The sequence below is a fragment of the Candidatus Woesearchaeota archaeon genome (assembly GCA_016928155.1).
GTDB lineage: Archaea > Nanobdellota > Nanobdellia > Woesearchaeales > JAFGLG01 > JAFGLG01.
The window spans coordinates 1-223,991 of the sequence record JAFGLG010000007.1; the positions used below are offsets into that span (position 1 = coordinate 1).

The 223,991-nt window shown below is 45.9% G+C and carries 250 protein-coding genes, 16 tRNA genes and 2 pseudogenes (1 of these 268 running past the window's edge); 152 read left to right on the plus strand and 116 right to left on the minus strand.

What is annotated here, in order from left to right:
• The 4 genes from JW968_03290 to JW968_03305 all read right to left on the minus strand — a co-directional run.
• Positions 1-1,922: hypothetical protein (locus JW968_03290; protein ID MBN1385977.1), on the minus strand; the 1,922-nt coding region annotated here is incomplete at its 3' end.
• 76 nt (positions 1,923-1,998) lie between these two features.
• Positions 1,999-5,181, minus strand: coding sequence for a hypothetical protein (locus JW968_03295; GenBank protein ID MBN1385978.1), 3,183 nt, complete (start codon positions 5,179-5,181; stop codon positions 1,999-2,001).
• A 388-nt stretch (positions 5,182-5,569) separates the two neighbouring features.
• Entirely contained in the window at positions 5,570-6,526 is a 957-nt protein-coding gene (locus JW968_03300; protein ID MBN1385979.1) for a hypothetical protein, read from the minus strand.
• Between the two features lie 455 nt (positions 6,527-6,981).
• Positions 6,982-8,037 (minus strand): hypothetical protein, encoded by a 1,056-nt coding sequence (locus JW968_03305; protein ID MBN1385980.1) that lies wholly within the window; start codon positions 8,035-8,037, stop codon positions 6,982-6,984.
• 892 nt (positions 8,038-8,929) lie between these two features.
• Here JW968_03305 and JW968_03310 point away from each other — a divergent pair.
• Positions 8,930-9,895: a hypothetical protein gene (locus JW968_03310; GenBank protein MBN1385981.1), complete on the plus strand. Its 966-nt coding sequence runs from the start codon at positions 8,930-8,932 to the stop codon at positions 9,893-9,895.
• A gap of 8 nt (positions 9,896-9,903) precedes the next feature.
• Here JW968_03310 and JW968_03315 read toward each other — a convergent pair whose 3' ends face one another.
• Positions 9,904-10,104, minus strand: coding sequence for a hypothetical protein (locus JW968_03315; protein MBN1385982.1), 201 nt, complete (start codon positions 10,102-10,104; stop codon positions 9,904-9,906).
• Positions 10,105-10,197: 93 nt separating this feature from the next.
• On the opposite strand from JW968_03315, the gene JW968_03320 reads away from it, so the two are divergent.
• Positions 10,198-10,791, plus strand: a complete 594-nt coding sequence (locus JW968_03320; GenBank protein ID MBN1385983.1) for a hypothetical protein — start codon at positions 10,198-10,200, stop codon at positions 10,789-10,791.
• A 228-nt stretch (positions 10,792-11,019) separates the two neighbouring features.
• On the opposite strand, the gene JW968_03325 is transcribed toward JW968_03320, so the two are convergent.
• Both JW968_03325 and JW968_03330 read right to left on the minus strand, forming a co-directional pair.
• Positions 11,020-12,024 (minus strand): glycoside hydrolase family 15, encoded by a 1,005-nt coding sequence (locus tag JW968_03325; GenBank protein ID MBN1385984.1) that lies wholly within the window; start codon positions 12,022-12,024, stop codon positions 11,020-11,022.
• Between the two features lie 189 nt (positions 12,025-12,213).
• On the minus strand, positions 12,214-12,417 hold the full coding sequence (locus tag JW968_03330) for a hypothetical protein (protein ID MBN1385985.1): 204 nt from the start codon (positions 12,415-12,417) through the stop codon (positions 12,214-12,216).
• A gap of 75 nt (positions 12,418-12,492) precedes the next feature.
• Between JW968_03330 and JW968_03335 the strand changes: the two genes are divergently transcribed.
• Entirely contained in the window at positions 12,493-12,693 is a 201-nt protein-coding gene (locus JW968_03335; GenBank protein ID MBN1385986.1) for a hypothetical protein, read from the plus strand.
• 24 nt (positions 12,694-12,717) lie between these two features.
• Here JW968_03335 and JW968_03340 read toward each other — a convergent pair whose 3' ends face one another.
• Positions 12,718-13,749 (minus strand): 1-acyl-sn-glycerol-3-phosphate acyltransferase, encoded by a 1,032-nt coding sequence (locus JW968_03340; protein ID MBN1385987.1) that lies wholly within the window; start codon positions 13,747-13,749, stop codon positions 12,718-12,720.
• A 54-nt stretch (positions 13,750-13,803) separates the two neighbouring features.
• Positions 13,804-16,365: a right-handed parallel beta-helix repeat-containing protein gene (locus tag JW968_03345; protein ID MBN1385988.1), complete on the minus strand. Its 2,562-nt coding sequence runs from the start codon at positions 16,363-16,365 to the stop codon at positions 13,804-13,806.
• 73 nt (positions 16,366-16,438) lie between these two features.
• Between JW968_03345 and JW968_03350 the strand changes: the two genes are divergently transcribed.
• Both JW968_03350 and JW968_03355 read left to right on the plus strand, forming a co-directional pair.
• Positions 16,439-16,843 carry a hypothetical protein gene (locus tag JW968_03350; protein ID MBN1385989.1) on the plus strand — a complete coding sequence of 135 codons (405 nt, stop codon included), beginning with the start codon at positions 16,439-16,441 and terminating at the stop codon, positions 16,841-16,843.
• A gap of 222 nt (positions 16,844-17,065) precedes the next feature.
• Positions 17,066-17,392, plus strand: a complete 327-nt coding sequence (locus JW968_03355; GenBank protein MBN1385990.1) for a cold shock domain-containing protein — start codon at positions 17,066-17,068, stop codon at positions 17,390-17,392.
• 28 nt (positions 17,393-17,420) lie between these two features.
• Here JW968_03355 and JW968_03360 read toward each other — a convergent pair whose 3' ends face one another.
• The 6 genes from JW968_03360 to JW968_03385 all read right to left on the minus strand — a co-directional run bounded on the left by JW968_03360 (position 17,421) and on the right by JW968_03385 (position 25,934).
• The gene (locus JW968_03360; protein ID MBN1385991.1) at positions 17,421-22,055 is read right to left on the minus strand and encodes a S8 family serine peptidase; all 4,635 of its coding nucleotides are present in this window, start codon (positions 22,053-22,055) and stop codon (positions 17,421-17,423) included.
• Entirely contained in the window at positions 22,052-22,651 is a 600-nt protein-coding gene (locus tag JW968_03365; protein ID MBN1385992.1) for a helix-turn-helix domain-containing protein, read from the minus strand. The genes JW968_03360 and JW968_03365 overlap by 4 nt, the downstream gene beginning before the upstream one ends.
• Before the next feature lie 167 nt (positions 22,652-22,818).
• A complete protein-coding gene (locus tag JW968_03370) occupies positions 22,819-23,058 on the minus strand; it encodes a hypothetical protein (protein MBN1385993.1) in 240 nt (79 codons plus the stop codon).
• 81 nt (positions 23,059-23,139) lie between these two features.
• Complete coding sequence (locus JW968_03375) at positions 23,140-24,120, minus strand: deoxyhypusine synthase family protein (GenBank protein ID MBN1385994.1); 981 nt, start codon at positions 24,118-24,120, stop codon at positions 23,140-23,142.
• A 79-nt stretch (positions 24,121-24,199) separates the two neighbouring features.
• On the minus strand, positions 24,200-25,207 hold the full coding sequence (locus JW968_03380; protein ID MBN1385995.1) for a deoxyhypusine synthase family protein: 1,008 nt from the start codon (positions 25,205-25,207) through the stop codon (positions 24,200-24,202).
• An 82-nt stretch (positions 25,208-25,289) separates the two neighbouring features.
• Complete coding sequence (locus JW968_03385; protein MBN1385996.1) at positions 25,290-25,934, minus strand: hypothetical protein; 645 nt, start codon at positions 25,932-25,934, stop codon at positions 25,290-25,292.
• Positions 25,935-26,078: 144 nt separating this feature from the next.
• On the opposite strand from JW968_03385, the gene JW968_03390 reads away from it, so the two are divergent.
• The 9 genes from JW968_03390 (at position 26,079) to JW968_03430 (ending at position 30,259) form a co-directional block, all read left to right on the plus strand.
• A complete protein-coding gene (locus tag JW968_03390; GenBank protein MBN1385997.1) occupies positions 26,079-27,059 on the plus strand; it encodes an Lrp/AsnC family transcriptional regulator in 981 nt (326 codons plus the stop codon).
• 36 nt (positions 27,060-27,095) lie between these two features.
• Complete coding sequence (locus tag JW968_03395) at positions 27,096-27,467, plus strand: hypothetical protein (GenBank protein MBN1385998.1); 372 nt, start codon at positions 27,096-27,098, stop codon at positions 27,465-27,467.
• Positions 27,468-27,577: 110 nt separating this feature from the next.
• Positions 27,578-27,806, plus strand: a tRNA-Leu gene (locus tag JW968_03400).
• Positions 27,807-27,978: 172 nt separating this feature from the next.
• A complete protein-coding gene (locus tag JW968_03405) occupies positions 27,979-28,224 on the plus strand; it encodes a hypothetical protein (protein ID MBN1385999.1) in 246 nt (81 codons plus the stop codon).
• A 51-nt stretch (positions 28,225-28,275) separates the two neighbouring features.
• Positions 28,276-28,665, plus strand: coding sequence for a hypothetical protein (locus JW968_03410; protein MBN1386000.1), 390 nt, complete (start codon positions 28,276-28,278; stop codon positions 28,663-28,665).
• A 145-nt stretch (positions 28,666-28,810) separates the two neighbouring features.
• Entirely contained in the window at positions 28,811-29,065 is a 255-nt protein-coding gene (locus JW968_03415) for a hypothetical protein (GenBank protein ID MBN1386001.1), read from the plus strand.
• A gap of 155 nt (positions 29,066-29,220) precedes the next feature.
• A complete protein-coding gene (locus JW968_03420; protein ID MBN1386002.1) occupies positions 29,221-29,457 on the plus strand; it encodes an AbrB/MazE/SpoVT family DNA-binding domain-containing protein in 237 nt (78 codons plus the stop codon).
• 17 nt (positions 29,458-29,474) lie between these two features.
• On the plus strand, positions 29,475-29,864 hold the full coding sequence (locus tag JW968_03425; GenBank protein ID MBN1386003.1) for a putative toxin-antitoxin system toxin component, PIN family: 390 nt from the start codon (positions 29,475-29,477) through the stop codon (positions 29,862-29,864).
• A gap of 281 nt (positions 29,865-30,145) precedes the next feature.
• Positions 30,146-30,259 (plus strand) — tRNA-Ile (locus JW968_03430).
• Between the two features lie 111 nt (positions 30,260-30,370).
• Here the strand turns inward: JW968_03430 and JW968_03435 are convergent.
• From JW968_03435 to JW968_03445, 3 genes are read right to left on the minus strand one after another with little or no spacing between them, the layout of a single operon-like run.
• Positions 30,371-30,730, minus strand: coding sequence for an HNH endonuclease (locus JW968_03435; GenBank protein ID MBN1386004.1), 360 nt, complete (start codon positions 30,728-30,730; stop codon positions 30,371-30,373).
• Positions 30,731-30,785: 55 nt separating this feature from the next.
• On the minus strand, positions 30,786-31,055 hold the full coding sequence (locus JW968_03440; GenBank protein ID MBN1386005.1) for a hypothetical protein: 270 nt from the start codon (positions 31,053-31,055) through the stop codon (positions 30,786-30,788).
• Positions 31,033-31,737, minus strand: coding sequence for a hypothetical protein (locus JW968_03445; GenBank protein ID MBN1386006.1), 705 nt, complete (start codon positions 31,735-31,737; stop codon positions 31,033-31,035). Before JW968_03445 ends, JW968_03440 begins: the two co-directional genes overlap by 23 nt.
• Before the next feature lie 180 nt (positions 31,738-31,917).
• Here JW968_03445 and JW968_03450 point away from each other — a divergent pair, with 180 nt between their 5' ends.
• The 3 genes from JW968_03450 (at position 31,918) to JW968_03460 (ending at position 34,605) form a co-directional block, all read left to right on the plus strand.
• On the plus strand, positions 31,918-32,325 hold the full coding sequence (locus tag JW968_03450; GenBank protein ID MBN1386007.1) for a hypothetical protein: 408 nt from the start codon (positions 31,918-31,920) through the stop codon (positions 32,323-32,325).
• Positions 32,326-32,407: 82 nt separating this feature from the next.
• Positions 32,408-33,010 carry a DUF2238 domain-containing protein gene (locus JW968_03455; protein ID MBN1386008.1) on the plus strand — a complete coding sequence of 201 codons (603 nt, stop codon included), beginning with the start codon at positions 32,408-32,410 and terminating at the stop codon, positions 33,008-33,010.
• Positions 33,011-33,060: 50 nt separating this feature from the next.
• Positions 33,061-34,605 (plus strand): PAS domain-containing protein, encoded by a 1,545-nt coding sequence (locus JW968_03460; protein ID MBN1386009.1) that lies wholly within the window; start codon positions 33,061-33,063, stop codon positions 34,603-34,605.
• A gap of 77 nt (positions 34,606-34,682) precedes the next feature.
• On the opposite strand, the gene JW968_03465 is transcribed toward JW968_03460, so the two are convergent.
• The 3 genes from JW968_03465 to JW968_03475 all read right to left on the minus strand — a co-directional run bounded on the left by JW968_03465 (position 34,683) and on the right by JW968_03475 (position 36,170).
• Positions 34,683-34,755: transfer RNA gene (locus JW968_03465), tRNA-Pro, on the minus strand.
• Between the two features lie 188 nt (positions 34,756-34,943).
• On the minus strand, positions 34,944-35,498 hold the full coding sequence (locus JW968_03470) for a hypothetical protein (GenBank protein ID MBN1386010.1): 555 nt from the start codon (positions 35,496-35,498) through the stop codon (positions 34,944-34,946).
• 249 nt (positions 35,499-35,747) lie between these two features.
• Entirely contained in the window at positions 35,748-36,170 is a 423-nt protein-coding gene (locus JW968_03475) for a hypothetical protein (protein ID MBN1386011.1), read from the minus strand.
• A gap of 79 nt (positions 36,171-36,249) precedes the next feature.
• Between JW968_03475 and JW968_03480 the strand changes: the two genes are divergently transcribed.
• A tRNA-Thr gene (locus JW968_03480) sits at positions 36,250-36,337 on the plus strand.
• Between the two features lie 109 nt (positions 36,338-36,446).
• On the opposite strand, the gene JW968_03485 is transcribed toward JW968_03480, so the two are convergent.
• Positions 36,447-40,061 (minus strand): tetratricopeptide repeat protein, encoded by a 3,615-nt coding sequence (locus JW968_03485; GenBank protein ID MBN1386012.1) that lies wholly within the window; start codon positions 40,059-40,061, stop codon positions 36,447-36,449.
• Positions 40,062-40,281: 220 nt separating this feature from the next.
• On the opposite strand from JW968_03485, the gene JW968_03490 reads away from it, so the two are divergent.
• The 4 genes from JW968_03490 (at position 40,282) to JW968_03505 (ending at position 45,100) form a co-directional block, all read left to right on the plus strand.
• The gene (locus tag JW968_03490) at positions 40,282-41,937 is read left to right on the plus strand and encodes a hypothetical protein (protein MBN1386013.1); all 1,656 of its coding nucleotides are present in this window, start codon (positions 40,282-40,284) and stop codon (positions 41,935-41,937) included.
• Positions 41,938-42,048: 111 nt separating this feature from the next.
• Positions 42,049-42,783, plus strand: coding sequence for a hypothetical protein (locus JW968_03495; GenBank protein ID MBN1386014.1), 735 nt, complete (start codon positions 42,049-42,051; stop codon positions 42,781-42,783).
• Positions 42,780-44,609 carry a hypothetical protein gene (locus JW968_03500; protein MBN1386015.1) on the plus strand — a complete coding sequence of 610 codons (1,830 nt, stop codon included), beginning with the start codon at positions 42,780-42,782 and terminating at the stop codon, positions 44,607-44,609. Before JW968_03495 ends, JW968_03500 begins: the two co-directional genes overlap by 4 nt.
• A 20-nt stretch (positions 44,610-44,629) precedes the next feature.
• Positions 44,630-45,100: a metal-dependent hydrolase gene (locus JW968_03505; GenBank protein ID MBN1386016.1), complete on the plus strand. Its 471-nt coding sequence runs from the start codon at positions 44,630-44,632 to the stop codon at positions 45,098-45,100.
• Positions 45,101-45,115: 15 nt separating this feature from the next.
• Here the strand turns inward: JW968_03505 and JW968_03510 are convergent, their stop codons facing one another.
• The 3 genes from JW968_03510 to JW968_03520 all read right to left on the minus strand — a co-directional run bounded on the left by JW968_03510 (position 45,116) and on the right by JW968_03520 (position 48,116).
• Positions 45,116-45,619 carry a hypothetical protein gene (locus tag JW968_03510; GenBank protein MBN1386017.1) on the minus strand — a complete coding sequence of 168 codons (504 nt, stop codon included), beginning with the start codon at positions 45,617-45,619 and terminating at the stop codon, positions 45,116-45,118.
• 19 nt (positions 45,620-45,638) lie between these two features.
• Positions 45,639-46,187 (minus strand): hypothetical protein, encoded by a 549-nt coding sequence (locus JW968_03515; protein ID MBN1386018.1) that lies wholly within the window; start codon positions 46,185-46,187, stop codon positions 45,639-45,641.
• Between the two features lie 75 nt (positions 46,188-46,262).
• Positions 46,263-48,116: a nucleotidyltransferase domain-containing protein gene (locus JW968_03520; protein MBN1386019.1), complete on the minus strand. Its 1,854-nt coding sequence runs from the start codon at positions 48,114-48,116 to the stop codon at positions 46,263-46,265.
• Positions 48,117-48,401: 285 nt separating this feature from the next.
• On the opposite strand from JW968_03520, the gene JW968_03525 reads away from it, so the two are divergent.
• Positions 48,402-49,067, plus strand: coding sequence for a hypothetical protein (locus JW968_03525; GenBank protein MBN1386020.1), 666 nt, complete (start codon positions 48,402-48,404; stop codon positions 49,065-49,067).
• Between the two features lie 16 nt (positions 49,068-49,083).
• Here JW968_03525 and JW968_03530 read toward each other — a convergent pair whose 3' ends face one another.
• The 4 genes from JW968_03530 to JW968_03545 form a co-directional block, all read right to left on the minus strand.
• Positions 49,084-49,899 carry a hypothetical protein gene (locus JW968_03530; GenBank protein MBN1386021.1) on the minus strand — a complete coding sequence of 272 codons (816 nt, stop codon included), beginning with the start codon at positions 49,897-49,899 and terminating at the stop codon, positions 49,084-49,086.
• A gap of 11 nt (positions 49,900-49,910) precedes the next feature.
• Positions 49,911-56,189 (minus strand): hypothetical protein, encoded by a 6,279-nt coding sequence (locus tag JW968_03535; protein MBN1386022.1) that lies wholly within the window; start codon positions 56,187-56,189, stop codon positions 49,911-49,913.
• A gap of 8 nt (positions 56,190-56,197) precedes the next feature.
• Positions 56,198-58,174: a hypothetical protein gene (locus tag JW968_03540; protein MBN1386023.1), complete on the minus strand. Its 1,977-nt coding sequence runs from the start codon at positions 58,172-58,174 to the stop codon at positions 56,198-56,200.
• Positions 58,175-58,383: 209 nt separating this feature from the next.
• Entirely contained in the window at positions 58,384-59,445 is a 1,062-nt protein-coding gene (locus tag JW968_03545; protein MBN1386024.1) for a hypothetical protein, read from the minus strand.
• A 95-nt stretch (positions 59,446-59,540) separates the two neighbouring features.
• Here JW968_03545 and JW968_03550 point away from each other — a divergent pair, with 95 nt between their 5' ends.
• The 3 genes from JW968_03550 to JW968_03560 all read left to right on the plus strand — a co-directional run bounded on the left by JW968_03550 (position 59,541) and on the right by JW968_03560 (position 61,473).
• Positions 59,541-60,236, plus strand: coding sequence for a hypothetical protein (locus tag JW968_03550; GenBank protein MBN1386025.1), 696 nt, complete (start codon positions 59,541-59,543; stop codon positions 60,234-60,236).
• A 108-nt stretch (positions 60,237-60,344) separates the two neighbouring features.
• Positions 60,345-60,851: a hypothetical protein gene (locus JW968_03555; protein MBN1386026.1), complete on the plus strand. Its 507-nt coding sequence runs from the start codon at positions 60,345-60,347 to the stop codon at positions 60,849-60,851.
• 40 nt (positions 60,852-60,891) lie between these two features.
• Positions 60,892-61,473: a hypothetical protein gene (locus tag JW968_03560; GenBank protein ID MBN1386027.1), complete on the plus strand. Its 582-nt coding sequence runs from the start codon at positions 60,892-60,894 to the stop codon at positions 61,471-61,473.
• Here the strand turns inward: JW968_03560 and JW968_03565 are convergent.
• The 3 genes from JW968_03565 to JW968_03575 all read right to left on the minus strand — a co-directional run bounded on the left by JW968_03565 (position 61,468) and on the right by JW968_03575 (position 64,656).
• The gene (locus JW968_03565) at positions 61,468-61,797 is read right to left on the minus strand and encodes a hypothetical protein (GenBank protein MBN1386028.1); all 330 of its coding nucleotides are present in this window, start codon (positions 61,795-61,797) and stop codon (positions 61,468-61,470) included. The two genes, JW968_03560 and JW968_03565, sit on opposite strands and share 6 nt — an antisense overlap.
• Before the next feature lie 45 nt (positions 61,798-61,842).
• Positions 61,843-62,790, minus strand: a complete 948-nt coding sequence (locus JW968_03570) for a hypothetical protein (protein MBN1386029.1) — start codon at positions 62,788-62,790, stop codon at positions 61,843-61,845.
• Between the two features lie 147 nt (positions 62,791-62,937).
• Entirely contained in the window at positions 62,938-64,656 is a 1,719-nt protein-coding gene (locus JW968_03575; GenBank protein MBN1386030.1) for a cation:proton antiporter, read from the minus strand.
• Positions 64,657-64,784: 128 nt separating this feature from the next.
• Between JW968_03575 and JW968_03580 the strand changes: the two genes are divergently transcribed.
• The 3 genes from JW968_03580 (at position 64,785) to JW968_03590 (ending at position 65,622) form a co-directional block, all read left to right on the plus strand.
• Positions 64,785-64,904 (plus strand) — tRNA-Arg (locus JW968_03580).
• Positions 64,905-65,036: 132 nt separating this feature from the next.
• Positions 65,037-65,240, plus strand: coding sequence for a DUF4258 domain-containing protein (locus tag JW968_03585; GenBank protein MBN1386031.1), 204 nt, complete (start codon positions 65,037-65,039; stop codon positions 65,238-65,240).
• Positions 65,241-65,244: 4 nt separating this feature from the next.
• Positions 65,245-65,622: an AbrB/MazE/SpoVT family DNA-binding domain-containing protein gene (locus JW968_03590; GenBank protein ID MBN1386032.1), complete on the plus strand. Its 378-nt coding sequence runs from the start codon at positions 65,245-65,247 to the stop codon at positions 65,620-65,622.
• 3 nt (positions 65,623-65,625) lie between these two features.
• Here the strand turns inward: JW968_03590 and JW968_03595 are convergent, their stop codons facing one another.
• Both JW968_03595 and JW968_03600 read right to left on the minus strand, forming a co-directional pair.
• Entirely contained in the window at positions 65,626-65,991 is a 366-nt protein-coding gene (locus JW968_03595) for a type II toxin-antitoxin system VapC family toxin (GenBank protein MBN1386033.1), read from the minus strand.
• A complete protein-coding gene (locus JW968_03600; GenBank protein MBN1386034.1) occupies positions 65,978-66,214 on the minus strand; it encodes an antitoxin VapB family protein in 237 nt (78 codons plus the stop codon). Before JW968_03600 ends, JW968_03595 begins: the two co-directional genes overlap by 14 nt.
• A gap of 150 nt (positions 66,215-66,364) precedes the next feature.
• On the opposite strand from JW968_03600, the gene JW968_03605 reads away from it, so the two are divergent.
• From JW968_03605 to JW968_03620, 4 genes are all read left to right on the plus strand, one after another.
• Positions 66,365-66,817: a hypothetical protein gene (locus JW968_03605; protein MBN1386035.1), complete on the plus strand. Its 453-nt coding sequence runs from the start codon at positions 66,365-66,367 to the stop codon at positions 66,815-66,817.
• 12 nt (positions 66,818-66,829) lie between these two features.
• Positions 66,830-67,294, plus strand: a complete 465-nt coding sequence (locus JW968_03610; protein MBN1386036.1) for a hypothetical protein — start codon at positions 66,830-66,832, stop codon at positions 67,292-67,294.
• Between the two features lie 12 nt (positions 67,295-67,306).
• Positions 67,307-67,696, plus strand: coding sequence for a hypothetical protein (locus JW968_03615; protein ID MBN1386037.1), 390 nt, complete (start codon positions 67,307-67,309; stop codon positions 67,694-67,696).
• 300 nt (positions 67,697-67,996) lie between these two features.
• Complete coding sequence (locus tag JW968_03620; protein ID MBN1386038.1) at positions 67,997-69,181, plus strand: hypothetical protein; 1,185 nt, start codon at positions 67,997-67,999, stop codon at positions 69,179-69,181.
• 29 nt (positions 69,182-69,210) lie between these two features.
• Here the strand turns inward: JW968_03620 and JW968_03625 are convergent, their stop codons facing one another.
• Positions 69,211-70,527, minus strand: a complete 1,317-nt coding sequence (locus JW968_03625) for an MFS transporter (GenBank protein MBN1386039.1) — start codon at positions 70,525-70,527, stop codon at positions 69,211-69,213.
• Positions 70,528-70,666: 139 nt separating this feature from the next.
• Here JW968_03625 and JW968_03630 point away from each other — a divergent pair, with 139 nt between their 5' ends.
• From JW968_03630 to JW968_03660, 7 genes are all read left to right on the plus strand, one after another.
• The gene (locus tag JW968_03630; GenBank protein ID MBN1386040.1) at positions 70,667-70,990 is read left to right on the plus strand and encodes a hypothetical protein; all 324 of its coding nucleotides are present in this window, start codon (positions 70,667-70,669) and stop codon (positions 70,988-70,990) included.
• Entirely contained in the window at positions 70,987-71,241 is a 255-nt protein-coding gene (locus JW968_03635; GenBank protein ID MBN1386041.1) for a hypothetical protein, read from the plus strand. Before JW968_03630 ends, JW968_03635 begins: the two co-directional genes overlap by 4 nt.
• Before the next feature lie 35 nt (positions 71,242-71,276).
• Positions 71,277-71,600 carry a hypothetical protein gene (locus tag JW968_03640; protein ID MBN1386042.1) on the plus strand — a complete coding sequence of 108 codons (324 nt, stop codon included), beginning with the start codon at positions 71,277-71,279 and terminating at the stop codon, positions 71,598-71,600.
• Positions 71,597-71,767: a hypothetical protein gene (locus tag JW968_03645; protein MBN1386043.1), complete on the plus strand. Its 171-nt coding sequence runs from the start codon at positions 71,597-71,599 to the stop codon at positions 71,765-71,767. Before JW968_03640 ends, JW968_03645 begins: the two co-directional genes overlap by 4 nt.
• A gap of 122 nt (positions 71,768-71,889) precedes the next feature.
• The gene (locus JW968_03650; GenBank protein ID MBN1386044.1) at positions 71,890-72,066 is read left to right on the plus strand and encodes a hypothetical protein; all 177 of its coding nucleotides are present in this window, start codon (positions 71,890-71,892) and stop codon (positions 72,064-72,066) included.
• Positions 72,067-72,259: 193 nt separating this feature from the next.
• Entirely contained in the window at positions 72,260-72,568 is a 309-nt protein-coding gene (locus JW968_03655) for a YkgJ family cysteine cluster protein (GenBank protein MBN1386045.1), read from the plus strand.
• Between the two features lie 37 nt (positions 72,569-72,605).
• Positions 72,606-72,851, plus strand: coding sequence for a hypothetical protein (locus JW968_03660; protein MBN1386046.1), 246 nt, complete (start codon positions 72,606-72,608; stop codon positions 72,849-72,851).
• A 355-nt stretch (positions 72,852-73,206) separates the two neighbouring features.
• On the opposite strand, the gene JW968_03665 is transcribed toward JW968_03660, so the two are convergent.
• Complete coding sequence (locus JW968_03665; GenBank protein MBN1386047.1) at positions 73,207-73,515, minus strand: hypothetical protein; 309 nt, start codon at positions 73,513-73,515, stop codon at positions 73,207-73,209.
• 52 nt (positions 73,516-73,567) lie between these two features.
• On the opposite strand from JW968_03665, the gene JW968_03670 reads away from it, so the two are divergent.
• Positions 73,568-74,116 (plus strand): hypothetical protein, encoded by a 549-nt coding sequence (locus JW968_03670; protein ID MBN1386048.1) that lies wholly within the window; start codon positions 73,568-73,570, stop codon positions 74,114-74,116.
• Between the two features lie 70 nt (positions 74,117-74,186).
• Positions 74,187-74,327, plus strand: a complete 141-nt coding sequence (locus tag JW968_03675) for a hypothetical protein (GenBank protein MBN1386049.1) — start codon at positions 74,187-74,189, stop codon at positions 74,325-74,327.
• Between the two features lie 593 nt (positions 74,328-74,920).
• Here the strand turns inward: JW968_03675 and JW968_03680 are convergent.
• Positions 74,921-75,280 carry a hypothetical protein gene (locus tag JW968_03680; protein ID MBN1386050.1) on the minus strand — a complete coding sequence of 120 codons (360 nt, stop codon included), beginning with the start codon at positions 75,278-75,280 and terminating at the stop codon, positions 74,921-74,923.
• 1,138 nt (positions 75,281-76,418) lie between these two features.
• On the opposite strand from JW968_03680, the pseudogene JW968_03685 reads away from it, so the two are divergent.
• Positions 76,419-76,493, plus strand: a pseudogene (locus JW968_03685) (SEC-C domain-containing protein).
• A 41-nt stretch (positions 76,494-76,534) separates the two neighbouring features.
• Positions 76,535-77,905 carry a hypothetical protein gene (locus JW968_03690; GenBank protein ID MBN1386051.1) on the plus strand — a complete coding sequence of 457 codons (1,371 nt, stop codon included), beginning with the start codon at positions 76,535-76,537 and terminating at the stop codon, positions 77,903-77,905.
• A 189-nt stretch (positions 77,906-78,094) separates the two neighbouring features.
• On the opposite strand, the gene JW968_03695 is transcribed toward JW968_03690, so the two are convergent.
• Positions 78,095-78,772: a two pore domain potassium channel family protein gene (locus JW968_03695; protein MBN1386052.1), complete on the minus strand. Its 678-nt coding sequence runs from the start codon at positions 78,770-78,772 to the stop codon at positions 78,095-78,097.
• 399 nt (positions 78,773-79,171) lie between these two features.
• On the opposite strand from JW968_03695, the gene JW968_03700 reads away from it, so the two are divergent.
• The 10 genes from JW968_03700 to JW968_03745 all read left to right on the plus strand — a co-directional run bounded on the left by JW968_03700 (position 79,172) and on the right by JW968_03745 (position 87,383).
• Positions 79,172-79,621 (plus strand): Hsp20/alpha crystallin family protein, encoded by a 450-nt coding sequence (locus JW968_03700; GenBank protein ID MBN1386053.1) that lies wholly within the window; start codon positions 79,172-79,174, stop codon positions 79,619-79,621.
• A gap of 25 nt (positions 79,622-79,646) precedes the next feature.
• Positions 79,647-80,186 carry a nucleotide exchange factor GrpE gene (locus JW968_03705; GenBank protein MBN1386054.1) on the plus strand — a complete coding sequence of 180 codons (540 nt, stop codon included), beginning with the start codon at positions 79,647-79,649 and terminating at the stop codon, positions 80,184-80,186.
• A complete protein-coding gene (locus JW968_03710) occupies positions 80,143-80,703 on the plus strand; it encodes a YkgJ family cysteine cluster protein (GenBank protein ID MBN1386055.1) in 561 nt (186 codons plus the stop codon). The genes JW968_03705 and JW968_03710 overlap by 44 nt, the downstream gene beginning before the upstream one ends.
• A 24-nt stretch (positions 80,704-80,727) precedes the next feature.
• The gene (locus JW968_03715) at positions 80,728-81,057 is read left to right on the plus strand and encodes a hypothetical protein (GenBank protein MBN1386056.1); all 330 of its coding nucleotides are present in this window, start codon (positions 80,728-80,730) and stop codon (positions 81,055-81,057) included.
• Between the two features lie 2 nt (positions 81,058-81,059).
• On the plus strand, positions 81,060-81,404 hold the full coding sequence (locus JW968_03720; protein ID MBN1386057.1) for a DUF3467 domain-containing protein: 345 nt from the start codon (positions 81,060-81,062) through the stop codon (positions 81,402-81,404).
• Between the two features lie 5 nt (positions 81,405-81,409).
• Positions 81,410-83,278 carry a molecular chaperone DnaK gene (dnaK, locus tag JW968_03725; GenBank protein MBN1386058.1) on the plus strand — a complete coding sequence of 623 codons (1,869 nt, stop codon included), beginning with the start codon at positions 81,410-81,412 and terminating at the stop codon, positions 83,276-83,278.
• A gap of 9 nt (positions 83,279-83,287) precedes the next feature.
• Positions 83,288-83,857: a class IV adenylate cyclase gene (gene cyaB, locus JW968_03730; protein MBN1386059.1), complete on the plus strand. Its 570-nt coding sequence runs from the start codon at positions 83,288-83,290 to the stop codon at positions 83,855-83,857.
• Positions 83,838-84,950 carry a molecular chaperone DnaJ gene (dnaJ, locus tag JW968_03735; GenBank protein MBN1386060.1) on the plus strand — a complete coding sequence of 371 codons (1,113 nt, stop codon included), beginning with the start codon at positions 83,838-83,840 and terminating at the stop codon, positions 84,948-84,950. The genes cyaB and dnaJ overlap by 20 nt, the downstream gene beginning before the upstream one ends.
• Before the next feature lie 58 nt (positions 84,951-85,008).
• On the plus strand, positions 85,009-85,602 hold the full coding sequence (locus tag JW968_03740) for an HAD hydrolase-like protein (protein ID MBN1386061.1): 594 nt from the start codon (positions 85,009-85,011) through the stop codon (positions 85,600-85,602).
• A gap of 389 nt (positions 85,603-85,991) precedes the next feature.
• On the plus strand, positions 85,992-87,383 hold the full coding sequence (locus JW968_03745) for a GGDEF domain-containing protein (protein ID MBN1386062.1): 1,392 nt from the start codon (positions 85,992-85,994) through the stop codon (positions 87,381-87,383).
• On the opposite strand, the gene JW968_03750 is transcribed toward JW968_03745, so the two are convergent.
• A complete protein-coding gene (locus JW968_03750) occupies positions 87,384-87,860 on the minus strand; it encodes a nicotinamide-nucleotide adenylyltransferase (protein MBN1386063.1) in 477 nt (158 codons plus the stop codon).
• 213 nt (positions 87,861-88,073) lie between these two features.
• Between JW968_03750 and JW968_03755 the strand changes: the two genes are divergently transcribed.
• Complete coding sequence (locus JW968_03755; GenBank protein MBN1386064.1) at positions 88,074-89,309, plus strand: cadherin repeat domain-containing protein; 1,236 nt, start codon at positions 88,074-88,076, stop codon at positions 89,307-89,309.
• Positions 89,310-89,363: 54 nt separating this feature from the next.
• Positions 89,364-90,494 (plus strand): PKD domain-containing protein, encoded by a 1,131-nt coding sequence (locus JW968_03760; protein MBN1386065.1) that lies wholly within the window; start codon positions 89,364-89,366, stop codon positions 90,492-90,494.
• 490 nt (positions 90,495-90,984) lie between these two features.
• Here the strand turns inward: JW968_03760 and JW968_03765 are convergent.
• The 3 genes from JW968_03765 to JW968_03775 all read right to left on the minus strand — a co-directional run bounded on the left by JW968_03765 (position 90,985) and on the right by JW968_03775 (position 92,858).
• Positions 90,985-91,142: transfer RNA gene (locus JW968_03765), tRNA-Met, on the minus strand.
• A 67-nt stretch (positions 91,143-91,209) separates the two neighbouring features.
• Entirely contained in the window at positions 91,210-91,455 is a 246-nt protein-coding gene (locus JW968_03770) for a hypothetical protein (GenBank protein MBN1386066.1), read from the minus strand.
• Between the two features lie 92 nt (positions 91,456-91,547).
• A complete protein-coding gene (locus tag JW968_03775) occupies positions 91,548-92,858 on the minus strand; it encodes a hypothetical protein (protein MBN1386067.1) in 1,311 nt (436 codons plus the stop codon).
• 219 nt (positions 92,859-93,077) lie between these two features.
• Between JW968_03775 and JW968_03780 the strand changes: the two genes are divergently transcribed.
• Positions 93,078-93,737 carry a hypothetical protein gene (locus JW968_03780; protein ID MBN1386068.1) on the plus strand — a complete coding sequence of 220 codons (660 nt, stop codon included), beginning with the start codon at positions 93,078-93,080 and terminating at the stop codon, positions 93,735-93,737.
• Here JW968_03780 and JW968_03785 read toward each other — a convergent pair.
• Complete coding sequence (locus tag JW968_03785; protein MBN1386069.1) at positions 93,721-94,122, minus strand: FAD synthase; 402 nt, start codon at positions 94,120-94,122, stop codon at positions 93,721-93,723. The genes JW968_03780 and JW968_03785 overlap by 17 nt on opposite strands.
• A gap of 143 nt (positions 94,123-94,265) precedes the next feature.
• Here JW968_03785 and JW968_03790 point away from each other — a divergent pair, with 143 nt between their 5' ends.
• Positions 94,266-94,979, plus strand: coding sequence for a hypothetical protein (locus JW968_03790; protein ID MBN1386070.1), 714 nt, complete (start codon positions 94,266-94,268; stop codon positions 94,977-94,979).
• A 181-nt stretch (positions 94,980-95,160) separates the two neighbouring features.
• Here JW968_03790 and JW968_03795 read toward each other — a convergent pair.
• A tRNA-Ala gene (locus JW968_03795) sits at positions 95,161-95,255 on the minus strand.
• A 325-nt stretch (positions 95,256-95,580) separates the two neighbouring features.
• On the opposite strand from JW968_03795, the gene JW968_03800 reads away from it, so the two are divergent.
• Together JW968_03800 and JW968_03805 are read left to right on the plus strand one after the other, a co-directional pair.
• Entirely contained in the window at positions 95,581-96,036 is a 456-nt protein-coding gene (locus JW968_03800) for a hypothetical protein (protein MBN1386071.1), read from the plus strand.
• A 76-nt stretch (positions 96,037-96,112) separates the two neighbouring features.
• Positions 96,113-96,298, plus strand: a complete 186-nt coding sequence (locus JW968_03805) for a zinc-ribbon domain-containing protein (protein MBN1386072.1) — start codon at positions 96,113-96,115, stop codon at positions 96,296-96,298.
• Positions 96,299-96,300: 2 nt separating this feature from the next.
• Here JW968_03805 and JW968_03810 read toward each other — a convergent pair whose 3' ends face one another.
• Positions 96,301-97,167 carry an NAD(P)H-hydrate dehydratase gene (locus tag JW968_03810; GenBank protein ID MBN1386073.1) on the minus strand — a complete coding sequence of 289 codons (867 nt, stop codon included), beginning with the start codon at positions 97,165-97,167 and terminating at the stop codon, positions 96,301-96,303.
• A 52-nt stretch (positions 97,168-97,219) separates the two neighbouring features.
• Here JW968_03810 and JW968_03815 point away from each other — a divergent pair, with 52 nt between their 5' ends.
• The 6 genes from JW968_03815 (at position 97,220) to JW968_03840 (ending at position 101,737) form a co-directional block, all read left to right on the plus strand.
• A complete protein-coding gene (locus JW968_03815; GenBank protein MBN1386074.1) occupies positions 97,220-97,396 on the plus strand; it encodes a hypothetical protein in 177 nt (58 codons plus the stop codon).
• A gap of 14 nt (positions 97,397-97,410) precedes the next feature.
• On the plus strand, positions 97,411-98,070 hold the full coding sequence (locus JW968_03820) for an endonuclease III (protein MBN1386075.1): 660 nt from the start codon (positions 97,411-97,413) through the stop codon (positions 98,068-98,070).
• Positions 98,071-98,778: an alanyl-tRNA editing protein gene (locus tag JW968_03825; GenBank protein MBN1386076.1), complete on the plus strand. Its 708-nt coding sequence runs from the start codon at positions 98,071-98,073 to the stop codon at positions 98,776-98,778.
• Positions 98,779-98,850: 72 nt separating this feature from the next.
• Positions 98,851-99,615 carry a ribonuclease H-like domain-containing protein gene (locus JW968_03830; GenBank protein MBN1386077.1) on the plus strand — a complete coding sequence of 255 codons (765 nt, stop codon included), beginning with the start codon at positions 98,851-98,853 and terminating at the stop codon, positions 99,613-99,615.
• Between the two features lie 95 nt (positions 99,616-99,710).
• Positions 99,711-100,409, plus strand: a complete 699-nt coding sequence (locus JW968_03835; protein ID MBN1386078.1) for a hypothetical protein — start codon at positions 99,711-99,713, stop codon at positions 100,407-100,409.
• Between the two features lie 92 nt (positions 100,410-100,501).
• Entirely contained in the window at positions 100,502-101,737 is a 1,236-nt protein-coding gene (locus JW968_03840; protein ID MBN1386079.1) for a Glu/Leu/Phe/Val dehydrogenase, read from the plus strand.
• On the opposite strand, the gene JW968_03845 is transcribed toward JW968_03840, so the two are convergent.
• The gene (locus JW968_03845; GenBank protein MBN1386080.1) at positions 101,734-102,627 is read right to left on the minus strand and encodes a cysteine synthase family protein; all 894 of its coding nucleotides are present in this window, start codon (positions 102,625-102,627) and stop codon (positions 101,734-101,736) included. The two genes, JW968_03840 and JW968_03845, sit on opposite strands and share 4 nt — an antisense overlap.
• A gap of 118 nt (positions 102,628-102,745) precedes the next feature.
• Between JW968_03845 and JW968_03850 the strand changes: the two genes are divergently transcribed.
• Both JW968_03850 and JW968_03855 read left to right on the plus strand, forming a co-directional pair.
• Positions 102,746-103,153, plus strand: coding sequence for an ArsR family transcriptional regulator (locus JW968_03850; GenBank protein ID MBN1386081.1), 408 nt, complete (start codon positions 102,746-102,748; stop codon positions 103,151-103,153).
• A 21-nt stretch (positions 103,154-103,174) separates the two neighbouring features.
• Entirely contained in the window at positions 103,175-104,239 is a 1,065-nt protein-coding gene (locus JW968_03855; GenBank protein MBN1386082.1) for a hypothetical protein, read from the plus strand.
• An 8-nt stretch (positions 104,240-104,247) separates the two neighbouring features.
• Here the strand turns inward: JW968_03855 and JW968_03860 are convergent.
• The 3 genes from JW968_03860 to JW968_03870 form a co-directional block, all read right to left on the minus strand.
• Positions 104,248-104,362: transfer RNA gene (locus tag JW968_03860), tRNA-Ile, on the minus strand.
• Positions 104,363-104,817: 455 nt separating this feature from the next.
• Positions 104,818-105,372: a nucleotidyltransferase domain-containing protein gene (locus tag JW968_03865; protein ID MBN1386083.1), complete on the minus strand. Its 555-nt coding sequence runs from the start codon at positions 105,370-105,372 to the stop codon at positions 104,818-104,820.
• Positions 105,338-105,676 (minus strand): hypothetical protein, encoded by a 339-nt coding sequence (locus tag JW968_03870; GenBank protein ID MBN1386084.1) that lies wholly within the window; start codon positions 105,674-105,676, stop codon positions 105,338-105,340. The genes JW968_03865 and JW968_03870 overlap by 35 nt, the downstream gene beginning before the upstream one ends.
• 257 nt (positions 105,677-105,933) lie before the next feature.
• Between JW968_03870 and JW968_03875 the strand changes: the two genes are divergently transcribed.
• The 10 genes from JW968_03875 to JW968_03920 all read left to right on the plus strand — a co-directional run bounded on the left by JW968_03875 (position 105,934) and on the right by JW968_03920 (position 113,368).
• A complete protein-coding gene (locus JW968_03875; GenBank protein MBN1386085.1) occupies positions 105,934-106,242 on the plus strand; it encodes a winged helix-turn-helix transcriptional regulator in 309 nt (102 codons plus the stop codon).
• Between the two features lie 13 nt (positions 106,243-106,255).
• Entirely contained in the window at positions 106,256-106,486 is a 231-nt protein-coding gene (locus JW968_03880; GenBank protein ID MBN1386086.1) for a glutathione S-transferase N-terminal domain-containing protein, read from the plus strand.
• On the plus strand, positions 106,483-107,691 hold the full coding sequence (locus JW968_03885; protein ID MBN1386087.1) for a glutaredoxin family protein: 1,209 nt from the start codon (positions 106,483-106,485) through the stop codon (positions 107,689-107,691). Before JW968_03880 ends, JW968_03885 begins: the two co-directional genes overlap by 4 nt.
• Before the next feature lie 2 nt (positions 107,692-107,693).
• Entirely contained in the window at positions 107,694-108,686 is a 993-nt protein-coding gene (locus JW968_03890) for an FAD-dependent oxidoreductase (GenBank protein MBN1386088.1), read from the plus strand.
• A 46-nt stretch (positions 108,687-108,732) separates the two neighbouring features.
• A complete protein-coding gene (locus JW968_03895) occupies positions 108,733-108,963 on the plus strand; it encodes a TM0996/MTH895 family glutaredoxin-like protein (GenBank protein MBN1386089.1) in 231 nt (76 codons plus the stop codon).
• Positions 108,951-109,418, plus strand: a complete 468-nt coding sequence (locus tag JW968_03900; protein MBN1386090.1) for a hypothetical protein — start codon at positions 108,951-108,953, stop codon at positions 109,416-109,418. Before JW968_03895 ends, JW968_03900 begins: the two co-directional genes overlap by 13 nt.
• Positions 109,419-109,420: 2 nt before the next feature.
• Complete coding sequence (locus JW968_03905; protein MBN1386091.1) at positions 109,421-110,131, plus strand: sulfite exporter TauE/SafE family protein; 711 nt, start codon at positions 109,421-109,423, stop codon at positions 110,129-110,131.
• Position 110,132: 1 nt separating this feature from the next.
• The gene (locus JW968_03910) at positions 110,133-111,248 is read left to right on the plus strand and encodes a permease (GenBank protein MBN1386092.1); all 1,116 of its coding nucleotides are present in this window, start codon (positions 110,133-110,135) and stop codon (positions 111,246-111,248) included.
• 125 nt (positions 111,249-111,373) lie between these two features.
• Complete coding sequence (locus JW968_03915) at positions 111,374-112,462, plus strand: hypothetical protein (protein ID MBN1386093.1); 1,089 nt, start codon at positions 111,374-111,376, stop codon at positions 112,460-112,462.
• Positions 112,463-112,498: 36 nt separating this feature from the next.
• Entirely contained in the window at positions 112,499-113,368 is an 870-nt protein-coding gene (locus JW968_03920) for a DUF1385 domain-containing protein (GenBank protein ID MBN1386094.1), read from the plus strand.
• Here the strand turns inward: JW968_03920 and JW968_03925 are convergent, their stop codons facing one another.
• From JW968_03925 to JW968_03935, 3 genes are read right to left on the minus strand one after another with little or no spacing between them, the layout of a single operon-like run.
• On the minus strand, positions 113,369-114,067 hold the full coding sequence (locus tag JW968_03925) for an FAD-dependent oxidoreductase (GenBank protein ID MBN1386095.1): 699 nt from the start codon (positions 114,065-114,067) through the stop codon (positions 113,369-113,371). It abuts the gene before it with no gap.
• A 2-nt stretch (positions 114,068-114,069) separates the two neighbouring features.
• Positions 114,070-114,297 (minus strand): ferredoxin, encoded by a 228-nt coding sequence (locus JW968_03930; GenBank protein ID MBN1386096.1) that lies wholly within the window; start codon positions 114,295-114,297, stop codon positions 114,070-114,072.
• Positions 114,294-114,659: a zinc ribbon domain-containing protein gene (locus JW968_03935; GenBank protein MBN1386097.1), complete on the minus strand. Its 366-nt coding sequence runs from the start codon at positions 114,657-114,659 to the stop codon at positions 114,294-114,296. Before JW968_03935 ends, JW968_03930 begins: the two co-directional genes overlap by 4 nt.
• 110 nt (positions 114,660-114,769) lie before the next feature.
• Here JW968_03935 and JW968_03940 point away from each other — a divergent pair, with 110 nt between their 5' ends.
• The 3 genes from JW968_03940 (at position 114,770) to JW968_03950 (ending at position 116,887) form a co-directional block, all read left to right on the plus strand.
• The gene (locus tag JW968_03940; GenBank protein ID MBN1386098.1) at positions 114,770-114,919 is read left to right on the plus strand and encodes a hypothetical protein; all 150 of its coding nucleotides are present in this window, start codon (positions 114,770-114,772) and stop codon (positions 114,917-114,919) included.
• Between the two features lie 72 nt (positions 114,920-114,991).
• Positions 114,992-116,074, plus strand: a complete 1,083-nt coding sequence (locus tag JW968_03945) for a caspase family protein (GenBank protein ID MBN1386099.1) — start codon at positions 114,992-114,994, stop codon at positions 116,072-116,074.
• A 12-nt stretch (positions 116,075-116,086) separates the two neighbouring features.
• The gene (locus tag JW968_03950) at positions 116,087-116,887 is read left to right on the plus strand and encodes a methyltransferase domain-containing protein (protein MBN1386100.1); all 801 of its coding nucleotides are present in this window, start codon (positions 116,087-116,089) and stop codon (positions 116,885-116,887) included.
• A 371-nt stretch (positions 116,888-117,258) separates the two neighbouring features.
• On the opposite strand, the gene JW968_03955 is transcribed toward JW968_03950, so the two are convergent.
• From JW968_03955 to JW968_03975, 5 genes are all read right to left on the minus strand, one after another.
• The gene (locus tag JW968_03955; GenBank protein ID MBN1386101.1) at positions 117,259-117,747 is read right to left on the minus strand and encodes a hypothetical protein; all 489 of its coding nucleotides are present in this window, start codon (positions 117,745-117,747) and stop codon (positions 117,259-117,261) included.
• The gene (locus tag JW968_03960; GenBank protein MBN1386102.1) at positions 117,744-118,022 is read right to left on the minus strand and encodes a hypothetical protein; all 279 of its coding nucleotides are present in this window, start codon (positions 118,020-118,022) and stop codon (positions 117,744-117,746) included. Before JW968_03960 ends, JW968_03955 begins: the two co-directional genes overlap by 4 nt.
• Before the next feature lie 254 nt (positions 118,023-118,276).
• On the minus strand, positions 118,277-119,065 hold the full coding sequence (locus JW968_03965) for a hypothetical protein (protein ID MBN1386103.1): 789 nt from the start codon (positions 119,063-119,065) through the stop codon (positions 118,277-118,279).
• Positions 119,066-119,606: 541 nt separating this feature from the next.
• Positions 119,607-120,875, minus strand: coding sequence for a hypothetical protein (locus JW968_03970; GenBank protein ID MBN1386104.1), 1,269 nt, complete (start codon positions 120,873-120,875; stop codon positions 119,607-119,609).
• A 161-nt stretch (positions 120,876-121,036) separates the two neighbouring features.
• The gene (locus JW968_03975) at positions 121,037-121,480 is read right to left on the minus strand and encodes a hypothetical protein (protein MBN1386105.1); all 444 of its coding nucleotides are present in this window, start codon (positions 121,478-121,480) and stop codon (positions 121,037-121,039) included.
• 1,011 nt (positions 121,481-122,491) lie between these two features.
• Between JW968_03975 and JW968_03980 the strand changes: the two genes are divergently transcribed.
• The 3 genes from JW968_03980 to JW968_03990 are packed head-to-tail and all read left to right on the plus strand — an operon-like array spanning position 122,492 to position 123,336.
• Positions 122,492-122,758, plus strand: coding sequence for an AbrB/MazE/SpoVT family DNA-binding domain-containing protein (locus tag JW968_03980; protein MBN1386106.1), 267 nt, complete (start codon positions 122,492-122,494; stop codon positions 122,756-122,758).
• Positions 122,752-122,994, plus strand: coding sequence for a type II toxin-antitoxin system RelE/ParE family toxin (locus JW968_03985; protein MBN1386107.1), 243 nt, complete (start codon positions 122,752-122,754; stop codon positions 122,992-122,994). Before JW968_03980 ends, JW968_03985 begins: the two co-directional genes overlap by 7 nt.
• A 57-nt stretch (positions 122,995-123,051) precedes the next feature.
• Positions 123,052-123,336, plus strand: coding sequence for a phage integrase N-terminal SAM-like domain-containing protein (locus JW968_03990; protein MBN1386108.1), 285 nt, complete (start codon positions 123,052-123,054; stop codon positions 123,334-123,336).
• Positions 123,337-123,372: 36 nt separating this feature from the next.
• Here the strand turns inward: JW968_03990 and JW968_03995 are convergent.
• A tRNA-Arg gene (locus JW968_03995) sits at positions 123,373-123,480 on the minus strand.
• A 46-nt stretch (positions 123,481-123,526) separates the two neighbouring features.
• Positions 123,527-123,760, minus strand: a complete 234-nt coding sequence (locus tag JW968_04000) for a hypothetical protein (protein ID MBN1386109.1) — start codon at positions 123,758-123,760, stop codon at positions 123,527-123,529.
• A 120-nt stretch (positions 123,761-123,880) separates the two neighbouring features.
• Here JW968_04000 and JW968_04005 point away from each other — a divergent pair, with 120 nt between their 5' ends.
• From JW968_04005 to JW968_04015, 3 genes are all read left to right on the plus strand, one after another.
• Positions 123,881-124,222 carry a hypothetical protein gene (locus JW968_04005; protein ID MBN1386110.1) on the plus strand — a complete coding sequence of 114 codons (342 nt, stop codon included), beginning with the start codon at positions 123,881-123,883 and terminating at the stop codon, positions 124,220-124,222.
• A gap of 70 nt (positions 124,223-124,292) precedes the next feature.
• A complete protein-coding gene (locus JW968_04010) occupies positions 124,293-125,780 on the plus strand; it encodes a proline--tRNA ligase (protein ID MBN1386111.1) in 1,488 nt (495 codons plus the stop codon).
• A gap of 61 nt (positions 125,781-125,841) precedes the next feature.
• Entirely contained in the window at positions 125,842-126,054 is a 213-nt protein-coding gene (locus JW968_04015; protein ID MBN1386112.1) for a hypothetical protein, read from the plus strand.
• Between the two features lie 188 nt (positions 126,055-126,242).
• On the opposite strand, the gene JW968_04020 is transcribed toward JW968_04015, so the two are convergent.
• Entirely contained in the window at positions 126,243-127,808 is a 1,566-nt protein-coding gene (locus JW968_04020; GenBank protein ID MBN1386113.1) for a transglutaminase domain-containing protein, read from the minus strand.
• Positions 127,809-127,990: 182 nt separating this feature from the next.
• Here JW968_04020 and JW968_04025 point away from each other — a divergent pair, with 182 nt between their 5' ends.
• Positions 127,991-128,206: a hypothetical protein gene (locus JW968_04025; protein ID MBN1386114.1), complete on the plus strand. Its 216-nt coding sequence runs from the start codon at positions 127,991-127,993 to the stop codon at positions 128,204-128,206.
• A 39-nt stretch (positions 128,207-128,245) separates the two neighbouring features.
• On the opposite strand, the gene JW968_04030 is transcribed toward JW968_04025, so the two are convergent.
• The gene (locus JW968_04030) at positions 128,246-130,909 is read right to left on the minus strand and encodes an HDIG domain-containing protein (GenBank protein ID MBN1386115.1); all 2,664 of its coding nucleotides are present in this window, start codon (positions 130,907-130,909) and stop codon (positions 128,246-128,248) included.
• Positions 130,910-131,254: 345 nt separating this feature from the next.
• Between JW968_04030 and JW968_04035 the strand changes: the two genes are divergently transcribed.
• From JW968_04035 to JW968_04045, 3 genes are all read left to right on the plus strand, one after another.
• Positions 131,255-131,890 (plus strand): proteasome subunit beta, encoded by a 636-nt coding sequence (locus JW968_04035; GenBank protein MBN1386116.1) that lies wholly within the window; start codon positions 131,255-131,257, stop codon positions 131,888-131,890.
• 97 nt (positions 131,891-131,987) lie between these two features.
• Positions 131,988-133,889, plus strand: coding sequence for a beta-CASP ribonuclease aCPSF1 (locus tag JW968_04040; GenBank protein MBN1386117.1), 1,902 nt, complete (start codon positions 131,988-131,990; stop codon positions 133,887-133,889).
• Between the two features lie 64 nt (positions 133,890-133,953).
• The gene (locus tag JW968_04045) at positions 133,954-134,676 is read left to right on the plus strand and encodes a response regulator (GenBank protein MBN1386118.1); all 723 of its coding nucleotides are present in this window, start codon (positions 133,954-133,956) and stop codon (positions 134,674-134,676) included.
• On the opposite strand, the gene JW968_04050 is transcribed toward JW968_04045, so the two are convergent.
• Together JW968_04050 and JW968_04055 are read right to left on the minus strand one after the other, a co-directional pair.
• Positions 134,663-135,319: an HAD family phosphatase gene (locus JW968_04050; protein MBN1386119.1), complete on the minus strand. Its 657-nt coding sequence runs from the start codon at positions 135,317-135,319 to the stop codon at positions 134,663-134,665. The two genes, JW968_04045 and JW968_04050, sit on opposite strands and share 14 nt — an antisense overlap.
• Before the next feature lie 66 nt (positions 135,320-135,385).
• Positions 135,386-135,742 (minus strand): hypothetical protein, encoded by a 357-nt coding sequence (locus JW968_04055; GenBank protein ID MBN1386120.1) that lies wholly within the window; start codon positions 135,740-135,742, stop codon positions 135,386-135,388.
• 102 nt (positions 135,743-135,844) lie between these two features.
• Here JW968_04055 and JW968_04060 point away from each other — a divergent pair, with 102 nt between their 5' ends.
• Positions 135,845-136,390 carry a hypothetical protein gene (locus JW968_04060; GenBank protein ID MBN1386121.1) on the plus strand — a complete coding sequence of 182 codons (546 nt, stop codon included), beginning with the start codon at positions 135,845-135,847 and terminating at the stop codon, positions 136,388-136,390.
• Between the two features lie 173 nt (positions 136,391-136,563).
• Here the strand turns inward: JW968_04060 and JW968_04065 are convergent, their stop codons facing one another.
• Together JW968_04065 and JW968_04070 are read right to left on the minus strand one after the other, a co-directional pair.
• On the minus strand, positions 136,564-137,403 hold the full coding sequence (locus tag JW968_04065; protein MBN1386122.1) for a hypothetical protein: 840 nt from the start codon (positions 137,401-137,403) through the stop codon (positions 136,564-136,566).
• Positions 137,404-137,528: 125 nt separating this feature from the next.
• Positions 137,529-137,801 (minus strand): DUF4389 domain-containing protein, encoded by a 273-nt coding sequence (locus JW968_04070; GenBank protein MBN1386123.1) that lies wholly within the window; start codon positions 137,799-137,801, stop codon positions 137,529-137,531.
• A gap of 108 nt (positions 137,802-137,909) precedes the next feature.
• On the opposite strand from JW968_04070, the gene JW968_04075 reads away from it, so the two are divergent.
• From JW968_04075 to JW968_04115, 9 genes are all read left to right on the plus strand, one after another.
• Positions 137,910-138,656: a ZIP family metal transporter gene (locus JW968_04075; protein ID MBN1386124.1), complete on the plus strand. Its 747-nt coding sequence runs from the start codon at positions 137,910-137,912 to the stop codon at positions 138,654-138,656.
• A gap of 24 nt (positions 138,657-138,680) precedes the next feature.
• Entirely contained in the window at positions 138,681-139,106 is a 426-nt protein-coding gene (locus JW968_04080; protein MBN1386125.1) for a pyrimidine dimer DNA glycosylase/endonuclease V, read from the plus strand.
• 86 nt (positions 139,107-139,192) lie between these two features.
• The gene (locus tag JW968_04085; GenBank protein ID MBN1386126.1) at positions 139,193-139,513 is read left to right on the plus strand and encodes a hypothetical protein; all 321 of its coding nucleotides are present in this window, start codon (positions 139,193-139,195) and stop codon (positions 139,511-139,513) included.
• Positions 139,510-140,109: an HAD-IA family hydrolase gene (locus JW968_04090; GenBank protein MBN1386127.1), complete on the plus strand. Its 600-nt coding sequence runs from the start codon at positions 139,510-139,512 to the stop codon at positions 140,107-140,109. The genes JW968_04085 and JW968_04090 overlap by 4 nt, the downstream gene beginning before the upstream one ends.
• A gap of 65 nt (positions 140,110-140,174) precedes the next feature.
• The gene (locus tag JW968_04095) at positions 140,175-140,408 is read left to right on the plus strand and encodes a glutathione S-transferase N-terminal domain-containing protein (GenBank protein ID MBN1386128.1); all 234 of its coding nucleotides are present in this window, start codon (positions 140,175-140,177) and stop codon (positions 140,406-140,408) included.
• A 1-nt stretch (position 140,409) separates the two neighbouring features.
• Positions 140,410-141,114: an NAD(+)/NADH kinase gene (locus JW968_04100; GenBank protein MBN1386129.1), complete on the plus strand. Its 705-nt coding sequence runs from the start codon at positions 140,410-140,412 to the stop codon at positions 141,112-141,114.
• A gap of 56 nt (positions 141,115-141,170) precedes the next feature.
• Positions 141,171-141,560 carry a DUF1761 domain-containing protein gene (locus JW968_04105; protein MBN1386130.1) on the plus strand — a complete coding sequence of 130 codons (390 nt, stop codon included), beginning with the start codon at positions 141,171-141,173 and terminating at the stop codon, positions 141,558-141,560.
• 653 nt (positions 141,561-142,213) lie between these two features.
• Positions 142,214-142,759: a hypothetical protein gene (locus JW968_04110; GenBank protein ID MBN1386131.1), complete on the plus strand. Its 546-nt coding sequence runs from the start codon at positions 142,214-142,216 to the stop codon at positions 142,757-142,759.
• A complete protein-coding gene (locus JW968_04115) occupies positions 142,734-143,030 on the plus strand; it encodes a hypothetical protein (protein MBN1386132.1) in 297 nt (98 codons plus the stop codon). The genes JW968_04110 and JW968_04115 overlap by 26 nt, the downstream gene beginning before the upstream one ends.
• On the opposite strand, the gene JW968_04120 is transcribed toward JW968_04115, so the two are convergent.
• From JW968_04120 to JW968_04140, 5 genes are all read right to left on the minus strand, one after another.
• A complete protein-coding gene (locus tag JW968_04120; GenBank protein ID MBN1386133.1) occupies positions 143,027-145,984 on the minus strand; it encodes an ATP-dependent helicase in 2,958 nt (985 codons plus the stop codon). The genes JW968_04115 and JW968_04120 overlap by 4 nt on opposite strands.
• A 432-nt stretch (positions 145,985-146,416) precedes the next feature.
• Entirely contained in the window at positions 146,417-146,731 is a 315-nt protein-coding gene (locus JW968_04125) for a hypothetical protein (protein ID MBN1386134.1), read from the minus strand.
• A gap of 3 nt (positions 146,732-146,734) precedes the next feature.
• Positions 146,735-146,974 (minus strand): hypothetical protein, encoded by a 240-nt coding sequence (locus JW968_04130; protein MBN1386135.1) that lies wholly within the window; start codon positions 146,972-146,974, stop codon positions 146,735-146,737.
• 9 nt (positions 146,975-146,983) lie between these two features.
• Complete coding sequence (locus JW968_04135) at positions 146,984-147,379, minus strand: DUF2752 domain-containing protein (protein MBN1386136.1); 396 nt, start codon at positions 147,377-147,379, stop codon at positions 146,984-146,986.
• Positions 147,376-147,582 carry a TM2 domain-containing protein gene (locus JW968_04140; protein ID MBN1386137.1) on the minus strand — a complete coding sequence of 69 codons (207 nt, stop codon included), beginning with the start codon at positions 147,580-147,582 and terminating at the stop codon, positions 147,376-147,378. The genes JW968_04135 and JW968_04140 overlap by 4 nt, the downstream gene beginning before the upstream one ends.
• Before the next feature lie 107 nt (positions 147,583-147,689).
• On the opposite strand from JW968_04140, the gene JW968_04145 reads away from it, so the two are divergent.
• From JW968_04145 to JW968_04190, 10 genes are all read left to right on the plus strand, one after another.
• Positions 147,690-148,235 carry a hypothetical protein gene (locus tag JW968_04145; GenBank protein MBN1386138.1) on the plus strand — a complete coding sequence of 182 codons (546 nt, stop codon included), beginning with the start codon at positions 147,690-147,692 and terminating at the stop codon, positions 148,233-148,235.
• Between the two features lie 186 nt (positions 148,236-148,421).
• Positions 148,422-148,721 (plus strand): hypothetical protein, encoded by a 300-nt coding sequence (locus JW968_04150; GenBank protein ID MBN1386139.1) that lies wholly within the window; start codon positions 148,422-148,424, stop codon positions 148,719-148,721.
• 43 nt (positions 148,722-148,764) lie between these two features.
• On the plus strand, positions 148,765-149,493 hold the full coding sequence (gene psmA / locus JW968_04155) for an archaeal proteasome endopeptidase complex subunit alpha (GenBank protein ID MBN1386140.1): 729 nt from the start codon (positions 148,765-148,767) through the stop codon (positions 149,491-149,493).
• A gap of 5 nt (positions 149,494-149,498) precedes the next feature.
• A complete protein-coding gene (locus JW968_04160) occupies positions 149,499-150,233 on the plus strand; it encodes a ribosome assembly factor SBDS (protein MBN1386141.1) in 735 nt (244 codons plus the stop codon).
• Between the two features lie 62 nt (positions 150,234-150,295).
• Positions 150,296-151,006 carry an RNA-binding protein gene (locus JW968_04165; protein ID MBN1386142.1) on the plus strand — a complete coding sequence of 237 codons (711 nt, stop codon included), beginning with the start codon at positions 150,296-150,298 and terminating at the stop codon, positions 151,004-151,006.
• Entirely contained in the window at positions 151,003-151,773 is a 771-nt protein-coding gene (locus JW968_04170) for an exosome complex exonuclease Rrp41 (GenBank protein ID MBN1386143.1), read from the plus strand. The genes JW968_04165 and JW968_04170 overlap by 4 nt, the downstream gene beginning before the upstream one ends.
• A complete protein-coding gene (locus tag JW968_04175) occupies positions 151,766-152,539 on the plus strand; it encodes an exosome complex protein Rrp42 (protein MBN1386144.1) in 774 nt (257 codons plus the stop codon). The genes JW968_04170 and JW968_04175 overlap by 8 nt, the downstream gene beginning before the upstream one ends.
• A gap of 4 nt (positions 152,540-152,543) precedes the next feature.
• Entirely contained in the window at positions 152,544-152,771 is a 228-nt protein-coding gene (locus JW968_04180) for a DNA-directed RNA polymerase subunit K (protein ID MBN1386145.1), read from the plus strand.
• Positions 152,772-152,817: 46 nt separating this feature from the next.
• The gene (locus JW968_04185; GenBank protein MBN1386146.1) at positions 152,818-153,105 is read left to right on the plus strand and encodes a DUF357 domain-containing protein; all 288 of its coding nucleotides are present in this window, start codon (positions 152,818-152,820) and stop codon (positions 153,103-153,105) included.
• Positions 153,106-153,286: 181 nt separating this feature from the next.
• Entirely contained in the window at positions 153,287-155,293 is a 2,007-nt protein-coding gene (locus tag JW968_04190; protein ID MBN1386147.1) for a transketolase, read from the plus strand.
• On the opposite strand, the gene JW968_04195 is transcribed toward JW968_04190, so the two are convergent.
• The 6 genes from JW968_04195 to JW968_04220 all read right to left on the minus strand — a co-directional run bounded on the left by JW968_04195 (position 155,290) and on the right by JW968_04220 (position 158,348).
• Complete coding sequence (locus JW968_04195; GenBank protein ID MBN1386148.1) at positions 155,290-155,559, minus strand: hypothetical protein; 270 nt, start codon at positions 155,557-155,559, stop codon at positions 155,290-155,292. The genes JW968_04190 and JW968_04195 overlap by 4 nt on opposite strands.
• A 5-nt stretch (positions 155,560-155,564) precedes the next feature.
• Positions 155,565-156,539: an RNA-guided pseudouridylation complex pseudouridine synthase subunit Cbf5 gene (locus JW968_04200; protein ID MBN1386149.1), complete on the minus strand. Its 975-nt coding sequence runs from the start codon at positions 156,537-156,539 to the stop codon at positions 155,565-155,567.
• A 200-nt stretch (positions 156,540-156,739) separates the two neighbouring features.
• On the minus strand, positions 156,740-157,201 hold the full coding sequence (locus JW968_04205) for a 60S ribosomal protein L31 (protein MBN1386150.1): 462 nt from the start codon (positions 157,199-157,201) through the stop codon (positions 156,740-156,742).
• Between the two features lie 5 nt (positions 157,202-157,206).
• Positions 157,207-157,380 (minus strand): hypothetical protein, encoded by a 174-nt coding sequence (locus JW968_04210; GenBank protein ID MBN1386151.1) that lies wholly within the window; start codon positions 157,378-157,380, stop codon positions 157,207-157,209.
• A 21-nt stretch (positions 157,381-157,401) separates the two neighbouring features.
• Positions 157,402-157,728: a hypothetical protein gene (locus JW968_04215; GenBank protein ID MBN1386152.1), complete on the minus strand. Its 327-nt coding sequence runs from the start codon at positions 157,726-157,728 to the stop codon at positions 157,402-157,404.
• A 2-nt stretch (positions 157,729-157,730) separates the two neighbouring features.
• Positions 157,731-158,348 (minus strand): 30S ribosomal protein S19e, encoded by a 618-nt coding sequence (locus JW968_04220; GenBank protein ID MBN1386153.1) that lies wholly within the window; start codon positions 158,346-158,348, stop codon positions 157,731-157,733.
• Positions 158,349-158,612: 264 nt separating this feature from the next.
• Here JW968_04220 and JW968_04225 point away from each other — a divergent pair, with 264 nt between their 5' ends.
• From JW968_04225 to JW968_04270, 10 genes are all read left to right on the plus strand, one after another.
• Complete coding sequence (locus JW968_04225) at positions 158,613-158,888, plus strand: hypothetical protein (protein MBN1386154.1); 276 nt, start codon at positions 158,613-158,615, stop codon at positions 158,886-158,888.
• A 38-nt stretch (positions 158,889-158,926) separates the two neighbouring features.
• Positions 158,927-159,307, plus strand: coding sequence for a hypothetical protein (locus JW968_04230; protein MBN1386155.1), 381 nt, complete (start codon positions 158,927-158,929; stop codon positions 159,305-159,307).
• Between the two features lie 54 nt (positions 159,308-159,361).
• The gene (locus JW968_04235; protein MBN1386156.1) at positions 159,362-160,129 is read left to right on the plus strand and encodes a hypothetical protein; all 768 of its coding nucleotides are present in this window, start codon (positions 159,362-159,364) and stop codon (positions 160,127-160,129) included.
• Positions 160,126-160,833, plus strand: coding sequence for an orotidine 5'-phosphate decarboxylase (locus JW968_04240; GenBank protein MBN1386157.1), 708 nt, complete (start codon positions 160,126-160,128; stop codon positions 160,831-160,833). The genes JW968_04235 and JW968_04240 overlap by 4 nt, the downstream gene beginning before the upstream one ends.
• Before the next feature lie 4 nt (positions 160,834-160,837).
• On the plus strand, positions 160,838-161,683 hold the full coding sequence (locus JW968_04245; GenBank protein ID MBN1386158.1) for a DMT family transporter: 846 nt from the start codon (positions 160,838-160,840) through the stop codon (positions 161,681-161,683).
• A gap of 88 nt (positions 161,684-161,771) precedes the next feature.
• Positions 161,772-162,707, plus strand: a complete 936-nt coding sequence (gene pyrB, locus JW968_04250) for an aspartate carbamoyltransferase (protein ID MBN1386159.1) — start codon at positions 161,772-161,774, stop codon at positions 162,705-162,707.
• An 86-nt stretch (positions 162,708-162,793) separates the two neighbouring features.
• Complete coding sequence (locus tag JW968_04255) at positions 162,794-163,093, plus strand: hypothetical protein (GenBank protein MBN1386160.1); 300 nt, start codon at positions 162,794-162,796, stop codon at positions 163,091-163,093.
• Positions 163,093-163,536, plus strand: coding sequence for an aspartate carbamoyltransferase regulatory subunit (locus tag JW968_04260; GenBank protein ID MBN1386161.1), 444 nt, complete (start codon positions 163,093-163,095; stop codon positions 163,534-163,536). Before JW968_04255 ends, JW968_04260 begins: the two co-directional genes overlap by 1 nt.
• 32 nt (positions 163,537-163,568) lie before the next feature.
• A complete protein-coding gene (locus JW968_04265; protein MBN1386162.1) occupies positions 163,569-164,159 on the plus strand; it encodes a methyltransferase in 591 nt (196 codons plus the stop codon).
• 2 nt (positions 164,160-164,161) lie between these two features.
• Complete coding sequence (locus tag JW968_04270) at positions 164,162-164,791, plus strand: hypothetical protein (protein ID MBN1386163.1); 630 nt, start codon at positions 164,162-164,164, stop codon at positions 164,789-164,791.
• On the opposite strand, the gene JW968_04275 is transcribed toward JW968_04270, so the two are convergent.
• The gene (locus tag JW968_04275; protein MBN1386164.1) at positions 164,780-165,355 is read right to left on the minus strand and encodes a hypothetical protein; all 576 of its coding nucleotides are present in this window, start codon (positions 165,353-165,355) and stop codon (positions 164,780-164,782) included. The two genes, JW968_04270 and JW968_04275, sit on opposite strands and share 12 nt — an antisense overlap.
• A gap of 73 nt (positions 165,356-165,428) precedes the next feature.
• Here JW968_04275 and JW968_04280 point away from each other — a divergent pair, with 73 nt between their 5' ends.
• From JW968_04280 to JW968_04290, 3 genes are read left to right on the plus strand one after another with little or no spacing between them, the layout of a single operon-like run.
• Positions 165,429-165,743 (plus strand): MGMT family protein, encoded by a 315-nt coding sequence (locus JW968_04280; protein ID MBN1386165.1) that lies wholly within the window; start codon positions 165,429-165,431, stop codon positions 165,741-165,743.
• On the plus strand, positions 165,734-165,892 hold the full coding sequence (locus JW968_04285) for a hypothetical protein (protein MBN1386166.1): 159 nt from the start codon (positions 165,734-165,736) through the stop codon (positions 165,890-165,892). Before JW968_04280 ends, JW968_04285 begins: the two co-directional genes overlap by 10 nt.
• A complete protein-coding gene (locus JW968_04290; protein MBN1386167.1) occupies positions 165,892-166,164 on the plus strand; it encodes a GNAT family N-acetyltransferase in 273 nt (90 codons plus the stop codon). The genes JW968_04285 and JW968_04290 overlap by 1 nt, the downstream gene beginning before the upstream one ends.
• Here the strand turns inward: JW968_04290 and JW968_04295 are convergent, their stop codons facing one another.
• Positions 166,165-167,097 carry a transcription initiation factor IIB gene (locus tag JW968_04295; protein MBN1386168.1) on the minus strand — a complete coding sequence of 311 codons (933 nt, stop codon included), beginning with the start codon at positions 167,095-167,097 and terminating at the stop codon, positions 166,165-166,167.
• 264 nt (positions 167,098-167,361) lie between these two features.
• On the opposite strand from JW968_04295, the gene JW968_04300 reads away from it, so the two are divergent.
• Both JW968_04300 and JW968_04305 read left to right on the plus strand, forming a co-directional pair.
• Positions 167,362-167,754 (plus strand): hypothetical protein, encoded by a 393-nt coding sequence (locus JW968_04300; protein MBN1386169.1) that lies wholly within the window; start codon positions 167,362-167,364, stop codon positions 167,752-167,754.
• 62 nt (positions 167,755-167,816) lie between these two features.
• Positions 167,817-167,913: transfer RNA gene (locus JW968_04305), tRNA-Ser, on the plus strand.
• A 19-nt stretch (positions 167,914-167,932) separates the two neighbouring features.
• On the opposite strand, the pseudogene rlmD reads toward JW968_04305, so the two are convergent.
• The 3 genes and pseudogenes from rlmD to JW968_04320 all read right to left on the minus strand — a co-directional run bounded on the left by rlmD (position 167,933) and on the right by JW968_04320 (position 170,792).
• Positions 167,933-169,033 (minus strand): annotated as a pseudogene (rlmD, locus tag JW968_04310) (23S rRNA (uracil(1939)-C(5))-methyltransferase RlmD).
• A 31-nt stretch (positions 169,034-169,064) separates the two neighbouring features.
• Positions 169,065-169,352, minus strand: a complete 288-nt coding sequence (locus tag JW968_04315; protein MBN1386170.1) for a hypothetical protein — start codon at positions 169,350-169,352, stop codon at positions 169,065-169,067.
• A gap of 33 nt (positions 169,353-169,385) precedes the next feature.
• Positions 169,386-170,792, minus strand: a complete 1,407-nt coding sequence (locus JW968_04320) for an HD domain-containing protein (GenBank protein MBN1386171.1) — start codon at positions 170,790-170,792, stop codon at positions 169,386-169,388.
• A gap of 223 nt (positions 170,793-171,015) precedes the next feature.
• Here JW968_04320 and JW968_04325 point away from each other — a divergent pair, with 223 nt between their 5' ends.
• Complete coding sequence (locus JW968_04325; protein ID MBN1386172.1) at positions 171,016-173,484, plus strand: SMC family ATPase; 2,469 nt, start codon at positions 171,016-171,018, stop codon at positions 173,482-173,484.
• 168 nt (positions 173,485-173,652) lie between these two features.
• Here JW968_04325 and JW968_04330 read toward each other — a convergent pair whose 3' ends face one another.
• The 3 genes from JW968_04330 to JW968_04340 all read right to left on the minus strand — a co-directional run bounded on the left by JW968_04330 (position 173,653) and on the right by JW968_04340 (position 176,409).
• A complete protein-coding gene (locus tag JW968_04330; GenBank protein MBN1386173.1) occupies positions 173,653-174,294 on the minus strand; it encodes a hypothetical protein in 642 nt (213 codons plus the stop codon).
• A 117-nt stretch (positions 174,295-174,411) separates the two neighbouring features.
• Positions 174,412-175,260 carry a hypothetical protein gene (locus JW968_04335; GenBank protein MBN1386174.1) on the minus strand — a complete coding sequence of 283 codons (849 nt, stop codon included), beginning with the start codon at positions 175,258-175,260 and terminating at the stop codon, positions 174,412-174,414.
• A 51-nt stretch (positions 175,261-175,311) separates the two neighbouring features.
• Positions 175,312-176,409, minus strand: coding sequence for a hypothetical protein (locus JW968_04340; GenBank protein ID MBN1386175.1), 1,098 nt, complete (start codon positions 176,407-176,409; stop codon positions 175,312-175,314).
• Between the two features lie 245 nt (positions 176,410-176,654).
• Between JW968_04340 and JW968_04345 the strand changes: the two genes are divergently transcribed.
• The 3 genes from JW968_04345 to JW968_04355 all read left to right on the plus strand — a co-directional run bounded on the left by JW968_04345 (position 176,655) and on the right by JW968_04355 (position 177,693).
• A tRNA-Pro gene (locus JW968_04345) sits at positions 176,655-176,758 on the plus strand.
• A 26-nt stretch (positions 176,759-176,784) separates the two neighbouring features.
• Positions 176,785-176,994, plus strand: coding sequence for a hypothetical protein (locus JW968_04350; GenBank protein MBN1386176.1), 210 nt, complete (start codon positions 176,785-176,787; stop codon positions 176,992-176,994).
• 30 nt (positions 176,995-177,024) lie between these two features.
• Positions 177,025-177,693 carry a DEAD/DEAH box helicase gene (locus JW968_04355; GenBank protein MBN1386177.1) on the plus strand — a complete coding sequence of 223 codons (669 nt, stop codon included), beginning with the start codon at positions 177,025-177,027 and terminating at the stop codon, positions 177,691-177,693.
• A 17-nt stretch (positions 177,694-177,710) separates the two neighbouring features.
• Here the strand turns inward: JW968_04355 and JW968_04360 are convergent, their stop codons facing one another.
• Both JW968_04360 and JW968_04365 read right to left on the minus strand, forming a co-directional pair.
• Complete coding sequence (locus JW968_04360) at positions 177,711-178,055, minus strand: hypothetical protein (GenBank protein ID MBN1386178.1); 345 nt, start codon at positions 178,053-178,055, stop codon at positions 177,711-177,713.
• Positions 178,056-178,089: 34 nt separating this feature from the next.
• Complete coding sequence (locus JW968_04365; protein MBN1386179.1) at positions 178,090-178,236, minus strand: hypothetical protein; 147 nt, start codon at positions 178,234-178,236, stop codon at positions 178,090-178,092.
• Between the two features lie 225 nt (positions 178,237-178,461).
• On the opposite strand from JW968_04365, the gene JW968_04370 reads away from it, so the two are divergent.
• Genes JW968_04370 through JW968_04385 form a run of 4 tightly spaced genes read left to right on the plus strand, consistent with a single transcriptional unit; the run spans position 178,462 to position 181,520 of the window.
• Positions 178,462-179,112 (plus strand): DUF120 domain-containing protein, encoded by a 651-nt coding sequence (locus tag JW968_04370; GenBank protein MBN1386180.1) that lies wholly within the window; start codon positions 178,462-178,464, stop codon positions 179,110-179,112.
• Positions 179,109-179,768 carry an ECF transporter S component gene (locus JW968_04375; protein MBN1386181.1) on the plus strand — a complete coding sequence of 220 codons (660 nt, stop codon included), beginning with the start codon at positions 179,109-179,111 and terminating at the stop codon, positions 179,766-179,768. Before JW968_04370 ends, JW968_04375 begins: the two co-directional genes overlap by 4 nt.
• 19 nt (positions 179,769-179,787) lie before the next feature.
• A complete protein-coding gene (locus tag JW968_04380) occupies positions 179,788-180,954 on the plus strand; it encodes an ATP-binding cassette domain-containing protein (GenBank protein MBN1386182.1) in 1,167 nt (388 codons plus the stop codon).
• Entirely contained in the window at positions 180,912-181,520 is a 609-nt protein-coding gene (locus JW968_04385) for a hypothetical protein (protein ID MBN1386183.1), read from the plus strand. The genes JW968_04380 and JW968_04385 overlap by 43 nt, the downstream gene beginning before the upstream one ends.
• A gap of 54 nt (positions 181,521-181,574) precedes the next feature.
• Here the strand turns inward: JW968_04385 and JW968_04390 are convergent, their stop codons facing one another.
• The 7 genes from JW968_04390 to JW968_04420 all read right to left on the minus strand — a co-directional run bounded on the left by JW968_04390 (position 181,575) and on the right by JW968_04420 (position 186,852).
• The gene (locus JW968_04390) at positions 181,575-182,303 is read right to left on the minus strand and encodes a hypothetical protein (GenBank protein MBN1386184.1); all 729 of its coding nucleotides are present in this window, start codon (positions 182,301-182,303) and stop codon (positions 181,575-181,577) included.
• Positions 182,300-182,962 (minus strand): DUF4013 domain-containing protein, encoded by a 663-nt coding sequence (locus JW968_04395; protein ID MBN1386185.1) that lies wholly within the window; start codon positions 182,960-182,962, stop codon positions 182,300-182,302. Before JW968_04395 ends, JW968_04390 begins: the two co-directional genes overlap by 4 nt.
• A 128-nt stretch (positions 182,963-183,090) precedes the next feature.
• Positions 183,091-183,954, minus strand: coding sequence for a signal recognition particle-docking protein FtsY (ftsY, locus tag JW968_04400; protein ID MBN1386186.1), 864 nt, complete (start codon positions 183,952-183,954; stop codon positions 183,091-183,093).
• A 604-nt stretch (positions 183,955-184,558) separates the two neighbouring features.
• Entirely contained in the window at positions 184,559-184,972 is a 414-nt protein-coding gene (gene pfdA / locus JW968_04405) for a prefoldin subunit alpha (protein ID MBN1386187.1), read from the minus strand.
• An 18-nt stretch (positions 184,973-184,990) separates the two neighbouring features.
• The gene (locus JW968_04410) at positions 184,991-185,653 is read right to left on the minus strand and encodes a translation initiation factor IF-6 (protein ID MBN1386188.1); all 663 of its coding nucleotides are present in this window, start codon (positions 185,651-185,653) and stop codon (positions 184,991-184,993) included.
• A gap of 19 nt (positions 185,654-185,672) precedes the next feature.
• Positions 185,673-186,395, minus strand: a complete 723-nt coding sequence (locus tag JW968_04415) for a segregation/condensation protein A (protein MBN1386189.1) — start codon at positions 186,393-186,395, stop codon at positions 185,673-185,675.
• A gap of 166 nt (positions 186,396-186,561) precedes the next feature.
• Complete coding sequence (locus tag JW968_04420; protein MBN1386190.1) at positions 186,562-186,852, minus strand: hypothetical protein; 291 nt, start codon at positions 186,850-186,852, stop codon at positions 186,562-186,564.
• A 222-nt stretch (positions 186,853-187,074) separates the two neighbouring features.
• Here JW968_04420 and JW968_04425 point away from each other — a divergent pair.
• Together JW968_04425 and JW968_04430 are read left to right on the plus strand one after the other, a co-directional pair.
• Positions 187,075-187,215, plus strand: a tRNA-Val gene (locus tag JW968_04425).
• 23 nt (positions 187,216-187,238) lie between these two features.
• Positions 187,239-187,310 (plus strand) — tRNA-Gly (locus tag JW968_04430).
• A gap of 46 nt (positions 187,311-187,356) precedes the next feature.
• Here the strand turns inward: JW968_04430 and JW968_04435 are convergent.
• The gene (locus tag JW968_04435) at positions 187,357-188,076 is read right to left on the minus strand and encodes a hypothetical protein (protein ID MBN1386191.1); all 720 of its coding nucleotides are present in this window, start codon (positions 188,074-188,076) and stop codon (positions 187,357-187,359) included.
• 194 nt (positions 188,077-188,270) lie between these two features.
• Here JW968_04435 and JW968_04440 point away from each other — a divergent pair.
• Positions 188,271-188,399, plus strand: a tRNA-Ile gene (locus tag JW968_04440).
• Between the two features lie 34 nt (positions 188,400-188,433).
• Complete coding sequence (locus tag JW968_04445; GenBank protein MBN1386192.1) at positions 188,434-188,889, plus strand: phosphatase PAP2 family protein; 456 nt, start codon at positions 188,434-188,436, stop codon at positions 188,887-188,889.
• Positions 188,890-188,966: 77 nt separating this feature from the next.
• Here JW968_04445 and JW968_04450 read toward each other — a convergent pair whose 3' ends face one another.
• The 4 genes from JW968_04450 to JW968_04465 form a co-directional block, all read right to left on the minus strand.
• Positions 188,967-189,713 (minus strand): slipin family protein, encoded by a 747-nt coding sequence (locus JW968_04450; GenBank protein MBN1386193.1) that lies wholly within the window; start codon positions 189,711-189,713, stop codon positions 188,967-188,969.
• A 50-nt stretch (positions 189,714-189,763) separates the two neighbouring features.
• On the minus strand, positions 189,764-190,393 hold the full coding sequence (locus tag JW968_04455; protein MBN1386194.1) for an SdpI family protein: 630 nt from the start codon (positions 190,391-190,393) through the stop codon (positions 189,764-189,766).
• A gap of 39 nt (positions 190,394-190,432) precedes the next feature.
• Positions 190,433-191,176 carry a glycosyltransferase gene (locus tag JW968_04460; protein MBN1386195.1) on the minus strand — a complete coding sequence of 248 codons (744 nt, stop codon included), beginning with the start codon at positions 191,174-191,176 and terminating at the stop codon, positions 190,433-190,435.
• 90 nt (positions 191,177-191,266) lie between these two features.
• Entirely contained in the window at positions 191,267-191,995 is a 729-nt protein-coding gene (locus JW968_04465) for a hypothetical protein (protein ID MBN1386196.1), read from the minus strand.
• Between the two features lie 295 nt (positions 191,996-192,290).
• Here JW968_04465 and JW968_04470 point away from each other — a divergent pair, with 295 nt between their 5' ends.
• A complete protein-coding gene (locus JW968_04470) occupies positions 192,291-193,478 on the plus strand; it encodes a glycosyltransferase family 4 protein (GenBank protein MBN1386197.1) in 1,188 nt (395 codons plus the stop codon).
• On the opposite strand, the gene JW968_04475 is transcribed toward JW968_04470, so the two are convergent.
• Positions 193,442-194,101 carry an ABC transporter ATP-binding protein gene (locus JW968_04475; GenBank protein MBN1386198.1) on the minus strand — a complete coding sequence of 220 codons (660 nt, stop codon included), beginning with the start codon at positions 194,099-194,101 and terminating at the stop codon, positions 193,442-193,444. The two genes, JW968_04470 and JW968_04475, sit on opposite strands and share 37 nt — an antisense overlap.
• Positions 194,102-194,146: 45 nt before the next feature.
• A complete protein-coding gene (locus tag JW968_04480) occupies positions 194,147-194,347 on the minus strand; it encodes a hypothetical protein (protein MBN1386199.1) in 201 nt (66 codons plus the stop codon).
• Positions 194,348-194,566: 219 nt separating this feature from the next.
• Between JW968_04480 and JW968_04485 the strand changes: the two genes are divergently transcribed.
• From JW968_04485 to thrS, 10 genes are all read left to right on the plus strand, one after another.
• On the plus strand, positions 194,567-196,072 hold the full coding sequence (locus JW968_04485; GenBank protein ID MBN1386200.1) for a DUF1846 family protein: 1,506 nt from the start codon (positions 194,567-194,569) through the stop codon (positions 196,070-196,072).
• 64 nt (positions 196,073-196,136) lie between these two features.
• The gene (locus JW968_04490) at positions 196,137-196,607 is read left to right on the plus strand and encodes a hypothetical protein (protein MBN1386201.1); all 471 of its coding nucleotides are present in this window, start codon (positions 196,137-196,139) and stop codon (positions 196,605-196,607) included.
• Between the two features lie 187 nt (positions 196,608-196,794).
• Positions 196,795-197,241 (plus strand): RpiB/LacA/LacB family sugar-phosphate isomerase, encoded by a 447-nt coding sequence (locus JW968_04495; GenBank protein ID MBN1386202.1) that lies wholly within the window; start codon positions 196,795-196,797, stop codon positions 197,239-197,241.
• A gap of 43 nt (positions 197,242-197,284) precedes the next feature.
• Positions 197,285-197,929 carry a ribulose-phosphate 3-epimerase gene (locus tag JW968_04500; protein ID MBN1386203.1) on the plus strand — a complete coding sequence of 215 codons (645 nt, stop codon included), beginning with the start codon at positions 197,285-197,287 and terminating at the stop codon, positions 197,927-197,929.
• A complete protein-coding gene (locus JW968_04505; protein MBN1386204.1) occupies positions 197,922-199,760 on the plus strand; it encodes a transketolase in 1,839 nt (612 codons plus the stop codon). The genes JW968_04500 and JW968_04505 overlap by 8 nt, the downstream gene beginning before the upstream one ends.
• Before the next feature lie 4 nt (positions 199,761-199,764).
• A complete protein-coding gene (locus JW968_04510; GenBank protein MBN1386205.1) occupies positions 199,765-200,574 on the plus strand; it encodes a transaldolase in 810 nt (269 codons plus the stop codon).
• A gap of 1 nt (position 200,575) precedes the next feature.
• Positions 200,576-201,466, plus strand: a complete 891-nt coding sequence (locus JW968_04515) for a hypothetical protein (protein ID MBN1386206.1) — start codon at positions 200,576-200,578, stop codon at positions 201,464-201,466.
• Positions 201,467-201,682: 216 nt separating this feature from the next.
• Positions 201,683-202,054, plus strand: a complete 372-nt coding sequence (locus JW968_04520) for a desulfoferrodoxin (protein ID MBN1386207.1) — start codon at positions 201,683-201,685, stop codon at positions 202,052-202,054.
• A complete protein-coding gene (locus JW968_04525) occupies positions 202,042-202,668 on the plus strand; it encodes an N-glycosylase/DNA lyase (GenBank protein ID MBN1386208.1) in 627 nt (208 codons plus the stop codon). The genes JW968_04520 and JW968_04525 overlap by 13 nt, the downstream gene beginning before the upstream one ends.
• Before the next feature lie 720 nt (positions 202,669-203,388).
• Positions 203,389-205,293, plus strand: a complete 1,905-nt coding sequence (gene thrS, locus JW968_04530) for a threonine--tRNA ligase (protein MBN1386209.1) — start codon at positions 203,389-203,391, stop codon at positions 205,291-205,293.
• Positions 205,294-205,410: 117 nt separating this feature from the next.
• Here the strand turns inward: thrS and JW968_04535 are convergent, their stop codons facing one another.
• Positions 205,411-207,135, minus strand: coding sequence for an ABC transporter permease (locus JW968_04535; protein MBN1386210.1), 1,725 nt, complete (start codon positions 207,133-207,135; stop codon positions 205,411-205,413).
• A gap of 155 nt (positions 207,136-207,290) precedes the next feature.
• Positions 207,291-208,259 (minus strand): ABC transporter ATP-binding protein, encoded by a 969-nt coding sequence (locus JW968_04540; protein ID MBN1386211.1) that lies wholly within the window; start codon positions 208,257-208,259, stop codon positions 207,291-207,293.
• Between the two features lie 105 nt (positions 208,260-208,364).
• On the opposite strand from JW968_04540, the gene JW968_04545 reads away from it, so the two are divergent.
• On the plus strand, positions 208,365-210,926 hold the full coding sequence (locus tag JW968_04545) for an amino acid permease (protein MBN1386212.1): 2,562 nt from the start codon (positions 208,365-208,367) through the stop codon (positions 210,924-210,926).
• Positions 210,927-211,074: 148 nt separating this feature from the next.
• On the opposite strand, the gene JW968_04550 is transcribed toward JW968_04545, so the two are convergent.
• The 13 genes from JW968_04550 to JW968_04610 all read right to left on the minus strand — a co-directional run bounded on the left by JW968_04550 (position 211,075) and on the right by JW968_04610 (position 222,031).
• Entirely contained in the window at positions 211,075-211,560 is a 486-nt protein-coding gene (locus tag JW968_04550) for a hypothetical protein (GenBank protein ID MBN1386213.1), read from the minus strand.
• Positions 211,561-211,722: 162 nt separating this feature from the next.
• A complete protein-coding gene (locus JW968_04555; GenBank protein ID MBN1386214.1) occupies positions 211,723-212,187 on the minus strand; it encodes a hypothetical protein in 465 nt (154 codons plus the stop codon).
• Positions 212,188-212,492: 305 nt separating this feature from the next.
• Positions 212,493-213,092 carry a 30S ribosomal protein S7 gene (locus JW968_04560; GenBank protein MBN1386215.1) on the minus strand — a complete coding sequence of 200 codons (600 nt, stop codon included), beginning with the start codon at positions 213,090-213,092 and terminating at the stop codon, positions 212,493-212,495.
• 84 nt (positions 213,093-213,176) lie between these two features.
• Positions 213,177-213,614 (minus strand): 30S ribosomal protein S12, encoded by a 438-nt coding sequence (locus tag JW968_04565; protein ID MBN1386216.1) that lies wholly within the window; start codon positions 213,612-213,614, stop codon positions 213,177-213,179.
• 83 nt (positions 213,615-213,697) lie between these two features.
• Entirely contained in the window at positions 213,698-214,117 is a 420-nt protein-coding gene (locus tag JW968_04570) for a NusA-like transcription termination signal-binding factor (GenBank protein MBN1386217.1), read from the minus strand.
• A gap of 9 nt (positions 214,118-214,126) precedes the next feature.
• Positions 214,127-214,387, minus strand: coding sequence for a ribosomal L7Ae/L30e/S12e/Gadd45 family protein (locus JW968_04575; protein MBN1386218.1), 261 nt, complete (start codon positions 214,385-214,387; stop codon positions 214,127-214,129).
• Positions 214,388-214,454: 67 nt separating this feature from the next.
• A complete protein-coding gene (locus JW968_04580; protein ID MBN1386219.1) occupies positions 214,455-215,579 on the minus strand; it encodes a DNA-directed RNA polymerase subunit A'' in 1,125 nt (374 codons plus the stop codon).
• Position 215,580: 1 nt separating this feature from the next.
• Complete coding sequence (locus JW968_04585; GenBank protein MBN1386220.1) at positions 215,581-218,202, minus strand: DNA-directed RNA polymerase subunit A'; 2,622 nt, start codon at positions 218,200-218,202, stop codon at positions 215,581-215,583.
• 8 nt (positions 218,203-218,210) lie between these two features.
• Positions 218,211-220,013, minus strand: a complete 1,803-nt coding sequence (rpoB, locus tag JW968_04590; GenBank protein ID MBN1386221.1) for a DNA-directed RNA polymerase subunit B — start codon at positions 220,011-220,013, stop codon at positions 218,211-218,213.
• 4 nt (positions 220,014-220,017) lie between these two features.
• Positions 220,018-221,511 (minus strand): DNA-directed RNA polymerase subunit B'', encoded by a 1,494-nt coding sequence (locus JW968_04595; GenBank protein ID MBN1386222.1) that lies wholly within the window; start codon positions 221,509-221,511, stop codon positions 220,018-220,020.
• Complete coding sequence (locus JW968_04600; protein MBN1386223.1) at positions 221,504-221,746, minus strand: DNA-directed RNA polymerase subunit H; 243 nt, start codon at positions 221,744-221,746, stop codon at positions 221,504-221,506. Before JW968_04600 ends, JW968_04595 begins: the two co-directional genes overlap by 8 nt.
• A 44-nt stretch (positions 221,747-221,790) precedes the next feature.
• A tRNA-Lys gene (locus JW968_04605) sits at positions 221,791-221,929 on the minus strand.
• A 9-nt stretch (positions 221,930-221,938) separates the two neighbouring features.
• Positions 221,939-222,031, minus strand: a tRNA-Asp gene (locus tag JW968_04610).
• 236 nt (positions 222,032-222,267) lie between these two features.
• Here JW968_04610 and JW968_04615 point away from each other — a divergent pair.
• Both JW968_04615 and JW968_04620 read left to right on the plus strand, forming a co-directional pair.
• Positions 222,268-222,966: a hypothetical protein gene (locus JW968_04615; protein ID MBN1386224.1), complete on the plus strand. Its 699-nt coding sequence runs from the start codon at positions 222,268-222,270 to the stop codon at positions 222,964-222,966.
• Positions 222,967-223,019: 53 nt separating this feature from the next.
• Positions 223,020-223,622: a hypothetical protein gene (locus JW968_04620; GenBank protein MBN1386225.1), complete on the plus strand. Its 603-nt coding sequence runs from the start codon at positions 223,020-223,022 to the stop codon at positions 223,620-223,622.
• 14 nt (positions 223,623-223,636) lie between these two features.
• On the opposite strand, the gene JW968_04625 is transcribed toward JW968_04620, so the two are convergent.
• Positions 223,637-223,991, minus strand: the final stretch of a protein-coding gene (locus tag JW968_04625; protein MBN1386226.1) for a hypothetical protein. It continues 584 nt past the right edge of the window; 355 of the gene's 939 nt are visible here — the last part of the coding sequence; the start codon falls outside the window, past its right edge — the gene reads right to left on this strand; its stop codon occupies positions 223,637-223,639.

Here is a 223,991-nt window from a genome sequence, read left to right on the forward strand (position 1 = left end):
TGACAATTATCGACTGTGCAGATATCCTGATCGTCGCATAAAGCATCATTAGGATTATGATCGCACCTGTCGAAGATTTCGTTGCATGTGTCGACTGTGCATCCCACTGCATCGCTGCAGTCCCTTGCAGGTCCTGATTGGCATGAGCCGCCTGCGCACTGGTCGTTGATTGTGCACCACTGGCCGTCACTGCATGGATCATTGTTATTGTTGTACTGGCAACCAAGAATCACATGGCAGACATCGTCTGTGCAGATATTATCATCATTGCACAGCGCATTGTCCGGAGTGTGGTCGCATATGTCCTGCACCTCATTACAAGAATCGACAGTGCATGAAACACCATCAAAACAATCCCTGGCAGGACCAGAATGACAAGAACCACCGCTGCAGTAGTCATTCACAGTGCACCACTGGCCGTCATTGCACGGGTCGTTATTGTTTGTGTATTGGCAGTAGGATTGAGGTGTGCCGGGGTTTATGCAGGCATCGTCTGTACAGACATTTGAGTCAGCACAGTCAGCATCATTGTAGCATTCTATCTCTTCTTCTTCACAATAGCCGTTGATGCATACCTCACCAGGAGGGCAGTCGCCGCAGTAATAGCATCCGCTCGGTGAGTCGCCGCACTCGAAAGAACCGCAGTCATTCGGGACACTCATATAAAGGCATCCTTTTGCAATGTCGCAGCTGTCTGCTGTGCAGATATCATTATCATCGCACAAATCATTATTCGGCAGATGGTCGCATCTGTCCTGAGCCTCATTGCATGAATCAACTGTGCAGTTCACCATATCAGCGCAGTTCCTTGCATTGCCCGAATGGCATGATCCTACACTACAATAATCATTCACTGTACACCACTGGCCATCATTGCACGGATTGGAGTTGAAAGAATATATGCAGCCCTGTACAAGACTGCAGACATCATTGGTGCAGACATTATTGTCATTGCACAGCGCATTGTCCGGGTTGTGATCGCACCTGTCGAGAGCCTCGTTGCAAGTATCGACTGTGCAGCTTACAGCATCACCGCAATCCCTTGCGCTTCCCTGGCACCAGCCTCCGCTGCACTGGTCATTGACTGTGCACCACTGGCCGTCATTGCACGGGTCGTTATTGTTATAGTACTGGCAGTAAGAGTTGGCTGTTCCCGGATTCATACATACATCATCTGTGCATGGGTTGAAATCAAAGCAGTCGGCATTATTGTAGCACTCTACATCACCAATCACTTCAAGTGTCCTGACCTCAATGTCTTCAGAGGATCCAGAGCATTCGCAGTTCTCGGAGTTCCTTACAATTGTCCTGATCTTGAGTGAGTATGTGCCTGTTTCCCCGGGGGTGAAGGTAAACTGCACATTGTTTGAAGAGCTCCATCCTACATTAACAGTCTGGACCTGGCGTGGAACGGTCTCAGAGTTGACATAGAACTCCACTCTGACATCATTTGAGTAATGCTGCTGGATCGCCATGGGGGCATATTGCGGTCCGCCAGCGTGAAAATCGAATACAGAATCCACTGTCACATAGACAACTACAGATTCACCCAGGTTTATCGTGTAATCAGATAGGCTCATCGAGTTTATGTTAGAATGACAATTGGACTCCTTGGCGAAATCTACATTGTAGTTCCAAGGTCCGTTCCCTGTGCTTCCATCAACATAGTTGTAGTAAGCATGGGAGACGAAGCATTCGTCATAGTCAAATTCCGGAATCGTCATGGAACCGGAACCTGATATGGAATACTGGTTAGGGTTCCCGTACAGTTCATAATGATTCAAACCGCCCATATCCACATAGGTATGGAAAGGCCCCTGGTTTCCATGGATCCTGAAAGTCACAGGGTATGCTGAGACAGCTGTCGCCAAGATCAGCCAACAACAAATCAATATCGTAATCACGCCAAATTTTTTGTTCATTTTTTAAACCCCCTCGAATCTTTTCAAACCCTCCTAGCATTATCGGACAATCCGAATAATTGAAAAAATAAAAAAATCATTGGCCTCCGCCGCCTCCGCGCGGATCACCTGGGCCACCGCCCCTGCCAGGGGCATTTTCTCCCCCTACAGGGAACCAATCATCCCAGTAATGGCCGCCCATCCATCCGAGGCCCATGCCTGCGAGGAATGCAGCGAGCTCATGGCTCTGCCTGCCTACGCCGACACCAACCCTGGATATGTCAATGACATTGCCCTTGTCGTCATAATCATATCCCATCATGACATACTCATTAGGATGATCACCAGCAACTGATTCACCAGGCCTGACCTTGTCGAACTTGAACTGGATCTTATGCCCAGCAAGCTCATCGCAGTAAGGCTCTACACCTTTCTCAGGCTCTCCGACAATGGCATCAAGATGCTTCCCGTCCTTGATGAGGGTAGCCTCCTCAAGAACAGAGCTTTCCATGGAATTGTAGTCGGAATTGAACTCGAACAGCCTGAACTCATCAACTGACTCTGACCTGAATGTCAGAAGGTCGTTGTGCCTTATCTGCACATAATCCGGGCTTTCGAAGTCCTTCCCCTTAGGCCATACAGACCCATGCCACCATCCCCTATCCTTGTCGACAAGAGAATCCATCTCCTTGGCCTTGTCTCCCACTTCCACCAGGAGATGCAGTGTGTCATACCGGTTCTCGTGATCGACCCTTATCGCGATGTCATAGACATGCGTGAGATGATCCAAGCCCTGCGCAGGAGCATCCTTGAACGGGGTGACCTGGACAAGCTTATTTCCATCCATCTCGAAGAAGGTGCTCAAATCCTCGGATGTGGAATGGTATTTATGGCCGTCTGCAATAGCTGCCTCAAGCCCGGCATTGGCCATGACAGTGGCCTGCTGGAGCTCCCTGACATGAAGGATCTGATAATCTCCCTTCACACCCGGTGTCTCTAGTGTCAGAACCGCGTTCTCCTCTGAGGTGATGAACTGGATGTTATCCCCTGGGATGAGGTTCGGGTTGTACTCTATTGCAGGCTTCACAGGCACAATCGGCTCTGGAATTATATTCTGTGGTTCTTCAAATTTTATGACTAGCTTCTCAGGCTCGCCTTGTGCGATTGCTGTGTTTTCAGCGGGAGCCTCCGGTGTCACTGCAATCGCTGAGCTTTCAGCAGGAACTTCAGGAGTCACTGCAATTGCTGTGTCTTCAGCGGGAGCTTCCGGAGTCACTGCAATTGCTGTGTCTTCAGCGGGAGCTTCCGGAGTCACTACAATAGTCTCAGCGCTCTCAGGCAGTACAGGTCTGGTGTATCCAGGCAGGCAGCTTCCATGCTTGATTGAAGCGATATAATCGAATTCCATCCTCAATTTACCGCCATGCATGAATTCCAGATCCTCCCCCCTGACAGCACCTATCTGGAAGCATGTCGACGAGAAATCAACAGAATCATTTGAATATACATATTTCCCATCATCTGTCCTCAGCAGGAATGCGCTTGTATCCACTCTCTTGTCTCCGTCTGAATCCCATAATATCCTGACGAGATCTGTCTCTGCATTCAGATTCTCTGTCAGCTGGATCTCGATACTGTGGCTGTCTGCGCCGTACTTCCAGATGCCATTATAGAGATCAGGATCCTTTGTGTCAAATCCGATCCTCATGCTTGTCTCATCCCTGGTCCAGGTCTTGCTTATCAGCCTTTCGATATCCGGATCCATATCTGATCCAGATGTCAAAGGGGCCTGGGATGCTACAGCAGCATCTGCCGGAACAACTGTCTCTGAAGAGACAGGTCCCTCAACCTGCGGTGTCTGCACTATGTCAGCGACGATAGAAACACCTGCATATGCCGGAGATGTCTCAAAAGATTGGGTCTCAATAACCGGCGTTGTTGCTTTGTCTGCCACTACAACAGTATCAATTACCGGTCTACTCAAACCAGATGATGTATCTGATGTATCCATAGATGCACTTCCAATAACTGCTGTATCCGTGGCCGGTGGTGTCAGATTCTGCACAGCCGGCGATTCCGCGGTTATATTCGTCACAGTTCTTGTCTCCGGATCGTATCGTATGCTGTCATCTGTCGAAGGTGTGGGTTCAGCATCCGATGCTGTGGTTGGTACATCAATTGTGATTGTTGCTGTTGGTTCTGCAGTTGTTGCTGTTAGGTCAGTAACTGCTTGGCTGACAATTGGTTTTGCTCCCGTATCAGCTATTGCAGATGTATCTGTCAATGGCTCAGAATCCTGAGCGAAAGCATTGCCTCCGATGCTGCCCATGAAATATCCTGCCAAACCTATCCCCAATATCTCAGAACCCAGCTGGAGCCTGCTGCTCTTCTTTATGTCCCCTGACAGCTCTGCTTCCAAGGCCTTGCTCTTCATCCTGTTCTGCACGTATGACACGGCGACAGTCGCTCCGAGTGTCATTGCAGCGCCTGCTGCAACATTCGCAAAATCAGAGTCAGTGGCATAAGAGACACCGCCAAGCGTAGCCCTGATGCCGAGCCTTGAGGCGATATAACCTGCACCTGCTGTGACAGCGAGACCATCGAATGCGAATGCGTTGATCTCTGATGACCGGGTAAGGTTCCTCTTCCATGCATTTGCAGCTGCGCCTTCTGTGCCCTGATATTTTGCGTCAGCTCCATAGACTGAAAGACCGAGAACCTTATGCTCGCCGGTCTCTGCCAGATCAGAGACAGTCTCTGCCTGCGCGATGCCAGCTCCGACAGCATACTGCTTCAGGGCAGCGGTTGCCTGCTTTGATCTCGAATGGCCTATGATGTCTGCTGTCTCAACTGATGAAAGTGTGCTATGCTCCCCATAGGCATCCCTGAGCTCCTTCAGTCCAAGAGCGATCTCCCTCTGCTTATGGAAATTCATCCTGTAAGGATAAAGAGGATTCAATGCCTGAAGCCTCGATTTCTTGATGTTGGCTCTTGTGTTTTCAGCATCTGTATAGAATGCCACGATGGAATCTATGTTCTCCATGACAGCTGCAGCTGATGCTCCGATGGTCCCATCAGGGTTCAACCTGTTGTATCCATCGACAAACCTCTCCAACTGCCTTTCAGCAAAATTCTGGTACATCTTCTGAAAAGGTCTTGATATGGTGTCTGCTATCGAACCTGCTATCGATGAAGCGGTATCCTTGATCTGTCCCCACATGTCCACAGGATAGGGATTGTCGAGCGCTATCACCTCAGCCCTCGTCTTACTTCCGTACATTAAAACACCTCCAGGTTTAGTTCTTTGGATAAGAATGAGTCCTTCCTAATCAGGCCAATCAAGTTCATTCTAAAGATCATCTCATGGGAAAAATTAGTATATGAAAGCACGCTACAGAAGAGTTTAACCACATGTTTTTCCAATACCACATTCAATCCCCCAAATCAGCCCCAATTTCTTAAATTTTGAGACGATAAAGGGAATACACCAGAATATAAAAAGGTTTCCAGTTATGTTTATATAATGAACAGTGTAGTCATCGACGCCGGACAAAAGTTTGGATATTCACCCCAAACACGGATAAAAGGTTCCATGACATGTTCCTGGAAAAAAATCAGAAAAATAGCAGTAAAAAAATTTAAAAAACTTTCTGAAATGATGCTGCAGCCTAAAATATCTCCAGCAGGAAATAAAGAGTGGCACCTTCATACTGGGTGTCATAATGGTCTGCTGCAAACCAGAGCTCGAAATAGAGCTGTTCGCTGTAGCCTGCACCGCCGTCGGTCTCCATGTCTTCCTGGAGCAGGACGAACTGGTTCTCGTCAATATCCAAGTAGTTCCATTCCTCCTGTGTCCTCTTCCATCTGATGTCACTGGGGAGGATTATGTCCTCAGGATAATGGATACCTACCAGATTTGTAGCCCTCATGCTCAGATTGCCGATTATGCCCTGCCCTTCCCTGTCATCGTTCGTGTTCAGCGTCACTGAGACAGGATAATGGATGTTCTTGTTCCATTCGTTGTATGTGACGACGAAATCAAGGCCGTAGTTTACGTTAAAGTCGATGTTCGGATTGATGAGGAGGTCATTGACATTCTCATAGATCGGATCAGAGAGATCATCGAAGCCGACTGTATTTGAGGGATCTGTCATCCTGACACCCAGGATGCAGTTGCCCTGCATCTCATTCACATCCGGAGTCGTGAAATCGCCGGAGTAATGGGCCTCATACCTGTTGGTGAGCTCATTGTAAGTGACACCGCTTCCTGTCACGAAATAGAGCTGGGCATACTCCTTGCATCTTCCGCCTGCGCACGGGCAGTCTATCTCTACATCCACATCAAGGTTCTCAGCCTCATACACGCTCTGCTCATCGCACTCTGCGCCGAAATGGATCACGTCACCTTCAAATGTGTATTCATAATAAGGATAGACATAGTTCCTCAATTCGTATCCTTCACCCAACGGATAGAAAGTCATGAAGCTCAACAGATTAGCTTCTCCTGTTGTCACATTCGCTGAACCATCCGGCCCAGGAAAATCCACGATTGTACCTGCGGAGAACCCGATGTTCATCAGCAGGATCGCTGCTACAGCGATTATGTATATCACAAGGCTTTTCATATCTTCCGACCCCCAATTAACCACTAATAAAATAATACGTGATGTTAGTACTTATTAGGGGAAATTTAGTTCTATTTAAAGATTGCGGCTTCATACAGGCTATAAAGCCAGAATTCAGGGGTTTTGTTGTCTCAAAGATGTGACGAAAAAAAAGAATGAAATCAGAATCCCAGTCCTAATTTCGGACTTCTTGTTCAGAACTTTTTGTTCAGATGATCCCACCCTGATACCCTCCTAAGATTCAGATCTATTTGAGCAGAGTTTGCTTATCAAATCTGCTTCGCAGATTTGGCTTTAAATTCATGCATCAGCAAAATCGCATCCATTCGGAATCAAGAAATCTCCATGCCCGTGACAGGATAGCAGCGCTGATAGGAAAAAGGAACCAGAAAAAAAGTTATTCTCTCTTCGGTCTTTTTTTTAAAAGAAAAAAAATAAAAAATTATTCACAGGTCTTAGTAGATGGTGTACAACAACCACAGATCGCCGCCGATGAACTGGCTGTCAATGTGGTTTGCAGCGTACCACAGCTCGAAATAGAACTGCTCGCTGTAACCTACGCCATCTGTCGCAACCTCAGTATCGATGAGGGTCCATGCAGTAGGCATTGTGCCGTATGCATTGTCCTGCAGGTTGGTCCACACGCCGGATGCATCCTTCTTGACCCTGATATTGTGTGCATAGATTATATCAGTCGGGAAGGTTGCGCCGATCATGTTTGTTGCAGCCATGAACAAGTCACCGATGATACCCTGTCCTTCCTCATCATCATCTGTGTTCAAGGTGACGACAATCGGATAGGTATCTGCGTCATTGTACTGGTTGACAAGCACTCCTGTGAAGCTGAGCCCTGAGTTTGCAGTCAACAGGATTGTCGGATTGGACAATAGGTTGTTGACATTCTCGTACAATGGGTGGACTGATGTCGCAAGATCCAATGTACCGACATTCATTGCCGGATCTGTTGCCCTGACATCCCAGAATCCTAGACCGACCCTGTTTGCCTGGACAATGTAGTCACCGCAGAACTGAGCCCAGTACCTTCCGGTTGCTGAGTCATATGTGGCTCCTGTGCCTGAGCACATGTACATCTGGACTGCGTCAATCACGTTTGACTGATATCCTGCGCTTCCTGGTGTTCCGACCGGAACTGCCACTCCAGTAAGATCATTGTCCATCTGAATCGCTCCAGATAAGACTCCATCATACCATGTCAACATTGCATCAACATCCATGTTCTCAACATCGTATATTGTTGTGTCTGAAACCTTTGCATACAAGTGCAGGACTTCTCCTGTAAATGCATACTCATACTCTGGCCAATCGCTGTTCCTACCATTGTAGCTTGGGTAGTCGTATGGGAATACGAGGAACCAATCTTCAATTATAGGGCTGACATTGCCAGCTGTGGCACCTGATCCGTTGATTGGGCCTGTCCAATTGATACCTGCAAGGACTCCTGGCACAACCAAAAGCAAGGCAGCCATCAATATTGTCAATGCTTTCTTCATTTTGTTTACCTCCATTTGGTTTTTAGCCAACATAAGTTGGTTTATATACAGACGTATGTCTGCATATCGAAGAGAGTATGAAACTCCAGCAAAAACTGCTCACTGTCAAGACTGTCGAAATCAAGATCCGCAAACGGGTACTCAGGAACAGAATTTGCTCTCTGGAAGCTCTTGAATATGTGATTCACTAACAGATTAGAATTCAGATAACCAACCCTCTTATGCATTCTTATCTTAACCACCCAGCTAATTCTAGCTTTTCCTATCACCTCTCTCTTTTTGCTCTCTTTTTGACTGAAATTTCCTGATGAATATTAACTGTTATGTGACCAACCCAAACTAACAACTGAGTGATTAGGAACCTGAACGGGTATAAATACTTTGTTATCGGGCAGTGTATATTTCAAATCACAGAAAATCAGGATAACAAAGCGTCGTCAAGCATCAGTGAATACTCATTTCAAGCAGATCATATTATAAAACTTTCCAAAAAAATCCATGTCACTGCCGATGACAATAATATCTTCAGGGACGTTCTTCATCCTCTTCATCCAGCAATCCAACAATCCTAACAATAGATATCTTATGGATCAGGATAAATCGGATAAATCATGATGAATCAGGATTGATATTGGTGGATGAGGTTTGATATTGGTGGATGAGGGTGGATAATGACAGATAAAGATGGATAAATATAACCCATAAGAGGGAATAATGATAGATAAATATGGATACTGGGCAAGGACGGACAAGGAAAACAATCTGATATGATCATCTTAGTAACTTATGCTATGTGACAAAAGTTTTTTATTTTCTACCTGCTTACTACCAGGAAATCATACAAACAGAAAATAAAAATATAAAAATCCAAAAAAAGCAGGGGGTGTCTCAATTGAGAACGAAACTTTTGATACTTACTTTTCTGGTACTATTATTATACCCTACGGCCTGCCTTGCGCAGTACTCGATCGATGTCGATATCGACGAGGATGACCTGAAGCCAGGGGAGAGCCTGGACATCACAGTCACAATAGAGAATCCCAGCAGTGCCACACAGGATCTTGAGGACATCGATGTGACAGTTACCATAGAAGGGATCGACGATGGTGATGACCTGGATGAGGACAGCGAGGTCTCTGGTTCGATAAGGCCCGGAAGGGACAAGGATACCGATTTCACATTCACCATACCGCTGGAAGCAGAGGAAGGGGATTATGATGTTGTCATCGAGATAGACGGGGAATATGAGAACGGCACAGACTTCTCAGACTCAGTCACAGAATCAATAGAGGTCAGCAAGGACAAGCATGACATGGCTGTCAAGACACTGAGCCTTGACACAGACACGCTCTCCTGCAACAGGGACACGAGGCTTTCCCTGACACTTGTGAACATAGGGCAGGAAGATGAGGATGTGGATGTCGAGATATACAATACTCAGCTGAACATCAAAGAGACAGACTCATTTGACCTCGATGCAGATGCAGGCGACGACAGCAGGATAACAAGGACATATCTCCTCAGCATCCCAGAGAACACCCCGGCAGGCGCCTATGCAATCAATGTCAAAGTCAAGTATGATGACGGCGACTCTGTTGAGAATGAGGACATTGTGCTGAATGTCAACAAGTGCGCAGCTGTCCAAGAGGAAGAGGAAGAAGAGGAGGAAGAGGATGAGATTGTAGTTGAGCCTCCTGTCACAAAGACAGAGACAACGACAGTGCAGCCCATCTTCTACTCACAGGCACAAGAGACATTCATAGACAAGTACGGCTTCATAGCGCTGATTGTGCTTGCTGAACTGGTGCTCATCGTGATCATAGCATTCATCATAGCGGCACTTATGAAGAAGAAATAATTTATTTCTTATTCTTTCAGAAATCTCTTTCTTGCAGACAGAACCATGATGGATCCTGCTGCAACATAGAAAAGCACGACAATCAGGCCTAGATGCCAGGGAAGGCCCTGGAGCACAGAGATGATGATCACCATCAGGAAGATCACTCCCATAATTAGTGTGTTGTAGAACACCAGCCTATACCTTCTCTGCACCAGCTCTTTCTGCATGACCTGAAAATGAGTAAGGGTATATAAAAAACTTCTCAAAAATCCACAGGATGTCAAAAAGTTTTTATACCCCTCCCCAATCCCTTCCGGCTCATGCCTTCGCTGCAAAAATACAAGCAGACATACAAGCACGGACCCTACAGAGTAACATTTCTCAATGCTCCAATCTCCTTTGCTGAGAATGCAGGACAGCTCGAGACAATGCTCAGGCCATACTGCTCAGACTGCTGCCCGACAGAAGAGAGATATCCACTGGCTTCAGATATCCTTGACGGTCCATGGCTGATCGTCGACCACGTTGTCAAGGGAAGGAACAAGCCTCCGACACCTGTAGGGCTGATGTTGCTGGATCCCATGGGCAGCGAGATAAAGAAGATACATCTCAGAGGAGGCTATGGCAAGAAGCCTGCGCCAGAGAAAGCTAAGATAATAGAAGCGATGCTCGGCGCAATAGCAACATGCCTCAATGGGCATGAATGCGCAGGCGCATATGTCGGATCAGTATACTGGCCCACTGAAAACCTTGATGAAGACACAATCCAGGCCGCCCTTGCTGCATTCAAGGGAACAGAAGAACCTCCTGTGAATCCAGCTGAAAGAACAGACGGCCTGCTGTGCTTTGACTTCAACTCAGGAACAGGGACCATCCCTGTCCAGTCTATAGACGTTAAACTTGATCAATCATGATGTATCAATCATGATGGATCAATTATGGTGTATTAATCATGGTGGATTGATCATGGGAATCACTTCTGCCGGAATGGTCCTCCGGCCATCTGTACTTCATGACGCCGAACAGCCCCGCCTGACAGGACTTACATAAACAGAATCTACATCAACAGGATCAACGTCATCAGAATCTACATCATCAGAATCGGCCACATCCGGCTACATCCAGCCACATTCAATCGTTCATCATAATGCATTCAGATACAATGCCTGCGACCAACCAAGCGGCGAGTTGGGATTATGCCTTGAAGTATCCCCATAATACAATTCCGGCAGCTCCATCTTCCAGTTCATGACATCATGGGTCTTGCTGAGATAATATCCATGCTTCTTCGGGTCACCAAGCGATCTATAGATCACAGCGAGCCATGGGAAACCCATGGTCCACTCTGCTTCGCGGCCATTGTTATAATACCTGTCGCCGATGTAACGGATCACGCCGTTCTTCCTGACAAGATGCCTCTCGACATTCCTCAGGATCTGCCTGGCCTGCGCCGGGTTTGCTATATTGTAAGGATAGATCAGGGAAAGAAGCGCCAGGTCCACCTTCTTTGTGGCTGATTCATGCGGGAGCAGGCTGTCAAGAACCTGCTGGCCGACATCAATAAGATCCTTCGGGACTGATATGTACCTGCTGATCTTCCTGAGTCCTGCGACACAGGCACCCACACTCGAGGCGTGGACCTCCTCATTCTCCTCCCACATACCATTGTCCTCATCATGCCAGTACTCGATGCTCCAGAGATACTTCACAAGCTTCTCCAATATCCTCAGATCATTCCTGTCCCTGATGACCATGACATTCCTGTCAAGAAGATCACCGACCTTGAAAAGAAAAGCGCCGATGGCATCATTCTGCTTGTTACCCCATTCCTCGTGGAACTCCCTGAATGTCAGGGGATGAAATCTTGCGTGGATATACTTGAATGCCCGGTCAGGCTTCTCCCTGATAGCCCAATCTATCTTCTCCTCATGCTTCAGGAAGATGTCAAACAGTGAATTATAAGTCCTGACCAATGACTTTCTATGGCCGACCTTCTCCAGCCCCAGGGCTTCATAGACATTATCCCTTATCCAGGCCTTATTGTATCCAGTGCTCACCTGCTTCTTTGAGGCTGCAAACAGGCCTGACCTGTACCTGAGCCCCTTGAGAATATTGATTGATCTAATCTTCCTTAATCTGTCCAGCATAGTTGCACCTGGCCAGAAAGGGGAATCTGGATTTATATATTTTGTGGATTTTTATTACTTTGTAGTGGTGTATTTATTATATTTCTATATAGAAAATATTTATATTAAGACAACTCCATATATATCCGGACTCTGCTGTGTAACCTGAAACCGCATTATCAGGTCATATCTGGGTGCAATAATCCAGAATCAGCGGTAATAGAAATCATAATGGGTCTCAACACCAAGCACGACAATGAAAGTCAGGAGAAAAGTCAATAAGGAGTATAAAATCTTGAGGACAAACGAGGCATTTATGCTTTCAATGAAGAAAAAATACAGGACAACTGCGCCTATCAAAGCCACTATAATGGAAACCACAAGATTCCTATCATCTGACCTCATTTTTGCCATAAATCACTATTTATAAACAATTATTTAAATATTTTCCCATAAAATTTATAAAACACCTAAAAAAATCTCTCTGATATGTCCAGAGCCAAACGAAGGAAGGAGAAGAAAAAGGCCAATCCGCAGAAGCTAGAGCATAAGCAGAAAGTGGATGAAAGGCTGAAATCAGTACCAAGCTCCTCAGATGTTGACATGGATCTTGTGAGATACAATGAGAACAACATAGATTATTTCTGGAGAACCACAAGATTCATGAGAGACAAAGAAAAGAAGAAGTGATATAAGAAGTGGTCATCCAAGTGATCACCTGGCTGCGTCTGCCCTTCTCTTGCTGTAGACCGGATTGGCATACATATCCAGAATAAAAGGCTGAAGTTCAGCAGGATATTCGGATATGCGTCTCTTCAACGGCACATCTGCCTGCGGGTCTTCCTTAAGCCTGACAGCATCATGATTTGACGGAAAAAGGAGATATCCTGATCTTATCTGCATATCAATCTCGTCTGCAACAGCTCTCGGAGTCTCAAACATACCTTTCAAGGGAGTGCCGAATGAGAGATGGATCCTCCCCTTGTAATCAGTCAATCCCAACAGGATGCTCTTCAGGTCCTCTGTGGCTGATTTCTCATACGAACCATGCTTGTCCCTCAGATAGAGTTCCCTGGCCTTTGACATCTCACATGGATCGAATTCATAGGACACAGCAAGAGGCACAATGCTCAGCCTGCTGACAAAGGCATCAAAAGGGATGGCCCTGTGCGCAGAATAAAGATGCTTGATGAGCGAGGGGTTTGTCCTGTCAATACCATCCTTCGCCCTCCCATCCCGCTGGGCAATCCATACATGATGGTCCAGGCCTATTGAATCCAGAATGAAATATGAAAGATCCCTGAAAGAACCTGCCTTCTCCCTGCCAGACCCTGAACGGACAAGCATATATCCCCTGTTCGCCCTCAGCAGATGACCGGCCAGTCCTCCGGCAAGATTGTCCCCGAATATGTTAAATGCTGTCTCATGCTTATGCCTGCCAAGCTCAAGGCTCAGCAAGGCAGGGTCAAGGACAATATCCCTGTGATTGGAGACAAAAAGATGGCCTCTTGACATGTCAATATCCTGGATGCCTGAGGAGGTGAATCCGTCAGATGTCTTCCTGAGGACAATTTCCAGGAATCTCCTGCTCAGCCTCTGGAAATCGCAGACATTGTCCACTCCAGATAAATCTTTGCCGACGTCAAATCCAGAATATCCCGAAAGCTTATCGACCAGGCTGTCATCCATCATAAGGTCCTGGCTGAGCTGTTTCACTTCACCATCATTCATAGGGAGATGATCCATCGATGCAGGGTGCAAAAGAACATATAAATAATTTATGAGACTCATTTATATATGCTAAACAATCTTCTTCACGAACAGCAGATAATAACCGACAGATCCCGTGAGCAGAAAGATCACTGCAATGCCGATTATCGCCATCAATGGGTCCTTCTCAGGAACAGGTCCGGGCAGAGGGACATCAACAACCCCTGTGCCGACTTTCCCCTGGGGAGTCTTGCCTGGCTGAGCAGGTTCTGCAATCCTCTGGTCCTTATCCATCTCCCCTGTTCCAGGCGTAATCCTGAGAATGACTTCGTCGCCGACAATATCAACAAGCTCGATGATGATGTCCTCCTCGCTGTCCATGTCAATATCATAAGCGAGGCTGTCCCCCTTCTCAATGCTGAATCTCTCATCCTCAAGGATGAAGAAAGCGCTCACCCCATCAGTTCTCAGAAGGCTGAGATGATAAGTGATGCCGTTGAAGTTTATCCTGAAGAAACTGCCCTGCTTTGCAGTCGAGTCGCTGAGGTCGAAATAGCTCCCTGTGGTGCTGTCAGAGCCAGTCCCTCCTTTCATCATCAAAGGAGAACTCCCGCCTCTGCTGCCAGAGCCTTCGACAACAGGCTCCTTATTCACTGTGAGATCACCGGAAAGGCTTCTCGGGAAGAAAATGGTTGAGTTGCATTCGATATCATACCTGTAATCCCCTTCTGCAGGGAAGCTCCTGTTGAATCCATATATCAATGATATGTTGTCATATGCCATGGTGCCATCCAGGTCAGCGAATAAGATCCTGCATTCTCCTATCGAGTCATTTATTGATGAGCCATCGCTGAGATTGGAATAATCTGCATAAAAGTGTATCTGCGTGTTAGGGTAAGTGGCCGAGGAAGAGTCATCCCATATGATCAGATCCGAATCCTGGTCAGTGATGTTGAAGAATGCTGTGCTGGACCAAGCTGAATTGTTGTATCCGTCGATGCAATAGATGCTCCAATTGTAAGCGCCTAAGCCCAGGGATTGGTTTATTGTGAGAGTTGTCTGTGTTGCCGGATCTTGGATAGATGACTGATATGTGCTGTTGATGTAAAGAGAGCAATTTTTTATTGAGCTTGTGTCATTGACACTGAACCTGAAACTGATGTTCCTGATATCAGTCAGGAGGTTGATGGGGTGGATAAGGGTTATTGATGGGGGGGTTATGTCATACAATGTGATGAAGGACTGGTTGTTGCCTGCCAGGCCGATAGTGTCATTGCCTGCATTGATTCCATTAGATGCGAAGATGGTGTAAGGGGAGTAGTAGGCATAATTGTAATTAGTGTATCCACTGGAATGGTTAATTGTAAAATAGGTTAGGGCGACATCAGACAATTGACCTTGGGAGTCTGTAACTCCTTGATGAGCAAGAGAATCAAATGAGTCAGTTATGTTTATGTTAGTACTATCAGCAGGATAGTTGTCTGAATAATTTGCCTGGACATCCAGATAATATTGTCTATACATTGTTGAGAAGTCATCTCCAAACCACACAGCAGAGGAAGTAGTTGGTATAGAACCATTAATGAAAAAGATATCACTGTTTCCAGTGAACCAAGCATAATATTGTGTGGAAAAGAAGGTGGAATCATAGAAGTAAGTTACAGGGCTGGTTTCAACATCTAGTAAATATGCTATTGTGTTTGGCAGGTGTGATCCAATATGGCTCGAGTTGAAAATTGTGTTGTTGCTGCTGACTACTTGAATATTTGTCCTATCAAAAACATATGGGTTTGTGTCATTATAAAATCCGCATCCTTCAAAGTAAGTATTATCACTCTGGAAAATCACAGCATTAGGATCCTCATTGTATGATATTGTGTCTTTGAAGAATTGATTCCCCTCACTTGATTCAATATGTAACCCTTCCTCATTGTGATGTATTTCATTGTTATTGAATGTGTTGTCGTTGCATTGGCTGTAAAAGAATACCCCATACTTGAAATTGTATATGTTATTGCTGCTGAAATTATTATTTGATGTATTAAACTCCATGTCAATCCCATAACCATAGGCAGGATCAGAGTAATTGTAAATGTCATTATTGTATATCCTGTTCTGAGAATTATCATATAACATCTGGAGGCCTACTGCTCCGCTGTATGCAATAGTGCAATTATCAACAGTGTTATTATTTGCTCCAATGAATGTCAAACCCATGTAGTTGTTGATGAAATCAGAGTTCAGGAAAAGATTATTGTCTGAGTAAACTTCCAAACCAAATCTCGTGTTTGCATTTGCATAACCAGCATCACTTATCCTTGAATCAATTATCTCTATGTGTGATCCTTCCAATACAAGGAACTCATATCTTGCTGATGTGTTGGATTCTATGACTGAATCATTGAGTATGTAGAGCTCTGAGTTGTTGAGCACAGTTATCCTGAACTGGCCGTTCGATGATGAATTCATCTGCAGAGTTGTGTTCCTCAGTATCAGTGTGCTGTTGACAGTCAGATCGCCTCTGAGGATGATGTCAGTGTCGTTGCATTCCACTGACTCATTTATCAGCCAATTGCCGGAAGATGGAGGTTCACAGAGCGCACAGGAAAAAACAGGAAACAGCAAGAAGACTATCAAAAACCCTTTTTTCATAAGGCGAAAAATGAGTCATTAATATATATGTTTTTCCACAAACTATATAATGGGGTATACAGCCCATTCGGGCATGAAATGGATAATGCCCATGATGATGCTGATTTTGGCCCTTACAGCCTGCAAGCCCCCGGAAATCGAGGAAAACGGGCTCGTGCAGTATGAGAACTACACAAGCACTGACCTTTTCGCCATCTGCCTGGCCAGCACCGGGATGCAGCTGTTCGGCTCAAGCACCTGCGGAGGCTGTGTCTACCAGAAAAACCTCTTCGGGGAGGCTTTCAAGCATATAAATTATGTCGAATGCAACCTGAATGAGCCAAACCACAACTTCGAATACTGCAGGGAGATGAATATAACACATTATCCCAGCTGGGTGAAAGATGAAGTGCTTTATCCTGGTTCCAAGACATTCCAGGAGCTTTCTATAATATCCGGATGCGCTTATCCAGGCGGCTCTGTCCGGAATGTAGGTTAGTGGCATCAGGTCAAAGTCCGGATGAGCGATTTTCTGGCTGACAAAGGGGAAGCTCCCTACGGGAAATGTCAGCTTTGAATTGGTTATAACCGGGACTTTGAAGCCACTAACCCAAGCGTTAGCGAGATTCTGGACAGAGCCTATCCAGGCTAAAGATTTAAAAAGGAGAGCCAATTCTGCAGAACCAACTGCCCATGAAGGGCGCGTTCGGAGGAAAGTAAAATGGAAGGAAGTGTTAAGTGGTTCAATAGGACCAAAGGATATGGTTTTGTACAAGGAGAAGACGGCAACGAGTATTTTGTGCATAAGACAGGACTGGCAAAGGGCACATTCATAAGAGATAATGACCGTGTATCCTTTGATCCTGCAGAAGGTGAGAAAGGAAAACAGGCACAGAATGTCGTGCTGCTCCAGAAAGGAAGCGAGATAGCACAGTCAGCTAAACCTGCTGCATCAGAGCCTGAAGAATCTGATGAGTCTACAGAAGATAATTCTGATGAGTCTACAGAAGAAGAATCTGATGAGTCTACAGAAGAAAATTCTGAATAAGCGATTCTGCAATTTTTATTTTTTATGATTATTTTTCTTTCAGGAGCCTATTTATCGTCTTATCCATCGGATTCCTGTCATCTTTCCTGCGCAAAACAGCATAACCGCAGATAAAAACAATCAAGATTATCCCCAACACGAGATAAATGCCTTTCACTTCAAGAAATCCGCCTGACATGATATCTTTCCCGGCTGTGAACATCCTCCCCACAAGATTCCCAGGCTCTTCAACAGCAGGCTCCCGCTTCTCAGGCTCCTCCATGAATCCATTGTCAGATGATATATCATCTGTCTCCACCTCATCCGAGACATTCTCTTCGACAGCCATCTCATCTGCTGCAGTGTCATTCACAGGGGCTATCCCTGATGAAGGCGCAAGCGATCCCCCGCCGCCTTTCAGCACCAAAGGAGAACCGCCTCCTTTCAGAACCAAGGGAGAGCCGCCAGTATCTGTCCTGCACCTTTCCTCAGCTGAACAGTCAGAGCAAGTGCATGGCTCGAAATCCTCACAGACAAGATCACCGCAACCGCCTAAGCTGTATGCAGTAAAACTGCTGACATTGAATGTCACAGATGTGCTGATATGGGAGATGACTGCGCAGTCAGCGCACACTGCATCATCCTTAAGGACAAAAACATCAGTGTATGTGATATTGTGCAGGGTGATATTGGCGCTCTTGTTCAGCTCATGGACTGTTGAATTGACAAAGACATGATTATGGCTTATATTCACATTCTCATCAAGATTTACTGCAATCAGGTTGATGCCCTGCGTGAAAGAGATAATCCCTTTATCATTCCCCAGGACAAGGCCCGTGGCATTCTCCCAGTCCATTCCTGTTATATTGCTCGACATTGGGTTCTCAAAATTGGTGTAGACAGGATAGCATGGCAGGCCCACTCCCTTCCCCAAAGGATCATACTGATCAGGGTTTGCTACGGGCGGGCAGTTGTCGCAGGCATCTCCTATAAGGTCTAAGTCCAGGTCAGATTGGTTCTGATTATCAACAAATGGGCAGTTGTCAAGGCCTGCCCAGACTGTATCGTTGTCGTCGACATACCAATTGCTGTTGGAATTATCATAATAAAGCCTCGGCCACACCATCCCTGACTCATTATATGTTGTGTTGAAGGTCATGACATAAATCAGATTGCTGTCATCTGAAGCTATGGCCATATCTGTGAGATTGTCCTTATCGAAATCACCTATGAGCGGAGTCACCCAGCTTGAGATATACTCCAGATAGAAAGGATAATGGCCATATCTGGTGCCGTCATCATTCCAGACACTTATCGTGCCCAAATGATGTGTGGACATGATCTCGACATGGCCGTCATTGTCTAAGTCAGCAGCGACAGTGCCTCTCTGGACCCAGGTATTCACATAATCCATGCTTGCCGGGAAGCCGGAAACATTGCTGCCGTCGTGATGAAGCGCATAGATCCTCTTATAAGGCTTGGCAATGCCCCCGCTTCCGAAAATAACCTCAAGATCGCCATCGCTGTCCAGGTCTGCAAGAGAAGCAGTGGCCAGAGTAGATGCCTGGGTCATGATAGGCCAATCCCCAGGGAGGATGTTACCATAAGGATCAAATGCAAAGAGAGATTCCTGCCACATTATGGAGCCGATCATTATCTCCTGCACACCGTCATTATCCATATCTGCCACCAATGGCGTCGACCTGAAACCATAGGAAGAGATGTCGACAGGCCAGCCCGGAAGCATAGTCCCGTTGGGGTAATTCACGAATATCTCGCCAGTCTCTGTGCCTGTGATTATCACCTTCTTACCATCACCGAACAGGTCAGCCACACCAGGATTCCCCCAGAGCACCTGATTGTCCTGCATCGGGGAGGCATAGCTGTGAAGCAGAGTGCCATTCCAGGAAAAGGTATAAACCATCTCCATGTCCTGCACAATCACCTCTTTCCATCCATCCTGGTTGACCTCTGCGATGACTGGCTGTGAGCCAGTGTAATAAGAGAGCTGCTGAGGCCATCCGCCAAGCACTGTGCCGTCATGATTATATACATAGACATCCGCCCTGCTGTTCATGTCGGTTCCGCTCGTCATGATCACTATCTCAGGCATGCCATCCTTGTCTATGTCATCTATTGCAGGAGTCGCAAAATCAACCCTTCCAGGATAGACCGGCCAGCCAGGAAGATATGAACCATTGGGCAGGAAAGCATGCATGGCCCCGCTGTAAGTCGGTACAAACAGGACATGCCTGCCATCAATCTCTGCAGATGCTATGCCCGAGGCCCAATAATTGCCGAGCGGTCTCGGCCAGCCTTCAAACATTATAGGATTATAATTGCTTATCTTGATGAATGAATAATCAAAATGATTGCTCCATTCGTCTGTATCCCACCCTACAAGACCGCTCCTCTCTGTGACAAGAAGGAGTGTCATTATGGTATTGTTGAAAGGCCTGGTATCAAACTCATAAAGCATGTCTGAAGGAGTCCCTGATGCAAGAAGAGTCCAGTTTTCGAGACTTGACCTGTTGATATCTGCTGGATATTTAAGCTGATAATAAAGACGGAACTGGCCGAAACCTGAATCAAAAGAGGCAGTGATGTTCACTATGCCTTTCAGGATATCCCTATAATCATTATCCGGATAAATCAGTCTATAATTGTCGATGTGGAAATCAATGCTTGAGTTCTCTGAGTTAGAGCCAGTGTCTGAGAAAAGGGTGAGAGTGTATTCCCCGTCAGGATAGAGGGATGTGTTGAGCTCCATGAATGTGCTGTCTGATACCCCACCTGTACCATTCCCTATCTGCACCACAGCATAAGGGGATACATGCTGCTTCATGCTGAGAGTCCAGTTCTGCGCACCTTCAAGCGTGCTTCCATTTATCGGCACAACACCTGACACGACCTGATTGTCCTCAGGATAGCTTATGATGCTGTTCTTTATGTCCAGCAGGTAATAATCAATGCTTGAGGTGTTGGAGTTCGTGACATTAAACATGAGCAGATGAAGGCCTGAACCATATGATACTGTATCCATGGAAGCAAGTGCAGCATCGTGGACTTCTGATGACCCTGAGCCTATCAGTGTGAAAGAAGGGGCAGAGTCAGGATCAAACAAGTCATCATCAATGAACAATGAGTATGAGACGAGGCCATCATATGATCCTGCAGTGCCGTTGATATCGATATCCCCTTTTGCAGTCGCCATATCCTTTATGACCGCCACAGGAGGTCTTGAGAAATTTATCAGGGCAGATGCATTTATCCTGCCGTGACCCTGAGTGAGGAGATTGTATCCGATATCTGCGGCAGTATCCCTGATCGCTGCCTTGATCTCTGCAGGAGACCAGTCAGGATGAAGCTGCTTGACAAGCGCTGCCAGCCCTGAGACATGAGGGCAGGCCATTGAGGTGCCGCTGAGATATGCATATCCTGACGGGACAGAGCTGTATATGTTCACACCAGGGGCAGTGACATCAGGCTTAATGTGGCCCTGCAGTGTCGGCCCCCTTGAGCTGAAACTTGCCATCTGATCATCCTTTGATGAAGCCCCGACAGTCATCGCAAGCCTTGAGGTGCCAGGTGAACCCAGAGTATAATAACCAGGCCCGTTGTTCCCAGAAGATATCGATATGAAGACACCTGCTTCCACTGCAGCGTCAACTGCAAGGCTCAATGGGTCATCGGCGTCTGCCAGACCGCCTCCCAGGCTTATGCTGGCAATATCATAATGATCAGAGAAGTCATCATCACCATCCGGATCGGCTGTCGCATCCAAGGCCTCCATGATGTCCGAGGTCGGGCAGGAGCCATACAGGTCACAGACCTTGAAGGCGACAAGCTTAGCAGAGGGGGCCATGCCTTTCAGCGAATGATTTGCCGCGATTATCCCACTTACATGGGTGCCATGCTTATTATCGTCAAAAGGATCGCTGTCCTCATTGTAAAAATCATAACCTGCAATCACCTTAGAGCATGAGCCTGACAGGAACTCTGCCTGGGTGCAATTCCCCAGCTCAGGATGGGTATAATCTATCCCTGTGTCAATGACAGCGACTGTGATATCCTGGCCAGTCGTGTTCAGTCCGGATGTGTTGATCCTCCAGATGTCAGGAGCTCCAACTTTAGGGACACTTTCCTGAAGCTGGATGCTCATAAGATAATCAGGCACGATCCTCTTCACATCAGGGTCCTTTGTCCTCTCAAGTATCGACGAAGGCGACATCCATGCAGCAGAGGCCCTTATCAGCCTGAAATGATGCTCATCCTCTGCAGTGCTTGCTGTGATGAATCCCTGTTTTTGGGATTCCATGAGCTCCTGCAAGTCTTCTGATATCTTTGAGGGGTCAGCCTTCTTCTCCTCAAGAGCACCCATATCCATCTGGATACCCTCTGTCATGCCAGACAATCCAAGAGATGATGCCTCAAAGGATCCGGGTGATCCAGGAGGAACATCGGCTTCTGGGACAGGCCCGTCGTGATATAAGACAATCACCCTTATCATGCCATCCCTGATCTGGCAGATCTCTCCTGCATCATCTGCTGCTCCAAAATTGTCTTCCTGGCCCCCCTCAAGAGTGACCATGCCGATGAGGCCAGGCCCGTAGAGGAATATGGCTGTTGCCAGGGACAGGATAAGAAATGCGGAAACAACAGTCGGAATCATTTCTTTTCTCATCTTGCATAACCCCTGTACTGCTCTGCCAGAGCCTTGCTCTTTATCACATTTATCCAGGGCTCTTCTTCATCTGCATCATCTGCCAGCTGTATCACATGATCATCTGCGACGAGAGTGGTGCATGGAAGAGAGCGATCTGACCTGACAATCCTCCTCATACTGAAAAGCGGGAGATGGGATTCATCCTTCAGGAAGATCAGGAAGCTCCTGCTCCTGAGACTGCCAAGGAAAGAGATGATGCCTTCCTGGCCTTTGATGATCGCAGATGATACAGGATCCTGCTGATACCCTGATTCAAGCTTCGGGATGATCCTTTTCAGCTGTCGCTCCCTTGTCTCCAATTCCAGCTTCTGCGCTTTCAGAAGACTGAACAGGTTCCTGGGGTCTGAAGCCTGGAAATACCTTGTCCGCCTCTTTGTGAATTCAGAGACAAGGTCCTTTCTCATGAGCCTCTCGAGAATCTCATAGACCTTGGATGAGGATATGCCTGCCCTGTCTATTATAGGCCCGGTTGTTGTGGGGCCAAGTTCCAGCAGGGCCAGATAGATCCTTGCCTCCCCGTTTGTGAGGCCTATGCCTGCCAGCTGACTGATCATCAATGCTGACAGTATGCCCTGGTTTATAAATATTGCTCCTCACTAAGGGGGGGAGTATATATCAGAGGCATAGACTGAACAGGCCATGACTGAAATCAAAAGAAAAAATCACGCTAAAAACCCAGATCCGGTTCTTAGCATCATGAAATCCGCTGAGATTACGAATTTCAGGACATAGAACCAATTGCTTTCTGCATCACAGGGACCACTTTCTCAGCCTCTTCCTTGGTCATCCTGCCGAGCTTGCTGAATCTCCACTCACCATTTGATGGCTGAAGATTCTCCCTTGAGACCTGAAGCTTAGGCGCCCCGTCATTATAAGAGAAAACACTGACCCTCAATTTTGTGGTCTCAAACTCTATTGTCTCGCCGAACAATTCCTTGTCAAGATTCTTGTCAAATGCCATTATCAAAACCTCCTAAAATCATATCTTCCTAACTCCCTAAAAGATGAACTCGCTGAGCCCTTTTTAAATATTTTGGTGGCCTCAGTCTTCAGCCATGATATAAGCGAACATCAATGGGGCCACAATCGTGGCATCAGACTCAATGACAAACTTTGGAGTGTCAATGGCCAGTTTCTCCCAAGTGATCTTCTCATTGGGGATAGCACCGCTATAAGATCCATAAGATGTTGTAGAGTCTGATATCTGGCAGAAATAGCTCCATAATGGGACTTCAGTCTCCATGTCCTGCCTGATAAGCGGCACAACACATATGGGAAAGTCTCCAGCAATGCCGCCTCCGATCTGGAAGAAACCGATCCTCTTATCCTTTGTGTTTTCGGTGTACCAGTCAATAAGCCATGACATTGTCTCAGGGCCTGATTTCACTGTGTCGATCCGCTTTATGACGCCGCGCTTGACAGCAGCCACAAACATATTCCCTGTGGTGCAGTCCTCCCAGCCCGGCACAAATATCGGGAGATCCTTCTCGCATGCAGCTATCACCCATGAATCCTTCGGGTCAATCTGATAAGATCCCTCCAATACTCCAGACTTGATAAGCTGGTAGATGAACTCATAAGGGAAATACCTCCTGCCCTCCTGCTCTGCCTTCTTCCAGACGACATGGAGCTGCTTCTCAATCCTCCTCATGGCCTCCTCTTCAGGGATGCAGGTGTCTGTCACCCTGTTCATGTGCCTGTCCAGCAGAGCCTGCTCATCATCAGGAGACAGGTCACGATAATGCGGGACACGCTCATAGAAATCATGCGCCACAAGATTGAAGATATCCTCCTCAAGATTCGCTGCAGTGCAGGTTATCGCATGGACCTTGCCCTGCCTTATCATCTCAGCAAGTGTCTTGCCAAGCTCAGCAGTGCTCATTGCTCCAGCCATGGTGATCATCATCAGATTACCTTTCTTCAGCTGAGCAATGTACCCTTCAGCAGCATCCTTGACAACAGCTGCATTGAAATGAAGAAAATTTTCCTGTATGAACCTCTTTATTGTCCTGAAATCCCCCATTTTTCCACCCCATGATTTTTCTGGATGCAAAACACAAGCCCAATATAAATCTATCCTTTTATCCTGATATTTATCCCACTCAGGATGCAAGGACATATGCGAAGATAAGCGGTGCAACTATCGTGGCATCTGACTCAATAACGAACTTCGGTGTATCGACACCAAGCTTGCCCCAAGTGATCTTCTCATTCGGGACTGCTCCGCTGTAGGAGCCATAAGATGTTGTGCTGTCAGAAATCTGGCAGAAAAATGACCACAATTGCGCGGGCCTGTTCAGCCTGGGCAGATCATGATTTATCAGCGGCACCACACAGATGGCGAAATCGCCTGCAATCCCCCCACCGATCTGGAAGAATCCGATCCCTGAGTCTTTTGAATTTTCCCAATACCAGTTCACCAGGGCATGCATGTACTCGAGCCCGCTCCTGACAGTGTCAATCTTAGTCATCTTATCATTCATCAGGATCTCTGAAACAAATGAATTGCCGAGAGTGGAATCCTCCCAGCCCGGCACAAAGATGGGCAGATTTTTCTCGCAGGCAGCAATGATCCACGAATCCTTCGGATCAATCTGGAACTTCCCTTCAAGCACTCCGGACCTGATGATATTATAGATGAATTCATGCGGGAACATCCTCTTCCCTGATTTCTCTGCCCTTGACCATTCATCCACAATCTCCCTGTCAATTACCATCATCGCTTCCTCTTCAGGGATGCAAGTGTCTGTGACCCGGTTCATCCCATTCTCAAGGAGCCGGAGTTCATCATCGGGTGTAAGATCCTTATAATCCGGGACCCTTCTATAATGATCATGAGCTACAAGGTTGAACAGATCCTCTTCAAGATTGGCACCAGTGCAGGTTATTGCGTGGACCTTGCCCTGCCTGATCATCTCAGCAAGTGTCTTGCCAAGCTCAGCAGTGCTCATGGCTCCGGCAAGGGTAATCATCATCTTATTGCCTTTCTTCAGCTGGTCCACATATCCCTTTGCAGCGTCTTTGACAACTGCTGCGTTGAAATGAAGGAAATTATTATCTATGAATGACTTAATGACCTTGAAATCAGCTTTTTTATTCTCAAAATCCATTTTTTCACCTCCCTGATAATTTTAATCAGAAAAAAACCTTTTTTTATAAATATTATGGTTTTTGATTGAATCTAGAAACAAACTATCTATTTTGAGAGATGTATTTCTGCAGATAAGCAGCAGTAGGGAACCGCTGGGCAAGCTGAGCTCTTTGAACATCATTCAAGTATCTAAAACCGCCAATAATCCCGTTGCACCTGTCCTGACGGCACCTGCATACGAACGGGGAGGCCATATCCATCTCAGTGGTCAGGTAATTGAAGCTGATTATCTCTCCCGGCAAAATAGCCCTCCTTGCCACCAGATTGTCTGTGTCGGGATCCACTATGCAGGTGGGGTCAGAGCAGCTGTGATCTATCGCTCCCCTGCCGACGACATGGACAGAGTCATCAATCTGCCTCGAATACCTCAGCGGCCTTGAGATCTTCGAGCCGGTCGCATAGGAAATCACTTCACCTTCACCGATGCGCGCTGTGGCTATCGTGGCCCTCCCTGTCTCAGGCCTCACTATGAATTCAAGGTTATGGTTGAGCGTGGCTGTCGCAAGGAATTCCGGGAACTGGTCGACGCTGTCGCAGCTGTTCAGATAGGCCTGAAGCCGGGGTGATATATGCACCACTCCATCCCGGATAACTGCCATGACAGCTGCTGCTTCAGCGGGCCTGCTGCCTGGCCAAATATCCCTATGCCCCTGTCCAGATTTCCTGTATGCGATCCCTGATGCCATGCTGTAATCCCCTGAATATCATTCTCCCTGAATTTTGGTAATTATTAACTTGAAAGTTGGAAAAATTTATGATTAATAATAAAATCGGTCAATTATTTTGTGAAAAAGAAAATTATTTATATCAAAAGTAAAAATATACAAAAAATGGCGGGTCTCAGGGATATCGAAAGGAAGGTCATCGCAGGACTGGAAAGGGATGCGAGGGCGCATTTCTCAAAGATAGGCAAGAAGATGAGGAAGAGCCAGCAGCAGGTGAGCTATACTGTGAACTCGCTTGAGAAGCAGGGCATCATAAAGGGCTATTACACAATAATAGACTATTCCAAGCTGGATGTGCTCCATTTCAGGGCATATTTCAAAGTGAGCTACATAAGCGAGAAGAAGATGGAGGAGCTTGCCAGATCCATGGCTTCAGAGCCCATGACATGCTTTGTTGCCACATGCGGCGGGGAATATGACCTCATTGCAACTTTTTTGGCAAAGAACCCTTCCCAGTTCAACAAGGCGCTCCACAAGATAATGGAGAAGCATCCCAGGCATCTGCAGAATTTCACAGTCCTGACGACAGTCGTGGCAAGAGGATCCGGAAGGAAGTACCTGTTCTCGAATACAAACACGCTCACAGAAGACATCTACGGCGGGGACAGGGAGGCTGAGAAGATCGATGAGCTGGACATGAGACTGCTGGAGAGGCTATCTGCAAATGCGCGTGAGAGCGCGCTCAAGCTTGCAGCAAAGCTCGGCACGACGTCAAAGACAGTGATAGAAAGGATCAAGAGGATGCAGGACAGGCTAGTGATAAGATCATTCAGGCCATTGCTTGACCTCCAGAGCGCAGGATACAAGAGAAGCCTCCTGACAATAAGATACCATAACATAACAGCAGAGAAAGAGAATGAGCTGATCAATTTCCTGAATGCCCATCCAAATGTGCTTCGCCTCTTCAAGACAATAGGCGAATGGGATGTGGAAGTGGAGCTTGAGGGAGAAGATGCGCAGAAGCTGAGGAAGATAGAGATGGAGATAAGAGAGAGATTCGCTGCACTGATACAGACCATCAGGATAATACCTCTCTATGATGTCCATAAGATAAACTATTTCCCAAAAATCCTGGAACAACATTAATAAACAGCAATATGCTCATTGCTGGCTTGACCTCAGATGAGTGACATATACATCCTGCTGATTGACAAGAACAAAGGGAACGGCTCAAATGGGAAGGGCGGATGCCTGGACCAGGAGCGCTTAGAGCTTGAGGCAGCTGGCTTCCGAGTAGGCGATTTTGTGATGTGCCCTGAAACGCTTTCTCTGTATGATATTGTCATAGCCAACCCGAGGCCTGAAAGCGTAGAGAAGCTCTCCTATTTCCATAGGAACCACCCTGAAGTGCCCTTAATCGTTTATGGGGGCCTTATGAAAGATAATGTGGAGATCTGCAGTATCAATAAAGACCAAGCAGGGGTTTATATACCTGTATTCTCTAGAATGGAAGATTTTGTTGCCTTTATACAGTCATTAGCGTATTATAACTAAATTTATAAATATGTTTTTTTCTAGTGCTGATTACCTATTGCGGGCAAGCGGAAATTATAAATTTCCGGGTCCGCAAAATTGAATATTAATACAAAAAGCTACTCAATTTTGCGGGGGTAGCAAAGCCTGGTCAATCGAAAATCGTTGATTTTCGGTGGTCTAAAATCTTCGATTTCAGACCAAATGCGCAGGACTCAGAAAAGGTCTTGCAAAGCGCAAGGCAAGAGTGCGAAACTTAAGACCGGCAGAACGCCGTTGAGAGATCCTGTCTCTTAGTGGGTTCGAGGGTTCAAAAGGCATGCAGAGAGATCTGGTGTCATGAGATTCCCTTCCCCCGCATTTTTTCTTTTATCATAAATGTTGAAGCACCTGAATCCGGGGGTTTAAGATCTGAACTTGCAATACTCGCAGTCTTCTGATTGGAGCCGGGCAGTCTTCTTTGAGTTTTCTGGAGATCTTCTGTATCCCCCAGCGAAAGCTTTAAATATTATTTATGTTATAAATATTATTTATGGTATCAATATCAGTCTCAGTGCCTGAAGAGCTCAGGCAGAGGATGGAGAAGCACCCTGACATAAACTGGTCAGCGGTAGCACGAAAGGCCTTTGAGGATCATGTAGAGAAGATAGAATTCTTCAAGAAACTGGTCAGCAAGAGCAAGCTCACAGAGAAAGACGCAAAGGAGATAGCTGATAAGATAAATGAGAATGTCGGCAAAAGACTTCTTGCGAAAATGAAGCAGAAAAAGCGGAAATGATACGGTTTTTTCTCAGTCAATAATATCAAGGCCTTCCTGATATCATTAGATATGAAACTTGTTGTTGATGCCAACCCTATAATATCTATGCTGATAGCAGAGAGTCCTGCCATTGATATCATCTTTGACAAGCGATTCGAGATCTTTGCACCAAGGCTGATACTTGATGAGATCAGTAGGAATATGGGTGTGATCAGGTCAAAAAGCAGGCTATCAAATATGGAGCAGATATTCAGGATGATAAAGAATGAGATCCAGCTGGTGCCTTCAGAGGAGTATGAATGCTGTGTTCCAGATGCCGAGCAGATATGCCCTGATCCCAAAGATATTGCTTATTTCGCTCTTGCACTGCATTTAGGGTGTGGTATATGGTCAAATGAGAAATGGGAGCAGAATCTTGTCAGAGTATATATGACACATGAGCTCATCTCAATGATCTAGAGTAATTGCAATACTTGCACTCTTCAGATGGGGCTGGCATTCAACATAGCGGAAGTGTTAGATGCGAAGGTGGATGAGTTGTTCTTTGAGTGAGATGAGGGTTTTAGGGATAAGATTTAAATATCTGTTAGGGGGTTGTGTGGGTATGAAAAAAGTGGAGAAAAAGCAAGTATGGATTTTCATGATCATCGGGTTGTTCTTAGTTCTCATGTGTGCATGGAGCCTGTATGATTATTATGTCAAAGGAGAGGTCCATGTCTCAGTATTTCCCATACCTCAGGCAATAGGCACTCCAGGTATGGAATATTTTGGGCTTGTGCTTGGAGGCCTGTTCATATTCATTTCCTTCATCTCCTTCGGTGATGTTGGAGCTAATAAGAGGAACAAGGAGAGATTATAATAGGCTTCTTAGAGCAGAACAAATACAACCCATCTTTGAAATTAGCATTTGATGTTGCGAAAGTGCTAGATGCGAAGGTGGATGAATTGTTCTTTGAGTGAATTTCCGCTTTCCTGAGCGATATCTTTAAATACAAGATATATCTTACTTATCTTATGATAGACATAGGCAAGGTGAGCTCAAGAGGACAGATCGCGATACCTTCAGAGATCAGGCAGAGATTAGACCTCAAGGAAGGCAACAAGATACTATTCATATTAGATGAAGATACATTGATCATGAAAAAAGTCACTTCTGAAACATTTTCTGCATTAACAAAACCATTACGGAAGAAGACCAAGAAGATTAAAGAAGGCCAAGTCAACAGACTGATACACAATCTCAGGAAATAGAGTGACTCTGGATACTAATGTATTGGTCTCAGGCATGGACAGGAGACTCATTCAGGATACTTGACTTGATAGACAGAAAAGAATTAAAATGCATCCTGTCAATGGAGATCATAAAAGAATATAACAGAGTGATGAGCAGCGGAGAGATAATAGAGAAATCAAGGAAGAACAATCTCAAGATATCAAACATAATCAGGAAAGTAATAATGAATTCTATCATTGTGGAACCAAAGACAAGAATAAACATTGTGGAAGACAAGGATGACAACAAGTTCATAGAAGCAGCAGTTGAAGGCAAAGCAGATTACATAATAAGCCAGGATAATCATCTATTAAAGATCAAAGAGTACAGGGGTATAAGAATAATGACTCCAAGGGAGTTCTTGGATGAGCTGTTCTTTGAGTAAGATTCAAATATCTTAACAGTACCAGAGGTTGGATGGAAAAGCTTTATATTGTGATGATAATTGCGGCCATAATATTAGCAGTCATTTTCTTAATATTACTTGCGATACCTCTTATCTATAAGTATGTTTAAAAAAATTCGAGTGAATGAGAAATATTCTCATTTTCTGTTTCTTATCCCAACATCTTTTCTCTGTAGTTGAATGTTTCTGATTTCTTAGAGAATATTGCAGATATTTCTCAGAAGGGCATAAGAAGGATCAAAAGAAAAAATAAAATATGCGCCGGCATTGGCTAACCGGTAAGCCGCAAGGTTGATACCCTTGTGTCCTTAGGGACTTCGGGGTTCAAATAACTTTCGGTTTTTGCCGGTAGTTTGGAATTACCCGTGCCGGCGCACATCATTATCATGAGCTGTTCTATAGGTGATCAGGTATGTAGTTGCGGATTTCGGAAAAATGCAGCCAGAAGCTGGTCCTGCATAAGATGCAGAGAGAATATACTCTACCTAATCTGACAATGCTTCTGTATCTAATCTGCTCTTTGCTTTATGGCATCTCTTGCAGAGGGTTCTGAGATTTGCTTTCTCGAATGGCTTGCCTCCCATCTGGATAGGGATGATGTGATCCACATCCAAGAGTTTCTTGTTATACCTCTTGTTGCAAATACTGCATCTGAACTCATCTCTTCGCAAGACGTCCAAACGTACAAAGAACCAAGTGTTGTTGCGATTGAACTCATCCATGCACTTCCTGGAGCAATAATGCCTGCGTCCCTCAGCAACAGCATTATCACAGTTCCTGCAGAGCTTATTCCCCTGACTATCAAACCTCTCAGGTGTGTCCCTGATTCTTGGATAGCGTGCCATGAAATAGTATTTCATGCTCTCTTTTTTAGATTTTGCGCTTTTGTCAGAAATAGGATCAAAGCTCGAACTCCTCTATGAACCCGAGGATCGATGAATATTTCTCAAGATAATTGAAGCCCTTGTCAGTCAGGGTGATATGCTCCCGGCCTTTGACTTTTATCTTCCTTATCATATCCTTTGATTCAAGCTCCTCGACATATTCAATGAAACTCTGGGAGCTCAGATTGGAGTAACGCAGAAGAGGGGTCGGCTTAATGGAATTGTTATGCTTCTGGATCACCCTCAAGATGTCGTATATGACCTTAAGCCTGTCTCTTTTTGCCATTCCCCGATAACCTCTTGCTGACCTTATAGTAGATGTAGACGAATATTGCCAAAGAAAGTATGTTCAAGGTGATTTTCATTGGGGATATGAAGAAATATTGGGCCAATGAAACAAGATTGATTATATAGAATACAAACAAGAAAAAATAAGTGAGGGTCATCTTTGAGAAAAATGAGATCCGCTTCTCTTTATGGCAGATGAATCCCTTGATCATTAGGAGCACGAGCATTATGAGCCCGAGCAGGACAAGGATGATCTGGAATCCTGCAAAGAAAGTCAGGACAGCAAAGAACAATGATATCAAGTGAAGAGTGGACTCCCAATCATCACCAACCTTGTCAGAGAACATCGATGAGAGCAGGGAAAGGATCGCAAGAATGCTGAAATAAGATACAAGGAAGAGACTAGTGCGGACGATAATCTGATATGTGCCGAAAGTGACCAACTGCTGATTGAATATCAGGACAATAGGGAGGATCCTGAAAAGGAAGACGACAGCAAAATACATGAATGCATTCCTGAAATACTTGATGCCTTTATGCTTTGAAAGGTCATAGGCATCCTTTGTCTTGAAATATATCAGAAGGCAGAGGATGATGACTGCCAAAGAATACACCAGCTCAATGCTGATAAACTCCAATGGAGGCATCGGAAGCTGCCTGCGGACCATCAATCGCATCATTTTCACTATGTCAGGATTCTATCCTTTATAAATAATATGGATTTCAGATGCACATTTCGGCTTCTTCCTGCTTAAATATGAGCATAGCCTTACATGTCTAAAAATGAGGCTGGCAGGATCAAGGTCCTCCCTCCTCCAGAGAGGTGAATCAATTGCCTCAAAATCAAAAGGTGAATGAAAATGAAAAAAACAACAATAGGATTATTGGCGCTCATGATTGTGGGAGTTGTTGCTTCAGCAGGAATCGCATCAGCCTTCATGGGACAAGGAATTGGAAAGCAGCTCAGCGATGAAGAGAGAGAAGCAATGCATGATGCAATGGAATCAGGGGATTATGATGCCTGGCATCAGGCAATGACTGATACGCTCACAGAAGAGAGATTCAACGAACTTGTTGAAATGCACGCCCAAAAGCAAGCAATAGAAGAAGCCATTGAGAACAAAGACTACGATGCATGGGTCAATGCAATGCAAGAGATGTTCGATGAAGAGCATTTTGACATGATGCAACGCCCAAGATCAAACAAATCAAACCCCGATGGTAGACCTCCTCTTGGCGGACCCATGCATCGTTGCTCTAATCAGTAAAATTAATCTTTTTTTTTTCAGGTAGCATGGCTGATGATCCAACTGCAAAAAATATTTAAACTCATGGATGAAAACATGGATAATGCTCAAGAAAGACCAGTGGCCCATCGCGATCTTCGCACTCCTGATGCTGATAGTGTACGGCATGATATTCTTCTCAAGAAAAAACTATGAATTCATAGGATACATAGTTGTTGTCGTCTTCTTTGCAGCGCTGATTGTCTTCACGAATGACAAGGTCAAGTTCCCTAATTTCGTGCTCTGGTGGCTGGCCATATGGGCGTTCCTGCATCTTTCAGGCGGCGGGATAAGCAGCGGGGGATGGAGACTGTATGACTGGATAATTGTCGATATTGTCGGCGAACCATACCTGATATTCAAGTATGACCAGTTTGTCCATATAATAGGATTCTTTGCTGCGACACTTGCGATGTACTATCTGATCAAACCTAAGCTGAAGCCGGATCACAAATGGGCTGCACTTGGCATAGTTGTTGTGATGGCAGGATTAGGAGCAGGAGCGCTCAATGAGATAATAGAATTCACAGCAACAGTAATGGTGCCAAGCACAGGCGTCGGAGGATATGAGAACACATCACTAGATCTTGTATCTGACATGATTGGAGCATTAATTGCATTCTTTTATATAAAATATAAAGAAAAACCCAAAATAAGTGCCAAATAATATAAATAAGCTAATCCCACTTTCTATATAGCTTTTTTAAGGGGGTTTGGATGGACAAGAAAGACACACCTTATCAGGGACTTGAAGGGAAAATAATCCCATTCGGCAAGCAGCCGGCTGATGGAATGAGATACCAGCCATTTGAACTATATGAACTAATGGCAAATGCCTCGTCTTCAGCCATGACACTCATAGAGCCTGTAAAAGGCGACTTCATCTACAGGGCAGCCAATGAGAGATTCCTCGAACAGCTCGGTGCAGAGAGCCATGAGGTCATAGGAAGCCCGCTATCAGATGTATGGCAGAGCTCATACTGCAATGTGAGAAACCATCTCATAACCGCAAGGACAGGCGAGAAAGTGCAATATGATGCCAGGTTCGCCTTTCCCAATGGCGCGGAGAGGCACTATGAGATCATCCTGCATCCGATAAAAGACGACAGGGGAAGAGTGATATACCTAATGGGTGAGATATCTGACATCACACGGCAGAAGATCCTTGAAGAGAGCGTGCAAAGGGTGCAGAGACATGAGCTCGAGGCAGAAGTCGCGCACATGATGGCGCATGATTTCAGGGGACAGCTCACTGCAATCATAGGCAATCTCGAAGTCGCAAGGAACTACGGGGATCCCCTAAAAATCAGGAGATGCATCGAGAATGCCTTCGAGGTATCCCTGCAGGCAGCAGACCAGGTGAACCAATACATGACAGACGCGACTGACAAAGGGAAAGAGGAAGAGGCAGACCTCAACAGCCTTGTCAGGAACAGCTTCAGGATAATGCAGGGTTTCAGGAAAGACATAACAATACATGCAGACCTCTGCCCTGATATCTGGGGGATAATGGCGAACCCGGTGAACATTAACAGGATGTTCATGAACCTGTACAAGAACGCATCAGAAGCCATGACAAGGAGCGGCGAACTGTTTGTGACGACGTGGAATACAGTGCTCGAATCAAGGCACATAACAGGATTCAAGGCAAGGCCCGGAGAGTATGCCGCTGTATCGATAAGGGATACAGGGCCGGGCATGGGGCCTGAAGTCTCAAAGCGTGCATTTGACCTGAATTTCACGACAAAAAGAGAGAAAGGGGGATCAGGTCTCGGATTATACTCAGTATTCACGATAGTGACGCAGCATCATGGCATGATAACCCTCAGCACAGCAGAAGGCAAAGGAGCAGAATTCACCATATGCCTGCCGGCAAGAGCGCAAGCCGCACCTGACAAGCCAGCACAAGGTCTTGTCATGATTGTCGACAAGAACCAGGAGACACTGAAAGGTGCAGCGAGATTATTGGAGGATCTGGGATACAGGGCCATCACTGCAGAGAACAATTTCGAGGCACTGCACGGGACACTGACAAACAAGGATGATATGGATGCGATACTCATCGAAGCGGACTTCGCAGGATCATTCACAGGAAGTCTCGTTGATTCACTGAAGCTGGCGACAACACCTGAAACTAGGATATTGCTTGCAGGAAACACTGACAGCCCAAGACGCGGCCGGCTGAATATCATAAAACCTTATACATCCATCTCCTTAAGAAAATTATTCCAGAAGGCACAAGAGGGTGCCTCTCAAGGATAGGCCCTTATTGATCACCCCTGGTCTGAATGGTGCAGAAATTGCTGTTCTATTGCCTCCAATCCAATTCGCTTTGCTGATGGGGTTGGGAGGATTTGAACCCCCATCGCCACCTCCCGAAGGTGGAATGATACCAAGTTACACCACAACCCCTTAAATACTTGGCTAACTAAAGCGGTCCGCGGGATTGCTAAATCCCGCTTGAACAGGGTGCAGCGTGACCTTACACGCTTATGATACCAAGTTACACCACAACCCCTTAAAGCTGTATATGGGAACGGGATTCTGACAATTATTATATAAATATTATGAAGAAAAAGGAGAAAAAAAGAAAAAATTAACTATATGTACCCCGGCCAGGCAGTCTCTCCGTAAGGAGTCGCTGAGACCCTGATCTTGCACTTGAGATCTCCGTCACCAGGCATGTTCAGATGAAGTGTGTCCATCTTCTTCATGTTATAGACCTGGTTCCCGCAGATAAGCTCGTACTTGGTGAAAGGATCAAATCCATACTTGTTCCAGGTAAAAGTATACCTCTCTCCTGCAGGCCCATTCGCCTTAACCACAAACTCCTTGACATCCTGATAGATCAGCGGATATCTCTTGTACTGCTGGGAGTATTTTCCCTTGTAATATATGTGGTCACTCGGATCCGCTTTCACATCCTCACCAGGCACATTTGCGTCATTGTAATGCCAGCTGACCCCGAAATATGTCGCTAACGGTGTGCCGCCATTGAAATAACCCCAAAGCATATTCATTGGAGATGACATTCTCTGGAGCCATGGATAAAAAACGCCAGGCGTACAGCCAGGTTGCTGAACAGCAGCCAATGCTGTTGGCACAAGCATCAGAGAAAGCAATCCAACAATTGCTAAAGCCAATATCTTTTTCATTTAATCACCTCATGGTGTTTTGTTAGTCAATCCCTAGTCAATTCCGCATCATTATATAAATTTTACATGTCTAGCCACAGTGGTTACAGACGATATCAAATTAACTTTCAAGTTACAAATCTGCTTCATCACTAAAAACAGGAAAAGGTTTTGGATACAGGATAGGCATCTATCAAGATGAACAAAGACAAGCTGAACAAAAACAGGCAGGAAGGGCTGAACAAGATGTGATAAGGGCCGGAGCGCTGATCATTGTCTGATATCTATGCTGACTTTCGAATTAAGGGGGATATCACCCTGCAGTTCAGCTGTTATATTGTAGATACCTTCGGGGATTCCAGAGCATTTGTTGCATGCCGGCGCCTGGTACTGGAAAAAGAAATCATTCTCCCCGGGCGATACCAGCACATCCCTCTTCAGATTCAGCCTGTTGATGCCTGAAAAAATCCCGTAGACACTCATGGTGCCATTGAATCCAAGTGTCGAGTTGACCTGGACAGAGATGTTCACAGTCTCGCCGGAATGATAGAGGCCCTTATCTGTGCTCAAAGACATCTCAGCATGAGACGGCTGTTCTGCTGTGCAGGCTGCGAGAAACAATGAGCATACGAGCAGACACAAAACATACAATGCTTCCGTGATATTCAAGGATAATGCTTTCATGACAGTCATGGATATCTAACCTTTTTAAATGGTTTTTGAATCTGATGGCACAATATTTAAAAAGGGGGTAGGAATCGTAGGCTTCAATGCCCCTGTAGCATAGCGGTTGGTGCGCGTCCTTGGTATAAACAGCCACAAAAAGGACGAGGTCGGGAGTTCAAATCTCCCCAGGGGCTTTATACTCCAGATCCGGATAAATCTTTCCCAAGTTTCTTTCTCAAGAATCTTTCATAAGAATCTTTCTCAAATATCCCAGATAAAGACATCATCATACAGGCGGTCATCTCACTTCAGTCTTGACAACTGTCGGGATACATCGGGCTGATTGGGTTTGATATTTAGAGATTTCTCATAATAGAGCCTCGCGTTGCCCACATCACCCATATCTTTGTAAATATCGCCCAAGACCCCCAAAGCCCAGTAATTATCAGGCGCGAGCTCAACTGATCTGGTCAGGCAATGTATCGCTTCCTCATACTCGGCCTGTCTCCTGAGAGCAACTCCCAGATGATGCCAGGCCCAGGGATTATTGCGATAATTATCATCATCCCTGCCGATCGATGCCCGGAAGAAACCGACAGCATCCTCACTGAGCTCTGATGAGACTTTTCTGTAAAGCTCATGGAACTTGAATACTAATGCCTCTCTTGATCTATCAGGAACATTCTTCAATCCCTTTATGAGGCTGTTCTCTGCCATGTCATAGAAACCTGTGTTGATGAAGAAATCGCAAGCTGAAGTATACCTCCGTGGATCTTCAGCGCCGTATACAGAAGTAATAATCAGGTCATAGACAGACTTGAGCTTCCCAAGATCAGAGGCAGTCCTTTCCAGGTTGCGTCTGAGGTCAGAGATGTCCTTCTCAGTCCTTGCAATATACTCAGGATCAATGCTTCCTGACCTAGTCTGGCGAGCAGCTTCTGCAGCGGCCTTCGCATTTGCGACCTCTTCCTCAAGGCCTGAAATCTTCTGGGTCATCTCCTCTTCCGTCATCCTCTGCTGTGCAAGATCAGCTTCAAGGCTCTCAATCCTGCTTTCCTTTGCCCTGTCTGAGCGCCTGTGACTATCACCCTGATCTTTCAGCCTGCTTTCCAGGAGACCCAGCTTATCAGAATAGACCCCATTCATCATCTCTACAGATGCTGAGGCACTGCTGCAAGCTGCAAGAAGCTCTGTTGCCTCGACATGCTCTGATGATCTTCCCACTTTGCCATAAGCTGTCCTTGAAACATCATTGATCCTCGATAGGGCGGCTTCGGCTAGATCCCTCTGCTCCTTAAGCTCTGATTCCAGCGTCCCCTTCCTGTCCAGGAGTTCCGCAATCTCTTCCTGATATGATCCTATCCTCACTGAGATGCGCCCAATGAGCTCAAGCATGGCATCCTTCCTCTGTTCATATCCACCATCAAGGCTGACATCATCAGCTGTTGCTCCGATACCTGAGAGTACCCCGACAAGACTTGCACTCACCTGATCATAAGAAGAGATTATCCTCTCCCTCAGCTTTTCCTCATCCTGCAATCTCTTCGCAAGAGATTCCTTTTCGCCTTTCTCCCTGCCAAGTTCTCTATCAAGGTCTTTCCTGTAGCTTTCAAGATTATCAGCCTTGGACCTGAACTGATCCCTCTCTGCCTTGACAGCATCTATCTCATTGTCAGCCATCTCAACCCTGCCCACCAGACGGCTGATGAGCTGTTCAAGCCTGGCGACATCCCGTGAATAAACAGTGTTGTTGACAGCAGAATTGACAACCATCCCTGAGACTGTCCTGCAAAGCTTCTGATACTCAGCAGGGGTCAGCCCGGCTGAATCGATAATGGGCTGCATCCTCGCAAGCACTATGCTCACATCACCTGCAAGCTCAAGGAATTCGGCATAGGTATCCTTCACATTTTCCAACTGCAGCTGCAGCTTCTCAAGCCTTCTCCTTTCTGCCTCGCCCTCATAATGGGTCGTGGGATTCTCGACCTCAAAAGCATACCTCTCCTCAAGCCTGTTCAGTCTTCTGTGTTCCTCATTGCAGATGTCATTCAGACGATTCTTGAATTCAGCAAAAGTATATGTGCCTGACATCAGAGTATGGGTGATGAGTGAGAAATTAGTGAGCCTCTGCTTCTTCTCGAGCCTCTGCCAGAGATCATCAATGACCCTCTTTGCTTTTGGCTGTGTCGAGGAAAGATAATCAAGGCGGTCGCCCAAGGTCTTCACCAACTGCACATCAGGCATCTCAAGGATACGGAAATCCCAGCCCTGACTGAGCGGGACACGCTCAAGATTGATGTAGCAGGCTGACACAGGAGAATGATGATCATCGACCTGACGCGCAATATCGATAAGGCGGTCAACCACAGCAGGAGACTTCTTCTTAGTCTCCAGTGCAATGACAAGATTCTCTACCAGAGAGGTATCTGAAGAGTTCCTGCCCTGCCACAAGCCAGGAGTGCCCGCAAGAATGCCTCTCGAGTAATCGACTGGGAATGCGATGTCATCAACGACAGGATCCTCATGCCTGCCGAGGCCCGGGGAATATGCCTGCTCATCCCTGGTATGGTGCGTCATCTTCCTGTCATAATCAAAAGTGGCAACCCTTCCTTGGCCTGCATGAGCGCCATTGACAAAACCATCCGGGGAAACCAGGATAATGTCAACTGAAGCTGAGACAACTGCCTTCCTGAGATCCTCTGACCTAAATCTTGAGATCTCCCTGGCAAGCTCAGCCTTTGCATCCTGTTCAGCATTGAGAAGCTCTTCAGGACTCCTTCCTGCATTTTCATCCTTGAGAGCACTTAACAAGCTGTCAAGATTTCCATTCGGCTCTTCAGACATATGCTCAAGAACATATGCCGCCATGTCCTCCATGTCTTTCTTATGCTTGGTCTTATCACCATAAATGATATCCAGCTGATCCCCAAATCTTGAGATCACATCATCTTTCCTTATCACTCCTGCGACAGATGAGATATTGTTCTGATATATCCTATTATTCTCAGAATACACCACATCATGGATCATCTCCATGACGACAGCGCTGAAATGTCTCCTGTAGTATCCCCTGAGGTCCACTGATCTGCCTGACTGCCTTAGGCCTTCGTGTGTGAGGACAAACTCAAAACGCCTTCCAGGATCATCCCTGTCAGAAATCGTGAACGGCCTTCCGTGCTCTGCGATGCCTGATTCCTTCGGGCCATCGCCGAAATCCAGGACATAATCCGGATGCATGCTGCGGACCTCAAAATGCCCGTCTGACCTCGCAAGTGTGGCGCCCACAGAAGGAGAATTCCCAATCGGCATAGAAATATCAGCCTGGCTGTTGTTGCCGAACCTCATGGAGGCGCTTGAGAGATAATCATCCAGCATAAGACGCTCCCTCAGGCCATCCTGCAATGCCTCCCTGATGTTGTCGACAATGCTGACTGCACTGATTTTCTCATCAGGTTTACCCTCCAGGCTGGCCTGGACATAGACAATCATGTTCGGGTGCAGAAAGCTGCTGTTGGACTGGAATCCTGGGAATATATAATCAGGTGCAGGAAGGGCGAACAGTGCCATATCCTCCAATGCTTTTGGGATATGATAAAGAGTCCTGGCACCGGCTGAGGCATTGATAAGAGGGCTGAGTTTTGCATCTACAGATTCAGCATGGTTGTGGTCATCCTGACTGACAGCTGTCATCGGCGCATCCTGTTCTGAAGATTTCGCCATGATCATGGCAGGTATCCCACGCAAGCGTTCTAGAGCTGACTTGCGGTCAAGCCTGCCAGTGTCAATCCCCAGAATAGTGAGGAAATCTTCGTCCAGCTTCATATCATGCTGAGTAGCGAACAGAGCCTCGATTATATCCCTCGGCCTTGTCTCTCCAAGATCCAAAAGAGCTGAAACAGGTATTCCTATATTAAACAACCCCCATTTATTTACTCGGGAGTGGTCTATATTATTTTAATCTTTCGTATTATAAATCTATTTTTTTACTATATAGAAATTTAATTTATATATAAATCTTGTCACTATAAATTCTGTTACTACCAAAAAGAAAAGAAAATATTTAAATATCATTTTGTAAACCCCTTTTTGAATGTCCCATCCGAAAAATGATCATGCGGAAACTAAAATTGGAACCAGAATGATGTTCCATCCTGCTATTCCCAGTCCCGGAAATAATGGGAGCAGCTGGGTTAGGGATGCAAGCAGGATCAGGGATGCATATACTGAAAGGGATACTGATATAATCTATCTTCCTGAATACTGGAGACAGAAAGGGCAGAATGTCGGCACAATCAGGCTGCCTGAAGCAGAATTCGACTGGCAGACAGGCCTCCCTGAAATGACAAACCCGCCCAGATCTGTTGACATATTCCTGATACATGACAGGCTGGTATCAAGCTCTCTCAGCGAAAAGATCGGTCAGGCCAGGAAACAGATCAGCCAAAGCACACTCGAGACACTGAACAGAAGGACAGAGGCAATCATCCGGCTGGCATCCGGCGAAATAAACGGAAGGGTGTATGACATAGTGGTGCCGGCAAACGGAGTCCCTGCAAGAAGATATGAAGGTAAGCTCGAGAATCTGGTTGATGCAGCTCTTGGACAGACGAATTCCATAGAGCATTTCTCAGGAATGATGATACAAACATTATCACGCGGGCTGCTACCAAGAGAGAGGGCAGAGCAGTACTTCGGCCTGGTGCCAAACACTGTGAATTTCACGACAGAAGTGCTCAGGGAGATGGACAGGGCTGCAAAGATAGACACAAGGATCACAAGAGGAGAATTCCTGAAGCTCAGCATAGGTACTGACATCGGGAGATACACTTGTGCTGACAGTGCAAAGCCGGCTGAAGGACCAAGTGATTTCCAGCCGGGCCAGCTTCTTCAGGATACTGGGGCTTATAGCAAATCAATATTGTCAAACATTGATGATATCAAGGTATCCATCAAGGAACCTATCGATGGATCCATCAATGGATCCCAAAGCAGAACAGTCAGGGCATATGCGATAGCCGAGCGCATCAGAGACATGGTGATAGATGAGATCAGGGCATATGACAGATATATAGTGTCGGCAAATCTGACTGAAAAAGCCCATCTTGCAGAGAACCTGAGAAGCCTGAAAAGAACAATAACATCAGAAAGGGAAGAGCTCGTGGGAATTAGTGATATCTCCTGCAAAGAAATATTCGACAACCTTGATAGAAGGATTGAAGCCAGATTACCTTTCTATATCCCCGCCATAACCAAGAAAGATGAAACAGGCACACCAATCCCGATACAATATGTCAGGAAGAGACCGACTTGGGTGTCACAGAAATTATCTGCTCTTGCAGACAGGATAAACCCAAAACCAAGGGATTATGACCGGATGATGAAATCTCTCTTTGACAGCACAATGGATAGTGCAATGGCAAAAACCCAAGAGGGATACAGAAGTCCGGGAGCCCAAAGAGTGATGGAAAAGGCACTCGGAAGAATCGAGCGTTTCGTCAACAAGCAGCTGAGCAGCGCATACAGAGGAGAACTGGATGCAGGGAGCATATCAAACCTGAGAGACTCCTTCATCAGGCATTATGAATCAGCAGTCAAAGATGCTCACTCTCTTGAGGGTCATGATATGATATGCCCAAATATGATATGCCCTGATTACGAGACCGGCCCAGCCAAGGAGATGCATGACAGGATCCTGAACAGGCTGGACCACAATGCGGAAAAATTCTCAGGAAAGAAAAGCATGAGATCAAGTCTTGCGAAAATGTTCAGGTCAGTGAGCGATTATCTGTCATAAAATCTCTTATTATCTGTTTATCGTATAACTTTTTATTATCTGTTTATCACAACACTTCTTATTATATATAATTGAACAACATTTATAAACCTATTTCAATTTTTTCTGCCTATGAAAAAAAGAGGACAGATAACACCATTCATAATCATGGGGATCCTGATATTGATACTGATGAGCCTTATCTTCTACATATCAAGCATATCCAAGGCAGGGACACTGCCCACAGAGCATGTCGAAGCCACAAGGATGCAGCTGAACACCCATATCCAGGAATGCGTTGAGATGGTGAGCGCCGATTCTGTGTATGTCCTCGGACTGCAGGGAGGATACATCAGCAGGCCTGAAAAAGTATTCTGGCATAACCAGATGGGCACAAGCATCCTCTATTCAGAGAACAAGACATACATGCCAACACTCCAGGCCATGGAAGCGAACCTGTCTGCCTATGTCGAGACCTTCCTCCCATACTGCGTCAATTTCTCATTTTTCCCAGGATATGAAATAACTGCTGACAAGGCAGATGTCCGGGTGCAGGCAGAAGACGGAAGAATCCTCTTTGACATCAACTGGCCCATAACATACAGCCAGGGCGGAACCTCAACCATGATATCCGAATGGTCAACACCTGTGCCGATAGACCTGAAGAAATTCCATAACATAACTGCCAGCATCGTGGTCAAGACACAAAAAGACCCTTCATACATAGACCATATCTTCCTGCTGTCGCACGCCATGAACATATCCTATTCTGTCTACAATAACACAGTTGTCTATGACCTCAGGGATGTTGCACTATACAAGGATGAGACAGACTATGTGTTCATATTTGCGGTGGAGACAAAATGAGCAAGGCTATGTCATCATTCATCTGGATGATCCTCCTGCTCATCATCACCCCTGTCTGCTTTTCGCAGTCTGATGGAGAAGGCAATGGTACAGATTACCCAGAAGACTGGGACACAGCAGCGATAATGGGAAACATCGGCGGAGCCAATACCTACCTCCAGCAGAAGGGATTCGATGTATCCATATCCGGATGCACGGACTGTGAGATAACAGGAGGGAACACGCTAATCATCTCATCAGGAAAAGCGAGCATAAACGGGAACCCTGTCTCTGCACCAGGCCCCATATCCTGCAGCCCTGACTCATGCACATTCGACGGCTCGTCAATAGGGAATATGAAGGGCGCCAGAGGAACACAGCAGGACGGCACCCTTTCCTTAGACTATGCGCGCATGGGAAACACTGAGATATACAATCTTGATGATGTCACCCAGAATCCTGATGGAACAATCCACGGATCATCCCTCGGAGGCTCTATGATACTCGGTGAAACCACTCTCCAAATACCATCTGACGCAGAAGTGATAGTCACAGAAGACAGGATGGGGGCCGACATCCCTGAAGGGAAATCACTGCAGAGCTGCGTATCCATGACTGACTGCACAGACTTTCTTTCTGAAGGACAACTGCTGTTCACCATATCATCTGAAGGTGATTATGTAGCATTCGGGGGAGGCAGCATAGCAAATGACCTCTTCAGATTCGAGCTCTTCGAGGAAGACCGCAGCTATCTCATTGACACATCAGGCAGGACAAGCGGGGCAGGTGTAACAGGAGATATCACCATATCCCATGAAGTGATGCTTGGAGATGGATTCATCTTCTCACAAGGAGAAGGCAAGGTTATCTTCAAAGAGACCCCGAGCGAGGGGACTTCTTCCCTGTCACAGCTGGTCGAAGATACAGGTCTTCAGGCAGGCAACAAGATTGTCGCAGGACTTCCCCCTGAATTCAGGATAGCAGCCCAACAGTATTCTACAGGTGTATTGCACGATAGCCCTTCATCTGAGGATACTGAAAGCGATCTGGAATCCCCTATCAGCCCTAATCTTGATGAGGACAAAGTAAGAGATGCATTCTACAAAGCACTGCAGAAAGAGCTGCTCGATATGCCTGAAATAAAGGGATTAAAAGAATCTTTTCTTGACAAAATTGAGCCTATCAAGATAAGTGTAGAAGAGATGTGGGCCGGGGATATCGGTCAGAAAGCGCTTGCAGGGTTCATAGCCACACCATACCTGCTCGGAAGCCTTTACCTCGGAGAAGAGCTCAATACAGGTGAGGCTGAATTCCTTGGCACAGCACATTCAGCCAATGTAAAACGCGTCCAGGATGGCATAGCCTTCACGATAAAAGGCCGTGAGTTGCCGGGAAAGACAATGGATTTCGATACAATCCTCAGCTGGAATGTAGCATACATGACATCCGGCCATTTCTCAGGGCAGTTGGTGATAAACACAGACATCGGGCCGGTCACAGTGGGATACAATTCCAACAACAACCAGATAATCAGCTCACTGAAAACACAAATAATGGGGGCAGATTCCCTATTGTCAGTAAGCTATTCAGAAGTCAGCAATAAGATGACCCAGCAGATGGACAACATGTGGATAGGGCAATACCAGATGAACCATGACAGATTCGGCGCCTATATCCGCGCAGCGATCCGTGAAGGCGATCCTGGGCTCGTATTCGGCATCGTGATACCACTCGGCGGCAGACCGAGCGGCATGCCCATGGAGCCTATGGGGATGAATCCCATGCAGCAGACGCTCGGAGGAGGATCAGGTCTGCAACCCCAGAGCGGCGGATCTCTCTTAAAATGAATGCACAGCACCATCTTGGGATGAACATAATAATTACATCTGCATCACTTTTCATTCTTGACAGTCTCGGCATGATTGATTTCTGGTCACTCAATATACTGCATCTAGTCATAGCTGTCTATGTGTTCAGCAACCTACCTGACATAGACAATGCCAACTCAAAGATGAGCTACACTTTCTTCCTTTTCTACATTATTTTCTTCATGCTCGGCCTCTCTGATCACAAGTCAAATCCGCTGCTGAGCATAGGAAAGATGATGCTTGCAATGCTCATGGGATGGTATCATGTGATGGTCATGGAGAAAGGGAGAAAACACAGGAAATTCCCACACACTTTCACATTCGGCATACTGGCCTCTCTTATCTTGTGGTTGTATACATCGCTTCCCATCGCATTGACAGGATTCTTCTGCTTCTTCCTGCACCTGCTGTTCGACAGGCATGTCAGTGCAGCATTAAGGAATGATATGCATATGTGGCTGAGAAAATGAAGAAGGGGTTCTTGTTCATCTATACTTGTGCATATTGAGATATGATTTTATCAGGCGTGCAAGAGTGTTGACGTCATCCACAAGGCTTCCTGTGAACTTGTCAGTGTATATCTTATAGATGAACTTGTCGAAAATGGTCCTGATGAAATAATATATTGCCTTAGATTCCCACCTGTTCTCATAATCAGTCTCCAGATACCCTGTGAAAGCGAACTCGACCTCGCCCTGATTGAGCCTGACCTTGACGCCGTCACGCTCCACCTCGACCTCCTTGACATTCGACATGGCGCATTCTATCTTGATAATATGCCTCGCATAATCAGTTATCTTCTTCCAGGGATAGAACTGCCACCAGATATGCTTGCCTGAAGGGGTCACCTGCTCAGAATTGGCCTTCTCGAACTTATCATAGTTCTTCTCCTCAAGCCAGGAATCCACAAGATTATAAAGCTCAGACATGTTGAAGAGGCCCTCATACCTCAGCTTCATCTTGTCGACAATAATCCTAAGCTCTACCATCCTGACCTCTTTTCTCGGCTCACCATCTTGTTATGTAGATGTTCGATGATGCCTCCATATTTAAAAATTTCTTTATTTCGCCATGCAGCTTGAGCATGATGTAGTATATATAATCCCCCCAGATGGTATCAATCTCTTTCTTGACAATGAACTCATTATAGAAATTCCTGACCTTCTCCATGAACTTTGAGGTCTCAAAAGCGCTCTTCCAGTCAAGCTCAAGGACACACCACATCTCAATCCTGATCCTCCCTTTCTGCATCTTGACCTTCCTGCCGTCCTTGATGACCTCGACATCCTGCATATCCCAGGCCTTGAACTGGACATGGATCTCAAAAGCGACATAGGTATCCATCCTGCGTCTTCCGAAAGCATGGTAATCCTCCTCTACACCTTTCGGGGTGGGCACCTTGTGCTTATACTTCTTCTCTTGATAAGCATATTGGTTCTCTTCCAGCCAGCTCTGTATGAGCTGTATCATGCCGGCAAGGTCAAATAGGCCTTTGTACCAGATGACATTCGGCCTGTTGACATGGCCCAGGTATCTCCAGTCTATCCTCTGTGACATGGAGAAGATTATTTAAATATGGATTTATAAAGGTATCGGTGGGGAAGAAGAGAGATTAAAAACAAAATAAGAATCTCAGTAAGAGATCATTATCTCCACATCCTTGCCGAAAAAGGCTTTCAGGTTCTCAAAGATAGGCTCCTTCAGGAAGACCCTCTTCGGGATGACAGCGCCAGCAAGATGCTTCTCAAATTCCTCAATAGAAGACTTATGCGTCGTGCCCAGGCTTCCGTCATCCCTTATCTCAGCCTTGGTTATCTCCTTCTCCTCATGATCTATGTCATGGATGATGAAGGCAACCCTGTCGAGCAGGATGACCTCTCCATAACGGCTGCCGTGCTTCACCCTTATCCTGGCACGCTCAAGCTCAAGGCCCCTCCTCCTCTGCATGTGCTCGACCAGGAACTTGATCAGATCAGAAGAGGTCTTGCGGACATTCTCTACCTCTGCCTTTGTCAGCTTTCCGGCATCATAGTCCTTCTTGGCCTTCTCCACATTCTTGAGCATCCTCAAATACTTCTCCGGGACTTTGCCTGTATGCACAAGCTCATCCTCAAACACCCTGACAGCGTCGATATCCTTGACCTTCTCAATGTGCTCCATCTTCAGGATGTCCCTGATTATCGTGACACAGCTCTCATAGATGTGGACCATGGATTCCTCTTCCTTTATCTTCTCGATCTGGGTGAAGAGACGCCTTATCCTCTTGAGATATTTCTGGGCAGATTCAAGCAGCTCGTCGACCTCCTTGCCGGTGATCTCTTTCACTTCCCCATGCTCAATATCCTTGTAGTATTTCCTGATCTTCTTCAGGATCTCGATATATTGGGGCTCGAGAAGCTTCTCCTTCTTCACAAAGATATCCTCGAGCAGCTGGATGGTCTCATTAGGTGTCGGCGGGGGAAGCCCGAAAAGCATGATAGCAGCCTGGGTCGGAGTCAGGGTGGCCCAGTATATATCAGCCTCGACAATCTCCTTCAGCCTGAACTTAATCCTCGAGATCATCTGCTCGCCTGTTGCCATGAACATGTCGATGGCCTCGCTGCTCGGCTTGATCTTGCCCATCTTGAGCAGCTGTTTCCAGGGCATGAACATGCCCCTGTCATACAACGGAACACCATCCCTCAGCACAGTGAAGATGACAGGATTGGCCTCCTTGATTGAATCCCAGAAATCAGTCAGTATATATACCTGGATATTGAGCTTGTTCTTGATGCCGGTTATCTCGCCAGCCTCAATGCCCATCCCGATTATTATTGCGCGCAGCTTGTCCTTGAGCTCTGCCCTTGTCATGCGCTTAACATCTGTATCATCAATTATGATGGCGACATCGATGTCAGACTTGGGCGTGGCCTGGCCCCTTGTCAGGGAGCCGAAGAGGACATAAGAGACGATGTATTTCTCGAACTTCTTCAAGACCATTGTCCTGTGTATCTCAGCAATCTTTATCGCAGCGAGCATGCCCTTGTCGAATACAGGCGCAGAGATGGCCATCAGGGAAAGGAGATCATACTTCGCATCATAGCAGCTCTGCCAGAGCTCACTTGTTATGAGGACCTGGGGCACAAGATTCTTGTCGATATCCTGCGCTATCTTGTCGATTATGGTAGAAAGCTTTGACTTCAGCTCACCCTTTGACATCTTCTTCGAATCAGAATCATCAACAAGGACCATCAGGCTGACCTGATCCTTGTTATAATCCTTTGGCTGAGGCTGTCCGGGCTGCATCTTTGGGGGAGGCAGGAGCGAGATGCCAAGGACATATTTATCAAACTTCTCAAGAACCTGTTTCTGGAACTTCTCCATCTTGTCCTTCAGCTCCTTAAGCTTCTCCTGGGTCTCCTTAGGAAGATCCTTCAGGTTAGGGATCTGTGGAGGGGGGTTTTGTGTATTGTCTGCATCCTTCTGATTATCATCTTTCTTTGCCATACTATCACCTGCAAAAGTCAATACACCCATACCTATTTTTAAACTATTTAAATAAATGTGTGCTAAATGGGCAGATTGTGGGACAAAATAATCATACTGATTTTTTCTATATGACTTTTATGTCACACATGAGGGTCCTTAAGTTTGAGCTTATTTTTATTCAGGAAAGACATAATCACTCCAGGATGATTAAATTATCTCAATATATAAAAATCGACGAAAAGTTTATATGGAAGTGAGAATATGGAAATGCCATACACAACAATTGATGGAAAGGTGACTCAAATGGGTGATATTGACTTTACAGACATACCTTCTGCATATAAACATATCAAGCATGTACACTCAAAGAAATACGAAGAAGGGCTCCAGAAAAAATACCTCAACCTTGAACAGGAAGTCAGGAAAGAGCTGGAAGGAGGCATACCCGCACCTGAAAAAAGAGAAGCGCATGTAAGAGGCTTCATGAAAAAATATTTCGGGAAGATGCTCAGCACTGACTTCGACAAGGCAGACGAGGACATGATAGACAACCTCTACAACAGCTCCATCGTGAATGCAGTCAATGCCATCACGAATGCAGACATCCAAGACATAAGACAGGCATACCAGGTCATCAAGGATATGGATCAAAACCAGTTCAGCAAATTCGTCAATCTACTGCCGCAAGCAGTCCAGGGAGAGCATCTCAGCAAGAAAAGGAAGAATGTCTGGCACAAATTCTACACAGCACATGAAGCGAAAGACATCGACAGGTATGATGCACAGAAGCTGCTGTATGACCACTGGGAAAAGGATGCTGTCACTCCCGGATTCAAGGAGAACTATAATGGGGATCTGAAGGCTCAGAACATCGAAGCGCTGGTGTCTGCCAGCCTTAACTATGAGCATACACTTGCGGCCCACGGCAAGAAAGGCAGGAGAGAGCTCCAGTACGACAAGGCTGCCTGATCCCTCATCCTATTTCTTATCTTATTATCTTATTCGCGACAAGGTTGATATATATCCTCGAGAAGCTGAAGAGCGGCAGGAAGAAGACAAGGCCTGCTATCAGCCACATCACAGGATGAGCCATGCTTGTCAGGAGCAGGATGAAATCAGCGATCAGGAACAAAAAGACAAGCAGAAGATACATCGGGAAGAAGACATTGATATCCCTGAAAGGCAGCACAAAAGCTTTCCTTACAAAACCATTATGCATCAGGATCGAGTACGAGATCGGCGCGAGGTAAGTGATGACCAATGCGAAAAGGAAAGCGAAGACAATAACGATGATCTGGATGAGCTTCGGCGTGATGACAAAAGCCTTAAGATAAGAAAGCCTGACAGTCACTGCAAAGACAATTGTCATGGAAGAGAACCATAGAAGATTTATGGCAAAGAATCTCCCTAAATACCTCCAGAAACCCAGCTTCTCATTTTCAATCTGTTTAGTGAGGTACCAATTGATGCCCTGGAACAACGAATACAGCAGATAGACTGCGCAGACAAGCACGAAGAAATACATGAAAAGCCTTGTGCGATGCTGGAAAAATACAACCTGGCCCACTTCAGTGAACTGGCCCGGATTGAACAGGAAATCCATGCCCATGCCTATCTTGGCCATCATGTCGAACAGTATGATCATCTCATTGATGATCCTGTTAACTATCTCAGAGCCGAAGAATCCCAGGAAGAATAACATGACAAAATCCAGGATGACCATTGTCAGGAAAAGCTTCAGGTTCTTTCTCACAATATGCAAAGCCTTCTTTGCCTCCCTGATGACAAGAAACTCCCTCATGTTAGCTGATCTCAGCATGTTGCAGTGGTCCCGTCGACAACCCTGACTTTTATGACAGGGGATATCTGTGTGTGGCCGGCATTGTCAGATGCCTTGATAGTGAACTGCTTGAATGCCTCATTCCCTGAAGCCAATGTGATTGATGCTGCCGGTATCATGCAGGAATAAGTCGCCCCGCCTGTGTTCGAGCATGACTGGAGATCATTAGATCCTTCCAGCAGCTTGACATTGGACAGGTCGCCATCAGTGTCTGTGACATCAATCTCGGCGCGCACATTAGAAGCTGCAGAAACCACACAGGTCACTGAAGTCGCGTCATATGAATTGGAGCCGATATACAGGGTCGGGCTGTTCGTGAACTGGGGCGCGTTCCCTCCTGTCCCTGTGCCGCTGCAAGCATTAGTGGTGGCAACACCTGCGCAGCAGTACTTGGTGCTCACATCACCTGCCTGTATGTCCATACCATCAATATCACCATCCTTATCACAATCGCAGGCACGGGTGTTCTTCCCTTCCTGGCAGGCAGGAGATGCCTCGCATCTTGTGCGGTACTGACCCTGCGGCGCGCTGGAGTGCTCATAGCAGAACTGCTTTGATGTCCCATCACAATCATCGACATCTGTCATGCCACTGTTGCCATTGCAGTCACAGCGCTGGGTATTCGGGGTGTATCCTGTAAGATCACATCTGTTTGAACCTGCTCCTCCGGCAACGCACCTGACCTGCAGAGGCACTGTATGCTGCTGCTTGGCACCGCGATATGATGATATGATCCTGTTCCCATCGCTGGTCTCCTCATAAAGGGTCATTACAGCATTCCAAGGCCTTGGAGTGGCGTCATTGCATGTGCTTGTCGTCGAGCCAGTCGAAGTGCAGGCGATGACCATCTCGCCTGAGGTCGGGTCTGTAGAGAACCTTATCTCGACATTGGCGCATTTTAGGGTCCTTGTCTGGGCATTCCAGCCAGAGCTTCCTGTCTCGCATACAGCCGGGGTCGAGCCCATTGGTGTGAAGACACCGCTGTTCATGGTGCCGAACAGGTATTTCCATACAGAGCTGTCATATGTGAATTTGAGGACGCCGTTCTGGTTGTTGTTCTTCACAGGATCGATGATATTGAAATTGGAGTTCTGCATCACTGTGCATGTGCTCTGCGGGCCAGCAACCTCAAACATCCACTGTTCAACCTTGAACTCAGGTCCGGGCTTAGTCAGCTCATGCAGGCCTTCATAAGCTAGGACATAAGATGATGGTGCAGAAGCCCTCTGTGTCCCGTCTCCGAGAGAAGCCCCGTTCTGGTTCCTCACATCGACCTCGAGCCAGTACTGCCTGAAATCATCTCCGGGGTAATCTATTATTATCCTTGAGTTTATATTGAGGGCATCATCCAGCCCATACATGCTCTGGACAGCTGACGGCGGAACCTCGAACCTCGCAGAGCCGTTCGCATCATTCGCAGACGGACACTGGTAAGATGCGGTGCCGATGTCAAAGCTGCACTCAGCAGGCGAATCGCCTATCTCAGATATCTCCTGTTCAACGAATCCAGTTTCCCAGTCGCCACGGCTTGTGGAGTCTGTAGATGTACGGTATTCATATTCAACCCTTACCTTGTCATAGCGCACTTGGTTTCTTGGCTCAGTCGATATATCGACGAACTTCTCGACATTCAGCACCTGGCTGTCTGTCAGCCCACCATTGCCGAAGAAAGATGTCACTTCAACCTCCTTCTCACCTGACCTGAAAGCGCAGTCACAATAACCCCCTTCGAAATCAGGGCACTCATCGCTCGAGGAGCAAATGAGCTTCACATGATACCTCAGCTCGTCAGCGCCAGGCAGGATGAAAAGGCCAACATGATATATGTGGCTTGCGTAGCCTGAAATCGGGTCATAGGTCATGAACCTCCTGGTCGCAGGGAACACAGCAACAGTCGGATTGAGCGGTATCTCGACAGCAGAGTCGACAATCCCCTCCCAGTCGATGTCCCAGTCACCTGTGAAGGCAGCCACGCACACAGCATGCACGAGCTTCTTCTCGACAAATATAGCCTTTACCAGGTTGGTGTCACCATACCTGCCCTGGATACCCTGCCTAACCTCAGCACCTGCGTTCCCGATGAACTGGAGCATGCCAAGGCCTCCCTCATAAGACTGGCCCAGGCCGTAATTAGGCCTCTCTGTGATGCAGGCAATAGAATAGTATATGAGATCGCAAATGTAAGTCGATATCGCAGCCTGGCAGATCCCTGAGCTTCCATCACCAGTGTAAAGGATCTGCTGGAAGCAGTTCATTATGACCTGAAGGATTCTCCTGTAATGCCCAAGATAAGAGGTTATGCCCGACAGGCAGACACATTGTATTGTCCTGAGAAGGCCTGAGGTCGGGTCAACCACATACTTCCTCATGGTGGTCTGGCCAGTGCACACCTGCCTCACAATCGATTCAGGGACCTTCTTCTCGACGCCCCCTGTGGTGCCGGTCTGCTGGGTCTGGCCTGAACCGAGTATAGTTATCACCATGTCAGAAGTCGTGGTATACTTCGGCCACGAATTGCTCGTATACTTAAGCTTCCCCTCGGCATACTGGTCGCAGACAGTGCTTGTTATTGGTATCTCTCCGACAATCGCGACATCATCACTCTCATCAATCTTATTGCCTTCACTGTTCAGAACAACCCTCTTCTCTGTCTTCGCAGTATAAGCTTTCCAGCTCGGGCCTGTCGCAGTCTCGGTCTTCTTCATGACGAACAGCTGATCCTCTATGGTGATCCGGACCTCGCTGCCCTCTTCACCGCCCTTGCACAGCTTGAAATCAGCCAGGTACCTGAAAAGGGATTTCCAGCCACCGCACTCCTGCTTCTGTGCTTCCTCATTGAAGCCTTTGGTATAATAATTCTTGGACTGGTTCGCAGGAGCGTTTGCAGCAGCCAGGCACTGTGATTCCTTGAACTCATCCATGCCCCAGCATCCTGAGCTCCACTCCATTATGTACTCGTCATCACAGCAATCAGGGTCAGCCTCTCCCTGAGGCAGGACACGCCTGACCTTGCAGTGATCCTGGAGCTTCTGCTCCTGCTGGTAATACTTGTATGTCTCCAGATAGTTGACCCCTTCGCAATGGGACAGCTTCCTCTCTTTCGATGCAGATGAACCTTTATTTTCTGATGAAGACGAGCCTGTCCCATCATTGTTCTTCTCCCTGATGTAAGCCTCGAAAGACGGCACAGGAGGACATGAGACACGGTCACAGACCCAGTGGAGGGCATCCCAGACGCTAAGTGTGGAAAGCTTTGCCTTATAGCACTGTGTGCACTTGTCGTCGTCAGCCCCGTTCTTCTGGCAGACGATATTATCCTTTGTGCTCCGGCCGCAATAGCAGTCCTGGAAACCTGCACCCTTGCATTCGAATATCTCAAGCACCTTCTTGACCAGCCAGGCAGCCCAGAGCCCGATGCAGGCAACGATGGTGTATTGAGTTATTTTCCTGATGGGTTCATATATAGCATCAATCGCCTCAATAGTCTGATTAAGAGCATGTATGGACCAATTAAGGAACTCCTCGGGGATAACACCTGGGTCAATCCTCGGCTCTATCATGAGCTCGACATTCCAGCACTGCTTCTGGGGCCTGCTGTATGTCCTTGTCGGATCCCAGGAGTCGTTGTTCTGATAGGTGATGGTTATCATCAGGGGCAGCCTGACACAGCCAATCTCCTCAGGGGCGTAACCCCATTCAGTATAAGGAAGATCGAAGCACTCGCCCATCCTGTGATTGCTGATGTTCTCCTCCCTCTGATAATAAGTCCAGTTTGAGCCTGCAGGATTAGGATCATGCTTGAAAGTGAGAGTCACATAGCCGTACTTCCTGTCAGCCGACCACCTGTTGTCATCAATCCTCTGCACCCAGTCGACATCATAGTTCATTGTCAAGTCTTCCTGAGACAGCGGGGGCTCGCTTATATCCACACCGCTAATCCTCGGCTCATTCCCATAACCCTGCCATGAAAGATTCACTGAGAAACCTACCTGGGCCATCCCCTCAAGGATGAGCCTCGGGTTGAGTGAACCAGGTGTTATGTCGCCTACGCGGATATTCCAGTCAGAGCCCTGGCCGCAGAGCGTATAGCGGACATTCGAGCTCTGCACTGCAGTCAGACCGACCCTGTCTATCACTATTATCTTGACATCATTGTCCCAGAACTCGCCTTCATCATTGTATGAACTGCCCTGCCCATACCCTCCTGTGCCGCTGTAGCCGCTGCTGGAATTGTAGACCCTGTCCAGGACGACTTCAATCTCGAAATAGCCTTCAGCGTCAGTATGAGAAACATAATCATAGTCGCCGTCATCCACATCGCATTCCTTCTTTATGATATCCAGAATCCCGCCCGATGTCAGGTGCTGGAGGAGATCAGAGCTGTCGATTATCACCTTACCGTTCACGCAGACAGCAACTGTCGCATTCTCATTCACCTTCCCTCTTATGGTAATCTCAGGTATATACGCTGGAGAGAGGCTCGCCAGGTTGCTCTCGATTATCGTAGGCGGGCTGCTGTCGGCATAGACATCATAAGTGCCTTCCCATGTATTGCCTGTATCATCAGTGGCTATTATCCTGAGGATGTTCGAGCCCTGCTTCATAGGCACTGATTCAGAGAATGGTCCATTGGCCTCGAAAGTGTGTGAAGGGATCCGGACATCACATGTCTCATTTATGGTCTCAGCCTCGTTGGCCACAGAGATCCCGGTCAGAGTCACAGAGACGCTGCCAGATGGCTCGCCGATATTGCATGCATCATCCATCGCCCTTATCTGATATGAATATGTTGCATTGGTGACCTTGACATCAAGGAAATTTGTCTGGGTGGATTCTGCCATGAGGCCAACATCAGACCTGTAGATGAGATATTTCGCCAGATCCTCTGTACCGTTCGGTGCTTCCCATTGGAGAGAGGCTCCCTGGCCTGACTGGATGACCTGAAGAGTCCTTATCTTGCCCGGAGCTAGCGTATCCTGCTCGTCGACAAGCGTGACAAAGGCCTCAATCCGGACATGCTCATTGGAAGATCCCTTTAGATCGAGAGTTGACGAGCCAAGGACCTCAGGGATATCCTCGATACTGATCTTAGGAGCAACAACATCTACCCGGATAGTATAAGTCTTGGAATTCGAGTTCTGATTGGCATCCTTCACCTCAATCTTCAGTGTGTTCTGCGGCTTGGATGTGTCGAGCGTGACCTGCACAGCAAATTCGCCTGAAGCTCCAACCTCAGGGACAAAAGACCGCTGGACATTCTCCACATAGATCTTCACAGAGCTGTAAGGCCTTGTCGAGCCCCTAATAACAATCGTGGCTGTATTGGCAGTCGCAGGCACATCAGCCTCTATAGGCGGCGGAGTCAGGTCAGAGCCTGCAATGAAATTATATACCTGAGAATCTGCGCAGTTGCCCTTCCTGTCGCATGATCTGGCTTTATAATAATATTTGGAATGCTCCTGGAGATTGGAAAGGGATACTGAATGTACCTTCGAGAAAGCAGACTGATAGCTGACAAGGTTCATCAGAGGCCCATCTGAATAATACACTGTCGAGTTCGCATCCTCATCAGTTGTCCAGCCGATGGTCGCTGAATTCAGGCTGATCGATGTGGGGCTGACATTGGTCAGCACAGGAGCAGTGACATCAGGGGCCTGCGTGTGGATTGTCAGGGGATCTGATTTCATCCCCTCATTATCATCTGTATCAACAGCAGAGACCTGATAATTGTAGGCGCGGCCCGGTTCAAGGCCATTCTGGGAGAACTGGGTCTGGGAAGTCTCATGTATCTTTGCACTGTCCCTGTAGACATGATAGCGCGCAAGGTCATCGACAGAGACAGCATCCCACACAATGGTCACAGAATCCTCACCTATTGATGTATTCCTCAGGTTGAGGACCTGGGGAGGGGGAGTGGTGTCCTTTGTCTTGAAACTCTGCGAAGATGATTCGGCCTTATAGCCGCTGGAATTCGTCGAAGCCACCTTGAACTGGTAGGTTGTGTCCTCCTGGAGATTCCTTATCGTGATCTGGTGGTTTATCACCATCTCGGAATTGGATTCATGCTGATCCAGGTTGCCAGGACCATATGCGATCAGGCTGTCAGCCTGCTGGTCAGTACGCCATGTGATTGTGACGCTTGATGTCTGCGGGTCGGCCTTCACATCTGCTATCTGCAGTGCAGATGATATCGGGAGGAGTATTATGAAATAGCATAAGAACAGTGCGACAATGCCGGTCATCCTTTTCATCAGTCCATTCATCTTATCTCAGGCCTCAGGGTCTCATGCAATGTTGCATTTGTTGAGATATAATCTATCAGGTTGTAGATATCTTCGTCATCCTGCGGAGCAGGGACCTGCTCATAGACATGGAACACTATCTCATCCCTGCCGACAAGCTCTTCATACCGCACAGTCCAGTTGGCCATGTAGCCTCCGAGCAATGTGTCCCCGCTGTCCATCAGAAGCACATGTAGGAAATAAGTCCTTCCCTCCTCGAACAGGTCCAGTGTGATGTTCTCGCCGTCCCTTGTGAAGACAGCGTAATCCCCGAAAGTCGAATTATCCTCAATGCTTATGAGCACCTGCTCATCGCTCTTGAGGTCGATAGGCATGCCGATATTCGTAGAGACATGCTTCTTCGCCTTGACGTCCATTGTCTTGAGCTTGTCGATGCTGATGTAGACAATATCATCAGGGCCAAGCTGGACCTCGTTCTCCTGATAGCCCTCCTTCTCAGCGATCAGGAATCCGTTGAGGCAACCGTCAGGCAGGTTTGTCACCAGCCGGTACATGCCTCCATCCTGCTTTGTCTGCCCAAGAGGACAGCCGAACTTAATGCAATTGTAGAAGATGTCGACATCCTTGAGCTCCATATTCGCGATTCCTCCCCCAGGGCCTGGCTGGAGTCCAGTGACACGTATATCGACCTGCCTCTCACCCGGCTCGCATGCAGCCTCTTCTGTGGCGGGTATATCAAATACATTAATGCCGAAATCAGACTTGTCTCCTTCATTGTGGTTTATTGTGACAGGCAGGGCGAACCTGAAATTATATCCTTTCCCATGCAGTGCATCCGGATCATGTATGACAATCTGGACCGGGAAGAGCACATCATACGTGAAGTGGTAGATGTTGATGCAGAGGAACCTGAGATATTTTGCCGGCCCGCTCATGGAGCCTGATTTCAGGATACCCCTGCTGCTAGGCCTCGCATATATATCCATGTCCCATTCAGGCCTGTAGATCACCATGGCATTGAGATCCTTGTACTGGCTTTGCGAGACATTGATCAGGAAATGATTATAGGAGTAGGCATCCCTGGGAAGACCGCTGTCAGGGAAATTCCTGTCATAGAAATCCTGCATCTTGTATTGGCGCAGATCCTCATAGACCTCAACCGGCTCAAGGAAAGGCATATGGTCTGTCTCCCTGAACCTGATCTCAGGAGCCATCGCTGTCATCATATCCTGGACCTCCTGCTTGATATCCCTAAGATCCCACATGAGACTGCCGCACCTGAACTCCATCCCTGTGAAAGGTATCTTGGGATTCATGGCCATGAGGTCTATGGTGATCCTCTCAAGGAACATATCAGACTTCTCAGTGACTGCAATCTCCCTTGCGAGGTCATACATCCTCCTGAGGCTAAGCCCTATCACAGCACGGCTTCTCCCTATATCGACAGAAGATACAGTGCGGTCCTGTGAGTAGACCCTCAGATTGTAATCAGCCTGGAAAGCCACATCTGACCTTCCTATCTTCACATCGATCTCAAGGTCCTGGAGCTGATTGATGCTGAACTCATCCCTGAAATCTTCAAGATTGTCCAGACAGACAGGAAGATTCTGCTTCACATAAGCCTCAAGCTGGGCTGAGATGACCTCAAAAGAGGGTGTCCTGTCCTGTCCCTTGTAAAACCAAAGGGGGACAACCGCCAGCCCTTTCGGGTCAAGCCAGATTGCTGCTTTCCTGTTCCTCCTGACAGATTCAGGGATGTTCAGGTAGCCGCCCTGCTCTCCAATAAGCACAAGGCCGTCCTCAGCCACATCACCCAGACAGGTTTCGATATACCTTGAGATGGGTGTAGTCTTTGTGCTGAAAAAACCTGCTGTGCCAAATATTGTGACCTCTTCCTTCAGATATAAAATCAGGCCAACAGCGAACAAGATGATTATGCCCAGAATGATAAATACAGTTATCTGCCCTCTCACTCCTCTTTTTTTAAAAAGCATGGCTCTTATTTTTATAATATCCTATATAAATTTTATTATATAAATTTTATCTGAAATATCAAGGATTCAATCTGAAATTATCCGGAATCACAAAGAATACAAGAGATTTAATCTGAAATATGGGGTATTCCATCTGAAATATCAAAAAAATTGCATAAAAACCCTAAAATCCAGGTAATGCCAAAGAAAACTATGGTCCTAAAGGAAAATCACTTTTGTTTCTTTCTGATGCTCTTTGTCACTACCCTTGATGATTCATGGTGTTCATGGCTGTTGCGCTTTCTACGATCATCATGAGGTCTTCCATGCATTTTAATGCCCGATATCAGCCTTTGCTTGTGCTTCTCCTTGGGGGTCTCATGAACAGGATGGACAATAGGGCGAACATTAGGGTGAACAACAGGACGAACAGGGAAATTGGATTTAAGTACTAAGGCATAGTAAAAAATTGCCCATGCAAGGAAAATTGATAATACCAGGATGAAGAATCCATCTGCGAAACCAGCCAGATAAGAGATCAAGTGAGGGACCAGGAACCAGAAGATGAGCAGATAGAAAACAAAGATGACAGCATAAGGGACAATTAACCTGTGGAGCCGGATACCTGACGAGAAGGCTTTCCCTATAGATGCACCGAACCTGTGCAGGTTCCTGAGATAATAGAATGAAAGCAGCATGAAATGAAGCATGATGGACAGGATGATGCCCAAGGCTATCATCGGCCCCTTTATCCCTGAGAAATCATATACACTCACTGTCTTCAGCAGGTATAGCAAAGGGAAGAGAATCGGTATGATGAATATCAGCAGCCATGTGAAGCCCAGGCCGAGACCTTTGAGATAATAAACAGGCTCAGAGAATATCTGCTTCAGGGCAGATATAAGTCTATCAAGGAATGCCTGCCTGTGCCCACCTGCATGAGATGTCATCCTGGATGCAAATGTGATCTTAGATGCTGAGGTTATCAGAAGAAATGATATCACAAGAGAATAAATGGCCAGCAGGATACCATACATCACGATCTTTGATGCAACATCCTTTATCTGCTTCTCGATGGAATTTATGAGGGCAATGTTCTGGGAGGAGACAGCCTGGGCAATGTCCACTGTAGCCACTTTCTGCACCATATGGTCTATGGCCTGGCTTGTCGTCGATATGCCAAACCTGAAAAGCGCAAAGAATGCGATGAAGAGAAGGACAACAAACAAGGCCCTGGCAGGATCGATCCTGAATGATCCCAGGAAATCCCCCACAACTCTTTTATGCCTCATGCACCGCTTTTTGGCAAGGGGGTATTTAAATGTTTTTCAAAACCTGCGCAAGAGCATTCAAAAATTTTATTAATCCGAAAGACCGGAGACTAATCATGGGCTTCCAACAGAACCTGAAACAATTGGAACGAGAGCTTTCTGACAGCATGAAACAGAAACCTCAGAAGAGATTCAGTTTCATGAACCATGACAGGAGGATACAGAACGCGTATACATCAGTAAGGAGCTCGCTATGGGAGACTGCAGCAGTCTTCGGGCCGAAGCATGAGAAAAGGATGAAGGAGCTGATCGACCTGGTGCTCGGCATAGATCCTGAAGAGAAAGAGAAAGCGCTTGAGAAGGTGAGGAAAGCCCAGATGATGAGCGCGGATCTCTCCACAGACACTGACTCAGGAGCGCTGAAGCTTCCCAAATTCAACCTGCCGTCAGCTATATGCGATGAGGTGAGGGCGGATCTCGCTGAGATGATGAGCTGCCATGAGAACAGGAATTACAGGAGCGCTGTCATACTCTGCGGGAGAGTGCTTGAGACCTGCCTCTTCAGGAAATATTTTGAAGTGACAGGAAAAGATCTTCTTGTGACATCACCAGGGCTCGGGCTGGGAAAGTTGATTGCGAAGCTTTCTGAGGCAAATTTCAAATTCGATCCAGGACTCTCCCAGCAGGTCCATCTCATAAACCAGGTGAGGATAGGCTCTGTGCACACAAAATCAGATGTGTTCAGGCCGTCTGGCGAGCAGGCTCATGCCATAATGCTTTTCACATTCGATGCTGTCAAAAAGCTATTCTGACCTTAAGCCAAGACCCTGGCAGAATCACCTGGATAAATCCTTCTGACCCCAAGATTTAATAATCACCCCTAAATTCTTGTCAGAATCCCATCCTAAGGAGGTATAACCATGAAAGACGTTTGGCTTACACAAGAACAGATTGCAGGAATCGCAGGCAGCGATATAATACTTGACATGCAAGGATACAGCACAATACTCAGACGCAACCCTTCAAAGCAGACAATCCCCGGAAACATCTATCTGGGGTATGCGCCGCTGGTCTCTGCCGGAGCCCTCGAGGCAGAGACAATAAGAGCTCTCAGAGACAATCCAGAATTCTCAAAGCTTGTCCATACATTGACATTGCATTATGCACAGGATCCAGGAGCATTGCCGGACACACTGATCTCTGTGACATCAGCTTCAGGGCCTAACCTGCGTGAGAGCTCGCTGCTGTCAGACCTGGCGAGCCTGCTGATAATCCCCAACATACAACTCAATCTGGCGGAATCGGCAAACCCAGGAGAGTCAACAGCAGTATACAACTCTGTGAAGCTGATCGTGCAGCCGTACAATCCTGCAAGCCGCTATCATGATGTATTCAAGGCTGCAAGACCTCAGTTCAGGCTCTGGTGACCAGAAAGATTAATATATGATGAAGCACTCTTGATCCATCATGACATGGAAAAAGATTTCTGACTCAGGGGACCTCAAGATCTTCGAGAAGAGCAGCAGCAGGCTGAACATCAGGATAGAGGCGAGGCTGACTGACAGGGGCTGGGAGATATACAAGAATTACAATGACGGCGAGAACAACAAGCTCATAGAGGAGTATGCTGTCGAGAACGAGAAAGAGCTCGACGAGCTCATGGAGAGCCTGAAGAGGGACAGGGACCTGTCCGAGAAGGATATAGACGTGATAAACAGGCTGAAGAAAGCAGAGCACAAGTTCGCATTCAAGAGATTATACAAGGGCAATGACTCCGAGAAATGGAGCATCGTGGTGAACGGGGGCAATGAGAATTTTGTCCTCGTGAAATACGGCGAGAACCTGGTGATAGACCTCCTGCTCCATGAGAAATACAGATTCATAGCAGAGAGGTTCATGGATGAGATATACAAGACACTCATCGACGACGATTCTGCGCTGAAGATAACAGAGAACATCCACTACTTCACAAAATCGACGACAAGGCGGGAAGAACTGCCCAAGAATGTGTATGTCAACAACATCGAGATGACATTCGGGGACCTATAAGAATTCCCTGATGAACTCAGGCTGCTCAACCTGCTGCCTCATGAGATCAAGCCTTCTTTTCAGGACATCGCGCGATTCCGCGAGCTCCTTCCATTCCTTATGGCCGATGCTCCCTATCTTCTGGAATGAATCCACTTCGAACCTGTCGGAATACATGACCTTCTTCCCGAAGTGCTCATGATCCGGGTCAGCCATGATGAAATGAGATTCTGTGTGAGGGGCATATTCCCTTGTGCCGACATACAATAATGTCTGCAGAGTGCCATCCTTGAGCTTCAGGTCGATTATGTCCCCCTCCAAAAGATGCTCCCTTGCTTTCTTCATGGAACAGGAAATTGAGAAAGAGGTATTTAATGTTTTCCGTTGATATCAGTGATTCCCGTTGAAATGCCTGGCATTCGCCCTTGCCTGCCAAGCCGAGTAAGGTATCGCCGTTGTAGTCAAGGCTTCGACATTAAGGTCAAGCTTCTTTGCGATAGTCACATAATCAGGACTGCCTGACATCACACTGGCCACAAGCTGCCTGGTCCTGTTGAGAGTGAGAGTATGATCATATTCAGTCATATAAGCAGCGCTGAGATTCACTATTGCGCAGACCTTATCCCTCCCGAGCAGGCTCACCCCTTCCTCATTTATCCTGACGATAGATGGAGTGCCGCCGACACCATGGTTAAGCTGAGCATCTGAATATGCATTAGCACCAAAGAACATCAAGTCTGATAGACCAAGCTTATTTGTGTCAAGGCCCTGAAGCTTCTTGGCAAAATACAGCTGGGATGCGTCGCTCCCTGATCCTATCGGAAGATTCGAGTCAGTGCTTTCATGAGCTCCGCTCGCACTCACCTGGAACTGCCTTATCTTACTCTTGCTCTTATCATAAGCCACCACAATGATCCCGGTCTGTACAGTATTCATGCAGTCTTCTGCTTCCTTCAGCGCTTTTGACGTCTCGGTCTCAATATACTTCTGCCTTGTTTCGATAATAGGTATGGCTTCTGCCCTGAGCATGATCCTTTCAGATGCATCCTTGGCCACCTGTTCCACAGCATCCTTACGATAATCATGCAACATGCTCTCAATCTGCTTCACATAACTCTCTATGAAGAATTTCTGCCCTGAGCCAGGTTCAGGAAGATTCTCAAGAACCCTTGAAAGGAACTCACCGTTACCTGCTCCATAAAGGACCCCATGGAATGTCTCATGCTCAAATGCACCCACTTTCTGCCACCTGTCAGACTCCCTGAACCCCATCGATACTTTTGCATCTGCCACAACAATCGCTTCCAATCCATTGTGCATAGAGATCCCGACTGTCATTTTAGGAAGGACACCCATCCGGGTTATATAAATATTATGGTGATTAATCACTAATAAGTAGCTAATAGATGATTTAATAAATTATTTACAATAATGAAAATATATTGTGTGATGTCTCAGAAAACTCTTTTACCATAAATGGTCTTGTCAATTGTGTTCATGCATAGGATGTTCATGGCCCATGCCTTTCCTATGCCCTATATTCTCTATATGGATAATCTTCTCTTTCAGGAACTTGTTCATGCTCATCCTGTTCTTCTCAATCATGGTCGAGAAATGCTTGCCTCCCAAGAAATGGGGCATGATGACATAGGTGGCACCGGCATCGTAAAGCTTGACAGCATCATCTATCTGATGGGAGACCACTGTGATTATCACCTTGCTGTTCACCTCTTTCACTTTGCTGATGATGAGAAGATTGGTCTCAGTTATCGGGATGGTTGATATTATCATCTTTGCTGAGGCATAATCAAGCTCGTTGAGAAGCTCTGAATCATTCGCGTCCCCATACCTGCATTCATACCCTTCCTTTGACAGGTTGGTGATGACTTCAGGATCATAATCCACAATAAGGAACCTCTTCTTTATCTTCTTCAATGACTCGAGGATATCAAAGCCGATCCTGTTGTAGCCGAAAAGGATGATGTCATGCTTGTCCTCCCTATGATGCCTGTGCTCGTCAACCTTCTTCCCTTCTCTTTCGAACAATGAAAGATATGGGGAAAGGATCGGATAGATCCTGTTGGAATACAATATCATGTAAGTGGAGCCAGCAAAGGTTATCAGGCCGACAGCTGTGACCAAAGAGAGGATTTCATTGCTCACATGGCCGACAGAGACTCCCATTGTCACGACAATCAATGAGAACTCGCTTATCTGGGCCACAGTCAGGCCTGCAAGGAAGCTGTTCCTCTTAGTATAACCAAGAAGGCCCATCAGGATCATCACAATGATAGGGTTGCCGATAAGCACAAACAAGGAGAGCAGGATGATGATGCCCATGTTCTGGAGAATATTCGAGAAGACCATCTGCGAGCCGATCATGATGAAGAACAGGATGATGAAGAAATCCCTCAGCGGCTTCAGCTTTGAGCTTATCTCAAAATGATAAGGGGACAATGAAAGGGTGATGCCTGCAAGCAGGGCGCCAGCCTCTATCGAGAAGTTCAAGTAATAGAATACAGAGGAGACAGCAAAGCACCAGCTTATAGAGAACAAGAGCAGGAACTCCTGGGATCTCGCGATAATCTTGGTCAATGAAGGCAGGATGTATATCGTCAGGGCAAACAGGACAAGAATGCCGCCGATGCCTTTAAGGACAGTCTCAACAGCCATGGAAGCCAGATCAGTGCCGTTATTCAATGATGAGATGACCAGCAGGACAATGATTGCGATGAAATCCTGGATGATGAGGAATCCTATGGATATCCTGCCGTAAAGGGATTCAAGATCCCTCTTGTCAGACAATAATTTCATGATGACAATCGTGCTGCTGAATGCAAGGGCTATCGAGATATAGAAAGACACTATGTTCGAGAATCCCATCATCTTTGCGATGAAGAAACCTATCGAAGTAGTGAAGAGGACCTGGCCCACTCCTGTGATGAGGGAGATCTTGCCGACCTCCTTAATGACTTTAGGATTTAGATTGATGCCGACAAAGAAAAGCAGGAGTGCAACACCGATATGGGAGAAGGCAGTGAAGGTCTCAACAGAATCAATGATGTTCAGCAGGAAAGGGCCTGCTACAATGCCGCTGATTATGTAACCTATTATGACTGGCTGCTTGAGGATCTTGGCCACGCCAGTGATCAAGATAGTGAGGACCAGGATCTTGCTCAGTTCCACAAAAATCTCAGGATCCATGGCACTGACCTATATCTCACCTTTTTTCATATATCATCCCCCAGCCATTGCATATATAAATATTTCCCTGTGTCAGCTCTGTTCTCCTAGGCAATGTTTAAATAATCCACCTGATATTTTGAGATTATGCCCGTGTAGCATAGCCTGGATAGTGTACAACCCTGCGGAGGTTGTTACCCGGGTTCGAATGGACTCACTGTTGTTCGTAACTTTCGATGACAGAGCCCTCGAAAGTCCCGGCACGGGCGCTTATTCCTATACCCATAAAACCATTCTCCCTGCGTCAGACAGCTTCCAATCCTTTTCAGCATCTGCATCAGTACTTGCATTAGGATCTGCATCACTATCTTTATATATCACATATACTTACTGTACTTACAGTGATTACCCTAATATTTTCAAAGCATGCAAGAGAGAGGATGATGCTCAGGGGCATCTCAGCCAGCGAGATAAGGCTGGCAATAGACAGAGACTCCAAGCAGATCCAAAGGCCTGACAAGATTCTCTACAGCTACAGATATTTCTGTGTTGTTGCGAAGAAGGTAAAGAACACATATTTCATAATAACAATCAAGCCAAGGTGATAAAATGAAACCAATAAAATCCAAAGAATTTCCGGATAATCAGACATCAGGATCCCTGACATGCCCAATATGCAGAAAAGGGAAGCTGACAAAAGGAAAATCAAAGGAATACCTCTATGGGGTGTATCTCGGCGAATATGATGCACAGATATGCACTGTGTGCCATGAGATATTCCTCAACGAAGAATCTGTCAAGAAGATAGAGAAAAAAGCAAAGGAGAAAGGCATCTGGGGATTGGGCAAGAAGACCAAGATAACAAAATCAGGCAATTCAATAGCGATAAGGATATCAAAGGAACTGGCAGACTATCTCAAGCTTGAAGTCGGCAGGGAGGCATTCATACATCCTGAGAATAAAAGGATAATCATTGAGCCATTATGAGATTCAGATGAGGATGACATCAAGATCCTTGATCCTTGAGAAATGCCTGTCACAGGTCATGATAGGGATCTTGTGATTGATGCAGGTTGCTGCAAGGAAGATGTCCAGCTTGCCGGTCGGTTTGCCTTTCATATAAAGTGAAGCTTCCAAGTCTGCACTCTTGATTGCTGTCTCCTTGTCAAAAGGCAGGACTTCAACTGAGTTGATGAATCCCTTGATGAGCTCTTTCTGCTTTATGCAGACGAGAAGCTCATTGACTGTGATGGAGCTGACTGCAAAGGCCTTAGACTCCAGATGATCCCTTATCGCAGCACCTTTCTCTGTACCTGCCAATAATTCGATGACTGCAGAGGTGTCAAGCAGAATCATGATGCCTCCTGAATTCCTTCTCGATATCAGACCTTCTGGCTTTGATCTTTGATTTCAATTCCTTAAGATCAATATCTTTCAGTATGCCGAAGAACCTGTCAGCTGAAGGCGTCCTGCTCTTCGAGATTCTCAGGATGGCCTTGCTGAAGCTCTCATCACCATGCTTCATGCTCTTCAATGCATTGTAAGCCTCTTCAGTTATTGTCAATGATTTTATTGCCATATGTGTACACTTAAGTGTACACTTATATTTATGGTTTTCTATGAAAACTCCTAAATATCAAGGCTTAAAATAGGTTTACAAGGATTTTCCGAAGAACTTTTGGGTTAACTTTAAATATTAGTATATTTTTGTGTATACTCAGATTGTAAAATGAATTATGCGGAATATGTAGGATTGCAGATGGACACACCTCATAGATTCTTCTTTCCCTATTATGATACTTCAACCAGAACCATCTTAACACCTCATACAACAGAATCAATCTACGAGCTTGCACAACATAGTGTGGAATTTCTTAGAGATTTCCTCGGAGCACTGAGAAAAGGATATAAACTAATGAGATTTGACAGCAAAGACCTGGAAACGCATACTTTGGATGAATCATTCAACATATTCAAACAAGCATTGATGGCAAGGATAAGATCACAGCGCGGGAAAGGGGAATACCACAATCCCACATCACCAGAGTGTGAGCTGTTCTATTCAAGCCTTACTGATCTATTGGGGCATGGAGAGAGATTCGGCAAGCTGGAAAGAGAATATGAAAGAGCATCAGGATATCCAATAAATCCTGATCTGATTGTAAAACATCTGATGGATTAGAGAGGTGAAAAGATGGAGGAGAAAAACAACTATTATGGAATCATAGCAATAGTAGCCATAGTGGCTCTTGTCGGGGCATTTGCCTTGTTTTCTGGCAGAGATGTGAAGATAGATACAAGCAATCTTGGTGGAGACTCTGGTGGGAAAGCCATTGCGGTAAGCAAAGACAATATTATCAAGAAACAAATACTGCCAACAACAGGTTGGGTGAAGATTTCAACAAGCGGTCCATACCAATGGTGCAATGAGACTGATGGTGGGAGGGAGCCTTTCTTTGCAGGATTTGCAATCGGCGGATTGAACAGCTATGAAGAATCCAAATATGACTCTTGCATGGGTACATACATATATGAACAGGTTTGTAATTCAAATTATATAGAGACATGGAAGAGAGATTGCAGGGAATACAACTCAAGCCTGACATGCATAATACAGAATGCTTCAGGCTATCCAGCTGGAGCATGCGGAACATATTGAAGAGGTGAACAAATGGAAGAAAAATCAAAAGGAAGTTTTGCGTATCTTGCGATTGTTGCGATAGTTGCGATTGTCGCATTGGTTGTGCTGATAAAAGGAAGTTCTTCTACTGGACAACAATATCATACTTTTCCCATAATTGGAAGTGATATTGCTGGACAACCTATCAAGGATCCTAGTTCAGTGAAGAAAGACATCTGTACCAACTGTGTTAACACTTGTAAGAAAGATACATCAGAAGAAAATCTTGTAGTATGTGCTGAAAAATGTTCAATTTCTTGTCAGAATTTCACTTCTGGACTGTGGGAGGAGATAAAAGAATTATTCAAGTGTCTGATTAGAAACTATGGGGATTATTGGGCTCAGAAAGCATGTTACGATGCGGTTGCAGAGGCCATTTAACTGCATAAATATTTTTTTCATTTTTTATTAAAACTGGCGAATAACCTGTCCTTTAGGGCAGGTTGTAGTCAGTAATCTTTTTTGTTATTTCTTCTGTTTCCCGAACAATCCTGATGTCTTGCCCTTGATTATGCTGTTTTCTGTTGACCTGCTGATGCTCTCTGGCCTAACTGTGATGCATCTATGGCCATTATAGAAATCCTGGGATCAACTGTAAGAATCCGGCCAGGATATTATTGCATTTTCATCATCCCTGAGTGCTAATCAAATTATTTAAATAAGCTTCAGTGCGGGGTGTGTATGGGAGTTTACTTCAAGGAGTCAATGTCCATCTTCATGAAGACATTGCCATTCATATTCATCAGGTTTGCACTCCAGTGTGCATTCCTTCTTGTGTCCCTGATTTACTTTGCGATACTTATCGGTATAACTATCCTGATCGGCAAGATGATGTCAGGGGACAAGCAGACCTTTGTCACAATCATCTTCTGGCTCTTTGCCCTGGGCGGGACATGGACAATGTGGAAGCTCTTCAAGAGCTATGTATATTATCTTGTGAAGTCTGCCCATGTTGCAGTAATCACTGAGATTGTTAGGGAAGGCAAGATGCCGCCTGCAGGGCAGGTGAAGTACGGCATTGCGAAAGTGAAGAAGAGATTCGTGTCCACTTCAGCCATGTTTGTGCTTGACAAGATAATCAATGCAGTCATAAGAGGAATCAACCATGCAGTGAGCATGCTGACAGGATGGATACCCATACCTCAGGTGCAGCAGATAATACGGCTGTTCATGAAGATACTGAATCTCGCTCTCTCCTATATCGATGAGGCCATCATGAGCTACATATACGGGCATGACGAGCTTGATGCGTGGACAGGTGCAAGGGACGGCATAATACTCTATTTCAAGAACTGGAAGCCGATACTCAAGACATCAGCATTTCTTGTGATATTCGGCATGATCCTCTCAGGAGCGATGGTCGTGGTATTCTGGCTTATAGCAATACCTGTTGCAGCCATTCTTCCGGATAAGTTTGCGATACTGGCTTTCATCGGCCTGATGGTATTCGGCTACATAATCAAGGCAGCTACAGTGAATCCTTTCATCCTGATATCCATAATTGTTACATATAATGAGTCGATAAAAGGCTATGAGCCTGATTATGAGACTCAGGCGAAACTTGAGCAGATGGTGCCGAAATTCAGGGAGATAACATCAAAGTCCCAGGGCGGTTCAAGAACAGCAGAGCCCCAGTCAGGCTTCAGATCCGCCCTGTCAGGGAGTCCATTGGGCGGGCTTGTCAGCAATATCGTGGGCTCATTTGAAGGCAATCTGACACCAGAAGAGAAGAAGCAGGTTGACACTCTTGTGCCTTTCATCAAGGATTCCAGGACTAAAGGTTTCAGTGATGATCAGATCAGGGAGTCGATAGCCAAGCAGGGTTACCCCCAGAAAGTCCTGAGCGAAGCATTCAAGAAAGCGTGAAGGAATATCTGACTACATTATAAACTAATTCATCTTTCTTTCCCGAACAATCCTGATGTCCTGCCCTTGATTATGCTGTTTTCTGTTGACCTGCTGATGCTCTTTGATCTCACCCATCGTGATCCATTGTAGAAATGCAAGAAGAACCGTTTCGGGAATGAGCTTAGCTTCTGGACCTGACCCCAAGGGTAGATGTTTGCAACAAGCTTCTTAGAGCCATTGTAGAGCTTGACAACAGGAGAAAGAGGATAATATGCTTCCTCGAAATAAACTCCTTTGATGATGAGCAGAGCCAGGTAAGCGAGCATTATGAGAGAAGTGAAGATGAAGAACAATGGAAAAGGGAATCCGAAGAATAACATGACGACAAGCACTGATGCGCTGAAGGCCCTGCCCAAGCCAAGCATGAATTCACGGATTATCAGCGAAGTTGACTTGTCCTCGACCTTGTCCAGCACAACAGCAAGGAAAAAAGGATAGATAAGGGTCTGCAGGAAGCCAAGCAATGCAGTCGCGATCAGCCATTTCTCCACAGAATCTGCGAAGAACAGATTTATCATAGCAGCAATCAGGAAGATTAGCAGAGGGAAGAAGAACTTCATCCTCTTATTATCCTTATCAGATATCCTTGTCACAATGAAAGTCGCGATGATGCTGATGAAGCCGATGAAAGAGAGATACAATGCATAGCTCATGCTCTCGCTGATGAATGTCAGGGTGTGTATGCTGACTGAGATGTAGATGATCTCCCAGGCTCCCTGCAGGAACTTGAGGCTCCTTATGCCTTTTGATTTCCTGAATGCCTCGCGGAAATCATAGCTGACAAGGAACTCATCAATCCTTGACGCCTTGAAAATTATAAACAGCATCATGAGGGAGCCCAGGATTGTCAGGCTCCGGAAACCCAGATTATCAACAAAGAGACCGCTTATTATCGGGACAAATGTGCTAAGAAAAGCGCCGACAATTATGTAATGGCCTGCTGATGTGGCCCTGTTCATGCTGTGGCTGAAATGGAAATAACGGATATTGTATGATGTCCAGAAGAAGAAGATGAATATACCGAAGAGCGCGTAGAATATGTACAGGAAGACAGGCCTGGGTGGCAGAAGGAATATCAGGAGAGCGATCCATCTTGCAGACAGGCCGAATATCATGAAGCGCTTTGTGTCAAGGAACCTCGAGAAAAAAATCAGGGCAGCAGGTATTGAGTATCCAAGCGCAGCAGCGCTGATGATCTGCAAAGGAGAGAAGTATTGTATCAGATAGACATAGAGCAGACAGAATGAGAGTATCTCAAATGAGGTATAGAGTTTCTGTATAGTGAATATCTGCCTGAGTTCCATTTATAAATGATTTAAAGGTCTATTATAATAAAGTTATCACAGCGCAGAGCCAATGTCTAGTATGGTGATTAAAAAAATTTATATATTAGTATAGATATTACTATATTAATTAAGTCAACAGATGGTAAAGAGGGAGAATATGCAAAACACTAGAACATGCGACAAATGCAAACAGTCAATACCTATGACAGAGATAAAGATGTATCCCAAGGAAGGGGACAGGGTCTGGCTGGTGTGCAAGAAATGCGTCGAGGAGCTGAAAAAGAAGACAGTCCACAAGCCGCTAAAGATGACAGCAGAAGACGAGACGACTCTCAAGCCTGTCGAGAAGAAACATATTCCTGGGAAGATCAAGGAAAACTATGTGTGCAAGAGATGCAAGTTCAATTTCTCCATCGACACTGACAAGCAGAAAGCAAGATGCCCATACTGCGGCAAGGATGATATCTCGCTGATAAGATGAAAAGGATAATAGTATCACTCTTGTTGCTTGCACTGATGGCGGGGTGCACAAAGGATTGCCAGCAAGTATGCTCTGAGATAGGGCCATCTGATTCTGCCCCAGAGATAACATCGCAAGAGCTGCAACAGGGATGGTATTATGGGGCTCTTGACCAGAAGAAACCAGGGACGCCTGACACATGGGTGCATGTCGGCGATGGCACAAGGAGCGCGATGTGGGCCTCTGCATCTGACCAGTGCGACTGCAATTGACAAGATTTATTAATGAAACACCACTAGATGCAATCATGGAATGTCCGCATTGCCACAAGCCTGATTCCGGGGGGATATTGCGTCCTCTCAAGAACTGGAAGAAGCTTGAAGTCTCATGTGCTCACTGCAGGAAAAGCTATTATCTAGACCGGGCATATGTGCAGATTGCCCTTTCCGGAGTACTGCTGTCGACAATGCTTGTCTTTTTCCTGATCGTATCCTTTGCACTCTTTGTCCTTTCGAATGCATCATGGCCTTATGTTCTTGTTGCTGGCGTGCTGCTCTATGCAATCTTCACAATAAGGAACTTCTACAGGATACCAGTGCATAAGGAACAGAAAAAAGGTGAGCAACCATGAGAATGCATCCCATCGCGGTGTTCTTCATCGCGCTAGCTCTAGGAGCAATGAGCATCTATCACATAATCAGGGGTATGATGCTGCTGGGCGTGCTGTTATTCGTCATTGCAGCAGTGCTCCTCGCTTTCACGCTGCCTGAGCCATCTGTCAAGAAGAAAAAGAAGTGAAGACAGCCGAAACACTTAAAAAGAGACGGGCTTCCTGCCTTACATCATATTGTGCATTTTTATCTGAGTTTCTCAGTTGAAATGTGTGATAAAAGAAAACAGAAGGAGTGATTTCCATCAAAATGAGAAGAAAAGAAACAAATGTAGAACAGATACAGAACAGCTTCAGGGATGAGTACATGATGTCCATCAGGCCGAAACATAAGGTCAATTGCTCAAAATGCGGCAAAGAAACAGAAGTGCCTTTCAAGCCCATCAAAGGCAAGCCTGTGTTCTGCAGGGAATGCTACCAAAGATAATCTTTATATAATCCTCTTTCTTAGGACAGGCTGAGGTGATCCCATGGAAACAATCAGTCTGATGCTTTCAATAATAATAGGCATGCTCGCCGCCATTGTCTATAATCTGAGGATGACAGTCCAGATGAATGAGAAGCTCGACAAGCTGCTGAAGCATCAGGGCATATCACTCAAGTGAGAGTATCAGGTTATCATGGGATGCAGACAATGCGGCATTTGTTGCAAGCTGTTCATGATAAATCTTTCTGAGGAAGAGTATAAGTCAGGCAGGTACAGGACACAATTTGAGGAGTTCGGCATTGTCCCAGATTTTGCCGAGGCAGAGATGTGCGGGTGCAATGTCATTGCACAGCAGGAAGACGGGAGCTGCTATTATCTCAAAGATGGGAAGTGCTCAATACATGCTGATCGGCCTGAGGTCTGCAGGAAATTCTTCTGTTCAACTGATGATCCTAGCTATGCGGGGATGAGGGAGAAGATAAGGAAATACAAAATGGAATAGATTTAAATGTCTAATATCCTATATCCTATGATTGACAATGACAAAAATATCGAAGAAAGCAGTCTATATAATCATGATTATAGGTATAATAGCCATATTTTGTTCAGCTATTGATCTATCTAAATTCTTCACAGGTAGAGACATAACAGAATCAGGGATGATTACGATATACAGAGCAGCCGGTCATCCTTGGGGGGAATTCCTAATGTTAGCCCTCGGTCTCCTACTGCTAACATTCTCATTAGTCGGAGGTTGGCCAGTCCTGTTCCCGAAGAAAATCTAGATTCTTGAACCTGCAATATCTGCACTCTTCAGATCGGGTCACCACCAACCCAATATCCTGCCTGCAATTAGTATGGCAAGCAGTGCCATCATGCTCCAGAAGACTATGCGCGGATTGTCAAAGAACATCACCACCACCCCATAAATCTTCCAACTGCCATCACAATAATGAGTATAAGGATTCCCCAGAGCATAAGACCCAAATCATTTGACTTCTTCATCTTCTCACCATGTTCAGGTATATCACATATAAAAATATTGTCATGATGACAGTAAAAGGAAATATTATCCATTGCTTCTGTACAAGGCTGAGGTAATCTGAGAATGAGTTCACAAATGCAACAGAGGTTATCAAGCTAACCAATAATCCGAATATCTTCCGATTCTTTTTGAATTGTTGGATGAATATGTTTTGCATGAAGAAAGATTGGGGATATGGAATAAAAATCTTTTCCAGAAAAAACCGGAGGCTCTTCGAGAGTTCTTGTATCTGCAATACTAGCACTCTTTATCTGTAATATTTCCTGTAAAATCTTAATCTGATCTAAATTCTGTATGAAATTTTTTTTCATGAAGGTTGTCTCGGATACCAATGTCCTGATCTCTGCCACACTGTGGGAGGGTGAATCGCAGAAGATGCTCAGGCTGAGGTCTTTCCAATCCACCACAGGCCTGTGGGATATACATCTTTATATAGGCTGATACCACATATATACCATGAAAAAGTCCAAAGTAAACATGGCAAAATTCACAGGCAATGAGAAGGTAGTCCTGAAGAAAATCATTGAACAGGCCAAGATACCTGACCTGGAAATCGCCAAGAAGATGGGACTTTCGCAGCAATCTATCTTCAAGATAAGACACAAGCTAGAGGACCTGGGTGTAATAAAAGGGTACATGCCCATAATAGATTTCAAGAAGATCGGAATCGAGACATTGGCTGTTGTCGGAGTCAAGCTCACCAGCTATATCTGGGACAAGTATTCAGAGGAGCAGATCTCAGAGAGGATACAGAAGATCCCCCATGTGATAACAGCTTACCGGATCCCAGAGTCAAGGATCTCTCACCTTCTTGTACTCGGATTCAAGAACACTGACCATAAAGACAGATACCTCATGAAGATGCAGAACAAATTCTCAAAAGAAGTCGAGATTGTCCAAGTGTATCCCTTTTCTGTGGACAGGATAATAAAAGAGAGCCATATAGGGCTGCTTGGCACCATCCTTGACCAAAAAGATACTTATGAATTCTTCCTGGATAACTGACAGTGTCATGATGAATTCTAGCTGTTTTATACTACCATAATTAGTTATACCTGTCTCACCTAATATATGTATGGTCATATCACAGGCGAGATGCAAGCACTGCAAGAAGGAAATGACAGGAAAGACAAAACTTATAGGGCTTGCATCTATCTGCCCTTTTTGTGAGAAACCAAGCGAAGAGATAAGCCTAAAAAGAGGTGAGGGTAATTGAGCACATAAGCAATCTTAGGGCAAATTGCCCTAATTTTGCAATATCGAGGTGATCATAATGATGGATCTGGACATAGTGCCGTATGATGAGGATGTGTTCTGGGATTATATCAGAGGATTTGACATAATGGAGGATGAGGAAAATGTGGATAATAGATGCAGATTATATGTATGAAGTCGAAGACAGAGAGGCAGGAAAATGGAAGAAGAGCAGAGAAGCGAATTCGATAGGATGTTTGACAATATCAGCATAGTGAGCAGGAACAGGCTTGAACAGAGAGAGAAACGCTGGTGGTAGTCCCTGAAATATGAAAAAGCGCAAATGATCCGAGTTTTTCTTGGTGAAATACACTAAGCCCTTTCTTATCAAGTCATCAGGAAATTCCTGACCATAATCAATCATAGATGTTCTTCCTATGGCATATCACAGACACAATGTTTTTTCTTCTTTTTCATTTACAGATCCGCCTTTTTTATTCTAGCTCTTGCTTTATCAATAGAGGTTAATGTTTTTCTGCTCAATTTCTGAGTGATTATCCTTATACGTGAGCGCCATTAATATTTATTTGTTCACACGAAAAAACCAGAAGAAATTCACTCCTGCTCAACATCAAGAACATCATAGCGTATGTTCTTTATCTTCCACATGTTCTCAGTGAACCAGATGCTCGGCCTGCAGGACTCGCTGTCGCCTAAAGAAAAATTGACAGACTTTCCATCATTACAAGAGACGGTCCTGGGATGATCGCATGCGACATCAAAGCTGAAGAAATGGAAATAGAATATAGTGTGGTACTTTATGCAAGTCCCGCAACTGAAATCACCAGTTGAAGAAGGCGCGCAAAGGCAGGACTGCCTATTGCATTCTGTGTTTGCAGGAACAAGAAAACCAGCTATCAAGCCAAGAACAACAACAGCAAGTGCAATCAATGAATACAAAAGACTCCTTATCATAGTATGTGAAAACAAGGCTTCTTTTATAAATGTTTCAGAAAGATTTAATATAAATGCCAAATCCCACCCCATAATGGAACCCATCCTGAAAGATGTAGAGAGAAGAAGCTATCAGGGGAGATTCAAGATAGAGATGGATGTGCCAAGCACATCAACACTGACTGATTCTGAAATTGAGAAAACACTGGCGCTTGCAAGCTGGGAAGTGGATCCAGGGATTTATCCAGGAGAAGGAGGGAGAGACATCCTGGTGCCGAGAGCAAATGGGATGGTGCTCCAGATCAGCGGGATAGGATACAGAAGGATGACAGCACATGCAGGACAACTGCATATACCTTCATCAGAATTCCATCCGCCATCAGAAGAGAACTTCATGGACAGCATGACAGGAACATTGATGACAACAAGCTACGCAGTCGGGAACAGTATAGTAAATTCACAGCCAAAGTACAGAGCATTAGGGACATACACACCTGATGAATTAGAAGAGAAAGTCCTGAAGACACAGGAAATATCAAGATCAGCATTCACAAAGATGAGAGTGCCAAGAGTAGAAGCATATGGAAGATTTGAGAACGGCACTGGATTCATGGCAGTCACAGTGCCAGAAGGGAAAAGGCTTGCAGCAGAGATGGTCAATGACCTTCTTGCCAGCTCCAACAACACAGTCCAAGTCGTGATGGACTACTGGTACAGGTCAGCTCCCAAGATATTGATGTTTGTTGTTGCGCTGAGAGAACTCCATGATAAAGGATATGCACACCTCCAAGCTCATCTCTCGAATGTCTACATAAGAGACAGGCCATATGTGGTTGACTGGGCCACGATGAGGCCCATCGGAACAGGACAGCAGGAAGTTCTGCACAGGACAATGGACCTCAAGAAACCAGCAGACAATTATGTTGCAGCGTTGACCTCACTATTCGTTCTGCCAGAAAAATTCCGGGTCAAGTTTGGGATGATAGTGCAAGAAGCAGTCATGGAAGCATACTCGAGAAGCAATAAGGAGATAAAACTGCTTGAAGAAGGAGAGAAAGCTATGCAAGCATTAAGGAAAGACCCTACTGAATTCGAGATAATGGCCCACTGGATGAGAAATGAGCTCAATAGGGATGATGCAAACGAATCCAGAGCAAAGAAGAAAGAAAAGATAGGAAGAAATGACCCGTGCCCGTGCGGATCAGGGGCCAAATTTAAAAAGTGCTGCGGGTAGACAACAATAATGCATATAAACCCTAATCAGTCCGTGACAACATGGAAGGCATTGAAGAGACCATAAAAGAATGCATCAGCGATCCTGAACATTATCCTGATGCAGCTAAAGCCCTGTCAGATCATGTTGCGCCTGGAAATCCCTCACAGCTCCTGCATGCAGCCATGCTCAATGCCATGCAAGCATATAAGGATTCAAGAAGAAGGAATGGCGAGCTTTCTATTGTGCATCCATTGTGTGTAAGCAGGAAACTATCAGAATTCGGGGAAGACATAGGTATAGTCACCGCAGGACTGCTGCATGATCTTCCTGAAGATTTCGGCAAAAGAAATGAGAGAGGATATGCAGTCATGCTTGACAAGGCACTCAAGCAAGCAGCACCGGATGAAAGCAATCAAGTTGCAAGGATATCCGCAATACTTGATTCAGTGTCAAAAAGAGGGGCAGAAGACTATTTCACTTACCTAAGAAGAATGTCCGGGATAAGGGTGAGAAAAAGAGATTTTGAGCATATAAAGAAGATCACAGAAGCACCGATGTCCCTCAAAGGACGCATCGATCCGATTGAATTCTTGCAGGGTGCAGGAACTTTTACAGGACTGATCTCTGGTACAGAAGACAAACTAGGTTATTTCATAGCAGCAGATGATGACAGGGTGGAACGCCAGATAAGATTCTCAGAAGAGATCGGCCTGCATTATCATGGGACTCCATTCTCAAGGATAAACCCATTCATCAGAGAGTGGGGATGGACCGGGGCCACGCTCGGCTATATGCTTCTGACGAACAGAGACGAAGCAGAGGAAGCAAGAAAAGCAAGAGATTTCATCATATCAGAGATCATCAAGCCAGCGCTCAAAATAAAAGCGGTCGATGCAATGCATAACCTATCCACAAATGATGTATTCCCCTACATGCATCAGATGTACAGCACATTCAAAGCATGGGCAGTTGCAAGAGAATTCAAGAGAGTATTCAGACAAATGCATGATGATCCTGGACCCTACCTGGCAGCACTAGTATCAAAAGGAATAGAAAGCTGCCTTAGGACTAGGACAAGGATGAAAAGAGAATTCAAAGCCTTATATATGCTTGAACCATTTTATGCCTTGGCAGCTAAGGCTTATGACCTGAAAGGAGGGTTTGACAGGAAGACAAGGAAAGGCGATGTAGGCCTGCCCTTCTTCCTGGCATGGATAAATGAATGGGATGAAAGAGCTTATGAATATGCAAGATTCATACACAAAACAGGAGAGATACCTGACAATAACTCCATGGACAGAAGAAGAGTATTCGGTGATACGATGGCATTCCATTTCCTTTTCAGCAAGCTGGCAAATGTAGAGCATTACCAACCAGACCTGGCCTATACAAAGAGCCTGACCTCTACTGGTGACATCTTATTGATATGACTGTCATGTCGACAAGGCGAGCATACCGGTTATTGAAGAAACAGCCTTTTCATTCCTTGATGCAAGATCAGACTTCTTGTCCTTATGCATGTGCTTGAAGGAAGCGATCGCGTCGAAGATGCCCTTATTGGTCTCAAGGGATTTGTTGATTATCCTCTTAGCGGTCTCTGTCTTCCACTCGAGTCTCTTCTACTCAAAGAAAAGCAAGGCCTCATTGAGCTTCTCAAATGAGCTGATGACTCCGGCAGCAAGGAGCTCTGCGTTCAATGCATCAATATTCTTGATGAAATGATTGTCTGATTTGGAGAATAGAGGAGGTATCTCATTCAAGGTGTCCTCAAAAGATGACAATGTGAGATAAAGATTTGAGATCTCACGCTTCCTTGCAACACCCTCCTCGACCTTGCTGAGGAGACGGTCAAGGTTCTGCCTGAAGAGGAGCATCGATGACCTCAACCTGTTAGTCTTCTCATTCAGGCTGAGAACATAGATCTCGTCGAGTATGATATCCTGCTTGATCGAGACCAGCTTTGATGTCACGAGAGCAAGAAGCAATAGACCGCAGATAACCTCAGCGATGGCAACAAGCTTAAGCCAGCCGAATGGTATCATGTCACCAAAACCTGTAGTTGTGGCAGTCACAAAGCTGAAGTATATAGAGTCGAATATTGTCCCGGGTATTGACCTGTCCGGGGTGTAGAAAAGATAGCTTGAATCATCATGCAGATAATAAAATGCAATCCCGAAAAGGATGATAATGATTATCCAGAGCAGGAGGATGCGGGTGAAGGTAAGCTTGTCTATCCAGCGAGTGAGGCTCTTCCTCTTCATATCCCTAAACATATTATTGATGTCTGTAAAGTGCATAAAATGAGATCATAAGGTCTTGCTTAAAAATCTGGCGGCTCTGATCATACCTTTTGTGATAATCAATAATATGTGCATCTAACCTGTATATGTGGATCTAACCTGTATAAAACTATCTTATGATATATCATTCATAATCCATATTTAAATGGAGTATAGACCCTTATAAAGACCTCTAGTTTATGGACACAGCCCACTCAATCGAAAGATTTATATATTAGTGGTTCATTTAAGGTAGTTATGGTTGACTTAAGGTCAACTAGATTGGTTTATTGGGGGTTTTTCCCAAAATCAGAGGTGGTATCATGAAAGACCGCAAAAAACTGATCTTAAGCCCACTGGAGATAATCCAGATAGTGGAAGCAAACTTAGCAAAACCAACTTAGGAGGTGAACAAAAATGAATGATTGGGACATCTTTGAACAGATGAAAAGCATGCAAAGAGAGATGGACAGATTGTTCAGCAACTTCTGGGACCGACCTATGCTGGGATATGAGAGAGACATAACAAGGGAAAGATCGATGGTGCCTGCTGAAACAAGGATGCCTGCCTGCCACATGCAGGAGACAGAGACTGGCATTATAGCTGATATAGAACTCCCAGGAGCAAGCAAGGATGAGATCGAGCTGAATGTGACAGACGACATGATCGAGGTTAAAGTCGAGCAGAAAAAAGAAAAGAAAGACAAGCACAGCCACTACATGTCAAGCCAGCAGTTCTACAGACGAATAGGATTTCCCCAGAAAGTGGATTCCAGCAAAGCAAAAGCTAGCTATAGGAACGGCATACTGAGAGTAGAAGCACCGAAGATACAGCTGAAGGGAAGCAAGAGACTGCAGATCGAATAAATCCATTTTTTTTCAAGGTGACGATATGAACAAAGAAAAAGAACATGGAAAGGAACATGGAAAAGAGCATGAAAAGAAGTATGAAAAGGAGCATGAAAAAAAACAAGCGCCGGACCATGCTGAATGCAACCAGAAGATAGGAGAGCTGACACAGGATCTCCAGAGGCTGCAGGCAGAGTTCGAGAACTACAAGAAAAGATGCGACAAGGACAACCAGAGGGAAATAATGAAAGGCCTCGGGGGATTTGTTGCAAAATTGCTGCCTATCATAGACAGTCTTGAGATAGCAAGGAGAGACTCAGATGGGATAAATCTCATCTATGCACAATTATACTCAATGCTGGAGAAGGAAGGGCTGAAGAGAATACCCACAGAGAAATTCAATCCATACATGCATGAAGTCATGATGACAGAGGAGACAGAGAATCCAGACGAGGACCATAAGATAATAGAAGTGTTCCAGACAGGATATATGCTGAGGGACATGATATTAAGGCCAGCAAGAGTCAAGATACGGAAACATGTTCGACCAAACCAGGATCAAGGGCAAACCCAAGATAGATGAAGAGAAAATCAGGATAACAAGAAAAACCCCTGAAAAAGATATGCTCAGGTATGGAGACTATGACTGCCACGGATGCACACACTGCTGCGAATACGGAGGAGGCATAGTGCTGGAGCATGAGATCGAGCCCATGGCAAAGAGGCTCAGGATCACAAAAGAGGAATTCAGGAAAGAATACCTCGACGAGATAGAGAGATTCAACAAGAAAGTGTGGAAGTTCAAGGTCAAGAGCAGGAAAGGACTTCCATTCGGCTCCTGTGTATTCCTGGAAAAGGGATGCAAGATACACGATGTGAAGCCACTGTACTGCAGGATAACGACCTGCGGAAAGCTGGCAAGGAAACAGCTGCTCTGGTTTGACATCAACCATCTTGTAGAGCCGACAGACCCAGAGGCCATAAGGCAATGGGCGCAGTATCTCCAATACGGGGAGCTCATAGAAGGCGGGGAATTGGAAGAATTGGTGCCTGACAAGGAGAGGCTGAAGAAAATACTGAGCTATGAGATATTCAAATAAGATGCATAAGATGAAGGTGATAAGATGAAGATCCAGGTCGAAAGCGAGCAGAAAAGAAAAATATTCCTCAGACCAGACATGATACTCAAATACCTGATAACAGAAAATGACGAGCTCAACACACTGATAATGTGCGGAAATGCCGAGATAGACTTCAGGATGAGCGACCAAGGGCTCTACGAAGCGCTCGGGTCGATAAAAGAATATGACGGGTTCAGGCATCCCAAGCTCACAAAGCTGCTCGAGGTAGCTGAGATCATGCCATTCTCGAAGATGGCCGGGCAGCCCAGGCACATACTCACAGAGGATAAAGTGGAAGAACTGAGGGCAAAAGCCCTCAAGGAAGGTGAATAAAGATGGAAAAGAAGATAAATCTCACAATAAACGAAGGCGAGGCATTCTTTGCCCATGAGCTCAGTGTGAATTTCAACCCGCTCCAGTTCATGCTCGACTTCAAATGCATAACACCAAGGATAGACCCGAGGATGAGGGAGAGCATGCAAATGCACATAAAGCACAATGTCATAATGCTCGACCCATACCACCTCAAGCAGATCCTGCCCATGATGCAGGACTCGCTGCAGAGATATGAGAAGGAATTCGGGAAGATAGAGAAGCCGAAAAGCCTCAAGAAGATGGACAAGAAGCAGACAAAGAAAGAAGATGGCACAATAGAAGCAGTGCCGACATATCTAGGGTGATGAACATGGCAAAAATCATAGGAATAGATCTAGGAACAAGCAACTCAGCAGCAAGCGTACTTGAGGCAGGAAGGCCTAAGATAGTGCCCAGCTCAGAAGGGACAAGCATGTACGGGAAGGCATTCCCGAGCGTAGTGGCATTCACAAAAGACGGGCAGATGCTTGTCGGCGAGCCGGCAAGAAGACAGGCAGTCTCGAATCCGGAAGGCACCATCATGGGAGCAAAGAGGAAAATGGGGACGAGCCACAAGTACAATATCCACGGGAAGCAGCACACACCCCAGCAGATAAGCGCATACATACTGCAGAAGATAAAGAAAGACGCAGAGGAATTCCTGGGAGAGAAAGTGGACAAGGCAGTGATCACAGTCCCGGCCTATTTCGACGATAACCAGAGGCAGGCGACAAAGGATGCAGGAGCGATAGCAGGCTTGGAAGTCGTCAGGATAATCAACGAGCCCACAGCAGCAAGCCTGGCATTCGGCATAGACAAGAAAGAGAAGGACCAGAAGATACTAGTATTCGACCTTGGCGGCGGCACGCTTGATGTGACAGTCATGGAGTTCGGCGACGGGGTCTTCGAGGTCAAGTCGACATCAGGAGACACGCAGCTCGGCGGGCAGGACATGGATGAGGCGATAATAAAATTCATAGTCGATGACTTCAAACAGAAAGAGAGAGCTGACCTGAGCAAGGACACTGTAGCGATGCAGAGGGTGAGAGAGGCAGCAGAGAAGGCAAAGATAGAGCTCAGCACAACACTGGACACAGACATAAACCTGCCATACATCACAGCAGACCAGAGCGGGCCAAAGCACCTTGTGATGAAGATGAACAGGGCAAAGCTCGAGGAGCTGATAGACCCGATAGTCAAGAAATGCAAGGGCCCCCTGGAGCAGGCGCTGAGGGATGCAAAGCTCACAAAGAATGACATAAGCAGGATAATCCTCGTCGGAGGACCGACAAGGATGCCTATAGTCAGGGCATTTGTCGAGAACATAATCGGGAAGCAGGCAGAGAGAGGGGTCGATCCCATGGAGTGCGTAGCGATGGGAGCAGCGATCCAGGGAGGCGTGCTTGCAGGCGAAGTGAAGGATGTTCTATTGCTGGATGTGACCCCGCTTTCGCTCGGGATAGAGACGCTGGGCGGGATATTCACAAAACTGATCGAGAGGAATACCACAATCCCCACAAAGAAGAGCCAGGTATTCAGCACAGCAGCTGACAACCAGCCCGCAGTCACAATCAGGGTGTTCCAGGGAGAGAGGCCAATGGCAAACCACAACAAGCTTCTTGGGCAATTCGACCTTGTGGGCATACCGCCTGCTCCAAGAGGGATACCTCAGATCGAGGTGACATTCGACATCGATGCCAACGGCATAGTCAATGTCAATGCAAAAGACAAAGGGACTGGCAAGGAACAGAAGATAACGATAACAGCCACCCAGAAGCTCAGCGACGAAGAGATTGAGAAGATGAAGAAGGATGCAGAGGCGCATTCGGACGAGGACAAGAAAAGGAAAGAAGAGATAGAGACCATAAACAACGCAGACACTCTTGTCTATTCTACTGAGAAGATGCTTGAAGAGCTGAAAGGAAAGTATGATGAATCAAAGATCAAGGATATAAAGGACAGGATAGCAGAGCTGAAGAAGCTTCTTGAGCCAGAGAAGAAAGATGTCGGAGCGGTCAAATCCAAAGTGGATGAGATCAACAAGATAGTGCAGGAAGCATCTACTGAACTATACAAGCAGGCAGCTGCAGCCCAAGAGGCACAGGCTCAGGCAGGAGCACAGGGGCAGGAAAAGGCAAAAGGCCCAGATGAGAAGACAGTGGATGCAGAATACACAACAGAAGACGACAAGAAGAAATGAAGTGACCTGATGAAAGAGACAGAGACAAAATTCCAGCTTCAGGATCCTGGAGCGATGAGGCAGAAACTGCTGAGCATAGGATTCAAGAGCAAGGGAAGGCATCTCCAGGTCAACAGAAAATTCAATGACAAGGATGACAATTTCGGGCCGCACAAGGGCAGGCTGTTAAGGATAAGGGTGGCGGACAAGTGCACGCTCACATCCAAGGCCGGCAAAAGCGTGGAGAAAAACATAAAGACCCTAGACGAATACGAGACAGAGATATCAGACCCTGAAAAGACTGAAAAGATACTGAACATGCTCGGATTCCACCTGGATGAGGTAATGGAGAAATACCGTGAGGCTTTCCAGAAAAGAGATGTCGAGGTGGTGATAGATGAAGTCCCATTTCTAGGTGCATGGATGGAGATAGAAGGGGATCATGAATCCATAGAGAGGACAGCAGAAGAGCTGGGCCTTGACATGAAAGACGCCATAAGCAGCAGCTACGGGACATTATGGAGAGGATACAAGGAAAAGCACAAGATTGATATAAGGGACTGCACCTTCGGGGAGAACCATGGCCAAAGACTACTATGAGACACTCGGTGTGAGCAAGAAAGCGACCCGTGAAGAGATAAAATCCGCATATAAGAAGCTGGCGAAGAAATACCATCCTGATGTCAGCAAGGAGCCGGATGCGGCTGAGAAGTTCAAGGAGATCAACGAGGCAGCTGCAGTGCTCGGCGATGACCAGAAAAGACAGCAGTATGACCAGTTCGGCACAGCAGACACAAGCGGCTTTGACTTCTCTGGATTCGAGAGCGCGTTCAGGGGATTCGGCGGATTCGACTTCGACTCCATATTCGATTCATTCTTCGGCGGAGGATTCGGAAGAAGAGAAAGAGGGCCGAGAAGAGGATCTGACCTGCTCTATACAATGGAGATCAGCCTGGAAGATGCTTTCAACGGGACAGAGAAGACGATAATCATCCCAAAGACAGAGACCTGCACAAAATGCAACGGCTCAGGAGCAGAATCAGATGCGGACATCGAGACGTGCAACACGTGCAATGGCACAGGGATGGTCAGAAGGACAAGAAGGACCCCATTCGGCATATTCTCAACAAGCTCAGCGTGCGACAGATGCAGAGGGGAAGGCAGGACCATTAAGAGATACTGCCCTGTCTGCGACGGCAATGGAATTGTCAATAAAACCAAGAAGATAAATGTCAAGATACCTCAAGGGATCGACAGCGGGAACAGGCTCAGGGTTGCCGGAGAAGGAGAGGCAGGAGAGAAGGGAGGACCACCAGGCCATCTTTATGTCGAGGTGCATGTCAAGGAGCATAAGCTCTTCGAAAGGAAAGATGATGACCTCTACACAGAAATACCAATAAGCTTTGTCACAGCAGCTCTTGGAGGGGAGACCCATGTCGATTCATTCACTGGAAAAGTCACGATGAAGATACCTGCCGGAACCCAGAGCCACACATTGTTCAAGGTGAAGGATAAGGGTATGCCAAGGCTGCAGAGAGGAGGGCACGGGAACCTTCTCGTGAGAACGATGATACAGACACCTACAAAGCTCACTGTCAAGCAGAAAGAGCTCCTCAAGAAATATGCAGAGGCAGGCGGGGACAAGGTGCAGGAGAAGAAGTTCTTCGACAAGCTCAAGGATGCATTCTCATGATAAGATCAATGATGTTTAATAATATGATAATACTAATAATAAGAATATCAAGAATAATATGATAAGAGCGATAATATTCGACCTTGACGGGGTATACTTTGACAAGGGAAGCGATGATTTCTACATAAACATATCAGAGAAGTTCAATGTGCCACTGGAGAAGGCAAAAGAGGCATTCTTCGGGGAAGAGATGAAGCGGCACAAGAGAGGCGAGACCAGCAAAGAGGAGTATTGGGGCTGGTTCATAAAAGAGCTCTGCATCGACACGACACCAGAAAAGCTGATAGAGATGATGCGCAAGATGTACCATGCGGATGATAAGATAAGGGATCTTGTCAAAGATGTCAGGAGAAAGGGCTTCGAGACGATAGTATGCTCAAATAACTTCCAGGAAAGGGTTGATTTCTTAAGAGATGATTTTGATCTTGGCAGTGTGTTTGACCATATCTATTTCTCATGCGAACAAGGAATGCTGAAACCAGGGCTCATAGATGTGATGCTTAATGAGACAGGATTCAGGCCAGAAGAGATACTGCTGATAGATGACATGGAATACAACTTCAAGGGGTTGGATGAGAAGGGGATAAAATACATGCTTTACCAGGATTTCAGCCAGCTGACTGAATATCTTAAAGAGATAAGCATTTTATAGAAAATATCAAAAAGCATATATACTTCTTAACTATTGTTAATCAAAACCCCAACCCCCAACTATTTTTTCTTTTTTGTCAGATACCAGCAGACATGTGTCCTATCTCGCATTCATTAATCGCTTTTTTTGATGTGGCAGAATTTTTCGGGCAACCTTCCTAATCAATCCATAATAAGTCAATGATTGGAGTGAATCTTATGTTAATCTTTATTTTTTACTATATAGAAATTAACTCTAATATCAACAAAATTTATAAATAGGTATTACTATTATTTAGTAAGAATAAGGCTTCATCCCTAGAAGATGGTGGTTCATCCCAAGCCACTGTAATCTATCGGAAATCTGATGCAAGCCTGACTTAGTCATGCGGAATGATTGATATGTGGAACATGAGAAAAACAAGACTGGAAGAACGGATAAAGGAATTAGAGGCAGAAGCAGCCAGACATGAAACCATGATCGGTGCATCAGCCGAGATAAGGAAAGCCTTGAACGCAGATGATGAACTTATGCCAAGGCTTGATGCAGTCCTTGACATACTCAGGGAATTCTACGGCCAAAACACACAGCTAGGCATAATGCTGATGGATGAGGGAGGCCAGAGACTCAAGCTGATGAACTACAGAGGGGAACATCATCCATCGCTCGACGGGCTTGTCGTAGAGGTCGGAAAGGGCATAAGCGGCGCAGCAGCCCGTGAAAAAAGGACAATCAATGCCCCTGATGTCAGGTCACTGGGGTGGAAGAATATCTACATCGGGCCTGAAAGCACAAGGTCAGAGATGGCGATACCCCTGATCTTCGAGGAGCATGTCTATGGCGTGCTTAATGCAGAGAGGCATGAGACAGATGCATTCACAGAACAAGACGAGGGCATGCTACAGATGATCGCAGATTCCATAGCGCCGGTACTGGCAAACAGCTTCTGGAAGAATTCAAAAAGATATGACTCAATGACCGGAGTCTACAGCTCAGATTACATAAGGACCCTGCTGGCATATACTTCAGGGGACAGACCAGAGAAAGCCACAAAAATACTCGAAAGCAGCCACATTGGCAGCCTGTGCTCATCTGATGAGATCATTGTCGGGATATATGACCTTGATTACCTCAAGACCATAAACGACAGCACAGAGGACCACGCAATAGGGGACCAAAGGCTCACTGCAATCGCGCACATACTCAGGGATGCTGTCGGAGACAAGGGGCTTGTAGCAAGATACGGCGGAGATGAGTTTGTCGTCGTGATGTTCGACACGAATGCAAAGGAGTATGAAGGGATACAGGCGACAATAGACAAGAGGATCAAGAGATGGAATGATGATTATAAGGCAAAGATAGCAGAAGGGAGCGAAGCAGACCTGCTGCCAGACCTCAGCGTATCAAAGGGGTATGTCCAGATCTCAAGATACAATGATGTGACAAGAGGGCTTGAGAAGGCAGACAAGATTCTCTATGAAGAGAAGAACAGGAGAGCGACAGAAGTGGCCCTGATAGAGATACCAGGACTTTCTGACGGAAGATACACGCCCGAGCAGGTATATGATATTGAACAGGAAATCATGAAATCGATCAATGGAGACGGATGGGCGCAGAGATTCGGGTCATTGATACAGGTGGGCATGGTCACAAACCCTGACAAGATAAGGAATAAACTTCAGGGGACCCATGGAAGATTCAGGCTGCCTGATGGTTCGCAGCTGCAAGAGCCGCAATATTTTGAGCTCATCAGAATGAAAAAGAACGGAAATGGCCATGGGCCGAATGGCACATCAGGCTGATCATCCCAATAGCTTTCTCACTTCTTTGTGCACAAATTTCTCCCAACCCCCTGCTTTCTTCATGATGTGTCTTATCTTTGTTGCAGAGAGACCATAGTATCTAGGGAGGTGGATGACTTTAAAGCCTGCTTTCTTAAACAACTTCTTGACCAAGGGGGTGCCGGAATAGACAACATCAAAATGACCGACAATCTTCCTGACATGGGCTGCGTACCTGCTGTCTGACTCGATATCCCTGATAGCCATCAGCCTATAGTTCCTGATCCCCTCTTTCTTCAAGGTGTTATGCACCATACGTCTCCTCAGCCCCGCATGATAAGGATCATGGACCGTGCCAGAGAGCTGGGAGCTCCCTATCACAATCTTGACAAGAGAAAATCTCCTCGACAAATCCTTCACGACCTTGAGGTGCCCCTTATGGAAAGGCTGGAACCTGCCGATGAACAATGCGACACCACTCTTTTTTGACGAATCCATTTTAATCTGGCATCAGTGAAAAACAATGCTGTTTATAAATCTTTTCTAATCTGTTTTGTCGTCGAGAAAATTTATTTTCGTTTGGCATTAGTGACGAATCTCGTCTAGGAAAAAGTTTTTTCAGCAAAGTTTAAATAGTAGTTGGGCTTGGATGCAATCATTGATTATCAATCAAAAAATGAGGTTTATAAACCAAAAAACTGGGGTGAAAAGATGAATAGACTTCTAGTAATGTCAGTTCTGATGCTAACAATAATATCCCTTTCCGGATGCGTCCAGACTCCGAATGAGGGGATTGTCAATGTGACAATCGAGGATTCTGAAGATGCCGGTATGACAACCACGACAGGCGATGCTGTTGCGGATGCTGACGAGGCAGATGCATACGAGAGCGGGGAAGATGAGACAGCAGAGGCCGAAGATGAAGAATCTGAAGCAGAGACCTCCAAGACTGCAAAATACAAGATAGCTGTCACAGAAGGCGAGCTCGTATCACTGAAACCGAAAGCCGTCGATCCAGATGCAGATACCATAAAATACATGTTCTCAAAGCCGCTCGATTCAGAAGGGAAGTGGCAGACAGAGACAGGTGACGCCGGAGAATATTATGTCGATGTCACTGCGACAGACGGCAAGCTCTCAGCCACCCAGACAGTCCTTGTAGTTGTCAATTCGGCAAACAAGGCGCCTGTCATGACAGAGTTAGAGGACATAACAGTGAATATGGGCGAGACTGTGAAGATCAGCCCGAAAGCCACTGACCCTGATGGGGACAAGATAAGCTTCTCATTCAGCGGATGGATGACCAAGCCTTCCTACACCACCCAGAAGGGTGATGAGGGCAAGCACAAGGTCACAGTCACTGCGACAGACGGCACAAGCAGTGTCTCCAAGGACATGTATGTGACAGTCATCAAAGAGAACCACGCGCCTGAGATCACAAGCCTCACTGCAGAGCCAGTGCTGGAGAAAGATACAGTGGTACTGGATGTCGAGGCTGAGGATGAGGACGGCGATGAGGTCTCAATAGTGTTCCCTGAACCATTCAATGATGATGGAGAATGGCAGACCAAAGTGGGAGATGCAGGGACATACAGGGTTGTAGTGACTGCCACAGACGGAGAGAAGAGCGCTTCAAAAGAGGTCATTGTCAAGGTCAATGCCCTGAACAATGCGCCAGTGCTCGAGCCTATCAAGGACATCACAGTCAAGGAAGGAGAGACTGTAACCCTGAATGTCAAGGCATCAGATCCGGACGGGGACAAGGTCACAGTGATCATCTCAGGATGGATGAACACGAACACCAAGAAGACAGGCTATGATGATGCAGGAGAGTACCAGGTCACAATCAAGGCATCAGACGGCCAGGTGGAGACAACACAGACTGTGGAGATAACAGTCCTTGACCAGAATAGGCCGCCGGTCTTTGTAGATATCGTGCAAGGCTAATCTTTTTTTTTTCTTTTCTTTAAAATGTCTAAAAAGGTATTTTTGGGAATATTGATGATTCTGCTGATACCTGCAGTCCTATCCCTGAAATTCACAGTGACAGAAGGAGACCTTTTCAAGCTGAAAGTGACAACATCAGATCCAGACAATGACAGGGTGAGCTTAGTATATTCTGATCCTCTCGATGACAAAGGAGAATGGCAGACAAGTATCGGGGACGCAGGAGACTATAAGATAAAGATAGGGGCGACAGACGGAAAAGATGTAGCGTATGAGACAATAGATCTTGAAGTGGCGAAATATGTCAATTATGAGCCAGAGATAACCACACAGCCCAATTATCATATAGACGAGGGCCAGACACTTGAGCTCAAGGTTGCAGTGAGAGACAAGAACGGAGACAAGATCGACATCACATACTCCGGTTACATGAGTGCAGAGTCTAAATACATAGACTATGATCAGGCAGGGAACTATACATCGTTTATCACAGCAACAGACGGCGTCAATACAGCCAAGGAAGAGATCAATATATTCGTGAACAACATCAACCGGGCACCAGTGATCGCTAACCTTTCCGACATCAAGGTCAGCGAGGGAGACCAAGTCTTGATACAGCTCGATGCATTCGATCCAGACGGGGATGAGCTCCACTTCTGGTACGAAGAGAATGTCACAGGCGCAAACATAACCGACAGAGTGTTCTACTGGACACCGCCGCATTATCTGCTGGACAACAAGCCTCTCAAATTCTATGAGCAAGAGCCAAGCAACACCTACTTCATAACATTCGGTGTGAGCGATGGAGCAGATGAGGCATACCAGCAGGTTGGGATAAGCGTGCAGAACAAGAACCTTGTGCCTGTGCCTGTATCGATACAGCCTGCAGAAAGCCACATCCTGATATGGACAGGAGAGTCAGTCAAGTTCTTTGCGAATGTTACAGACTGGGATGAGGATGAACTGGAGTATACATGGAGCTTCGGGCCGCTCTCCAAGATGACAGGCACACAGGCAATAGAAAAACATTATGCCAAAGCAGGCGACCATGAAGTCAGGCTCGAAGTATCAGATGGCAAGGACAAGATAATCAGGACATGGAAAGTGCATGTTTCAGAACCATACAAGCCTCTTGAGCCAGCATATGTTGAAAGGACATCAAAGACATATGTGCTTTGGTCCTAATTTGTCTGTCTTATCCATTTGTAGTATTATTTCTACTAAAACTCCCACCAACCAACCCCCACCGCTGCACCCAGCTATGCGTCAAGCTATGCTGATTGCAGAAAAATTGCATGAGGTCAGGGCCAGTTCGCAGAGCGAACTGGATATATCAAAATATATCCTATGAAATTTTTACTGATTGTAAAAGGATTAGGACAAAGGATGTATAAGAACCAGAAAAAAATAAGAAGTTATGACCAAAAATGGCGATGCCGCGCAAATGGCAGCCCATTTGATAGGCTATTCAAGTGGGACTTTCGCTCTTGCTTCAGTCCCACGGACTTTGTTAGCAGAAAAAAAGAAACAAAATGGCGATGGCGGGATTCCCAATGATGCATTAATGTTCTGTTGCATCCTTTTGAGCCCGCGACTTCGCAGCAGCTGAGATGTCAGCTGGCACCATCGTGGGTTTCGACCTTTGGTCTCAAGCCCACATAAAAAAGAAAAGAAGTGGCGATGGCGGGATTCTCAATGATGCTAGCATTCTTTGCATCCTTTTGAGCCCGCGACTTCCAGATTTCTGTGCCAATATGATCTATCATCGCTTTCGCTCAACACTCATAATTGACTTATGAGTCTGGCACTCTAACCAGGCTGAGTTACATCGCCACAGCTGTCATAGCAGACAAACAAGGCTTTTATAAAGCTTTTGCCAGAATTGTATATAAAACAAAAATCATATCTGAAGATCCTGCTCCAGAGTCTCTAATTCTGAGTCAAGGTCCATGTTTTCCAGGTCCTCAAGGTCCTTGTCAATATCACTGATATCAGTGTCCACTTCATCAATCTCTCCAGCCTGAGCATCCTGGCCAGTGATCTCATCACCTGCCTGATCACCAGTATCTGGAGCAGGCTTGGAACAGCCGCTTATGAATATCGCAAGCATCAATATCAATGCGACTGGGATTAATATCTTTTTCATTGTATCACCTATCCGCGTTTTAAAGGCAAATCATTTATAAAGGTTGTCAAATGGGGCAGAACAGAGCACAACCCTGCCCTGCATCCATCTGATCAAGCAGTACTGTTTGAATCATCTGTCTCATTGCTATCATCGCTGTCATCTTCGTCTGGGTCTTCGAGGTCCTCGCACTCTCCGTTGTCGCAGAACTTACCTGTTTCGCAGTCTGAGTCTGCGGTGCAAGCGTCATCTTCATCTGCCTCTTCATCATCCATGTCATCAGTCTCATTTTCTCCTGAGTCATCATCTGTCCCATTCACATCATCTGTATCAGCATCGTCTGAATCATCGTCTGTCTCGCTATCCATGTCCTCTGTCCCGTCATCTGCATCCTCCTCTTCATCCTCTGCTTCTACCTTGCCATTCTGGGATTTTATCTCCCTGACAAGCTCTTTAAGGATCTGATGGGCTTCCTTCAAATATCCATGAGACTCTTTCATCAAAGACTGGGCTTCCTTGATCAGATCAGCCGTTTCATCAGCAGTCTTGACCTCATCCCACTTCTCTTTTGCAGCATCATACTTCTCCTGGGCTGCGTCAAGCTTTGCATTGAACTCATCAATCAGCTCCTCTGACCCGCTCATGTCATACCCTTTTTCTGTATACCTCTCAATAACGTCTTCCAGCCTCTTGCCTAGCTGATCAAGCTTTGTTATTATCTGACCTGCCTTCTCATTGGCAAGCTTACCAGCAGCGCGCTTCATGACCTTCTCAGTATTCTGCCAAGCATGCCTTATTGTCTTGGCTGCATCCTGGACATCTTCTGATGTGGCATTGTCGCCTGCTTCTTCTGCTGCATCCTTTGCAGCCTCTATCTCAGCGATCTTATCAGCAATATCATCGAGCATATCCTGCTTCTCATCATCTGAAAGATTCTGGTTGTCTGCAATCTGTGCCTCAAGCCTCTGCAGATTATTCAGGATAACATCAGAAGCCTGCACAAGGTATCTCTGGGCCTGGGCATTGAACTGGTTCCTTGCCTTCTGGCACTCAGGAGTGAGATCTCCCTCGGCATCATCCTGCCTGCAGTCAAGCCACTCCATCCTCTGCTTTGCAAGCAGGGCTTTCTGCTCCTGATAATTGACCCTGATTACTTCCCTCTGCTGCTTAAGATGTATTATCCTCTCTTTCAGGTTCTCATTGACCTCTTTCAGCCTCTCATTCTGCTTCTTGAATCTCTTTACATCCAATAGAGGCCTATCATCTGTATCATTATCATCAGAATCAGCACTGCCATCATCCGAAGCATCATCATCATCGGCCAAATGGCCTGCTCCGGAATTCCCCTGCCTCTCAGCAAACGCAACCGGCATTATACCCAATATCATGATCATTGCCATGAAAACCGCATATGTCTTCTTCATATTGCATTACCTCCAACAATTTTTCTAAATATGATACATAGTTCATGGTGTATAGTGATATTGTTTAAAAAGATGCTTTCAAGAAACTTGTTTTAAAGCTTTATGAGAGCTCCCAAAACTTTACAGAGAAATATTCTATCTTTTATGGCTTGAAATGGCTTAAATATCCCTTCTTGCCAAAAAATAAGCTTTAAATATCAAATATCACACACACTTCTTATGAAACCTTATTTGACTCTGCTTATGATGATGCTTCTAGCCTGCTATGCGCAAGGCGCTACAGTGCATGGCAAGGTCTATAACCTTGATCTTGAACCAGTGGATGCGATTGTGGAGATAAATACGCAGCCAAGGCAGCAGATTGTTGCAGTGAATGGGGACTATTCATTCGATATACCAATCGGGTTTTATACATTGACAGCAAAAGAAATTGAGCAAAATGAGACACTAAGTTCAGTCTATGAGAATCTTTTAGTGATAGATGACGGAGACTATGTGCTTGACCTCATACTATTCCCTGAGTTCGATTTCGACTATGATGACATCGGGACAGACCTTGATGAGATCGCAGCTGAAGAGGGGCCTGACTGGCATTACCTCATACCTGTCCTGATGGCTCTTGTCCTAATGCTTTCGCTCATCTATGTCAAGAGGCTCAAAAGACTGCAGAAGGAGACAGATGAAGCAGACATAGAGCCTGTTGAAGAAAGGATAATGCTGCTTCTCAAGAAAAATGGCGGAAGGATGACACAGAAAGAGATCCGTCGGGAAATACCATTATCTGAGGCCAAGATATCACTTGTCATAGCAGATCTTGAATCGAAAGGAAGACTGAAAAAGATAAAGAAAGGGAGAGGGAACATCATCGCTTTGCAATGAGGGAACTCTTATAGATATCTTCTTTGTATGGCTTTGCTCTCAGGATCTTCGTGCTCATCTTATGTGCAACAAGCTCATATTCAAGATCAAAAGGAACTTTCTGGTCATAACCCAGGCAGATTATGTCGGGCTTTTCTTCCCTTATGCACCTGAACAGATCTGTATTGTCACCGATCATCACCTTGTCTGCAATCTTCAGCTGCTCAACCATGCTCCTCCTCTCTTCTTCAGAATGATCAGGCATTGCACCTTTCAATGCAAAGACATTTGTGTCCCTTGCAACGCACACAATAAGAATATCACCACATGCCTTTGCCTGCTCAAGATAATCCACATGTCCAGGATGCACCTTATCAAATGTGCCGAAAGCCATTACCTTCTTCATTTTGAGGATACACAATATCATAGGAAATATATAAAATAGTCTCTTGACTTAACAATGGTTAATCTTGTCTTTTGGTAGATTTTTGTCACTATATAGTGTCTAATATGGTAAGATTTATAAATGGTGGGCAAACCCCATAACCTATGGACGTTTCTCTCATGAGTAGGGTTAAGGATGCAGTATACCTAAGTATGGAGCACATACACGAAGAAGGATTCGAAGCACTGATACTATCAGGATTCAGCAGCACTGTGGCAACTGAGATGATGAGAAAAGCGTGGATGAATCTCTATCCAAACCAAGAGATGCCACCCGTGCATGTTATAGGCCACACTGGCAATGAATTACTTTATGCTCCCCTGTTCGAGAGAAGACTTGATGCTGAAGAGGAAGAACCATTCTGGATGAATGCCCTCAATGCAAGGAAGAGTCCGCCTAAGAGAGAACTCACGCTTGAAAAGAGGATACCTAAAGTCGAGGGATATATGGATGAGATGCATCCAGAAATCATGGCACTGCGAGGCAGGAATGTCGCTTACGTCGACAAGTTCGCATCATCAGGATTCAAATATGAAGGATTATCAAAAATATTCCCTGCAATAGGATTCCAAGAAATGAAATATGTCTTCTTTGTCTCGCTTGAGAGCACACCTCTTGGGGATGATGTGTCCACAACAAGAGATGATGAAGCGACAAAATACCTGCACGTACTTGTGCCCAGCCTCAAAGGATGGTCGAACAGGATATTTTCTGTTCCAGGGACAATGGAGCAAAGGAAAGCAAGGGTTGTTGCAGATGCATGGATAGAAGCAAAGAAGATGATCACTTACATCGGGATGCCTGTACAAGAACCTTAAAGAAAGATCGCATAATTCTTTAGGCATTAATGGATCTTGCGGCAATGGAAATCCTTGATCTCCTGATTGCATGTTCCCATGCTTGGCATGGACCCTGCGGGAGTCGCACAGCTGCAAAGTCAGCTGGCACCTTATTCAAGTGGGACTTGCACTTTGTTTCAGTCCCACGGATTTCTTAATATGGACCCTGCGGGAGTCGCACCCGCGGCCTCTTCCGTTCTCTGCCGTCTTCAGACCGGCTGCGAGGGAAGCGCTCTACTACTGAGCTAAGGGCCCTTCATTCCTCTGGCACATGACTCAATATGGTCTTTGATGAACTTATATTTAAATGATATATACCCTAAATGCGATAGTTTTAAATAGTTTTTTCATATATCATCATATATCATCATATGAAATAAGAAATGAGCCAACTGAAATATGGGGGTGAAAAAGATGAACAAGAAAATGATGAGGCTTATTGAAGGGTTCGAAACTGACCCTGACACTGAGCAGGATGATGAGTTCATCGAAAGATTCTTCCCAGAAGATACCGGATACTGCAGCTGACCAGTCATTTTTTTCACTAAAACATATAAAAAGCAGATTTTCCCACCATTCCATGGAATCATCCACATATGCCCAGATAGAAGCCCTGTCAGCAGCATATTTTCTCCAGAGAGGCGAAGAAGAGAGGATACCTTCACCCTGCATACTGCTCTCGGCTCTCTCTTATGTGGCAGACACAATGAGACCTGCCAGAGAACTCCAGGGCCAGGCCTATGATGGGATGCCCTTGGACGATTTCCTCAGCATCGCTGATGAGCTCGATGCTGCAAAAAGAGAATTCTCTGAAAATGTAGAACAGATCTTTAGGCAGACCGGGCTGACAAGATTCGAATTCTATGACATCCTGTGCTATGGAGCCAAGACAGGAAAAATCTCAGAAGAGTTCAGATATGGTGGTCATCCGATCTCAAAAGAGCTCCTGATCTTCGAAGCCATGAGAGACCATCTTATATCATTTGGGGACAAGGAATTCAGGCCGAATCTCAGGATAGAAGAGATAGAAGAATAGTTTCTCCTTAAGACAATCCTTCCCTTGATGAAAATCTCCAAAAGGTTTATATATGCCTTCTTCAAGGACCCTTATCATGAAATGCCAAAAATGCGGAAAAGAGAACAGGGAGCACGATAGCTTCTGCAGGAACTGCGGCGAGTCTACAGGAAGGGAAGCCTTCGAATGCGAATGCGGCGCAGATGTCGGGAAGGAAGACAACTACTGCGGGAAATGCGGCATGAAATTCGAAGGTGTCGAGGAAGCCGAGAGCGACGAATAGAATCATCTTCTCTTTTTTATCTCTGCCACAGCCTCAGGTATGGAAAAGAACATATCAGAGGCAATCACGCTGTCCTGATATCTTCCAGCAGCTATCTCCCCAGCAAGACCATTCAGATAAACAGCTGCGCATGCTGCGTCAAAAGGAGAGAGCCCCTTTGCAAGGAACTGGGCGCAGATGCCGGCAAGGCAGTCGCCAAATCCCCCTTTTGTCATGAAAGGAGAACCAGTCTGGTTGACATAGATGTTCTTGGAGTCAGCGACGACATCATCCTTACCTTTGAGTATTATCGTGCCGCCAATCCTCTTTGCAGCATCAGAGACCTTGCTCTTCCTGTCAGCAGTGTCGAACTTAGCATTCATTCCAGTCAAGGCCAGAAACTCATTGAGATGAGGGGTGATGATGAACTTCTTGTCATGCAGAACCCTATGATTACGGCCGATGAACCTTATTGCGTCTGCGTCAATCACCATGGGCTTCCTGAGCCTATTGATGAGCTTCAGCACCATCTTCCTTGTCTCTGGATCCTGCGACAGGCCCGGGCCGATGAGCACAGAATCGCACTCATCTGCAATGCCAAGTATGAAATCAACATCATCTGAGTCAAGGAACCTCTTCTCCCTTGCATAAGCTATCAGGTCAGGAGAATAAGAGGCAGCAATATCGGCGGATCTCCTCGGGGTGACAAGCATGACAAGATCAGCACCAGCGCGATAAGCAGACATGCAGCTGAAGATAGGGCTTCCTGAAAACTGATAAGAGCCTGCGACAACAAGCACAACACCATTCTTCCTCTTATGGGTCCAAGGATCCCTCTTCCTGTAAATATCCTTGAGAATCTGCTCAACCCGCTTTTTGGTGTAGATCATCATATCAAATCAGGGCAATATATTTAAATAGTTAATGGGTTTAGGAAGAGGCATGGGGGCAAGTCTGATAAAGAAGATGATCGGGATAGCTGCAATAACAGCACTGATGGCAAATATGGTGCTGTTTGCTGTGCTGAAATACAGCAATCTCAGATTCTGGCTGATACTTATCATAATAGCAGGCACCAGCCTCGGACTTCTCAAGCTCATAAAGCTTTATGAAAAATGAGCTGCCAAAGAACAATGAGAGAGACCAAAGAACAGAAAAAGAAGAGGATAGCGAAGATTATAATTCTCCTCAGCAAAAATCATGGGAACACGATGCTAGCCAGGCTTTCCCATATGGGTGCATATAAATCCCTCATCAGCACAATACTCAGCGCAAGGGCAAGAGATGAAACAACAGAAGTTCTCGCAAAAGAGCTGTTCAGGAAATACAGGACAATGAAATCTCTGGCAGATGCGCCGCTCCCTCAACTGGAAAAGGATATCAAGAAGAGCGGATTCTACAAGCAGAAAGCCAGACGGATCAAAGAAGTTTCTCAGATAATCCTGACAAAGCACAGAGGAAAAGTTCCAGAGACAATGGAAGAGCTGACTGCGCTTCCCGGAGTGGGCAGGAAGACAGCAGGGTGCGTGCTCGTGTATGCGTTCGGCAAACAGGCGATACCTGTCGACACACATGTGCATAGGATATCAAACAGGCTGGGTCTTGTCGAGACAAAGGCTCCTGAGAAGACAGAGCAGGAGCTCATGAAGCTCGTGCCTAAGAACAGATGGCACCTGGTGAATGACCTCCTGGTCAATCATGGAAAGACAATATGCAATCCAATCACGCCTTCATGCTCAAGATGCGAGATATCAAAACTATGCCCAAGAAAGAAAGTTACGAGGTGGAAATGAATGGCCAAAGCCCTCTATATGGATGATTCATACATGAAGGAATTCGATGCAAAGGTCACTGATGCAGACGGGAAGAACATCGAGCTTGACCAGACAGCGTTCTATCCTGAATCTGGAGGCCAGCCGGCTGACCACGGAAAACTGGTCAAGGAGGGCGTCGAGTACATGGTATTGCACACAAAGAAGGACAAAGGAAGGATTGTCCATGAAGTGGACAGGGAAGGGCTTTCTGTCGGCGATGAAGTGCATGGGGTGATTGACTGGGAAAGGAGATACAGGCTGATGAGGAGCCATACAGCAGCACATGTCGTCTCAGGGATGTTCTCCAAGACAACAGAGGCCAAGATTACAGGCAACCAGCTGGGGCTCGACAAGATCAGGATAGACTTCAATCTCGAGAACTTCGACAGGGAAGTGATAGAATCCCTGATCACAAGATCAAATGAGCTGATACACAAGAACCTTGATATCAAAGCATATGGGATGCCCCGTGAAGAGGTCGAGAAGAATCCAGACATGGTCAAACTGGCTGCAGGACTGCCGCCGGGGATCAAGGTGCTGCGCATCGTCGAGATAGATGGATTCGACAGCCAGCCAGATGGCGGAACGCATGTCAGGAACACATCAGAAGTGGGCGAGCTCGAGATACTGAAGATGGAGAACAAAGGAGCGAGCAACAGAAGGGTTTATATCAGGCTGAAGGAGTAGAATTGAGTGGCACTGGTCACTAGACAGTTGCGAGGAATTCTTTTAAACTGGCTGTGAAGATTTCATTATCACATGATAAGGAACTCATTTGTATTTCTGGACAAGATTGGCCTGACAAAGGAAAAACTCATATGGCAGAGCGGGGTCAGGCACTGGGACGATTTCCTGAGGGCGGGAAGCGTATCAGGGATAGGCAAAGCAAGGAAATTCTATTACAATATGCAGGTCAGGAATGCAGAGAAAGAGCTTGAAAAGGATAACTCATGCTTCTTTGCAGACAGGATGCCCAAATCAGAGATGTGGAGATTATATGAAACTTTCAAGGATGATGCGCTCTTCCTGGATATAGAGACCACAGAACATTATGGAGACATCACAGTGATAGGGATGTATGACGGAAAGGAAAGCAATTTCATGGTGCGCGGATTCAATCTTGACAAAGATAAATTCTATGCCTATCTAGAGCAGTTCAAGCTGATAATAACATATAACGGACTGAGCTTTGACCAGCCAGTCATCGAGAGATATTTCGGCAAGAAATTCACAAAGATACCTCATCTTGACCTGCGGCACGCATGTGCAAGGATAGGATTGGTCGGCGGACTGAAGACAGTTGAAAGAACCCTTGGTATAGATAGAGATGAGGAAGTTGCAAATGTGATGGGAAGCGATGCAATATATCTCTGGAGCATGTGGAAGGCAACAGGAAAAAGAGAATACCTGGACAGGCTGATCAGATACAATGAATATGACATCGTGAACCTCAAGCCAATAGCAGAGCATGTCTGCTCTGAATTGAGCCAAACACTAAATGCCCTAAGCCCACAACATTTATAAAGAGGCCGGGTTGCCACTGCGGAAAAGACGTTCAAGGTGATCATATGCAACCATATCAAAAAACCATAGAAAAATTCTATCCACAAGCATCACCAATGGAAGACTCCCTGGGGGAGATGCAGACAATGCTGTCAGACATGGGATTCAGATCCGGGCAGACCCAGATCATCACATCCCTCTGCAGAGATGATATACTAAACCCATTCCATCAATATGTTGAAAGCCTCTGGAAAGATACAGACGGATCTTTCAGGCTAGGCGGTCTTGTGGGCTTTCCAACAGGGGGCGCGACAGGCATGGGTGCAGCGATGCATCATGCGCCTAACACAAAAGGCCCTGAAAGATATCTCATTTTTGCCGGAGCCCATGTCTCTATAGGACAGAATGGAGTCTTTGGAGACCTGACAAGAAATTATAGAGCGGGGAATACAGGTGCATGCGGGGCAGCACTGAAATTCCTTGGCAGATTAGAAAGCGATCCAGAATACAAACCAACACCCAACAGGGCAGACAGGGAGCAATATTATGCAGAGACAACTCTCCTGAAGAATGCGGCTTCAATATTGGGCCATGAATCCAGGAGCGATAGGGTGCATGCGCTTACCCAGCATTCAGCCAAGCATATTGATAGTGATCTTGACGAGACACTTGCAGCTACTGGGATCACGAAGAATGGAACACCATTTGCACTTATACTGGCAGATTTCCTGCACACACCAGAAGGATTGTTCCTACAGCTCAATAAGGATAGGAGTGTCATCCAGAATGAGAACGGAGTATACAGCTTCAACTAATGCAGCAATCCAATAAATTTATATATCAATTTCTTTAATTTTTCAATTCGGGGTTTTTAAATCATAATTATCCAATAATCAGAGGTGCAAAAATGGATGTATTTGAAAATGTGATGAAATTTCTCGAGAAGATCAGGAAGATAAAAGGCCTGACACCAGAAGAATTCAAGATATTATCAGAGCCCAGGAAAGTGTTCAGGTTCGACATCCCAGTGACCCTTGACAATGGGGAGAAGAAGACCTACCAAGGATACAGGGTGCAGTACAACAATGCAAGAGGCCCGACAAAAGGGGGCATAAGATATCATCCTGATGTGTCACTCGCAGAGGTCAAAGCCCTCGCATTCTGGATGACGCTGAAATGCGCAGTCGTCGACATACCATACGGCGGCGCAAAGGGAGGGGTCATAATAAACCCAAAAGTCCTCTCACAGCAGGAACTGGAAAAAGTCTCGCGCGGATTCATCCAGGCAATCCATGACGAAGTAGGGCCAGACAAGGACATACCAGCACCAGATGTGTATACAAACCCCCAGGTCATGGCGTGGATGCTCGACGAGTTCGAGAAGATAAAAGGAGGCCACTATCCAGCTTTCATAACAGGCAAGCCGCTTGAGCTCGGCGGAAGTGCAGGAAGGATGTTCTCAACATCCCAGGGAGGGGCCTACTGCGTCAGGGAGATGGCAAAAGTCTACAGACTGGAGCCCCACAAGACAAGGATAATAGTGCAGGGCTTCGGCAATGTTGGAAGCTTCATGGTGCAGATACTCGCAGACTGGGGATACACAGTAGTGGGGGTCAGCGATTCAAAGGGCGCCCTCTACAGAAAGGATGGCCTGGATATTGACGCTGTCACAAAGCACAAGCAGGAGAAAGGAAGCTTTGAAGGATTCCCGGACGCACAATATATCACAAATGCAGACCTGCTCGAATCAGAATGCGACATACTGGTCCCGGCAGCGCTTGAAGGTGTCATAACCGCAGAGAACGCAGGCAAGATAAAGGCCAAGTATGTCATCGAGCTTGCAAACGGACCGACAACACCAGAAGCTGATGAGATACTTTTCAAAAAGGGAATATTCCTTGTGCCTGATGTGCTCGCGAATGCCGGTGGTGTGACTGTGAGTTATTTTGAGTGGGTGCAGAACAGGATGGGATATTACTGGGAAGAGGCAGAAGTGCTTGCAAAGCTAGACAGGATCATGATAAGGGCCTTCAAGGAAGTCTATGACACGTCCCAAGAATACAAGGTCGACATGAGAACAGGATCCTATATCGTAGCAATAGAAAGGGTGCTGAAAGCAGAGAAGCTCAGAGGGAATGTCTAAGACCTGTATTTGAACAGGTTCATGCTGAGATATCTCTCACCCCTGTCCGGGAGGACTGTTGCGACCTTCTTGTACATCTTAGCCAGCTTTAATGCGACCAACATGTTGGCGCCGGCGCTGATACCGACAAGGATGCCGTATTTCCTTGATAATTTCCTTGCCATGTTCACAGCCTCTTCGCTGCCGACAGTAACACATCTGTCAACTTTCTTCATGTCAATAAGCTGAGGGATGAAACCATCACCTATCCCCTGGATCTTATGCTCTGCAACCCTGACTTCAGAGCCGCCGAACATGACAGCAGCCTCTTCAGGCTCAATAGCTATGACCTTAAGATTAGGATTAGCCTTCTTCATCACTTCAGAGATGCCCATCAAGGTGCCTCCTGTCCCTACACCGGCGACAACAGCGTCAACAGGTCCGATCTCCTTAAGGATCTCCTCTCCTGTCTTCCTCTGGGCAGCGATATTTGCAGGATTATTGAACTGCCTTGCGAGGAAATGCTTCGGCTTCTTCCCCAGCTCTTCAGCTTTCGCAATCGCTTCCTTCAATGAGCCGCTCTTGCTGGTCTCAACAAGCTTAGCACCGAAGGCTCGCATCATCTGCTTTCGCTCCTCACTCATGTTCTCAGGCATGACCACAATCATCTTGTAGCCTTTTGCAGCAGCGACCATGGACAATGAGATACCAGTATTGCCGGAACTTGCTTCAACTATTGTATAACCTCTCTTGAGCCTGCCTTCCCTTTCTGCTGCCTCAACAATCTCCTTTGCGACCCTATCCTTGATGCTGCCGCTCGGATTGAGCGATTCCATCTTTGCATAGACATTGCCTATCCTTATCAATGGAGTGTTGCCGATGGCATCCAGAACAGAATAATCCTTTTTCATGGATCAGTGAGGAAAGGGCATTTATATATAAATTTGGCGCAAATCAATGGGAACATTTATATAATCTGTTGACTTTACATCAACCAAGGCCCTAGGTGGCTAAATTCGGGTGTTTGACATGGTCTTTTTGCATCAGAGAATAACAATCTACAGATTACGGAAACCTGCTACTCCTGGCATAAATGATGAGCTCCAATGGCTGGGCACATCGCTCGGGCTGTTCGGGCTCAGGGACAAGGATCGGTCGTGCTTCCGTCTTTTTATCACATTACTGAAAGCAGGAAAGAAGAACCAGAGCCTGACATCAGATGAGCTGGCAGATCAGCTCGATCTTTCCAGGGGCACTGTCGTGCATCATCTCAACAAGCTCATGGAAGCAGGTCTTGTCCTCCATGAGAGGAACAACTACATGCTCCGCGTCTCGAAAGTCAGCGACCTCGTCGACGAGATAAAGCAGGACATGGAAAGGACACTGCAGGACATAAAGAAGGTTGCGGATGACATCGACAAGGGGCTGGATCTCTGAATCACAGTCCGAGGCGATATTATGGATAAAAAAATATTATCAGAGTTCAAATTTGGAGATTGGGATAACCAATGGGCTGGCAGCTGGGAGATTGTATCTATCACCGACTGGGGAAGATTCTACTGCAGGAAGCCGTTCTCAAAATATGCTGATTCCTATGTCGATCACACTATTATATTCTGGGAGAATGGAAAAAGCAGTGCTTATCATAGAAGATATTACAAGGAAAGATTTGCCAAGAAAATCATCAAGTGTATAATGACAGATGAAAAATTTGCAGATAAATTATGTGCAGAGCTGAAATCAAGAACAGATGAATATCTAGATACAGCGAAGAAATTAGTAGGTAAGGACATAACATATAGTCAATTCAAAGGATATAGCGATCTAATATTAGATTATTATCCCCCACATGTTACTATAAAAGTCATGATAGATTTTCTACCAAAAAACCTGCTCGACAAATATTTCGAGAGATTCCAAGAAGCAAGAGTATATGCTGAACCGGTTTTTGGAAAAACAATTGAATTTATGAATAAATTAGCAGAAATCCATGCGAAAAAGACAGGATATCCAGCAGAATTGATAAAGACCATGACCAGGGATGAGTTTGACGCGTATTTGCAGGGAAAGGGCCTGCCCTCAAAAGAAATCCTTGAAGAACGGAATAAGAAATCCGCTTTTCTGTTTCATAACAAAGAACTACTTGTCGTTACCGGAAAAGATGCAGATCTTGTCGAGGACATTGTGCTAGGTGAAAAGCATCAGGATGAGATAAAAGGAAGCTCCGCTTATCCAGGCAAAGCGAAAGGCAGGGTAAAAATAGTGATGGATCCAGAAAAAACAGCCGGTTTTAAAGAAGGAGACATTTTGGTTGCAGGCATGACAAGGCCGGAATATGTTCCGCTGATGGAGAAGGCAGCAGCAATTGTTACAGATGGCGGCGGAATCCTGTGCCATGCAGCAATAGTTGCAAGAGAACTAAAGAAACCTTGTGTCATTGGAACTAAAGTGGCAACAAAAGTATTCAAGGACGGGGATTTGGTCGAAGTGGATGCTAATAAAGGTGTTGTGAGGAAGATCTAGGTTTTAGGCGGCGTGGGCGGGACTTCCAAACTCAAGGGGTCAAGAGTATTTGAACCCGCATGGGACTTGGTGAATCCCACCGGAGCATCAGTCTGGCGCATTACCAGATTGTGCCACCACGCCATTGCCTAAAAATTTATATATAAGGTAAGCTTATACAGATTGACTTGGTGAGTCTCACCGGGGTGAAAGCCACCACGGTTTTTTTTTTCTTTATTTGTATTATCAAAACAGTTTAATAAGCATAACTAAACAAGTATCAAATCTTCTTCAATGATTTCAGAAATCTTTCAATTCGACATAAATAATTTCGAAATCTTGTATTATAATCAGAAATCATTCAAATTTAATAAAAGCAATATTGCTGAAACGAACAATCTGATATCAAAATTCTAATAAAGAAATAATGCAGCCTTTTCCCAGAAAGGCTGCTGCTCACACTTCAATGAGCTGAAGAGGAGAGCTGATGTTGCCCAAGGACGGCATTCAAGTGATGACACTCTGTTATGGTGTGTGATTATTCCTTTTTTATATTTTTTTGCATTAAGCAGGATGACGGATAATTAATCGAATTAAGCTCAGATAACTTCCAGGATCGCTTTCTTCTTGTACGTCACCTTGTTTGCCTCAAGTATCGATTCAAACTTCAATGAATCTTTTGTCGGAATCTTTATTGCTCCGTTGACAAGTCTTTCCCCCTCCAACTCTTTTAGCATGCCTTTAGATCCCCTGCCTGCAAGGATATAATTGAACTTCACTTTCTGCGCGTGAGTCAAGCCATCCAATGAATACCAGAACAAAACATAAGACCTGAATCCCAAAACCTCTGGCAGGGGCTTGTTCCTGAAGACACTTATGCCTTCTGTCAGAATACCTGTCCTCGCAAAGAATGCGGAAGAGAACAATTCCTCCAAAGTGGTCTGCTTGATGTCAATATTATCATATGATGCCTTGAGATTATCCTTGATCCTCTGTATCTGATCAAGGCGTTCCCTAAGAGTTGCGGTCTTGAATATCACGACTATGTCAAGATCCCTGCCTTCCTTACCCTTGAAAGCAGAGCCATAGAGGATGATATCAAAAATCTCCGGCCTCTTCTCATCCCTTAATGATCTTATCAATCGCTTCTGCATCTTCCATAAGCAGCTTTGCTGCCTCCTCATCCATCTTCTTTGTGTAACTATCCTGGTAAAAAGGGAAATCCCTATCGAGAATCTTATAGATATCAGGATGCTTCTGCTCCAGGATCCTGAACCTTTGAGTGTGTGATGAAGGCACAAACCCTTCTTTCTTCAAGATGAAGATATCTGTGGCTGCTGCAATCGCCTTGAAGAACAATGTTGTAGCTGTGTTGAATCTCTTCTTTGCGAATGCTTCTGTTGCTGAGCTGAAATATTCTGCAAAGTTCCCTTTCAGGATGTCCTCTTTCTCATCCATGATGTAATATACAACGAAATGCTTATATTTAAAGGTTTTGGTTGTATAATATGTATTGTTGTATTATACATCATATAAAAATTTAAATTCTTTATTTGTTGTACTTTACACCATATTTTATATATGAAATAAATTCACTATCTATGAAAAACTTAGTGGTCAATCATTCATTTCAATATCCAGTGCTCATATTTACCAAGACTCACATCCCAAAACCACCGAAAGGTTTATATATCATCATATGAGCACCCATTGATATGACTTATAAGGACAACCTGAGGCTTCTGAAAGCGCTGAGCGAAGAGACCAGATACAAGATACTGGAAGTGCTTCTCCAGGGAGAGAGATGCGCCTGCCAGATACCTGCGCTGATAGGCAGGACACAGTCAAACACCTCAATGCATCTCGCCAAGCTGAAAGAATCAGGGATACTGAAATCAAGAAGGGAAGGAAAGATGATGCATTACTCAATAAAGGACATGAGAGTCTGCGACCTGTTCAAAGCCATGGGATATGAAGAAGGAAAATTTCTCAAGTCCTGCTGCTGCATGACCAAGAAGAGATGAAGAGGTGGATATGATGAAAGTCACACTATACACTGCACCGGCCTGCCCATTCTGCATCATTGCAAAGAAGTATCTTGAAAGGAACAAAATAAAATTCACAGAGATAGGCATCTCAAAAGACAAGAAGGCCAAAGAGATGATGATAAGGAAAAGCGGGCAGGAAAATGTGCCTGTCATAGATGTTGATGGGAGCATCATCATAGGATATGACCTCAAGAAACTCAAAGGAGCGCTGAAGATATGAAACTGGCAAAACCAATAAAAGAATTTTTCTCGTCAAGATTCAACATATCCCTGGTGCTGTTCCTGGTAATCGTCGGGGCAGCTGCCTTCTATGTCACAGATGGCGAATCCATAAAACCGACAGAGCCGGGGGATACATCAGTATATTTCTTCTATCTCCCTACATGCCCCCACTGCAGCGACCAAAAACCAATATACTATGAGATAAAATCAGAAAGATCTGATGTGAAGTTCTTCGAATATGACGCTTCATCACAGGAAGGATCAGTGCTGTTCTACAAGATGTCTGCAGAAGCAGGCCTCGACACATCAAGATTGGGTGTTCCAACCATATTTGTAGGAAAGAATGCTCTTGTGGGATTCCAGACAAAAGAGAACATAATCTCTGCAATAGATGAATGCATCAACAGCTGCAAAGGCGATGAGTACAAGACAGACACAAAACAGGAGATGGACACAGGATTCTCAGATTTTGAGATACCCTTCATCGGAAGAGTAGACCTCACAAAGTGGTCACTTCCGACACTGGCTGTGATACTCGGACTGGTAGACGGATTCAACCCATGCGCTTTATGGGTGCTCATATTCCTGATAACACTCCTTCTCGGAGAAAAAAGCAAGAAAAAGATATGGCTTGTGGTAGGAAGCTTTGTCCTGGCCTCAGCAGTATCATATTTCCTTTTCATGACAGCATGGCTAAACCTTTTCCTCCTGATGGGATATATCCGGATAATAACAATCCTGGTGGGAGTATTTGCTCTGGGGGCAGGGATATCACATCTGAAAGAGTGGTACACATCCAAAGGCGAGCTCACATGCAAAGTCGGAGATGAGGAAAGCCATAAGAAGACAATGAACAGGATACAGAACATAATAGCACAGCCAGTCACAATCGGAGTCATCATCTCAGTCATCGGGCTGGCCTTTGTGGTGAATGCGATAGAATTCGTGTGCTCAGCAGCGATACCAGCAATATTCACCCAGCTGCTTGCATTGAGCGGGATATCCTCATTCCAGCAGTACATGTACATCCTGCTATACCTGTTCTTCTACATGCTGGATCACATAATAATATTCAGCATGGCAGCATTAGCACTCGGAAGCGGGTTCGCCAACAAATACGCGAAATACTGCAAACTGGTAGGCGGCGCAGTACTGTTTGTGCTAGGACTGATAATGCTCTTCGCACCGCACCTATTGAGGTAAACATGGCATCAAAGACAAAGATCACTAATAATATCGTGTTCGAGCCAAGGAACAGCTACAAGCACAATCCAGATGCAAACAGGGAATATGACCTCATTGTCATCGGCATGGGAGTTGCAGGCTATGCAAGCGCGATGTATGCTGCAAGGCTCGGGCTGAAGGTGCTCATCATCGGCGAGCAGCCCGGAGGGACACTTGCGCTCACAGGAAAAGTGGAGAATTATCCTGGCTTTGTCTCAGTAGAAGGCCAAAAACTCACAGAACTTCTTGAGAACCATGCAATGGATTATGATATCGATTCAGAAATCGAGATAGTCAGCCAGGTGACTAAAGAGAAGGATGGATTCAAGGCGGTTGCCGGAGACAAGTCCTACAGATCGAAAGCCATAATCCTGGCAACAGGGGCCCAGGTAAGGAAATTAGGCGTGAAGGGAGAGGATGAATTTTTCGGCAATGGTGTCAGCTACTGCGCATTATGCGAAGCTGCATTCATCAAAGGAAAGACAGTCGCTGTCGCAGGCGGCGGAGACAGCGCAGTCAAGGAAGCCATACTCCTTGCAGAATACGCTAATAAAGTATACATAATCAATAATGAGAAGGAACTGCATCCAGAAGAGCACAACAGGAAGCTATTGAACCAAAAGATCAAGAAAGGGAAGATCGAAGAAATAAACAGCAATGAGATAACAGGGATAGCAGGGAAAGGAAAAGTTGAAAAGATCATGCTGAAAAGGCCATACAAAAAAAAGAAAGAGCTTCCTGCCGGGAGCGTCTTTGTCTATATAGGCAACATACCAAGAAGCGAGCTGGCAAAGAAGATAGGTGTTAAGCTCAACAAGAGGAAAGAAGTGATAATCAATGCTCATTCTGAGACAAATGTCCCGGGGTTCTTTGCAGCAGGAGATGTCACTAATATAGACTGGAAACAGGCAATCATCGGTGTGTCGCAGGGAGTGACAGCTGCCTATTATGCATACCAACATGTCATGCTATGAAATGGTCAACTGCGAGTCATGGGTCAAAATTCTGAGGCAGAAGCTGATGAAAATAGAAATATTGGGTGCAGGATGCCCGAAATGCAAGATGCTCGAAGAGAATGCCAGGAAGGCATTGGAAGAGCTGAAAATAAAAGCAGAGATAAAGAAAGTGACTGACATCGGCGAGATTGTGGATCATGGCGTGATGTCCACTCCTGCAATAGTGATTGACGGAGAAGTCAAAAGCTATGGGAAAGTGGCAACCACAGAGGAGATCAAAAAATGGCTAAAGTGACATATTGCATAACAATCATCCTATTGGCATTGTCCGCTATTCTATTGTCCGGGTGCGATAGCGATGGCGCTCAAGGTCCAGAAGTGCTGTTTAGCGAGCTGCCCGAGCAGGAGATTAATGTCGACAAGCTGGAGATATTCCATTTTCATGGGACAAACCAGTGCTATTCCTGCATAACTGTGGGGAATTATGCTGAAGAGACAGTAAATACTTATTTTGCTGATGAACTCAAGTCAGGCAGGATTGTCTTCGGCCATGTCAATGCAGAGCTTCCTGAAAACAGTGAGCTGGTGAAGAAATATGGTGCTACAGGATCATCCTTATGGCTTGGCGTATACAGCGGGGACGGATTCAAAGCAGAGCAGAATACCCAGGTATGGTACAAGATAAGGGACAAGCAGGATTACATGGATTATCTAAAAGTGGTCATTGAGCAGAAGCTGGCAGGTAAATAAAAATGGGCTTGTTGGCATTCATGGAAGCAATGGGCACAAGCGATATTGCGATCCTTGCTGCTTTCTTTATCGGGCTCATGACAGCAATCAGCCCATGCCCTCTCGCAACAAACATCACAGCAATAGCTTATGCAAGCAAAAGAATAGACAACAGCAAACACACTATTATGGTGGGTCTCCTTTATACTCTAGGAAGGATGCTAACCTATGTCCTGATCGCCTCTGCCATCGTATGGTTCGGGCTAAACACGCAGAGCATTGTACTCACACTCCAGAAATACGGAGACAAAATACTGGGGCCTCTATTATTGATTGTCGGGATTGTGATGCTTGATGTCATCAAAATAAATTTCTTAAAAACAAGTGATAAACTGAATAAGATAAAAGAGAAGCTTGCACAAAAAGGATTTCTCGGCAGTTTCCTTTTAGGAGTGATATTTGCATTAGCATTCTGCCCTTTCAGCGCAGTCTTGTTTTTTGGGATGCTTATACCAATTGCACTCAAAGCAGGAGACGGACTGATAATCCCCTCAGTATTTGCCTTTGCAACAGGACTGCCGGTCATCATATTCTCATTCATACTTGTCTACAGTGTCTCAAGACTGGGGGCCATAATGGATAAGATCAGTGTTTTTGAGAGATGGATGAGGAAGATAGTTGCTGCAGTATTCATAATTGCCGGGTTCTATTACATAGGGATGATGGTGCTCTGAGATGGAAAAGGAAGAATGGAAAATCTTAGCCTGGATAATAGGCATATTCGCGGTATTCTATTTTGTGCCTTACGGCGCAGAATGGTTCAATAACTCAGTGATTTCAGGAGTGAATCTCCTGAATGATTATGCAAAACAGCATGTGCTGACATGCCTTGTACCTGCACTCTTCATTGCAGGCGCCATTGCTGTGTTCATACAGAAAGAGAAGGTCATGAAATATCTGGGTCATGAAGCAAAGAAATATGTCTCATATGGTGTCGCTTCTGTCTCAGGGGCCATACTTGCAGTGTGCTCATGCACGATCCTGCCGCTGTTTGCAGGCATAAGGAAAAGAGGAGCAGGTCTTGGACCTGCGATAACTTTCCTGTTCGCCGGGCCGGCGATAAACATCGCAGCAATATTCCTGACAATGAGTGTTCTCGGTCTGGAGATAGGGCTTGCAAGGGTGACTTCAGCAGTCTTGCTTTCGATAATAGTGGGCTTGACAATGCAGGTCATCTTCAGGGAGCAAGTCGATAAAGAAAAACTGATGATCCAGGATACAGAAGAATCACAATTATCAAACAAGGTCATGTTCGCTTTCTTTGGGCTGATGATCGGCGTGCTTGTTGTTAATGGATTGCAGATTGATAAATTCATCAAGTATTCATTGATGGGTGTCTTCACATCAGGCGTTGTAGGTTTGGTTTTATGGAAATTCCGTGATCATATATCCCAGAAATGGCTCAATGAGACATGGAACTTCTCAAAACTGATCCTTCCATTACTCTTTGCAGGAGTGTTCATAGCAGGATTCATCATGCCGCTGCTGCCAGAAGGCATCATCACCAACCTTGTAGGAAGCAATACAGTGACAGGGAACCTGATAGCATCAATCTTTGGGGCATTAATGTACTTCTCAACACTGACAGAAATCCCTATCTTGCAGGCACTGATGGCCAAAGGGATGCATTCAGGACCAGCTCTGGCATTATTGCTGGCAGGGCCTAGCCTAAGCCTGCCAAACATGCTGGTGGTCAGAGGAGTGCTTGGAACAAAGAAAACTGCAGTCTATGTGGGGCTTGTGATAATCTACTCGGCAATCGCCGGCATGATATTCGGTTCGATTGCCTAAAGCACTGAAACACTCGCATTGATACTTCATTCACTTGTCATCTGCCCAAACCAATACCGTCTCACTTTTAAATAGTAACAAACATTTATAAATCAAATGGGGCTTTTTCTTTTAAAGGGGGTAGGATGAGCGACAAAGAAGAAATTCTAAGACTGAAGGATTCCGGCTACCTGCAGGACTTCGTTGACCATCACAAAGCAAGATGGAACCATGATGATATCTCGGGCCTGAAGAAAGATCTCAGGAAATCAGGTTATTCGCTGGAAGAAGATGCGATCATAGACCTCCTTGAACATGAGAGGATAAACTATATCTTTGACAATAAGTTCCTGAAGCAGAAACACAGGGAAAGGGCAACAGAAGCAAAGCAGATGCACAAGGAAGCAGGCGACAAGCTGAAATATCTCTCCAGGAAGATCAAGGAGGTTGAAGCCCTCAGCAACGACATCGCTGAAAGGGAGCAGAAAGTCAAGGAGACAGAAGAAAGGCAGAGGAAACAGGCAGCAGAGCTCGAGGCAAAGAGAAGATACACAGACAGCCTGAGAGCAGAGATAGACCATGTCCTCAAGAATCTCGAGAGCCAGGAGAACAAGATTGCAGAGAGGGAGATGGCAATAAATGACAAGCTTGCAGAGCTGAAGCTCAGAGAGCAGGCCCACTCTGAAGCAAAGAGCGACCACAAGAAAATATCAAAGGACATCAAGTTCTACAACAATGAGATAAGCTCCCTCCAGAAAGAAATCGAGAAGCTGACAAAGAAAAGGCAAGAGCTCAGATCTGAGACAGATGCTTTCGGGAAGAAGAAAAAGCTCTATGCAGAAATCGAGAAGAAAGGAACAAAGCTGGATGAGAAAGAGAGCCATCTCAATGAATACCAGGAGTACATAACACAGAAAGAGAAAGAGATCGCAAACCTGCTCCACGCTGCAGAGAAGGATACAGAGCTTGTCGAGAAGAAAGAGAAGGAGCTCACAAGCCAATTGGAGATGCTTGAGAGAGACTCGCACGCGATATCAGAGAAGAAGAAAGAGATACTATCAAAAGTGATGGACCTCAAGGCACGCGAAGACAAGATAGCCCACATCGAACAGAAGATAATCGAGAAGCTCAAGACAATAGAGAAGGAATTCGAAAGGCTCCAGAGGCTTGAGCACGACCTGGCTGAAAGGGAAAGGAAAGTGCTCACGGGCGAGATACATACGCTCATAGAATAAAAACCTTTAAAATCAGAACCTGATTCTTTGCATCCCATGACAAAAAAGTGCTCTATCGACTATGGCGGACAGGCACTCATAGAAGGGGTCATGATGAAGAGCAAGACCCACTATGCAATGGCTGTCAGGAAGCCAGACAACAAGATATCAGTCAAGGTTGAGAAGCTCAAGCTCCTGAAGAAAGGCATCGTGACATGGCCTTTTATCCGAGGTGTAGTCACATTATTCGAGATGCTGGTCATCGGGATAAAAGCATTGTCCTATTCTGCAAATGAATCAATCGGCGAAGAGGAAGAGAAGCTCAGCAGCTGGCAGGTATTCGGAACAATACTCTTCTCACTTCTCCTTGCAATACTATTATTCATACTGCTGCCATTCTGGCTGACAAAAATATTCATCGCAGACAGGGGATTCATGTTCGACCTCGTCGACGGCCTGCTCAGGGTGATATTCTTCCTTGTCTACATCGCCGGCATATCCATGATGAAGGACATAAGAAGGATATTCGAGTATCATGGAGCAGAGCACATGACAGTCCACTGCTATGAATCCGGCAAGAAGCTGACAGTGCAGAATGTCAAGAAGTTCGGGACAGCGCACCCCAGATGCGGAACAACATTCATACTGCTCTTCCTCATGATAAGCATACTTGTCTTCACTGTGGTGAGGACAGACCAGGTATGGATGAGATTCGCTGCAAGGATCGTGCTCCTGCCGGTGATTGCCGGCATATCCTATGAGATATTAAGGATTCTGGGCAAGTTCAAGCACAGCATCATATCCAGGATATTATCATGGCCAGGGATGATGCTGCAGAAGATGACGACGCGCCAGCCGGATGCGAAGCAGATAGAAGTCGCGATAAGATCACTGCAGGCGCTCATAAAAGGGAGCGGAAGCAAATAATCACCAGCCTTCATAATGGATATCTTCTGAAGCAAAACCCAATGCTTTAAGCCTGGCCACAACATCCACAGTGAACCTGGAAGGCCCGCAAAGATAGACCTGCTTGCCTGATGGACTGCCTGCCAGCTCCAGATGGGTCTGGATATACCCGCGCCTGCCTTGCCAAGAAGGGTCATCCCTGCTGATTGATGGAATGAGATGGAAATTAGGATGCTTCTTCTCCAGTGCCTCAAGCTCATCCTTGTACAGGAAAAATTCACCTGTCTTAAAGCCGAAGAAAAGCCAGACATCCTTGCTTGTCCTGCTGAAATCAATGCATCTTATCATGCTTATCAGAGGGGCGATACCTGTGCCGCCGGCAACAAATACTGTATCTTTGCCTGGAACAGGATTGTCCATAAAGAACTTGCCATAAGGGCCCTGCACAATCACTTCATCTCCCTTCACCTTCTTCGCCAGGTATCTTGACAATGCACCATCTGCGTGCATCACATAGCAGAATTCCAGATATGCCTTCTCATTCTTTGCAGATGCTATAGAATAAGGCCTCTTGACTTCCTGGCCTCCAATCTCAAGACCCAGCATGCAGAACTGGCCGGGATAGAAATCAAAAGGCCCATCAAGCCCTATCCTGACAACAAAGACATGCGGAGCAGTCTCTTTATGATAAATGATCTTCCCTGAGGATGCGATCGCCATCGCTAGACCTTCCTTACCTCAATTATCCTGACCGGGCAGACCTCAGCAGCCTGCCTGACATCATCGACCTCTTTCTCGTCGATGATACTCTCTTCTGTCTCCCCCACTTTCTTTGCGCCGATAAGCTCGGCTTTGTTCTCAGAATTCATCTTCCAGTGGGCAGGATCTGCAGCGACACATGCCCCGCAGCCGATGCATTCATCTTTCCTATGGACAATCTTATATTTCATTTTAATCTCATCCCGCATCTGTCGCAGAAACGGGAACCTGACTCAATAGCTGAACCGCACTTTCTGCATTTACCCGGAGGGGAAGCGACAAAAGCTCCCATGACAAAGACACTACCGATTATGATGACAATGATAGCGACAATCGAATAAATGGTGTTCTTGTTGCAGAAGGTCTCTTTCTCCCAGACTGTCAGCTCTCCCATATGCTTCCCTTGGACCTCCAGAAGCGAGAAACCAGGGCCAAGAGCATCATCTGAACATCCGTGCCATGCGCTCTTGGTGATTGCAACAGGTATAGAGACTAACCCGAAAAGAATCATAATTGAACCCATAATGAGATAGACCCTATCCATTATCCCCATTTTTTTTGAAAGAGATTTAAATAGTTATTGGGTATATATTTTCTATATTGTAATGATCAAATGAGCAATTATTTATATCTCCTTATCTAGGCACCATATGGGGTGGTAGCATGATCAAGACATGCATAGACAAGACAGAGCTTGTTCTGGATATAAAAGAACGAATCATGAAGAGCAGGCCAGATTATGACCCAAGACACGCAGAGGAGACAGCCCGCCGATGGGTCTCAGGATCTGGGCAGAACAAGATACTCTACTGATTGATATTTTTGTCACTTTCTAGTGGTTATAAATAGAAATATTTATATATCATCTGTGACATTTCTGGCTGCATGCCTGACAAAAACAAGATACTAGTTCTTGTACAGAGAGTTCCTAGACTCCAGCATTTCATGATATCCGGCGCTACACATCTCGGAAGGTCATCTGAGATAGCATGGAAAGTGCCGGAGCGACAGATGCCTGACGAATTCGGGCAGCTCGAATTGGGCATCAAGATCTGCGGCACCAGCATCTCAAGGAACCACGCAGGCATCATCCGGAGAGATGATGATTACCTCCTCATGGACCTCAACAGCAGGAACGGCACAGAGGTCATCAGGGAATGGGATACAGGCTTCGGAAGGAAAGACATCAACCCAGGCAGGAATGATCCTGTGCCGCTGAAACTCGAGAGAGGCGACACCATAATCCTCGGGAAAGATTTCCAGGTGAGTGTCGACGACATAATAGAAGAGGCAGGGAACAACCATGCCCTCCTTGTAGGAGCAGACGGCGGGAACCTGCGCGGAGTGAAGAATGACCTGGATAATCTCGCCTATCATCTGGCAAGAAGGGGATATGCAGGGAACATCACCAGGCTCTACAATGGCCAGGCGACAAAACCGAATGTCAAAGCAGCCCTCGAAAAAGCAGCATACACCTCGACAAGCGGATCGCATTTCCTTTTCTTCTATTCAGGGCACGGGGGCGAAAGAGGGCTGCACCTGGGATGCTTCAGGAATCTCAAGCCTGCGGAACTCTACCAGAGCCTCTCAAACATACGGGGCAAGAAAGCAGCTGTGCTAGACTGCTGCCATTCAGGCATCTTCGTGCACGGCATCAACAAGCTACTGATACCAGACAACACCCTTGTGCTCGCAGCATGCGCAGCTGACAAGAGAGCATATGAAGGACGGTCACCTATCATGGCCGGCAGTCCTTACATGGGGAGGTTCACAGAAGCGCTTGTGCATTACCTGCATGAGAACAGAGGAAACATAAATCTCCAGGATTTCAAGGCAGAGCTGGAAAGGAAGATGTCCAATACAGTATTCAAGGTCCATTACCAGGAACCCAGAGCAGCAGGCACATCATTCTCCATTGTTGAAGCCCATACATGCAGGGATGAGCAAAAATTTAAAAACAATTCCTGATTATCCTGCTGCATGGATGAGGATAAGGAGCACATCAAGAACCTCAAGTTCAGGGATGACACACTCTTGAAAGCAAGAAAGGTATTCTACAGGCTTTCAAAGCCTTTTGTGGACCTTGACAAAGAGATAATCAGTAGGATAAGCACTGAAGGCAGCCTGAAGATATTGGATGTCGGCTGCGGGAACGGGGATTTACTCATAAAACTCAGGAACACAGGTTTCAGCGGAGAGATGAAAGGGATAGATTTCTCAGAAGGCATAATCAACAATGCCCGCGATGCAGGGAAAGGAACAGGAATAGACTTCAGAATCGGAGAAGCAGAGCACCTTCCATTCAGGGATGACTTCTTTGACATCATAATCGCAAAACATGTATTGCACCTTGTCGGGAGACCCCAGCAGGCATTCAATGAGATATGGAGATGCCTCAAGAAAGGAGGGAAGTTCATCTGCGTGCTACATACAGCAAGAAACAAGCCATTCATCCACGCCCTCGAGAAAGAGATAAACGAGAAATTCAAGGTATCTATCATGCACACAAGCAAAAATGTCACGATGGAAGATGCAGACCAATACTTTGAGGCATTCAAGGTGCTTGAGAAGAAGTCCTTCGAGAGCAAAGTTGAGCTGAAAGAGGCAAAGCCATTTGTCGATTATTTTGAGACATTGAAATACAGCTGGGTGCCCAAGCTGACAGAAGAGCAGTGGAAGCTCATTGTGGAGACGGTCAGGAGATTCGTGGAGCAGATGATAAAGGATCAAGGGCATTTCATCGAACTGAATTCCAATGGGCTGATTGTCGCGAAGAAATGATGCTTCATGACATGATTTGACATGGAATCCCCCTGTTCTTTGAGGTATATTCTTAGTGCAAGGATGCCGAAGGCAAAACCCAAGAGAAACAAATTCTTCTGGGCGCCAAAAACCAAAGTTTCTTGAGCGAATCAAAGCAATTTCAGGGGCGTTTTTCATAAAGCCCGCAGAGCCTTTTCTAAATATCCTAATGTCGGGGCAAATAAAAAGAAGATAAACTATCCAAACAAATCTGAAATCCAATCCCATACTTTTTGGAGAAAGTCATGCTCCCCATAAGAATCACCTTTTCTGTCTCCTTCAGGCAAACTTGGAGGTTCCATAATACCTTCGCCTTCAAACTCAGCATCATCAGTCAATCCCTTCAGATCTTAGGTATAAGACAACCGTGTAACATACTTTGCATTGGCCAGGTTCAAGGATTTCTCCAGCTTCTTTTTCAGTCCGTAACTGATCTTTTTGCTTTCTTCAACTGTTAAGATATCATTCTGGTCTGCAACAGGATTAACAGTCAATACATGAACATCAATCATACTCTCGCCAAGATTCAGGCTGGATATCTCTAATGGATAGTATGGTTTTTTAGGTTGAAATCGAAAGATTAGGTGAGTGGCCATGCCTTGTCTCAGGTCCTTAATACCCCAGTAATAGTCGTAAAGAGGATCGAGCCTATCTGATAAGTATCTGAGGACAACTTCATATTTTTTCCTGGCATTTTTGATAGTCTCTTCATTGATTATTTCCTGTATCGCCTTTACGTCATTCATTGAACCAACAGGATCCAACTCCGCAGCATAACAAAAATTATCATCAGCATATATATCATAAAAATATTCTGAAGAGTCCAGGTCACCGTTCACTTTCTGAATTTATCAATCATCAGACAAGCCAAACCATAAGAAATGATAAATTCAAGCACGACAAAAATCATTCCAATAATCCCAAGATATATATGCGGAGAAAAATCACCAACATAAAATCCGTCTGAAAAAGTGAATAAGGGCATAACCTTTTTACATACACCGGTCCCTTCTTTACATTCATTTGCCGGGATTATTGGCAACAAAGAGATTATAAACAATAGGATTACTGCAAGAATAATCTTCGACAGGTTCGGTTTGAATATTTCTTTCATATAGAACAATTAGTCTCATTATTATATAAATCTATTGATAACCTCTAGGTGACCTAAATCGAGTTTAACATTGGACCCTGTTATCAGCCCAGAGCGAACAAAGAATATTGTAGGCGAAAGCCTGCAAGACAGGGTTCGACTGAAAGGAGAAAGCGGGATTTTCAATTTATTATAAACAATCCCCCAAAAGAAGCTATCTTTTAAGTCAGAAGTCCCCCCACCCTGTGGGAAGTTCAGGGTGGGCGGGAAAAATTTTAATCTGCACCAACTAGGCCCTTAAACCAATTAAGAATCTTCTGTAAAAGTCCGTTACTTATACATTTTCCTGAAACACAAAAATCAGAAGAACATTCAAAATTGTTTTCACAAGCTTCCCCTGTCTGTTTTTGTGATAACCAGATATAATCAGGAGAACAATAGCGAACATCTCTTCTTAACCCAGTCATCTCACAAGAAACACCTGTTTCTGGACCGCCTTTTGTCCCACAATCTTGCGGACAATAATAAGGATATGATGCTGTGTTTTCTCCATAATCACAAACATTGTCGCCACATTTTCCATATTGGATCGGGCCAGCAGAAGCATCTTCAATAATCCATATATAATTCTGGCAACTCATCCCCGCCAAACCCCCTGTTTCGTCATTAGCATGTTTCGAATCTTTGTAATATCTTATACTTTGTCCAACCTTCAGGTCATTCCCAAATCTCCTTGGCCCCCCTCCTGCACAATTTTCTTCTTCTCCTTCAATACTATGAAAGAGTTGTGTGTTATACCCAACAATATCCCCTGCCTCATAATCCCCTTTCAAAGAGTTAGTTACTTCAATCTTAAAAGTGCAATCTTTTATCATTTCATAACAATCCTCCTGCTCAATACCCCCTTTGTAGGGCTTGCCACAAATTTTGTCATTTATCATCCCTTCGATGGCAAATGTAGAAGAGTCTAAAAGTTGTGAATCTGAACAAGGAGGTTGCATGGCATAAACCATAGAAATTGATACCAAAAAAATTAATGCAGTCAATATAATTTTTGTTTCCATCTTGATAAGAATAAACATCCCGGATTTAAAAAGGTTACTGTAACTTCAAATACGTTTGCAGTTTTCTCACACGCGCAAAGCGAGTGTGAGGCGGGGGACTTCTGACTCTTGTCTTCGGTAAATTGAAAATCCTATTGCTGATAATATCCTACTTAACCAAAGTCCCGAAAGCAAAAATTTTCCCTCGAATTTGAGGCAACCCGCAAAACCGAATTTGGATGGGGAAGTCTGCAAGACTTTGGAATCTCTTAATCGCTGTTAGTTGCGTCACGAAGTGAAAACATCCCGAAGAGTTGAAAAATGGCAAACATTGTCGAGAACGAAGCTCATCCAATCAAACAGAGAAAGGGGCTGTTTTTTATTGAAAATGACGTTTGTCATTTTAAGGGGTTTAATACCCCACCCTTCAGGGCGTCATTTTCAATTCCAAACCATAAAATAGCTTAGCAATTTTAGGGCCCCAAAAATCAAAGATTTTTGAGGGAATCACACAATCAAATACTCCAACCTTTAGGTTGGAGATTAGTGCGATTTCTGTTATTTAGAGGAAAATATTTGCTCTCTGCACATATTGGACAAAAGGACCATTATCTGCATATAATTTTACTAAAAAGTTTATGAAATCAGGATATGACTTAAGATATTTTTTACTTCCATTAATTGCTTGAAGTATAATCTCGCATGCGATTTCTGCTATTCCTTCAGAAAAGCTAGTCTTGTGAGTTTTCTTTCCTAACAATTGAAGATCAGGAACCATGAAGTCCTGAGCAATATTAAATTTACTGCTTCTAGAACCGCCTCCAATATGAACCCCATTTTGTTCCAGAATTTTCGTCACAATTTGAGCACCCCTAGTTACCAAATGAGGTTCGTCTCCGTGAATTACAATATTATCATCTTGCTGAAATAACATACCCACTGATTCTGGCTGACATGTTTTAATTTGGCCTCTAAATCCAGACTTAACCAGAACTTGAACTGCCGAAATAAAAGCTTTTGCTGTGAATGTATGATAATCAAGACTTATATATGCTTTAAAACTTCTGTGTTGTTGAGCATCGCCATTTAGAACAAAATGATTCCAACCAGCTCCTGATTTGTATTGTACGCCACTAATTCTTGGAACTTCTTTCTCAATAATATTTAATTCTAACTTTAGTTTATCCCATAAATTTCTCTTTGAACCCCGGATATAATCTCTTATTAATGCTTCATCGCCCACAAAACCAGAAAATCTTGCTCTGAGATATTTGTATAGGCGGTTAGGGTCTCTTCCCACTCTGCTAAGAAACTTCGTAAAATCTTCTCCTGCAGATTCTGATTTACTTGCTTCAGCAGAAAAGAAAGCAATACACTTTTTCGGAACAGCTCGGCCTCTCCCCTCATGAATTGCTCTTTCTTGTGATTCCTTTATGAATCTAATTTCTTGCTGAAAAAGAGAGTCAATCTCCTGAGTAAAACTTCGTAATCTGTCAAGCTCTTGTTTTTGTGTTTTTGGGTCTAAACCTCTATTAGATTCCATTACTTTGATGTGATCTTTTAATTGCTGTGCTTTGGTAATAATTCTTAAAGAAAGTTCTGGAACATCCAAACCCCTATTATGCAAATCCTGAAGTTCTCTAATCAAAACAATATCTTCATCCTCAATATGTTCAAGTCTATGTTCTCTCTGTTCCATCCATTGCCAATTATCAGGAATGCTTAATTCGTCTTTCTCTATAGAACGAATCATACTATGGATCTGCTTTCGTAAATCTTGATGAAACCACATAGATAATAAAAAATAAGCCCCATTTAATAAGTTTGCCATTTTTCAATTGCAAATAGCATCGGGATTATCAATAAGTTTTTTGCGTAGCAAAAAATTTGGATGGAGCCCGCAGGGCGGAGTCTCTAAATCCTCGTCATGCGTTTCTTCTGCAGGAAAAAATGCCGAAGCTAAGCATATGCACAGTATTACACAAGGTGGCATTACCAAGCATAAGCGATCAGAAAAGAAAGCGGGATATATGTGGCCAAATTTGCTAAAAAAGAAATCTTCAGTAAATCTAATATTCTCATATTGACTTTTCTGAAAAATGGGATATAGATCCCCCATTCAATAAATGCAGAAAACACAAAAGCGACACCAACCAATATCAGGTTTACATCAGTATTTTTGTAAAGACGGACAAAAGTTCCCAAAAAAGAAGTCACAATGTTTGCAACAAAAGTGACTAAGACCAATTTCCAAAAACCAATGGGAACTTTTATGACCTTATCTGCCAGCAACCAGAATGCGAACGCTTCGACAAAAATAATGAAGGGTATCAAAGGGATAGTCAGCCTAGAAAGCGGAATAATCAAATCTGCTGAAACCAATTGAGGGAGCAAAAGAAAAGCCAATATTGCTGATAATAAAGATTTCTTGTCCATAATATGACAATATCCTTGATTATTTATATAACTTTCCAAAGGCCAACACCCGGGTAACGCACATAACAGTGTCTGACTCTTTTTCCGATACAAAGTGTCAGAAAAATCCATACAAAGTGTGGAAGTACGCGCAAGCTGAGTTTAATCGCATTATATGTCCAGGAGGGCGAAATCTGAAGGATTTCGAGTCGAGGGTTTATCTTATGATCACGGGGCGGATGCGGCGCATTGTCCAGAAGAAGAGAGAGCGGGGAGAAATCTAATCAAAAAATTGCTCTGAGCATCAAGGAAACCTGACCAATAAGGAAATACATCAAAAAAATACAGGCAATAAATGAAATAACATAATATATAGTAAAAAATTTCACATTCTTTTTCAATATATGATATATTATAAATGCTATCATAACAAAAATGAAAAATATAATGAAACCAGAGATAATCATATAAAAATTATAACTATTGTAACCCATTGTCATCATAGCATGTCTTTTTGAAAAAAGAAAACTTAACAAGAATAGAGTGATTATTGTAGGTATTAAATGATATAGCATCTTTTTGTCTAGATTCTTCATTAAAGTAAATATTAATCCAAGAGATATTTAAATGTTTATGCTGGGATATTGCATCTTCCCACCCCATTTCTTTTCTTAAGATAAATCCTCAATTGAGTTTAATTGATGTTAATGGCGCTCCGACATGAGCAAAACTTTATGATGAGTAGAAAATCACAGATTTGCGCCACGAATCAATAAATTTTCAGTTATGACGCAAGAAAAACCCTGTTTTTCTGAGTAATAATTGACTTTAAAAACATATACACACAAAATGCGGAAATAAGGATTCTTAAGGTTGATAAATGCATTTTATTTATGATCGATTCCAAATAAGTGACATGACTGTTGAATGATTTTCGGGTTTGCAAGGGAAATATGTTTATCTATAGTCTTGTTCTATTGGAAAGGCAACATTTATATATGAGGTAAGACTAATCTTACCTTGGTGATATTAATGGATGTTGCAATAACCAAGATAAGCTCAAAAGGCCAGGTTGTGATCCCAGCAGAGATGAGGAAGGACCTGAAAGATGGAGACAAATTGATAGTAATCAGGAATAAGGAACAGATAATCCTGAAAAAGGCAAGCCGATTGGGGGAGAATCTAGCTGAAGACCTTGAGTTCGCAAAAAGGACTGAGGAATCTTACCAGAGGATTGAGCAGGGAAAGGGCATAAAAATGGAATTTGATGAGCTTATCAGACATATGAAAAAATGGTAGAAGTAGTCTTTGATGATAATTTCAGGAGGTATTTTAAGAAGATAAAAAGCCAATCCATGAAAATGCAGATAATCAGCCAGATTGAGAAAATCAGAGAGAATCCTGAAACAGGAAAACCGATGAGATTCAGCAGAAAAGGAACAAGAGAATTATACATCTCTCCTTACAGATTATCCTACACCATAAAAGAGGGTATTATCTACATTCTTGATTTATATCACAAGGATAATCAATAAAATTCTTTCGGAATTATCTGCTGAATACTTATATCTTGGCGGTTTAATTCAATTCTTATGGACATTCCCGGGGCCATGAAGAAAGAGATGCTCAGGAGAAGATTGAGCCATAAGACAATCAGGACTTATCTGTTCTATGTAAGGAAGTCCCTCCTGTTCTGCTCTAAGGATCCAAAGCAATTTTCGAAAAAGGATTGCAGGGAATTCCTTGAGAGATATATAGAAAGATCCGGCAGCACTCTGAATGTAGCTCTCAACTCACTCAGGTTCATGATGGAAGAAGTTCTTCGGAAAAGCATGAGTCTGAACATAAATCATTCAAAGATACCAAAGACCGCTTGATATCTGAATCAAAGACTATATGATTTACTAAAAAAGCGAGCCTGGAGGGATTCGAACCCTCATCAGCCGGTCCGAAGCCGGTCGCACTTACTGGTCAAGTGCACGGTATGATGGCACGGCATATCCAGGTTATGCTACAGGCCCTTATGAAAAATATTTCTTGATACCACTTATAAATCTTATGCCAGAATCAGTTCGGCAGATCACGCCGGTTTTTCTTTTCCCAGACCATCCTTCCTATCTCTTCCTGCCAATGCCTGATCTGATCCTCTGTGGGAAAAGGAAGACCTTCAGGCCATTTATCCCTGTCATCCCTGCCAGGAACAATGTCAGGGAATTGCCTTTCTAATGGCACAGGCTCAGGAAGCCTATCATCCTGTCTCATGGTCTTATACATATCTGCCGGCTTGGGATCATAGATCATAGGGCATAATGTGTTTTCCTGCTATTTAAATGTTACTAGATGTTACTATTATTAAGTAAGTAAAATATATTCGGCAAAATATATAAGACAGAATATGAAAAACCCTCATAAGGTTGTGCGATGAAAAGACCGATTATCACAATGGTGACAATGCTTCTTGTTCTCATATCAGCTCTCCTAATTTCAGGATGCGGTTCGCAGAACAGTGAAAAGCTGGCGCAATGCCTTTCAGAGAAAGGAGCAGTCCTATATGGAACAGAATGGTGCAGCCACTGCCAGAACCAGAAAGAGGCATTCGGCCAAAGCTTCAGCTACATAGAATTCATTGACTGCGACAGGCAAAGTGAGAAATGCTTTGCAGAAGGGATTGAGGGATACCCGACATGGGTCATCAACGGCCAGAAATATCCAGGCAATCAGGACATCATTAGGCTAGCGGACATCTCCGGTTGCCCCATCTAGCTTATTTATAAATCTGAGTCCTATTTTATAAGCATAATATTTAAATAAGCCACTTGTCCTTCATTCTTGAATGCCAGAAAAGAAGACAGAAAAGAAAGACGTCGGACTGACAGTCGATAAATCACAGTTTGCAGAATGGTATCCTGAAGTGATACTGAAAGCAGAGCTTGCAGACTATAGTCCTGTCAAAGGATGCATGATAATCAGGCCGAACGGCTACTCAATCTGGGAGAAGATACAGGCATACTTCAATGCAAGGATGAAGAAGCTCAAGGTCAGGAACGCATACTTCCCGCTCTTCATACCCGAGTCATTCTTCAAGAAAGAGGCACAGCACGCAGAAGGATTCACACCAGAAGTCGCGTGGATAGCCAACAGGGAAGATGAAAGGCTTGCAGTCAGGCCGACATCAGAGACAATCATGTATGACTCATACTCAAAGTGGGTACGAAGCTGGAGAGACCTCCCGCTCAGGATAAACCAGTGGGCCAATGTCGTGCGATGGGAGACAAGCGCAGTCAAGCTTTTCCTGAGGACAAGAGAATTCCTCTGGCAGGAAGGACACTGCGTCTATGCAACAAAAGAGGAATGCGACCAGGAGACCTTCATCTACCTGAATGAGTATGCCAAGCTCTCAGAAGAGCTGCTTGCAGTCCCAGTCATCAAGGGAGTGAAGACAGAGAAAGAGAAATTTGCAGGGGCATTATACACAACAACTATCGAAGGCCTGATGCCGGACGGCAAAGCCCTGCAGATGGGCACATCCCACCAGCTAGGCCAGGGATTCGCAAAATCATTCGAGATCAGCTTCCTCGGAACAGACGGGAAGAAGACAATACCATGGCAGAACTCATGGGGGCTGTCGACAAGGACAATAGGTGCAGTCGTCATGACACACGGAGACAACAAAGGGCTTGTGCTGCCGCCGAAGATAGCAGAGACGCATGCCGTGATTGTCCCGATAATATTCGACGAGACAAGGAACAAGGTGCTTGAGAAATGCCAGGAGATAAAGGCATCTATAGAGAAAGAGATGCTCAAGATATCAGATGAGCTGTCAGTGAATATCAGTGTGCTTATAGATGACAGGGACGAATACAACCCAGGCTGGAAATTCAATGAATGGGAGCTCAAGGGGATCCCTCTGAGGATAGAGTTCGGGCCCAAAGACCTTGAGAAAGACCAGGCCATCCTTGTGAGAAGAGACACAGGCGACAAGCTCCCGGTGCCTCTCAAAGACATCGGGAAGAACGTGCCTAAGCTCCTTGAGATGATCCAGGATAACCTCTACCAGAAAGCAAAGAAGTTCATGATGTCCAACATAGCCGAGACAGACAGCATGGATGAGATGATACAGCAGATAGAGCAGAAGAAGATGGTCAAGGTGGACTACTGCTGCAATGCAGAATGCGAAGAGTCAATAAAAGAGAAGACAGGCGGAGCAACAGCAAGATGCATCCTGCTGGATCCAAAGATGAACAAGATAGAATCAGAAGTGAAATGCATCCACTGCAGGAAGAAAGCCAAGCATAAGGTACTTTTCGCAAAAGCCTACTGAATCCCTTATCTATTATTAGTGATTACAAACTTTTTTAAAAACACACACTTCTCCATCAAATATGGCAGATGCAATCCCTTATGATCCGTTCCCTGTCTTCATAATGCACTATCTGAAGCAGTATGTTGACATAAGGAACCATCCCGATCCTTTTGGGCAGTTCAGAAGACCCTTAAACGCTTCTGTGCACAACCATAATGGGCACAATGGATATCATTTCCTTGAGCATAAGAAGATGTACGAAAGGATACATTATCCCCAAGGGAAAAGATAGAAGCTGTGAACACGACATCCGGCGATAAACAGCATTCTTCACAAGCATTCTCCCAAAAAAGGGTTCATATGCGCACAACCTCCCATATATCTGTCAGATACTTGCAGGATACCTGTCAGATCAAAGAGGTCAAAGCGGTATTTATTGCAGGCATCAGGCAAGAAAATACAAAAAAATCTTTCCAAAGCTCATCCGAGCAGGTCCATCATCCAGTTCAGGAGGGCTTCCCAGAGAGTCACATCATCAATAGATCCCATGACCCTGTCGCCGAAAAGCGATGATGCCATGTACTTCCATTTCTTCGGCGCATTGTCGCGTGTCTCGTCTGAGAAATACTCATCGTTATAGTAAGCCCAGACCTCCTTGATGGGATAATCATGCACTTCCCAGTAATCGAAAGGGGCGCCTTCCCTCTCATGCTTCTCGCCATCCAGGTAATATGGGCCTGAAGTCGGGTCAAGGACGATCCACTGGCCATCCTTGCTGTATTCGACCCATGCATGTCCGCCGGAACTGTCGCCGAAGTCGACCTCACCGAGAGCCACCCTCACATTCTCAGCAGGCATTCCGGAAGCCCTCAGCATGGATACAAGGGCATTGGCCTGTTCAGAGCAGTCTGAGACAAGCTTTCCCTGCACCGGGTTCTCGTCGATGCCTGCAGTGCCGAACAGCTGCTCAGGTTTTATCCAGTTGTCATTCATACCCCAAAGTTCCTTGTCAGAGATCCAGACAAAACCGACAGCTTTCAGGTAATTCTCCTCGACAGACCCTTCTGAGTGTCCTTTGACATCATCAGGTGTCACAAAATCCTGATAAGGCGTGATCCTGCCCTTCTCTGCTTTCCAGCCTGACTCGAATTTTTCCTTCAGCTCGCTGTAATCAGGGACATCATTTATGTTCTCATAATACTTCAACTGTCTGATTTTTTCAAGGGCTTCCCCTCTCATGTCTTCCTTAGCTGCATTGATGAAATTATTTATCTTGACATCATCAGCAAGCCTCATGATGCAGTTGTTCTCGAGAAGCTTGTGGACATGATCCTTGGGGAACAGGAAGACTATGAACGCGTACTTCTCTGTGTCAATCCTCTTCTTGATAAGCTTCTCAGGGACATCAGGGATCGTGCACCTGGTCTTGTCTATCTGGATAGCATATCTCCCGAGCTCACCCTTCAGGAATTTCCTCGCAGCGACGACAGCCTGGGCGCCTTCCTTGTCCTCGATGGAGCCATAATCAATCTCACCTCTCTTCTCCTTCTCAATCTGGGCCCTGACATGATCGAGATTCTTCTTTGTCATGAAATTCTTATTGTCCTTCCTCAGCTTTGCAGCGAGCTTAGGATCGATACCAGCCGGAAACTGCTCAGGAGCAAGGTCTTCAGTATCCTCTCCAGACCCATCAAGGATATCCCGCTCAAGGACATCCCCTATAGGTCCATCCTTACCGTCATCTCTGTAGGAATCGCTTGCAGATCCACTCCTGGAATGCGTAGAATCATCATCCTCTGTGCGATAATCATCAGAATCATCATCTTCATCAGATGGCCACTCCTGCTCTCCGGTCTCCTTGTCCCCATCATGATCCCCCTCGGCAGACCCATAAACGATATCATCAAGGACAGTCTCATTGTCTTCCAGAAGCTGGAAACCCGCAGAAGCAGGCTCGAATATAATGCTATCATAGATCCCTGAATCTTTTTCAGGGACTGCCTTAATCGCAGCATTAGATAGAGGAACAGAAAATACTGAAATCATAAATACTACAATACACATCACAGCAAATCCTTGCAAAGCATATTCTTTCAACGCGGACACCCCCTGTCAAGATTGGAGTCTATATAAATTATATAAATATTGTGCCAGAACAATCAACTATTTATATATGCGCCTATCCTGTGCACCGGTCAACAAAACAATCAAATTTACGGGGGAATAATATGAAAAGTCACAAAAGTGTCAAGATGCCCATATTCTGGCTTGTGATAGTGATCGTATTGATAATCGGATTGCTGCTTGGGATGATATTCGGATTCGGTCTCGGGAAGGATGCAACCAAGTCACAGGTAGAGAGATGCATCGAGCAGTGCCGGGAAGAGTGCCCGCAGGCTGATCTTCCAGAAGTAGGGGCTCTGCACACATTCACATGGGGATAGCCTTTTCGGATAATCAATATCCATGGACCAGTCCCAGGATTATTTCGGGATGACTCCGTAGATGGGGATAAGTTCTTTTTTTCCCTTCACTTTCAGCGGAGCAAGAGGCACAATATCTGCTGGGAATGAATTCTCATCAAAACTTCCGTCGCTTCTCATAGCATCATAAGTAAATCTGCTGATCAGTATGTCAGGCATCTTCTCACCAGTATCGGGATGGGTCTTCCCTGCAAGGTCACAGAGCCTCGCTCCAAGATTCACAGCATCACCGATCACAGTAAAGTCCTCATAGATGCCTGTCACACCAAGAGGCCCTGCAATCATCCTTCCTGTGTTTATCCCGATGCCTATCGGCCTGTACAGAAGGCCTTTGCTTTCCCTCTCCTTCTCCAGCCCTTTCATCTCATTCTGCATCTTGACAGCAGCAAGGACCGCCCTATATGCATCGTCAGGCTTCTGTATTGGCCAGCCGAAATCTGCCATAATGGCATCTCCTATGGTCTTGTCGATGGTGCCGAGGTTTTCCTTGATTGTCGAGAAGCATCTTGACATGTATGCTGAAAGGAATTCAGTGATGATCTCCGGCTGTGATGTATTCTCTTCAGTGGCTGTGGTGAATCCCCTGACATCAGATTCCAGGATTGTGGCAGTGATGGCTTTAGGCATAAAAAGCTCATGGCTCCTCTCTCCCAACCTTATTATCTCTTCCATGACAGAAGGATCGACCATCCTGGCAAGCGCACTCTTTATCCTGTGGATATCTGTGGCGAGAGTGAATCCATTGGCAGCCCTGTCAGCGAAATACTTGCCTATCATGATCTCTTCAGGACCAATAAGCGGCCTGTATACCGGTGAGTCTGCAGTTATCAGGCCATACATAATCCTGTTGCCCTCTGAGTCATTCCTGAAGATCGGTATCATGAAGCAATCATTATATGCGGCGCTGAACTTGTCATGCTCGTGGTCGCCTGCGGCTTCAAGATTCTTTTTGATGTCACCGATGATGGATCTCGGATCATATCCTGTCTTGTGGCAGACAACACCAGGTATGCCCCTTGCCAGAGAGATGCATTCAAAAGGCCTGTCTTCGACACAGCCCTTGCCCCAGTCCTGCTCCTCAAGCGTATAGAACGCATTCGACAGCAGTCCAAGCTCAAGCCCGGCATCGTCACTGTTCCCTGGCCTTCCCGCAAAATTCCTCGGCACGAGAATGCCGAAATCCATTGCATTCTGCACCTGCTTCGAGACCTCCCTGACCAGCAATCCGGTGATATCATTATTCCCCATATTATCTTCAGCATTCTCTCCTGCAGGTTCTTCAATCCTGCATTCGCTGTATCTGCCTAAGTCATATCTGCCGTCAATGATGGATCTAACCTCATCAATGCCAAGAGCCTGTGTCCGCATCTTTTTCAGCTCATCCCTGACGAAGGAATCCAATGAGCCTTCATCTATACCTGCTTCAGAAGCCCTCTTGTATGCGACCAGAATCTGATAGGCTTTCTGCCTGTACGTCGGCAGGATTATGTCATCCAGGAGCCTTATCGTTTCAATCTTCTCTTCACTCTTCTGGCCCTTGATATGCTCTGCCATATAACTCCCCAACTGGCTGTTACTCACGTCACTGCTGAGCGCTGATTCAAATGCCGCAATCCTGTGCCTTGGAAGGATGATGCCCTGCAATTCTTCAGGTCCGAAATGATCCGCCAGCATCGAGAGATCGAAAGACTCATCTTTTATCTCATCCCACTTCCTGTAGGCCCAGAGCACACCCCTCTCAAAAGGAGTGCACTGGATGAACTTCTCAAGCAGGAACCCGAGATAAGAATGAAGAGCCTTCTTGGCAGCGACCTGATCTGTCTGGAGCACAGCCAGCTGCTCAGGGTCCAGGACTGCCCTGCTGGCCTTGAAATATCCTTTCTCATAATCCGCCCTGTCCCTGAAGACCTCATTGAACAGGATCGTTTCAGCAAGGTCCATCCTACGGGCGTGGTAATGCCTGGAAAATGTCTCAAATGATTCCGGGCTGTCGCTGATCTTCAGCTTCCCGCCCCTTAGCAGCCCCACCACACTCTGGGCTATATCATGGTCTATAAGGAAACCGTCTATCTCTCTGCATAATTCCTCTACACTTTTTGAGGGTGTTGAGTATGGTGTCTCTTTCAGCGCACCTGACAATATCTCTGCAAGCGCCACTATCTGGCCTGCTCTGCCCATACCCCTGGCATCTCCAAAGTTGAGCTTATGATGATCCTGTATAGCTGATCTCTCAACCCCGGAAAGCTCATATCTCCTGCAGATCTCAGCGCCCCTCATCGGGTGCTCAGTCATGGATCTGCCGAATTCAGCCCTGAACTGCTGCTTTATCTCCCTCTCTTCCGGAGAGTCAGCATCGTCTGCAGCCAGGGGAGTCTGCGAGAAAACATAAGACTCCCGGACAGAGCCTATGTCGTGGAGCAGGGCTGCCCTGCTTATCTGGTCCAGGAGCCTATTCCCTCTGATCCCTGTCTCTTCTGCTATCATGTTGGCAACCATCCAGACATGATAAGCATGTCCGACACGGTACTGCTCTTTTCCTGTGAACATCAGGCTGAATCTGTCATGCAGAGAGAGCGCATCAGGTTCAAGCACCGGTGCATCAACTAGCTCCTCTAGTGTGTTGACTATTCCATCCTTGAATAAGGCTTTCTTTCGGTAGGTCATTTTCAGCAGGTTTTATCCCCTGTCTTGGGTTTGCAGGTCCCTGTTCTGCAGGCCGAGTTTTTTGGCTGGCTCTGAGATGAGGTCTATGGCTTCAGCAGGCTGCGGTCCACTGAGATATTCCAGCAGTCTTGAATCTTGAACCTTTCCTTACCATCTATCCAGAACCAAGCCTCTTTTCAAACAAACAGCATAAATCTAGCATAAATTTGGGATGCCTTTAAAAAGGGAATTTCTCTATTTATAAATTTTTCGTTTGGCAGGCAAAAACTTTATATATCCCTACTTGCCTAACCAATCCCAGAATTCTTTGAGGTGCATACTGAAGAATTTCTAGAGGTAATCAAATTGGAAAAAGAGCTCAAGACTGGCACAACTACAGTTGGAGTCGTTTGCAAAGATGGCGTGGTCCTGGCTGCTGACAAGAGAGCGACAGCCGGTTTCATGGTGGCGAACAAGAAGACCGAGAAGATAATCAAAATCAATGATGATGTGGCGCTGACCACAGCAGGGACTGTATCAGATGTCCAGCTCCTGGTGAAGCTCCTGAAAGCAGAGCTCAAGCTCAAGGAGATACGGACCGGAAGGAAACTGCAGGTCAAGGAAGCGGCGAACCTCCTTGCAGGCATGGTCTACAGCAACATAAGGAAGTTCAGCGTCATACCCGGCGTGAGCCATTTCATTCTCGGCGGGAAAGACAGCTCAGGAGTCTACATCTATGACCTGTATCCTGACGGATCGCTCGCAGAAGTGGATGATTTCATAAGCTCAGGCTCGGGCAGCGTGTATGCGCTCGGCGTGCTGGAGACATTATACAAGCCTTCCATGAGCCTCGATGACGGCATCAAGCTGTCGATAAAGGCAGTGAACGCGGCAATGCAGAGGGACGTCGCATCAGGCGAGGGAATAGACGTCATGACGATAACAAAAGACGAGATAAAGAAGGTATTCAGCCAAAGAGTGGATTATAACATCAAAGTATGATCTTATTTTTTTTTAATCATTCTGATCAATATCTCAGGAATGTCCTGGAAAGGATAGGTTCTGAGAATAAGCTTTTGAAAAAATACAGGTTTTAAAAATGCCGGACATAATAAAGGAAATATTGAAGGATCTGCCTGACGGCAAGATCAGCGACGCAGTATTCGAGGCTGCCAACATAGTGCTGTACACAAAAGACAAGGAGTTCTTCCTGAATGACAGCGGGATGATAAAGGATATAGTCGACAAGATAAAGAAAAGGATAGAGCTCAGGCCGGATCCCGCAATCTGCATGGAGCTTGAGAAGGCAGAGAAGCTGATAAGGGAGATAATCCCCGAAGAGGCCCAGATAGCGAACCTGATATTTGACCCACAGAGGAGCATTGTCATCATCGAGGCAGAGAGGCAGGGCCTGGCTATCGGAAAACAGGGAAGCCTCCTCAGGGAGATAAGGGCGAAGACGCTCTGGGTGCCGGTGGTCAAGAGGACACCGGCTATAAGATCAATTCTCATAGAGAACATAAGGTCAGTCCTATACCAGAATTCCGAATACAGGAGAAAATTCCTCGACAAGGTAGGCCACAGGATATATGACGGCTGGATAAGAGAGAAGAAGAATGAATGGATAAGGGTGACATATCTCGGAGCAGCAAGACAGGTTGGAAGGTCATGCCTGTTCCTCCAGACACCTGAATCAAGGGTCCTGCTCGACTGCGGCATCGATGTCGCCGGCGGGGACAAGAACGCGTACCCTTTCCTCGAAGCTCCGGAATTCGACATAAACGAGCTGGATGCGATAATACTCACACATGCGCACCTGGACCACTGCGGTTTCATACCATACCTGTACAAGTTCGGATACAGAGGCCCTGTCTACTGCACACTGCCGACGCGTGATATTAGCGCACTGCTCCAGCTTGATTACATAAAAGTCATGCAGAACGAAGGGAAAGAACCGATCTATTCAGCAGATGACGTCAAGGAGATGGTGAAGCATACGATACCTGTCGGATACGATGAAGTGACTGATGTGACCCCTGATGTCAGGCTGACAATGTACAACTCAGGCCATATGCTCGGAGCGAGCATGGCGCACCTGCATATCGGGAACGGACTTCACAACATGCTCTATACAGGCGATCTCAAGTTCGGGAGGACAATGCTCCTTGAGCCGGCAGTCACAGATTTCCCAAGGCTTGAGACACTCATGATCGAAGGCACCTACGGCGGGAAGGACAATGTGATGCCGAACAGGCAGGAAGCAGATGCGATGTTCAAGGACATAATCAAAGAGACCATCAAGAGAGGTGGGAAGGTACTGATGCCCACTCTCGGATCAGGAAGGGCCCAGGAGGTCATGATAATCATCGAGTCAATGGTAAGGATGGGTGAGATAGAGCCCCTCCCTGTCTATATCGACGGCATGGTCTGGGATGTCACAGCCATCCATACAGCATACCCGGAATTCCTGTCAGGCCAGGTCAGGAAACAGATATTCCACAAAGACCAGAACCCATTCCTGGCAGAGTTCTTCAAGAGAGTCGGGTCGCAGAAAGAGAGGATGGAGATTGTCGAGAACCAAGGGCCATGCATAATAATCGCCACATCAGGCATGCTTGTCGGAGGCCCGTCTGTCGAGTACCTCAAGCATCTGTGCGAAGATCCCAAACACTCGCTGGTGTTCTCATGCTATCAGGGAGAAGGATCGCTCGGAAGAAGGATACAGAGGGGTGAAAGGGAATTCTCACTCAGGACAGCGAAGAACTCGGGCAGGGTCGAGACATACCCGATAAAGATGGAAGTGCACAAGCTTGAGATAACAAACCACAGCGACAGGAAACAGCTCATGGCATTTGTCCATAAATGCAACCCGAAGCCGAAAAGAGTTCTCATGAACCACGGAGAGAGCTCACGCCTCATGGACATGGCAAGCTCAATACATAAGATGAACAGGATAGAGACACTTGCTCCAAGGAACCTTGATGCGGTCAGGATAAGATAGAATAAGGCAGATGTCAATAAATTTTCTAGAAAAGCATAAATAATCGCGCCTATACCACTGAAAAATGGAACTGATACGTCTCAACACTGCAGTTGTGGATGATGATTCCGCGAACAGGAACATATTCAAGTCCATCCTGGAATCAATGGGTCATGAGGTCACATTATACAGTGACGGAATCCATGCCTATGATGCAATGAGAAACGGGGAACTCAAATATCTCGACCTGATGGTGACGGATTATAATATGCCTTCCATGAATGGAACAGAGCTGATAAAGAGACTCAGAAGAGAAGGTTATACTTTCCCCATCATGCTGGTATCAGGGGATTATGAGTCAAGGGGCAAGGGAGAATACACATTATTCCTAAGAAAACCCATGGCGCTTGAAGATTTCTTCAGCGGGATAGGGAGATGTCTTCTCTCAAGACCGGATATACTCATCATAGGCGATCCTGATAATACTGATGATATCACAGAAGCACTGTCAGGGGCAATATGCGGCGGAGTGCGTCACATAAGCCCTGCTGATGTGATGGCAGGAATGAACGGCAATCTCAGCGATATCGGCCTGGTGCTCTGCTGTGAAGCATCCGGCTACCAGCCAGGCCTTCTGGCAGAGAGAGCGAAGCAGCACCTGCATGCTCCAGTCGTGTACTGCACAGACAACCCGACCTGCACAGATACCATAGATACAAAAGCAATAAACAGCACCCTGACAAAACCAGTCGACAGAGAATCCCTCAGGGTCATGCTGCATAAATTCTACAACCCTACAGATGGCTGAGTATCCTGCGGAGATCCTTCTCTTTTATGATCACATCTGCTACCTGGTTCAGCCTGTCGGATTTTGAGTTGAATGCGATTGAGAAACCTGCTTCACTGGCTATCTCTATATCATTCAGATGGTCGCCGATGAAAGCGCAATCTTTCGTAGATATTTTCTGCTCTTCAGCCAGCTTCCTGAGACCGAGAGCCTTGTGCTCGAAATCAAATTCAGTGGCCCTGCATCCGACCAGGGCGCCGTTCCTGTCATAGACAAAACTGTTGATCAGCACATCATCAAAAATCCTCTTGTAATCAGGCATGACTGCCTCAAGCACTGTGTCGACGCTGCCGCTTATCACTGCCAGCCTGTAGCCGCGCCTCTTGAGCTCCCTGAGAGTCTCTATGGCGCCTGGGATGAATCTTATCTTTTTTGCGATGTTGATTATATCCTGCTTCTTTGCACCCTGCTCAACAAACATCTCAATATCATGATCAGCCCATTCCTGGTAAGAGATCTCTTTCTTCCGGAATCTCTCTGCGGCCTCCTTGCGCTTTCCCATATCTGTTTTGAGGGCAAGATGCATGTCAGTCCAGATGAACTCATTGTCAAGTATCGTGCCATCAAGGTCAAAGCAGACCAACCTATATCTCCTGCTTTCCATCACGGCAGAAATCTCTGAATGCAGTTAAATATGTTTTGGTCAGGAAACCTTCTCATAGAATATCCTTTATTGTGATCTTCTGATGTAAAGCTTCCTCTGCTCAAGAATATTATACACCAATGCTGATATGCCCTTCACGAAATCCTTCGGCAGATCCTGCGTATCCTCTTCTTTTGGCAGGATGCGATACTTCCTTTCTGCAGGAAAGAGATCATTGACACCTGTCTCATAGGATATGAAATCATAGGAGAATTGGGGGAAACTGCTAAGCTCCATGGTCCTCACATGGCCTTTTATGACCCTGCTTGTCGCTTCTGCCAGCTGCGATCCAGTCAAGCCTGCTTCCTCTGGTTCAAGGATCTCATCAACACGCACTTCAAGACCCCAATGGGGCTTGGTTATCATGAATGGGTAATCTGTCATATATGGATGGAATCTGATTCCATTTATAAACCTTATTTTTTTAGTACTGGAGAGTACTAAAGAATAGAAATATTTATAAACTTTAGTTACTCAAGAGTGGAAATGGTTGGGGAGTATAAATATCCGAAAAAAGGAATGTTCACAGGATTCTTATTGTTCTCAGTAATATTCATGCTTGGATGGAGCTCAAGCGCGTTATATCAGAACTTGTCAGGCCTTACAATATCAGAACCTTCAAATTTGGTAAAAGGAGACATAAATAGCCTTTTTAAAGCAAAAGAAAGGATTTCACCATCAGACAAGATTACAGAAGACAAGATACATGTCTATAATGATAGAGTGATTATTTATATGGATAATCCGGTATGGGCAGGATTCACAGATACAAACAGCATGGATCCTGTGTTTGATGCTGAATCAAATGCAATCGAGATTGTGCCAAAAAGCCCTGATCAGATCCATGTAGGAGACATAATATCCTATGAGTCAAAATACGCAGAAGGGACAATAATACACAGGGTTGTAGAGAAAGGTGCGGATGATGAGGGTGTCTATTTCATAATGAAAGGAGACAACAACCCAGACAATGATCCGGGAAAAGTGAGATTCTCACAGGTCAAAAGGCTTCTTGTGGCCATAATATACTGATCATCAATAGTCTTTCTTTCTCTTATCTTGTTCTTCTCTGATCATAAAATGATCCATGAACATGCCTATGAATCCTCTTATAAATCATGCTATAAATCCTGCTATAAATCATTCCAATAATCATGCCAATAAGAAACCAGATGCGACATGTCTGCCGACAACATCCCAATCCTTCAGAATTCCCTTATGTGAATAAGAAGCCCGGCATCCCTATAGACCTTCAATGCCTTATCGAGGCTGTGATATGTGATGCCCTCAACAAGCGCATTCTCAGCGATCTTCCCAAAGCCAGATTCCCTCTGCTCTTCAGAGCCATATCCATGATAGAGCCTCTGCATATCATTGCCTGGGACATATGAGATCACTGCTTTTGAGCAGACTACCCTCTCTGATTCGTAAGGGATGCTGTTCCTGTGCATCAGGCCCATGGTCTCGATGTTGGCAATCATGTCCCTCGCGCTCGGCAAGGCGCATATCAAGAAATTGACGTCGTCAAGCTTCCTGAACCCTGAAGGTGCCAGATAAGATGCTGAATCCCAGACACCTTTTACACCTCTGTCAGTATGAAGATGGTAGCTTGTGACCTTGAGCGGATATCCTCCGGATCTGTCTCCTCTGGATCTGTCTTCTCCGGATCTGTCTTCTCCGGATCTGTCTATCTCCGATGCTTTTCTTGCCATGAGCCCTGTGTTCACCCATGCTTCAGCAGGTGTCTGGCTGAAGCCGAAATCAACAAGGATACCATCAGTGTCGCTGATCCTGTAGAAAGCCCAATATTCTTCCAATCCCTGGGAGCTGGCCAGATGTCTCATCCTCTGCTCTGCAGCTGACCTTGACATACTCACCACAGGATGCAGATCCTTCTCATTGCAGACCCCTAATGTCTGCCTGGCCGGAAACCTGTTTGAACCCAGGATGCTGTCAATCACTCCTGCAAGACCTGTCTCAGCAACTGCAGCTGTTGCCGATGCAGCCATAATGCCTGAGATGATAAGGAATTTTCTGCGGTCCATGATTTATGGCATGGCAGGCAATTTAAATAATTTATTATTTTTATAACTAGTTAGTAGTTACAATAATGTCCACCATATATGAAAATAAATGAAAAATGTCATCCACAAAAATAAATGAGAAAATATCATCTGCCAAATCTTGTCATATTCTTGGCCAAGGGCGTGAAAGGAAAAGGCCTTTCATTTGTGACAAAAGTCATGTATCTCAAGAAAATGTAGAATTGGGTGTTCCAGATCTCACAGAAATCAGCAAGGGCTTTCTCCCTGTTCCCTTTGATGATGACAACAATCCAATGGACCACTGCCAAAACCTGGATGAGCATCTTCCAAACACCCAGAATGATCCCTGACACAATCCCGACAACAATCCTCATAAGAGCTTCAGTCCTTTCGTTCATGATACCACCTCTTTCTTCTGCTTCTGCACAGCCATGTTTTTATATTTATCTTTCATGATCCCACTTTCAAGCGAAATATTTAAAAGAAGATGCAAGTCAAAAAATCATATGGAAGCTGTAATCTATACAATATCAAGCGTTATCATAGTATCATTGTTATCTTTGGTCGGGATACTGTTCCTGTTCTTCAAGAAAAAGACATTGCAGCACCTGTTGCTTTTCCTGGTAAGCCTTGCAGCAGGGTCGCTTTTCGGAGGGGTCTTCCTACATCTTTTGCCTGAGGTTGTCGAAGAAGCAGGATTCAGCATCACAGTCTCAATATCAGTATTGGGCGGCATCCTGCTATTCTTCATGATAGAGAAGTTCATACATTGGAGGCACTGCCATGTGCCGACATCAAAAGAGCATCCCCATCATCTTGCGCCTATGAACCTAATCGGGGACGGCATACATAATTTTGTGGATGGGCTGATAATAGCAGTGAGCTATCTAGTCAGTGTTCCAGTAGGGATAGCGACTACAATAGCAGTCATACTGCATGAAGTTCCTCAGGAGATAGGAGACTTCGGAGTGCTCTTGTACTCTGGAATGTCCAAGAAAAAAGCATTGATATACAATTTCCTTTCTGCTCTGACAGCTGTTGTGGGAGCAATAGTGGGGCTGATAATGGGCAATGAGGATCTTGCAATAATAATACTCCCATTTGCAGCAGGAGGATTCCTGTACATAGCCGGAAGCGACCTGATCCCAGAGCTGCATAAGGAATGCGGCATCAAAGATGCAATGCTCCATATGGGAGCACTTATCCTTGGAGCAGTATTGATGCTTGGCATCAAGTTTCTACACTTCCATTAGAATATCAAATCCTGAACCGGCAAAATGGTCAGAATAAACCTGATAGACCCAAGCAATCTTGCAGACCAGCATCTCATCGCAGAGTACAATGAGATACTCATGCTGTTTGGGTATGTCAGGAAATATCCTGAAGCTGTCGGAATTCCCTCTTCATATTGTCTTGGTCCAGGGCATATCCGATTCTTCCAGGACAAACTGCTCTACCTCAAGAAAAGGCATGAATTGATCAAGAAAGAGATGAAGCTTCGTGGATTCAGGACAGAGAAGACTATCAAGCTTTCTGAGTTCCCAAGGTCACTCTGTAATGATTGGGAGCCCCAGGAGAAAGACAAGCAGAAGATCAGGGGAAGGCTTATTGAGAAGTTGAGCAAGAAGCCAGATTATTACTCTTATCATGGTGAGAAAAAAGGGAAGGTGTTCTTTCTGAACCTCATCAGAATGTCAAAATGAGGCCTTAGACCAAAATAAGGCATTTAATGCCTTCATTTATATAACGCTGAAGAAACTTTAATATACCCAAAACACTTCTTCGGGTTATGCAAAAGGCATATGCAAGATTCCTTTATGCAGTATTTCTTGGTCTATTAGCACTGATTGGCATGATACTCCTGCGCAATCACCTGTTCTGGCTGTTCTTTGTGCTTGGAGTCATCAGCGGTCACATGATTAGGACAAGAGATGACCTGATGCTCTATGTACTGACTGCTATACTTGGCACCATTGCAATGATGTCCTTCCTGATCTTTGTGAGCTATCAACTATTCACATCGATCCCTCTATGGACACCGCTTGCCTGGGGCATCTTGTCTATAATATTGAAGAGGCTGGATAGGTCAATCAGAGTGATAGCAAAGTGATAAAGGCAGTGGCAATAGATTGCGGCGGAGTCCTTTTTGCAGAAGGCAAAGCATTTGCAGTAGAAAGGCTGGCAAAAGAGGGACTTGACAGGCAGACTGTGCTGAAAGCACTCGGATCAGAGGAAGCGTCACTCCTAAGAAGAGCGTTCCTGACAGAAGATGAATGCTGGTCAAGAGTGCAGGAAAGACTGCCAGAAGGTTATGATGCCCTATACCTGCGGGATGTCTGGTATGACAGCTACATAATAGATCAAGATATTCTCAAGCTTGTGAAGGAACTGCGGGGCAGATACAAGCTGGTAATCTTCTCTGGGAACATCAAGAAAAGGGTCGAGCATCTGGAGAAGAAGTATAGTTTCATGGGGTTATTCGATGATTTTGTCTGGTCATATGAGCATCATCTAGGTAAGTATGATGACGAGTTCTATAGGCTCCTTATCCGAACAGCAGGAGTTGATCCCTCTGAGATAGCCTGCTTTGAAGATAACCCGAAGCATGCGGAGCAAGCCAGATCATTCGGGATCAATGTCGTGGAGTACAGAAGAGGAGATATTAGAAGGGTTAGGAAAGAGCTCCAAGAATTGGGTGTTATATAAATCCTGGTCAAATAAGGTAAAATTATTTAAATGATGAGCTCTGAGGCATGCCTGAGGTGATTGTCATGCCAAAAGTCATTGTCTATTCTACCGCAACATGCCCATTCTGCCACAAGGCAAAAGAGTGGCTCAAGGAGAACAAAGTGGAGTTTGAGGATGTAGATGTCTCAGCAGACCAGGCAAAAGCCCGCGAAATGATAGAGAAGAGCGGGCAGATGGGAGTGCCAGTCATAGAGATCGATGATAAGATCATCATAGGATTTGATGTTGAAAAGATGAAACAGGCATTGGGGATCTGATATGACATATAAGACATTCAATGTTGTCTCTGCCAATACAAAGTCTGTGGATGAGGTCAGGCGGCATTTCAAGTTCCATGGGTTCAAGCTCTCCACGAAGCCGGACTTTGTAGTTTCAGTCGGCGGGGACGGCACATTGTTCTTTGCAGAAAGGGCTTATCCAGGAATACCTAAACTCATGCTGCGAGAATCAAAGAAATGCCTCAAATGCGAGAATGTGGAGCTCGAACTTTATATCAATGCGCTGAAGAAAGGCAAGGTGAAGACAGAGAAGCATAAGAAGCTTGAAGCCAGCTTTCCGGTAGGCAGGAAGAAAGAGAAGACATATTGTGTAAATGACTTTGTATTGCGTAATTTCTATCCGACATATGCGCTCAGGTTCAACATCAAATCTGGCAAGAATATAATAGGAGAAGAGCTTATTGGAGATGGGATTGTTGTCGCAACATCCTTTGGGGCAACAGGATATTTCGAGTCCATAACAAGACATAAGTTCAGCAGAGGAATAGGAGTCGCATTCAACAACCTCACAAAGCCAAAAAAACATATTTTACTAAATGAAAAATCGAAGATTGAGATAGAGCTTCTCCGCGGAGAAGCAGTCTTCACAGCAGACAATGATCCAGTCATGTATCGGATGCAGGAAGGGGCAAGGATCAGGATCAGGCAGAGCACGAAAGAGATGGGGCTGCTGAGGCTGGGATGAGCACCAAATCATTTATATATCCTATTCTCAAATAATTCAAATCAAGGGGGGATAAAATGTATCTTTATGGAATAAATATCTGGGCTGTCCTTGTTGCAGCTGTCGCATCTTTTGTTCTCGGCGGCATATGGTATAACAAGGCGGTTTTCGGCAAGACCTGGATGAAGCTTTCTGGGACAAAGCCAAAAAAAGGGTCAAATACCAAGATGGTTTATGGCTTCTTGACAACAGTTGTCATGGCATATGTGCTTGCATTATTCATCGGAGCCGGAAGCGGAGCAATCCGAGGCATGGCAATCGCATTCTGGGTGTGGCTCGGATTCATAGCGACGATAACGCTAAGCGGATGGCTGTGGGAGAACAGGGCATTCAAGCTCTGGGCGCTGAACAACATCTACAACATTATATCCCTATTGGTTATGGGAGCCATCATCGGAGCCTGGTAATCAGACAAAAACCTTATCATTTTTTCTTACTTTCTCGGACTTGAAAGGACAAGCTTAAGGGATACGAAATATTTATAAATTACAATTCCACAAAGTATTTTATAATGAATTCAAGTCAGATTGTTCCAGGCATTGGAATACTAACTGGTTTGTTAATGATAATTTTTTATAAACAAATAACAAATGCTTTTCGAGGGTATAATCTCGTTCCAAAAGATCATATAAAGACCAAGACTGAAATTTTGCTGATGCAAATAACTTGTATCGCTGTAGGTTTACTAATGATGTTTACTGCGGCATTAGTATTCTTTGGTTTCTAAGCAAATCTATCTCAGAATTTTTTTGGATATTGTTTAGATGTTTAGACATCGATTTTTAGTTATCTGGGCTGTGTAGCCATACAAAGACCTTATCATTCTTTCTCACTTTCTTTGACCTGAAAGTTATGTTGTCGCCTCTCTTAGCTTCTGAGCTTTCTTTGTCATCTCCATATTTTATTAGAATTAACCTGACAAATCCTTTTCTCTGGGTTGAAATCAACACCCATATTTAAGGATGCAATGAGGAATGCAAAGCTGATAGCAGGTGGCGTCGTCTGTATATTGCATGGAAAAGGGCGCAATATTTATAAATTTAGGATTTAACCACCTCACATGAACCTGAAAATCCCGGGATATCATACAGAATTCTTCTCAGAGATATATACAAGTTCAACCTTGATGGATGCTGAATCAGGCACAATAGAGGTGCAGAAGATCCTGGTGCCTCAACGGTACACCTTGCCCACAATGCCTGAAATCATAAGCCACATACAGCAAAGGGCTCAGGAGATGGTTGAATTTCGCGGAGAGCTTGACCCGAACCTAATAGTAATTTCAAATAATCCTGTAACCAGAATGCTTGGGATATTCCCTATCGAAGTCCTCAACAATATTGTTACAGGTGATAGGGATTATACCCACTTATTTGAGAAGGCAGTACACCTACATGATCCCAAGGCACAATTCCTCAAGGTAAGCTATGGTGAGATACCAACAGGATATATCATGGAAATGATTGAGCATGAGATACCTCTTGACATTAGCTGGTTCATGTCACATATGCTTGACGAAGACCTGCGTGAGGCAGGTTGGGGGTCTCCAATGGGATGCAGATGTCAGATTAGTAAACGGGATGCTTCCTCCAAAATCAGATCTTGATGTGCTGATAAGGAATGAGACAATCAGCTCCAGGACATTCTCCATAAATATTGATAACTACCCACCTAGCGAGGTAAGCGCAGTCTTTGATGCAATATATGCCGCAATAACAAGACCAAGAGATATCTCCAGATTCCCAGATGTATCCAGTATTGGACTAGAAAATGCAGCAGTTTATCCCCTGCAGGCGCTCTACACTAAACTAGCAAGGGAATACCAGATGCAAATGCAGATCCTCAGAAATTATAATGGCTCCACATCAGTGAATTAATCACACTCTTCTGCTGCCTGCAGTATGAATTCCGAAAGCTCCTGCGGCCAATCCTTCCTGATGTCTTCCTTATGGTTCTCTATCTCCTTGAGGACATCAGGCCTTATGCCATAACGGTCGCCCTCGATCATCTTAAGGATCTCCATCTTCGCATAACCAGGAACTTTTTTCACCTGGAAGAGCTGCTGCTTGAGGAGCTCCTTCTTCTCATCCTTCTCTTTATCCTTCTTCTTATCCATCTCAGCCCACATGTCCTCAAAAGAGAAATCCTTCATCTCTGCTTTATCCTGCAAGGCTTCCCTGTCTTCGACGCTGAAATGGCGTCTGCTGAAATCAGAGCCGCTGCTCCTCGCTTCCTTAAGAGAGATCTTGAGAGAGACCATCTCATGCATCCTCTTGAGGAACTCAGCCTTCTCTTCCATCTTGAGGATGTCGCTGAAGCCCTGAGCAATCAGGTTGAATGCAAAAGGCGAAGGCAGTTCAGTGCTGATCTCCCTTACTTCCAAGTCCTTCCCCTCTATCCGCTTCAGCACTTTCTCAGTGTTCTCGATGTCCATCAGATCCTCCAGGACCTCTCTCCTGGCCTCCTTGAGGATAGGGAAATCATCTGAGATGCGCTTCACAGCATTCAGGAGGATCATCGACGAGACCTGCTGCCTGCCGACCCTCTTTGTGTGGCCCTTATAGTTCCTCAATATCATCAGTGCCCTCGTCGCACAGTGCCTGAACCTCCTCTTGAGGACCTCGCTGCTGTCTATGGCCTGCTCGAGGATCTTCCTGATGTCCTGGGGCTTCAGGCCTGACAGGGCTTTCTTCACATTTATCTGCTTATGCGACGCAAGATAGAACCCATTGTCATTGATGCCTATCTCAACATCGATATGCTGCATCCTGCCTACAGCATAAGCCAGTGCCCTTGAAAGGCAGTCATTGACCCTCCTGCCGAACAAGGTATGGAAGACAGCATATTTCTTCTTCTCATCAGAATAATTCTCGACAATGATCTTCTTGTCATGGGAGATCTCAGCGAACATGTGCTGTTCCCTCAAGTAATTGTATATCGCTTCTGCACCATAGCTGTCGACATAAAGGTAATCATTAATGAACCTGAGCACATCTTCCTTTGGATCCTGCATCCTCTGCTCCATCAGGCGCCTGAACTTTCCGATCTCCATGGCCAGGTCGAATGAGAGAGGGAGCATCTCTGAGAACCATGAAGGCACAGTGGGCTTCTTTCCGACAGCAGGGATCACCTGGGCGACCATGCCTCTCGCGAACTGGAACTGATAAGTCTCTCCTCCGAGCACAAAGATGTCATTGCGCTTCAGGCGCTCTAGGAATGCCTCATCAATCATGCCGATTGTCTGGGTCCCCATCTTGACCTGCACAGCAGTCTCGTCAGGGATTGTGCCTACATTGGTCATGAAGAGTATCCTTGCAAGCTTCCCCCTCCTGCCTATCATGTCAGTCTCCTCATCATGCCAGATCTTGGCATAGACATGACGATCCTCAAGAGAGATGTACTTCCCTGCAAGATAATCAATGACCTCCCTGAAGTCATGGTCCGGGTAATCATGGAATGGATATGCTCTCCTGATGGTTTCGAGGAGCTCTTTCCTGTTCCAGGTATCTGAGATGGCCATGCCGAAGATCTGCTGTGCAAGCACGTCAGAGCAGTTCTTCGGGATATGTATGCGGTCGATCTTCCTCTCATTGGCACTCTTGAGCAGGACAGAGCATTCGACAAGATCATCACGGTCCAAGACAACTATCCTGCCTAGGGATGATGCCTGGTACTTATGGCCGGACCTCCCGATACGCTGGAGGGCGCGCGCAACAGATTTCGGCGAGCCCAGCAGGATCACAAGATCGATGTAGCCGATATCGATGCCGAGCTCCAGGCTGGTGGAGCAGACGATGCATTTGACCTTGCCTTCCCTTAGCCTGGTCTCAATGCCATGACGCAGCCTCTTAGACAATGAGCCGTGATGGGCGCCGATCTCCTTGGGATCATCTTCAGGATTGTCGCCGGTCGCAGTATAATTCTTAGGGAACCTTTCCTTGAGGTAGTGGACAACGCGCTCAGTGGCTGCTCTGGTGTTGGTGAAGATCAGGGTGGTGCGGTGCTCCTGTACGAGCCTGTCGAGAAGCGCGTACATCTCGTTGTACATCCTGTCATATGAAGCTGTTATCAGGTTGGGGACAGGGCTCAGCACTTTCAGGTCCATATCCTTGATGAACTGCACGTCGACGATCCTGCAAGGCCTCGGGACGCCATTGTCATAGCCGACGAGGAATTTTGCGACCTCTTCAAGAGGAGAGACTGTGGCGCTGAGTCCTACCCTGGTGAAATGAGCCAGCTTCTGGAGACGCTCCATGCTCAATGCAAGATGGGTGCCTCTCTTGTTCTCTGCCAAGGCGTGGATCTCGTCGATGATCACCCACTGGACTCCTTTCAGGAGCTCCCTGAACTTTATGGTAGTGAGCATGATCGCGAGCGATTCAGGGGTGGTGATCAGGATATGCGGCGGCTTGCCCAGCATCTTTGACCTCTCGCTTGCGGTCGTGTCGCCGGTCCTTGCAGCTACGCGGATGTCCAGGGGCCTGCCTGCTATCTTCTCCATCTCTTCCAATGGCTCTTTGAGGTTCTTCTCAATATCATAGGACAGTGCCCTCAATGGGGAGATATAGATGCAGTACACCCTGTTTTCCAGGATGCCTTTCTCTGAGCTGTCGACCAGCTCGTTGAGGATTGATAAGAAGCCTGTCAGGGTTTTTGTTGAGCCTGTCGGGGCTGATACGAGAATATTATTCCTTGAGTGTATCTCTGTGACGCCGTAAAGCTGAGGAAGAGAGAATTCCTTGAACCTAGAGAAGAACCATTGCCTGACAACAGGGTGCAGAATATTGTGGAGAGCTTCTGCTGAGTCCGGTTCCTTTTTCCAGATTATCATATCGAGTACTGCACCTCATAGGTTATCTGATTCTTTTATCTCATTTACAAATCTTTTGGTTTTGGAGTTCTGATGATCCTTTGCCTTGCCCATTGCGCAGCGTGAAAATACCAAAGGCCGAATAATTGTTTATCAAATTCACTGCGTGAATTTGTTCATAAATTTCTGACCCAGCTTAGCTGGGATAAATCTTGTTTTATCCTTTGGTATTTTCATGATGACATATATGCAGGGCGAAGCATTTTCAGCACTTCTACAAAATTTCCTGAATCCTCTTTAAATGTGAATTGTCGGGTTGACCTATGGTCAGTGAGCAATGCTCTATGTTAAATTTTATTCAATATTGAAAATAAATGGTTGTGATATAATATGATCCTTAGAGTAATGAGGTCAGATAAAAAGGTTTAGGAAAACTGGTAGTGCAGAGGGAATTCAAGGCCTCTTGATGCCATGCACTGTGCCCAATGCTGTGACAAAGACAGATTGGTTCTTATGATATTCAGGCAAGTCAGCTGGCAGCAATCCGCAGGCATATTCAATCTTGACAATATAACCAAAAATAAATCTCCTTGATTCTATCGCACCGCAGCCATTGCAGTTAACTCCGCAGCCATCAGAAACACCTTTCCACCTTCCTTCGAATGCATCCACTGCCCTCTTCTCTGCACGTTCAGCAGTGAGCCAAGGAGACAGAAGAAGGAGGAAAAGAAAAAGAAATCCAAACAAAGCAAGAATCTCTTTTCCCATCTTTCACTTGGCCTTCTCAGCAACCTTGCCTACCCATATTGTCGCAATGATTGCAAGTATGGTTACGAGAACAGCATATACCCAAGGTCCGCCGCCAGACAAAGCGCATAATGCTCCAGCATCTTCGCTTCCGCACGGCCCAACAAACAGAGCTCTGATTGCATCGTTCCATGCAAGAGCTGCAACAAGACCGAAAGCAGCTGTGATCAATGCAGCAAGCTTCTCAACAACATCTTTCTTCATGATATCACCTCAAAATATCTTCTTAGTCTTCCTGTAATATTTAATTGTTTGCACTAAGCTTGTAATCAACAGCACTGCCATTATGACGACTGTGAGGAAAGCGAACCTGTTATAATGATCCCATGCATACCTGAATCTTCCGTGCAGGATGCTGGAAATGCCCCTTGTCATGTAGCAAGCAGGGCAATTGCAGTCTGCAAAAAAACCTGATTCAGGACAGACACCTCCGAATGCAAGAGGAAGAAGAAAGTGCTTCCAGACACATTTCGCCGGGGATTTCGCAAGCAATTCAGTCGGCACAGATGCAAGTATGACAAAAGCAGAAGAGAAATTGAACAGCCTGGCCTGTGGAGTCCGGAAGCCAAGCATGTCATAGACAAAACCAAAAAATGACTCGGGCTTCATTCAACCCACTGGATACCCTCGAACTTATACTTTGTCGCGATGAGTATCACGTCGACAATCCACCAGATACCACATCCGCCCATTGTGATGAGTTTCAGGATGCCAAGACCGATATGGCCCATAATGAACCTGTCAACTCCAAGGCCCCCGAACAATATCGACATAACAAGACATAAAATCCAATTGACTTTCTTTGCCATCATATCACCTTTTTTATTTAGATCATTTAACTCTACTTGTATCAATCTACTTGTATTAAATTAGTTTTGCGTGTTATATTATAAAATTTATCATGATTATTATTTACTTTATGGTAGTAAAAATACAAATATTTATATATCCCCCTAAATTTGTGTATCCTATGCAATCCAGATTTATCCAAAGATTAACCTCAGGGGATTATAATAGACCAGGATTTATGATCTCAGATTTCTTCCATGCATATCTTGGCAGCCTGAAGAGGGCATGGACAACGGTCTATAGCGGAACAACAGAAGAGAATTTTCAGACTTGTGCATTCAGGACAAGATTCGGCAATATACTATTTGATAAAAGCTTAGAATCCGCCCATCATTATGATGAGCTTTATTATTCGCCAAGATTTGGATCAGCAGCTGTGTTTGGGATGCAAAGCGCTGAGAGCATCGGCCACACCCCATTAGTCATGGAAGGAAGATGTCTTGAGGATGAGATCGTCATGGTCGGAACCCTGCCAAAAGGTGAAGCCTTTTTTGTCGATGCTATCTGGAGGATATCAGACGCAGATTGGCTTAAAACCTTCCAATCCAGGGATGGAAGTGAAAAGTGGCGAGAACATTATTCCCGGTATGATCCTTCAATTCTTATAAGAAAGTGACCCTCATTTATAAATAATTCAAAAAATTTATAAATGATTCTCCTCATTTCTTTATTGTGAGAGAAGAGAAAAAAGCTGGCTATTTGGCTTATTTCTCAGCAAATGAATGCTGTATTATGGTGATTACAGATTAAAACTAAGTTAAAACCAATTTTACCAAGTTTGAGAGAGAAAAAACGCTATCTGGTGTTTGAAATCATCTCAAAAGAGAAAATAAAGGATTTCAGGCAGATAAAAGAAGATTTCTACACTTCTTTCACTTTCTTTCTAGGCATATTGGGCTTAGGAAAGGCAGGCATATGGATACTTCCGGACAAGTATGACCCGAAAAGCCAGAAAGGCATCATCAAGGTAAACCATAAATATTCGGATGAGCTGAAATCATGCCTGTGCTTCATCACAAAGATCGGCAGCCAAGAAGTGATTGTCAGAAGCATAGGCCTGTCGGGCATACTCAACAAAGCTGAAGCGCTGATAAGAAAATGAGGATTCAACCAAATCAAAAAATAATGTCAAAAGATGAGGTGAAATTATGCAACCAATGCAGCATCAGATGATGGGATATGACAGGGCGATCACAATGTTCTCCCCTGACGGAAGGCTCCTTCAGGTAGAGTACGCGAAGAAGACAGTAAGGCAAGGCAGCACAGCATTAGGCATGGTGTGCAAGGACGGAGTGCTGTTCGTGACAGACAAGAGGATAGTCGATCCGCTCGTCGTGCCTGAATCAGTCGAGAAGATATTCCAGATAGACGACCATATAGGCGCCACAGCCTCAGGGATACTCTCAGACGCAAGGGTCCTGATAGAGCGGGCGCAGGTGAAGTCACAGCAGCATAAGGTTACATACGACTCGCCGATAGACATACTGACAGTTGTCAAGGACATCTGCAGCCTCAAGCAGATATGCACCCAGTCAGGCGGGCTGAGGCCGTTCGGCGTCTCCACACTGGTCGGGGGCATAGATGCAGTCGGGCCAAGACTGTTCGAGACAGACCCGACAGGGATATATTTCGAATACAAGGCGACAGTCATCGGGGAGGGCGAGCCTGAGATGGAAGAGATACTCCATAAGGAATACAGCTCAGACCTAACAATAGAAGAGGGCCTGAAGGTCGCGATAGAGGCTTACAAGAAAGTGATCAAGGGAATAACAGTCGACCGGATAGATGCCGCAATCATCATGGCAAAGGAACCTGTATTCACAAGACTGCCGAGGGACAAGATACAGAAAGTGTTCGGCGGAAAGAAGAAGTGATCTAAATGGGAAAATCAAGCGGACCAATAACATTCGACCATGAGAAGCTGAAGCACTTCAACCTCGCGAGGCTCAAGAAGGGAGGGCAGGTCTTTGAGATAGTGATCAATCCGGATGAGGCTATAGATTACAAGAACAGGAAGGTGAAGGACCTCAAGGAAGTCCTCAGGTCAGAGAACATCTTCCATGATGCCAAGAAAGGGATCATGGCATCTGAGACAGCGATGAAGGAGATCTTCGAGACAGAGGACAAGCTCAAGATCGCCGACATGATATTGCAGGAAGGGGAGATACAGCTGACTGCAGAGCACAGGGAAAAACTAAGAGAGGCGAAGAAGAAGAGGATAATAACACTCATAGCAAGGAATGCATGCGATCCGAAGACAGGGCACCCTCATCCGCCGCAGAGGATTGAGAACGCGATCGAAGAGGCGAAAGTCAAGTTCAACGAGTTCAAATCTGCCGAAGACCAGGTGAATGACGTGGTCAAGCAGATAAGGGCAGTCCTCCCGATCAAGTTCGAGCAGAGGGAGATAGAGATAAGGATACCTCCGAATTTCGCTGCAAAAAGCTATTCTATACTGCAGAGGTTCGGGAAGCTCCTCCAGCAGGACTGGAAGAATGACGGGAGCCTGCTCTGCGTCATCGAGATACCGGTCGGCCTCCAGAACGATCTCCTGGACGAGCTCAATCAGATGACCCATGGAGGGGTAGAGACAAAGATATTAAGATCAAAATGAGCCTGGTAAAATGACAAAAGGAACAGGATATCAGGCCAGAAAACAAACGATTAGGTGATAAAATGGGAACGATATTAGTGAAAGAGAAAAGTGTCGTTGTCCCCGGAGAAGAGCTGGCAGAAGGGATGGATTACCTGCCTGCGCAAGGGACATACAGACAAGGAGACTTCATAAGAGCCGCAAAACTGGGCCTTGTGAATGTAGACGGAAAGGTGATAAAGCTCATACCTCTTTCAGGGAGATACCTCCCGAAGAAGGGAGACACAATCATCGGGCAGGTCATTGATATATCCTTCAGCGGATGGAGGCTCGACATAAACTCAGCCTACTCAGCAATGCTGTCGCTTAAGGATGCCACCTCTGAGTTCATAATAAGGGGGGCAGACCTGACACAGTACTACAACCTGGGCGATTACCTTGTGGCAAAGATAACGAACGTCACCTCGCAGAAGCTCGTGGACCTGTCGATGAAAGGCCCGGGGCTGAGGAGCGTCAGGGGAGGCCGCATAGTGAAGGTCAACACCAACAAGGTCCCAAGAGTCATCGGAAAACAGGGATCGATGGTTGTCACAGTCAAGAATGCGACTGATACGAAGATCATCGTCGGCCAGAACGGCCTGGTCTGGGTGATGGGCGAGAATCCGAAGATGGAAGCCCTGGCAGTCAACACGATCAAGAAGATCGAGGCAGAAGCCCATATGCCAGGACTGACCGAGAGGATCAAGAATTACCTGGAAGAAGAAGTCAGGAAGCTCAAAGGTGAATCACAATGACTTACGACAAAAGATATGACGGAAGAGACTGGACCCAGCTGAGGGATATCGAAGCCAAGGCAGGAGTCATCAAGAAGGCTGACGGCTCAGCATGGTTCAGGATAGGCAAGACCGGGGCATATGCCGCAGTCTACGGCCCAAGAGAATTATACCCTAAGTTCCTGCAGGACCCTGAGAAAGGAGTCCTGAGATGCAACTACAACATGATGCCATTCTCAGGCGCAGGAGAGAGAGTAAGGCCGGGGCCGAGCAGGAGATCAAAGGAGATCTCAATGGTCACAGAGAACGCACTGAGGCCGGTCCTCGACCTCAATGAATTCCCGAATGCAGTTGTTGATGTTTTCATAGAACTGCCCCAGACAGATGCAGGATCAAGATGTGCGGGCATCTGCGCAGCGGCGATCGCGCTGGCTGACGCCGGGATACCCATGAAGGACCTTGTCGCAGCAGTCGCTGTCGGGAGGGTAGATGACAAGCTTGTGGTCGACCTGGATTACCAGGAGGAAGCCTATGATAGCGGGCCGACAGCAGACATACCTGTCGCGATGATACCCTCGACAGGCGAGGTGACGCTTCTCCAGCTTGACGGCGAGATAAAAAAAGAGCAGGTAGTGCAATGCATCGAGCTTGCCAGGGAAGCCATCAAGAACATAAACAGGATACAAAGGGATGCGCTGAAGGACAAGTACTATTTCGGGGATACCCACGACATGGCGCTAAACGATGATGAAACCCAGGAATTTGAAGGGGGTGATGACAGTGAATAAGGAACAGAAGAAGCATATCATACAGTCACTCAAACAGGGAGTCAGGCTTGACGGCAGGGATCTTGAGGAATACAGGGAAGTCATAATCGAGACAGGCATCTCAGCGACAGCAGAAGGCTCAGCAAGAGTCAAGCTGGGTGAGACTGAAGTGATTGCCGGAGTCAAGATAGGCATCGATAAGCCATTTCCAGACAGGCCGGATGACGGGATACTCATGGTCAATGCAGAGTTCCTGCCGCTGAGCTCGCCGGATTTCGAGTCAGGCCCTCCAGGGATAGAGTCGATCGAGCTGGCAAGAGTCGTGGACAGGGGGATCAGGGAGAGCAAGATGATAGACCTGAAGAAGCTGTGCATCAAGCCAGGCGAGAAAGTCTGGGGTGTCATGATAGACATCTGCACAGTCAATGTCGACGGCAATCTGCTGGATGCAGCAGGCCTTGCAGCAATGGCGGCAGTGAGGGATGCGAAATTCCCCTCATATGAGAACGACCAGGTAGACTACAAGAAGATGACAGAGAAAGGCCTTCCGTACAGCAAGCTTCCGATACCGGTCACAATCTTCAAGGTGGGCAATGTGTTCCTTGTCGATCCCACAGAAGAAGAAGAGGACCTCTATGATGCGAGGCTCACAGTGACCACAGAAGAGAGCGGACAGCTGTGCGCGCTCCAGAAAGGTGGCGAAGGGCCGCTGTCAGCAGATGATGTGAAGAAGATGCTTGAGATGGGTGCATTAAAGGGTGCAGAGCTCAGGGAAAAGCTGGGGTGAAAATATGCCTGAACAATACTCAAAATACGAGAGAGCCAGGCTCATTGGCAGCAGGGCACTGCAGATCAGCCAGGGAGCGCCTTTCATGATAAAGATATCAGAGAAAGAGCTTGAGGAGATAGGCTACAACCCGCTCGAGATCGCAAAGAGGGAATTCGAAGCAGGAGTCCTTCCGATAGAGATCAAGAGAAGCATGCCTAAGCTAGAGACCAAAGAGAAGAAATCCCCATAAGAAAATCCTCCGGACAGCATCTGAAGGATGATGGAAGCGGCTCAAGATGAAAGAAGTGACTGAAGAGAAGATGAACAGGGACATCGATGTCACAAAGAGGGCTCTGGAAAAAGCAAAGATCATTGTTCCAGAGAACTCCCATCTCTTCTCTGTTGCAAAAGACTTCTATGACATGGCAGAACGATACTTCAATGATGCACTGCACTTCAAAGAGAAAGGCGATTTCGTGAGAGCGGATACAGCGGTGTATTACGCGCATGCATGGCTGGATGCCGGAGCACGGCTCGGTGTATTTGATGTGCAGCATGATTCAACATTATTCACAGTTGACTAGGTGTTGGCATCAGATATTCTTCCCATGTCTCATATCCTATATCTCCGAATACAGGCATTTCTCACTCAAAATTTTTCTCTTATAAGTGAATAAAGCATATCAATGCAACTTATATATGCCCGCATCTGGATTCTATAACACAACTAAAAATAAAAACACCAGGGAGAATGAAACTCAGGATATGTACAAGAGATTATCTCCGGACCATAATATGATCCCCCCTGACCGGATGATGCGGAATGACAACGAATATGAAATCCTGATAAGCCAGCTCCAGGAGAATGCAAGACATCTCAGGGGCGATGCACTCATCATGACGAGCCTGGCGAAGTCAGGCCATGTCGGCGGATCAATGAGCTCAGCAGACATATTCAATGCACTCTATTCTTTGTTCGCCAGGGTATCTCCTGATGACCCGTGGAATCCAGAAAGGGACAGGGTCGTGATAGGTCCCGGGCATTACAGCGCCATAGCCTATGCAACACTGGCAAGGTGCGGTTTCTTCCCATTGGATGATGTATACACGGGTTTCAGGAACAGCACACTATTCGATGGCCATGTCAATATGCACATCCCCGGGGTCGAATGGAGCACAGGCAATCTCGGCCAGGGATTAAGCGCAGCAGCAGCGATGGCTTATGCGTCAAAGCGCAAAGGAATAGGCAATATGGTCTGGTACATCTCCAGCGACGGCGAATCACAAAAAGGACAGCTTGATGAGGCCAGAAGAGCCGCGTCAAAACTGGGTCTTGACAATCTTGTGGCGATTGTCGACTACAATGAGAGGCAGATCATGGGGGATTTCCACAGGATAATGGATGTTGATATCTTCGGGCAGTACACAACAGACGGCTGGGAAGCCATAGGCTCACGTCAGGAGATAATAGACGGTCATGATTACAGACAGCTGATAGAAGCGCTCGGCAGAGGAAAAGGAACAAGAGGCGGAAGACCGAAGGTGATCATCGCGAGGACAGTCATGGGGAAAGGATATTCAAGAATAGAAGGGGATTCACGCTGGCACGGCAGTCCGCTCCCTGAATCAGGCGACGGCCCGAATCTTAAAGAGGCTCTTTCAGAACTCGGCTTGAGCGATGAAGAATACTGCCGCATAAGGGACAGGAGGACAACTAATGACGGCAGGAATGTAATAAAATACAGCATCCCCAAAAGGCCGCTGCCCAGGCTCATAATAAATTCCGGCAAACCAAGAGTATACCCTGCTGGGGAGAAAAAGAGCCCGAGGGAGGGGTACGGCAATGCACTCATGGATCTTGAAGCGCTAAATCCTGGCAAGATAACCGGAATAGACCATGATCTGGGTGGCTCCACACAGATAACAAGGCTGTCTGATGATTCTCTGCTCCAATTAGGGATTACTGAGCATAACGGAGCGGCATTCGCAGGAGCACTCTCACTCGAAGGATTCCTTGTCTTCCATTCTACATTTGCAAGATTCGGCATAGAGGAAGTGTTCAACCAGCAGTATCTCAATGCACTGAACAGGACCAATCTAAAAGCTGTATACACCCACATAGGCTCGACAGTGGGGGAAGACGGAGCAACGCATCACTCAGTCAACTATATAGGGATGATGAGGCAGATACCCTCATTTGAACCGGGTGAGAAAGGTTTCAAGGTCATGATAGCCGCTGATGCGAACCAGGCTGACAGGATGATCAGGCACATGTCCACAAAAACAGGCAATGACATACTTCTCCTTTCAAGAGAATCCCTACCAATAATAACCGACAAAGGAGGCAAAACCTACTATGGGCGGGACTATGTGTTCGAATACGGGAAAGATGACTGGCTGAGGGGAGATGAAGATTCAGCACTCACAATATTCACCTATGGGCATATGGTACAGAGGGTGCTTGACGCTGTCAGCGAATTCGCAGATGAAGATATAGCCGTCGTCAACAAGTCATGCCCTCTTGAGAAAGATGAGGAGTCGCTCGGAAAATCGCTCAAGACAGGAAAGATACTTGTCGTCGAGGACCATCTTGAGGATACAGGGCTTGCGAGCATCCTGTCAAGGGAATTCTGGACAAGAGGCCTCGCCAGCGAAAATTTCCATAATATGGGTGTGAAGAGATTCGGCATCAGCGCGCCAGCAGAATCCGCCCTCACATACCATGGCATAAGCACAAAAGACATAAGACTGAAGATCCAGAGCCTGCTTTAGCTTTTCTCCCTCTCCAGTCTGAGGAGCTCAATCTCCTTCTTCAGCTCGATATCTGCATCCTTCAGTATCCTGTTCTCTTTTGTCAGCACAGATTCCATCTTAGACTCGATGTTAGTCAGCATCAGCTCAAATTCCTCCTCTGTCTCGGCCTGCTTCCTAAGCACCTGCCTAATAGCCTCGAGCAGGACCTGGTTCTGGGAATGCAGCTCTTCCCTGACTGACTCAAACATGATCCTCACCAATTCCTTATGCTCTTCAGTCAACATAACAATCACCTCATCATCTTCGGATAGATACCAGGAAGCATGAAAACCTTCTTGACATTCACAGCTCTGCCCTTATCAGCCATCATCTGCCGGGACGAAGCCTGCGCGTCGCCGAGAGCGACAAGCTCATCCTTCAATGTCATCACTGCGACCATGTCACCTTCCTCAATGCCTGAATCCAGCTGGGCTATCCCCGGGACATTCAGATTGGCGCCATGGCATAGTGAGTCGACAGTTGAGTCAAGCACAAAGATCTTAGGCAGATGGGAGACCGCCTTTTCGATAGGCTGGATAACATGCTTGATGTACAGATCATCCCCCTCTCTGAGATAATGGAATGCATCAGTAAGATCCTGCAGGGTGAACAGGGTAGATTCATCAAAAGGGCCTGCCTTAGACCTTCTCAGCTCGGCCATATGTGCGCCTGTACCGAGCTCCTTGCCTATATCATGCACGAGCTTCCTTATGTAAGTGCCGGCCTGGGTGCCGACCCTGAAGAGCACGTCCTGCTCCTTTATCTCTATGACATCCAGATAATAGATATCCCTTTCTCTCAGCTCCCTCTTCACAGCGCTCTTCACAGGAGGCTTCTGCATTATCTTCCCCCTGAACCTTTCAAGAACCTGCCCCAGTCTTGCCCCATCAACCGGCTTATGCAGGTGCATGAGACATATGTATTCCTTGCCTGCGATGAGCAAGGCCTGAGCTGCCCTGGTTCCTCTCCCTAATGCAATCGGAAGAACACCTGTGACCTTCGGGTCAAGAGTCCCTGAGTGGCCCGCCTTACTGATGCCGAGTATCTTCTGCACATAAGCAGAGACCTGATGACTGGTGGGGCCTCTGGGCTTGTCGATATTCACAACGCCATAATTAATGATATCAGAAGCTTTCCTATCCTCCGGCAGGCAGCCGAACTTAGGGTCTGTCTTAGCCTTCTTCCTCACAAGAAGTTCTCTCTTTATCTTTTCGAACGGCAACATTTTAGATTCTTTGCACTCTCTATGGGTGTATCCCCAGAATATACTGTCATATAAAAAGGTTTACATCAAACCATCAGACAGCTTCCGGTGATCCATGCCCGCAAACCAAGCATGCACAGAATCTATAAAAATAAGATCTATAAGAACACAATGAATAAGAATTAGAACATAAAAAACAGGAACTGAACAACAACCATGGATCATGCAGGTTTCTTATCCCCTGAATCTTCTGCACCTTCTGCTTCAGCAGCTTCCCCAGGCTCATTGTCAGACAGCTCAGCTCCAGGCGCCTCTTTTGCAGGAGACTTCTTCTCCTTATTCTCAGCAGGCTTCTCACTCTTCTTGCCTGCGACCATATCCCTGAGCTTAGCGCCGAATTTCTTCTTCTGCACTTCACTCTTCTCCTCGACAGGAGCGCCGACAAGCTCAACCCTGACAATGCCCTCGTCATCCTTCTTCGCAAGCACTTTCACATGATGCGGAGGATTCTTAATACCATGCTCCCAGAGCTTCATATTGAGATGCTTGCCAATCCTGACATCGTCAGACTTCATATGCTTGCTGATGAACTCCTTCACAGCCTTGACAGCCTTGTTTGTCCTCTTATATCTCTGGACCTTAAGGAATTCTTTCCTGAGCGGAATATTATACTCTCTTTCCATCATGATCACGCTTTTGTCTTAGTCCTTCTCCAGTTCCTCTTCACTTCAGTATGGCGGCCTGGATGGACCCTCTTGCCTGTACCATAGATCTTGGGCACTGTCCAAAAAGGAGCCCATCTTGTCTGCCTGCCCAGCTTGGCAAGCCTCTGCTTCTTGTTCGGGTGCTTATATCTCGCCATTGTCATTCACTTTAACTTCATTCAATCTTTCCTGATATGAAAATCAGCCTTCGGCTGCTGAAGCCTCATGAGCAGATCCCTGAGCTGGTCATCCTCAATGATGCTGACATTATTCTGCTGCATCGCCTGGAAGAGCATTGCAAGGACATTCAGCCAAAGCTCAGGATGGGCTGTCTTGATATTGCCATACCTTGACAGGGCATCTTTCGAAAGCCTCTGCTTGACAAACACGTCCATCGCACTTATCTGCTGCCTGGCATCCTCATCCTGCTGTTCCTTCTCAGCCGGGTCTTGAAATCTCTGCAGGTACTCTGTAAGCCTTCTCTTCTTTATTTCATCAAGATCCATTTTCACTGGGAGGGAGCCGGAGATCCTTCTGTCTTTCCTGTCTTCTCCGGGGCAGCCTTGTCTTCAGAGCTTTCAGATCCTTCAGCTGCCTTCTCCTCAACCTGCTTAGGTCTCGGTTCAGGCTTTGCCTCATGTTTCGGCTTCTCAGCCTTCTCTTCTTTCTCTGCCGGCTTCTTTGTATTGAAACCGAGTGATTTGTATAAGTCTGATGCAATCTTGTCGAGGAATGAGATCCCCTTTGGTGTAAGGACCCTGCCCTTATGACTGTCCTTGCTCTTCATCTCAATAAAACCTGCAGCTGTGAGCTGCTGGAGAACCTTTCTAAGGATAGAGCCGCTCCCTTTATACTGATGCTCCGGCTTATGGCCCCTGTTCTTCTTGCCACCATACTTTGTCCTGAGCTTCGCAACACCGATAGGCCTCTTTCTTGTGTAGATATATCTCAGCACAGCAGCTGCCCTCATATACCACCAGTCATCCTGGGCCGGAGGCCTGTCCTTGAAATGGCCGGTCTTGACAAATGAGGCCCAGTCCGGAGGCTGGATAGCATCAATCTTCTTGAGCTCTTCAGCTGCCTTCCCTATAAGATCGTTCGGCGGGACATCATAAATTGTAGTCATTTTTCCTGTTCACCTTTGGGGTTATTTATATAGTTTTTTATTGATATTATCATCCTATGGTTATAATCAGGCCATTTTTTTCTTATATCCTCAAACAGGTGATAAAATAGCCTTTTAACTCCATAATAATACTTACAGAACCTCTAAACCATTTCTTAAACCCAATGTTCAGAATTAAATGGTGGTTTATATAGATTGCGGATGGATTGCGGTTGGATTGCGGATGGTTAAATATAAATAGAGCCCTGGAAACATGATAGGCTAATGAATGAGTCAGCAAAAAAGGTGCTAGTGACAATATCCATCCTGGTATTGTTAGGGGTAATACTCTTCCTCATGTTCCAGAAGAACAAGACAGCAGAATTCCCCTGCGAGGCATGCCAGGAGATGAGCGAATGCAGGGGAGAATGCACGAGCTACTGCATGAAGAACTTCCTGTTCTATGTGGAGACAAATGCGCAGAGCAACGGCACGATAACATGCCAGTGCAACTGCAAGAATCCGCTCACTGCATTCAAGAGCACACCGACTCAACAATAATCAAGCGCAATAATCAAGCGGTGGTTTGGGGGGGAAAAATGAGAAACCTACTGATAAGCATAATGCTGATTTTCGGATTCATAGTCGTGTATTCAAATCCTGGCGCGGGACCAATCACCGGGAAAGCGATCAGCATGAATTCGCTCACGAATGTCAAGTATGTAATGGGACATGATGCTGATCCTGTGTACAAGCTGAAGAAGCATGGCATGGAAGACAACACACGTTGGCAGAACTGGATGGAAGAGCAGGACAGGATAAGGTTTGAGAGGAAAGTGAGAGAGAAGAACTGGGACAAGAAGAAGGCAGAGTTCTGTTCTGAGTTCGATGCTGACTGTTCACTGTTCTATGATCCGAAACGAGGAGAATGGAGAGAGTGGGCATATGATCCGGACATCGACGGACCGGATGGTGACTAAACTTCCACAATAAATCATTTTTTATTAAATCAAATTTTATAAAATCAAAATGGGGTGGTTTTTATCGAGGGTTATAAACAGGATTTTGCAAAACTATTAGCTGAGACCGGCTCCTTGTTCTTCGATAACGGCCTGAAGCTGAAAGACAAAAGAGAGACACCATATTTCGTGAATATGGGCATATTCAATTCTGGAAGGCTGATAAACCAGCTAGGTGAATATTATGCAGATATGCTTGTCAGCAGAGGGATGGGGGGCGAGGTCGACATAATATTCGGACCGAGCTACAAAGGCAGTGCAATCGCTGTCGCCATGGTCAGCTCATTGTACCAGAAGCATGGATTGGACCTGAAGTTCGTCTATGACCGGAAAGAGGAAAAAACACACGGAGAAGCGACAAAAGCAGGATCGATGTGGGTCGGAGCAAAGTTCTTCGACGGCTGCAGGGTCTATCTCGTGGATGATGTCGGGACATCGATGCAGACAAAATATGATGCAATAGATATGCTTGCAGCAGAAGCAGAAAGACAAGGCATCAAGATCAATCTTGTCGGAGTGGGGATCGGGGTTGACCGGGAACAGACAGGGCCGGTCTATGATACGGATGGGGCTCCTAAGAATGAGAAAGGAACAGATGCAATCAGAACATTTGCAGACAAGACAGGGATTCCAGTGCACAGCGTCATAGGCATAAGAGAAATCGTGCAATTCCTCCACGAGAACCAAATCCCTGTGAAGGTCAGAGGGAAGATGAGGCCTATCGATGAGGTGCTGATGAAGGGTTTTGAGGCTTATATGCGGAAATATGGGGTGGGAAGATGAGCATCATAAAATATCAAAAAAGCATAATCCCTGCATGCGATGTAGCGACACTGGAAGAACTCAGAGACTTGGTGAAAGCCACACATGATGTTCCAGGTGTCGGAGGCTATAAGATAGGATTTGAATTAGGATTGCCATTCAGCATACCAAAAGTCGTTGAGACGATAAGGGAGTTCACTGATCTGCCGATAATATATGATCATCAGAAAGCAGGCACAGACATCCCGGCAACAGGAAAGAAATTCGCGGATGCAGTAAGAGGTGTAGATGCTGTCATATTCTTTCCCCAGGCAGGACCTGTAACACTTGAAGCCTGGATCAAAGCAGCTCAGGAAGCAGGACTGGGCGTGATTGTCGGCGGTGAGATGACACACAAAGGATATCTCGAGACAGAAGGAGGCTATCTGAGAGCAGGTGCACCGGAAGAGATATACAAGCTGGCGGCATCACTCGGTGTCAAGGATTTTGTTGTCCCAGGCAACAGGCCTGAGAGGATCGGGATATACAAGAAATTGTTGGTTGGCATGGGTGTTGAGCCTGTATTCTATTCACCCGGATTGATCACACAAGGTGGCGACATTGCAGAAGGGGCAAAAGCAGCAGGCAGGTTCTGGCATGCAATCATAGGGTCAGGGATCTATGAGAAAGGCACAGTCGAGGCCATGAAAGAGGCGACCAGATCATATGCAAGCCAGCTGAAGTGAGAAAGTGCAGATAGGAATAATATTCGGCATAGTGTCCCTGCTTGGATGGGGTTTCCTGGATTATTTAGTGGCAGTTGCAGTAAGAAAGCATGACAGGATCAACCTATTCTTCTGGCATACAATAGTCGTCGTGGTGCTCTTGAGCATCATATCAGTTGTCACGGTACAAGATATGATCCTATCATGGAAGATACTGGCTCTAACAATCATCATGGGTGTCTTAGGTACAGTCGGAACTTTAGGTTATTATAGGGCTTTCCAGGAAGGGAAACTGACCTTGATGAGCGCTCTAGTCAATGCTTGGCCACTGCTTACGATAATCCTGGCAATATTATTTCTCGGTGATCATATCACGAGATTCCAGGGATATCTGATTATTGCCCTCATTGTCGGATCTGTGCTCACATCAATAGAGTTCCACAGGTTCAAGTATAAGGGATTGACAGCTGGCCTCAAGCATGTGATCATCCCCTTCTTTGCATGGGCATTCTATTTCATGGTGTTTGACATATTCACTGCACAGATCGGATGGATGCTTGCCATATTATACACCCATATATTCATATTAATCAGCACAATGATCTATGGACGATTGACAAAGATGGATTTCAGGTTCCATAAGAGCACGACAAGATATGTCCTCAGCATAGCTGTTTTGGAGGTGGTTGCATTCATATGCTATGGGTTGGGCATCACTTATGGATTCACAGCCTTGATAGCCCCCATAATCGCAGCAGTCCCTATAGTGACCGCTATACTGGCAAGGTTATTATTGAAAGAGAGGATATACCTGAACCAGAAGGCCGGGATAATCATTGTTGTCGCATGTTTAATATTATTAGCGCTGTAGTTGTCCCTAATTGCTCATAATGATTCTTAACCTCATTTTTCCAATACAATAATATTTTTATATCCTGCTCATCGCTGAATGGTTTTTGATGAGAAGATCCAATTTCAGGGACAAAGACATAATTTCTATCAATGACCTGTCAAAAGATGAGATAATCCATGTTCTCGAGACAGCGAAAAAAATCGAGCAGATGAGCGACAGGAAAAAGAGCAGCCTTCTCCAGGGAAAGATCCTGGCCACATTATTCTATGAGCCGAGCACAAGGACAAGGCTGAGCTTCCAGTCTGCAATGAAGAAGCTTGGCGGCCAGGTGCTGGGCTTTGCCGATCCACAGAAAGGAAGCTTTGCAAAAGGCGAGACTGTTTATGACACCATCAAGATGATGGAAGCATACAGCGACGTCATAGTGATAAGGCATTTCTGGGACGGAGCTGCGAGGGTTGCAGCAGAAGCGACACACAAGCCGGTCATAAATGCCGGGGACGGAAAGAACCAGCACCCGACCCAGACGCTCCTCGACCTCTACACGATAAAGAAGACACAGGGCAAGATAGGAAAGCTCCATGTCGCGATGGTCGGAGACCTGAAATATGGCAGGACAGTCCATTCACTCGCCTCTGCACTGAGCATCTTCGACGCCACACTCTATTTTGCAGCGCCTGAATCCCTCCAGATGCCTGATTATGTCATATCAGAACTTGAAGAGAAGGGCATCAAATTCACACTGCATGAAAAGATAGAGGAAATCATCGATAAAGTGGATGTGCTCTACATGACAAGGATACAGAAAGAGAGGTTCCCTGATGAGACAGAGTATGAAAAGGTCAAGAATGTATATGAGCTGGGCAAGTCCATGCTGAAAAGGGTCAAACCCAACCTTAAGATAATGCACCCTCTCCCCCGCGTCACAGAGATAAATAAGGATGTGGATGACACAAGATATGCCCACTACTTCCAGCAGGCTGCAAACGGAATACCTGTCAGACAGGCATTGCTATGCTTAACATTGGGAGTGATAAGATGAGTTATTCACATTCCGAATCCAATACTCCTGTAGTCAAAGTGGATCTTCCCTACACAAATAACACCAGATTAGGGGTGGATAGTGGAATGAGCGAAGATACACTTGATGCGTTCGTGTGGTTCCTTGGCGCTGTCAGGACCGTTCCAGACTGGTATGGGTGCCCTGAGGCACTCATGTACCTCAGTCGAAGGGATGGGAGCCAGGCACACGTCAGGATGCTGTTCAGAGGGATAGATTTCCACGGGATATGCCTTGACAAAGGTGACGCACAAGAAGGCGTCTTCATCAACAGGACAGAGCTGCCTGACTTCGTCACACGAAAACTGATCTATATATTTTCAGATCCTCAAGACAACTCGCTCGAGATAAGGATGCTGGTGAACTAATGAAACAGATAACAGTGAAGGCATTGGACAATGGGACTGTCATAGACCACATACCCGCTGATGAGATATTCAAAGTGGTTGAGATACTGAACCTCAAAGAGGAGTTCATGGTGCTCGGAACAAACTTCTCAAGCAAGAAGATGGGAAGGAAAGGGATAATCAAGATCGCTGACAAGGAATTGAATGAGAATGAGCTTAACAAGCTTGCATTGGTCACGCCGAATGCCACCATCAATGTCATCAAAGACGGCGAAGTGAAAGAGAAAAAACAGGTGAAGCTGCCAGAGAAGGTCGAAAACCTTGTCCAATGCGGCAATGCAGGATGCATAACAAGATTCGAGAATGTCAGCACAAAGTTCCATGTTGTCGCAAAGAATCCTGTGACCCTCAAATGCCATTTCTGCGAGAAGACCTTCATGCGCAACGAGCTGGTCCTAAGATAAACTATAAATACTCCTGTTCTAATGCAGTATGCATGACAGTCTATGAGCCAAGAGAGGACAGCTTCCTGCTCCAGAAGCATGTGAAGAAGCTGGCAAGAGGCCATGCGCTTGATATGGGGACAGGCACAGGGATACAGGCCCTTTCTGTTTATGACAAGGTCAAAGGGGTTGTCGCTCTTGACATAAATCCAGAAGCAGTTGATCTTGTCAGGAAGTCGATAGAGAAAGGCGGGATAAAGAACATGCTTGCATATGAGTCAGACCTGTTCGAAGGGCTCGAGAAAAACCAGGATCAGATAATCGAAACGCTGAGAATGAAGGAGATGAGATTTGACACAATCATCTTCAACCCTCCCTACCTGCCATCTGATGAATATGAAGATGAGGACACTGCCTCATACACCTCTGGAGGCAAGCAAGGGCATGAGTTGCTGGAGAGATTCCTTGAGAATGCCACAAAATACCTGAAACAGGATGGCATAATATTAATCGTCTTCAGCTCGATGACAGACAAGGCGATGGTGAACAGGACACTGAAAAAGAATCATCTCATCTTCGAACAGCTTGACAATGAGAAGCTCTTCTTTGAGGAGCTTTATGTATACAAGATATGGTGTGGATGAGGATGGATGACCTGCCAGCAGAAGTGAAGGAGAGAGTACAGCAGTTAGAAGCGTTCATGAAGGGGCATCGCGGGGCCATCTATACAGGCAAGTATCTTGGCAGGAAAGTCGCGGTCAAAGTCCAAAGGAGCGACACAGATGCTGTGGGAACAGTCGATAATGAAGCAGAGAAGCTCAAGGTGCTGAACCAGCATGACATCGGCCCCACACTGCTTTTCTCAGGCAAGGATTTCATGGTATATGAATTTGTCGAAGGGGAGTTCATACTGGACTATTTCGAGCACTGCGCACGGGAAGAGATGCTGGATGTCCTCAAGGATGTGATGAACCAGATGTTTGCGCTTGATCAGCTGGGCATTAACAAGGAAGAGATGCATCATCCAGTGAAGCATGTTGTCATCAGGGTTCATGACAGGAAACCAGTGCTGCTTGACTTCGAGAGGTGCAAGCATAATACAAAAATGAAGAATGTGACACAATTCTGCCAGTTCATTGTCGGCGGCAAGATGATGCCCTACATGGAGAAGCATCAGTTAGGTATAAGCCAGGCAAAGATGCTTGAGCTGGCGCAGAAATACAAGAATGAGAGGTCAAAAGACAACTTCAATGACATAATGGAATTACTGAGATGATTGGTCAGATGAGGAATACCTGGCTTTCACCTGTGCATATAACTCATTTGTCTGAGGAAGCCTCCTGATATTATCCATCAAGATGCTTTCGAAAAGAGAGAGCTGGGCAACAAGCATATCGATCTTCTCCTCATCTTCTGAAGCAGCCAATTCTGTGAGCATCTTTTCTATTTCTGGAGGGCCTGATCTGCCAGGACCCTCATTTTTGCTTAAATCATACCCTCTCATCAGGCCATAGATGAACAATATCCTGAACTCATCTTTCAGTGCCTTATCCGGGTCCGCTGCGCATCGGAGAAAATCAATCATCCTTGAAAACTGGGTCTCACTAATATCAGTCATTCCGTCAGCCTTCTGCCTTAACCCGCAATATTCTGACCTGCATTCTGCAATCCTTGCCATGAGCACCTCAAGACTCATTTTTTTTGATGGCAGGAAAATTTCAATATCCCCACCATCCCTTCTTGCAAGGCCCAGACGATAAGCAATATAATTCTCCATCAACTCCCGGTGAGCAGGGTCCCTGAGAACTACATCCTCATAGTATTGTCCAGGTGCTTTCATGCAGATGGTGATATCTGCGGATTTAATAATATTTTGGGATATATTTTTAAATCAGAAAGGCAAACATATGTTCATGGAATTCGATGAGAAGGTCTATAAAGCATTGCGGAAAGTGCCAAGAGGAAAGGTCACGACCTATAAAGAGTTAGCGAAAGCGATCCACTCGAAAGCATACAGAGCAGTGGGGGGAGCGATGAAAAGGAATCCAAGTGCTCCAGAGATCCCATGCCATCGTGTTGTCAGGAGTGATGGATCAATCGGAGGATTCGGCGGCCAGACAAAAGGAAGGAAGATCAATGAGAAGATCGCATTGCTGAGGAAAGAGGGTGTTGAGGTCTCTCAAGGGAAGATAGTTGATTTTGAGAAGAGGCTCTACAGATGGAGATAAGAGAAGTGTCATTTGAGGAAGCGATAAAGCTTGACAGGGAGATACCTAAATTCTCTGGAGAGAACAAGCTTGCTGATAACATAAACCTGATGAAAGAGAACAAGAGCCTCTGTATCATGGTTTTTGAGAATGGCAAACCCTGTGGTTAATGGCATCATATGACCGGTACAAGGATGGAAGCTTCTATTGCTGGATGACAGGGGTCAAGCCAGAATATCGCGGCAAGGGCGTTCTAAAACTGATGATGGACCATCTGATGAAGTGGGCAAAGAAAGAGGGTTATAAAAGTATCAAGATAAAGACCAGGAACAATAGGAGAGAGATGCTTGCTTATCTTGTCAAGTACGGATGGAATATCCTGGAGATAGATGACAGGGGTTCAGTTGAAGAAAACAGGATAATATCAGAAAAGGAAATATGATTATTCTTCGTCGGGCTTTTTCTTCTTCTTGGTCTTCTTGATATCCTTCTCAAGATCAAGCTTCTCAAGAAGCTCTTTATACCTGTTCCTGATAGTGACCTCAGTCACACCCGCAACATCAGCGACTTCCCTCTGGGTCCTCTTCTCGCCGTGGATGAGAGCGCTGACGTACAATGCAGCTGCTGCAATGCCAGTCGGGCCTCTTCCGCTTGTCAGCTCAGCTTTCTGAGCCTTATCAAGGATCTCGACTGCCTTTGACTGGGTCTCTGCACTGAGCTTCAATGAAGATGCGAACCTCGCAATGTAATCTGCAGGATTGCTTGGAAGGATTGCAATACCAAGCTCTCTTGTTATGAACCTGTATGTCCTTCCTATTTCCTTCTTCTCGATGCTGGAAGCCTCGCTGAGCTCGTCTAGTGTCCTAGGCACATCATGACGCCTGCAAGCAGCATACAAGGCCCCTGCAACCACAGATTCCATTGAACGGCCTCTGACAAGGCCTCTCTGGACTGCCAAAGTATATATCCTGGCTGCTTCTTCCTCTACAGATTTCGGGAGCTTCAGGAAAGATGAGACCCTCTTCAGCTCTGCCAATGCGAGCTTGAGATTCCTCTCGATAGCAGTGCTTATCCTGTACTGCCATTTCCTGAGCCTGAAGAACTTGTTCTTTGATTTTCCGCCGAGCTTGTACAGGTCAGCCTTCTGGCCGACTTCAGTGCCCAATCCCTGGTCGAACTGAGTATAAGTCATAGGAGCACCAGTCCTTCTCCTGGCCTGCCCCTGATCAGAATCAAACTCTCTCCATTCCTGGGTGAAGTCCACCATCTTGTCTTCGATGACTAGACCGCAGTCTTTGCAAATGACCTCTCCCTTCTCCTTGTTCCAGAAAAGGTTTATACCGCCGCATTCCGGACATTTCTTCACATATGCCATGCTATCACCTGTGCAACTAGGATTGTACAATTACGGATTTTTTTACCCCCTTAACCCCAACTTTGTTTGATTAGTAACTACAATAAGTTTATATAATACATCTATAAGTTATATATAAAGGTTTTGTTTTTATTTATAAAGCTTTCGCAAAATATATAAATTTTTCTCGGAAATGCTGTTTAATAATTTTGCTAAAACCTGATAAATCCAGGGCAAAATTTAAATAAGCCGCTCAATCAATCACATCATCCTTGAGGTGATTAAATGGAAAAAACAGCTAAAGAAAATTCTAGTGGAAATTCATTCGCATATCTTGCAATTGTTGCGATAGTTGCGATTGTGGCCCTGGTGGTGCTTGTGAGCGGGAGAAACAACGATTCAGTAACTCAAATGATATCTTCGGATTATTGTAAACAAATCGGAGAAAGTTTTGGACTTGAATTGCTAGAGTTCCAAGAAAACAGGTTGATACAAATTGATGAATGCAAAATTATCCTTGAATCAAAATATGATCAGATTATGCTAGATCGTGGGAATACTGTGGGTATGACACTGCAGGATGAGATTGGTGAACTATTGCCATATGGAAATCCCTTTAGAAATTGCAGAAAATATGGATTTGTAGCCTATCTAGATTGCCTTTCACAATACATCTGAGCTTTTTTTAATTTTCCTTTAAAAATATTTATAAAGTGCAGTTTTTTCTTAATGACAAAAATGCCACGGTCGCATAATCTGGTATTGCGCTAGCCTTGAGTCACGCGCAAGCAAGCTAGTTTCCTTCGGGATGTCCTGGTTCGAATCCGGGCCGTGGCGTATTCTTATCCTGAACCTTCCTAACCAATTCAACGACTGCCTCGCAATGCAAGGTCTGGGGAAAGAAATCAAACAATGCAGCACTCTTGACAATATAATCCTTGAATTTCTTCAGATCCTTGGCTAGCTGCCCGATATTGCAGGATACATAGATAATCACTTCTGGCTCCAGCCTTTTCAGCTCCAGGATGGTCTTCTCATCCATACCGCTCCTTGGAGGATCGGTTATGACATACAAAGGCTTGCGCAATGGAACCTTCCTAAGCTGTTTGGCGTCAAGGAGAATCGCCTTTGCATTCTTCACACTGTTCTTCTCAATATTAAGCTCAGCTGCCCTGATTGATTCAGGCACATTCTCGACTATCAGCACATCCCTGAAAAGATCTGCGCAGATGATGCCGAAGCAACCTACACCACCATACAGATCCAGGAGGCATGCGCTCCCAGTATCATACTGACTCAGGACATCGCGGCCATAGCTGTACATCTTCTCAGCCATGCCATGGTTGTTCTGGAAGAATCCCTGGGAGCTGAAGGAGAAATGCCCGCCAAGATAGGTCTCCTCAAGGAAGGAACGGCCTTTCACCACAAAGAAATCATCTGAGACACTCGCATCAGAATCCTTGGGCACAAAAGTCACCAAGATATTGTCTGCAGAAGTCCCCTCACTGAAAGCTCTGACCTGCCCGATCGCCTTATCCAGATGAGCAGAATCCCTGTTAAGCACAAATGAAATGCCCGAGCCTCCTTCTGCGCACCTGATCACTGCATATCTGAAGGTCCCTGCCTGTCTTCTCCTGTCAAAAGCATCTGCACCCTTGAAATATGCCCTGACCTCATGCAAGAGCCGGTTCAGCACCTCATCTGAAATCACACATCTATCGATATCCACAAACCTGTCAGGCCTGGATTTCTGCCTGAAGCCTATGCCCTCGCTGAAGAAGATGAAATCCATCCTGTTCCTGTAATGATATTCATCGCCGAAGAAAGCCTTTACCTGCCCGAAGCCGATGGACTTGGCAAGCCTTTTCCTCTTATTCTCGACCTGCAATCCATAGTCAATATGCTGTGCTGTGCAGCCACCGCATTGGCTGAAATATTCGCATAAAGGATCTCTCATGATATGCTATCAGAATCTCCCATATAAATAATTAGCCCTGCGATATCCTGATAAACAGCATCCTTAGGAATACCAGCAGGATCATCAGGCCCAGATAATGAATGAAGAAATCTGCCAGCAGCTTGACAGAGCTCGGATTCTTCATCTTATCGATCTTGATGATTATGTGGCAGGCATAATAATATGAGAAGATGAAGAACAGGATGAAATAAAACCATGATGCTGAGAAAGCACCGAGGAAGATGACAAACAAGATAGAGATCGAGAGGAAGACATAGATCTTCAGCTTGGACGGCGCAAAAAATTCTTTCAGGTCCATGAAGCCATCAATCGGACAGAGATTTAAAAATGTTTAGAAATTGACAACACGCAGCTGGGGCCTTTCTCTCTCGCTCCGGATTATCTTAGACTTCACAAGGTATTCCAGGACCTGCACAAATCCTGGATCATACCAAGTGCCAGAATGCCTCTTGATATCATCAACAGCATCAATAGCAGAGCGGCTGTCCTTGTAGTTCCTCCCATTCACCATCACATCGAATGAATCAGCAATCCTGATGACTCTTGACTCCGGCAATATCTCCCTGCCTTCCAGACCCCTCGCGTAGCCTGTCCCATCATAGTTCTCATGATGCTGGCTGACAACGACACCCACCCTCTTGAGACCTGGGATCATGCAAAGCTTCTGAGCGCCCAATTCGGGATGGAATTCCATCATGGCCCTCTCCAAGGCCCCATATCTCCCTTTTGTCCTGATAAGCTCAGAGGGAACAAGCATCTTGCCGATATCATGCACCATGGCAGAATTCCTGAGGCATCTCATCTGGTCATCAGAGAACCCTATCTCTGAACCCATCCCCCCAGCAATATCACTGACTCTCCTCGGATGGCCCAGATTCATATGATTGGCTATCTCAAGCATGCCCATAAAGGAACATATTGTTGATCCTGAGACCTCAAGCAGTTGCAGATGAGATTCCACATAATTCGCAGGAACCTTGACATGCTCGATATCTCCCTGGTCAAATCTCCTGCCTGTGCTTCCGAGCACTATCGCACCAATGACCTTGCCAAAATTGATGATAGGATAAGTCAATATGGAGCCTGACTCTGTGCCGCACACAATATTGGCATCAACACCCGAAATATCAGGACCTGTCAAGGAAGAGTATCTTGAGCCAAGACCATTCATCAGAGATACCTTGACTCTGCTTCGCTGCTCATCGTTCAGGCCCCGGCTTGCACCAAGCTGATAGAAACTGTCATTAGGCGCCTTGAAGGCAACGAATCCGAAATCATAACCCACTGAATCCTTCAGCGCATCAAGGGATTGCTCCATCTTGTCATTATTGTATCTTGTCTTGACACCTGTGTTCTCCCTCCTGAACCACTCAAGGTCAGTGGAATCAAGAGCAAAGACAACAGAGCGATCCTCATCAGGGATAGCCTGAAGCAATAGATAAGCATTATTCCGATCTGCGACAGGATTGGGCTTGCCTGGTATTTGCAGTCCAGCATACATCCTGGATGCCTGGCCGATAATAGCAGTCTGGCGCATCCACTCATCATAACCTCCCTGCTCCAATGATGGTATCCCAGAAATATCTGACGGAATCTCATCAAGGCCTACCATGGACATGAATTGCTCATTTATCCCAGAAACAGCTCCGTCACGCCGGTACTGGATGAATCCGAATGGACCAGCATTTATCAAACCGATCATTTCCTGCGCATCCAAAACCCTCAGACAGTTCTCCATCAAGCCTCATCCTGCCACCTCTCCTTTTCAATGGAAAATACCCAAATCACTGATCAATTTTATTGATTGTCAAGTAGATATGGGATTTAATCCTCAGGCAGGAGAAATAGTGCCTATAAAAGCATTTGTGTAATCATATCCATGTAATCACATTTATGTAATCATATCCATGTAATCAGGAAAACGAAAAATTATAAACCCTATTTTTTTAATCACTAATCCTATGCGATTGCAGTACATAAAACTTGAGAACATAAGGAGCTATGTCACTAACATGATACAATTCCCTGAAGGTTCTCTGCTGCTTAGTGGAGACATCGGCAGCGGGAAATCAACTATACTCCTAGCAATAGAATTCGCCCTGTTCGGACTCAAGAGGAAGCAGCTCTCAGGGACAAGCCTCCTGCGTCATGGGAAACCAAGCGGCAGTGTTGAGCTGTGCCTCGGCCTCGACGGGAAAGAGATAATTATCAAAAGAGGGCTCAAGAGGAGCAAGACAAGCGTGACGCAAGACTCAGGATATATCATAATCAACGGCGTCAAGGAAGAGCTGACACCCATGGAGCTAAAGGCCAGGGTATTCGAGATACTTGGATATCCAAGCGAGCTCGTAGGCAGATCCGAGGACCTGATATACAGATATACTGTCTATACACCCCAGGAAGAGATGAAGCACATCCTGTACGAGGATCCTGATGCCAGGCTTGATACTCTCAGGAAAGTCTTCGGAATAGACAAGTACAAGAGGGTCGTCGAGAACACGAATATATTCCTCAGAAAGGTCCGGGAGACCCAGAAAGAGCTTGAGGGCCAGATACAGGACCTTGAAGAGAAGGAAAAGGCATATCAGGCCCGCGAGGAAGAGATAACCTCACTTGTGCTGAAGCTGGAGACAATCAGGCCAAACCTCGAGAGGGTCCAGAGACAGATGAGAGATGCCAGGACAAGGTTCGAGGAGACAGAGAAGAAGATAAGCGAGCTCATGGAGCTCAGGAAGCTCAAAGAGCTCAACGAGCAGGCATTGAAGCACCTGAATGAAGACAAAGAGAGATGCAAGTCAGAGATAGCAGACAGCGAGCGCCAACTGGCACACCTCAGCAAGGAAGCACAGGATGTGCTGATAGAGGGGATAATCGAGGATCCCTTGAAAATCGAAGAGGACATAATCAACCTCCAGAACAGGATATCAGAATACAACACGAACAAGATAAGAACAAAGGACAAGATCAATTTCCTGACACAGAAGATAAGCGAGCTCAAGCATGATATCAATGAGAAGACTGCAAGGGCTGATGTGGATGTGAAGAGACTGCAGATAGAAGACATCAAGAGCAGGATATCAAGAAAAGAGGAGCTGGCCGAGTCCATCAGGCGGGCGGAATCAAGAATCGAGACGCTCAGGGACAGCATCAGCAAACTGAGAGCCCACAAGGAGAACACTGAAGGCATTATACAGGACATATCAGGCTTAAGGGAATGCCCGACATGCTTCCAGCTTGTCACAGAAGACCATAAGCACAAGGTGGCTGTCAAGCAGAAATCAGTATTGGGAGAGTTTGAGAGAAAGCTTACAGATATCGATGCAGAATATAGACGAATAATCGAGGACAGGGATCTTACAGTACAGAAGAAAGAGGGGATATCAAAGCTGGAAAGGGAGTATGATAGGCTGATGCTGGAGATAAAGCAGGCTGAGAGCCTCAGTGAAGAGGTAGAGAAGAAGATGAGGATCATCTCAACATATGAGGCTGAGCTGAAGAAAGCTGCCGAGGACAGCAAGGCCTTCGAGAGCTTCGACGCGACAGGTGCAGCAAAGAGCATAGAAGAGCTGAAAAGGAAGCTCAATGCAATCAACCAGATAAAAATCAAGATGGAGCGAAAGAGAAATATCGAGAACAACATGAGACAGGCAACTGCCAGGATTGAATCTCTCAGCAAATCACTCATAGAAAACCAAGATAAGCAAGACAAGCATTCCAGGAAGATAAGGGATATAGATGCGCGCAGATCACAATTGTCAGGTGTTGAGGGTATATTCGACAAGATAAAAAGAGATCTGGAAGAGATAACAGAGGCTGAAAGGAGACTGGAGCTGGATAAAATATCAGTGGAGAAAGAGAAAGAGACACTAGTGAACATAAACAAGTCATTGAGGGAAGAGATCAGGAAGAAGCAGGAGACAAGAGCGAGGATAGAATCGCTCCTCAAGCTCAAGAACTGGTTCAGCGAGCATTTTGTGAACATGGTCAATACAATGGAGAAGCATGTCATGTACCGCGTCTATAATGAATTCAATGACACATTCAGGAAATGGTTCAATGAGCTCATTGAAGAGGAAATAATGACCACAAGGCTTGATGACTCATTCACACCGCTCATTGAGCAGAATGGATATGAAGCAGAGCTGGACGCCCTGTCAGGGGGTGAGCGGACTGCGGTGGCGCTCGCTTACAGACTTGCACTGAACAGGGTCATAAATGACATAATCTCAGACATTAAGACAAATGACCTGATCATACTCGATGAGCCCACAGACGGGTTCTCGACAGAACAGCTCGACAAGGTGGGTGATGTGCTGCGGGAGATGGGGGTCAAGCAGACCATCATAGTATCACATGAGACAAAGATCGAAGGATTTGTAGATAATGTGCTGAGGGTCAGGAAAGAGGGGCATGTCAGCAGCGTGTCATGATCAGGTTAATCAATCCTTTCAGTCCTCCGGATTTATTTTTCTTGGCAGGACAATGTTTTTTGCAGGATCATGACCACTGATGCCAAGAATGCTCCTGCAAGATTAAATATTATATCAAGAATCGTGTTCTGCCATTCCCCACAGCTGTGAAGTCAGCTGGCACCTTATTTAAGGAGGACATTCGTTACACTCAGTCCTCCGAATTTCTTTTTCTTGGCAGGACATTGCTTTTTGCAGGATCATGATCATGGATCCGAAAAGAGCCCCTATAAGGTTGAATATTATATCAAGAATCGTGTTCTGCCATTCCCCAAAGTCACCTGTGCCATAGAACAGAATACCCTCACCTGGTCCGAAGAACCTGAATCCCACATATTCTGTTATCTCAATTATGGACCCAAATCCAAGCGATATCATTATGGAGAAGAGAGCGATCTCGAACAATTTCCTCCCCCTGCTGATGCCATTACCCCTTGCTGTCTCATACAGATAATTGAAGACAATGAGGCAGAAGACAAAAGCCCCGAAGAAATGGGTGTAATGGTCATATCTTATCCCAAAAGGCTCAGTGGAATACCAGCCGAAAGTGCCAAGGCCATGAAGCAATATCCCAAGAGAGCCCATGACCATCAGATAAGGGTTTATTTGATACTTCTTCCTGACAGCATAAAGGATTAATGCGATGCCCATAAGCATGATATTGTCGATGACCCATTCCGTGCCTTGGAATGATGCATAGATATAGAATGAGATCAAGATAATCAGAAGCAATGATATAATCGACTGTTCAATCCTATCCTGTTCTACCATTTCAGGAAGTTAATGTCCATAATTCTTAAATCTTTTGCCTGCAAAATACAACATGATTAGACCCAAAAATGGATAGACCTAAATCAATAATAGACCTAAATCAACGATAGACCTAAATCAATATGATCCATCCCTTGGTCCGGCAAATGTCTGGATAAGATTATTCGCAAGAACACTGACCTGTTCTTCAGGTCTTCGTTCAGGCAGATCCAGGCCTCCCAGAACACGCGCATAACAATAATGTAGCATCTGGCTTGTCAACCTGAAATATGCTGATCTCAGCTTAAGGATTGATTTCAGCGCCTTATCATTGTTATGTGCCTTCAATTCATCTTCTGCATTATGGTATTGCCTGTCAAATTCAGAGACAAGCAGGTCTATCTTCCTCGCCTTCTCAGGACTCTTCATTGATTTGTGATACCTTAATGCAGATGAGATGTCCATGTCCAAGATGCCCATTATATGATTCAATGATTTCATATGGCCGCTGCAATAAGATTTGATCCTTTCGACCCTGGATGCAAGCAACCCTTTCTCTCTTCCGTCCTCAAAATTCGCTTCAATGAATCTCAATGACTCATGCGCGAACATGTAATCCATGTAATTGAGCGCATTATCAAGGGCTTCCTGATAAGGATTCCTGAACAATCCCTTTGCCTTGGCAATCATCCCCTGATATCTCATCTCAAGGGCGGACCTGGCGATCTCATACAAGGTCTGGATCTCATTCAGGCTTCCGTGCCCAGGACTTGTCAGAACCTCAGCAGTGATCTGGGGATTCAGCTTGAGCAGGAAAACCTCAATCACATCATCAAGATTCACAGATCCTTCTGAACTGCCATATCCTATCGTGCTTTCTATAAACTGCTCTCTTGCACTCTGGTCCATAGAGAAAATATCAGAATCATATAGGCCATGCTCCCTAAGCCTCAGGTCCTTCCTAGTCAGCTCTTCATCAGTCCCCATAACAGGTGGCAAGCCCGGATATTTAAAAAGTTAATTATCAGAATATATAAATCAGTCCAGAATCGGGCATATCCTGAATCCGTCCTGCCTCTTCTTCTGCTTGAAAAGATGATGGTTGCCCTTATCAACCTTAAGCATATCCACATCAAGGATCTGCAATTCACCAGGACTGCCTCTCCTGGGAGTGCCATCACTGTCATAGACCCCCATCAGCAGATAGAATGAGATCTTCTCAAATCCAGGAACATCAGGATCCTCCACTATAATCCCTCCCGGTATCATCCTCAAGCCTGGTTTTCTGTTCTTCCCTAACATAGATTTCGCAAAATATGAGAACTCAGGATGGGAGTATGGCTTGTCCCTCTCCCTCAAAGCCAGGAGGTCATAGGTTATATTATCATTCTCCTGCAGATTTCGCAGTACATCATCTGCTTCTGAGATATCACCAAGTATCAGCTTTGCTCTCACCAGATCATGTATGGGATCAGTTCCTGAATCATGGATCTTGTCAATAAGGCTCTGGTATGGCTTCTTGTTCATGATTATCCTGGCAAATCTCCTTCCAGCAGAGGCATGGCTCCTGAACTCCTCTTCTATCCTAGGCATCTCAGTTTCGAGAAACCTCCTGGAATCCCCCTGTGTCGGATCATATTCAGCAACAACCTCATATCCAATACCCCTGAGTATATATCCCAGATGGCCTATAAAACCCTCAAAATCTCTTGTCACTTCACTTGGCAGATAATTCTTCCTTACAAATTCAGCAGGCTGAGTCCTCAGGTATTCTTTCAGGTCCGACATCATCTCATCCAAAATAATATCACTCAACCCCCTTGTTCCTTGAGGCATGGACACTACAGCTGAAAAAGAACCAAAATTGCCTGCAATAAGATCAGGGATAACAGCTCCATTCGCAGCCAGCCAGGCATTTGCAGCAATATCTGATCTTGTCCACTTATCATAATAATTGTGCAATCTTTCCTGAAGCATTGACTTTTGTCTGAACAGAGAATCCGGAATCGGGACACTCAGGCTGATGCCAGGCAGAAGACCTCCTTGGTATGTTCGAGGCGGATTAAGGATACGCAGGTTATTCTCATCAATTCTTGCACTCACTCCGTCATATTGCATGACATTGCCAAGGCCCATCTTAAATCACCAGAAAATGAACGACCGGCCTCAGAAAGCCTGGACGTACAAAATATGTGCAAAATTAACGATGTCTAATATATACCTAATCAAATCCGGGTTATTGGGATGATTCATTGGGTAACAATGTGTTTTTTATGTTTATAAATGTTTTGGTTATCCCTGGATTTATAGGTTTTATCATCAGTTTTTCAGAAGAATCCATAGCAAGCTTTAAAATAAGGTGGCTTATGGATTCAAGCATCGGGGCTGTAGTGTAGCTTGGCATCACTGGCCCTTGGGGCAGAGCTGTGCGCGAGTGCAGCGCTACAACATGGGTCCAACCGGGGTTCAAATCCTCGCAGCCCCATCAATCCAATCTAGGTTGCTGTCACAATGGAGAAAATAAAGATCTGGGGATATTGCATCATTGCCATAGGGCTGCTCTTCCTGATACTTGATGCCGCAACAATAAGATTCTGCCAGACCATGATGTGCAGGGCAACGCAGCATTTTGCTGTCGGCTTGATGGTTCTCCTATCTCTGATTGTCGGCATCGGCATGATAAACTACCACAGGATGAAACATCTTGTGAAGATGAGATGAATCATGGATATTGTGAAGACGAGATGAACCATGGATATCGGAAAAATCAAGGGGAAAGTGCCTGACAGGTTCTATGCAGTATTGGAGCAGGAGAAGATAACAGAGCTCAGGCCAAGCCAGGAGAAAGCAGTGGCAGCAGGGCTTCTCGAGGGTAAAAACCTCCTCGTCTGCACACCTACAGCATCAGGCAAGACACTCATAGCAGAGATGGCGATCATGAACTCTGTGCTGCGAGGGAAAGGCAAAGGTATCTATATCGTGCCCCTCAAGGCACTAGCCTCAGAGAAAGCTAAGGATTTCAAGAGGAAATACGGCGAGATGGCAAAGATCGCACTGTCAATAGGAAATCTCGATTCATCTGATCCTTATCTGGCAAAATATGACCTGATCATAGTCACAGCAGAGAAATTCGATTCACTGATAAGGCACAGGACCCCATGGCTGCAGGATATATCGGTTGTTGTCGTAGACGAGATACATCTGCTGAATGATGCATCCCGAGGTCCGACACTCGAGGTGCTTATCACAATACTCAGGGAAGTGCTCCCCAATCTGCAGCTGATCGGGCTGAGTGCAACCATAGGGAATCCAGACAATCTTGCAGGATGGTTAGGTGCAGAGCCCGTCATCGACACCTGGAGACCGGTCAAGCTCTACAAAGGGATATATCATGACGGAAAAGTGGAATTCGAGAAATAAAAAATATTATGCGCAGATCACTTGACCTTAGTCTTCTTGAAGCCCGACGACTGCTTGAACCTCTTCTCAGCTATCTTCAGGATGTGCTCAAATGCTTTTTTCGTGATGACATTCATCTCGCCGAAGCCTGATTCATTGGCTTCCAGCACCTTCCCCGGCGCCTCAATCCTGACATTTATCGAGTACTTAGTCCCTTTCCTCGTCTCAGTCTCAGTGCCGCTGTACTTCTTGACATGGAGCACCATCTTTATGTCCTGATGGACAGCCCTCTGCATCCTGTTCCAATACTGGTCAATCAGCTCATTGAGCATATCTTTCTCAGAAGAGTCCAATTCTGATGATCCAATCAGCTGGAAATCCATGAAGCACCTTGTCCCTGAATAAGAAAAAAGAAATTTAGGCCTTGCCCAGAATCCTGAAGACCTTTGTCCCGCACTTAGGGCATACTCCTTTCACTGCTTTCATCTTGTTCTTCATCACGACTTCTGTCGGGTTCTTGATCTCAACCTGTTTCTGGCATTTCATACATCTTGCTTGTGGCATAAACTGCACCTCTTTTTTTGTGATTGTTTTTGTAATCTGTATTTATGCCATAAATCCCATACCAGTATATAAACTCTTCTATTTTTCTAATCTGTTTTTATATGAAAATTATTAAAATCACAAAATTATGGTGCCTAACAACCAGATTATTCCCTTTTTGTTACCTTAAAAAGTGTAGCGTAAACTATATAAGTATCTGATAGGGACTCCGGGTCAGGTGGAAATATGTTTGATCTATTGCTTTATCTGGGGGACAAGACAGAGCTTTTCGGAAATCTCAACAGCTCGACAGTCACAATCTCAAAAGACATAGGCATATCCCAGCAGTCAGTGTCGAGGAAGCTCATCGAGCTCGAGCAGTCAGGCATGATAAAGAGGCAAGCCTCGACATCAGGCATAACCCTCTCGCTCAGCGAAAAAGGCAGGAACAGGATACTTGACCATTTCGAATACATAAGGAAGATTGTCGACAGGAACAGAGTGGAGTCATTCAGCGGCAGAGTGCAGACAGGCATCAGGCAGGGGAAATATTATGTCAAGAAATATTCAGACAAATTCTCCGAAGTGCTCGGATTCGAGCCGTTCCACGGCACACTGAACCTCGACGTGAACAGGACGCTGGTCAAGAAGTTCGTCAACCAGCTCGAGAGCTTCAAGATATTGGGTTTCGAGGATGAGCTGAGGGAGTTCGGGCCGGTCTTATGCTATGAGATAGAGCTCGGGATAAACGGGAAGGCACTGAACGGCGCACTCATAGTGCCTGAGAGGACAAAACATCCAGAGAACATAATAGAGATACTGGCGCCGATAAATGTCAGGGAGCATCTGAAGGTCAAGGATGATGACGAGATACTCATCAGAAAGGTGAAAAAATGAAGAGCAAGACGATAAGAGACGCTTCGATAAGAGACACTTCAGGGCGCACAGAGAAGCATGAGAATCATGATACCCGGGCGGATCACCGCAGGATGGAAGACAGAAAAAATGAGCACAGGAAACAGAACAATTATCTCATATACTCAATAGCGGCAATGCTGTCAGGAATTTCGATAATATTCCAGCTCATGCCATTCTGGCCCACAACATGGGGGATGAGGATAGACCTTGTCACAGTCCCATGGATAATCGCCCTGTTCCTCTTCGGATGGAAAGCATCATCGCTGACGAGCATACTGTCGGCGATATTCATAGGATTCATAGCAGTCAGCAGCTGGCTGGGTGCAGGGATGAAACTGCTGGCAACAGCATGCATATTGGTGCCCCTGATGATATCATATGATATCAGGAAAAGGAAGTTCCACCATCTCTGGGCCATGATGCTCCTCGGCCTGATACTCAGGAGCGTGGTGATGCTCTATATAAACTATCACTTCGCCCTCCCCATATGGCTTCACCTGCCCACTGAGGAGATAATGACGAAGTTCCCCTGGTATTTCCTGGTCATACCGAATCTGGTGCAGTCGATCGTGGAGATTCTTGCAGCATATGCCATCGTATTCAGGACGAAACTGAAGACTTACATCTCTGCCTAAAAAGAGGGAAAAGGCAAAAATGAAAGACATACAAGCTAGAAACCTCTCTGTAACCTTCAAGGAGAAGGTGTTCGAGACAGACCTTGATATACAGAAGAACGAATTCGTCTCAATAATAGGCGACAATGGATCCGGGAAATCCACACTCGCCAATGCGCTTCTTGGCGTGATACCAGGATTCCTGCCCGGGAAAGTGGGCGGCCAACTCGACATCAGGACCGACAGCATAGGTTTTGTGCTGCAGAACCCAAGTTCGCAGTTCCTCGCATTCAAGGTGAGGAATGAAGTGAGGCGGATCGATGATGAGACCCTAAAGAAGAACGGACTATACAGCCTCAGGAACAGGAATGTCTTCGAGCTTTCAGAGGGGGAGAAACAGAAGATAAACCTCCTGAACCAGCTGATGAGCCCAATCCAGACACTCATCCTGGACGAGCCTCTTGAGCTCCTTGACCCTGTCGAAGCGAGGGGATTCCTAAGCATAATAAGAGCGTTCAAGGGAGAGAGGACCATCATCTGGCTCGACAAGAGGCAGCCTCCTGTCAAGGCAGACAAGACCATATCCCTGAAGAGGAGGAGGCCTTTCAGGCTCGGGAAGAAGTTCAGGGGCCGAGGCGGAACAGTGCTGGACAGGAGAATCAGTTTCAGGAGAGGCCCATACTCACTCTGCGGCACAATCAAGGCAAATGAGGGAGAGAAGATAGCGCTGATAGGAAGGAACGGAAGCGGCAAGACAACACTGCTCAAGATACTCTGCGGGCTGGTCGGCATATGGCAGAGCACCAAGCCCAGCATGGCCTACTGCGTGCAGAACCCGTCGCATTTCCTATACGAAGACAAGGTCTCAGATGAGGTAAAGAGCCATGAGATGATGGAAGCATTCGGGATAGACGGACTGAAGGACAATGATCCCAACAAGCTGAGCAAAGGCCAGCAGAAGATGGTGGCGAATGCTGCGGCTTTCTCGACAGGTGCTGATGTGCTGCTCCTCGATGAGCCTACGGTCTGGCTTGACGAATACAACCGATGCATATTCTACCAGAACATGATGAACAGCCACAAGACAATGATAATAGCGACACATAATCCCAAGGTCGTCTCATTATGCGACAGGGCGTATATGATAGAAGATGGAGAGATAAGATGTACAGATACAAGGCAGGCAAGACAATTTTTCACAGACTGAGCATAGAATACAAGCTGTCATATATGACAGCTCTACTCGTGCTCGTCTTCCTGACAGCAGACTGGGTGCTGCTCACACTGCTCATGCTGCTCCATCTCGCACTGCTGAAACTTTCCGGGTACAGGGGGATAATAAAGCTTGCCGCCCTGATATTCGCATTCCTCATCATCCCTGTGGGCCTGCTTTACGCATTCATCAGACCAGACCTGATAATAGTGTACAACATGACAGCAAGGGTCTATGTGATGCTGTCATTCGGTGCTCTGTTCACGACAACAACAGACAACCTCCAGCTTCTTGCGCTGCTCAGGCGATTGAGGGTGCCTGAGCCGATCTACATACCGATGTACATAATGCTCAGATTCCTCCCTGAGCTCGAAATGGACTATAAGGAGATAAGGGAGATGCAGAAGATAAAGCGCATCAGGTTCAGCCTGAAGCCGGGGCCTCTCAAGATATTCATGAGAAGCCTGTTCGTACCTCTGATCACAATAATAATAGAGAGATCAAGGGAGATTGCGGTAATATTGTACCTGAAAAGGGAGAGAAAAAGGGATACCGACTGATACTGATTAAAATCCTAATAAAAAACCAAAGGCAGGAATAATAAAAAATAAGATTTAACCCATACCCGGATAGCCGGGCATCTCGAAATCCTGAGGCTGCGCAGGAAGCACAAAATCAGAATCAGAGACAGAGCCTATGCTCTTTGCAGTCATCTTGAATGTGCCGTCAGGCATAGTGACCTCTGACAGGAGAAGCACACCGTCTGATGAGAAGCAGATCCTTGACGATGATCCCTGCTGGACATCAACCTTCCAGCATTCACCCTTCTTCCCTGCAATCGTCACAGTGCCGTCATACACCGGGCTGTACATGTCAGGATTGTCCTTGATATCGTCGACAATCTGCTCGCCCTGCGGAGGCTCATAATTGGGCTGCTCGAAGCACATTATCTGGCCCTGATCTATGCAGAAATAACCCTGCTTATCAAGCATGAAGAACATCATTGTCATTGTCCTTCCCTCGGCAGTGGCTGTAATGTCAGACCTGAACTTATCCTCATCCTTGAAATACAGTGTGTATTCCTGCAATGTGGAGATCTCTTCAGCAGAGCCGGTGAAGTCGTAGGTCGCCTTATATGAAGGGGATTTCCCTAGGGTATCCAGGAAATATGACTTGCTCTTCCCATCACCTGTGCCAGGATCATCCTTCTCGGCTGCGCTGTCATCCTGCATTCCATCAGTCCCATCATCCTGTCCGTCATCCGAGCCGCTGTCCTGCCCATTTTCGCATCCGACTGCGAAAACCACCATCATCAGGATGAAAAAAACAAAGAAATGCCTCATCTTTTCACCTCAGCATAGACCTGGCCGAAGACTGACATGGCCATGATTGTCGAGAACATGCTGAACATCGCTGAGATCGCCCATGGGAGCACCACAGTGACTGCTAGCAGAGCGCTGACAAACCCCACTACAATACCCACACCGATAAGTATCAGCAGGGTGATGAGCCAGGCAACAAAATAAGTCCCTGTGAGTGCCATCTTGAACACATTCCCGAACTCGAACGCCGCTCCCAGATTCCCCTTGTCTGCGAAAAGCATTGTCGCAGCAGGAAGGAAATAAGCTGTTACAAGAATGATGAGGAAAGCGACACCGCCTAGCGCACCCACAGCGCCGAGCGCAGTCATCCAATTCTCTCCTGAGAAAATGGCAGCAGCTGCAGTGAACCCTGCTATGGCCCCCACTATCATCGCCGGCAGCATATAGATGATCCCGATGACCATCAGAAGAAGACCCTTGACAAACATCCCTCCCCAGTCGTCCCATTCAGGAAGCTTGAAGTCCTTCTTCATCGCGCTCTTCGCGCACATGACGCTGTAGCCTGAAGCGAAGATGCCTGTTATGATATTCAAGAAAGGAATAACATACAGGGCACACCCAATCAGATATTTCTTCCAGTCAGAAAAAGGTCGCTGGATAGCTTTCGCATAATCAACCATTCAATTCACCCCTTTTACCTTCAACAGGTATTTTTAACTATTCCCTGCTTTAATATGGTGGTTTGTTTATAAAGGTTATGTGCGGATTTATAAACAGATCAAAAATCAAAAGCAGTATCCGAGGACACCTAAGCCAGCCCGAGATTCTTCATCACGAAATCCTTATCGAACTCCTTCAGGTCCTCATAGCCCTGGCCGGTCCCGAAGAAGATGATAGGCTTGTTGATTACATATGATATAGAGATCGCTGCGCCACCTTTCTCGTCGACATCAGCTTTCGTGAGTATTATGGCGTCGATACCTGCAGCATCATTGAAGAACTGCGCCTGCTCAATGCAGTCATTGCCTGTTATGGATTCCCCCACAAACACCCTGAGATCCGGTCTGCTCACCCTGACTAGCTTCTTCAGCTCATCCATCAGATTCGTGTTCGAGTGCTGCCTGCCTGCAGTATCTATCAGGACAACATCTTTGCCCTTTGCCTTGGCATGCTTTATCGTGTCGAATGCGACAGCTGCTGCATCAGCCCCGTAATCATGCTTGATGACCTTCACACCGACATTAACTGCATGCTCCTCGAGCTGCTGGATGGCTGCTGCCCTGAAAGTATCGCAGGCTGCTATGACGCAGGAAAGCCCATTTGATTCGAGCAGCTTAGCTATCTTGACAAGGTTTGTCGTCTTGCCGGCGCCGTTCACTCCGAAGAATGCGATGATGAAAGGCTTTTCTTCCTTCTCCTTCACCATATCTATTATATCCAGCCTTTCGAAATCAAGGACGCGGCCTATTGTCTCCTGCAAGGAATGCATGATGATGTCAGAGGTCCTGCCCCTGTCGAATTTCTGGTCGACAAGCTTTGCCTTGAGGTCAGACCTTATCCTTTCGATGACCTCCATCGCGACATTGTTCTCGAGCATGACCAGCTCAAGCTCCCAGAAAAGGTCATTGAACCTCGATTCAGAGAGGGAAGTCTTTGTGACAATATCGGTCATCTTGGAGAAGATGCTTCTCTTCTCAGGAACCTCGGGCTTGATAGATCCAGACTCAAATTTGACCTCAGTTTTTATTAGCTCTTTCTTTTGTTCTTTTCTAGTCTCTCCTTTCTCAGAGACCTTGATATAGTCTTTCTTTATGTCTTCCTTTTCTTCCTTGATCTCTTTCTTCTTCCTGAAGAATCCAAAGAAGCCCTTCTTCTCTTCTTTCTCTGGTATTTCTTTTTCAACAACTTCAGGCTCTTTTTCAGCAACGCTCTTTTCTATCGGGATCTGTGCAACAGGTTTCTCCGCTTCCGGCTCTGGTTCAATTGTCTTGTTGTCTGCCTTAGGCGGCTCTTGAATCTTTTCTTCTTCCTTCAGTCCAGGCTCTTCCGCTGCTTCTCTCCCGGGTTCAGGTTTGATCTTAGAAACAGGCTTCTTATTGATATCAGGCTTTTGCTTTCCAACCTTCTCTAGTCCCTCAGTCTTCGCTATCCCTGGCTCCTCTTTGGTATCTCCCTTGATCTCTGTCGGAGCAGGTTCCACCTCCTGTTCAACATCCCTCGAGAACCTGTTCACAGCCTGCTTCAGCTTCTCTTTTAAGAATTTGAACATAACAATATCAACCCACCAATTTCTTGAGTTCAGTCTCCAGCTCCTGTGACTTGGATGCAAGCAGCTCCATCTGTCTGCCTACCTCCTGCTGGAACTTCAGGATCTCTGTCCTCTGATTCTCGACAAGCTCCTTGGCACCATCGACATCCTTCTCCACAACAACACCAGCGCCCACATTGATGAGAAGATTCCTGTTGTCCACCAGGCTTGCCTTAGAGAAGATGCCTGAGCTGACAGGCACCAGTATCTCAGAGCCCACATCTGCGCCCTTGAGCAGCTCAAGGGATTCAAGGACCTGCTCTATCTCAATCCTCTGCTCCTCAATCTTCCCGAACTGATGCTCAAGCTGTTGCATCTGCTGGTTGATCATCTGAAGCTCCATATATTTCGACTGGGTATTGTCATCAATCTTATCAGCCATATTATCACCTTCGCATAATCATCTTCGCGCGAAACCCAATGCGATATCCGCATTCTGTATCTCAGGGCCGCCGCTCAGGTCACCTATCACATACCCATTGGTGTTGCAGATGATACCTGATCTAATATATGGGTTGCCCATATTCACAGAACCTGTCTCGATCTCAAGCTTCAGGATCCCTGAGATAATATCCTTCTCTGCAGCTGTGGCATCACGGTGGAGCAGGAGCCCTTTCCTGTTCATGGCAGCGCATGAGCCCACTGTCGGATGGCCTGCCACAGAACATGCCTTTATGGGGATGTCCAAGGCTTTCCTTATCCCGTCAATCTCCATCTCCGGATTCATTATGCATCCATGATCGTTCATGAGTATATTATTGCCGAGCGCAGTGTGCGTCGTGCTTATGACCCTGTAATCTATCTTCAGCCTGTCAAGCATGGCAAGCTCCTCATCAAAGGCGATATCAGGGACAAGGAGGACCTTTGAGTTACCGACGACAAAAACACCAACAAGATTGGTGCCTGCAATCGTGATCCGGCTGACAGGCACCTTGAGCACCTTATGCAGCAGCTTCATCTGCGAGTCAGGCACCTCATGCCCAACAAGGCAGAAGCTGTCAGAGGCAAAGGCATACAGCCCGATGTTCGGGTTCCCGTTGAAATTCGTCATAGCAGTATTCATGGGGGTCACATTCTTTTGGTCAGATCTTCTCCATATTGAGGGTTATCTCTATCTCGCCGAAATGCTCCTTCTGCTCAAGGTCTATCTTCCTCGCATTGGTTAGATGGAGCATGGGGATGAATGTATATATCTTGTCCTCTTTCTTGTCTGACTGCACAAGCTCTGTGAAGGTCAGCTTATCCTCCTTCTGCCGGCAAAGAAGCATGATCTTCTGCAGTATCTCCTCTATGAGCTTGCTGATGTCAGCCTTCTTCTCGGGGATCTCAAGCTCGATCTCAATATCTCTGAGGACTCTCCTGTTCTTGACCTCCAAAGCTTTCTCAAGCGCATTCACGAGATCATAGACAGAGACTTTCCTCTTCCTTGGCTGAGGTGTCCTCGGGATCAGCCTGAAATCCTCCGGCCTTTCTATAATCCGCTCCTCAATCAGATCAGGAATATCCTCATCATCTGTGTCCTCCTCATCCGGAGCGAACAGCTTGTCGAACTCAAGGATATCCTCCCCGAGAAATTTCTTGGACTTTATCTTGAGCAGGATGGCGGCGGCAAGTATCACCTTTCCGGAAAGCTTGAGGTCAAGCTCCTTCATCTTGCGCACTGTATCAAGGAATTCCTTTGCAATGCTTGAGACATCAATGTCCCATGGATCCATGCCTTCATTGTTTATGATATCCAGGATTATCTGCTTCCAGGAGATCTCTTCCTCTTTCAGGATAGTATTCATTATCTTTTCTTGTGTCATCTTCCTATCTCATCGTCTCTGATTTTATTTTATGCATAAATAATATAAAAATGTATACTAGTATATTAATGTGATTAATCTGTTGTCTTATCTTTTATCAGAAATCTTCGCCTGACTTTATATAGATTATGAATAAATATGTAAATCATAAAAAAGAATCTGCAAATCATAAACAAGAACCTAAGCCACTGTCAAACAAGCAATGGAGCTTTCTGGGCTTCTTGCGCTCAGCTTCAATCTCTTCCGGAGTCCTATGGCCATGGCCCTGGTGGTTGATATACTGCATCACATTGCTAACGACCGGAACCTGAAGCTCTCTTACATTGATATCTGTGTTGCTTTGGGCCCATCCCAACAGAAAATCAGAATATTCTTTTCTTGGATCTATATACGCATGAGGTACAGGTTCCCCATTCCCATAAATGGCATAGATTGGTCTTGTCTGTTGGTCTGGCATGGATATGACCTCTGGGATTATTCAGCAGTGGTTACTATAGTGTTTTTATACTTTATAAATCTTTTGTTATTTCAATAACAGATGCATCATCAAAGACAGCAGAAAGCAAAAAGGATATTAAATGATACAGAAATAATAAAGCAATAATACAACAAGAATCTAATAATATGACAATGACATAGCAAATAATATAAACCAATACCAAAATCGACAGCTTTTAAAGGGCCCGTGGTCTAGCGGTTACACACGATGCTGCAAATGACGTCACCCTTACAAGCAGATGCTGAGTGAGGTGAATGTCCCCAGTTCGATAGCATCAAACATGACAGCAGATGTTTCCTGCAGAAAACCTGGGCGGGCCCATTTCATGTTCGTGAGACAACAAAGCGCTGGTAGTCCAGTGGTCAAGATTTGGCCTTGCCAAGGCTGAGACCCGGGTTCGAATCCCGGCCAGCGCATTTTTATTTCTTTTGTGTCTGATCCATGAAGCATATGAGAAATAATTCAGATAAGGACGAATCTCCTGTGGGCTTCTATGGCCAGCTTTTCAGAGTATTCCATCTGTGATATCAACCTATATATCTCTTCGTTCTTTATCCTTCTCAGGCTCCATTTGATCTTCTGCTCAACCTTATCCATGGGCTTGATCCTGACATATAGGTCAAGCACATCAAAGAAGCCGAGCACATCAGCATGATTCAGAACATCTGCAGCTGAATTCAGATCATACAATCTTGTGTATGCATCCTGCTTGGGGATCAGGTCTCCCTGCCGATTCCTTTCTCCTCCCTTCTCATGCCTGAGCACCAAGTGGGTAACATCCATCATGAGCGGTATCGGGATATGCTGGCCAATCTTCCTCCTCAAGAGATTAGCAGAATTGCTTGCATGAATCTCCTTATGCATCATGTACCAAGAATCATAGAATAATTTATCCCCTTCTGAATAATCCTCTTCCTTGTCCCTCTCATCTTCCCAGGCCCTCTCCCAGTCATGGCCGTAGGCTGCAATTAGAAGAGCATCAGGGGGGTTCCGCCAAATCGTCCCGACCCATTCGACAACTGCAACTATATGGGGTGGGTCTATTGTGTGCATATTCTGATTATCAGGATCAATGATACTCTCAATACCCTTCTTGTACTCAGGGTCATCATATCTGCTAAGTATGATATCACGGGCAATCTTCACATAGTCAGGCTTGTTCTGATCATAAGGGGTATTCATAACAAGGTGGGATTATCCCAACTTAATAAATATTATACTTATTCTATACCTATTTGCCTATTGCATCATAAATCTGAACATCTGGTATTAAGAATTTGCCCATTGCACAATCAATGATTTTGTTATCACATGTAAAGTTTATAAATTATAGTGGGTAAACTATTTAAATGGCCTATTATAGTGCTAGAATCCATGGGCCTGTAGCTTAGCCTGGAGCTGCGGCATGATGCTGCACGGGCAATGGAGCACTGCTCTTATATGGGCATGTTTCATACAGCTTCTAAGTGAAGCAGTGGTCGTGGGTTCAAATCCCGCCAGGCCCACTTTTTTCAAATAACCCACTCAACATGAATCAAGATGAGATCAATCAAGAAGCTATTCGATGATGAGATCAGGGATATCACAAGCCTCGGAGGCTTCGCCTTCTATGCGATAATCACACTCTCATTCCTGCTTCTTGACCAGCATCTAATGTCGCTTTTCCTTGCCCTCGGTTTCCTGTTTTCACTGGGTGTCACCATCATCATCAGAGCAGTATGGTTCAGGAAAAGACCACAGAAACAGGAGTATTCAGACTGGATAGGGAAGCTTGACGCATCATCATTCCCAAGCCTGCACTCCAACAGGGCGATCTTCCTGATGATAGCCTTGTCGAGATATTTCAATGAGGCATACATGACGATACTGCTTGCAGTCGTTGCTCTCCTGGTCTTATACTCAAGATCTCATATGAAGAAACATCATGTCTCAGATATTGTCGTCGGCGCATTGCTCGGGGCTGCAGAATATTATCTCCTTGTGATGGTATTCTGATCCAGCGGGGCGTAGATGATAATACAGAAAATAGGAATCCGAAGAAATATTAATAGAAAAAAGAAAAAAACATCTGCTCATTTTTTCTTATTGTATGTCTCGAATGCCCTCAAGATCTCAAGCGGCAGAGCGAACACGACAGTATTGCTCTGGTCACTGCTGATGTCATTTATGCTCTGCAGTGTCCTCAAATGGAGAGCACCAGGGACCTTGCCGAGTGTTGCAGCAGCCTTTGCCAGATTATGCGCAGCAATAGCGTCGCCATCTGCCTTGATAATCACTGCTCTCTTCTCCCTCTCTGCCTCTGCCTCCTTGGCCATTGTCCTCTTCATCTGCTCAGGAAGCTCAATATGCTTAAGGTCAACGCTGTTCACCTTGATGCCCCATGGATCTGATGCTTTATCCACAATCATCTGGATCCTCTTGCTGATCTGATCCCTCTGGCTCAGGAGCTCATCAAGCATTACCTCACCGACGACATCCCTCATGGTGGTCTGTGCAAGCTGAGAGACAGCATATCCATAATCCTCCACCTGTATTATCGCATGCTTAGCATCTGAGACTTTGTAATAAAGCACAGCATTGACCCTGACAGAGACATTATCCTTTGTCATGGCATCCTGGTCAGGCACATCAATTGTCCTTATCCTGATATCGACCCTTCTCCAGGTCTGGAATATCGGGATGACAATCCTCCATCCCGGGTTCATGATGCCGGAATACCTGCCAAGAGTGAACTTGACACCTCTCTCGTATTCGTTGACGACCTTGAGGCCTGTCAGAATAAAGATTATAACAACAATCACCAAATATACCCAAATCATAAAAACACCCCCTTTAATGAGCCTGAAAAGCGAGATTCATTTAATAAATGTTACTGTTTCGGATATATGATGTATGAATACACCAGGGGGATGATGGCTGATGCAAGGATCGGCACAAGAATGAGCCAGACAACGTAATCTGGGAAAACCAATGCTGTGAGGATGATGACTGCTGAGATCTTGAACAATATTGCTCCGAGCCTATGGGTCTTATCCCAGACCTTGTCGCTGCTCAGGGTCCATGGGGTCCTGATGCCGATGAACCAGTTGCGCTTTGATTTCTCCAACAAGATACCTGTGAAATAGAAGAGGATTGCCAGGGCAGGGATCATCGCAAGCGTCATGTTGAATTCCTTGCCGAGATTTGCCATTATGGTAAGTGCATAAATATATGCCATGAATATGATCATGAGCAGGATGAATGCATCAAAGTAAGACCTGAACTTCTTGATGTTATTCTTCAAAGGGTCAATCATTGGTAATATAAGAAATAAGATGAAGAGTGCTAAAGAAACAAATGGCATCAGGAACAGGCCCCAGAACTTTGACATGTAACCATTGACTTCGCCTTGGGTATTCCAGTGGGAAGCGACCTGATCAGGCATCTTGGGATAGATAATGATACCCGCGATAAAAGGTATTATTATCATGATAATCATTGCGATGCTTGTCTTTCTCATGGATGGTAATCAATGGTTCTGTGTTAATAAATTTTATGTTCAGAGAAAGCCTGATATGAGTGCAAATATCATCAAAGCAGCGACAGAGCAGAACTCTATCTTCCTGAAGCTCCAGAAAAGCCGGACTATTGCTGAGATGATCCTTCTTGCATCATGGAATGAATTGAGTTTTGAGGTGCTCTGCCCAGTCCTTTTCCTGTACCTTATAGGGATCTCAGATATCCTGAATCCTTTCTCCAATGCTTTTATGGTCATCTCAGTCTCTATTGTGAAGCCCCTGCTCCTGAGGTCCAGGCTTCCTGCCACCTCTCCTGTAAAAATCCTGTAACCCGAGAGAATATCTGATATCCTGCACGGAAAACAGAATCTCATGCACAGGTTAATAATCCTGTTCCCGATAATGTGGAGATAGGAGAAACCTCCTGATCCGAAGCCGAACCTGTTGCCTATGACCATGTCTGCTTTCCCTTCAAGAACCGGCCTGATCAACCCATGTACGTCTCCTGCATGATAAGTGTCATCTGCATCAACCATGACATAAATATCTGCTTCAATTTTTTGCAGAGCATATCTGATGACATTGCCTTTGCCTCTTTTCCTTACACCAAAGACCTGCGCCCCACTTTGGCATGCAAGCTGTGCTGTCATGTCAGCTGAACCATTATCAAACACGCAGATCATTGCCTTTGGTGCATCTCTTCTGAAATCAGCGATGACACTTCTTATTGTCTTCTCTTCATCAAGTGCAGGGATCAGGACAGCGATCCTCCTCTCATCTGCCATGAATCATAATAAAAAGAACATATTTATTATGCTTGTGCAGAAATCAATGGAGTCATTCCATGAATGACAGAAATTCTTCGGCGTCAATGATCAGAAACAGAACAGACCCAATATCTTCTTTTTCTTCGGCTTCTTCTCTGCCTGCTCTGCTTTCTTCACAGTCTTTTTGGCTGATTTCCCCTTTGCTTTCCTGACATTCTTCGGATTCTTCGAATCCTTTTTCTGAGGTTTTGGTGAGATCTTCTGTTTAGGCCTGGAAGCGCTTTTTGCAGCAGCTTTCGGAGATGAGACCGGCTTCGCTTCTGCTGCCTCAAGCTTGAGCTCATTCTCAAGCTCTGAGATATTCTCCTGAAGCCTCTGGATTGTCTTCTCTGATTCCTGCTGTTCCATTATGGCACCGCATTCGGTGCACTTGAAATTGGTCTCAAAAGCCGTGTCAAACGGGACCCTTATGCATATGTTCGGGCACAGATAGAAATTATCCTTATACCTTATCTCTTCCTCGAGCCTCTGCTGGAGCCTTTCCAGCTTCCTCTTCTTCATGTCATTGACGACATTCCTGACCCGATGCAGATTGAGTGTCCAGTATGAGATGTACCACCCTTTCTTCTTGTCTTTCTTCTTATAATAATGAGCAAGATTGACCTCAAAAAGCTTATAGAGCATGTTCCGCAGCTCGTTGATATGCATGTTCATCTTCTCTGCGATTATGAATTCAGAGATGTTCTTGCGGTTCTTCAGATAATCTACAACAGGAAGTGCCTGATCGCCGGCTATCTCGCGGACCGTATTATGCACAAGAGATTTAGTGACCTTCATAGTACTATCATTTAGTAGTAACTTATATATAAACCTTTCTATGTCCAATTTTGTAGTATCAGAATTATTACCCGTAAATATTCTATAATAAGCAAAAATTTATCTTATTTTTGTCAGAAAAGGATAAAAAACTCCTTGAATAAGTGATAAAGAAGATATATTCATTATATCCTCAGGGTGTCTAAATATTTTGAGTTATTGTTAGGCACTAGGTTTATGTTGTTAGGCACTATTGTTAGGCACTATTAAAATGAAAATAACCCAAGAGTATACCCACAATCCCAAAGAGGGAAAAATGCGAGGAACAATAGAAAAAACAGGAAAGATAAGAAAGACAGGCAATAGTGGAGGCATTGGAAAAACAGAGAAGATAGGAAAAATAGTATATCTCTGCCCATACTATGGACAGATTGGTGGGATGCAGAAAGTAGCTCAAGTCATCCATGAAAGAGCAGGCATAGACTCCATGATGATCACATGTGACAGCAAATACCCCGCCAGCAAATCCTGCGAAACCAAATCAAAATCTGTTGTAAATCTAAGATCCTTCAGGATGTTCAGCTCACCGATATGCCCTATGCTTCTTCCAGCGCTTTTCAGGCATGCGAAAAGGAATGATATTCTCCATGTGCATGTAGCGCAAGCTTTTTTTCCAGAGATGGCATGGATCTACAGCAAGATCACAAAGCATCTTTACATAGCCCACTTCCATATAGATGTCAAAAGATCAGGATTTTTCGGGATCATGATAGGGCTCTACAAAAAAATAATATTGCAAAAAGTGCTGGCTGGAGCAGCAAGAATAATAGTGCCGACAGCAGCTTATCAGAGATTCCTTGAGGATCACTACAGAATCCCAAAACAGAAGATAATTGTGATACCGAACGGCACAGACATCTCTGAATTCATGCCAAGCCAGAGAAGAGGGAAGAGATTCCTCTTTGTAGGGAGGCTTGCCCACCAGAAGAACATCCCGCTCCTGCTTGACGCCTTCAAAGAATTCCAGATGATGCGGGAAGGATACAGACTTTCGCTCGTCGGATCAGGACGACTGGAAAGCGAACTAAAAGAGAAAGCAAGAAGAGAAGGCATACAAAATGTGGATTTCAAGGGAGAGATGAAAGGCAAGGAGCTCTGCGATGAATATCATGATGCTGATTATTTCATACTCACATCCCATGCAGAATCATTCGGCATTGTCTGCACAGAAGCAATGGCATCAGGACTGCCGATGGTGCTTGTCAGGCTCCCCGAGCTGGAGGAGGCGACAAAGAGGAATGCATTATTCGCTGAACATGATGCCAAAAGCATCGCTGCTGCCATGATCAGGATCACAGACGACAGAGAACTATGCCGAGGACTTGTAGATAACGGCCTCAGGATAGCATCACAATATGACTGGAGTTCCATCCTGCCAGAATATGAAAAAGAATATGGAAGGCTGCATCAAGAGTTTTTTGAACATCCAAACCAGGCACGATAATTCTCATTCAGCTGGATATGCGCAGCCTGAAGAACGTTCGTATCAATTCCTGACCTGGCAAGCTCTTCCATGCCTGTCATTATGTATCCATGGGTCTCATCATCAAGCACGTCGGGATGATAACAGCCCCAAGTGAGAAGGCCTTGATGGATCCTAGCGATGACATCCACTGGCACTGAACAGACAATTTTCATAGCTGCTTTCTTATAGTCAGGTCTGGTGTAGAAGAAAGCATGGGCGATCTCATGATCAAGGACATCGGGAGAGACTTCCCCATGGGTGCCGATCAGGTAGAAGCGCTTGTCACGCAAAGCCTCAAACTCCCCTAAAAGAAGCTTTTCCTTGTCTGATAAAGGATCAAAACGACCTGCATAGAAAGGGTCAAGTATGTGTGAGGGTATGTTGAATCCGAACCATTGCTCATGATAAGTGAATCTGCCTGTTGCCTTAGCAAGAGGAGAATGCTCCATATACCAATCTGTGAACTCTTCAAGGGAAAAGAATTTACCCCTGAAATGTGCAGAATCATGATGCTCCTGGAATCTCAGGAAAGTGGAAGAGAGCTCATACTGATCAGGAAAACTAAGGTGGAATATATCCCTCAGAATCTCATTGACTTCCATCCAATACCTGATCATTATCGAATATAAAAAATTAATTGAAAAAAATCACTTTTTCTTCTTATCGGCCTTCGGGTTGCACATCGGACAGCATGATGTGCCCAGCATAGCAAGCCCAGCAAGGACAAATGCGACAGTCCACCATCTTATGCCCCACATCGACCAGACCCCCAGGTCAACCAGCAAGAAAAGGACACCAAATATCAATAGAAGCCAGCCACCTAATTTTGCACATTTCTCACAGCACATCATCTCACCTCTTTTAATAAATCTGTACGCTTCTTTTTAATAAATCCATACACTTCTTTTTAATAAATCCATTAATTAACACAACTCCTGAACATTCATCTGTCACAGATAAATACCTGTGCTGGTTTAAAAATGTTATCAGAACCTCATCCCATACCGCAGTCCATGCCGGAAGTCTGCATCACAGGTAGATTTAAATATACAAGCCTAAAAAATGGGATGATGCAAAAAGGGTTTGACACTGAACTGTATCTTGCACAACAGACCAAACGGATCATCGAAAGGGTCAACAGGTTTGAAAAACTGTATCTCGAGTTCGGCGGGAAACTGCTTTATGACTACCATGCGTCCAGGGTTCTCCCTGGCTACAAAGCGACCACCAAGATAGACCTCCTGAAAAAGCTCGGAGAAATAGAGATAATATACTGCGTCGGCGCCAAGGATATCAATAAAGGCAGGATAAGGGGAGACTTCGGGCTGACATATGACAATCAGACCTTAAAAGACATCGCCGACCTTAAGGAGCTCGGTCTTGAGGTATCAGCAGTCGTCATAACAAGATACCAGGGAGAGCATTCAGCTGACAAATTCAAGAGGAGGCTGGAGAACCATGGGATCAGGGCTTATTTCCACACAGAGATTGAAGGATACCCTCATGATATGGACAAAGTGATAAAGGGCTATGAGAGCCAGGAATATGTCCACACAAGACAAAAGCTTATCATCGTGACAGGCGCCGGAGGAGGCTCAGGCAAGATGGCATTCTGCATGAGCCAGATCTACAACGAGAGACGACACGGCATCAAGACAGGCTTCTCCAAGTTCGAATCATTCCCGATATGGAACCTTCCGCTCGACCACCCGATAAATGTCGCATATGAGGCTGCGACAGCAGACCTGCTGGATGTGAACATGATAGACCCATTCCACAAGGAAGCATACGGGATCGATTCTGTAAATTACAACAGGGACATAGAGAACTTCGACATACTGAAATCGATAATGGGCAGGATCACAGGCGCAAAAGATGCATTCGGGTTCAAGTCCCCAACTGATATGGGAGTCAATGCGCTCAAGGAAGGGATAACCGATGAAGAAGTCTGCAAGGAAGCAGCCAGACAGGAGATAATAAGGAGATACTTCAGGTATCACAGAGAGAAGGTCGATGGGATCCAGAGCCAGGACACGCTGGACCAGATGGAGAAGATAATGGCAAAGGTCAATGTGAAGCCGGAAGACAGGCTGGTCGTGATTGCAGCAAGAGAGGCCCAACAAGAGGCAAAGCAGAGCGGCAAGGGGTACAAAGATGTCTATTGCGGGGCAGCAGTACAGCTCGAGGACGGCACAATCGTGAAGGGGAAGAACTCATCCCTCCTCCATGCGGAATCAGCTGCGATAATCAATGCAGTCAAGCACATGGCGAAGATACCGGACAAGATCGACCTCCTGAGCCCTGAAATCATCAAGACGATCTCACACATGAAGAACCATCTCCTCAACAAGAAATCAAGCAGCCTAAATGTCGATGAGACCCTTGTGGCCCTTGCAATAAGCTCAACAACGAACCCCACAGCAAAAGAGGCCCTCATGAGGCTCAAAGAGCTGCGCGGATGCGAGATGCATGTCACTCATATGCCAAAGCATGGAGATGAGGCAGGACTCATGAGGCTCAGCATGAACATCACTACAGACGCCAAGCTTTCCACCCTGTCAGGTTTTGACTGATTCTTTCGGAATAAATTTCGAAATAAATATAAACTATCATCATATGATATCTTCAATGCCGAAGATAAACCATTCAGTAAAGAAAGGGGTGAGTTTTGGACTCACTTCAGGCATTGTAACAACACTGGGCCTGATGGTGGGGCTGAATTCAGGGACCCATGCGCGCAATGTCGTGCTTGGAGGGATCCTCATCATAGCAGTCGCAGATGCGATGTCAGATGCATTCGGGATACATATCTCTGAAGAGGCTGAGTTCCATCACACGCAAAAAGAGATATGGCAATCCACACTGGCCACTTTCATCTCAAAACTGATCCTTGCCTCGACATTTGCAGTGCCGATACTCCTGGCTGACCTGCAGATCGCTGTAATCATGAACATACTGTGGGGCTTCTTCCTGATAATAATCATGAGCCTCTATATCGCCAAGCACCAGAAGATAAGCAAGTGGCATGTGCTCACCGAGCATATCTCAATCACTGCTCTGGTGATCGTGGTGACATATTTTCTGGGTGCATGGGTAGCCACCTTATAATATAAAACCCAAAGCTGAGTTCTCAGCCTTCAAAATGCCAAAATCTCAGTGGATATCCCGGCAAATTTCAGCAATACTTATAAATCATATCTGATTATAAACTTGTATCATAATGATTGAGAGGGGCAGTCATGAAAAAAAAGGGGGAAAGACAATTTTTCTTAGAATCACTGAGAGGTAGGTATAAATGAAGGCTTTTCTTGGTGCAGACCATGGAGGCTTCAGGCTAAAAGAGAGGATCAAGGAACTCTTGACAGGCCAGAAAATCAACTTTGAGGACTTAGGGCCATACTCGCACGATCCAGAAGACGACTATGTAGATTATGCAGTCAAGGTTGCAGAAATGGTCAGGAAAACAGAAGGATCATTCGGCATACTAATCTGCAAGTCAGGGACAGGCATGGCATTAGCAGCGAACAAGATCAAAGGCATAAGAGCAGCCAAATGCACAGATGCCTATACTGCTAGGATGGCAAGGAGAGATGAGGATGCAAATGTCCTTGCACTCCGAAGCGAGAACACAAGCCCCAGACTGACCAAAAAGATCATCCTTACATTCCTTAAGACAAAGCCAAGCGATGCAAAGAGACATAAACGGAGACTTGACAAGATAAAAAGGCTTGAAAAGAGTTGAATCAGACCTGAATAAAAAGATCCGGAACAAAAAGGCTTGAAAAATGAAGGACAGACTATTGTTTTCAGTGATCGCCAAGGACCAGAAAGAGCTAGATGAATCCTTCAGGCAGATGAAGGACCACATCGACGCATTCCAGCTTGATATCATGGACGGAAAATGCGTCGAGAACACATCACTGGACTTCGATTTCGATATTCCTGAATCCGACGGCGTCCTTGAGGCTCACCTGATGGTGCAATACCCTCTCAGATGGCTTGACAAGCTGCCCGACAGAGTAAGCATAATCATATTCCACGTCGAATGCTCAGAAGACACAGAATATGTGATTGATAGAATCAGATCACGGGGCAAGAAAGCAGGCATAGCAATATGCCCCAGCACACACCTCAACACAATAGAGCCTTATCTCAGCAAAGTGGACCTTGTCCTCATAATGACAGTAAAGCCAGGAAGATACGGCTCCAAGTTCATCGAGGAGACACTCAGCAAAGTAAAGACACTGAGATCCAAGCATCCCGATCTCATCATTGAAGTTGACGGGGGGATCGATCCAGAAACCCTCAGGCTTGCTAAGCAGGCAGGCGCAAACAGATTCATTTCAGGATCCTACCTGAAGAAATCAGACGACAAAGCAAAAGCGGTCCAGGCTCTTCAGAGGATAATCAGGGGTGATACACATAATTGAGAACAATCTACAGGAACTGGCGAAGTTGATACGATACTATATCCTCATCTCAACAACAGAAGCAGGAAGCGGGCATCCCAGCACATGCCTCTCTGCAGCTGATCTGATGACAAACCTGTTCTTTGACAGTCACCTGAAAGCAGACCTGAACAGGCCAGGCAACCCAAACAATGACCGGATCATATTCTCAAAAGGGCATGCAGCGCCGCTTCTGTATTCGCTATATGCAGCAGCAGGCAAAGTCAGCGTAAAAGAACTGCTGAAGCTCAGGAAATTCAAGGGCCCGCTCGAAGGCCATCCGACACCTGCATTCAGATACACAGAAGCAGCAACAGGATCCCTCGGCCAGGGGCTCTCAATAGGCGTCGGCATGGCGCTAAATGCAAAATACCTGGACAAGCTCCCATACAAGACATTTGTGCTAATGGGGGACAGCGAGATGGCAGAAGGATCAGTATGGGAAGCAATGGCATTGGCATCCCATTATAAGCTGGACAATCTCATAGGCATAATCGATGTCAACAGGCTTGGGCAGAGAGGAGAGACATTATACGGCCACAGGATGAAGGAATACAAGAAGAAGGCTGCGAGCTTCGGATGGAAGCCGATCGTGATAGACGGGCACAACCCTGCCAAGATAAGCAAAGCCTTCAGGAAAGCCAGGAACTACACCGGAAAGCCAGTCATGATAATCGCGAAGACCATCAAAGGGAAAGGTGTCAGCTTCATAGAGGACAAAGAAGGATGGCATGGCAGAGCCCTCTCAAAGGATGAGCTCAAGCAAGCGCTTGAAGAGCTGGGACCAGTCAATCTCGAGATCATAGGGAAGGTCGAGATGCCTGAGAACCTCAAGCCTGACAGGACATTCAAGCCAAAGAAGGCTCCAAAAATGGTGTATAAAGAAAAAGAGCCTCTTGCCACCAGAAAGGCATATGGCCAGGCCCTTCTCAAGGCTGTTGAGAAATATCCTGACATCACAGTCCTTGATGCAGAGGTAAGCAATTCCACATATTCCTGCAAATTCAAGTATGAGTATCCGGAGCGCTTCTTCGAGATGTACATCGCAGAGCAGAACATGGCAGGAGCAGCACTCGGGCTCTCACTCAGGGGGAAGATACCATTTGTCTCGTCCTTTGCCGCATTCCTGACAAGGGCATATGACCAGATAAGGATGAGCCAATACTCAAAGGCCAACATCAAATTCGTGGGAAGCCATGCAGGAGTCTCTATAGGAGAAGATGGGGCATCGCAGATGGGGCTTGAGGACATCTCAATGTTCAGGTCAATCAACGGAAGCGTCATATTATACCCGTCAGATTCCATCTCGACAGAGAAGCTTGTAGAGGCAGCAGCCCGGCATAAAGGGAATGTGTACCTCAGGACCACAAGAGCAGACACGCCTGTGCTGTACAAGCCCAATGCAAATTTCAGGATAGGCGGATCAAAGACACTCAGGATAAGCAATAAAGACATGGTCACAGTGGTTGCAGCGGGGATAACACTCCACGAAGCCCTCGAGGCATACAAGGAATTCAGCCGCAGGAGAATAAAGATACGCGTGATCGATCTCTACAGCATCAAGCCGCTTGATGAAGAGACGCTAAAGAGGGCTGCCCGCAATACAGGGGCCATAATTGTGGTGGAGGACCATTACCCCGAGGGAGGGATAGGTGATGCAGTCAGGAGCGTTGTCGGCGACATATGCCCTGTGCACCATCTTGCAGTCAGCAGGCTCCCAAGATCAGGGAAACCCGGACAGCTCATGGATTATGAGGGCATATCCTCAAAAGCCATCATCAGGACAATCAGGAAGATCATAAAAAAAGGGTGATATGATGAGAATATTCATTGATTCAGCAGAGATAGAAGAGATAAAGAAAGCGAAGAGCTACGGAGTCATGGACGGTGTCACAACAAACCCTTCACTCATAAAGAAAGCTGTTGAAGCGAGAAAGAAAGTCAACATGAGCAGATACATAAGCGAGCTGCTGAATGTGGCCAAGGGCACCCCTGTGAGCCTTGAAGTCATCGGGACCAACTACAAAGACATGGTTGCAGAAGGGAAATTCATCCATGAGAAATTCGACAAGGTAGCAGGGAATGTGTGCATCAAGATCCCGGTGAATCCATCCTTCTCACCAGCAGACACAAGGCATTTCCATGGGCTGAGAGCGACAAGGACACTGGTCAAAGCAGGGATCCCAGTCAATTCAACACTGATATTCACGCCAGAGCAGGCTTTGCTGGCAGCGAAAGCAGGAGCATCTTATGTGAGCCCTTTCGCAGGCCGTATCGATGACCACATCAGGCAGAAGAACAGAATGAGATTCGACAAGAGCGCTTATTTCCCTGAAGAGGGTCTTGAGAAAGCGAAATTCAAGGATGACAACGGCATCGTATCAGGCATAGACCTCGTTGAGCAGTGCGCAGAGATACTTGGGTATTATGACTTCCCAACCCAAGTGCTGGCAGCAAGCCTGAGGAACACAAGGCAGGTCAGGGAGGCAGCCCTTGTCGGCGCAGATGTGGCAACACTGCCCTTCGATGTCATAGAAAAGCTGCTTCATCATCACAAGACATTCGAAGGCATGCAGAAATTCACAAAAGACATAGTGCCGGAATACCAGAAACTGCTGAGGGGATAAGATGGAAGAGAGATACCCGGATCTTGACGATGTTGTATTGGGCGCCCTCAATCTATTCACCCAGAAGAAGCTTCCCAGACTGACTCCGGGGAGATTCAGGCGACCGCTTGTGGTCGGGAGCGGCAATGCAGCTGTGACAGGGAAGATACTCTTCAGGGATCAGGATGCAGTGTTTGCAGATGAGAGCACATACCTGGACAGGCTGAAGGCAGCAAAAGGAATAGACGGAGCCATACTGATATCAGCAAGCGGCGGAAAGCATGCACCGATAATCGCGAAAGAGCTCAGGAAGCGGAAGATCATGACTGTGCTGATCACGAACAACAGGCATGCTGAAGCAAAGCCGTTAGTGGACAGATGCCTTGTCTATCCGAAACAGACAGAGCCATACACATACAACACATCAACCTACATGGGCATGATGCTGTCATCTTCCAAGGAGGATCCAGGGAAGATATTGAGGCATATCAAGAAAAATATCGATCCAAAGATACCTAAAAACCTCTCAAAGTACAATGCATTTTTCATAATTGTCCCAGATGAGTTCGACGCTATCAGGGAGATGTTCCTGACAAAATTCAGCGAGCTGTTCGGACCGATGGTCAATGGGAGGGTCTTCACACCTGAGCAGACAAAGCATGCAAAGACAGTCATCCCTTCCGGCAAGGAGCTGTTCATAAGCATCGGATATGACAATAAAAATTTTGGCACAAATAGGCTTGATCTTCCATTGCCAAAGGGTGCGGGGCACGCGACAGTGATGGCAGTCGGCTATTATGTCATAGGCAAGATACAGAAGCAGCACACACCATACTTCAAGCATTATATTGAAAAGTACTGCAGAGCCACATCCAAGGTCTTCGGGTCGACAATAAAACCGATTGTGGATTAGCAATGCTCCAGCTATGATGCCTTGGGATTGTGCTTTGGGATCATGCTCTGGGATAGTGTTTTGGGATCATGTCTCGAGGTTTAGTTTAGGGATCATGCCTTGAAATGATGTCTTGAAATGATGCTTTGGGATCATGCATTAGGATGATGCCCTGGAATATGCATTACACGGCAAGGATAATAAATTTTCAGTGGGAAAAAGTTTGGGGGTGGAAATATGACAGAATTGAATGAGATATACAAATGCAATGTGTGCGGCAACATAGTTGAGGTAGTGCATGCCAGTGTGGGACAGCTTGTCTGCTGCGGGCAGCCGATGCAGAGACTCGAGCCAAACACAGTTGATGCATCCGGGGAGAAGCATGTTCCTGTTTTAGAGAAGACAGAAAAAGGCATCAGGGTCAGGATAGGGTCAGTGGCCCATCCGATGGAAGCTGCACATTACATCGAGTTCATCGAGGTGTTATCTGAAGGGAAAGTCTACAGGAAATATCTCAAGCCAGGCGATGCTCCAGAAGCAGAATTCGGGATCTCTCAAGCCGATTTCGCAAGAGAATACTGCAACCTGCATGGATTATGGAAAAGCTGATCAGGAAGATAAATGAACTGAAAAAAACAGGGATATCCAATCTGATAGGCAGACGGCTGAAAGAGTTTGAAAGCACAGGCAGGAAGAAGACTGACTGGCTGTTCAGCGAGATGTGCTTCTGCATGCTCACTGCAAACTTCAGTGCAGAGCGGGGGATGCATATCCAGCAGAAACTCGGGGATAAGGTCTGTACCCTGCCTGAGAGAAAGATCGCAGATGAGCTGAAAAAATCAGGTCACAGATTCCCAAATACAAGAGCGAGATACATATCGGCTGCGAGCAAAAAGCGTGAGATGATATTCAAGGCGCTTGATTCAATCAGAGATGAGAAAGAGAAACGGGAATGGATAGTGAGGAATGTCAAGGGCCTTGGCTACAAGGAAGCATCCCATTTCCTGCGCAACATAGGATACAAGAATCTAGCAATAATAGATTTCCACATAGTCGATGTGCTTGCAGATCATGGGATTGCCAAGAGACCCAAAACCATGACAAAAGCAAGATACCTGGAAATCGAGGGAAAGCTCCAGGAACTGGGCAAAAAGACAGGGATGAACATGGCAGAGCTTGACCTCTATCTTTGGTATCTGGAGACAGGGAAAGTCCTGAAATAACAAAGACATTCCCAACCTATCTACATCAATCTCAATCCGCATAGATAGTCCATATACATTAGTCCATATAGATATCTCTGGCCAAAAACAAGTTTGTTCTGCAACCCTGATAAACCCACCCCCACAGAACTCCAGTGCATCCTGATAGAGTCGATAAATAAGGGCGATAACTAAGGACGATAAATAAGGGCGATAAATAAAATCGATAAGCTTATATATAGAGACATACATGGGGCGCTCAATGGGCATCATCACATGATCGGTCAAAAGACCGATCTGACTTCACTGCCCATGACGGAGGTGCAACATAATGTATAACGACGAAGATGGCGATGATCAGGACTATGATGATTCTGACTATGATGACTCAGATGATTCAGGCAAAGATGAGGATGATTTTTAATCCAAAAGGAGGTTGAAAATGGCAAAAAAGAAAGCACCAGCAGTCAAAAAGAAAAAATAAATATTCCTATTCTCTATTTTTTAATTTTTTTCTGATTTTCCATAAGAACCAGCTTGGTTCATATTAGCCCACATCTAATAAGCAGATTTAAATACTAGAAGAAACACTATACCTGGATGGCATCTAAAAAAACTACGACAACGAACTGATTCTCATAGGCCATAACCTTTTTAAATATATATAAATACTAATAATAAAATATGACTACCAAAATCAACAAAGGTGATATCATGAGTGATATGATCAAGAAAAGCGATATGATCAAGATCAAGTTCCCGGACGGTTCACATAAGGAATTCAAGAAAGGCATAACCCCCAAAGAGATAGTCGATGGCATAGGGCCAAGGCTTGCAAAGGATGCATTGATAGCCCAAGTTGATGACAAACTGGTTGATCTCTCCCATAAAATAATGAAAAGCTGCCAGCTCAAGATACTGACATCCAAGGATCCTCAAGGATTAGATGCATTCAGGCATTCCAGCGCACACCTCCTAGCGCAGGCAGTCACTGAACTCTATCCAGAGACTGAACCTACAATAGGGCCAGTGGTTGAAGAAGGATTCTATTATGATTTTGACAGGGATGAGCCTTTCAGGCCAGAAGACATAAAGAAGATAGAGGAAAAGATGAATGAGATCATCAAGAGGGATATCCCTCTCGAGAGGCTTGAGCTCACAAAGGCAGAAGCCCTCAAGATGTTCAAGGACAACAAGTACAAGAAAGAGCTCATACATGAATTCGGTGAGCCCCTTTCTGCATACAAGCAGGGGGATTTTGCTGACTTATGCAGGGGGCCTCATGTGCCGAGCACAGGAAAACTGAAAGCAGTAAAAGTCACGAAGATTGCAGGAGCATACTGGAGAGGGGATGCCAAGAACAAGATGCTCCAGAGAGTCTATGGCATAAGCTTTGCCTCAAAGGATGAGATGAAAGACCATCTCAAGATGATAGAAGAGGCTGAGAAGAGGGACCACAGGAAGATAGGGAAAGAGCTGGAGCTCTTCAGCTTCAGCGAGATGGCACCAGGCTTCCCTTTCTTCCACGACAAGGGCACATTCATATTCGGCCAGCTGACAGATTTCATGCTTGAAGAGATGAGGAAAAGGCACTACGAGATAAACAAGACACCATTGATACTCAACAAACAGCTCTGGCTTCAGTCAGGGCATTGGGACCATTATAAGGAGAACATGTACTTCACCAAGATCGATGAGACTGAGAATGCTGTCAAGCCAATGAACTGCCCAGGAAACCTACTTGTATACAAGACCAAGATACATTCATACCGTGAACTTCCTCTCAAGGCAGGGGAGTTCGGGCTTGTGCACAGGCATGAGCTATCAGGCGTGCTTTCCGGCCTATTCAGGGTGAGGGCATTCACACAGGATGATGCGCACATATTCTGCGAAGAGGAACAGCTCCAGGAGTCCATACTCGAGCTGATAGAGCTTTGCGACCATGTCTACAGGACATTCGGGTTCCAGTATGAGGTAGAGCTGAGCACAAAGCCTGAGAAAGCGATGGGCTCAAAGGAGATATGGGACAAGGCAGAAGGTGCACTGAAGCAAGCGCTTGAGACAAAGAAGATGAAATTCAAGATAAATGAGGGGGACGGCGCATTCTACGGGCCGAAGATTGATTTCCACCTCAAAGATGCCATCGGAAGGAGATGGCAGTGCGGCACAATACAAGTGGATTTCTCGATGCCAGAGAAATTCGACCTCACATATGAAGGAAAAGACGGACAGAAGCACAGGCCAGTCATGGTGCACAGGGCAATATATGGCAGCTTTGAGAGATTCATAGGCATACTGGTGGAGCATTATGCAGGAAAATTCCCATTATGGCTGAGTCCGAACCAGGTTGCAGTGCTCACAGTCGCTGACAGGCACAATGAGTATGCAGACAAAGTATATGAAGAGCTGTTCAATGCAGGCCTGCGTGCAGAGAAGGATTACAGGAAAGAATCCATACCAAAAAAGGTCCGCGACAACCAGCTCAGGCAGTTCAACTACATCCTTGTTGTCGGCGACAAAGAAGCTGAGAATAAGACCGTGAATGTCAGGACAAGGGACAATGTGGTGCATGGGGAGAAGAAGACAGAGGTGCTCCTGAAAGAGCTGCTCAAGGAGATATCTGGCAGAGGCAATCCAAGCCCATAGGCAATTCTCTGGACATTCGGTGCATTCAATGAAGATACTGATGACAATGAATAACAATGACGATATTAATGACAATAACCCCGGATTTCAAAAATTTGCCGATACTGCTGTCTTGCCCTAGAACCCTATCTTCCCCATTTTCTTTGCCGGATCAACATGCTTATGGAAGAAAGCTATCCTGCTAAGGTAATCCTGCACAATCAGCATGAGAAGGAACAGCATCGTGAAATAGATGAGCATCAGCAAGAAATTCGCGAAGATGCTGACAGAGGCATCTGCGAAGAGCATCGACTGCTTGAGGAGGGTCTCACTCACCACAAACGGATTATACTGGGCCAGAGAGATCATCCAGCCAGGCATGCTCTCAAGCGGCAATACAGTGTTGGAGAAGAATATAAAGAAGCTGGCAAGGATGATTGATGCAAGGGTATTGGTTTCCTGAGACTGGAAGACAAGCCCCAGAAGCATCCCGATGAGTATGAACACGCCGATGATGAGGACCAATGCACCGAATGTCCAGAGAACATTCATCACATGTATCCTGAAAGAGAAGATGGCTATTGTGAGGAAGATTGTCAGCTGTATCATCAGGAGAATGAAGTTGGTGATGAATGTGCCTATATTGAACAGCAGCGGCCTTGTCGGTGTAAGATAATTCCTCACATAAGCCTGCCCTTTCTTCTCGCCCATCACCATTGTCGAGGAAAGGAGTATGCCTGTGATGACCACAATCAGGACAAGCAGTGTCGGCAGAATATTCGAGAAGTGCGATTTTCCTGTCGATACAGGCTTGATTATGGTATTTATGGGATTAACTATCTGCGTCGCGTTCCTGACTGCGATTCCGCTGATCCTCGCGTCAATGTCTGTGAATGAAGCCTTCAGATCATTGATATAGCCCTGCGTCTCATCAAGCTTTGTTTTGACATCCGCTAAGCCGGCTGAAAGGTCTGTCCTGTATCTGGATATCATATCCATCTTGGCCTTTGTAGCATCAAGCTTTGCGCTGAACTGGCTGAGGATGCCGGGGATCTTGTTCCTCAAGGTCATCTCATCTGCGCCAGTGATGTTGAACATCTGCTCGATGTCGCTCTTGATCTTGTCCAGCTCTGCTTCCTGATCATCCTTCTGGGTCTGGTTCAGGCTGGTCTTGTCAACAAGGCTCTTCGCTTCCTGGACAGCATCGAGGCCAAGCTTCTTGACAGTATCAATCCTCTGCTGCAGCCTGTTGATATCAAATTCATCCTTGTTGAAGCCGACATCTATTGACTGGAAATCTGCTGTGAACTTGTCATTCTTCTGCTTCACTAGATTGTTGTTGTTCTCGATGTTCTTGAGGATCTCCTTGTCCTTTTTCAGGGACTCCTGGGTGAAAGAAAGCTTCTCAAGGAGTTCAGAGGTGAGGTCCCTGCTGATCTCACTCTCCTGGGCCCCTATCTTGTCCCCTATCATATCAAGAACCACATAAATCAGGCTCACCTTCGAGTAATCAACATAGAATATTATGTCGTTTGAGCAGTTCGGGCCTATAGCAAACTCAGACGGCAGGATAAGGCATATCTGATTCGTGCCATCCTTCAGATTATCGACGCATTCTTCCTCTGAAGAATATTTTATTGTGCTCACCTGGTTATCATTCATTTTCTGGATGAGCCCAGAGCTGAGATCCGTATAATTGTCAGCATATATGCCGACCCGGAGGCTGAAGCTTGAAGTGTTTGAAAAAGCCAGTCCGAGAAGGCCGACCAGGAAAAGCGGGGCAAGGAATATGACAATCGCGCTCTTGCGAGTCCTTGTCAGGCCTCTGAAGTTCTTCTCGATTATCTTGATAATCTTCCTCATAGCTTCATCCTCTCTGTTTCATAAGCAGTTTCATGAGCATCATCCATTGCGACTGCTGTGATTTCGGTGATTGTCATGATATAATATTGTTTGATATATTGTCATGACATAATATTGTCATGATGCAATCATAATATAATAACATTTATCCTTGGCTATCTCTCTCCCCTGTTTATCAGGTTGGTGAAAATCTTCTCAATAGAGACCTTCACAATATGCAGGTTGAGCAGCTTCTCATTATGCGTCTCGATGGTATGCAGCACATCATGCAGTATGGATTCAGAATCCTTTGTATAAATGATTATCTTATGGCCCTCATCTTTCATACTGACAATCCCTTTCCCTGCTTTGCCGGTGTGTATGTGCTTAATCAGCCTGTCATATTTTCCAGGGGCGCTCTCAATATGTATCTCTTCAAATGTTCCGAACTTCTTCTTGACATCCTCCACAGAACCTATGATGGCAATCTTCTTGTCATGAAGGACGCATATCCTGTCGCAGAACTCTTCCAGCTCTTCGATGAAATGGGAAGCCACAATGATTGTGGTCCCGGTGGCATTTATCTTCTTTATCAGGCTCCACATCTGGTCCCTCAGGACAGGATCAAGGTCAGCGGTCGGCTCGTCAAGCAGAAGGACATCAGGGTCATTGACAATGGCACAGGAGATATCAAGCCTCTTCTGCATGCCTCCAGAAAGGTCCTTGGCAGCAGTATTCCTTTCCCTGTCGAGCGCTGTCAGCTTCAGTGCAGTAGTGATATTGTTCTTTATGACATTAGGCGCAAGGCCGAACATCGTGGCAAAATAGTCAAGGTTCTCCTCCACTGTGAGATAAGGATAGAAGCTGGGGTCCTGTGTGGCGAAACCGAATATCTTCTTAGCAAGATTCATATGCTTCGACACTTCAGTGTAATGCTCAGATTTGGGATGCTTGAAGAGCACCTTGCCGGTGTCAGGCCCTATTATGCCTGTGATAATGTTCATTAGGGTGGACTTCCCTGCACCGCTCATGCCGATCACACCAAAAATCTCACCCGGTTCTATATCCAAGGAGAGATTCTTCAGAACCTCTTTCTGGCCATATGTCTTAGAGACATTCTCAACCATCAAAAGCGCTTTCCCCATTTTTAAATCAAAATAGGGGTGGCTTTTTAATTTTTACTGTTGCGTGAATACTACTGTCAAGTGTTAAGAACTATTTAAATATCTATTTTTAAAGGAAAAATCCTAATGGCAGAGCTGAAAAGGACCCTCAGTTTCAGGGTCATACTCTTTGTAAGCATAGCTTCGATCATCGGCACAGGTGTATTCTTCCTGCCGGCAATGGGTCTCAAATATTCCGGCCCCATGTCAATAATAGCGTGGGTAATCCTCATAGCAGTCTCGATATACATATCGATGATGTTCTCAGAATTGAGCTCGATGTTCCCCAAGGCAGGAGCGACATACGAGTATACCAAGCAGGCATTCGGCAGATTCTCCTCATTCCTCGTCGGCTGGATAATGTTCATAACCTCCTCTGTGACCATAGCCATCCTTGCAGTCGGAGCGATACAATACCTCATGCCATACGGATCGAACCTGATAAAGATGATCATCTGCCTGTTCTTCCTTTTCGCATTCAACTATGTCTGCTACAAAGGGATGCAGACCAGCGCAATGATGATGGTCGCATTCTCGATAATCACCCTGGGAGTGCTCGGGATCGTCATACTCCCCGGATTATTCAAGGCAGATATCAGCGCTTTCACGCCTTTCTGGGTATTCCCGACATCATCAATCTTCCTCACGCTCTTCTTCATCCTCGAGACATTCTTCGGCTGGGATTCAGCAAGCCAGCTCGCAGAAGAGGTGAAAGATGCCGAGAAAGTGATGCCAAAAGCCCTCATCTACGGCACCTTCATCACAGGAATCTTAGTGCTGGCCCTTGTAGTCGTGATGATAACAAGCGGGCACTGGCAGGATATAGCAGAATCAGGCGCACCCCTGTCATACCTTGCATCAAGACATCTCGGCCAGTTGGGACATTATATCATAACAATGGGGACGTACCTCTCCCTGCTGGGGACCCTGGCAATAATGGTCATCACATCACCCCGTCTTGTCTATGCACTGACACGGGACAGGCTTTTCCTGCCGAAGTTCAGGAAGATCCATCCAGTCTATCACACACCCCATTATGCCATACTCTTCCAGGCCATAGTGAGCTGCTTCTTCATAATACTGGCTTTCGGGTCATATGACCTGCTGCTGAACCTCATGATCCCCCTTGATCTGTTCACCTACTGCTTCCTGTTCCTCAGCCTATTCATGCTGAGATTCAAGATGCCAAATGCAAACAGGCCCTACAAGGCCCCTTTCGGAAAGATGATGTCCCTGCTGCTTGTCGGATTCAATATAGCACTGGTGGTCGTGTGGCTGCTTCTCGAGCAGAATGCACCCGGGATAATGAAGCTCCTGGGCTCGATAGTCTTCATAGGATTCCCGATATATTTCCTCCTTGAGATGTACTACAACCCCAAGACAATAAGAAATGTGAACAATTACCTTGCTGAATACACCCTCTGGACAGAGAGGATATATTTCCCGATAGGAGTGAGGAAAGAGATAATAAAGATACTTGGAGAGCTGAAGAACAAGGTCATCCTCGAATTCGGATGCTCTGTCGGGACTCTCACCCAGCACCTTGCTGAAGAGGTGGGCAAGAAGGGCAGGGTGTATGCTACAGACCTCAGCGAGAACCACCTCCTGCTTGCCCAGAACAGGATGAACAAGCGGGGGCACAGCCATGTCCATCTTATGCATGACGAGAAGCATGACCACAGGATACACCCCAAAGTGCCCCATGTGGATGCAGTCGTCTCCATGGGCGTGATAGGGTACATACAGGATGTCAAGAATGTGCTGAAGGACATGAATGAAAGGATGGAAGTGGGAAGCAGCTACTGCATAGTCGATTATGACAAGTATTTCCATCTCATCCCGAACATCGAATGGCTCTCAAATGACACAGAGATAATAAGGCTCTTCCACAATTCAGGGTTCACATGCCATGTCGAGAGGAAAACAGGCATATTCTGGCAGTACATATACATATATGGGAAGAAGTTCAAGAACATAAGCGAAGTGAAAGCCGAGAAGGAGCTGAAGGTCTATAACTATGTATATGAGATAAACCAGGGCATATTCAACCAGGGGAAGATCTTCGTCGACAGGAAGCACATGGATATCGGGGACGGCCTGGACTATGTGAGCGCGCAGTTCAGGATGAAGAGCAGGGCGATAAAGAACTACTTCTTGGAGAGCTATATAAACTCCAGGACACTCATGCCTGAGCAGTTCAGGGTCACGCTCTACAAAGGGAGGGAGGCAGCTCTCGACAATGAGGTCATGTTCAGGAAAAACAAGGTTTTCACCATGGGCAAGGGTGACCAAGAGCCCCAGGAGATGGAGGTGCCGAAAGACGTGCATGATGTGTTCTCCGCAATCCTCAAGATAAAGAGAGAGAGGCTGGAAACAGGCAAGAGATTCGCCATCAATGTCTTCCTTAACAATGATGTCTCTGACTTCACATTCACTGTACGGAAGAAGGCATTCACTGTATTCGAGGACATAGCCATGGACGCCTATGTGCTTGATGTCGATTTCAAGCGGGACCTGCTGCCTGATGTCAGGAGGATGGAGCTGTTCATCGGCGATACGCCTGGCAATGACATAATGATGGCGAAGCTGAGGCTGAAGAACCACATGTGGCCGGTCAAGGTGATTGTGCAGGGAGAAACAGGATTATGATAAAATAGTATCATGATAGAATAGTATTGTGATAAAATAGTATCATGATTAAAAAGGATTATGATTAAAAGGTATAATAAATACAATAAGACAATAAAATAAGAAAAAGACAATAAAATAAGAAAATAATAAGCTATCCCGCGAACCCTTACTTAAGCCTGGCCTCAATCATGCAGACCTGCTTGGAATTGTCCCCTGTGAACAATGTCAGAGCACTTCTTCGGGTCATCCTCCATTCACCATCACCGCAGTCAATGAAATACCTGTAGTTCTGCGATATCTCAGCAGGGTTCCAGTGGAGCGTGAACATCTGGTTCGGCTCCCCGCTCTTGAACACGAGCTTCCATTCCTTGACAGGCTTTGTGAAAGTCGGATATTTCTTGAACCACTTGCTGTACTTCTCCCCGTCTTCCTTGAAGAAAAGGCCCACACCACCTTCGAAATACTCATCCTTCTGGAAATCAAAACCATCTACAAAACCATTATTCACGCCGAATTCGGCAGTGTATGTCATGCCATCGTGGCTTGCATGAATCTGTATCTCCCCCCTGTGGTACGGCTTGTACGGGAAAGCGGCTGCAACCAAAGAGACTGTCAAGACCATGCTGAATAGAATCAACACCAGCTTTTTCATTATAGCACCCCCAAATTTATTTTGATACTGGAAATCCCAAATCAGAAAAGGATATATAAACATTTGCCTATTGCGCTACATCATTATTTAAATGCCCAAATACCACTAATGTCGGACAAAAGAATGCCGGAACCGCCTAACAAAAAGTAAAAAAATAAAAATTTATGTCATGCCCATCGTAATCGTGCATGCAAAATCTCCATCTGTGCCTGAATTTATTATCAGCCAGTTCTTCATCTTCATATTGAAGACCCTGCCGTTGTAATACTCGGGGCAGCTGATATAATAATGGAAATTTGATGTGAGCTCTCCGGTATTCCATGTCAGCACAGCCTGTGGGCCGGCGCCATTGTACTTCAGCCTGAACTCCTTTGTCTGGTACAGTGTTGTTGGAGCCTTCATTATCCATGTGTTCCAGTTGCTTCCCAGATCCTTCAGGAAAAGCTTCCCGTTCTTCGGCAGATCAATGCCTGCATCATACCCGTCGGTATAAAGATGCGAGACACCGAATGTCGCATAGTTAATATTGCCACCTTCATACACACTCAGGGTTGTAGAGCTGTGAAGAGCCAAAGCAACAGAAGCGGCCAGCACAGCACCCAACAACAATGCAAAAAACTTTTTCATGATATCACCTCTTGAAATTCTCTGCATCAACCCATCTCTGCTGTATTTAAGCTTTTGGGTCATATATCAGAGGATGTCTGCTGGGTATTTAAGAGCCTGATGACTACTGTGTTTAGACGAATATTGGACAGGGCTGTGTCGTCAAGAGGAAAGACAACAGTCTGATCCCATCCATTTCGCGGCTGAGGATTGATGGTCGGGACCTATAGGATAAGATGTGTGATGAAAATGCATGACAAGTACTGATTATGCATCTAATATTTGACAGATCTATTTGATATATAGCAAGAAGATAGCTAATCTGTTTATCTTGCGCCGTCTGCCTGTCGCTCGACCTCGAGCTTCTTCGAGATGGCGTTGGACTTCGCATCACTGCTGTATGCCCAGATGATCTCATCAGCGAGGCACTCCTGAATACGCTTCTTTGAGTTGAAAGACTTCTGGAAAGCGCCCTGCGTCATGAGCCTCAAAGCAAGATCTATCCTCCTCTGCGGAGAGCACTCGACAGCCTTAGGATACCTCGCCCCACCATATTCTATTGTGATTATCTCCTCTCTCTGTGAGGCATTCTCAACAGCACCCACAAGAACCTCTACCGGATTCTTCTTCAGCCTCTGTTCAATGAGCCTGAAAGAGTCAAGCGCTATCTGGAAAGCCTTGTTGCCCTTCCCTGTCTTTGTCCCGGAAGTCAGCTTGTGCTTCTTGGACTTGTGGCCCGGGATCATTATCTTGTTGATGAATCTCTCGACGATGGTCAGCTTTGACTTGCGGAACATGGTACCTATATGCCTCCCTGAAGTCTTAGGGACAATCCTCGGCTTGAGAGTGACATATCTCTGGAGGCCCATGTCGCCTACCACTATGCCCTCTGTGCTCCATTTGTTGAATATCTTTATATCATCCATCTTATCATCTGCACCACAATAATCTATCCCATAATGATAATCGTCATGATAATAAATATGACCTATCTGATAAATCTGCTCTCTCTATTTCCTTGCCTTCTCTATCCTTCCTTTCAATAATGCATCCAAGCTCTGATCATTGACCTTGATGACACACCATCTGACACCAGGGATATCCCCTTTAGCCCTGCCCATCTTGCCGCCTATGCATTCGATCATGACCTCGTCGTGCTCATCAATGAGCTTTGTGGCCCCATCGCCTGGACAGAATGCAGTGACCTGCTTGCCGTTCTTGATCAGCTGGACCCTCACGCACTTCCGCATGGCGGAGTTAGGCTGCTTTGCCTCAAGCTGAATCTTCTCAAGGACAATCCCTTTTGCCTGGGAGCTGCCTTCCAAAGGATCAGACTTCTCCTTCAGGTTCAATATTCTCCTGACAAAGTACTTGTTGTTCCATTTAAAAGTGCTCCTTCTCTCCCTGAGCTTCTTTCCAGCATTCATCCCCCTTGATTTCTTTGTCATAGTAATCCAGATTTTTTTGGGTCCTTTATATAGTTTTCCTGTTATTATTATACAATTCAAGGCTTAAAAAAGGCAGGCCCAGCTTATATAACCTTTATCTCCTCAAGTTCAAAAAATCTCTTGACAATTGATTCAGTGTTGCGCAGATTCTGGGCATTCCTGCCAATAAGCAAGCCCTTTGTATTTGTATCAGCTCCATTGATGGTCAAAATACCACCTTCAAACCTGAAACCAGTTATTTTAAGCGGGAAAACCAGATTAGAGATGAATTTGTTCATTTCTGGGTCAAACTCGACAATCCTAATCTTCTTCTTGAGCAAATCCTCAATCTTCTTTATATTGATGCCTTTCTTGCCGATGGCCTTGCCTATATTATTAGGCATGACAACAAAGACAACACGCTCAAGCTTATCGATGAAGCAATCCTTGAGCTTAGCACGCGTAAGTGTCTCAAAGAGCTCCATGTACTTCATGAGGTTCATGTCGTATTTTATCCTGGTCAATTTAGATCCCTACTTCAGAACGCCAAGAACAGAAATAGCATGCCTTCTCTTGCACATCGCACCAAGCTCATCATTCGTGGCATCCACCTTCTCAATCCTGAACTCACTTATCCCCTGATACCTCTTGAGCTCTGAAAGAGTCGAATCTGCCGCATTGCTTGCTACAAGGACCCTGTCGATCCTGCCAAGCTTGATGCTCTTGATGGTCTTCTCAGTGCCCATGATCGCCTTTCCTGATTCCATCATTTTCAACAATTCAGATCCTTTCATTTTCATCCCTGCATAACAATTGATTTAAATTTTTTATCCTGCTGCCGCACCATATATCACTGATACATCACTTGAACTTGGTCACAAGCTCAGGAAGGCCTGTACCCAGCGGGATAGGCTGGTTGAGCATAACATTCTCAACAACGCTTGTCAGCTCATCCTTCTCCCCGACAAGAGCAGCATTGATTATATGCCTAATAGGCGTCTCGAAAGAGGCCCTTGCCAGCACACTGGACTTGTCCCTCACAACACCATACCTGGTGATGCCCTTGATGCTCCCTGTCAGGCACATGGTGTCTGCGACAAGCATGATGTGCCTTATGTCCACATTCAGGCCCTGCCCCTCAATGACCTTGTAGACCTCATTGATGACCGACTGCCTTGCAGCCTCTATACCCAGTATCTTCGCTATCTCAAGCACATCATTGGTGGTGGTCCTCTGCGAATCGACGCAGTCGATGTTCAGGACCTCCTTGAGATTGCTTCCTGCAGTTATTATCACGAACTCCTTGCCTCTCTTCACAGGGAGGACCTGGCTGATGCCCTTGACACCTTTGATGTGTATCTCCTTGAGCCTCTCCTTTATCTTATAGATCTCATTGAGGTTCCCTTCCTTCTCCTTGACCTTTATCCTTATGATATCGCCGTCAAGCTTCACAGAGAACTCCTTGTAGGTCTTGTCAAGCATCTTGGAGACATCCTGGCTTGAAAGCTCATAATCCCCAAGCTTCCTGATGTTGAGCCTCACCTCAATCTCATTCTCCGCCATGTTGACGATGAACTCAGAGGTGACCTCTTTCAGTGTGGTCTCCTTGATCATGAGGGCATATTTCTTTATGTTATCGCTTGTGGCATCAGTGAAATAGATCTCCATCATAGGGGTGCTTATCTTCTTCCTGCCGTCGAGAATCTCGATTATCCTCGGCAGTCCCATGGTGACATTCATCTCTGCGACACCGGCGAAGTGGAATGTGTTCAGTGTCATCTGGGTGCCTGGCTCGCCGATGGACTCGGCAGCCACAAGACCGACAGCCTCGCCGGCCTGCACCTTGGACCCATCGTATTCCTTCACTATCCTGTCGCATATCTTCCTCAGCCTGGCTGCAGGTATCTTTTCAGGAACATATTTCCGGATCTCGTCTATGACAGAAAGCGGGAGCTTGTCCTTGTATTCCTCAAGTATCTTATCCATCTTAAGCGCCCTCCATCTCCTGCTCAACGATCTTTTTCACATTGATCTTGCCGCCCTCGCTCTTCGATACATCCATGGAATCCTCTCCATACCTGAACTGGATGATCCTGTTGGAAGCTTCCCTCACAGTATCATCATACTCCACCTTCAGATCCTGCAGGGCATTGGCGAGACGCCTATAAAGATAACCTGACTTGGGAGTCCTCAGCGCAGTGTCCATCAGGCTGTCCCTCCCTGTCATTGCCTGGAAGAAAAACTCATGCGGCTTCAGGCCGTCCCTGAAACCCTTCTTGATGAAACCATGGGCATCAGGTCCGAGATCATCCTTCCTGAAACTGGGAAGAGTCCTTCCTGTGTAGCCCCTGTTGATCCTGCTGCCCCTGAGAGCCTGCTGTCCTACACAAGCAGCCATCTGAGCCATGTTAAGCGGGCTCCCTTTTGCACCGGACTCTGACATGACCAGACTCCCGGTATGCTTGGTCGTGTATTCAGACACCAGCCTTCCTGTAGTGTTCCTTGCCTTGTTGAGGACCTCAAGTATCTTGAGCTCAAGCGTATCACTGATGCTCTTTCCAGGGAAAGGCTCCAAAGTGCCGTCATAGAATGACCTGATGAACTCATCGACCTTCCCGAAAGCCTCTTCCCTTGTCTCCTCTATCTTCTGGGCAGCTTCCTTGCTGACATCGCTGTCTGATATAGAGCAGGTGAATCCGAGCTCGAATAGCACCTCGATGCCAAGCTTGAATATCTTGCCGATATACTCCACCATCCTGTCCTGGCCATACCTCTTATGGAGGTTCCTCAGGAGCAATCCCTGGCCTTCGCCGAGATTTGCCTTGTCCATGACCCCCTCAATGAGCTGGCCTTTCCTGATCGTGACATAATAATTGCCCCTGTCCTTCTTGGAGATCTTGTCCTCCATCCCGGGCTTGAACTTCTTTGTGTATCCTGTATAATTGAAATCATCCGGCAGGATCACAGAAAATATCTCCTTGCCGCTCACCATCTTCTTGTCAGGCAGCTTTGAGAAGTCATCGACGCCGGCATTCGCAAGCATCCTGACAGCCTTCCATTTAGGGACCTCGAACCAGTCCTGGGTCAGCAGATAGTTGCCTGATATGGCGTCCTGGGTGCAGCCGATTATGCTCAGGCCGAACCTCGGCGAGATGAGCTGGGTCTGGACCTCCATGAGGATCTCAGCCTCTGCACGCGCCTCCTCTGTCTGCGGCACGTGGAGGTTCATCTCATCACCGTCGAAATCAGCATTGTAAGGCGTGCATACAAGAGGATTCAGCCTGAATGTCTTGTAGGGCAGTATCCTCGCCCTATGGCACATCATGGACATCCTGTGCAGCGAGGGTTGCCTGTTGAATATGCAGACATCCCCATCCATGAGATGCCTCTCGACGACAAAACCTGGCTGAAGCTCTTCCAGCAGCTGCTCCTTGGTCTCATCTGTGATCTTCTTCTTCCTGCCGTCCGGCCTCACTATATAATTGGATCCCGGATACGCAGCCGGCCCCCTCTCGATAAATCCTTTCAGATACTGCATGTTCCATGTGTTGACCACTTCAGGAACAGTTAGTTTCATGGCGACAGACTTAGGAATCCCGACCTCATTAAGCTTGATCCTCGGATCAGGCGATATGACTGTCCTTGCAGAGAAATTTGTCCTCTTGCCTGCAAGATTGTGCCTTATCCTCCCCTCTTTTGACTTGATCCTCTCTGTCAGTCCCTTGAGGGGTTGGCCTGACCTGTGCCTTGCCGGCGGGAGCTGCGGGACATTATTGTCGAAGAATGTAGTGACATGATATTGCAGCAGATCCCAAAGGTCCTCGATTATGATCTCCGGAGCTCCTGCATTTATGTTCTCGAAAAGCCTCTGGTTGATCCTGACGATATCACCAAGCTTGTGGGTGAGGTCGTCCTCTGACCTCTCGCCAGATTCAAGAGTGATGGAAGGCCTCATAGTGACAGGAGGGATAGGCAGCACTGTAAGCACGACCCATTCAGGCCTCATCATCTGCGGGTTGATGCCGAATACAGGGAGATCCTCATCAGGTATCTTCTCCAGCCTGGACCTTATCTCTATAGGTGTTATCCTCTTCTCATTCTCGAGGAAGATGGTCGGCTTTTCAAGAGTTATCTTCTGCTGCCTTGCCTTGCAATAAGGGCATTTGTTGATTGTCTTCATCGATGCGATGATCTCCTTGATCTTGCTCCTCCTGGCCTCCGGGCCGTATTCCTCGTCTATCTGTTCAAGGGTCTCGGCATTCTTGTCTATCTTGTTCTTGGGTATAAGTATCCTGCCGCACTCCTTGCATGTGCACCTCAGCAGATTTAGGATTATATCGACGAACTTAATGTGGATCACAGGCCTGGCCAGCTCGATATAGCCGAAGTGGCCTATGCATTCCTTGAGCTTAGAACCGCAGGTCTTGCATTTGAGCCCAGGGTCGATGACTCCGAGCCTAATGTCCATCAGGCCTCCGTCGACCGGATAGCCTTCCTTGTCATAGAGCTCAGGAGTCACTATCTTGGCAGAAGCCATCTTCTTGACCATCTTAGGTGAAAAAATGCCGAAAACAATGCTTTCGATCTTCTTATGAACATAGTCTTCCATCTGATCACCTAGTATTTGTTCTTGAGCATCAGCTTAGGATAGATGCCCAGGGATTTCAATTCATCCAGTATTAGCTTGAAAGCGTACGAGACCTCAATCTTGTTGACCTCGGTGCTGTCGCCGCACACTGTGCAGTGGCTTTCATTCTTGAACTCATTGTAGATAGCGATGATGCCGCACTTCTCGCATACAGGGACAATGGTCCTGTCGCTGTCGAACCTCTCCTTAAGGAGCAAAGAAGCGCCGTGCGCGACAAAGGTGTCCTTCTCCATCTCACCAAGCCTCAGGCCTCCTTCCTTCGCCCTGCCTTCTGTAGGCTGCCTTGTGAGAAGCTGGATAGGCCCTCTTGCCCTTGCATGCAGCTTGTTCGCCACCATGTGCTTGAGCTTCAGATAATACATGCTCCCGATATATATCTTGGCCTCAAGGATCTCGCCAGTGATGCCGTTGTACATGCATTCAGTGCCGTCTTCCCTGAAACCCATCGCCAAGAGGTCTTTCCTCAGGTCGCTGACCTTCTCTGCAGAGAAGGTGGTGCCGTCGATATACCTCCCGATGAGAGATCCTGTCTTCCCGGTGACAAGCTCTATCAGGTGTGAGATGGTCATCCTAGAAGGGATACCATGCGGAGAGAAAATGATGTCCGGGGTCATGCCGCTTGCTGAGAAAGGGAGATCTGTCGGCGGGACTATGAGCCCGATGACGCCTTTCTGGCCGTGCCTGGATGTGAACTTGTCGCCGACCTCTGGGATCCTCTGGTCCCTCACCCTCACTTCGACAAGCTTGTTGCCTTCCTCATTCTCTGTTATCATGACAAAATCGACTGTGCCGCCTTCGCTGTGCTTCACTGTAGTGGAAGATTCCCTCCTTATATTCGAGGTCAGCGAGTATTCCTCGACATCGCTCAGGAACCTGGGGGGACTTGTCTTGCCGATGATGACGTCCCCTTCCTCAATGACCGCTTCAGGGGAGATGATGCCATCGTCCTCAAGGAACCTGTAGTCCCTTTCGCTCTTGTAGCCCCTGACCTCCTTGTCGGGGATGCAGACCTCGTCAGTCAGGCCTCCTGCATACCTCATCTCCTCAGCCACTGCAGGCCGGTAATATGTCGACCTGCCAAGGCCTCTCTCTATGGAAGCCTTGTTGATGATGATGGAATCCTCCATATTGTACCCTTTGTATGACATGACAGCCACGACCACATTCTGCCCGTTCGGATGCTTGTCATATTTCGCGATATCATAGGTCACTGTCGATGTTATAGGTATCTGCGGCGTGTGCAGGATATTCACATCCATATCCATCCTTATCAGATAGTTCGCAGCGTAGAAGCCGAGGGCCTGTTTCTGGTTCTTGCCCCCCATGGCTATCCTGATAGCCTGCGAATAATTGGCATAAGGGACAAGCGATGTGACGATCCCGAACATTGTGACAGGATCAATCTCGAGATGCGTATTGTCCTTCGTGAGCCCGGCTGATGTGTATGCGATCAGCGCGTTCTCCTCCTCAGAAGCGTCGAGGTATTCTATGACCCCCTGCTTGACAAGGTCAGAGAAGGATATCTCGTTTTTCCTCAGCTGATCGACATGCTTGTCCAGGAGGAGACCCTGGCCATCTTTCACGACGATAAGCGGCCTCCTGACCCTTCCCTTGGAATTCTCTATCCAGACATCCTTAGTGGTCTGGTCAAGATGGATGTTGCAGTTGATAGATATGAGGCCTTTCCTCCTGTCCTCGATGACCTGCTGCACAAAGCCTTTCGGCTCCTCGATGGTGCCTATGAATTTGCCGTTAAGGAATACATCAGACATTTTATCACCTTAAAGTCTTGAGACCGTAATTCTTGAGGTTCAGCACGAGATCCTCCTCCGGGAGAGCCTCTGTGACAGACGAGAGCAGGGCAAGGTTCTTCCTCAGGCCGATGTTGGTGCCTTCAGGAGTCTCTGAAACGCACAGCTTGCCATAATGTGTGGGATGCAGCGCCCTTGCCTCAAAATTCTCCTGCGATGCCGAAAGCGGGCTGACGACCCTCTGCAGATGAGAGAGTGTCTCGAGGAAGTTCAGCCTCTGGATCCTCTGGCTGATGCCTTTCCTGTTCCCGACCCATGCGCCTGTAGCCATGGAGCTGTATATCCTCGATGTCAGCAGGTTGTCCCTGATTATGACCTTTATCGACGGGAACTTGCCCCTCTTGACTATCCTCTGGAAATTATAGAGCAGGTCGCCTATGAGGACCCTCAGGTTCACCCTGATGAGGTCGGCAAGAAGATCGCCTGAAAGCTTCAGCCTCTTGTTCATGTAATGATCCTTGTCGTCGAGATGGAGCTCGCCGTTGGACACCTTGATGTATTTCCTGACAAGCTTGCACAGGTTGTGCGCCTTGAACAGCCTGTCCTTCTCTGTTATGCCCAGGTGAGGGAGCAGGTATTTGTCGATGATCTCCTTGATCCTCTCCACCCTGATATCCTTGGACTGGGTGATGCCTGACTTCTTGGCGATATAATCCAGGGCCTCTTCTTCAGTCTTGATATTGACGAACTCATACAGGTTGATGAAGATCTCGTCCATCTGGTCCTCTCCGGCGATGGCCTTCATGATGTCCTCATCCTTGAGGAGGCCCAATGCCTTGAGCATGACAACGATGGGGATCCTCTTGACCCTGGTGAATGTTATGTAGATTATGCCATCCTTGAGCTCTTCAATCGTGTGCGGTATCTTGTACGAGCCCTGCTCTGCAAAGATCTTGCCGACATACTTGCTTAGGCCAATCGTGGCCTCTTCGACAAGCATCCTGTTAGGCGCAAGGTCCTCTATATTGACAAGGACTTTCTCAGTGCCGTTGATTATGAAATACCCTCCCGGATCATCAGGGTCCTCCCCATTCTTGATGAGGTCTTCCCGGCTCAGGCCGTGCAGGTGGCAGAACCTCGACTTGAGCATCATCGGGAGGTTGCCTATCTGGGTCTTCAGCGAATCCCTCTGCACACCATTGATGTGGGCAGAGACCTCTATGAAGATCGGGGCAGCATAGGTTATCTTCCTGAGCCTCGCCTCAATAGGGTAGATCACCCGTTTGGAGCCGTCAGCCTCAGTGATCTCAGGCTTCGAGATCCAGATCTTGTCGAGCCTTATCTTGAACTCGTCGACATTATGGGGGATGATTGTCGGCTCAATCTCCTTGTTCTCCTCAATGATGTTCTGGAGCTCTTTCTCGATGAGATTGTTGAATGATTCGATGTTAGAATTGACGAATCCGGTCTCCTCGAAATATTTCTTCAGAACAACCTTTGAAGCCTTATGATCATACATCTGTGACCACCCTGTAATATTTTGAGACGCCTGCTGTGGGGCTTGATCTCTCAATCATAATGATGTCCCCTTCTTCAGGCTTCAGGTCAGCTATCGCGGGGTCGCTCTTGAATATCTTTGGGAGCCCTTTTGAAGTCACTTGATAAGTCTCATACAATGCTTTGGACTCAGTCTTATTGAGCTTGGTGTGTTTGGGCACCAGGTTATGTGTCTTGATATCAAATTTTTCTTTCATTTTGACTCACAAGCTTTGTTTTTGCCCATATCATCAGCGAAATATGGGCCGGACGGGACTTCCTAAACCACTTTTTTGAAATTTTTAGTGGCCTTTTCGGACCCGCGACCACCTGATTCCCTCAATTTCGCCTTATTACGAAATTTAAAAGTCAGGTGCTCTACCAGGCTGAGCTACCGGCCCAAATTTAAACGCCCTGGCCGGGATTTTCGTTTCTTGATCGAATTCGAACCCGGGTCGAAGCCTCGACAGGGCCTCATGATGGACCGACTACACTACCAGGGCATTTTATCTAAATAAGGCAAAACTTCGGCCTTTCGACTAAAAAGCGATATTTCCAGCTTTAGAAGTCAAAAGAACCTTTTATGGCCATAACTGCTCCAAATTTCTTTTATTTTTAAATGTTATGTTTTTTGCTTTTATTGATTTAAAAATCATTTTTGATCAGTACTTCACCACATTTATCATTATTATGTAGTAACTATAGAAATATTTATAAAAACTTCCTAAAGCCCATGCTCATGGCACTTGAGGAGGACATTGCATCCATTCTGAAGCATAAGAAGGTCTATGTTGGTGTCGATATCATGATCCTCTGCTGTGCTGAGCCTTCTAAATATATTGCAAACTCCCTGAATGCCGGATCAGGATTAGTTAGGCACCATAAATGCCCGGGATTCGACAAAAATCGGGAAACAGTGCTCAACCATAGGATAAGCAAGCTCCTGATTAATTTTGACGCGCAAGGCAGGATGATGATGGATGGTTACAGCCACTACAGCCTCATTGAAGACAGATCCGGGATAGAATTCTATGGTCCTTCAGATTCTCGCATAGAGGGTGCAGTCCAAATCGGTTTCCATCCGACAAATGGAATTGCCATGATAGGTGTGCCTGGCGGAGCCCTCTCACTTAGCCCAGGCCTATCAGGCCAGGGTTCATTTGTCAAAGCAACCATAGGAGGCATGCTGATATATGAGGACAGGGCGCTGATGAGAAGCAAGCTAGTGAAGCTGGAGAGATACCCCACAGATGTTGTCGTCAGAGAAAAGGGATGCACCCATATGCTCCCCGGCTTGCAGCGAGGACCCTTCAGCAAATCCCAGACAGATCAGGCCTGGATGGCAGGGATTGATGAGCTGGCAGGATATGTCTCTATGCTGGAAGCAGACCATAAGATTAGGCTCCAGAGAACTGCAGTCGATTACATCCGCTTTTAGTCCCAACCTCTAGTTCGCAAACTTTTTTATATCCACAAATGATTCTTCTGATAATGAAACTGCTTATCGCAACAACAAACAAGAGCAAGTTCGAGAGATATAAGCTCCTGCTCTCACAGTTCATGGATGCTGAGATAAGCTCACTGCTGGATTATGGAGTCATCGATAATGTCGAAGAGGATGGGGCCAACGGCGCAGAGAACGCCCACAAGAAAGCCCTCGCCTACATGCAGGAGCTCTGCATCCCGACGCTGGCGATCGATGAGGAGCTCTATCTGGATTTTCTCCCTGCAGACAGGCAACCCGGGATGAATGTCAGACGTGTAAACGGGAAGAGGCTTTCAGACGATGAGATGATCGGGCATTATGGCAGGCTCATCGACAATGCGCTGCCTGAGAAGAGGAAAGGATGCTTCATACACAACATCTGCCTTGTGCTGCCGAACGGAGAGTCTTTCCATGCAAGATGGAAGCATGATGGCCTCTATTTCAGGACATCCCCTCCTGGGCCGAGGCTTCAAGGATACCCCTTCGCATATTTTGTATACGACAAGAACTCCGGGAAATCAAGGGCGGAATTCAGCGATGACGACTGGATAAGGAATGATGCAGAACTGATCGAAGTGCTGCGCAAGCTTTTCATAAGGGCATTCTGAATGGATTCGGGAATTCATGATGCCTTTCTTGCATGGATCAGATGATTCGGCTGGTTGTGATGATACCTCTGGCAGACCGGCCTGAATCCCATGCCAATCCCATACCCAGCATCTGACAAGCCTTTAGCCACTGCCAGATTGACGAGCTGCTTCGCTGCTATGGCCACCCTTGACAGATAAAATTCTGATCCATCATAGCCCGACCCGCCAGGATCCCTGCCAAGCTCTTTGCCATCAAAGATGAAAGACCTGAAATCACCTTGCAGCAACCTGAGAAGATTCCCAGTCTGCAGGCCATCAAGCCCGCAATTCTGCTGTGTCAGGCCGATAATGACATCCTCCCCTGCTAATTTCTCAAGAGCTGAAAGG

Excerpts from the sequence above, each read along its gene's own strand:
- JW968_03865 (MBN1386083.1), bottom strand. The coding sequence starts at position 105,372 with ATGCAGAAGCGATTGATAAGATCATTAAGGGATGAGAAGAGGCCGGAG.
- JW968_04375 (MBN1386181.1), top strand. The coding sequence starts at position 179,109 with ATGAAGAGCAAGACGATAAGAGACGCTTCGATAAGAGACACTTCAGGG.
- JW968_04315 (MBN1386170.1), bottom strand. The coding sequence starts at position 169,352 with ATGGACCTGAAAGAATTTTTTGCGCCGTCCAAGCTGAAGATCTATGTC.
- JW968_03560 (MBN1386027.1), top strand. The coding sequence starts at position 60,892 with ATGACATGGAAAAAGATTTCTGACTCAGGGGACCTCAAGATCTTCGAG.
- JW968_03885 (MBN1386087.1), top strand. The coding sequence starts at position 106,483 with ATGAAACTGGCAAAACCAATAAAAGAATTTTTCTCGTCAAGATTCAAC.
- JW968_04060 (MBN1386121.1), top strand. The coding sequence starts at position 135,845 with ATGGTTGGGGAGTATAAATATCCGAAAAAAGGAATGTTCACAGGATTC.
- JW968_04470 (MBN1386197.1), top strand. The coding sequence starts at position 192,291 with ATGCGAGGAACAATAGAAAAAACAGGAAAGATAAGAAAGACAGGCAAT.
- JW968_03380 (MBN1385995.1), bottom strand. The coding sequence starts at position 25,207 with ATGGATTTTGAGAATAAAAAAGCTGATTTCAAGGTCATTAAGTCATTC.
- JW968_03815 (MBN1386074.1), top strand. The coding sequence starts at position 97,220 with ATGGGGGCAAGTCTGATAAAGAAGATGATCGGGATAGCTGCAATAACA.
- JW968_04105 (MBN1386130.1), top strand. The coding sequence starts at position 141,171 with ATGTATCTTTATGGAATAAATATCTGGGCTGTCCTTGTTGCAGCTGTC.
- JW968_03315 (MBN1385982.1), bottom strand. The coding sequence starts at position 10,104 with ATGCAGAAAGAGCTGGTGCAGAGAAGGTATAGGCTGGTGTTCTACAAC.
- JW968_03515 (MBN1386018.1), bottom strand. The coding sequence starts at position 46,187 with ATGTCACAGAGGATAGACTGGAGATACCTGGGCCATGTCAACAGGCCG.
- JW968_03670 (MBN1386048.1), top strand. The coding sequence starts at position 73,568 with ATGAAAAAGTCCAAAGTAAACATGGCAAAATTCACAGGCAATGAGAAG.
- JW968_04550 (MBN1386213.1), bottom strand. The coding sequence starts at position 211,560 with ATGAAAAAGCTGGTGTTGATTCTATTCAGCATGGTCTTGACAGTCTCT.
- JW968_03990 (MBN1386108.1), top strand. The coding sequence starts at position 123,052 with ATGGACATTCCCGGGGCCATGAAGAAAGAGATGCTCAGGAGAAGATTG.
- JW968_03435 (MBN1386004.1), bottom strand. The coding sequence starts at position 30,730 with ATGGCACGCTATCCAAGAATCAGGGACACACCTGAGAGGTTTGATAGT.
- JW968_03910 (MBN1386092.1), top strand. The coding sequence starts at position 110,133 with ATGGAAAAGGAAGAATGGAAAATCTTAGCCTGGATAATAGGCATATTC.
- JW968_03640 (MBN1386042.1), top strand. The coding sequence starts at position 71,277 with ATGGAATGTCCGCATTGCCACAAGCCTGATTCCGGGGGGATATTGCGT.
- JW968_04265 (MBN1386162.1), top strand. The coding sequence starts at position 163,569 with ATGACAGTCTATGAGCCAAGAGAGGACAGCTTCCTGCTCCAGAAGCAT.
- JW968_03425 (MBN1386003.1), top strand. The coding sequence starts at position 29,475 with ATGTATTGGTCTCAGGCATGGACAGGAGACTCATTCAGGATACTTGAC.
- JW968_03385 (MBN1385996.1), bottom strand. The coding sequence starts at position 25,934 with ATGGCATCAGGGATCGCATACAGGAAATCTGGACAGGGGCATAGGGAT.
- JW968_03915 (MBN1386093.1), top strand. The coding sequence starts at position 111,374 with ATGAGCGACAAAGAAGAAATTCTAAGACTGAAGGATTCCGGCTACCTG.
- JW968_04130 (MBN1386135.1), bottom strand. The coding sequence starts at position 146,974 with ATGAAGAAAGATGTTGTTGAGAAGCTTGCTGCATTGATCACAGCTGCT.
- JW968_04480 (MBN1386199.1), bottom strand. The coding sequence starts at position 194,347 with ATGTGCTGTGAGAAATGTGCAAAATTAGGTGGCTGGCTTCTATTGATA.
- JW968_04300 (MBN1386169.1), top strand. The coding sequence starts at position 167,362 with ATGGAAAAAACAGCTAAAGAAAATTCTAGTGGAAATTCATTCGCATAT.
- JW968_03520 (MBN1386019.1), bottom strand. The coding sequence starts at position 48,116 with ATGGCAAAGAAAGATGATAATCAGAAGGATGCAGACAATACACAAAAC.
- JW968_04275 (MBN1386164.1), bottom strand. The coding sequence starts at position 165,355 with ATGAAAGCACCTGGACAATACTATGAGGATGTAGTTCTCAGGGACCCT.
- JW968_03870 (MBN1386084.1), bottom strand. The coding sequence starts at position 105,676 with ATGGATGAGAAAGAGGACATCCTGAAAGGGAACTTTGCAGAATATTTC.
- JW968_04575 (MBN1386218.1), bottom strand. The coding sequence starts at position 214,387 with ATGAAAGGATCTGAATTGTTGAAAATGATGGAATCAGGAAAGGCGATC.
- JW968_03445 (MBN1386006.1), bottom strand. The coding sequence starts at position 31,737 with ATGATGCGATTGATGGTCCGCAGGCAGCTTCCGATGCCTCCATTGGAG.
- JW968_03375 (MBN1385994.1), bottom strand. The coding sequence starts at position 24,120 with ATGGGGGATTTCAGGACAATAAAGAGGTTCATACAGGAAAATTTTCTT.
- JW968_04395 (MBN1386185.1), bottom strand. The coding sequence starts at position 182,962 with ATGGTTGATTATGCGAAAGCTATCCAGCGACCTTTTTCTGACTGGAAG.
- JW968_03440 (MBN1386005.1), bottom strand. The coding sequence starts at position 31,055 with ATGGCAAAAAGAGACAGGCTTAAGGTCATATACGACATCTTGAGGGTG.
- JW968_03635 (MBN1386041.1), top strand. The coding sequence starts at position 70,987 with ATGAAAAGGATAATAGTATCACTCTTGTTGCTTGCACTGATGGCGGGG.
- JW968_03525 (MBN1386020.1), top strand. The coding sequence starts at position 48,402 with ATGGGTGATATTGACTTTACAGACATACCTTCTGCATATAAACATATC.
- JW968_03920 (MBN1386094.1), top strand. The coding sequence starts at position 112,499 with ATGACAAAAAAGTGCTCTATCGACTATGGCGGACAGGCACTCATAGAA.
- JW968_03460 (MBN1386009.1), top strand. The coding sequence starts at position 33,061 with ATGGACAAGAAAGACACACCTTATCAGGGACTTGAAGGGAAAATAATC.
- JW968_03965 (MBN1386103.1), bottom strand. The coding sequence starts at position 119,065 with ATGGAAACAAAAATTATATTGACTGCATTAATTTTTTTGGTATCAATT.
- JW968_03945 (MBN1386099.1), top strand. The coding sequence starts at position 114,992 with ATGCCTGACAAAAACAAGATACTAGTTCTTGTACAGAGAGTTCCTAGA.
- JW968_04030 (MBN1386115.1), bottom strand. The coding sequence starts at position 130,909 with ATGACCTACCGAAAGAAAGCCTTATTCAAGGATGGAATAGTCAACACA.
- JW968_03715 (MBN1386056.1), top strand. The coding sequence starts at position 80,728 with ATGAAGATCCAGGTCGAAAGCGAGCAGAAAAGAAAAATATTCCTCAGA.
- JW968_03615 (MBN1386037.1), top strand. The coding sequence starts at position 67,307 with ATGGAAGAAAAATCAAAAGGAAGTTTTGCGTATCTTGCGATTGTTGCG.
- JW968_03840 (MBN1386079.1), top strand. The coding sequence starts at position 100,502 with ATGGATGTATTTGAAAATGTGATGAAATTTCTCGAGAAGATCAGGAAG.
- JW968_04280 (MBN1386165.1), top strand. The coding sequence starts at position 165,429 with ATGGAATTCGATGAGAAGGTCTATAAAGCATTGCGGAAAGTGCCAAGA.
- JW968_03350 (MBN1385989.1), top strand. The coding sequence starts at position 16,439 with ATGAAATGGATAATGCCCATGATGATGCTGATTTTGGCCCTTACAGCC.
- JW968_03620 (MBN1386038.1), top strand. The coding sequence starts at position 67,997 with ATGGGAGTTTACTTCAAGGAGTCAATGTCCATCTTCATGAAGACATTG.
- JW968_03950 (MBN1386100.1), top strand. The coding sequence starts at position 116,087 with ATGGATGAGGATAAGGAGCACATCAAGAACCTCAAGTTCAGGGATGAC.
- JW968_04045 (MBN1386118.1), top strand. The coding sequence starts at position 133,954 with ATGGAACTGATACGTCTCAACACTGCAGTTGTGGATGATGATTCCGCG.
- JW968_04200 (MBN1386149.1), bottom strand. The coding sequence starts at position 156,539 with ATGTTGCCGTTCGAAAAGATAAAGAGAGAACTTCTTGTGAGGAAGAAG.
- JW968_03330 (MBN1385985.1), bottom strand. The coding sequence starts at position 12,417 with ATGGCAAAAATGAGGTCAGATGATAGGAATCTTGTGGTTTCCATTATA.
- JW968_03975 (MBN1386105.1), bottom strand. The coding sequence starts at position 121,480 with ATGGACAAGAAATCTTTATTATCAGCAATATTGGCTTTTCTTTTGCTC.
- JW968_03610 (MBN1386036.1), top strand. The coding sequence starts at position 66,830 with ATGGAGGAGAAAAACAACTATTATGGAATCATAGCAATAGTAGCCATA.
- JW968_04365 (MBN1386179.1), bottom strand. The coding sequence starts at position 178,236 with ATGCCACAAGCAAGATGTATGAAATGCCAGAAACAGGTTGAGATCAAG.
- JW968_04460 (MBN1386195.1), bottom strand. The coding sequence starts at position 191,176 with ATGGCAGATGAGAGGAGGATCGCTGTCCTGATCCCTGCACTTGATGAA.
- JW968_03825 (MBN1386076.1), top strand. The coding sequence starts at position 98,071 with ATGGCCAAAGCCCTCTATATGGATGATTCATACATGAAGGAATTCGAT.
- JW968_03755 (MBN1386064.1), top strand. The coding sequence starts at position 88,074 with ATGAATAGACTTCTAGTAATGTCAGTTCTGATGCTAACAATAATATCC.
- JW968_04085 (MBN1386126.1), top strand. The coding sequence starts at position 139,193 with ATGCAAAAGGCATATGCAAGATTCCTTTATGCAGTATTTCTTGGTCTA.
- JW968_04100 (MBN1386129.1), top strand. The coding sequence starts at position 140,410 with ATGACATATAAGACATTCAATGTTGTCTCTGCCAATACAAAGTCTGTG.
- JW968_04500 (MBN1386203.1), top strand. The coding sequence starts at position 197,285 with ATGAAGGACAGACTATTGTTTTCAGTGATCGCCAAGGACCAGAAAGAG.
- JW968_03960 (MBN1386102.1), bottom strand. The coding sequence starts at position 118,022 with ATGAAAGAAATATTCAAACCGAACCTGTCGAAGATTATTCTTGCAGTA.
- JW968_03905 (MBN1386091.1), top strand. The coding sequence starts at position 109,421 with ATGGGCTTGTTGGCATTCATGGAAGCAATGGGCACAAGCGATATTGCG.
- JW968_03405 (MBN1385999.1), top strand. The coding sequence starts at position 27,979 with ATGGTATCAATATCAGTCTCAGTGCCTGAAGAGCTCAGGCAGAGGATG.
- JW968_04560 (MBN1386215.1), bottom strand. The coding sequence starts at position 213,092 with ATGGATGATATAAAGATATTCAACAAATGGAGCACAGAGGGCATAGTG.
- JW968_04015 (MBN1386112.1), top strand. The coding sequence starts at position 125,842 with ATGGCAGATGCAATCCCTTATGATCCGTTCCCTGTCTTCATAATGCAC.
- JW968_04535 (MBN1386210.1), bottom strand. The coding sequence starts at position 207,135 with ATGAGGAAGATTATCAAGATAATCGAGAAGAACTTCAGAGGCCTGACA.
- JW968_04215 (MBN1386152.1), bottom strand. The coding sequence starts at position 157,728 with ATGGATCTTGATGAAATAAAGAAGAGAAGGCTTACAGAGTACCTGCAG.
- JW968_03605 (MBN1386035.1), top strand. The coding sequence starts at position 66,365 with ATGAATTATGCGGAATATGTAGGATTGCAGATGGACACACCTCATAGA.
- JW968_03705 (MBN1386054.1), top strand. The coding sequence starts at position 79,647 with ATGAACAAAGAAAAAGAACATGGAAAGGAACATGGAAAAGAGCATGAA.
- JW968_04415 (MBN1386189.1), bottom strand. The coding sequence starts at position 186,395 with ATGACACAAGAAAAGATAATGAATACTATCCTGAAAGAGGAAGAGATC.
- JW968_03690 (MBN1386051.1), top strand. The coding sequence starts at position 76,535 with ATGGAAGGCATTGAAGAGACCATAAAAGAATGCATCAGCGATCCTGAA.
- JW968_03550 (MBN1386025.1), top strand. The coding sequence starts at position 59,541 with ATGGGCTTCCAACAGAACCTGAAACAATTGGAACGAGAGCTTTCTGAC.
- JW968_03660 (MBN1386046.1), top strand. The coding sequence starts at position 72,606 with ATGACAAAAATATCGAAGAAAGCAGTCTATATAATCATGATTATAGGT.
- JW968_03820 (MBN1386075.1), top strand. The coding sequence starts at position 97,411 with ATGAGAGAGACCAAAGAACAGAAAAAGAAGAGGATAGCGAAGATTATA.
- JW968_04095 (MBN1386128.1), top strand. The coding sequence starts at position 140,175 with ATGCCAAAAGTCATTGTCTATTCTACCGCAACATGCCCATTCTGCCAC.
- JW968_04000 (MBN1386109.1), bottom strand. The coding sequence starts at position 123,760 with ATGATCTATGATCCCAAGCCGGCAGATATGTATAAGACCATGAGACAG.
- JW968_04120 (MBN1386133.1), bottom strand. The coding sequence starts at position 145,984 with ATGATAATCTGGAAAAAGGAACCGGACTCAGCAGAAGCTCTCCACAAT.
- JW968_04190 (MBN1386147.1), top strand. The coding sequence starts at position 153,287 with ATGTACAAGAGATTATCTCCGGACCATAATATGATCCCCCCTGACCGG.
- JW968_04020 (MBN1386113.1), bottom strand. The coding sequence starts at position 127,808 with ATGATTTCAGTATTTTCTGTTCCTCTATCTAATGCTGCGATTAAGGCA.
- JW968_03760 (MBN1386065.1), top strand. The coding sequence starts at position 89,364 with ATGATTCTGCTGATACCTGCAGTCCTATCCCTGAAATTCACAGTGACA.
- JW968_04380 (MBN1386182.1), top strand. The coding sequence starts at position 179,788 with ATGAAAGACATACAAGCTAGAAACCTCTCTGTAACCTTCAAGGAGAAG.
- JW968_04040 (MBN1386117.1), top strand. The coding sequence starts at position 131,988 with ATGCCGGACATAATAAAGGAAATATTGAAGGATCTGCCTGACGGCAAG.
- JW968_03830 (MBN1386077.1), top strand. The coding sequence starts at position 98,851 with ATGATAAGGAACTCATTTGTATTTCTGGACAAGATTGGCCTGACAAAG.
- JW968_04025 (MBN1386114.1), top strand. The coding sequence starts at position 127,991 with ATGAAAAGTCACAAAAGTGTCAAGATGCCCATATTCTGGCTTGTGATA.
- JW968_03535 (MBN1386022.1), bottom strand. The coding sequence starts at position 56,189 with ATGAAAAGGATGACCGGCATTGTCGCACTGTTCTTATGCTATTTCATA.
- JW968_04160 (MBN1386141.1), top strand. The coding sequence starts at position 149,499 with ATGGGAAAATCAAGCGGACCAATAACATTCGACCATGAGAAGCTGAAG.
- JW968_04565 (MBN1386216.1), bottom strand. The coding sequence starts at position 213,614 with ATGACAAAGAAATCAAGGGGGATGAATGCTGGAAAGAAGCTCAGGGAG.
- JW968_04135 (MBN1386136.1), bottom strand. The coding sequence starts at position 147,379 with ATGAAGCCCGAGTCATTTTTTGGTTTTGTCTATGACATGCTTGGCTTC.
- JW968_04410 (MBN1386188.1), bottom strand. The coding sequence starts at position 185,653 with ATGAATACTGCTATGACGAATTTCAACGGGAACCCGAACATCGGGCTG.
- JW968_03655 (MBN1386045.1), top strand. The coding sequence starts at position 72,260 with ATGGGATGCAGACAATGCGGCATTTGTTGCAAGCTGTTCATGATAAAT.
- JW968_03875 (MBN1386085.1), top strand. The coding sequence starts at position 105,934 with ATGACTTATAAGGACAACCTGAGGCTTCTGAAAGCGCTGAGCGAAGAG.
- JW968_03855 (MBN1386082.1), top strand. The coding sequence starts at position 103,175 with ATGGATAAAAAAATATTATCAGAGTTCAAATTTGGAGATTGGGATAAC.
- JW968_03530 (MBN1386021.1), bottom strand. The coding sequence starts at position 49,899 with ATGAGGGAGTTTCTTGTCATCAGGGAGGCAAAGAAGGCTTTGCATATT.
- JW968_04475 (MBN1386198.1), bottom strand. The coding sequence starts at position 194,101 with ATGGAAGTCAATGAGATTCTGAGGGATATATTCCACCTTAGTTTTCCT.
- JW968_03845 (MBN1386080.1), bottom strand. The coding sequence starts at position 102,627 with ATGAAAAAGGATTATTCTGTTCTGGATGCCATCGGCAACACTCCATTG.
- JW968_04465 (MBN1386196.1), bottom strand. The coding sequence starts at position 191,995 with ATGAAGGTCACTAAATCTCTTGTGCATAATACGGTCCGCGAGATAGCC.
- pyrB (MBN1386159.1), top strand. The coding sequence starts at position 161,772 with ATGAGAAGATCCAATTTCAGGGACAAAGACATAATTTCTATCAATGAC.
- JW968_03745 (MBN1386062.1), top strand. The coding sequence starts at position 85,992 with ATGAGAAAAACAAGACTGGAAGAACGGATAAAGGAATTAGAGGCAGAA.
- JW968_03720 (MBN1386057.1), top strand. The coding sequence starts at position 81,060 with ATGGAAAAGAAGATAAATCTCACAATAAACGAAGGCGAGGCATTCTTT.
- JW968_04170 (MBN1386143.1), top strand. The coding sequence starts at position 151,003 with ATGACTTACGACAAAAGATATGACGGAAGAGACTGGACCCAGCTGAGG.
- JW968_04005 (MBN1386110.1), top strand. The coding sequence starts at position 123,881 with ATGAAAAGACCGATTATCACAATGGTGACAATGCTTCTTGTTCTCATA.
- JW968_03930 (MBN1386096.1), bottom strand. The coding sequence starts at position 114,297 with ATGAAATATAAGATTGTCCATAGGAAAGATGAATGCATCGGCTGCGGG.
- dnaK (MBN1386058.1), top strand. The coding sequence starts at position 81,410 with ATGGCAAAAATCATAGGAATAGATCTAGGAACAAGCAACTCAGCAGCA.
- JW968_04360 (MBN1386178.1), bottom strand. The coding sequence starts at position 178,055 with ATGGATTTCCAGCTGATTGGATCATCAGAATTGGACTCTTCTGAGAAA.
- JW968_04320 (MBN1386171.1), bottom strand. The coding sequence starts at position 170,792 with ATGGAGAACTGTCTGAGGGTTTTGGATGCGCAGGAAATGATCGGTTTG.
- JW968_03355 (MBN1385990.1), top strand. The coding sequence starts at position 17,066 with ATGGAAGGAAGTGTTAAGTGGTTCAATAGGACCAAAGGATATGGTTTT.
- JW968_03805 (MBN1386072.1), top strand. The coding sequence starts at position 96,113 with ATGAAATGCCAAAAATGCGGAAAAGAGAACAGGGAGCACGATAGCTTC.
- JW968_04540 (MBN1386211.1), bottom strand. The coding sequence starts at position 208,259 with ATGGGGAAAGCGCTTTTGATGGTTGAGAATGTCTCTAAGACATATGGC.
- JW968_03650 (MBN1386044.1), top strand. The coding sequence starts at position 71,890 with ATGAGAAGAAAAGAAACAAATGTAGAACAGATACAGAACAGCTTCAGG.
- JW968_03645 (MBN1386043.1), top strand. The coding sequence starts at position 71,597 with ATGAGAATGCATCCCATCGCGGTGTTCTTCATCGCGCTAGCTCTAGGA.
- JW968_04510 (MBN1386205.1), top strand. The coding sequence starts at position 199,765 with ATGAGAATATTCATTGATTCAGCAGAGATAGAAGAGATAAAGAAAGCG.
- JW968_04075 (MBN1386124.1), top strand. The coding sequence starts at position 137,910 with ATGGAAGCTGTAATCTATACAATATCAAGCGTTATCATAGTATCATTG.
- cyaB (MBN1386059.1), top strand. The coding sequence starts at position 83,288 with ATGAAAGAGACAGAGACAAAATTCCAGCTTCAGGATCCTGGAGCGATG.
- JW968_03750 (MBN1386063.1), bottom strand. The coding sequence starts at position 87,860 with ATGGATTCGTCAAAAAAGAGTGGTGTCGCATTGTTCATCGGCAGGTTC.
- JW968_03770 (MBN1386066.1), bottom strand. The coding sequence starts at position 91,455 with ATGAAAAAGATATTAATCCCAGTCGCATTGATATTGATGCTTGCGATA.
- JW968_03570 (MBN1386029.1), bottom strand. The coding sequence starts at position 62,790 with ATGACAGTCGGGATCTCTATGCACAATGGATTGGAAGCGATTGTTGTG.
- JW968_04010 (MBN1386111.1), top strand. The coding sequence starts at position 124,293 with ATGCCAGAAAAGAAGACAGAAAAGAAAGACGTCGGACTGACAGTCGAT.
- JW968_03595 (MBN1386033.1), bottom strand. The coding sequence starts at position 65,991 with ATGATTCTGCTTGACACCTCTGCAGTCATCGAATTATTGGCAGGTACA.
- JW968_03790 (MBN1386070.1), top strand. The coding sequence starts at position 94,266 with ATGGACGTTTCTCTCATGAGTAGGGTTAAGGATGCAGTATACCTAAGT.
- JW968_03450 (MBN1386007.1), top strand. The coding sequence starts at position 31,918 with ATGAAAAAAACAACAATAGGATTATTGGCGCTCATGATTGTGGGAGTT.
- JW968_04260 (MBN1386161.1), top strand. The coding sequence starts at position 163,093 with ATGAAACAGATAACAGTGAAGGCATTGGACAATGGGACTGTCATAGAC.
- JW968_03675 (MBN1386049.1), top strand. The coding sequence starts at position 74,187 with ATGGTCATATCACAGGCGAGATGCAAGCACTGCAAGAAGGAAATGACA.
- JW968_03980 (MBN1386106.1), top strand. The coding sequence starts at position 122,492 with ATGGATGTTGCAATAACCAAGATAAGCTCAAAAGGCCAGGTTGTGATC.
- JW968_04195 (MBN1386148.1), bottom strand. The coding sequence starts at position 155,559 with ATGTTGACTGAAGAGCATAAGGAATTGGTGAGGATCATGTTTGAGTCA.
- JW968_04520 (MBN1386207.1), top strand. The coding sequence starts at position 201,683 with ATGACAGAATTGAATGAGATATACAAATGCAATGTGTGCGGCAACATA.
- JW968_04295 (MBN1386168.1), bottom strand. The coding sequence starts at position 167,097 with ATGGCATATGTGAAGAAATGTCCGGAATGCGGCGGTATAAACCTTTTC.
- JW968_03970 (MBN1386104.1), bottom strand. The coding sequence starts at position 120,875 with ATGGCAAACTTATTAAATGGGGCTTATTTTTTATTATCTATGTGGTTT.
- JW968_03490 (MBN1386013.1), top strand. The coding sequence starts at position 40,282 with ATGATGTTCCATCCTGCTATTCCCAGTCCCGGAAATAATGGGAGCAGC.
- JW968_03695 (MBN1386052.1), bottom strand. The coding sequence starts at position 78,772 with ATGCACTTTACAGACATCAATAATATGTTTAGGGATATGAAGAGGAAG.
- JW968_04585 (MBN1386220.1), bottom strand. The coding sequence starts at position 218,202 with ATGGAAGACTATGTTCATAAGAAGATCGAAAGCATTGTTTTCGGCATT.
- JW968_03590 (MBN1386032.1), top strand. The coding sequence starts at position 65,245 with ATGAAACCAATAAAATCCAAAGAATTTCCGGATAATCAGACATCAGGA.
- JW968_04145 (MBN1386138.1), top strand. The coding sequence starts at position 147,690 with ATGGTAGTAAAAATACAAATATTTATATATCCCCCTAAATTTGTGTAT.
- JW968_04080 (MBN1386125.1), top strand. The coding sequence starts at position 138,681 with ATGGTCAGAATAAACCTGATAGACCCAAGCAATCTTGCAGACCAGCAT.
- JW968_04580 (MBN1386219.1), bottom strand. The coding sequence starts at position 215,579 with ATGGATAAGATACTTGAGGAATACAAGGACAAGCTCCCGCTTTCTGTC.
- JW968_04205 (MBN1386150.1), bottom strand. The coding sequence starts at position 157,201 with ATGGAAAGAGAGTATAATATTCCGCTCAGGAAAGAATTCCTTAAGGTC.
- JW968_03365 (MBN1385992.1), bottom strand. The coding sequence starts at position 22,651 with ATGATCAGTCAGCTGGCAGGCATAGGCCTCACAAACGGGGAGGCAAGG.
- JW968_03700 (MBN1386053.1), top strand. The coding sequence starts at position 79,172 with ATGAATGATTGGGACATCTTTGAACAGATGAAAAGCATGCAAAGAGAG.
- JW968_03935 (MBN1386097.1), bottom strand. The coding sequence starts at position 114,659 with ATGGGGATAATGGATAGGGTCTATCTCATTATGGGTTCAATTATGATT.
- JW968_04225 (MBN1386154.1), top strand. The coding sequence starts at position 158,613 with ATGAATGAGTCAGCAAAAAAGGTGCTAGTGACAATATCCATCCTGGTA.
- JW968_04070 (MBN1386123.1), bottom strand. The coding sequence starts at position 137,801 with ATGAACGAAAGGACTGAAGCTCTTATGAGGATTGTTGTCGGGATTGTG.
- JW968_03895 (MBN1386089.1), top strand. The coding sequence starts at position 108,733 with ATGAAAATAGAAATATTGGGTGCAGGATGCCCGAAATGCAAGATGCTC.
- JW968_03360 (MBN1385991.1), bottom strand. The coding sequence starts at position 22,055 with ATGAGAAAAGAAATGATTCCGACTGTTGTTTCCGCATTTCTTATCCTG.
- JW968_04435 (MBN1386191.1), bottom strand. The coding sequence starts at position 188,076 with ATGAATACCCCTTATGATCAGAACAAGCCTGACTATGTGAAGATTGCC.
- JW968_03680 (MBN1386050.1), bottom strand. The coding sequence starts at position 75,280 with ATGATAAGGAGTCTTTTGTATTCATTGATTGCACTTGCTGTTGTTGTT.
- pfdA (MBN1386187.1), bottom strand. The coding sequence starts at position 184,972 with ATGGCTGATAAGATTGATGACAATACCCAGTCGAAATATATGGAGCTT.
- JW968_03370 (MBN1385993.1), bottom strand. The coding sequence starts at position 23,058 with ATGGCATTTGACAAGAATCTTGACAAGGAATTGTTCGGCGAGACAATA.
- JW968_04125 (MBN1386134.1), bottom strand. The coding sequence starts at position 146,731 with ATGGGAAAAGAGATTCTTGCTTTGTTTGGATTTCTTTTTCTTTTCCTC.
- JW968_03345 (MBN1385988.1), bottom strand. The coding sequence starts at position 16,365 with ATGAAAAAAGGGTTTTTGATAGTCTTCTTGCTGTTTCCTGTTTTTTCC.
- JW968_03320 (MBN1385983.1), top strand. The coding sequence starts at position 10,198 with ATGCCTTCGCTGCAAAAATACAAGCAGACATACAAGCACGGACCCTAC.
- JW968_04210 (MBN1386151.1), bottom strand. The coding sequence starts at position 157,380 with ATGGCGAGATATAAGCACCCGAACAAGAAGCAGAGGCTTGCCAAGCTG.
- JW968_03390 (MBN1385997.1), top strand. The coding sequence starts at position 26,079 with ATGGCGGGTCTCAGGGATATCGAAAGGAAGGTCATCGCAGGACTGGAA.
- JW968_04355 (MBN1386177.1), top strand. The coding sequence starts at position 177,025 with ATGGATATCGGAAAAATCAAGGGGAAAGTGCCTGACAGGTTCTATGCA.
- JW968_03300 (MBN1385979.1), bottom strand. The coding sequence starts at position 6,526 with ATGAAAAGCCTTGTGATATACATAATCGCTGTAGCAGCGATCCTGCTG.
- JW968_03925 (MBN1386095.1), bottom strand. The coding sequence starts at position 114,067 with ATGGCGATCGCATCCTCAGGGAAGATCATTTATCATAAAGAGACTGCT.
- JW968_04270 (MBN1386163.1), top strand. The coding sequence starts at position 164,162 with ATGGATGACCTGCCAGCAGAAGTGAAGGAGAGAGTACAGCAGTTAGAA.
- JW968_04115 (MBN1386132.1), top strand. The coding sequence starts at position 142,734 with ATGCTTCCTCCAAAATCAGATCTTGATGTGCTGATAAGGAATGAGACA.
- JW968_04240 (MBN1386157.1), top strand. The coding sequence starts at position 160,126 with ATGAGCATCATAAAATATCAAAAAAGCATAATCCCTGCATGCGATGTA.
- JW968_04445 (MBN1386192.1), top strand. The coding sequence starts at position 188,434 with ATGAGATCAATCAAGAAGCTATTCGATGATGAGATCAGGGATATCACA.
- JW968_03555 (MBN1386026.1), top strand. The coding sequence starts at position 60,345 with ATGAAAGACGTTTGGCTTACACAAGAACAGATTGCAGGAATCGCAGGC.
- JW968_03420 (MBN1386002.1), top strand. The coding sequence starts at position 29,221 with ATGATAGACATAGGCAAGGTGAGCTCAAGAGGACAGATCGCGATACCT.
- JW968_03455 (MBN1386008.1), top strand. The coding sequence starts at position 32,408 with ATGCTCAAGAAAGACCAGTGGCCCATCGCGATCTTCGCACTCCTGATG.
- JW968_03810 (MBN1386073.1), bottom strand. The coding sequence starts at position 97,167 with ATGATCTACACCAAAAAGCGGGTTGAGCAGATTCTCAAGGATATTTAC.
- JW968_04390 (MBN1386184.1), bottom strand. The coding sequence starts at position 182,303 with ATGAGGCATTTCTTTGTTTTTTTCATCCTGATGATGGTGGTTTTCGCA.
- JW968_04255 (MBN1386160.1), top strand. The coding sequence starts at position 162,794 with ATGAGCGAAGATACACTTGATGCGTTCGTGTGGTTCCTTGGCGCTGTC.
- JW968_03325 (MBN1385984.1), bottom strand. The coding sequence starts at position 12,024 with ATGCTGGACAGATTAAGGAAGATTAGATCAATCAATATTCTCAAGGGG.
- JW968_04420 (MBN1386190.1), bottom strand. The coding sequence starts at position 186,852 with ATGCCAGACCAACAGACAAGACCAATCTATGCCATTTATGGGAATGGG.
- JW968_04050 (MBN1386119.1), bottom strand. The coding sequence starts at position 135,319 with ATGGAAAGCAGGAGATATAGGTTGGTCTGCTTTGACCTTGATGGCACG.
- JW968_04330 (MBN1386173.1), bottom strand. The coding sequence starts at position 174,294 with ATGGTAGAACAGGATAGGATTGAACAGTCGATTATATCATTGCTTCTG.
- JW968_03630 (MBN1386040.1), top strand. The coding sequence starts at position 70,667 with ATGCAAAACACTAGAACATGCGACAAATGCAAACAGTCAATACCTATG.
- JW968_04485 (MBN1386200.1), top strand. The coding sequence starts at position 194,567 with ATGATGCAAAAAGGGTTTGACACTGAACTGTATCTTGCACAACAGACC.
- JW968_04230 (MBN1386155.1), top strand. The coding sequence starts at position 158,927 with ATGAGAAACCTACTGATAAGCATAATGCTGATTTTCGGATTCATAGTC.
- JW968_03890 (MBN1386088.1), top strand. The coding sequence starts at position 107,694 with ATGGCATCAAAGACAAAGATCACTAATAATATCGTGTTCGAGCCAAGG.
- JW968_03540 (MBN1386023.1), bottom strand. The coding sequence starts at position 58,174 with ATGCTTTTTAAAAAAAGAGGAGTGAGAGGGCAGATAACTGTATTTATC.
- JW968_04525 (MBN1386208.1), top strand. The coding sequence starts at position 202,042 with ATGGAAAAGCTGATCAGGAAGATAAATGAACTGAAAAAAACAGGGATA.
- JW968_03505 (MBN1386016.1), top strand. The coding sequence starts at position 44,630 with ATGAACATAATAATTACATCTGCATCACTTTTCATTCTTGACAGTCTC.
- JW968_04620 (MBN1386225.1), top strand. The coding sequence starts at position 223,020 with ATGAAACTGCTTATCGCAACAACAAACAAGAGCAAGTTCGAGAGATAT.
- thrS (MBN1386209.1), top strand. The coding sequence starts at position 203,389 with ATGATCAAGATCAAGTTCCCGGACGGTTCACATAAGGAATTCAAGAAA.
- JW968_03800 (MBN1386071.1), top strand. The coding sequence starts at position 95,581 with ATGGAATCATCCACATATGCCCAGATAGAAGCCCTGTCAGCAGCATAT.
- JW968_04065 (MBN1386122.1), bottom strand. The coding sequence starts at position 137,403 with ATGGACCGCAGAAAATTCCTTATCATCTCAGGCATTATGGCTGCATCG.
- JW968_03710 (MBN1386055.1), top strand. The coding sequence starts at position 80,143 with ATGTTCGACCAAACCAGGATCAAGGGCAAACCCAAGATAGATGAAGAG.
- JW968_04340 (MBN1386175.1), bottom strand. The coding sequence starts at position 176,409 with ATGGGCCTTGGCAATGTCATGCAATATGACGGAGTGAGTGCAAGAATT.
- JW968_03335 (MBN1385986.1), top strand. The coding sequence starts at position 12,493 with ATGTCCAGAGCCAAACGAAGGAAGGAGAAGAAAAAGGCCAATCCGCAG.
- JW968_03565 (MBN1386028.1), bottom strand. The coding sequence starts at position 61,797 with ATGAAGAAAGCAAGGGAGCATCTTTTGGAGGGGGACATAATCGACCTG.
- JW968_04455 (MBN1386194.1), bottom strand. The coding sequence starts at position 190,393 with ATGAGAAAGACAAGCATCGCAATGATTATCATGATAATAATACCTTTT.
- JW968_03900 (MBN1386090.1), top strand. The coding sequence starts at position 108,951 with ATGGCTAAAGTGACATATTGCATAACAATCATCCTATTGGCATTGTCC.
- JW968_03940 (MBN1386098.1), top strand. The coding sequence starts at position 114,770 with ATGATCAAGACATGCATAGACAAGACAGAGCTTGTTCTGGATATAAAA.
- JW968_03510 (MBN1386017.1), bottom strand. The coding sequence starts at position 45,619 with ATGGTAGAGCTTAGGATTATTGTCGACAAGATGAAGCTGAGGTATGAG.
- JW968_03305 (MBN1385980.1), bottom strand. The coding sequence starts at position 8,037 with ATGAAGAAAGCATTGACAATATTGATGGCTGCCTTGCTTTTGGTTGTG.
- JW968_04350 (MBN1386176.1), top strand. The coding sequence starts at position 176,785 with ATGGAGAAAATAAAGATCTGGGGATATTGCATCATTGCCATAGGGCTG.
- JW968_04370 (MBN1386180.1), top strand. The coding sequence starts at position 178,462 with ATGTTTGATCTATTGCTTTATCTGGGGGACAAGACAGAGCTTTTCGGA.
- JW968_03785 (MBN1386069.1), bottom strand. The coding sequence starts at position 94,122 with ATGAAGAAGGTAATGGCTTTCGGCACATTTGATAAGGTGCATCCTGGA.
- JW968_03835 (MBN1386078.1), top strand. The coding sequence starts at position 99,711 with ATGGAAGACTCCCTGGGGGAGATGCAGACAATGCTGTCAGACATGGGA.
- JW968_03600 (MBN1386034.1), bottom strand. The coding sequence starts at position 66,214 with ATGGCAATAAAATCATTGACAATAACTGAAGAGGCTTACAATGCATTG.
- JW968_03850 (MBN1386081.1), top strand. The coding sequence starts at position 102,746 with ATGGTCTTTTTGCATCAGAGAATAACAATCTACAGATTACGGAAACCT.
- JW968_04290 (MBN1386167.1), top strand. The coding sequence starts at position 165,892 with ATGGCATCATATGACCGGTACAAGGATGGAAGCTTCTATTGCTGGATG.
- JW968_03475 (MBN1386011.1), bottom strand. The coding sequence starts at position 36,170 with ATGACTGTCATGAAAGCATTATCCTTGAATATCACGGAAGCATTGTAT.
- JW968_04140 (MBN1386137.1), bottom strand. The coding sequence starts at position 147,582 with ATGATGGCAAAGAAAGTCAATTGGATTTTATGTCTTGTTATGTCGATA.
- JW968_04595 (MBN1386222.1), bottom strand. The coding sequence starts at position 221,511 with ATGTATGATCATAAGGCTTCAAAGGTTGTTCTGAAGAAATATTTCGAG.
- JW968_03985 (MBN1386107.1), top strand. The coding sequence starts at position 122,752 with ATGGTAGAAGTAGTCTTTGATGATAATTTCAGGAGGTATTTTAAGAAG.
- JW968_03545 (MBN1386024.1), bottom strand. The coding sequence starts at position 59,445 with ATGAGGCATAAAAGAGTTGTGGGGGATTTCCTGGGATCATTCAGGATC.
- JW968_03740 (MBN1386061.1), top strand. The coding sequence starts at position 85,009 with ATGATAAGAGCGATAATATTCGACCTTGACGGGGTATACTTTGACAAG.
- dnaJ (MBN1386060.1), top strand. The coding sequence starts at position 83,838 with ATGGCCAAAGACTACTATGAGACACTCGGTGTGAGCAAGAAAGCGACC.
- JW968_04180 (MBN1386145.1), top strand. The coding sequence starts at position 152,544 with ATGCCTGAACAATACTCAAAATACGAGAGAGCCAGGCTCATTGGCAGC.
- JW968_03780 (MBN1386068.1), top strand. The coding sequence starts at position 93,078 with ATGAAACCTTATTTGACTCTGCTTATGATGATGCTTCTAGCCTGCTAT.
- JW968_04110 (MBN1386131.1), top strand. The coding sequence starts at position 142,214 with ATGAACCTGAAAATCCCGGGATATCATACAGAATTCTTCTCAGAGATA.
- JW968_03880 (MBN1386086.1), top strand. The coding sequence starts at position 106,256 with ATGAAAGTCACACTATACACTGCACCGGCCTGCCCATTCTGCATCATT.
- JW968_03415 (MBN1386001.1), top strand. The coding sequence starts at position 28,811 with ATGAAAAAAGTGGAGAAAAAGCAAGTATGGATTTTCATGATCATCGGG.
- JW968_04515 (MBN1386206.1), top strand. The coding sequence starts at position 200,576 with ATGGAAGAGAGATACCCGGATCTTGACGATGTTGTATTGGGCGCCCTC.
- JW968_04325 (MBN1386172.1), top strand. The coding sequence starts at position 171,016 with ATGCGATTGCAGTACATAAAACTTGAGAACATAAGGAGCTATGTCACT.
- JW968_04165 (MBN1386142.1), top strand. The coding sequence starts at position 150,296 with ATGGGAACGATATTAGTGAAAGAGAAAAGTGTCGTTGTCCCCGGAGAA.
- JW968_04555 (MBN1386214.1), bottom strand. The coding sequence starts at position 212,187 with ATGAAAAAGTTTTTTGCATTGTTGTTGGGTGCTGTGCTGGCCGCTTCT.
- JW968_04055 (MBN1386120.1), bottom strand. The coding sequence starts at position 135,742 with ATGACAGATTACCCATTCATGATAACCAAGCCCCATTGGGGTCTTGAA.
- JW968_03625 (MBN1386039.1), bottom strand. The coding sequence starts at position 70,527 with ATGGAACTCAGGCAGATATTCACTATACAGAAACTCTATACCTCATTT.
- ftsY (MBN1386186.1), bottom strand. The coding sequence starts at position 183,954 with ATGACCGATATTGTCACAAAGACTTCCCTCTCTGAATCGAGGTTCAAT.
- JW968_03495 (MBN1386014.1), top strand. The coding sequence starts at position 42,049 with ATGAAAAAAAGAGGACAGATAACACCATTCATAATCATGGGGATCCTG.
- JW968_04335 (MBN1386174.1), bottom strand. The coding sequence starts at position 175,260 with ATGGGGACTGATGAAGAGCTGACTAGGAAGGACCTGAGGCTTAGGGAG.
- JW968_04600 (MBN1386223.1), bottom strand. The coding sequence starts at position 221,746 with ATGAAAGAAAAATTTGATATCAAGACACATAACCTGGTGCCCAAACAC.
- JW968_04545 (MBN1386212.1), top strand. The coding sequence starts at position 208,365 with ATGGCAGAGCTGAAAAGGACCCTCAGTTTCAGGGTCATACTCTTTGTA.
- JW968_04385 (MBN1386183.1), top strand. The coding sequence starts at position 180,912 with ATGTACAGATACAAGGCAGGCAAGACAATTTTTCACAGACTGAGCATA.
- JW968_04495 (MBN1386202.1), top strand. The coding sequence starts at position 196,795 with ATGAAGGCTTTTCTTGGTGCAGACCATGGAGGCTTCAGGCTAAAAGAG.
- JW968_04285 (MBN1386166.1), top strand. The coding sequence starts at position 165,734 with ATGGAGATAAGAGAAGTGTCATTTGAGGAAGCGATAAAGCTTGACAGG.
- JW968_03500 (MBN1386015.1), top strand. The coding sequence starts at position 42,780 with ATGAGCAAGGCTATGTCATCATTCATCTGGATGATCCTCCTGCTCATC.
- JW968_04615 (MBN1386224.1), top strand. The coding sequence starts at position 222,268 with ATGGCACTTGAGGAGGACATTGCATCCATTCTGAAGCATAAGAAGGTC.
- JW968_03775 (MBN1386067.1), bottom strand. The coding sequence starts at position 92,858 with ATGAAGAAGACATATGCGGTTTTCATGGCAATGATCATGATATTGGGT.
- JW968_03410 (MBN1386000.1), top strand. The coding sequence starts at position 28,276 with ATGAAACTTGTTGTTGATGCCAACCCTATAATATCTATGCTGATAGCA.
- JW968_04185 (MBN1386146.1), top strand. The coding sequence starts at position 152,818 with ATGAAAGAAGTGACTGAAGAGAAGATGAACAGGGACATCGATGTCACA.
- JW968_04220 (MBN1386153.1), bottom strand. The coding sequence starts at position 158,348 with ATGACTACAATTTATGATGTCCCGCCGAACGATCTTATAGGGAAGGCA.
- JW968_04450 (MBN1386193.1), bottom strand. The coding sequence starts at position 189,713 with ATGATTTGGGTATATTTGGTGATTGTTGTTATAATCTTTATTCTGACA.
- JW968_03575 (MBN1386030.1), bottom strand. The coding sequence starts at position 64,656 with ATGGATCCTGAGATTTTTGTGGAACTGAGCAAGATCCTGGTCCTCACT.
- rpoB (MBN1386221.1), bottom strand. The coding sequence starts at position 220,013 with ATGTCTGATGTATTCCTTAACGGCAAATTCATAGGCACCATCGAGGAG.
- JW968_03470 (MBN1386010.1), bottom strand. The coding sequence starts at position 35,498 with ATGAAAAAGATATTGGCTTTAGCAATTGTTGGATTGCTTTCTCTGATG.
- JW968_03395 (MBN1385998.1), top strand. The coding sequence starts at position 27,096 with ATGAGTGACATATACATCCTGCTGATTGACAAGAACAAAGGGAACGGC.
- JW968_03340 (MBN1385987.1), bottom strand. The coding sequence starts at position 13,749 with ATGGATCATCTCCCTATGAATGATGGTGAAGTGAAACAGCTCAGCCAG.
- JW968_03295 (MBN1385978.1), bottom strand. The coding sequence starts at position 5,181 with ATGTACGGAAGTAAGACGAGGGCTGAGGTGATAGCGCTCGACAATCCC.